This window comes from Variovorax pasteuri (assembly GCF_051216435.1).
In the GTDB taxonomy this organism is placed as follows: Bacteria; Pseudomonadota; Gammaproteobacteria; order Burkholderiales; family Burkholderiaceae_C; genus Variovorax.
Map to the genome: position 1 here is coordinate 1 of NZ_JBPJZS010000002.1, position 222927 is coordinate 222927.

General features: G+C 67.1%; 215 protein-coding genes and 4 tRNA genes (1 of these 219 only partly in view). 104 read left to right on the forward strand and 115 right to left on the reverse strand.

The genetic code is table 11. The features are described 5' to 3' along the window. The coding region (locus ACSFBM_RS07015; RefSeq protein WP_435484774.1) for an SDR family NAD(P)-dependent oxidoreductase at window positions 1–111 on the reverse strand (111 nt) is incomplete at its 3' end. A gap of 113 nt (window positions 112–224) precedes the next feature. Between ACSFBM_RS07015 and ACSFBM_RS07020 the strand changes: the two genes are divergently transcribed. Continuing rightward, window positions 225–587, forward strand: coding sequence for a winged helix-turn-helix transcriptional regulator (locus tag ACSFBM_RS07020; RefSeq protein WP_435483740.1), 363 nt, complete (start codon window positions 225–227; stop codon window positions 585–587). Between the two features lie 317 nt (window positions 588–904). Here ACSFBM_RS07020 and guaA read toward each other — a convergent pair whose 3' ends face one another. The 4 genes from guaA to guaB all read right to left on the reverse strand — a co-directional run bounded on the left by guaA (window position 905) and on the right by guaB (window position 4759). After that, the gene (gene guaA / locus ACSFBM_RS07025; protein WP_435483741.1) at window positions 905–2521 is read right to left on the reverse strand and encodes a glutamine-hydrolyzing GMP synthase; all 1617 of its coding nucleotides are present in this window, start codon (window positions 2519–2521) and stop codon (window positions 905–907) included. 11 nt (window positions 2522–2532) lie between these two features. Next, window positions 2533–2967, reverse strand: a complete 435-nt coding sequence (locus ACSFBM_RS07030; RefSeq protein WP_435483742.1) for a type II toxin-antitoxin system VapC family toxin — start codon at window positions 2965–2967, stop codon at window positions 2533–2535. Next, complete coding sequence (locus ACSFBM_RS07035) at window positions 2964–3212, reverse strand: type II toxin-antitoxin system Phd/YefM family antitoxin (protein ID WP_435438329.1); 249 nt, start codon at window positions 3210–3212, stop codon at window positions 2964–2966. The genes ACSFBM_RS07030 and ACSFBM_RS07035 overlap by 4 nt, the downstream gene beginning before the upstream one ends. Before the next feature lie 77 nt (window positions 3213–3289). Next, on the reverse strand, window positions 3290–4759 hold the full coding sequence (gene guaB, locus ACSFBM_RS07040; RefSeq protein WP_435483743.1) for an IMP dehydrogenase: 1470 nt from the start codon (window positions 4757–4759) through the stop codon (window positions 3290–3292). 138 nt (window positions 4760–4897) lie between these two features. On the opposite strand from guaB, the gene ACSFBM_RS07045 reads away from it, so the two are divergent. Then, on the forward strand, window positions 4898–5419 hold the full coding sequence (locus ACSFBM_RS07045; protein WP_435483744.1) for a DUF4124 domain-containing protein: 522 nt from the start codon (window positions 4898–4900) through the stop codon (window positions 5417–5419). Between the two features lie 16 nt (window positions 5420–5435). On the opposite strand, the gene ACSFBM_RS07050 is transcribed toward ACSFBM_RS07045, so the two are convergent. Continuing rightward, window positions 5436–5780, reverse strand: coding sequence for an RnfH family protein (locus tag ACSFBM_RS07050; RefSeq protein WP_435483745.1), 345 nt, complete (start codon window positions 5778–5780; stop codon window positions 5436–5438). Next, window positions 5780–6226: a type II toxin-antitoxin system RatA family toxin gene (locus tag ACSFBM_RS07055; RefSeq protein WP_435483746.1), complete on the reverse strand. Its 447-nt coding sequence runs from the start codon at window positions 6224–6226 to the stop codon at window positions 5780–5782. The genes ACSFBM_RS07050 and ACSFBM_RS07055 overlap by 1 nt, the downstream gene beginning before the upstream one ends. 64 nt (window positions 6227–6290) lie before the next feature. On the opposite strand from ACSFBM_RS07055, the gene smpB reads away from it, so the two are divergent. The 6 genes from smpB (at window position 6291) to ACSFBM_RS07085 (ending at window position 10654) form a co-directional block, all read left to right on the forward strand. Next, window positions 6291–6767, forward strand: coding sequence for an SsrA-binding protein SmpB (gene smpB / locus ACSFBM_RS07060; protein WP_435438324.1), 477 nt, complete (start codon window positions 6291–6293; stop codon window positions 6765–6767). Between the two features lie 97 nt (window positions 6768–6864). Next, a complete protein-coding gene (locus ACSFBM_RS07065) occupies window positions 6865–7260 on the forward strand; it encodes a COG4315 family predicted lipoprotein (protein WP_435483747.1) in 396 nt (131 codons plus the stop codon). Window positions 7261–7289: 29 nt separating this feature from the next. Further along, entirely contained in the window at window positions 7290–7805 is a 516-nt protein-coding gene (locus ACSFBM_RS07070; RefSeq protein ID WP_435483748.1) for a sigma-70 family RNA polymerase sigma factor, read from the forward strand. A gap of 13 nt (window positions 7806–7818) precedes the next feature. Further along, window positions 7819–8637, forward strand: coding sequence for an anti-sigma factor family protein (locus tag ACSFBM_RS07075; protein WP_435483749.1), 819 nt, complete (start codon window positions 7819–7821; stop codon window positions 8635–8637). A 90-nt stretch (window positions 8638–8727) separates the two neighbouring features. After that, the gene (locus tag ACSFBM_RS07080) at window positions 8728–9120 is read left to right on the forward strand and encodes a COG4315 family predicted lipoprotein (RefSeq protein WP_435483750.1); all 393 of its coding nucleotides are present in this window, start codon (window positions 8728–8730) and stop codon (window positions 9118–9120) included. Window positions 9121–9220: 100 nt separating this feature from the next. Then, entirely contained in the window at window positions 9221–10654 is a 1434-nt protein-coding gene (locus ACSFBM_RS07085; RefSeq protein WP_435483751.1) for a hypothetical protein, read from the forward strand. Window positions 10655–10767: 113 nt separating this feature from the next. Here ACSFBM_RS07085 and typA read toward each other — a convergent pair whose 3' ends face one another. The 11 genes from typA to ACSFBM_RS07140 form a co-directional block, all read right to left on the reverse strand. After that, window positions 10768–12606: a translational GTPase TypA gene (typA, locus tag ACSFBM_RS07090; RefSeq protein WP_435483752.1), complete on the reverse strand. Its 1839-nt coding sequence runs from the start codon at window positions 12604–12606 to the stop codon at window positions 10768–10770. Continuing rightward, window positions 12603–13571 (reverse strand): tRNA pseudouridine(55) synthase TruB, encoded by a 969-nt coding sequence (truB, locus tag ACSFBM_RS07095; RefSeq protein WP_435483753.1) that lies wholly within the window; start codon window positions 13569–13571, stop codon window positions 12603–12605. The genes typA and truB overlap by 4 nt, the downstream gene beginning before the upstream one ends. Before the next feature lie 2 nt (window positions 13572–13573). Next, on the reverse strand, window positions 13574–13945 hold the full coding sequence (rbfA, locus tag ACSFBM_RS07100; RefSeq protein WP_093122236.1) for a 30S ribosome-binding factor RbfA: 372 nt from the start codon (window positions 13943–13945) through the stop codon (window positions 13574–13576). A gap of 21 nt (window positions 13946–13966) precedes the next feature. Then, window positions 13967–16951 carry a translation initiation factor IF-2 gene (gene infB / locus ACSFBM_RS07105; RefSeq protein ID WP_435483754.1) on the reverse strand — a complete coding sequence of 995 codons (2985 nt, stop codon included), beginning with the start codon at window positions 16949–16951 and terminating at the stop codon, window positions 13967–13969. Between the two features lie 24 nt (window positions 16952–16975). Beyond that, window positions 16976–18469, reverse strand: coding sequence for a transcription termination factor NusA (nusA, locus tag ACSFBM_RS07110; protein ID WP_435438315.1), 1494 nt, complete (start codon window positions 18467–18469; stop codon window positions 16976–16978). 16 nt (window positions 18470–18485) lie between these two features. Further along, window positions 18486–19124 (reverse strand): ribosome maturation factor RimP, encoded by a 639-nt coding sequence (rimP, locus tag ACSFBM_RS07115; RefSeq protein WP_435483755.1) that lies wholly within the window; start codon window positions 19122–19124, stop codon window positions 18486–18488. Window positions 19125–19300: 176 nt separating this feature from the next. After that, window positions 19301–20503 (reverse strand): YbfB/YjiJ family MFS transporter, encoded by a 1203-nt coding sequence (locus ACSFBM_RS07120; RefSeq protein ID WP_435483756.1) that lies wholly within the window; start codon window positions 20501–20503, stop codon window positions 19301–19303. A 16-nt stretch (window positions 20504–20519) separates the two neighbouring features. Continuing rightward, a complete protein-coding gene (locus ACSFBM_RS07125) occupies window positions 20520–22151 on the reverse strand; it encodes an ABC transporter ATP-binding protein (RefSeq protein ID WP_435483757.1) in 1632 nt (543 codons plus the stop codon). After that, on the reverse strand, window positions 22151–23191 hold the full coding sequence (locus ACSFBM_RS07130) for an ABC transporter permease (protein WP_435438311.1): 1041 nt from the start codon (window positions 23189–23191) through the stop codon (window positions 22151–22153). Before ACSFBM_RS07130 ends, ACSFBM_RS07125 begins: the two co-directional genes overlap by 1 nt. Before the next feature lie 246 nt (window positions 23192–23437). Next, a complete protein-coding gene (locus tag ACSFBM_RS07135) occupies window positions 23438–24478 on the reverse strand; it encodes a microcin C ABC transporter permease YejB (protein WP_435483758.1) in 1041 nt (346 codons plus the stop codon). Between the two features lie 28 nt (window positions 24479–24506). Beyond that, entirely contained in the window at window positions 24507–26327 is a 1821-nt protein-coding gene (locus ACSFBM_RS07140; protein WP_435483759.1) for an extracellular solute-binding protein, read from the reverse strand. A 37-nt stretch (window positions 26328–26364) separates the two neighbouring features. On the opposite strand from ACSFBM_RS07140, the gene fabI reads away from it, so the two are divergent. Then, window positions 26365–27147, forward strand: coding sequence for an enoyl-ACP reductase FabI (gene fabI / locus ACSFBM_RS07145; RefSeq protein ID WP_435483760.1), 783 nt, complete (start codon window positions 26365–26367; stop codon window positions 27145–27147). A gap of 65 nt (window positions 27148–27212) precedes the next feature. Further along, window positions 27213–28055, forward strand: a complete 843-nt coding sequence (locus ACSFBM_RS07150) for a DNA ligase (protein WP_435483761.1) — start codon at window positions 27213–27215, stop codon at window positions 28053–28055. A 45-nt stretch (window positions 28056–28100) separates the two neighbouring features. On the opposite strand, the gene ACSFBM_RS07155 is transcribed toward ACSFBM_RS07150, so the two are convergent. After that, complete coding sequence (locus ACSFBM_RS07155) at window positions 28101–30401, reverse strand: Orn/Lys/Arg family decarboxylase (RefSeq protein WP_435483762.1); 2301 nt, start codon at window positions 30399–30401, stop codon at window positions 28101–28103. 213 nt (window positions 30402–30614) lie between these two features. On the opposite strand from ACSFBM_RS07155, the gene ACSFBM_RS07160 reads away from it, so the two are divergent. From ACSFBM_RS07160 to ACSFBM_RS07180, 5 genes are all read left to right on the forward strand, one after another. Further along, complete coding sequence (locus ACSFBM_RS07160; RefSeq protein WP_435483763.1) at window positions 30615–31040, forward strand: NfeD family protein; 426 nt, start codon at window positions 30615–30617, stop codon at window positions 31038–31040. A gap of 33 nt (window positions 31041–31073) precedes the next feature. Beyond that, the gene (locus ACSFBM_RS07165; protein WP_435438304.1) at window positions 31074–32003 is read left to right on the forward strand and encodes an SPFH domain-containing protein; all 930 of its coding nucleotides are present in this window, start codon (window positions 31074–31076) and stop codon (window positions 32001–32003) included. A 34-nt stretch (window positions 32004–32037) separates the two neighbouring features. Next, window positions 32038–32128, forward strand: a tRNA-Ser gene (locus ACSFBM_RS07170). Between the two features lie 197 nt (window positions 32129–32325). Then, a complete protein-coding gene (locus ACSFBM_RS07175; protein WP_435438303.1) occupies window positions 32326–32682 on the forward strand; it encodes a hypothetical protein in 357 nt (118 codons plus the stop codon). A gap of 100 nt (window positions 32683–32782) precedes the next feature. Next, window positions 32783–33172 carry a response regulator gene (locus tag ACSFBM_RS07180; protein ID WP_435483764.1) on the forward strand — a complete coding sequence of 130 codons (390 nt, stop codon included), beginning with the start codon at window positions 32783–32785 and terminating at the stop codon, window positions 33170–33172. 67 nt (window positions 33173–33239) lie between these two features. Here ACSFBM_RS07180 and ACSFBM_RS07185 read toward each other — a convergent pair whose 3' ends face one another. The 4 genes from ACSFBM_RS07185 to ACSFBM_RS07200 all read right to left on the reverse strand — a co-directional run bounded on the left by ACSFBM_RS07185 (window position 33240) and on the right by ACSFBM_RS07200 (window position 36940). Next, entirely contained in the window at window positions 33240–34448 is a 1209-nt protein-coding gene (locus tag ACSFBM_RS07185; RefSeq protein WP_435483765.1) for a branched-chain amino acid ABC transporter substrate-binding protein, read from the reverse strand. 134 nt (window positions 34449–34582) lie between these two features. After that, entirely contained in the window at window positions 34583–34978 is a 396-nt protein-coding gene (locus ACSFBM_RS07190; protein WP_435483766.1) for a hypothetical protein, read from the reverse strand. 1 nt (window position 34979) lies between these two features. Further along, the gene (locus ACSFBM_RS07195; protein WP_435483767.1) at window positions 34980–35420 is read right to left on the reverse strand and encodes a DNA polymerase III subunit chi; all 441 of its coding nucleotides are present in this window, start codon (window positions 35418–35420) and stop codon (window positions 34980–34982) included. Then, complete coding sequence (locus ACSFBM_RS07200) at window positions 35417–36940, reverse strand: leucyl aminopeptidase (RefSeq protein ID WP_435483768.1); 1524 nt, start codon at window positions 36938–36940, stop codon at window positions 35417–35419. The genes ACSFBM_RS07195 and ACSFBM_RS07200 overlap by 4 nt, the downstream gene beginning before the upstream one ends. 21 nt (window positions 36941–36961) lie before the next feature. On the opposite strand from ACSFBM_RS07200, the gene lptF reads away from it, so the two are divergent. The 6 genes from lptF (at window position 36962) to ACSFBM_RS07230 (ending at window position 42049) form a co-directional block, all read left to right on the forward strand. After that, a complete protein-coding gene (gene lptF / locus ACSFBM_RS07205) occupies window positions 36962–38083 on the forward strand; it encodes an LPS export ABC transporter permease LptF (RefSeq protein ID WP_435483769.1) in 1122 nt (373 codons plus the stop codon). Continuing rightward, window positions 38080–39192 (forward strand): LPS export ABC transporter permease LptG, encoded by a 1113-nt coding sequence (gene lptG / locus ACSFBM_RS07210; protein ID WP_435483770.1) that lies wholly within the window; start codon window positions 38080–38082, stop codon window positions 39190–39192. The genes lptF and lptG overlap by 4 nt, the downstream gene beginning before the upstream one ends. Further along, window positions 39189–39572, forward strand: a complete 384-nt coding sequence (locus tag ACSFBM_RS07215; protein ID WP_435483771.1) for a sirohydrochlorin chelatase — start codon at window positions 39189–39191, stop codon at window positions 39570–39572. Before lptG ends, ACSFBM_RS07215 begins: the two co-directional genes overlap by 4 nt. Window positions 39573–39635: 63 nt before the next feature. After that, window positions 39636–40577 carry a CysB family HTH-type transcriptional regulator gene (locus tag ACSFBM_RS07220; protein ID WP_435438294.1) on the forward strand — a complete coding sequence of 314 codons (942 nt, stop codon included), beginning with the start codon at window positions 39636–39638 and terminating at the stop codon, window positions 40575–40577. Further along, window positions 40574–41746, forward strand: a complete 1173-nt coding sequence (locus ACSFBM_RS07225) for a pyridoxal phosphate-dependent aminotransferase (protein WP_435483772.1) — start codon at window positions 40574–40576, stop codon at window positions 41744–41746. Before ACSFBM_RS07220 ends, ACSFBM_RS07225 begins: the two co-directional genes overlap by 4 nt. 144 nt (window positions 41747–41890) lie before the next feature. After that, entirely contained in the window at window positions 41891–42049 is a 159-nt protein-coding gene (locus ACSFBM_RS07230; protein ID WP_435438292.1) for a DUF3309 family protein, read from the forward strand. Between the two features lie 69 nt (window positions 42050–42118). Here the strand turns inward: ACSFBM_RS07230 and hrpA are convergent, their stop codons facing one another. Then, window positions 42119–46072 carry an ATP-dependent RNA helicase HrpA gene (hrpA, locus tag ACSFBM_RS07235; protein ID WP_435483773.1) on the reverse strand — a complete coding sequence of 1318 codons (3954 nt, stop codon included), beginning with the start codon at window positions 46070–46072 and terminating at the stop codon, window positions 42119–42121. 146 nt (window positions 46073–46218) lie between these two features. Between hrpA and argA the strand changes: the two genes are divergently transcribed. The 10 genes from argA (at window position 46219) to ACSFBM_RS07285 (ending at window position 57490) form a co-directional block, all read left to right on the forward strand. Beyond that, window positions 46219–47565: an amino-acid N-acetyltransferase gene (gene argA / locus ACSFBM_RS07240; protein WP_116907571.1), complete on the forward strand. Its 1347-nt coding sequence runs from the start codon at window positions 46219–46221 to the stop codon at window positions 47563–47565. Between the two features lie 34 nt (window positions 47566–47599). Beyond that, the gene (locus ACSFBM_RS07245) at window positions 47600–48238 is read left to right on the forward strand and encodes a LysE family translocator (protein WP_435483774.1); all 639 of its coding nucleotides are present in this window, start codon (window positions 47600–47602) and stop codon (window positions 48236–48238) included. Between the two features lie 133 nt (window positions 48239–48371). Further along, window positions 48372–49376, forward strand: coding sequence for a DUF3829 domain-containing protein (locus tag ACSFBM_RS07250; protein WP_435483775.1), 1005 nt, complete (start codon window positions 48372–48374; stop codon window positions 49374–49376). 52 nt (window positions 49377–49428) lie between these two features. Then, on the forward strand, window positions 49429–50637 hold the full coding sequence (dapC, locus tag ACSFBM_RS07255) for a succinyldiaminopimelate transaminase (protein WP_435483776.1): 1209 nt from the start codon (window positions 49429–49431) through the stop codon (window positions 50635–50637). A 66-nt stretch (window positions 50638–50703) separates the two neighbouring features. Continuing rightward, the gene (dapD, locus tag ACSFBM_RS07260) at window positions 50704–51528 is read left to right on the forward strand and encodes a 2,3,4,5-tetrahydropyridine-2,6-dicarboxylate N-succinyltransferase (protein ID WP_435438288.1); all 825 of its coding nucleotides are present in this window, start codon (window positions 50704–50706) and stop codon (window positions 51526–51528) included. A 64-nt stretch (window positions 51529–51592) separates the two neighbouring features. Next, window positions 51593–52744: a PilT/PilU family type 4a pilus ATPase gene (locus ACSFBM_RS07265; RefSeq protein ID WP_435483777.1), complete on the forward strand. Its 1152-nt coding sequence runs from the start codon at window positions 51593–51595 to the stop codon at window positions 52742–52744. Between the two features lie 16 nt (window positions 52745–52760). Further along, window positions 52761–53936, forward strand: coding sequence for a succinyl-diaminopimelate desuccinylase (dapE, locus tag ACSFBM_RS07270; protein ID WP_435483778.1), 1176 nt, complete (start codon window positions 52761–52763; stop codon window positions 53934–53936). Beyond that, the gene (prmB, locus tag ACSFBM_RS07275) at window positions 53933–54814 is read left to right on the forward strand and encodes a 50S ribosomal protein L3 N(5)-glutamine methyltransferase (protein ID WP_435483779.1); all 882 of its coding nucleotides are present in this window, start codon (window positions 53933–53935) and stop codon (window positions 54812–54814) included. The genes dapE and prmB overlap by 4 nt, the downstream gene beginning before the upstream one ends. 173 nt (window positions 54815–54987) lie before the next feature. Next, complete coding sequence (locus ACSFBM_RS07280; protein WP_435483780.1) at window positions 54988–56967, forward strand: ABC-F family ATP-binding cassette domain-containing protein; 1980 nt, start codon at window positions 54988–54990, stop codon at window positions 56965–56967. Between the two features lie 19 nt (window positions 56968–56986). Beyond that, window positions 56987–57490 carry a hypothetical protein gene (locus tag ACSFBM_RS07285; RefSeq protein ID WP_435438283.1) on the forward strand — a complete coding sequence of 168 codons (504 nt, stop codon included), beginning with the start codon at window positions 56987–56989 and terminating at the stop codon, window positions 57488–57490. A 187-nt stretch (window positions 57491–57677) separates the two neighbouring features. Here the strand turns inward: ACSFBM_RS07285 and ACSFBM_RS07290 are convergent, their stop codons facing one another. Further along, window positions 57678–57908 carry a helix-turn-helix domain-containing protein gene (locus ACSFBM_RS07290; protein WP_435438282.1) on the reverse strand — a complete coding sequence of 77 codons (231 nt, stop codon included), beginning with the start codon at window positions 57906–57908 and terminating at the stop codon, window positions 57678–57680. A 68-nt stretch (window positions 57909–57976) separates the two neighbouring features. On the opposite strand from ACSFBM_RS07290, the gene ACSFBM_RS07295 reads away from it, so the two are divergent. After that, window positions 57977–58693: a helix-turn-helix domain-containing protein gene (locus ACSFBM_RS07295; protein ID WP_435483781.1), complete on the forward strand. Its 717-nt coding sequence runs from the start codon at window positions 57977–57979 to the stop codon at window positions 58691–58693. Window positions 58694–58869: 176 nt separating this feature from the next. Here ACSFBM_RS07295 and ACSFBM_RS07300 read toward each other — a convergent pair whose 3' ends face one another. Together ACSFBM_RS07300 and ACSFBM_RS07305 are read right to left on the reverse strand one after the other, a co-directional pair. Beyond that, a complete protein-coding gene (locus tag ACSFBM_RS07300) occupies window positions 58870–59430 on the reverse strand; it encodes a fasciclin domain-containing protein (RefSeq protein ID WP_435438280.1) in 561 nt (186 codons plus the stop codon). Between the two features lie 53 nt (window positions 59431–59483). After that, window positions 59484–59639 (reverse strand): hypothetical protein, encoded by a 156-nt coding sequence (locus ACSFBM_RS07305; RefSeq protein WP_435483782.1) that lies wholly within the window; start codon window positions 59637–59639, stop codon window positions 59484–59486. 146 nt (window positions 59640–59785) lie between these two features. Here ACSFBM_RS07305 and ACSFBM_RS07310 point away from each other — a divergent pair, with 146 nt between their 5' ends. Genes ACSFBM_RS07310 through ACSFBM_RS07320 form a run of 3 tightly spaced genes read left to right on the forward strand, consistent with a single transcriptional unit; the run spans window position 59786 to window position 65632 of the window. After that, the gene (locus ACSFBM_RS07310) at window positions 59786–61312 is read left to right on the forward strand and encodes an efflux transporter outer membrane subunit (protein WP_435483783.1); all 1527 of its coding nucleotides are present in this window, start codon (window positions 59786–59788) and stop codon (window positions 61310–61312) included. A 53-nt stretch (window positions 61313–61365) separates the two neighbouring features. Next, window positions 61366–62523, forward strand: coding sequence for an efflux RND transporter periplasmic adaptor subunit (locus tag ACSFBM_RS07315; RefSeq protein WP_435483784.1), 1158 nt, complete (start codon window positions 61366–61368; stop codon window positions 62521–62523). Window positions 62524–62533: 10 nt separating this feature from the next. Beyond that, window positions 62534–65632 carry an efflux RND transporter permease subunit gene (locus ACSFBM_RS07320; RefSeq protein WP_435483785.1) on the forward strand — a complete coding sequence of 1033 codons (3099 nt, stop codon included), beginning with the start codon at window positions 62534–62536 and terminating at the stop codon, window positions 65630–65632. A gap of 18 nt (window positions 65633–65650) precedes the next feature. Here ACSFBM_RS07320 and ACSFBM_RS07325 read toward each other — a convergent pair whose 3' ends face one another. From ACSFBM_RS07325 to tolB, 6 genes are all read right to left on the reverse strand, one after another. Continuing rightward, window positions 65651–67783 carry a putative bifunctional diguanylate cyclase/phosphodiesterase gene (locus tag ACSFBM_RS07325; protein WP_435483786.1) on the reverse strand — a complete coding sequence of 711 codons (2133 nt, stop codon included), beginning with the start codon at window positions 67781–67783 and terminating at the stop codon, window positions 65651–65653. A 152-nt stretch (window positions 67784–67935) separates the two neighbouring features. Beyond that, window positions 67936–68011 (reverse strand) — tRNA-Lys (locus tag ACSFBM_RS07330). 50 nt (window positions 68012–68061) lie between these two features. After that, window positions 68062–68904: a tRNA threonylcarbamoyladenosine dehydratase gene (locus ACSFBM_RS07335; RefSeq protein WP_435483787.1), complete on the reverse strand. Its 843-nt coding sequence runs from the start codon at window positions 68902–68904 to the stop codon at window positions 68062–68064. A gap of 16 nt (window positions 68905–68920) precedes the next feature. Beyond that, window positions 68921–69670 (reverse strand): tol-pal system protein YbgF, encoded by a 750-nt coding sequence (gene ybgF / locus ACSFBM_RS07340; RefSeq protein ID WP_435438426.1) that lies wholly within the window; start codon window positions 69668–69670, stop codon window positions 68921–68923. Next, a complete protein-coding gene (gene pal, locus ACSFBM_RS07345; protein ID WP_435483788.1) occupies window positions 69670–70185 on the reverse strand; it encodes a peptidoglycan-associated lipoprotein Pal in 516 nt (171 codons plus the stop codon). The genes ybgF and pal overlap by 1 nt, the downstream gene beginning before the upstream one ends. Before the next feature lie 25 nt (window positions 70186–70210). Next, window positions 70211–71437, reverse strand: coding sequence for a Tol-Pal system beta propeller repeat protein TolB (gene tolB / locus ACSFBM_RS07350; protein WP_435438272.1), 1227 nt, complete (start codon window positions 71435–71437; stop codon window positions 70211–70213). Between the two features lie 265 nt (window positions 71438–71702). Here tolB and msbA point away from each other — a divergent pair, with 265 nt between their 5' ends. Continuing rightward, window positions 71703–73487: a lipid A export permease/ATP-binding protein MsbA gene (gene msbA, locus ACSFBM_RS07355; protein ID WP_435438271.1), complete on the forward strand. Its 1785-nt coding sequence runs from the start codon at window positions 71703–71705 to the stop codon at window positions 73485–73487. 47 nt (window positions 73488–73534) lie between these two features. On the opposite strand, the gene rng is transcribed toward msbA, so the two are convergent. The 9 genes from rng to ACSFBM_RS07400 form a co-directional block, all read right to left on the reverse strand. After that, window positions 73535–75061: a ribonuclease G gene (gene rng / locus ACSFBM_RS07360; protein ID WP_435483789.1), complete on the reverse strand. Its 1527-nt coding sequence runs from the start codon at window positions 75059–75061 to the stop codon at window positions 73535–73537. Window positions 75062–75068: 7 nt separating this feature from the next. After that, window positions 75069–75671, reverse strand: a complete 603-nt coding sequence (locus ACSFBM_RS07365; RefSeq protein WP_435483790.1) for a Maf family protein — start codon at window positions 75669–75671, stop codon at window positions 75069–75071. A gap of 3 nt (window positions 75672–75674) precedes the next feature. Continuing rightward, window positions 75675–76379, reverse strand: a complete 705-nt coding sequence (locus ACSFBM_RS07370; RefSeq protein ID WP_435483791.1) for a phytanoyl-CoA dioxygenase family protein — start codon at window positions 76377–76379, stop codon at window positions 75675–75677. Then, the gene (gene rlmH, locus ACSFBM_RS07375) at window positions 76376–76843 is read right to left on the reverse strand and encodes a 23S rRNA (pseudouridine(1915)-N(3))-methyltransferase RlmH (protein WP_435438267.1); all 468 of its coding nucleotides are present in this window, start codon (window positions 76841–76843) and stop codon (window positions 76376–76378) included. The genes ACSFBM_RS07370 and rlmH overlap by 4 nt, the downstream gene beginning before the upstream one ends. Continuing rightward, entirely contained in the window at window positions 76840–77559 is a 720-nt protein-coding gene (rsfS, locus tag ACSFBM_RS07380; protein ID WP_435483792.1) for a ribosome silencing factor, read from the reverse strand. Before rsfS ends, rlmH begins: the two co-directional genes overlap by 4 nt. Then, window positions 77559–78188: a nicotinate (nicotinamide) nucleotide adenylyltransferase gene (gene nadD / locus ACSFBM_RS07385; protein WP_435483793.1), complete on the reverse strand. Its 630-nt coding sequence runs from the start codon at window positions 78186–78188 to the stop codon at window positions 77559–77561. Before nadD ends, rsfS begins: the two co-directional genes overlap by 1 nt. Next, window positions 78185–79102, reverse strand: a complete 918-nt coding sequence (gene hemF, locus ACSFBM_RS07390; protein WP_435483794.1) for an oxygen-dependent coproporphyrinogen oxidase — start codon at window positions 79100–79102, stop codon at window positions 78185–78187. Before hemF ends, nadD begins: the two co-directional genes overlap by 4 nt. Then, on the reverse strand, window positions 79102–80400 hold the full coding sequence (purD, locus tag ACSFBM_RS07395; RefSeq protein WP_435483795.1) for a phosphoribosylamine--glycine ligase: 1299 nt from the start codon (window positions 80398–80400) through the stop codon (window positions 79102–79104). The genes hemF and purD overlap by 1 nt, the downstream gene beginning before the upstream one ends. A gap of 63 nt (window positions 80401–80463) precedes the next feature. Next, on the reverse strand, window positions 80464–81189 hold the full coding sequence (locus tag ACSFBM_RS07400) for a YebC/PmpR family DNA-binding transcriptional regulator (protein WP_435483796.1): 726 nt from the start codon (window positions 81187–81189) through the stop codon (window positions 80464–80466). Between the two features lie 116 nt (window positions 81190–81305). Between ACSFBM_RS07400 and ACSFBM_RS07405 the strand changes: the two genes are divergently transcribed. Genes ACSFBM_RS07405 through ACSFBM_RS07420 form a run of 4 tightly spaced genes read left to right on the forward strand, consistent with a single transcriptional unit; the run spans window position 81306 to window position 84711 of the window. Then, window positions 81306–82094 carry a class I SAM-dependent methyltransferase gene (locus tag ACSFBM_RS07405; protein WP_435483797.1) on the forward strand — a complete coding sequence of 263 codons (789 nt, stop codon included), beginning with the start codon at window positions 81306–81308 and terminating at the stop codon, window positions 82092–82094. Between the two features lie 2 nt (window positions 82095–82096). Further along, on the forward strand, window positions 82097–83128 hold the full coding sequence (locus ACSFBM_RS07410; protein WP_435484775.1) for a chorismate transformation FkbO/Hyg5 family protein: 1032 nt from the start codon (window positions 82097–82099) through the stop codon (window positions 83126–83128). Between the two features lie 42 nt (window positions 83129–83170). Then, a complete protein-coding gene (locus ACSFBM_RS07415) occupies window positions 83171–83968 on the forward strand; it encodes a lysophospholipid acyltransferase family protein (protein WP_435483798.1) in 798 nt (265 codons plus the stop codon). Next, entirely contained in the window at window positions 83935–84711 is a 777-nt protein-coding gene (locus ACSFBM_RS07420; RefSeq protein ID WP_435438258.1) for a glycosyltransferase family 2 protein, read from the forward strand. Before ACSFBM_RS07415 ends, ACSFBM_RS07420 begins: the two co-directional genes overlap by 34 nt. 28 nt (window positions 84712–84739) lie before the next feature. Here the strand turns inward: ACSFBM_RS07420 and ACSFBM_RS07425 are convergent, their stop codons facing one another. The 11 genes from ACSFBM_RS07425 to ACSFBM_RS07475 all read right to left on the reverse strand — a co-directional run bounded on the left by ACSFBM_RS07425 (window position 84740) and on the right by ACSFBM_RS07475 (window position 96136). After that, complete coding sequence (locus ACSFBM_RS07425) at window positions 84740–86125, reverse strand: efflux transporter outer membrane subunit (protein WP_435483799.1); 1386 nt, start codon at window positions 86123–86125, stop codon at window positions 84740–84742. After that, window positions 86118–88109 carry a macrolide ABC transporter ATP-binding protein/permease MacB gene (gene macB, locus ACSFBM_RS07430; protein WP_435483800.1) on the reverse strand — a complete coding sequence of 664 codons (1992 nt, stop codon included), beginning with the start codon at window positions 88107–88109 and terminating at the stop codon, window positions 86118–86120. The genes ACSFBM_RS07425 and macB overlap by 8 nt, the downstream gene beginning before the upstream one ends. Then, complete coding sequence (macA, locus tag ACSFBM_RS07435; RefSeq protein WP_435483801.1) at window positions 88106–89257, reverse strand: macrolide transporter subunit MacA; 1152 nt, start codon at window positions 89255–89257, stop codon at window positions 88106–88108. The genes macB and macA overlap by 4 nt, the downstream gene beginning before the upstream one ends. A gap of 132 nt (window positions 89258–89389) precedes the next feature. Beyond that, window positions 89390–89893: a disulfide bond formation protein B gene (locus ACSFBM_RS07440; protein ID WP_435483802.1), complete on the reverse strand. Its 504-nt coding sequence runs from the start codon at window positions 89891–89893 to the stop codon at window positions 89390–89392. After that, window positions 89890–90987 carry a sulfate/molybdate ABC transporter ATP-binding protein gene (locus tag ACSFBM_RS07445; RefSeq protein WP_435483803.1) on the reverse strand — a complete coding sequence of 366 codons (1098 nt, stop codon included), beginning with the start codon at window positions 90985–90987 and terminating at the stop codon, window positions 89890–89892. The genes ACSFBM_RS07440 and ACSFBM_RS07445 overlap by 4 nt, the downstream gene beginning before the upstream one ends. Window positions 90988–91077: 90 nt before the next feature. Continuing rightward, entirely contained in the window at window positions 91078–91971 is an 894-nt protein-coding gene (cysW, locus tag ACSFBM_RS07450; protein ID WP_435483804.1) for a sulfate ABC transporter permease subunit CysW, read from the reverse strand. Window position 91972: 1 nt separating this feature from the next. Then, window positions 91973–92860, reverse strand: a complete 888-nt coding sequence (cysT, locus tag ACSFBM_RS07455; protein WP_435483805.1) for a sulfate ABC transporter permease subunit CysT — start codon at window positions 92858–92860, stop codon at window positions 91973–91975. Beyond that, window positions 92861–93877: a sulfate ABC transporter substrate-binding protein gene (locus ACSFBM_RS07460; RefSeq protein WP_435483806.1), complete on the reverse strand. Its 1017-nt coding sequence runs from the start codon at window positions 93875–93877 to the stop codon at window positions 92861–92863. Continuing rightward, entirely contained in the window at window positions 93874–94449 is a 576-nt protein-coding gene (locus tag ACSFBM_RS07465; protein ID WP_435483807.1) for an RBBP9/YdeN family alpha/beta hydrolase, read from the reverse strand. Before ACSFBM_RS07465 ends, ACSFBM_RS07460 begins: the two co-directional genes overlap by 4 nt. 22 nt (window positions 94450–94471) lie before the next feature. Continuing rightward, window positions 94472–95113: a peroxiredoxin gene (locus ACSFBM_RS07470; RefSeq protein WP_116907531.1), complete on the reverse strand. Its 642-nt coding sequence runs from the start codon at window positions 95111–95113 to the stop codon at window positions 94472–94474. A gap of 117 nt (window positions 95114–95230) precedes the next feature. After that, entirely contained in the window at window positions 95231–96136 is a 906-nt protein-coding gene (locus ACSFBM_RS07475; RefSeq protein WP_435483808.1) for a LysR family transcriptional regulator, read from the reverse strand. Between the two features lie 105 nt (window positions 96137–96241). Between ACSFBM_RS07475 and ACSFBM_RS07480 the strand changes: the two genes are divergently transcribed. Beyond that, on the forward strand, window positions 96242–97075 hold the full coding sequence (locus tag ACSFBM_RS07480) for an SDR family oxidoreductase (RefSeq protein WP_435483809.1): 834 nt from the start codon (window positions 96242–96244) through the stop codon (window positions 97073–97075). A 17-nt stretch (window positions 97076–97092) separates the two neighbouring features. On the opposite strand, the gene ACSFBM_RS07485 is transcribed toward ACSFBM_RS07480, so the two are convergent. Continuing rightward, window positions 97093–98007, reverse strand: a complete 915-nt coding sequence (locus ACSFBM_RS07485; protein ID WP_435483810.1) for a LysR family transcriptional regulator — start codon at window positions 98005–98007, stop codon at window positions 97093–97095. Window positions 98008–98138: 131 nt separating this feature from the next. On the opposite strand from ACSFBM_RS07485, the gene ACSFBM_RS07490 reads away from it, so the two are divergent. After that, the gene (locus tag ACSFBM_RS07490) at window positions 98139–98786 is read left to right on the forward strand and encodes an FMN-dependent NADH-azoreductase (protein ID WP_435438245.1); all 648 of its coding nucleotides are present in this window, start codon (window positions 98139–98141) and stop codon (window positions 98784–98786) included. A gap of 69 nt (window positions 98787–98855) precedes the next feature. On the opposite strand, the gene ACSFBM_RS07495 is transcribed toward ACSFBM_RS07490, so the two are convergent. Further along, the gene (locus ACSFBM_RS07495; RefSeq protein WP_435438244.1) at window positions 98856–99410 is read right to left on the reverse strand and encodes an NADPH-dependent FMN reductase; all 555 of its coding nucleotides are present in this window, start codon (window positions 99408–99410) and stop codon (window positions 98856–98858) included. Window positions 99411–99633: 223 nt separating this feature from the next. On the opposite strand from ACSFBM_RS07495, the gene ACSFBM_RS07500 reads away from it, so the two are divergent. From ACSFBM_RS07500 to yjjJ, 5 genes are all read left to right on the forward strand, one after another. Further along, window positions 99634–100602: an aliphatic sulfonate ABC transporter substrate-binding protein gene (locus tag ACSFBM_RS07500; protein ID WP_435483811.1), complete on the forward strand. Its 969-nt coding sequence runs from the start codon at window positions 99634–99636 to the stop codon at window positions 100600–100602. A 13-nt stretch (window positions 100603–100615) separates the two neighbouring features. Continuing rightward, window positions 100616–101830, forward strand: coding sequence for an N-methyl-L-tryptophan oxidase (gene solA / locus ACSFBM_RS07505; RefSeq protein ID WP_435483812.1), 1215 nt, complete (start codon window positions 100616–100618; stop codon window positions 101828–101830). A gap of 66 nt (window positions 101831–101896) precedes the next feature. After that, entirely contained in the window at window positions 101897–102829 is a 933-nt protein-coding gene (gene panE / locus ACSFBM_RS07510; protein ID WP_435483813.1) for a 2-dehydropantoate 2-reductase, read from the forward strand. A gap of 5 nt (window positions 102830–102834) precedes the next feature. Then, window positions 102835–103509 carry an Asp/Glu/hydantoin racemase gene (locus ACSFBM_RS07515; RefSeq protein ID WP_435483814.1) on the forward strand — a complete coding sequence of 225 codons (675 nt, stop codon included), beginning with the start codon at window positions 102835–102837 and terminating at the stop codon, window positions 103507–103509. A gap of 86 nt (window positions 103510–103595) precedes the next feature. Beyond that, the gene (gene yjjJ, locus ACSFBM_RS07520) at window positions 103596–104918 is read left to right on the forward strand and encodes a type II toxin-antitoxin system HipA family toxin YjjJ (protein WP_435483815.1); all 1323 of its coding nucleotides are present in this window, start codon (window positions 103596–103598) and stop codon (window positions 104916–104918) included. 28 nt (window positions 104919–104946) lie between these two features. Here yjjJ and ACSFBM_RS07525 read toward each other — a convergent pair whose 3' ends face one another. Then, window positions 104947–106308 carry an NAD(P)/FAD-dependent oxidoreductase gene (locus ACSFBM_RS07525; RefSeq protein WP_435483816.1) on the reverse strand — a complete coding sequence of 454 codons (1362 nt, stop codon included), beginning with the start codon at window positions 106306–106308 and terminating at the stop codon, window positions 104947–104949. Between the two features lie 113 nt (window positions 106309–106421). Here ACSFBM_RS07525 and ACSFBM_RS07530 point away from each other — a divergent pair, with 113 nt between their 5' ends. Both ACSFBM_RS07530 and ACSFBM_RS07535 read left to right on the forward strand, forming a co-directional pair. After that, window positions 106422–107261 carry an AraC family transcriptional regulator gene (locus ACSFBM_RS07530; RefSeq protein ID WP_435438237.1) on the forward strand — a complete coding sequence of 280 codons (840 nt, stop codon included), beginning with the start codon at window positions 106422–106424 and terminating at the stop codon, window positions 107259–107261. Continuing rightward, a complete protein-coding gene (locus tag ACSFBM_RS07535; protein WP_435483817.1) occupies window positions 107258–108253 on the forward strand; it encodes an alpha/beta hydrolase family protein in 996 nt (331 codons plus the stop codon). The genes ACSFBM_RS07530 and ACSFBM_RS07535 overlap by 4 nt, the downstream gene beginning before the upstream one ends. Here the strand turns inward: ACSFBM_RS07535 and ACSFBM_RS07540 are convergent. The 16 genes from ACSFBM_RS07540 to ACSFBM_RS07615 all read right to left on the reverse strand — a co-directional run bounded on the left by ACSFBM_RS07540 (window position 108250) and on the right by ACSFBM_RS07615 (window position 122227). Then, on the reverse strand, window positions 108250–110202 hold the full coding sequence (locus ACSFBM_RS07540) for a family 2A encapsulin nanocompartment cargo protein cysteine desulfurase (protein ID WP_435484776.1): 1953 nt from the start codon (window positions 110200–110202) through the stop codon (window positions 108250–108252). The two genes, ACSFBM_RS07535 and ACSFBM_RS07540, sit on opposite strands and share 4 nt — an antisense overlap. 66 nt (window positions 110203–110268) lie before the next feature. Further along, window positions 110269–111201, reverse strand: a complete 933-nt coding sequence (locus tag ACSFBM_RS07545) for a family 2A encapsulin nanocompartment shell protein (RefSeq protein WP_116907517.1) — start codon at window positions 111199–111201, stop codon at window positions 110269–110271. Between the two features lie 61 nt (window positions 111202–111262). Beyond that, window positions 111263–111532: a helix-turn-helix domain-containing protein gene (locus ACSFBM_RS07550; protein ID WP_435438230.1), complete on the reverse strand. Its 270-nt coding sequence runs from the start codon at window positions 111530–111532 to the stop codon at window positions 111263–111265. Continuing rightward, window positions 111529–112443: a serine O-acetyltransferase EpsC gene (gene epsC, locus ACSFBM_RS07555; RefSeq protein ID WP_435483818.1), complete on the reverse strand. Its 915-nt coding sequence runs from the start codon at window positions 112441–112443 to the stop codon at window positions 111529–111531. The genes ACSFBM_RS07550 and epsC overlap by 4 nt, the downstream gene beginning before the upstream one ends. Before the next feature lie 32 nt (window positions 112444–112475). Continuing rightward, entirely contained in the window at window positions 112476–112958 is a 483-nt protein-coding gene (locus ACSFBM_RS07560; protein ID WP_435483819.1) for a rhodanese-like domain-containing protein, read from the reverse strand. A 201-nt stretch (window positions 112959–113159) separates the two neighbouring features. Continuing rightward, window positions 113160–113375 (reverse strand): TOBE domain-containing protein, encoded by a 216-nt coding sequence (locus tag ACSFBM_RS07565; RefSeq protein WP_007829250.1) that lies wholly within the window; start codon window positions 113373–113375, stop codon window positions 113160–113162. Window positions 113376–113444: 69 nt separating this feature from the next. After that, the gene (locus ACSFBM_RS07570) at window positions 113445–114041 is read right to left on the reverse strand and encodes a malonic semialdehyde reductase (RefSeq protein ID WP_435483820.1); all 597 of its coding nucleotides are present in this window, start codon (window positions 114039–114041) and stop codon (window positions 113445–113447) included. A gap of 16 nt (window positions 114042–114057) precedes the next feature. Beyond that, window positions 114058–115356 (reverse strand): O-acetylhomoserine aminocarboxypropyltransferase/cysteine synthase family protein, encoded by a 1299-nt coding sequence (locus ACSFBM_RS07575; RefSeq protein ID WP_435483821.1) that lies wholly within the window; start codon window positions 115354–115356, stop codon window positions 114058–114060. A 47-nt stretch (window positions 115357–115403) separates the two neighbouring features. Beyond that, window positions 115404–116246: an ATP-binding cassette domain-containing protein gene (locus tag ACSFBM_RS07580; protein WP_435483822.1), complete on the reverse strand. Its 843-nt coding sequence runs from the start codon at window positions 116244–116246 to the stop codon at window positions 115404–115406. Window positions 116247–116250: 4 nt separating this feature from the next. Continuing rightward, window positions 116251–117237 carry an aliphatic sulfonate ABC transporter substrate-binding protein gene (locus ACSFBM_RS07585; RefSeq protein ID WP_435483823.1) on the reverse strand — a complete coding sequence of 329 codons (987 nt, stop codon included), beginning with the start codon at window positions 117235–117237 and terminating at the stop codon, window positions 116251–116253. A 10-nt stretch (window positions 117238–117247) separates the two neighbouring features. Next, window positions 117248–118102, reverse strand: a complete 855-nt coding sequence (ssuC, locus tag ACSFBM_RS07590; protein ID WP_435483824.1) for an aliphatic sulfonate ABC transporter permease SsuC — start codon at window positions 118100–118102, stop codon at window positions 117248–117250. 9 nt (window positions 118103–118111) lie between these two features. Further along, window positions 118112–119281: an FMNH2-dependent alkanesulfonate monooxygenase gene (gene ssuD, locus ACSFBM_RS07595; RefSeq protein WP_435483825.1), complete on the reverse strand. Its 1170-nt coding sequence runs from the start codon at window positions 119279–119281 to the stop codon at window positions 118112–118114. Beyond that, on the reverse strand, window positions 119281–120237 hold the full coding sequence (locus ACSFBM_RS07600) for a sulfonate ABC transporter substrate-binding protein (RefSeq protein WP_435483826.1): 957 nt from the start codon (window positions 120235–120237) through the stop codon (window positions 119281–119283). Before ACSFBM_RS07600 ends, ssuD begins: the two co-directional genes overlap by 1 nt. 27 nt (window positions 120238–120264) lie before the next feature. Continuing rightward, window positions 120265–120402, reverse strand: coding sequence for a hypothetical protein (locus tag ACSFBM_RS07605; protein WP_435438220.1), 138 nt, complete (start codon window positions 120400–120402; stop codon window positions 120265–120267). Window positions 120403–120585: 183 nt separating this feature from the next. Continuing rightward, window positions 120586–121170, reverse strand: coding sequence for an NADPH-dependent FMN reductase (gene ssuE / locus ACSFBM_RS07610; RefSeq protein WP_435438219.1), 585 nt, complete (start codon window positions 121168–121170; stop codon window positions 120586–120588). Window positions 121171–121177: 7 nt separating this feature from the next. Continuing rightward, the gene (locus ACSFBM_RS07615; protein ID WP_435483827.1) at window positions 121178–122227 is read right to left on the reverse strand and encodes a sulfate ABC transporter substrate-binding protein; all 1050 of its coding nucleotides are present in this window, start codon (window positions 122225–122227) and stop codon (window positions 121178–121180) included. 149 nt (window positions 122228–122376) lie between these two features. Between ACSFBM_RS07615 and ACSFBM_RS07620 the strand changes: the two genes are divergently transcribed. Together ACSFBM_RS07620 and mnmC1 are read left to right on the forward strand one after the other, a co-directional pair. After that, a complete protein-coding gene (locus tag ACSFBM_RS07620; protein WP_435483828.1) occupies window positions 122377–122652 on the forward strand; it encodes an oxidative damage protection protein in 276 nt (91 codons plus the stop codon). A gap of 14 nt (window positions 122653–122666) precedes the next feature. Beyond that, on the forward strand, window positions 122667–124415 hold the full coding sequence (gene mnmC1 / locus ACSFBM_RS07625) for an FAD-dependent 5-carboxymethylaminomethyl-2-thiouridine(34) oxidoreductase MnmC1 (RefSeq protein WP_435483829.1): 1749 nt from the start codon (window positions 122667–122669) through the stop codon (window positions 124413–124415). Window positions 124416–124429: 14 nt separating this feature from the next. Here mnmC1 and ACSFBM_RS07630 read toward each other — a convergent pair whose 3' ends face one another. Then, window positions 124430–124759: an antibiotic biosynthesis monooxygenase family protein gene (locus tag ACSFBM_RS07630; protein WP_435483830.1), complete on the reverse strand. Its 330-nt coding sequence runs from the start codon at window positions 124757–124759 to the stop codon at window positions 124430–124432. A 124-nt stretch (window positions 124760–124883) separates the two neighbouring features. Here ACSFBM_RS07630 and ACSFBM_RS07635 point away from each other — a divergent pair, with 124 nt between their 5' ends. Next, window positions 124884–125783 carry a transglutaminase family protein gene (locus ACSFBM_RS07635; protein ID WP_435438214.1) on the forward strand — a complete coding sequence of 300 codons (900 nt, stop codon included), beginning with the start codon at window positions 124884–124886 and terminating at the stop codon, window positions 125781–125783. A 12-nt stretch (window positions 125784–125795) separates the two neighbouring features. Here the strand turns inward: ACSFBM_RS07635 and ACSFBM_RS07640 are convergent, their stop codons facing one another. From ACSFBM_RS07640 to ACSFBM_RS07650, 3 genes are all read right to left on the reverse strand, one after another. Continuing rightward, window positions 125796–126740, reverse strand: coding sequence for a crotonase/enoyl-CoA hydratase family protein (locus tag ACSFBM_RS07640; RefSeq protein WP_435483831.1), 945 nt, complete (start codon window positions 126738–126740; stop codon window positions 125796–125798). A 94-nt stretch (window positions 126741–126834) separates the two neighbouring features. Next, entirely contained in the window at window positions 126835–128328 is a 1494-nt protein-coding gene (locus tag ACSFBM_RS07645) for a sensor histidine kinase (protein ID WP_435483832.1), read from the reverse strand. Continuing rightward, window positions 128325–129050, reverse strand: a complete 726-nt coding sequence (locus ACSFBM_RS07650; protein ID WP_435438211.1) for a response regulator transcription factor — start codon at window positions 129048–129050, stop codon at window positions 128325–128327. The genes ACSFBM_RS07645 and ACSFBM_RS07650 overlap by 4 nt, the downstream gene beginning before the upstream one ends. A gap of 97 nt (window positions 129051–129147) precedes the next feature. On the opposite strand from ACSFBM_RS07650, the gene ACSFBM_RS07655 reads away from it, so the two are divergent. The 4 genes from ACSFBM_RS07655 (at window position 129148) to msrA (ending at window position 131766) form a co-directional block, all read left to right on the forward strand. Beyond that, complete coding sequence (locus ACSFBM_RS07655; protein WP_435483833.1) at window positions 129148–129798, forward strand: cytochrome b/b6 domain-containing protein; 651 nt, start codon at window positions 129148–129150, stop codon at window positions 129796–129798. A gap of 24 nt (window positions 129799–129822) precedes the next feature. Beyond that, window positions 129823–130614 (forward strand): molybdopterin-binding protein, encoded by a 792-nt coding sequence (locus ACSFBM_RS07660; RefSeq protein WP_435483834.1) that lies wholly within the window; start codon window positions 129823–129825, stop codon window positions 130612–130614. Window positions 130615–130728: 114 nt separating this feature from the next. Further along, window positions 130729–130965, forward strand: a complete 237-nt coding sequence (locus ACSFBM_RS07665) for a pentapeptide MXKDX repeat protein (protein ID WP_435483835.1) — start codon at window positions 130729–130731, stop codon at window positions 130963–130965. 99 nt (window positions 130966–131064) lie between these two features. Next, entirely contained in the window at window positions 131065–131766 is a 702-nt protein-coding gene (gene msrA, locus ACSFBM_RS07670; RefSeq protein ID WP_435483836.1) for a peptide-methionine (S)-S-oxide reductase MsrA, read from the forward strand. A 13-nt stretch (window positions 131767–131779) separates the two neighbouring features. On the opposite strand, the gene ACSFBM_RS07675 is transcribed toward msrA, so the two are convergent. The 11 genes from ACSFBM_RS07675 to ACSFBM_RS07725 all read right to left on the reverse strand — a co-directional run bounded on the left by ACSFBM_RS07675 (window position 131780) and on the right by ACSFBM_RS07725 (window position 143195). Next, on the reverse strand, window positions 131780–133078 hold the full coding sequence (locus tag ACSFBM_RS07675) for an acetyl-CoA hydrolase/transferase family protein (protein ID WP_435483837.1): 1299 nt from the start codon (window positions 133076–133078) through the stop codon (window positions 131780–131782). Window positions 133079–133095: 17 nt separating this feature from the next. Further along, entirely contained in the window at window positions 133096–134100 is a 1005-nt protein-coding gene (locus tag ACSFBM_RS07680; protein ID WP_435483838.1) for a class I fructose-bisphosphate aldolase, read from the reverse strand. Window positions 134101–134149: 49 nt separating this feature from the next. Next, entirely contained in the window at window positions 134150–135190 is a 1041-nt protein-coding gene (locus ACSFBM_RS07685; protein ID WP_435483839.1) for a GntR family transcriptional regulator, read from the reverse strand. Window positions 135191–135239: 49 nt separating this feature from the next. Beyond that, on the reverse strand, window positions 135240–136430 hold the full coding sequence (locus tag ACSFBM_RS07690; protein WP_435483840.1) for an ABC transporter substrate-binding protein: 1191 nt from the start codon (window positions 136428–136430) through the stop codon (window positions 135240–135242). 2 nt (window positions 136431–136432) lie between these two features. Next, window positions 136433–137509, reverse strand: a complete 1077-nt coding sequence (locus tag ACSFBM_RS07695; protein WP_435483841.1) for a CobW family GTP-binding protein — start codon at window positions 137507–137509, stop codon at window positions 136433–136435. Continuing rightward, the gene (locus tag ACSFBM_RS07700; RefSeq protein ID WP_435483842.1) at window positions 137506–137808 is read right to left on the reverse strand and encodes a hypothetical protein; all 303 of its coding nucleotides are present in this window, start codon (window positions 137806–137808) and stop codon (window positions 137506–137508) included. Before ACSFBM_RS07700 ends, ACSFBM_RS07695 begins: the two co-directional genes overlap by 4 nt. A 17-nt stretch (window positions 137809–137825) precedes the next feature. Beyond that, on the reverse strand, window positions 137826–138581 hold the full coding sequence (locus ACSFBM_RS07705) for an SDR family NAD(P)-dependent oxidoreductase (RefSeq protein ID WP_435483843.1): 756 nt from the start codon (window positions 138579–138581) through the stop codon (window positions 137826–137828). A gap of 17 nt (window positions 138582–138598) precedes the next feature. Then, on the reverse strand, window positions 138599–139378 hold the full coding sequence (locus ACSFBM_RS07710; RefSeq protein WP_435483844.1) for an SDR family NAD(P)-dependent oxidoreductase: 780 nt from the start codon (window positions 139376–139378) through the stop codon (window positions 138599–138601). A 12-nt stretch (window positions 139379–139390) separates the two neighbouring features. Beyond that, complete coding sequence (locus ACSFBM_RS07715) at window positions 139391–140827, reverse strand: MFS transporter (RefSeq protein WP_435483845.1); 1437 nt, start codon at window positions 140825–140827, stop codon at window positions 139391–139393. A gap of 46 nt (window positions 140828–140873) precedes the next feature. Continuing rightward, window positions 140874–141752: a polysaccharide deacetylase family protein gene (locus ACSFBM_RS07720; protein WP_409168473.1), complete on the reverse strand. Its 879-nt coding sequence runs from the start codon at window positions 141750–141752 to the stop codon at window positions 140874–140876. Window positions 141753–142022: 270 nt separating this feature from the next. After that, window positions 142023–143195, reverse strand: coding sequence for an NAD(P)/FAD-dependent oxidoreductase (locus ACSFBM_RS07725; RefSeq protein WP_435483846.1), 1173 nt, complete (start codon window positions 143193–143195; stop codon window positions 142023–142025). Between the two features lie 40 nt (window positions 143196–143235). Between ACSFBM_RS07725 and ACSFBM_RS07730 the strand changes: the two genes are divergently transcribed. Then, the gene (locus tag ACSFBM_RS07730; protein ID WP_435438195.1) at window positions 143236–144138 is read left to right on the forward strand and encodes a LysR substrate-binding domain-containing protein; all 903 of its coding nucleotides are present in this window, start codon (window positions 143236–143238) and stop codon (window positions 144136–144138) included. 6 nt (window positions 144139–144144) lie between these two features. On the opposite strand, the gene ACSFBM_RS07735 is transcribed toward ACSFBM_RS07730, so the two are convergent. Continuing rightward, the gene (locus tag ACSFBM_RS07735) at window positions 144145–145173 is read right to left on the reverse strand and encodes an aldo/keto reductase (RefSeq protein ID WP_435483847.1); all 1029 of its coding nucleotides are present in this window, start codon (window positions 145171–145173) and stop codon (window positions 144145–144147) included. A gap of 136 nt (window positions 145174–145309) precedes the next feature. On the opposite strand from ACSFBM_RS07735, the gene ACSFBM_RS07740 reads away from it, so the two are divergent. Next, window positions 145310–145765 carry a GNAT family N-acetyltransferase gene (locus tag ACSFBM_RS07740; RefSeq protein WP_435483848.1) on the forward strand — a complete coding sequence of 152 codons (456 nt, stop codon included), beginning with the start codon at window positions 145310–145312 and terminating at the stop codon, window positions 145763–145765. A gap of 22 nt (window positions 145766–145787) precedes the next feature. Here the strand turns inward: ACSFBM_RS07740 and ACSFBM_RS07745 are convergent, their stop codons facing one another. Further along, a complete protein-coding gene (locus ACSFBM_RS07745; RefSeq protein ID WP_435483849.1) occupies window positions 145788–146246 on the reverse strand; it encodes a helix-turn-helix domain-containing protein in 459 nt (152 codons plus the stop codon). 80 nt (window positions 146247–146326) lie between these two features. Between ACSFBM_RS07745 and ACSFBM_RS07750 the strand changes: the two genes are divergently transcribed. Beyond that, entirely contained in the window at window positions 146327–147190 is an 864-nt protein-coding gene (locus tag ACSFBM_RS07750) for a class I SAM-dependent methyltransferase (RefSeq protein ID WP_435483850.1), read from the forward strand. A gap of 78 nt (window positions 147191–147268) precedes the next feature. On the opposite strand, the gene ACSFBM_RS07755 is transcribed toward ACSFBM_RS07750, so the two are convergent. After that, window positions 147269–147589 (reverse strand): hypothetical protein, encoded by a 321-nt coding sequence (locus ACSFBM_RS07755; protein ID WP_435483851.1) that lies wholly within the window; start codon window positions 147587–147589, stop codon window positions 147269–147271. Between the two features lie 568 nt (window positions 147590–148157). Between ACSFBM_RS07755 and ACSFBM_RS07760 the strand changes: the two genes are divergently transcribed. The 8 genes from ACSFBM_RS07760 to ACSFBM_RS07795 all read left to right on the forward strand — a co-directional run bounded on the left by ACSFBM_RS07760 (window position 148158) and on the right by ACSFBM_RS07795 (window position 157535). After that, entirely contained in the window at window positions 148158–149135 is a 978-nt protein-coding gene (locus tag ACSFBM_RS07760) for a MurR/RpiR family transcriptional regulator (protein ID WP_435483852.1), read from the forward strand. Further along, window positions 149132–150100: an isoaspartyl peptidase/L-asparaginase family protein gene (locus tag ACSFBM_RS07765; protein ID WP_435483853.1), complete on the forward strand. Its 969-nt coding sequence runs from the start codon at window positions 149132–149134 to the stop codon at window positions 150098–150100. The genes ACSFBM_RS07760 and ACSFBM_RS07765 overlap by 4 nt, the downstream gene beginning before the upstream one ends. 34 nt (window positions 150101–150134) lie before the next feature. Further along, the gene (locus ACSFBM_RS07770; RefSeq protein WP_435484777.1) at window positions 150135–152018 is read left to right on the forward strand and encodes a dipeptide ABC transporter ATP-binding protein; all 1884 of its coding nucleotides are present in this window, start codon (window positions 150135–150137) and stop codon (window positions 152016–152018) included. A 58-nt stretch (window positions 152019–152076) separates the two neighbouring features. Continuing rightward, on the forward strand, window positions 152077–153630 hold the full coding sequence (gene gsiB / locus ACSFBM_RS07775; protein WP_435438187.1) for a glutathione ABC transporter substrate-binding protein GsiB: 1554 nt from the start codon (window positions 152077–152079) through the stop codon (window positions 153628–153630). Window positions 153631–153715: 85 nt separating this feature from the next. Continuing rightward, entirely contained in the window at window positions 153716–154636 is a 921-nt protein-coding gene (gene gsiC / locus ACSFBM_RS07780; RefSeq protein ID WP_435438186.1) for a glutathione ABC transporter permease GsiC, read from the forward strand. 10 nt (window positions 154637–154646) lie between these two features. Beyond that, a complete protein-coding gene (gsiD, locus tag ACSFBM_RS07785; RefSeq protein WP_435483854.1) occupies window positions 154647–155573 on the forward strand; it encodes a glutathione ABC transporter permease GsiD in 927 nt (308 codons plus the stop codon). Window positions 155574–155593: 20 nt separating this feature from the next. Continuing rightward, a complete protein-coding gene (locus ACSFBM_RS07790; RefSeq protein WP_435483855.1) occupies window positions 155594–156694 on the forward strand; it encodes a P1 family peptidase in 1101 nt (366 codons plus the stop codon). A gap of 22 nt (window positions 156695–156716) precedes the next feature. After that, window positions 156717–157535: a M55 family metallopeptidase gene (locus tag ACSFBM_RS07795; RefSeq protein WP_435483856.1), complete on the forward strand. Its 819-nt coding sequence runs from the start codon at window positions 156717–156719 to the stop codon at window positions 157533–157535. A 44-nt stretch (window positions 157536–157579) separates the two neighbouring features. Here the strand turns inward: ACSFBM_RS07795 and ACSFBM_RS07800 are convergent, their stop codons facing one another. Further along, window positions 157580–159220, reverse strand: a complete 1641-nt coding sequence (locus ACSFBM_RS07800) for a methyl-accepting chemotaxis protein (RefSeq protein WP_435483857.1) — start codon at window positions 159218–159220, stop codon at window positions 157580–157582. Between the two features lie 412 nt (window positions 159221–159632). On the opposite strand from ACSFBM_RS07800, the gene ACSFBM_RS07805 reads away from it, so the two are divergent. The 7 genes from ACSFBM_RS07805 to ACSFBM_RS07835 are packed head-to-tail and all read left to right on the forward strand — an operon-like array spanning window position 159633 to window position 166187. Next, window positions 159633–161411 carry a nitrite/sulfite reductase gene (locus ACSFBM_RS07805; protein WP_435483858.1) on the forward strand — a complete coding sequence of 593 codons (1779 nt, stop codon included), beginning with the start codon at window positions 159633–159635 and terminating at the stop codon, window positions 161409–161411. Beyond that, on the forward strand, window positions 161408–161803 hold the full coding sequence (locus ACSFBM_RS07810; protein ID WP_435483859.1) for a DUF934 domain-containing protein: 396 nt from the start codon (window positions 161408–161410) through the stop codon (window positions 161801–161803). The genes ACSFBM_RS07805 and ACSFBM_RS07810 overlap by 4 nt, the downstream gene beginning before the upstream one ends. Window positions 161804–161826: 23 nt before the next feature. Then, on the forward strand, window positions 161827–162447 hold the full coding sequence (locus ACSFBM_RS07815; RefSeq protein WP_435483860.1) for a phosphoadenosine phosphosulfate reductase domain-containing protein: 621 nt from the start codon (window positions 161827–161829) through the stop codon (window positions 162445–162447). A 47-nt stretch (window positions 162448–162494) separates the two neighbouring features. After that, on the forward strand, window positions 162495–163436 hold the full coding sequence (gene cysD / locus ACSFBM_RS07820) for a sulfate adenylyltransferase subunit CysD (RefSeq protein ID WP_435483861.1): 942 nt from the start codon (window positions 162495–162497) through the stop codon (window positions 163434–163436). After that, window positions 163436–164773 carry a sulfate adenylyltransferase subunit 1 gene (locus ACSFBM_RS07825; protein ID WP_435483862.1) on the forward strand — a complete coding sequence of 446 codons (1338 nt, stop codon included), beginning with the start codon at window positions 163436–163438 and terminating at the stop codon, window positions 164771–164773. Before cysD ends, ACSFBM_RS07825 begins: the two co-directional genes overlap by 1 nt. A gap of 41 nt (window positions 164774–164814) precedes the next feature. Continuing rightward, window positions 164815–165144: a ferredoxin FdxA gene (gene fdxA / locus ACSFBM_RS07830; protein WP_435438176.1), complete on the forward strand. Its 330-nt coding sequence runs from the start codon at window positions 164815–164817 to the stop codon at window positions 165142–165144. After that, the gene (locus tag ACSFBM_RS07835; RefSeq protein ID WP_435484778.1) at window positions 165141–166187 is read left to right on the forward strand and encodes an NAD(P)/FAD-dependent oxidoreductase; all 1047 of its coding nucleotides are present in this window, start codon (window positions 165141–165143) and stop codon (window positions 166185–166187) included. Before fdxA ends, ACSFBM_RS07835 begins: the two co-directional genes overlap by 4 nt. Here ACSFBM_RS07835 and ACSFBM_RS07840 read toward each other — a convergent pair whose 3' ends face one another. Continuing rightward, window positions 166188–167489: an aspartate aminotransferase family protein gene (locus ACSFBM_RS07840; protein WP_435483863.1), complete on the reverse strand. Its 1302-nt coding sequence runs from the start codon at window positions 167487–167489 to the stop codon at window positions 166188–166190. It abuts the gene before it with no gap. A 116-nt stretch (window positions 167490–167605) separates the two neighbouring features. Between ACSFBM_RS07840 and ACSFBM_RS07845 the strand changes: the two genes are divergently transcribed. After that, window positions 167606–168376 (forward strand): TetR/AcrR family transcriptional regulator, encoded by a 771-nt coding sequence (locus tag ACSFBM_RS07845; RefSeq protein WP_435483864.1) that lies wholly within the window; start codon window positions 167606–167608, stop codon window positions 168374–168376. Here the strand turns inward: ACSFBM_RS07845 and ACSFBM_RS07850 are convergent. Beyond that, window positions 168363–169304, reverse strand: coding sequence for a LysR family transcriptional regulator (locus tag ACSFBM_RS07850; protein WP_435483865.1), 942 nt, complete (start codon window positions 169302–169304; stop codon window positions 168363–168365). The genes ACSFBM_RS07845 and ACSFBM_RS07850 overlap by 14 nt on opposite strands. Before the next feature lie 84 nt (window positions 169305–169388). On the opposite strand from ACSFBM_RS07850, the gene ACSFBM_RS07855 reads away from it, so the two are divergent. From ACSFBM_RS07855 to ACSFBM_RS07865, 3 genes are read left to right on the forward strand one after another with little or no spacing between them, the layout of a single operon-like run. Continuing rightward, complete coding sequence (locus ACSFBM_RS07855; protein WP_435483866.1) at window positions 169389–170399, forward strand: Bug family tripartite tricarboxylate transporter substrate binding protein; 1011 nt, start codon at window positions 169389–169391, stop codon at window positions 170397–170399. Then, on the forward strand, window positions 170396–171631 hold the full coding sequence (locus tag ACSFBM_RS07860; protein WP_435483867.1) for a Rieske 2Fe-2S domain-containing protein: 1236 nt from the start codon (window positions 170396–170398) through the stop codon (window positions 171629–171631). The genes ACSFBM_RS07855 and ACSFBM_RS07860 overlap by 4 nt, the downstream gene beginning before the upstream one ends. Then, window positions 171628–172602 carry a PDR/VanB family oxidoreductase gene (locus ACSFBM_RS07865; RefSeq protein ID WP_435483868.1) on the forward strand — a complete coding sequence of 325 codons (975 nt, stop codon included), beginning with the start codon at window positions 171628–171630 and terminating at the stop codon, window positions 172600–172602. The genes ACSFBM_RS07860 and ACSFBM_RS07865 overlap by 4 nt, the downstream gene beginning before the upstream one ends. Here ACSFBM_RS07865 and ACSFBM_RS07870 read toward each other — a convergent pair. Then, complete coding sequence (locus ACSFBM_RS07870) at window positions 172576–174516, reverse strand: adenylate/guanylate cyclase domain-containing protein (RefSeq protein WP_435483869.1); 1941 nt, start codon at window positions 174514–174516, stop codon at window positions 172576–172578. The two genes, ACSFBM_RS07865 and ACSFBM_RS07870, sit on opposite strands and share 27 nt — an antisense overlap. Window positions 174517–174883: 367 nt before the next feature. Here ACSFBM_RS07870 and ACSFBM_RS07875 point away from each other — a divergent pair, with 367 nt between their 5' ends. Then, window positions 174884–176227 (forward strand): purine-cytosine permease family protein, encoded by a 1344-nt coding sequence (locus ACSFBM_RS07875; RefSeq protein ID WP_435483870.1) that lies wholly within the window; start codon window positions 174884–174886, stop codon window positions 176225–176227. On the opposite strand, the gene thiD is transcribed toward ACSFBM_RS07875, so the two are convergent. Then, window positions 176160–177020, reverse strand: a complete 861-nt coding sequence (gene thiD, locus ACSFBM_RS07880; protein WP_435483871.1) for a bifunctional hydroxymethylpyrimidine kinase/phosphomethylpyrimidine kinase — start codon at window positions 177018–177020, stop codon at window positions 176160–176162. The genes ACSFBM_RS07875 and thiD overlap by 68 nt on opposite strands. A 158-nt stretch (window positions 177021–177178) precedes the next feature. Between thiD and ACSFBM_RS07885 the strand changes: the two genes are divergently transcribed. The 7 genes from ACSFBM_RS07885 (at window position 177179) to ACSFBM_RS07915 (ending at window position 182753) form a co-directional block, all read left to right on the forward strand. Next, window positions 177179–178270: an FAD-dependent oxidoreductase gene (locus ACSFBM_RS07885; RefSeq protein WP_435483872.1), complete on the forward strand. Its 1092-nt coding sequence runs from the start codon at window positions 177179–177181 to the stop codon at window positions 178268–178270. Then, the gene (gene thiS, locus ACSFBM_RS07890) at window positions 178267–178470 is read left to right on the forward strand and encodes a sulfur carrier protein ThiS (protein WP_435483873.1); all 204 of its coding nucleotides are present in this window, start codon (window positions 178267–178269) and stop codon (window positions 178468–178470) included. Before ACSFBM_RS07885 ends, thiS begins: the two co-directional genes overlap by 4 nt. 18 nt (window positions 178471–178488) lie before the next feature. Continuing rightward, window positions 178489–179298, forward strand: a complete 810-nt coding sequence (locus ACSFBM_RS07895) for a thiazole synthase (protein ID WP_435483874.1) — start codon at window positions 178489–178491, stop codon at window positions 179296–179298. Beyond that, window positions 179295–180233, forward strand: a complete 939-nt coding sequence (locus ACSFBM_RS07900; protein WP_435483875.1) for a thiamine phosphate synthase — start codon at window positions 179295–179297, stop codon at window positions 180231–180233. Before ACSFBM_RS07895 ends, ACSFBM_RS07900 begins: the two co-directional genes overlap by 4 nt. 5 nt (window positions 180234–180238) lie before the next feature. Beyond that, a complete protein-coding gene (locus ACSFBM_RS07905; protein WP_435483876.1) occupies window positions 180239–182365 on the forward strand; it encodes a TonB-dependent siderophore receptor in 2127 nt (708 codons plus the stop codon). A gap of 83 nt (window positions 182366–182448) precedes the next feature. Beyond that, window positions 182449–182524 (forward strand) — tRNA-Asn (locus tag ACSFBM_RS07910). A gap of 153 nt (window positions 182525–182677) precedes the next feature. Further along, window positions 182678–182753, forward strand: a tRNA-Asn gene (locus tag ACSFBM_RS07915). A gap of 86 nt (window positions 182754–182839) precedes the next feature. On the opposite strand, the gene ACSFBM_RS07920 is transcribed toward ACSFBM_RS07915, so the two are convergent. Continuing rightward, a complete protein-coding gene (locus tag ACSFBM_RS07920) occupies window positions 182840–183157 on the reverse strand; it encodes a YnfA family protein (protein WP_435483877.1) in 318 nt (105 codons plus the stop codon). Between the two features lie 351 nt (window positions 183158–183508). On the opposite strand from ACSFBM_RS07920, the gene ACSFBM_RS07925 reads away from it, so the two are divergent. The 4 genes from ACSFBM_RS07925 to ACSFBM_RS07940 all read left to right on the forward strand — a co-directional run bounded on the left by ACSFBM_RS07925 (window position 183509) and on the right by ACSFBM_RS07940 (window position 187770). Further along, the gene (locus ACSFBM_RS07925; protein ID WP_435483878.1) at window positions 183509–183910 is read left to right on the forward strand and encodes a GreA/GreB family elongation factor; all 402 of its coding nucleotides are present in this window, start codon (window positions 183509–183511) and stop codon (window positions 183908–183910) included. A gap of 161 nt (window positions 183911–184071) precedes the next feature. Continuing rightward, on the forward strand, window positions 184072–184959 hold the full coding sequence (locus ACSFBM_RS07930; RefSeq protein ID WP_435483879.1) for a CsgG/HfaB family protein: 888 nt from the start codon (window positions 184072–184074) through the stop codon (window positions 184957–184959). A gap of 239 nt (window positions 184960–185198) precedes the next feature. After that, the gene (locus tag ACSFBM_RS07935) at window positions 185199–185876 is read left to right on the forward strand and encodes a response regulator (RefSeq protein WP_435483880.1); all 678 of its coding nucleotides are present in this window, start codon (window positions 185199–185201) and stop codon (window positions 185874–185876) included. A gap of 1 nt (window position 185877) precedes the next feature. Continuing rightward, window positions 185878–187770, forward strand: coding sequence for a sensor histidine kinase (locus ACSFBM_RS07940; protein WP_435483881.1), 1893 nt, complete (start codon window positions 185878–185880; stop codon window positions 187768–187770). Window positions 187771–187790: 20 nt separating this feature from the next. Here ACSFBM_RS07940 and ACSFBM_RS07945 read toward each other — a convergent pair whose 3' ends face one another. The 5 genes from ACSFBM_RS07945 to ACSFBM_RS07965 all read right to left on the reverse strand — a co-directional run bounded on the left by ACSFBM_RS07945 (window position 187791) and on the right by ACSFBM_RS07965 (window position 192622). Next, window positions 187791–188093, reverse strand: coding sequence for a hypothetical protein (locus tag ACSFBM_RS07945; protein ID WP_435446310.1), 303 nt, complete (start codon window positions 188091–188093; stop codon window positions 187791–187793). A gap of 127 nt (window positions 188094–188220) precedes the next feature. Then, on the reverse strand, window positions 188221–189705 hold the full coding sequence (locus ACSFBM_RS07950; RefSeq protein ID WP_435483882.1) for a DegQ family serine endoprotease: 1485 nt from the start codon (window positions 189703–189705) through the stop codon (window positions 188221–188223). Between the two features lie 95 nt (window positions 189706–189800). Then, window positions 189801–191132, reverse strand: a complete 1332-nt coding sequence (locus tag ACSFBM_RS07955; RefSeq protein WP_435483883.1) for an ATP-binding protein — start codon at window positions 191130–191132, stop codon at window positions 189801–189803. After that, on the reverse strand, window positions 191129–191788 hold the full coding sequence (locus tag ACSFBM_RS07960; RefSeq protein ID WP_056518096.1) for a response regulator: 660 nt from the start codon (window positions 191786–191788) through the stop codon (window positions 191129–191131). The genes ACSFBM_RS07955 and ACSFBM_RS07960 overlap by 4 nt, the downstream gene beginning before the upstream one ends. Before the next feature lie 63 nt (window positions 191789–191851). Then, complete coding sequence (locus tag ACSFBM_RS07965; RefSeq protein ID WP_435483884.1) at window positions 191852–192622, reverse strand: IclR family transcriptional regulator domain-containing protein; 771 nt, start codon at window positions 192620–192622, stop codon at window positions 191852–191854. 173 nt (window positions 192623–192795) lie between these two features. Between ACSFBM_RS07965 and pobA the strand changes: the two genes are divergently transcribed. Then, window positions 192796–193977 (forward strand): 4-hydroxybenzoate 3-monooxygenase, encoded by a 1182-nt coding sequence (pobA, locus tag ACSFBM_RS07970; RefSeq protein ID WP_435483885.1) that lies wholly within the window; start codon window positions 192796–192798, stop codon window positions 193975–193977. Here pobA and ACSFBM_RS07975 read toward each other — a convergent pair. From ACSFBM_RS07975 to ACSFBM_RS07985, 3 genes are read right to left on the reverse strand one after another with little or no spacing between them, the layout of a single operon-like run. After that, window positions 193974–194378 (reverse strand): SRPBCC family protein, encoded by a 405-nt coding sequence (locus tag ACSFBM_RS07975; protein ID WP_435483886.1) that lies wholly within the window; start codon window positions 194376–194378, stop codon window positions 193974–193976. The genes pobA and ACSFBM_RS07975 overlap by 4 nt on opposite strands. A 13-nt stretch (window positions 194379–194391) precedes the next feature. Beyond that, window positions 194392–195291: a helix-turn-helix domain-containing protein gene (locus ACSFBM_RS07980; RefSeq protein ID WP_435483887.1), complete on the reverse strand. Its 900-nt coding sequence runs from the start codon at window positions 195289–195291 to the stop codon at window positions 194392–194394. A gap of 34 nt (window positions 195292–195325) precedes the next feature. Continuing rightward, on the reverse strand, window positions 195326–197656 hold the full coding sequence (locus tag ACSFBM_RS07985) for a xanthine dehydrogenase family protein molybdopterin-binding subunit (protein ID WP_435483888.1): 2331 nt from the start codon (window positions 197654–197656) through the stop codon (window positions 195326–195328). A gap of 225 nt (window positions 197657–197881) precedes the next feature. Between ACSFBM_RS07985 and aat the strand changes: the two genes are divergently transcribed. From aat to ACSFBM_RS08000, 3 genes are read left to right on the forward strand one after another with little or no spacing between them, the layout of a single operon-like run. Then, window positions 197882–198649, forward strand: a complete 768-nt coding sequence (aat, locus tag ACSFBM_RS07990; RefSeq protein ID WP_435483889.1) for a leucyl/phenylalanyl-tRNA--protein transferase — start codon at window positions 197882–197884, stop codon at window positions 198647–198649. Next, complete coding sequence (locus tag ACSFBM_RS07995; protein ID WP_435483890.1) at window positions 198646–199395, forward strand: arginyltransferase; 750 nt, start codon at window positions 198646–198648, stop codon at window positions 199393–199395. The genes aat and ACSFBM_RS07995 overlap by 4 nt, the downstream gene beginning before the upstream one ends. 30 nt (window positions 199396–199425) lie before the next feature. Continuing rightward, window positions 199426–200256 carry an IclR family transcriptional regulator gene (locus tag ACSFBM_RS08000; RefSeq protein ID WP_435483891.1) on the forward strand — a complete coding sequence of 277 codons (831 nt, stop codon included), beginning with the start codon at window positions 199426–199428 and terminating at the stop codon, window positions 200254–200256. 83 nt (window positions 200257–200339) lie between these two features. Here ACSFBM_RS08000 and ACSFBM_RS08005 read toward each other — a convergent pair whose 3' ends face one another. From ACSFBM_RS08005 to ACSFBM_RS08040, 8 genes are all read right to left on the reverse strand, one after another. Continuing rightward, window positions 200340–201548, reverse strand: coding sequence for a serine hydrolase (locus ACSFBM_RS08005; protein ID WP_435483892.1), 1209 nt, complete (start codon window positions 201546–201548; stop codon window positions 200340–200342). A gap of 117 nt (window positions 201549–201665) precedes the next feature. After that, window positions 201666–203204, reverse strand: a complete 1539-nt coding sequence (locus tag ACSFBM_RS08010) for a 2-isopropylmalate synthase (protein WP_435483893.1) — start codon at window positions 203202–203204, stop codon at window positions 201666–201668. A gap of 59 nt (window positions 203205–203263) precedes the next feature. Then, window positions 203264–204967 carry a 2-isopropylmalate synthase gene (gene leuA, locus ACSFBM_RS08015; protein ID WP_435483894.1) on the reverse strand — a complete coding sequence of 568 codons (1704 nt, stop codon included), beginning with the start codon at window positions 204965–204967 and terminating at the stop codon, window positions 203264–203266. A gap of 206 nt (window positions 204968–205173) precedes the next feature. Then, window positions 205174–205998, reverse strand: coding sequence for a CDP-diacylglycerol--serine O-phosphatidyltransferase (gene pssA / locus ACSFBM_RS08020; RefSeq protein ID WP_435438147.1), 825 nt, complete (start codon window positions 205996–205998; stop codon window positions 205174–205176). A 188-nt stretch (window positions 205999–206186) separates the two neighbouring features. Beyond that, window positions 206187–207203, reverse strand: coding sequence for a ketol-acid reductoisomerase (gene ilvC, locus ACSFBM_RS08025; RefSeq protein WP_435438146.1), 1017 nt, complete (start codon window positions 207201–207203; stop codon window positions 206187–206189). A 54-nt stretch (window positions 207204–207257) separates the two neighbouring features. After that, window positions 207258–207521, reverse strand: coding sequence for a DUF4282 domain-containing protein (locus tag ACSFBM_RS08030; RefSeq protein WP_435446297.1), 264 nt, complete (start codon window positions 207519–207521; stop codon window positions 207258–207260). Window positions 207522–207576: 55 nt separating this feature from the next. Further along, a complete protein-coding gene (ilvN, locus tag ACSFBM_RS08035; protein ID WP_435438144.1) occupies window positions 207577–208068 on the reverse strand; it encodes an acetolactate synthase small subunit in 492 nt (163 codons plus the stop codon). A 104-nt stretch (window positions 208069–208172) separates the two neighbouring features. Then, window positions 208173–209957, reverse strand: coding sequence for an acetolactate synthase 3 catalytic subunit (locus tag ACSFBM_RS08040; protein WP_435483895.1), 1785 nt, complete (start codon window positions 209955–209957; stop codon window positions 208173–208175). A gap of 280 nt (window positions 209958–210237) precedes the next feature. On the opposite strand from ACSFBM_RS08040, the gene ACSFBM_RS08045 reads away from it, so the two are divergent. From ACSFBM_RS08045 to ACSFBM_RS08070, 6 genes are read left to right on the forward strand one after another with little or no spacing between them, the layout of a single operon-like run. Continuing rightward, window positions 210238–210804: an RNA polymerase sigma factor gene (locus ACSFBM_RS08045; protein WP_435438142.1), complete on the forward strand. Its 567-nt coding sequence runs from the start codon at window positions 210238–210240 to the stop codon at window positions 210802–210804. After that, window positions 210801–211226, forward strand: a complete 426-nt coding sequence (locus ACSFBM_RS08050; RefSeq protein ID WP_435483896.1) for a DUF3619 family protein — start codon at window positions 210801–210803, stop codon at window positions 211224–211226. Before ACSFBM_RS08045 ends, ACSFBM_RS08050 begins: the two co-directional genes overlap by 4 nt. Window positions 211227–211243: 17 nt before the next feature. Continuing rightward, window positions 211244–212068: a DUF3106 domain-containing protein gene (locus ACSFBM_RS08055; RefSeq protein WP_435483897.1), complete on the forward strand. Its 825-nt coding sequence runs from the start codon at window positions 211244–211246 to the stop codon at window positions 212066–212068. A gap of 12 nt (window positions 212069–212080) precedes the next feature. Next, complete coding sequence (locus ACSFBM_RS08060; RefSeq protein WP_435483898.1) at window positions 212081–212653, forward strand: RDD family protein; 573 nt, start codon at window positions 212081–212083, stop codon at window positions 212651–212653. After that, window positions 212650–213057, forward strand: a complete 408-nt coding sequence (locus ACSFBM_RS08065) for a diacylglycerol kinase (RefSeq protein ID WP_435438138.1) — start codon at window positions 212650–212652, stop codon at window positions 213055–213057. The genes ACSFBM_RS08060 and ACSFBM_RS08065 overlap by 4 nt, the downstream gene beginning before the upstream one ends. Window positions 213058–213088: 31 nt before the next feature. Beyond that, window positions 213089–213679, forward strand: coding sequence for an LOG family protein (locus ACSFBM_RS08070; RefSeq protein WP_435446289.1), 591 nt, complete (start codon window positions 213089–213091; stop codon window positions 213677–213679). A 44-nt stretch (window positions 213680–213723) separates the two neighbouring features. Here ACSFBM_RS08070 and ACSFBM_RS08075 read toward each other — a convergent pair whose 3' ends face one another. Both ACSFBM_RS08075 and ACSFBM_RS08080 read right to left on the reverse strand, forming a co-directional pair. Next, the gene (locus ACSFBM_RS08075; protein WP_116907431.1) at window positions 213724–214062 is read right to left on the reverse strand and encodes a P-II family nitrogen regulator; all 339 of its coding nucleotides are present in this window, start codon (window positions 214060–214062) and stop codon (window positions 213724–213726) included. Continuing rightward, a complete protein-coding gene (locus tag ACSFBM_RS08080; protein WP_435483899.1) occupies window positions 214059–215756 on the reverse strand; it encodes an NAD+ synthase in 1698 nt (565 codons plus the stop codon). Before ACSFBM_RS08080 ends, ACSFBM_RS08075 begins: the two co-directional genes overlap by 4 nt. Before the next feature lie 19 nt (window positions 215757–215775). Between ACSFBM_RS08080 and ACSFBM_RS08085 the strand changes: the two genes are divergently transcribed. Further along, a complete protein-coding gene (locus ACSFBM_RS08085) occupies window positions 215776–216930 on the forward strand; it encodes a GNAT family N-acetyltransferase (protein ID WP_435483900.1) in 1155 nt (384 codons plus the stop codon). 72 nt (window positions 216931–217002) lie between these two features. Then, on the forward strand, window positions 217003–217755 hold the full coding sequence (locus ACSFBM_RS08090; RefSeq protein WP_435483901.1) for a hypothetical protein: 753 nt from the start codon (window positions 217003–217005) through the stop codon (window positions 217753–217755). A gap of 54 nt (window positions 217756–217809) precedes the next feature. Here the strand turns inward: ACSFBM_RS08090 and ppa are convergent, their stop codons facing one another. Next, window positions 217810–218337, reverse strand: coding sequence for an inorganic diphosphatase (gene ppa, locus ACSFBM_RS08095; RefSeq protein ID WP_116907427.1), 528 nt, complete (start codon window positions 218335–218337; stop codon window positions 217810–217812). 254 nt (window positions 218338–218591) lie between these two features. On the opposite strand from ppa, the gene ACSFBM_RS08100 reads away from it, so the two are divergent. After that, window positions 218592–221102, forward strand: coding sequence for a sodium-translocating pyrophosphatase (locus ACSFBM_RS08100; protein ID WP_435483902.1), 2511 nt, complete (start codon window positions 218592–218594; stop codon window positions 221100–221102). A 48-nt stretch (window positions 221103–221150) separates the two neighbouring features. Beyond that, a protein-coding gene (locus ACSFBM_RS08105) for a YhgE/Pip family protein (protein WP_435483903.1) crosses the window boundary here: on the forward strand, window positions 221151–222927 show its 5' portion. Its footprint extends 125 nt past the window's final position; only the first 1777 of its 1902 coding nucleotides appear in the window; its start codon is at window positions 221151–221153; the stop codon falls past the right edge of the window.

Consider the following 222927-nt stretch of genomic DNA (forward strand, 5'->3'; position numbering starts at 1 on the left):
GCCGAAGATGAAGACGAAGGCGCCCTCCTCGATGAAGCGCTTTGCAGCGGCGAGGCCGATGCCGGTAGCGCCGCCGGTGATCACGGCGGTCTTTCCATTCAGTCTGGTCATGTCATGCATCCTTCTTTGGAGTTGTACGGAAGCAGGGAACTGCTTGCCCGAGGACAAACATGCAGTTCTGATAACCTAACGACAAGTATTCACATTTAGGTAAGTACCCAAAAATGACGAAACCCACTGAAATCTGCGATACCGGCTGCGGGCTCAACGCCACGCTGCGCATCATCTCGGGCAAGTGGAAACCGCTGGTCCTGTTCTTCCTGCGCGACGGCCCGAAGCGCTACGGCGAGCTCAAGCGCTTGATACCGGGCGTCAGCGACAAGGTGCTGATCCAGCAATTGAAGGATCTGGAGGCCGATCGCGTGCTGGCGCGGACCGACTACAAGGAAGTGCCGCCGCGTGTGGACTACGCGCTGACCCCGCTCGGTCGCACCCTGGCCGACGCGATCGTCCCGCTGTGCACCTGGGGAACCCAGAACGCGGCGGAAATGGCAAGCATCTTCGCCACGCGCGACGCCTTGCCCTAGCGTGCGCACGCCAACCGCCGCTTCTGCTTTCAGTCGCACCTATCATTTCGACCACCGCCGCCTCCAGGCCAAGCAACACTTGACCTGAAGATAGGGGGAACCGGGCCGGTCGTCTGTGCGACAGCGAACGCCCGGTGCTCAAGGAAGGCGGCGCGCCAGGCGGGCATCGGCTCCCTCATTGCATCGACATCCGGCACCCGGTGTCGCCCCAACCATCGCGTCGATGAGAACGACCCGAGAGATGAATTGCTCCCACGATGTTGTGGAGCTGCGGTCAGCTTTTCGATAGCTGGCGATAGTCCCCGAAGGACGTCAACTCACTCCCACTCGATCGTCGCCGGCGGCTTGCTCGACACGTCGTAGGTCACGCGGTTGATGCCGCGCACTTCATTGATGATGCGGCCCGACACCTTCTTCAGCAGCGCGTAGGGCAGCTCGGCCCAGTCGGCCGTCATGAAGTCGCTGGTCTGCACGGCGCGCAGCGCCACCACGTAGTCGTAGGTGCGCCCGTCGCCCATCACGCCCACGCTCTTCACCGGCAGGAACACGGTGAAGGCCTGGCTCGTGAGGTCGTACCAAGTCTTGCCCGACTCGTCCTTGAAGTTGCGCAACTCCTCGATGAAGATCGCATCGGCGCGGCGCAGCAGGTCGGCGTATTCCTTCTTCACCTCGCCCAGGATGCGCACGCCCAGGCCCGGCCCGGGGAACGGATGGCGGTACACCATCTCGGGCGGCAGGCCGAGTGCAACGCCCAGTTCGCGCACTTCGTCCTTGAACAGGTCGCGCAGCGGCTCGAGCAGCTTGAGGCCCAACTGCTCGGGCAGGCCGCCCACGTTGTGGTGGCTCTTGATGGTGACGGCCTTCTTGCTCTTGGCGCCGCCCGACTCGATGACGTCGGGGTAGATGGTGCCCTGCGCGAGGAAGGTCGCGCCCTTGTGACCACCATCGCCGGCCTTCAACTTCGCGGCTTCCTGCTTGAACACGGTGACGAACTCGCCGCCGATGATCTTGCGCTTGGCTTCGGGGTCGCTCACGCCTGCGAGCTTGCCGAGGAACAGGTCGCTGGCATCGACGCGAATCACCTTCGCGTTGAGCTTGCCTTCGAACATCTCCATGACCAGGTCGCCCTCGTTCAGGCGCAGCAGGCCGTGGTCGACGAACACGCAAGTCAGCTGGTCGCCGATGGCGCGGTGGATGAGCGCGGCAGCCACGCTCGAATCGACGCCGCCGGACAGGCCCAGGATGACTTCCTCGTCACCCACCTGCTCGCGGATCTTCTGCACGGCCTCGGCGATGTGGTCGCGCATGACCCAGTCGGGCTTGGCATCGCAGATGCCGAGCACGAAGCGCTCGAGCAGCGCCTTGCCCTGCACGGTGTGCGTGACTTCCGGGTGGAACTGCACGCCGTAGTAGCGGCGCGCCTCGTCGGCCATGCCGGCGATGGGGCAGCTGTCGGTGCTGGCCATGAGCTTGAAGCCCGGCGGCAGCTCGGTGACCTTGTCGCCGTGGCTCATCCACACGTTGAGCATGCCGTGCCCTTCGGGCGTGGTGAAGTCGGCAATGTCCTTCAGCAGCGCGGTGTGGCCATGGGCGCGCACCGCCGCAAAGCCGAACTCCCGCTTGTGGCCGCCCTCGACCTTGCCGCCGAGCTGATGGGCCATGGTCTGCATGCCGTAGCAGATGCCGAGCACCGGCACGCCGAGGTCGAACACGGCCTGCGGGCACTTGTCGGTGGTATCCTCGTACACGCTGGCGTGGCTGCCGGAAAGGATCACGCCCTTCAGGTGGCCGTCGGCGGCGTATTCGCGCACCCATTCGTCGGTGACGTCGCAGGGATGCACTTCGCTCAGCACATGGGCTTCGCGCACGCGGCGTGCAATGAGTTGCGTGACTTGCGAGCCGAAGTCGAGGATGAGGATCTTGTCGTGTTGCATGGCGAGAGGACTCAGAGCGTTGAAATGTCGAACAGCTTGACGCCCGCGTGCGGCGCCGCCTGGATGAGTTGCTCGTCGAAAGTGGCGAGCGGGAGATCTAGCGATTTGGCGAGCCAGAGATAGCCTGCGTCGTACAGCGACACGCCGGCGTCGATGGCCACGGCCAGCACGGCCTTGTGTTGCGCGGGTGCGAGCTCGTGCAGTTCCACGCGGTGGCGGATGGCGTCGAGCACGCTCCACAGCCCTTCGACCGCGGACGCGGGGATGCGGCCGCTGCGCACGCCGTTGGCAAGAATGTTGGCGCACTCCCATTGCCAGGCGTTGGGCGCCTGCGGCTCGACCTCGTCGCGGCGAATGGCGGCGTAGAGCTTGCGGGTGTGTTCGCTGGCCTGGTCGGGCAGCAGCCAGGCGGCGGTGACCGAGGCGTCCATGACGAAGGCGGTCATGGCTGGCGCCCTTCTTCGCGCAAGGCGCGCAACGAAAGACCGGGCCGGATGGTGGCGTGCAGCGCGTCGATCTGCCCGAGCTCGCGCTCGATCTGCTCGTCGGTGATGACGGGCTTGCGACGCACCGGCAGCATGCGCACGACTTCCTTGCCGTGGCGGGTGATGCGAACCTCCTCGCCCTTTTCGACGAGGTCGATCAGGGCCGAGAAGTTGTTCTTGGCTTCAGCGATGCCGATGGATTGCATTTGGGCCAGAAAAACTGAATCTGGCCCAAATTCTAATGCCAATGTGGCCCGACTTTCAAGGTCTGGCCAGATTAGGCTTACTCAGCCCGGTAGTTCGGCGCTTCCTTCGTGATCTGCACGTCGTGCACGTGGCTCTCACGGATGCCGGCCGTGGTGATCTCGACGAACTCGGCCTTGTTCTGCATGTCCGCGATGGTCGCGCAACCGCAGTAGCCCATGCTGGCGCGCACGCCGCCGGCCATCTGGTAGACGATGGAGACGATCGAGCCTTTGTAAGGCACGCGGCCTTCGATGCCTTCGGGCACCAGCTTGTCGGTGTTGGGATTGCCGGTGCTCGATTCCTGGAAGTACCGGTCGGCACTGCCCTGCTGCATTGCGCCGATGGAGCCCATGCCGCGGTAGCTCTTGTAGCTGCGGCCCTGGTACAGCACGATTTCGCCGGGTGCCTCTTCGGTGCCGGCGAACATGCTGCCCATCATCACGGTGCTGGCGCCGGCGGCAATCGCCTTGGCGATGTCGCCCGAGTAGCGCACGCCGCCGTCGGAAATGAGCGGAATGCCCGTGCCCTGCAGCGCGGTGGCGACGCTGTCGACCGCCATGATCTGCGGCACGCCCACGCCGGCCACGATGCGGGTGGTGCAGATGGAGCCCGGGCCGATGCCGACCTTGACCGCATCGGCGCCCACGTCGGCCAGCGCACGCGCTGCGTCACCGGTGGCGATGTTGCCGCCGATGACGTCGACCTGCGGATAGTTGCGCTTGACCCAGCGCACGCGCTCGATCACGCCGGCGCTGTGGCCATGCGCGGTGTCGACGACGATGGCGTCGACACCGGCCTTCACCAGCGCTTCGACGCGCTCCTCGGTGCCGTCACCGACGCCCACCGCCGCGCCCACGCGCAGGCGGCCGCTGGCGTCGCGTGCGGCGTTGGGGAAGCTGGTCTGCTTGGTGATGTCCTTGACGGTGATCAGGCCCTTGAGCTCCCAGTCGCTGTTGATGACCAGCAGGCGCTCGAGCTTGTACTTGTTGAGCAGCGCCTTGGCATCGGCCAGCGTGGTGCCGTCTGGCACGGTGATGAGCTTGTCGCGCTGCGTCATGATTTCGCTCACGGGCACGTCGTAGCGGGTTTCGAAGCGCAGGTCGCGCCCCGTCACGATGCCCACGACCTTGCCGCCGTCGATCACCGGGAAGCCGGAAATGCCGAGCTGGTCGGACAGCGCCATCACCTGGCGCACCGAGTGCGTCGGCGTGATCACCACCGGGTCGCGCAGCACGCCCGACTCGTAGCGCTTCACGCGGGCCACTTCGGCGGCCTGCTGTTGCGCGGTGAGGTTCTTGTGCACGATTCCCATGCCGCCCTCCTGCGCGATGGCGATCGCGAGGCGGGCTTCCGTCACGGTGTCCATGGCCGCCGAGACGAGCGGCAGGTTCAGCGTGATGTTGCGGGAGAGTTTGGTGGCGAGGGAGGTGTCCTTGGGCAGGACCTGGGAGAACGCTGGCACCAACAACACATCGTCGAAGGTGAGCGCTTTGCCGAGAAGGCGCATGGGTGAAGCTCCAAAAGACGGATTGTAACGAGGCGCCCGAAGGGTTTGCCGGCCCGGGCTTTTTCGCGGCGTTGCAAAACCACCCAATGCCAACCGATGCGGATGTTGCAAAAAGTAAGGCGTGGCTAGAATTCGCGCATGAAATTCGTGCATTGGCTGGTACTGGGATGTGTCGTTGCGCTGCCGCTCTCCGCGAGCGCCCAATGGCAATGGCTCGACAAGAACGGCAAGAAGGTCTTCAGCGACCAGGCGCCGCCGCCCGACATTCCCGAGAAGAACATCCTGCGCCGCGTCGGCCCGCCACCGGTCGCACGCTCCACCGCGAACCCGAACGTGGACGCCGCGCCCGCGGAAGGCGCCGCCGATGCCGCACCGAAGGCCGCCGCGGCCCCGAAGCCCACCGGTGTCGACAAGGAACTCGAAGAGAAAACCAAAAAGGCCGAAGCCGACGAAAAGGCCAGGCAGGCTGCCGAGGCCGCCAAGGTCGCCAAGGCCAAGGCCGACAACTGCGCCCTCGCCCGCCAGGGAAAGGCCACGGTCGACAGCGGCATCCGCATCGCCAAGGTCAACGCGAAAGGCGAGCGCGAAATCATGGACGACTCCGCGCGCGCCGCCGAGCAAAAGCGCATTCAGTCGGTCATCGACAGCGACTGCAAGTGACGCTGACGCAGCAGCGTCAGTAACCGTCCGCGCCGCCCTTGCGGCGGTTCGCGAAAAGACCGGTTCCCCGCGCGCCCTGGCGCTGAAAGCGCTCCCGGCGCGCGACCTTCGGATCGACCTCGAGGGGACGGCACAGCTCGACGCGGTCACCGGCCTTCAGGGCCTGGTCCCACTCGACCGCCCTGCCCCAAATGCCTGGTGTGGTGGCGTGGCGCCAGTCCAGGTCCGGAAACTGCCGAGACAGCCCGCTGGCCTTGACCGCATCGGCCACAGTCGTACCGGGCGCAAGCCGCAGCATCTGCTCGAACACCTCGCGCGCCGCAGGCGAGCAGCTCAGGGTGACCTCGATCGCACCGGTCATCAGGTGACGCCGTAGACCTGCTCGGCGCGCTTGACGAAGGCCTCGACAAGACTGGAGGCGATGGTGTCGAAGACCGGCCCCACCAGCGCCTGGAGCGCGAAATTGCTGAAGCCGTAGCTCAGGTGCAGTTCGACGCGGCAGGCGCGCTCGCCCGCTTCGCCCACCGGCACGAACTTCCATTGGCCGTCGAGGTTGGAGAACGGCCCGTCGACCAGCTTGAGCTGCACCTCGCGCCCCGGCACATGGGTGTTGCGGGTAGTAAAGCTCTTGTGCAGCCCGCCGAAGGACAGGCCGACTTCGGCAGTCATGCCATCCTCGTGCTGCTCGACGACGCGCGACTTGTCGCACCAGGGAAGAAACTGCGGATACTTGGCCACGTCGGTGACCAGCGCGTACATTTCTTCGGCGCTGTACCAGATGAGGACGGACTTGTTGACTGTTTTCATAGAATCGGCACGCGTGCGCGACGGAGATTGTATTGAAGCCATGCAGCCCCAACATTCCTGAGTCATGGCCACAAAGAAACAAGACACCTCCTCCCGCATCGCCGACAACAAGAAGGCCGCCTACAACTATTTCTTCGAAGAGCGCTTCGAGGCCGGCATGGTCCTCGAGGGCTGGGAAGTCAAATCGCTGCGCGAAGGCAAGGTGCAGCTGACCGACGGCTACGTGGTGATCCGCGAAGGCGAGCTGTACGTGGTGGGCCTGCAGATCAACCCGCTCAAGAGCGCCTCGACCCACGTCAGTCCCGACTCGATACGCACCAAGAAACTGCTGCTGCACAAGGAAGAAATCCGCCGCCTCGTCGGAAAGATCGAGCAGAAGGGCTACACGCTGGTGCCACTCAACCTGCACTGGAAAGCCGGCAAGGTGAAGTGCGACATCGCGCTGGCCAAGGGCAAGGCCGAGCACGACAAACGCGACACCATCAAGGACCGCGAAGGCAAGCGCGAGGTCGAGCGCGCCATGAAGAGCCGCAGCCGCTGAATCTTTTTTTGCAGGCCATGGAATAAAAGACCCGCCGCGGGCGTTTGTACGTTTGTCACCGGACAAGCCGGTGCCATCACAACCCAGGAGTCTTTCCATGTCGCCTTTCAGCCGTTCGCTCCCTCCTCTTCTTTCGCGTGCTTCCTTCGCCGTGCTGCTCGGCGCCCTGCTCGCGCTGCCGGCCTTCGCCCAGCCCAAGCCCGCCGATGGCGCGCTCGTCGGCGCCACGGGCATGACGCTCTACACCTTCGACAAGGACACCGCGGGCAGCGGCAAGTCGGCCTGCAACGGCGGCTGCGCCACCAACTGGCCGCCGTTCATCGCCTCCGAAGGCGACAAGGCGACTGGCGACTTCACCATCGTCACCCGCGACGACGGCAAGAAGCAATGGGCCGCCAAGGGCTGGCCCCTGTACTACTGGGCCAAGGACAGCAAGCCGGGAGACAAGACCGGCGACGGCGTCAACGGCACCTGGAAAATCGCCAAGCCCTGATCGACTTTCTTGGATCGGTGCACGCCCTCATGGACGCCCGCCTGCTGATCGAGCACACCCCGAGCCTGCGCCGCTATGCGCGTGCGCTCACGGGCAATGCATGGGCCGCCGATGACCTGGTGCAGGACACGCTCGAGCGCGCCTGCAGCAAGTGGCGCCTGTGGGTCGTGGGCAGCGATCTGCGCGCGTGGCTGTTCACCGTGATGCACAACATCTTTGCCAGCCAGGTGCGGCGCACGCCGCCACCGCATGCCGTGGTCTCGCTCGACGACCTGCCGCACGAAATGCAGGGCGGCATCGACCCGGGCCGCGACCAGGGCACGCGCCTGGACCTGCAACGCTGCCTGATGCAGTTGCCCGAGGAGCAACGCGCCGTGCTGCTGCTGGTGACGCTCGAAGACCTGTCATATGCCGAGGTGGCCAAGGTGCTCGGCATTCCCGCGGGCACCGTCATGTCGCGCCTGTCGCGCGCCCGCGTCCGGCTGCAGGAACTGATGGACGGCGCCTGCGCGCCCGTTCGTCCCGGCCTGCGCCGCCTCAAATGAAAATCGCCACAGCATGAACCGCCCCGCCCCGCCCCCCACCGACGACGAGCTGCACGCCTGGGTCGACGGCCAACTGGCTGCCGAGCGACATGGCGCGGTCGAAGAAGCCATTGCGCGCGATCCTGCCGTGGCCGCCAAGATCGCCGCGTGGCACACGCAGCGCGACGCCTTGCGCAGGCTGCACGGCGAACTGCTCGACGAGCCCGTTCCCGCGGCCCTGATGAATGCGCTCGGCGGCCATCCGACACGACAAGCGCCGCGTGCTTCCTGGATGCGCTGGGGCGGCATGGCGGCCGGCGTGCTGGTCGCTTTCGCCGCCGGCTGGATCGGCAGCAGCCAATGGTCCGCCGCGCGCGGCGGCTCGCAGCTGGCCAAGGCACCTGCGGTGCGCGAGTTCGTGCACGACGCGTCAATGGCGCACGCCGTGTACGTGCCGGAGAAGCGGCACCCTGTCGAAGTGGCCGCGTCCGAGCAGCAGCATCTGGTGCAGTGGCTGTCCAAGCGCCTGGACCGGCCGTTGAAGGTGCCCGACCTGTCTTCCCAGGGGTACACCCTGGTCGGTGGCCGGTTGCTGCCCGGAGAAACCGGCGCTCGCGCCCAGTTCATGTTCGAGGACGCCGCCGGCGAGCGCGTGACGCTGTACATCGGCACGCTCGACGCCAACGCCGCCGGGGCCGCCGCCGCGCGCGAAACCGCCTTCCGCTTCGCCTCCGAAGGCTCCGTGCCCAGCTTCTACTGGGTCGACCAAGGCTTCGGCTACGCCCTCGCGGGCAAGCTGCCGCGAGAACTGCTGCTCAAACTGGCGACGCTGGCCTACCGCGATTTGTCTTGATGAACGCATAAACTGCCGGCTCGCGCATTTATTCGGCCCGGCCCGTCACCGGATCCGACTTCGCGATTTTTCAACTGAAGGAGAAACTGCATGAAATTGCTCAGCGCCTCGATCCTCGCGGCGGCCCTGCTTGCCGGCTGCGGCAGCATGTCCCCGACCGCCAAAGCGCCCGACACCCCCACCCGCACCGCCGACGGCGTGCTGGTCGGACCGAACGGCATGACGCTGTACACCTTCACCAAGGACACGGCCGGCGCCGGCACCTCCGCCTGCAACGCCCAGTGCGCCACCAACTGGCCCCCGCTCGGCGTGGCCGAGACGGCCAAGCCCATCGGCGGCTACACCATCATCATTCGCGAAGACGGCAAGCGCCAATGGGCCTACAAGGGCTGGCCGCTGTACTTCTGGTCGAAGGACGCCAAGGCTGGCGACAAGACCGGCGACGGCGTTGCCAACGGCGCCTGGAAGGTTGCGCGCCCCTGATTCACCAGGGCACCTCAACGAAACGCCGGCAACTGCCGGCGTTTTTTTTTGACCGCATCGACCGACGCATCGCTCCGAGGGGGCACGGCAGAATGCCCGCATGACTTCTGACGCCAACCCCGACGCGTTCCTTGCGCTGCTGACCCAGGGCCTGATCACCGACACGCAGCACGACGCCGTGCTCGCACATCCCGAGACGCCGAGTCTCCCGCCCCTTCCAGGGCCCGCGCATGCCCTGGCATGGATGCGCGTGCGAGGCCTGATCACCGAAGCCCAACAGAACGCCGCGCTCGACAAGGTCGAGGCCGCCGAGCCTGCCCATCCGCACGCAGACGACGCCGCCATGAGCGCCATGGACGCCGACGACATGGTCGAACTGGCCGGGCAAGGCATCACCCATGAGGCGCTCCAGGCACTGCACAGCGACGGCCTCATCGATACGCCGACACGCGACGAGGCGCTGGAAGAAACACCCGTTGTCGGCAGCGTGCCCGCGTCCGCAGCGGCCACGCTGGCCTGGCTGGTGAGCGAGGAGCTCATCGACAAGAAAGGCTTCGAAGCACTCCGCGCCCAGGTTGCCGCCGAGCCGGCCTTTGCCATGGCCGCCGATCGCGTCCGCATCGTGAACGAGGCACAGGCGCTGATCGATGCCGAAGCGCAAGCCATGAAGGCATGGCAGTCCCGCACGCAGCGCGCCCGCCGCATCGGCGCATTGAAGTTGATGCTGACCGTGCTGGTGATCGGCGGCGGCCTCGGCTGGTACTTCTTTGCGCCGGCCGGCGTGCCCGCCTGCGACGCGGCCTCCACGCGCAAGACGCTCGACAACCTGATGTTTCGTGTTTCCGTGGACGTGCGCATGCGCACCCTCGATCCGCAAAAGCGCGCCGAGCTTCAAACGCCGTCCATCGGCAGCATGCGCGAGATCGGCTACCGCAAGACGGACCGTGTGCGCGGCTGCACGGCCGTGATGACGCAGGGCGACAAGCGCGACCCGATGGCCTACACCATCGGCCCCGTCGCGCCGAAGAGCGACGAAATGGTGGTGCGCGGCGCCGACCTGGCCATCGTGCAGGCGCGCTTCGGCAACCTCGACGCCCAGGGCAAGCCGCGCTACAACGCCGAGCCCATCGGTCGTGCGGCGCTGGAGCACGCATTCCGCGAAGGGGCCGCGCCGCTGAGCGCGCGTTCGGCCAGCTCGGCACTGTCTCGCCAGCGTCCTCGCAACGAATCAGGCTTGGTGGACAAGGACCCGGACCGCTCGCGCGAGATCGCCGAGGTCGAGGTTGCCGGGCCATGCCGGGCGCTCGAGAACGACGCCGTGCAGGCCTGCCCGCTCGTCATCGAATACAACGACCGACTGCTGAGCGCCATCGGCGGAGACACCCAGTCGCTCGCGCTGGCCGGTGAATTCAAGTTTCTGAAAGAGAACGGCAACTGGCGCGTGAGCGACGATTTTCCGAAGACCTTCTTGCGCTCGGTGCTCGAGGCGCGCTTGAAGCGCACGGGCCTCGCCGCCGAGGCCCTGCCGCAATAAGACAGCGCAGCGCCCCAACGAAAAAATCACCCCCGGCGGCAGCCTCTCGAAGAGGCTGCGCCAGAAGGTGATCTGGATACTGCGCGCCCCTGCACAGGCAGGGGCTGAGGCCATCAGCCTTGCGACGTGTCGCGGCCGGCGCGCTTGCGCTCGTTTTCCTTCAGGAAGCGCTTGCGCAGGCGCACGCTCTTGGGCGTGATTTCGACCAGCTCGTCGTCCTCGATGAACTCGACGCCGTATTCCAGCGTGAGGTCGATCGGGGGCGTGATCTTGATCGCGTCTTCCTTGCCGCTCACGCGGAAGTTGGTCAGCTGCTTGGTGCGCGTGGCGTTCACGACCAGGTCGTTGTCGCGGCTGTGGATGCCCACGATCATGCCTTCGTACACCGGATCGTTCGCCTTCACGAACATGCGGCCACGGTCATCCAGCTTGCCCAGCGCGTAGGTGAAGATTTCACCGTCGTCCATCGAGATCAGCACGCCGTTCTTGCGGCCGCCGATGTCGCCCTTGTGCGCCTCGTAGCTGTCGAAGATGTTGCTGATGAGGCCCGAGCCGCGCGTCAGGTTCAGGAATTCGTTGGTGAAGCCGATCAGGCCACGCGCCGGAATGCGGTACTCCAGGCGCACGCGACCACGGCCGTCCGGTTCCATGTTGACCAGTTCGCCCTTGCGCTCGCCCAGTGCCTGCATCACGCCGCCCTGATGGCCTTCTTCGATGTCGGCCGTGACCATTTCAATGGGTTCGTGCTTCTCGCCATTCACGGTGCGGAACACCACGCGCGGCTTCGAGACGGCCATTTCATAGCCCTCGCGGCGCATGTTTTCCAAGAGGATGGTCAGGTGCAGTTCGCCGCGGCCCATCACTTCGAAGATGCCTTCTTCGTCGGTCTCGCTCACGCGCAGGGCGACGTTGTGCTGCAGTTCCTTTTGCAGGCGGTCCCAGATCTGGCGGCTGGTGACGAACTTGCCTTCGCGGCCGGCCAGCGGGCTGGTGTTCACGCAGAAGTTCATGGTCAGGGTCGGTTCGTCGACCTTGAGCATGGGCAGCGGCGCAGGATTGTCCTTGTCGGTCACGGTGACGCCGATGCCGATGTCGGCGATGCCGTTGATCAGCACGATTTCGCCGGGACCGGCTTCGGTCGATTGCACGCGGTCCAGGCCCTGGAAGGTCAGCACCTGGTTGACGCGACCCTTGACGGTCTTGCCGTCCGGGCCTTCCATGACCAGCACGTCGGTCATCGGACGCAGCGTGCCCTGGCTGATGCGGCCCACGCCGATGCGGCCGACGAAGGTCGAGAAGTCGAGTGCGGAAATCTGCAGCTGCAGCGGCGCTGCAGGGTCGCCCTTTTGCGACGGCACGTGCTTCAGGATGGTGTTGAACAGGGCCGACATGTCGGGGCCCCACTGCTCGCCGGGAGCGCCTTCTTCGAGCGACGACCAGCCGTTGATGCCCGAGGCATACACCACGGGGAAGTCGAGCTGTTCGTCGGTGGCACCGAGCTTGTCGAACAGGTCGAAGGCGGCGTTGACCACCTTGTCAGGGTTGGCACCCGGCTTGTCGACCTTGTTCACCACCAGGATCGGCTTCAGGCCGAGGGCCAGCGCCTTCTTGGTCACGAAGCGCGTCTGCGGCATCGGGCCTTCCTGCGCGTCGATCAGCAGCACCACGCCGTCGACCATCGACAGCGCGCGTTCCACTTCACCGCCGAAGTCCGCGTGGCCCGGGGTGTCGACGATGTTGATGTGCGTGCCTTCCCAGGTCACGGCGCAGTTCTTGGCCAGGATCGTGATGCCACGTTCCTTTTCGATGGCGTTGTTGTCCATCACCGTGTCGACGACCTTCTCGTGCTCGGCGAAGGTGCCCGACTGGCGCAGCAGCTGGTCGACCATCGTGGTCTTGCCATGGTCCACGTGGGCAATGATGGCGATATTGCGGATTTGCTTGGTACTCATGGTGTCGCTTCGGTCTGTTGTGCGTTCAAAAGAATTTGCTGGATTTCGATGGGGTTCAGCAAGCGCCCCGGGATCAATTCACCGGCCTTGACGTGGGCGGAGCCCAGGAAGGCCGGCGGCTCGGTGCCGAACACGGCCACCTCGCCCGCATCGGCCCAGTCGCCGCGGCGGCGCAGGCCCGAAAGAAAACGTGCCGCATCTTCCGCGCCGAGCGTGACGCGGCTGTGGCCGTCCACCAGCGATTCGGCAGGCAAGAGCTGCGCCAGGCGCTGCTCTTCGTCCATCGCTTCGAGGGCTTCGAGCGTGATGCACTGCGCCTGGACAAAACCGCCGGTGGCGATGCGCCGCAGCGCAGTCAGATGTGCGCCACACCCGAGGGCCTCGCCGATGTCTTCCCCGAGCGTGCGGATGTAGGTGCCCTTGCTCACGTTTGCCTCGATTTTGATAGCAAACTCTTGAGGCTGGACGCTCGCATCCGACACTTTCAGCTGGTGAATCACGACGTCGCGCGGGGCCCGCTCAACTTCGATGCCTTCACGGGCGTATTCATACAGCGCCTTGCCGTCCTTCTTCAGTGCGCTGTGCATCGGCGGCACCTGACGGATCGCTCCGGTGAACTGCGCCTCCACGCGCGCCAGGTCTTCTGGCGTGACATGCACGGGTCGCTCCTCGATCACCTCGCCCTCGGCGTCGCCGGTGGCGGTCTTCACCCCCAGGCGGGCCGTGGCCACGTAGATCTTGTCGGCGTCCAGGTGCAGCTGGCTGAACTTGGTGGCCGCGCCGAAACACAAGGGCAGGACGCCGGTGGCGAGCGGATCGAGCGTGCCGGTGTGGCCCGCTTTTTCCGCGCGCAGCAACCACTTGGCCTTCTGCAAAGCCTGGTTGCTGGAGAGACCCAGCGGTTTGTCGAGCAACAACACCCCATGCACAGGGCGCCGCTGCACCCTTGTGCGTGGCGCGTTCATGGCTATTCGTCTTTCGAACGCGAAGCGACGGCTTGCGCGATGAGCGCGTTCATGTCGGCCGCACGCTCGGTGGTGCGGTCGAACAGAAAGTGCAGCGTGGGCACCGTGTGAATGTGCAGGCGCTTGAACAGGCCGTTGCGCAGGAAGCCCGCGGCCTGATTCAGCGCTTCGGTGGTCTCGTCCACATCGCCCGTGAGCAGGCTGAAGAAGATCTTCGCGTGCGCATAGTCGGGCGTGACCTCGACGGCCTGGATCGTGACCATGCCCACGCGCGGATCCTTCAACTCGCGCGCGATCAGCTCCGTCAGATCCCGCTGGATCTGGTCGGCAACCTTGAACGCGCGGTTGGGGGCGGCGGCTTTTCTTTTAGGCATGGACTCTCTCGCTTCGAACGCTTACAGCGTCCGGGCGATTTCCTTGATTTCGAAGAATTCGAGCTGATCGCCTTCTTTGATGTCGTTGTAGTTCTTGAGCTTGATACCGCACTCGAAACCTTCGCGGACTTCGCGGACGTCGTCCTTCATGCGCTTGATCGAGTCGACTTCGCCGGTGTAGATCACCACGTTGTCGCGCAGCAGGCGGAAATGCGCACTGCGGTTGACCGAGCCCGAGGTGATGTACGAACCTGCGACCGTACCGATCTTCGAGGCCACGAACACCGTGCGGATCTCGGCCGAGCCGATGATCTCTTCGCGGCGCTCCGGAGCCAGCATGCCCGACATCGCAACCTTGATCTCGTCCACGGCGTCGTAAATGATGCTGTAGTAGTTCAGTTGCACGCCGTTGTTCTCGGCCAGCTTGCGCGCACCGGCATCGGCACGCACGTTGAAACCGATCACGACCGCCTTCGAAGCGATGGCCAGGTTGATGTCGCTTTCGCTGATACCACCCACGCCGGCATACACCACCTGCACCTTGACTTCTTCCGTCGCCAGCTTGAGCAGCGATTGCGCCAAAGCTTCCTGCGAGCCCTGCACGTCGGCCTTGATGATGATGCGCAGCGTCTGCACTTCGCCCGCCGACAGGTCGGTGAACATGTTCTGCAGGTTCGCGGCCTGCAGCTTCGCCAACTTGGTGTTGCGGAACTTGCCGGCACGGTAGGTGGCGATTTCGCGCGCACGGCGCTCGTCGCTCATCACCATGAATTCGTCGCCCGCTTGCGGCACTTCGGTCAGACCCTGGATTTCGACCGGAATCGACGGACCTGCCGACTTGGTCGACTTGCCGTCTTCGTCCAGCATGGCGCGCACGCGGCCATAGGTCGAGCCGGCCAGCACCACGTCGCCAGTCTTCAGCGTGCCGGACTGCACCAGCACGGTGGCGACCGGGCCGCGGCCCTTGTCGAGCTGGGCTTCGATGACCAGGCCCTTGGCAGCGGCTTCCACCGGTGCCTTGAGTTCCAGCACTTCGGCCTGCAGCAGCACCTGCTCGAGCAGCTCGTCCACGCCCTGGCCCGTCTTGGCGGACACCGGCACGAACGGCACGTCGCCGCCGTACTCTTCAGGCACCACCTCTTCGGCCACCAGTTCCTGCTTCACGCGGTCCAGGTTGGCGTCGGGCTTGTCCACCTTGTTGATGGCAACCACGATCGGCACACCCGCAGCCTTGGCGTGCTTGATGGCTTCCTTGGTCTGGGGCATGACGCCGTCGTCGGCCGCCACCACCAGGATCACGATGTCAGTGGCCTGCGCACCGCGGGCACGCATGGCCGTGAAGGCCTCGTGACCCGGGGTGTCGAGGAACGACACCATGCCGCGTGCGGTTTCCACGTGGTACGCGCCGATGTGCTGCGTGATGCCGCCGGCTTCGCCCGCAGCCACCTTGGCGCGGCGGATGTAGTCCAGCAGCGAGGTCTTGCCGTGGTCGACGTGACCCATGACGGTCACGACCGGAGCGCGCGGCAGCGACTCGGCGGTTTGCGCCGACACGTCGTCGTCGGTGAAGGCTTCCGGGTCGTCCAGCGCGGCAACCACCGCGGTATGGCCCATTTCTTCCACCAGGATCATCGCGGTGTCCTGGTCGAGCGACTGGTTGATGGTCGCCATCTGGCCGAGCTTCATCAGTTGCTTGATGACCTCTTGCGCCTTGACGGCCATCTTGTGCGCGAGCTCGGCCACCGTGATGGTTTCGGGCACGTGCACTTCGAGAATGCGCGCCTCGACCGGTGCGGCCGGTGCGTGCTGCTCGTCGTGACCGCCGCGGTCGTTGCCACGGCGACCACGCGGGCCTCCGCGCCAGTTGCCGCGACTGACACCGCCGCTGGCATCGCCGCGGGTCTTGATTTCCTTCTTCTTGGCAGGGTCGCCCGCCCAGCTCGAGGAGAGCTTGGCGGACTTGACTTCCTTGCCGGCACCCGCGGCGCCAGGCGCTGCAGCAGCACCCGGAGCGGCCGGCGCGCCGGGACGCGGTGCGGGCGTGGCCGGCTTGTGCAGCGTGCCCTTGACCGCGGCCTTTTCGGGCTGCGGCTTCTCGGGCGCCTTGTGCGGCACCAGCACGCGGGCCGGTGCATTCATCATGGCGCGGATGGCCTCGGCTTCGGCGAGGGCCTTGCGGCGACGCTCGTCGAGGTCCTTGGCGCGGGCGGCTTCCTCGTCGGCACGGGCCTTCGATTCGGCGGCGGCCTTGGCCTTCGCGTCTTCCTTGGCTTGCGTCGCAGCATTCTGCGCGGCGAGCTTGGTGTCGGCGGCCTGCTGTTCGGCAGCGGCGGCAGCGGCAATCACCGCCGGAGCGGCTGCGTGCCTTGCATGCGCATCCTTGCTGGCGGCGTTGACGGCGGCGGTTTCCGCGAACGCAGCGGCCTTTTTCGCAGCAGCGACGCGCACGGCTTCCTGCTGTGCCTGCTCAGCCTGTTCGGCACGCTCGACCTTCTCGGCCTGTTCGCGTTCGCGGGCTTCGGCTTCTTCACGCAGACGACGCTTCTCGGCCAGTTCTTCTTCCTGGCGACGGATCAGTTCGGCCTGGCGGCGCGCCTCTTCCTCGCGACGGGCCAGTTCGGCCTCGTCGACGCGCGGGGCTTCGGGGGCCTCGACCGGCGCTTCTTCCGCATGCTGTGCCGATTCAGGCGTGGCCGGATGACCGTCCTCGCGCTGGATGAAGGTGCGCTTCTTGCGCACCTCGACCTGGATCGTGCGGGCGCGGCCGGTGGCGTCGGCCTGCTTGATCTCGCTGGTCGACTTCTTGGTCAGCGTGATCTTCTTGCGCTCGGGCTCGACGGTGCCGTGGCTGGCCTTCAGGTGGCCGAGCAGGCGCTGCTTGTCAGCCTCGGTAAGGGCGTCGGTGGCGGCCGCTTTGGGCACACCTGCACTCTTGAGCTGGTCAAGCAAGGTTTCGGGAGTCTTCTTGAGCTCGTTCGCGAACTCGGCGACAGTGGTACTGGACATATTGGTTTCGTGCCTTCATGACCGTCATTCTTGGCCAGCGAACCAATGTTCGCGGGCTTTCAAGATGAGAGTTTTGGCGTCATCGGCGCTGTGGCCGGTGATCTCGGTGAGTTCATCGACCGCGAGGTCGGCAAGATCGTCACGGGTGTTCACGCCCGCTTCGGTCAGCTTGGGAATCAGCTCGGGGTCGAGGCCCTCGAGGTCGTGCAGGTCTTGCGATACCTGCGGCTGGACCTCGACACCCTCTTCCTTGGCGATTTCCATGGTCAACAGCGCATCCTTGGCGCGCGTGCGCAGCTCATTGATGGTGTCTTCGTCGAAGGCTTCGATCTCCAGCATTTCGGAAATCGGCACGTAGGCCACTTCCTCGAGGCTGTTGAAGCCTTCGGCGATCAGGATGTCGGCGATTTCCTCGTCGACATCGAGCTTTTCCATGAACAGCTTGCGGCTGGCATCGGTTTCGACGGCCTGCTTCTGCGCAGACTCGTTGGCGTCCATGATGTTGATCTTCCAACCCGTGAGGTCGGAAGCCAGGCGCACGTTCTGGCCGCCGCGGCCAATGGCGATGGCGAGGTTTTCCTCGTCGACCACCACGTCCATGGCGTGCTTTTCTTCGTCCACCACGATGGACGACACGTTGGCCGGAGCCAAGGCGCCGATCACGAACTGGGCCGGATCTTCGCTCCACAGCACGATGTCCACGCGCTCGCCGGCGAGCTCGTTGGTAACGGCGTTGACGCGGGTGCCACGCACGCCGACACAGGTGCCGATCGGATCGACGCGCTTGTCGTGCGAGAGCACGGCGATCTTGGCGCGCGAACCCGGGTCACGGGCGCAACTCTTGATTTCGAGCAGGCCCTGCTCGATTTCGGGCACTTCCTGGCGGAAGAGCTCGATCATGAACTCGGGTGCCGAGCGCGACAGGATGATCGGCGCGCCGCGCAGCGTCAGGTCGACCTCCATGATCATGGCCCGCACGCGGTCGCCGTTGCGCAGGTTTTCCTTGGCGATCATCTCGCTGCGGCGCAGGCGGCCTTCGACGCGGCCGGCCTCGACGATGATGTCGCCCTTGTCCAGGCGCTTGACGGTGCCCACGAAGATCTTGTCGCCGCGCGACATGAAGTCGTTGAGCAGCATCTCGCGCTCCGCGTCACGGATCTTCTGCAGGATGACCTGCTTGGCGGCCATGGCGCCGATGCGGCCGATAGGCACCGAGTCCACCGCTTCTTCGATGTACTCGCCGACTTCGATGTCCGACATTTCTTCCTTGGCCTCGAACAGGAGGATTTCCTGGTCGGGCAGCTGCAGGCCGGCTTCATCGGGAACGACGTGCCAGCGGCGGAAGGTTTCGTAGTCGCCGCTATCGCGATCGACCGACACGCGGATGTCCACATCGCCCTGATGGAGCTTCTTGGTGGCTTGCGCCAGTGCGGATTCGACCGCGCCGAAGACCACGTCGCGTTCGACGTTCTTCTCCCGCGAGATCGCATCCACCAACATCAACATTTCGCGATTCATGCCACCACTCCTCTGGTCAGTCCGGAACCTGCGTTCCGTCGTCAATATCCGAAAAACCCGGTTGGGTTTTGGCCTTGCGGCCCTTGAAATCCACAATGGGCGCCAGCCGCGCATCGCGCAGCTCGTCCAAAACGAAGCCCAGCGCATGCAACGGTGCAGGCGCGCGCTTCTTGCTCACTTTTTGTCCAGGCTTGGCCTCGGGCGCATCGCTCCAGACGATCTGCCAGCCCTGGGCGCCATCCGCCTGCTCGACACGCTCCAGCGTGCCGCGAAACTTCTTGCGATTGGCGGACACCTGGCCCGCCGCCGCCGCACCCATGGGCGCCTTGAGCGTGATGTCGATCACCGCACCCACGAAACGCCCGAAATCCTGCTCGTTGCGCAGCGGACGGTCGATACCGGGCGAGGACACCTCGAGCCGCTTGTAATCGACACCATCCACCTCAAGCGCGAACTGCAACTGCCGCGTTACCTTCTCGCAGTCTTCCACCGTCACGAAGGGCTCGGGCACACCGGCCGCGACAGCTTCCGATGTGGGGGCCTTCCACGGCAAATCAATCGTCACGCGCAGCGTCCCCCCGGCCGAGCGTTCGATCTCGACCAGGTCATAGCCGAGACCGGCCACGGTTTGTTCCACTATTTGCTGCAATGCCACGTGTTCGAAAGTGCCTTTTAAATACGGTAACTGTGCAATCCGCCCGCCACGGATGCCAGATCGCTGGAATGTTCAGAATGCACAGACCAAAAAAAACGGGCGGTTGGTACCCGCCCGTTTGGTCGTGAGCCTCGAATTATATGCTATTCGTGCAATAAATGAAGGGGCATAGACACTCAAACGCCCCCCGGACGGCGAGATTTGAGCCAAACCCATGCAAATAAAACAGCGCCGAGCGCCAATGCCGCCGCCGCGACCAGCAGCGGCAGCTGAAACGACCCCGTCCGCTGGGCCAGCGGCGCTGCAAACAGCGGCCCGACGATCTGCCCCACCCCATAGGACGCCGTTGCATAGCCGATCAGCCCGGCGGCCGCGTTGCCGCGCAATCGGCGCGCATCCCGCATTGCAAAAAGAGTGATGGCGGTGAACGGCATCCCCAGCAGCAGGCTGCCGAGCGCGAAGCCGCCGATGGTCGGCCATGCCACCGACAGCACCACACCCAGCGCCTGCAGCGAATAGGCCACGGCCAGCAACAGCCGGTTGTCCCAATGCGTAGGCGCCCTCGCGCCGATCAATGCCCCGGGAATGATGGCCAGCCCGAACAAGGGCCAGAAGAAATCGGGCCAGGACGAACCGGGCAGTGCCTGCCGGGCAATCACGGGCAGGAAGGTCGCAGTGATGATGTAGCCGAAGCCCGCCAGCCCGTACAGCGCCACCAGCCAGATCGCATCGCTGCGATCGGCCGCCGAGCGGCTGGCGTGCCCCGTCGCGGCAGGGGCAACGGCCGCCACGCCCCCGACCGGCGCCCGCTCGCCGTCGTCGAACACCCGCCAGATCACGGCGATCAGCACCACCGCCAGGATGCCCAGGCCGATCCAGCCCGCCTCGGAGCCCCAGCGCCCGAGCGCCCCGCCGAGCAAGCCGGTCATCGCAATGCCGATTCCCGGGCCGGTGTAGATCACCCCCGCCAGCATCGGCGAGTTGGTTTCCGCCAGCCTGCGCAGCCCCCAGCCGGAGGCGAACACGAAGACCCAGGCGCTCATCACGCCGGCGGCGGCGCGCAGGATGCCCCAGCTCGTGAAGCTGTGCAGCAGCCCCATGCCGACCAGCAACGCCGCCGTGGCCAGCAGCCCGCCGCGCACCATGCTCGATGCCTTGATGCCGATGGCCGCGCAGCTGACCGCACCCAGAAAGTAGCCCAGGTAGTTGAGCGATGCCAGCACCCCGCCGGTGGCGAGCTCCAGCTTTCCCTCGTGCAGCATGATGGGCAGCATGGGCGTGAAGGCAAAGCGCCCCAGGCCCATGGCCACCGACAGGGTGACCATGCAGGCCAGCGCCGCGCGCCACGCCCCGCGCCGGTCGCGTCCGATTTCCGACATTGCTTGCAGGCTCCGTTTATTCCAGCAGCGCGGCGGCCACCAGCTTTTGTGTGTAGGGGTGCTCGGGTGCGTCGAGCACGCGCTCGACCGCTCCGCTTTCGAGGATGGCCCCGTCCTTCATCACGATGACCTGGTGCGCCATGGCACGGATCACCTCCACGTCGTGCGTGATCAGCAGGTAGCTCAACCCGCGCTCGCGCTGCAGGCGCTGCAGCAGGCCGAGCACCTGCTTCTGGATCGTCACGTCGAGCGCACTGGTGGGCTCGTCGAGCACCAGCAGTTGCGGATCGACGATCAGCGCACGCGCAATCGCCAGCCGCTGGCGCTGCCCACCGGAAAACTCATGCGGGTAGCGGTCGAGCAGCGAGGGAAACTGGGCCTCGGTCAGCCCGACGTCGGCGAGTGCAACAAGCGAACGCGCCCGCCGCGCCTCGGCATCGAGCCTGGGCGCGTGCACGCGCAGCCCCTCCCCCACGATCTGCTCGACCGTCATGCGCGGCGAGAGCGAAGAGAACGGGTCCTGGAACACCACCTGCATCACCCGGCGCAGGCCCAGGTCGGACGCGCGATCGACCGCCCAGTCTTTTCCGGTGACCTTCAACGCGCCCTGATGGCGCAGCAGCCCCAGCGCCGCCAGCGCGAGCGTCGACTTGCCCGAACCCGATTCGCCGACCACGCCGAGCGTCTCGCCCGGCGCAATGCGGAAATCTGCGCCCTGCACCGCCACGAACTCACCCTTGCGGAACCAGCCACCGATGCCGGGCCGGGGCACGGGGTAGATCACGCGCAAGGCCTTCGCCTCGAGCACCGGCGCGGCGCCGCTCGACGGCACCGCCGCCACATGGCGCTCCGGGTGGCTGTCGATCAGCTTGCGGGTGTAGGGGTGCTGCGGCGCCTCGAACACCGGTGCGACCGCCCCGTGCTCGACGATGTGGCCGTTCTCCATCACCGCCACGCGGTCGGCGAAGCGGCGCACCAGATTCAGGTCGTGCGTGATCAGCAGCACCGCCATGCCGTGCTTGCGCTGCAATTCGGCCAGCAGGTCGAGGATCTGCGCGCGCACGGTGACGTCCAGCGCCGTGGTCGGCTCGTCGGCCAGCAGCAGCCGCGGCTTGCAGGCCAGGGCCATGGCGATCATGGCGCGCTGGCGCTGGCCGCCCGACAGCTGGTGCGGAAACGCCTGCGCGCGCCGCGCGGGCTCCGGAATGCCCGTGTCGGCCAGCAACTGCACCGCGGCCGCCTGCGCGGCGCGGGCCGACAGCCCTTCGTGCAACTCGAGCACCTCGGCAATCTGGTCGCCCACGCTGTAGAGCGCATTCAACGCGGTCATCGGCTCCTGGAAGATCATCGCGATCTCCTTGCCGCGGATGCCACGCAACTGCCGCTCCGGAATCGATAGCAGGTCACGCACGTCCGACGGACGTTCCCCGCCGAAAAGCCTTGCAACGCCAGTGACGTCGGCGTTCTGCGCCAGCCGCAGCAACGACAGCGCCGTGACCGTCTTGCCCGAGCCGGACTCGCCGACCAGCGCGAGCTTCTCGCCGGCGGCGATCTGGAAGTCGATGCCGTGCACCACCTCCTTGCCGCCGAAGGCGACACGCAGGCCCTTCACGTCGATCAGCGGGGGATTCGTTGAATTGCCGTTCATCACTTGTCGGCCTTCCGGGGATCGAGCGCGTCGCGCAGCGCGTCGCCCATGAAGGTCAGCAGCATCAGCGTGACCACCAGCACGCCGAAGGTGGAAAGGGAAATCCACCAGGCGTCGATGTTGGCCTTGCCCTGGCTCAGCAGTTCGCCGAGCGACGGCGTGCCCGGCGGCACGCCCAGGCCCAGGAAGTCGAGCGAGGTCAGGGCAAGGATGGCGGCGCTCATGCGGAACGGCAGGAAGGTGACGACCGGCACCATGCTGTTGGGCAGGATGTGGCGCCACATGATCTGCAGGTTGCTCACGCCCAGCGCGCGGGCGGCGCGCACGTAGTCCATCTGGCGGTTGCGCAGGAACTCGGCCCGCACGTAGTCGGCCAGGCCCATCCAGCCGAACAAACTCAGCAGGATGAGCAGCAGCGCCACGCTGGGCGCGAAGATCGCGCTGAAGATGATCAGCAGGTAGAGCTCGGGCATGGAGCTCCAGATTTCGATGAAGCGTTGGAAGGCCAGGTCGATCTTTCCTGCGAAATAGCCCTGCACCGCCCCCGCCGCCACACCCAGCACCGTGCCGATGGCCGTGAGCGCCAGGCCGAACAGCACGCTCACGCGAAAGCCGTAGATCAGCTGCGCCAGCAGGTCGCGGCCGCGGTCGTCGGTGCCCAGGAAGTTGTCGCCCGTGGGCGCGGCCGGGCTGGGCGACTTGGCGAAGTAGTTGAGCGTTCTGGCGCCATAGGGGTTGGGGGCGTAGACCGCCCAGTTGTCGCCCTGCGTGATGCGCTCGCGGATGAACGGGTCGAGGTAGTCGGCCGGCGTCTCGAAGTCACCGCCGAAGGTCTTCTCGGAATAGTCGCGCAGCACCGGGAAGTAGGTGTGGCCCTCGTAGCGCAGCACCAGTGGCTTGTCGGTGGACAACACCTCGGCGAACAGGCTCAGCACCACCAGGACGGTGAAGATCACCAGGCTCCAGAAACCGAGCCGGTTGCGCTTGAAGCGCAGCCAGGCGCGGCGCCCCGGCGAGACGTGGGCACTGCCGCCTACCATGCGCGCCCTCCCCCCAACCAAGCCACCGCGCACCCGACCTCTTCCAGAAACACCGAGGAACCGGCTTTGCCGGGCCTCCGGTGTTGCCCCCGGCAGGGGGAAGGAGCAGCGACACGAAGTGCGCGAAGCCTGGGGGCGAGCCACATCCACACCGAGGAACCGGCTCTGCCGGGCCTCAGGTGTTGCCCCCGGCAGGGGGAAGGAGAAGCGACACGAAGTGCGCGAAGCCTGGGGGCGAGCCCAAGTTCAGTCGAATTTGACACGCGGGTCCACCCATACGTAGCAGAGATCGGAAATCAGCTTGGTCACCAGGCCGATCAGCGTGAAGAGATACAGCGTGCCGAGCACCACCGGGTAGTCGCGACGTATCACGCTCTCATAGCCCAGCAGGCCCAGCCCGTCGAGCGAGAACAGGGTCTCGATCAGCAGCGAGCCCGCAAAGAAGGCACCGATGAAGGCCGAGGGCAGCCCCGTGATGATCGGGATCAGCGCATTGCGGAACACATGCTTCCACAGCACCTGCCGCTCGCCCAGCCCCTTGGCCCGCGCCGTCAGCACGTACTGCTTGCGGATCTCCTCGAGGAAGGCGTTCTTCGTGAGCATGGCCGTCACGGCAAAGCTGCCGAGCACCATGGCCGTGACCGGCAAGGTGATGTGCCACAGGTAGTCCACGATGCGCGCACCCCAGCTCAGGTCGTCCCAGTTGGCAGAGGTCAGCCCGCGCAACGGAAACCACTGCAGTTGCCCGCCGAACACCACCAGCAGCGCCACGCCGAGCACGAAGCCCGGAATGGCATAGCCGATCAGCACGATGAGCGTGCTGATCAGGTCGAAGCGCGTGCCCGCCCTCACCGCCTTGGCAACGCCCAGCGGCACCGCCACGCCATAGCTGATGAAGAAGGTCCAAAGGCCGAGGCTGATCGACACCGGCAGCTTCTCCATGATCAGCGTCCAGACGTCCTTGTTCTGGAAAAAGCTCTTGCCGAGGTCGAAACGCGCGAACTGGCCGAGCATCTGGACCAGGCGCTCATGCGGCGGCTTGTCGAAGCCGTAGAGCGCCTTGATCTGCTCCAGCCGCTTGGGGTCCACGCCCTGGTTGCCGCGATAGCTGCCGCCGCCGGATTCGAAGCCGCCCCCGCCGCCGCCCCGCCCCGCCGTCTTGGCTTCGGCCAGGTACTGCTCCACCGGCCCGCCAGGCACGAACTGGATCACGAGGAAGGTCACGAGCATCACGCCGAGCAAGGTCGGAATGAACAGCAGCAGGCGCTTGAGGACATAGGAGAGCACGGCCGGTTTCCTTCTCTTCTATTTGTGTCTATGGCGCCGGCTTGCGTGGCGGCTTGGCCCACCACGTGCCCATGACCCAGTCTTCCCCGTTGGAATACGGCGGCATGGGCGACTTGAAGGCGAGGCGCCAGTCGTCGTAGACGATCCGGTGCGAGGTCAGCGTCCACTGGGGAATGAGGTAGTGGCTGTGCATGATCACGCGGTCCAGCGCGCGGCAGGCCGGCATCAGTTCGGCCTTGGTGTCGGCATCGACGATGTCCTTGAGCAAGGCATCGACCGCGGGCGTGGACACGCCCATGTAGTTGCCCGAACTCTCCGTCTTGGCGGCCTTGCTGCCGAAGACCTCCAGGAGCTGCTGGCCCGGGTTGTTGGTGCCCGGGAAGTTGATGGTGGTGATCTCGAAGTCGAAGCGGTCGAGCCGCTCCTGGTAGAGCGCGAAATCGACGGTCGAGAAGTTCAGCGTGATGCCGAGCTTCTCGAGGTTGCGGATCCACGGCGACACGGTGCGCACGCCGCCTTCCTTGCTGTCGAGGTACTCGAGCGTCATGGCCTCGCCCTTGGCATTGCGCAAAGCGCCGTCGCGGTATTCCCAGCCGGCCTGCTTCAGCAGGTCGCGCGCGCGGCGCAGGTTGTTGCGCAGCGACTGCCCTTCGCCTTCGGTGACGGGGGGCGCGTACATCGGGCCGAAGCTCGCCTCGGGAATCTTGCCGCGCCAGGGCTCGAGCAGCGCCTTTTCTTCCGGCGACGGCAGGCCCTGCGCCTCGCAGTCGGTGTTGCCGAACAGGTCCTTCACGCGCGGATAGCCGTTGTAGAACAGCTGCCGGTTCATCCACTCGTAGTCCAACGCGAGGCCCAGGGCCTCGCGCACGCGCGGGTCGCTCAGCTTGCTGCGCCGGCTGTTGAGCACGAAGCTCTGGAAGCCCGAGGGTTTCTTGTGGGAGAACTCGCGCTTGACGAGTTCGCCGGTATTGAAGCGCCTGCCGTTCACCCGGCGCGCCCAGTCACCGGCCGAGTAGAAGCTCATCATGTCGAACTCGCCGGCCTTCAGCGCTTCGAGCCGGGCCGTGTTGTCCTTGTAGATCTTGACGGTGATGCGGTCGAAGTTGTGTGAGCCGCGGTTGACCGGCAGGTCGCGCGCCCAGTAGTTGGGGTCGCGCACGTAGGTGATGTCCTTGCCGAAGCGCACGGGGCCGATCTTGTAGGCGCCGCTGCCGATGGGAATGTCCATGACCACCTGGTCGAAGGGCTTGGCCTTGCCGTTCTCCATGCCCCAGGCGCGGCTGAACACCGGCAGGCTGCCCACGATCAGCGGCAGCTCGCGGTTGATCGTCTTGAAGCGGAAACGGATCGTGCGCGCGTCGAGCACGTCGGCACCGTCGACCTCCTGCAGCAGCGTCTTGTAGCCTGGCGAAGTGAAGGGGCCGATGAGGGTGTCGTAGCTGTGCTTCACGTCGGCCGCCTCGACCGGCATGCCGTTGTGGAACCTGGCCTCGGGCCGCAGGCGGAAGGTCACGCTGCGGCGGTCGGGTGCGACCGTCACGTCTTCGGCCAGCAGGCCGTAGCCGGAGCCGGTTTCATCCATGGCACCGGTCAGCAGCGTGTCGAACAGCAGGCTGTCGAGGTAGGCCGGGGCCGCGCCCTTGATGGTGAACGGGTTGTACTTGTCGAAGGTGGACACGCGCAGGTTGCTTACCAGGCGCAACTCACCGCCCTTGGGCGCGGCGGGGTCGACGTAGTCGAAGGCCTGGAAGCCGGGGGCGTACTTCAGGTCGTCCCAGAGTGCGTATCCATGCGCGGCCCACGCGGGAACCGCACACACCATCAACCACCAGACCCGGAGAAACCGCATGCGAGAATTCTGCCCAAGATTTTCACGAGGCAACTTCATGGGCTTTCTTTCCGGCAAAAAACTGTTGATCACCGGTGTGTTGAGCAATCGCTCCATTGCGTATGGCATTGCCAAGGCCTGTCACGAACAGGGCGCGGAGCTCGCCTTCAGCTATGTCGGCGAGCGATTCAAGGACCGTATCACCGAATATGCCGCAGACTTCGGCTCCAAGCTGATTTTCGACTGCGACGTGGGCGACGACGCGCAGATCGACAAGCTCTTCGCGGACCTGGCGCAAACCTGGCCCACGTTCGACGGCTTCGTGCACAGCATCGGCTTCGCGACCCGCGAGTCCATCGCCGGCGACTTCCTCGACGGGCTGTCGCGAGAAGGCTTCAAGATCGCGCACGACATCAGCGCCTACAGCTTCCCGGCGATGGCCAAGGCGGCCCTGCCCTACCTCAACGACAAGTCGGCCCTGCTCACGCTGACCTACCTGGGCGCCGAACGCGCGCTGCCCAACTACAACACCATGGGCCTGGCCAAGGCCTCGCTCGAAGCCTCTGTGCGCTACACGGCCGCCTCGCTCGGACCCCGGGGCATGCGCGTGAACGGCATCAGCGCCGGCCCGATCAAGACGCTCGCCGCCAGCGGCATCAAGGGCTTCGGCAAGATGCTCGCGGCCGTGGCCGACGCCTCGCCGATCCGCCGCAACGTGACCATCGAAGAAGTGGGCAACGTGGCCGCTTTCCTGCTGAGCGACCTGGCCAGCGGCGTGACGGCAGAGATCACCTACGTCGACGGCGGCTTCAGCAACGTCGTGGGCGGAATGGCCGAGTAAATTGGGCAAAAAATCGCTGATACGGCCGCCAGGCGGTCGTATGCAGCTATCTATTCAATAGCACCGTGCCGAGCCGACGCTCCCTCCTTCTTGCCGCTTTCGGCGTGGTCGCCGCACATGCCGTGTTCGCGCGCGACGCCGCGCCGTCGCTGATGCTGGCCGACGTCTACCGCCCCGGGATGTCGCTGTCCGACTACTGGGTCAGCGAGAAGTACGACGGCGTGCGCGGCTACTGGGACGGCAAGCAGTTGTGGACGCGCGGCGGGGAGCGCGTCGTGGCCCCCGCATGGTTCACGGCCCCGCTGCCGAAGCAGCCGCTCGACGGCGAACTGTGGGCCGGTCGCGGCCGGTTCCCCCACGCGGTCTCGACGGTGCGCAGCCAGACACCCAACGACGTCGCATGGCACGAGATGCGCTTCATGGTGTTCGACCTGCCCGCCCAGGCCGGCGACTTCACCGCACGGCTGGCCGCCCTGCGCAAGCTGCTCCCCGTCACCGACGCACCGTGGGTGGTGCCCGTGCCGCAAGAGCGCGCGACCACGCACGAAGCGCTGCAGGCGCTGCTCGACAAGACGGTGAAGATGGGCGGTGAAGGCCTGATGCTCCACCGCGGCAGTTCGAGCTATCGCGGCGAGCGCAACAACGACCTGCTGAAGGTCAAGCCCTACGACGACGCCGAGGCGCGCGTCATCGAGCATGTGACCGGCAAGGGCAGGCACGCGAGCCGGCTCGGCGCGCTGGTGGTCGAGACCGCCGACGGCAAGCGCTTCAAGCTCGGCACCGGCCTGACCGACGCCGAACGGGACAACCCGCCCGCCATCGGCAGCTGGGTGACCTACCGCTACAACGGCACCACCGCCAAGGGGCTGCCGCGTTTCGCCCGCTTCATGCGGGTGCGAGAAGGCTAGGCACGGGTCATTCGATCGGGCCAGGCGGCCCGACCGCAGGCCTGTTTACTTCACTGCCCTGACGCAGTCGGCGTAGTAGCGCTTCTTGCCCGTCTCGTCGACGCGCGCCACCAGGCCGTGAATGTCGGTCTCGAAGCCAGGGCACTGCGAGTTGAACTCGCGCGAGAACCTCAGGTAATCGACGATCTTCTTGTTGAACACTTCGCCCGGAATCAGCAGCGGAATGCCCGGGGGGTACGGCGTGATCAGGCTGGTGGTGATGCGGCCTTCAAGGTCGTCGATTTCCACGCGCTCGGTCTTCCTGTGCGCGATGTGCGCAAAGGCGTCGCTGGGCTTCATGGCCGGCGTCAGGTCGCTCAGGTACATCTCGGTCGTGAGGCGCGCCACGTCGAAGCGCGCATACAGCTTGTGGATGTGCTGGCACAGGTCGCGCAGGCCGAGCTTCTCGTAGCCCGGGTGCTGCTGGCAGAACTCCGGCAGGATGCGCCACATCGGCTGGTTGCGCGCGTAGTCGTCCTTGAACTGCTGCAGCGCCGTGAGCAGCGTGTTCCAGCGGCCCTTGGTGATGCCGATGGTGAACATGATGAAGAAGCTGTACAGCCCGGTCTTCTCCACGATCACGCCGTGCTCCGCGAGGAACTTGGTCACCACGCTGGCGGGAATGCCGCTCTCCGCGAAGTTGCCTTCGAGGTCCAGGCCGGGCGTGACGATGGTCGACTTGATCGGGTCGAGCATGTTGAAGCCGTCGGCCAGGTCGCCGAAACCGTGCCAGTTGCGCGGCGACTTCTTGGTCTTGCGCTTGGTGGACTCCTTCTCGCCCGTCATGATCCAGTCGTCGGCGCGGCCAATGCCTTCTTCGACCAGCTTCTCGGGGCCCCAGACCTTGAACCACCACTCTTCCTTGCCGAACTCTTCCTCGACCTTGCGCATGGCGCGGCGGAAGTCGAGGGCTTCAAGAATGCTCTCTTCCACCAGCGCCGTGCCGCCGGGCGGCTCCATCATGGCCGCGGCCACGTCGCAGCTCGCGATGATCGCGTACTGCGGGCTGGTCGACGAGTGCATCAGGTAGGCCTCGTTGAACAGGTCGCGGTCGAGCGCGCGGTTCTGCGAGTCCTGCACGAGCACGTGGCTGGCCTGGCTGATGCCGGCCAGCAGCTTGTGCGTGGACTGCGTGGCGAACACCAGCGAGTCCTTCGGCCGCACGCGGCGCTTGCCCATCGCGTGGTATGCGCCGTAGAACGGGTGGAAGGCCGCGTGCGGCAGCCACGCTTCGTCGAAGTGCAGCGTGTCGACGTAGCCGTCGAGCATGTTCTTGATGGTCTCGGTGTTGTAGATCACGCCGTCGTAGGTCGACTGGGTGAGCGTCATCACGCGCGGCTTGACGGTTTCGGAGTCCACGTGGGCCAGCAGCGGGTTGGCCTTGATCTTGGCCTTGATGGCGCTCTGCTCGAACTCGCTCTGGGGAATCGGGCCGATGATGCCGAAGTGATTGCGCGTGGGCTTCATGAACACCGGAATCGCGCCGGTCATGATGATCGCGTGCAGGATCGACTTGTGGCAATTGCGGTCCACCACCACCACATCGTCTGGCGCCACCGTGTGGTGCCACACCATCTTGTTGCTGGTGCTGGTGCCGTTGGTCACGAAGAAGCAATGGTCGGCATTGAAGATCCGCGCCGCATTGCGCTCGCTGGCCGCCACCGGGCCGGTGTGGTCGAGCAGCTGGCCCAGTTCTTCCACCGCGTTGCACACGTCGGCACGCAGCATGTTCTCGCCGAAGAACTGGTGGAACATCCGGCCCACAGGGCTCTTGAGGAACGCCACGCCGCCCGAATGGCCCGGGCAGTGCCACGAGTACGAGCCGTCTTCCGCGTAGTCGATGAGCGCCTTGAAGAACGGCGGCTGCACGCCTTCCAGGTAGCTCTTGGCCTCGCGGATGATGTGGCGCGCCACGAATTCGGGGGTGTCCTCGAACATGTGGATGAAACCGTGCAGCTCGCGCAGGATGTCGTTCGGAATGTGGCGCGCGGTCTTGGTTTCGCCGTAGATGTAGATCGGCACGTCCGCGTTCTTGCGCCGCACCTCGCCGATGAAGGTGCGCAGGTTCAGCACGGCCGGGTCGAGGTCGGGGCCGACGGTGAACTCTTCGTCGTCGATCGACAGGATGAATGCGCTGGCGCGGCTTTGCTGCTGCGCGAACTGGCTCAGGTCGCCGTAGCTCGTGACGCCCAGCACCTCGAAGCCCTCGCTTTCGAAGGCCTGCGCGAGCGCGCGAATGCCGAGGCCCGAAGTGTTTTCGGAGCGGAAGTCCTCGTCGATGATGACGATGGGAAAGCGAAATTTCATGAGCGGGGCTCCGGACAGGCGGGGAGACAGACAGGCAAAGACGAGGCGCGAAGTGTACGGAATTCGGATGACGGATTCGGTCAGCTTCCTGCAAGACATTCGGGCCCGGCGGGCAAGGCCGTCTGCCCCCGCGCCAGTACCCCTACGCACGGCAAGCGCTTGGGGTTCATGCCGCAGAATGTCGCGCATCGAACAAGCAAAAGAGGAGTCGACATGGCGAATTCCACCGTCTGGTGGCTGATTGCGGGGGTGGCCATCGTGGCCGAGTTGCTCTCGGGCACGGTCTACCTGCTGCTGCTCGCCGCAGGCTTCGCCGCCGCCGCGATCTCGGCGCACCTGGGCTTCGGCACCGTCACGCAACTCATCGTGGCGTCGGTGATCGGCGTTGGCGCCGTGCTGGCCTGGTATTCGATCCAGCGCAGGCGCCCTGCCGCAGCGCGGACCGGCACCAACCGCGACGTGAACCTCGACATCGGCGAGAGCGTGCACGTCGATGCCTGGAATGCCGACGGCACCGCCACCGTTCGCTACCGCGGCGCGCAATGGACGGTGATTCAGCGCGCAGGCAGCACCCCGTCCACCGGAGAGCACCGCGTGGTCGAAGTGATCGGCAGCCGCCTCGTCGTCGCCAAGGTTTAGTCAGTCCATAGAACTCAGAAAAGGAAGCGCACCATGGAATTTTCGGTCCCCCTCATCATCCTGGTCATCGCGATCATCTTCATCAGCCAGTCGGTCAAGTTCGTGCCGCAGCAGAACGCCTGGGTGCGCGAGCGGCTGGGCAAGTACCACAGCACGATGACGCCCGGCCCCAACTTCCTGATCCCGTTCATCGACCGGGTGGCCTACAAGCACAGCCTGAAGGAAATTCCGCTCGACGTGCCCAGCCAGATCTGCATCACGCGCGACAACACGCAGCTGCAGGTGGACGGCATCCTGTACTTCCAGGTGACCGACCCGATGCGCGCGAGCTACGGCTCGTCGAACTACATCGTGGCGGTGACGCAACTCGCGCAAACCTCGCTGCGCAGCGTGATCGGCAAGCTGGAGCTGGACAAGACCTTCGAAGAACGCGATGTCATCAACGCACAGGTGGTGGCCGCCATCGACGAAGCGGCTCTCAACTGGGGCGTGAAGGTGCTGCGCTACGAAATCAAGGACCTGACGCCGCCGAAGGAAATCCTGCTGGCCATGCAGGCGCAGATCACGGCCGAGCGCGGCAAGCGCGCGCTGATTGCGGCCTCGGAAGGCCGCCGCCAGGAGCAGATCAACATCGCCACCGGCGAGCGCGAGGCCTTCATTGCCCGTTCCGAGGGCGAGAAGCAGGCACAGATCAACAACGCGCAGGGTGAAGCAGCCGCCATCACGGCGGTGGCCACCGCCACCGCCGACGCCATCGAACGCGTGGCCGCAGCCATCCGCCAGCCGGGCGGCGAACAGGCCGTGCAGCTCAAGGTGGCCGAACGCGCCGTCGATGCCTATGGCAAGGTGGCGGCGGATTCCAAGACCACGCTGATCGTGCCGAGCAACATGTCCGAGACCGCCGCGCTCATCGCATCGGCGATGCGGATGATCCAGACCGGCAAAAGCGCCGGCCCGACCTGAAATGGCTCGAAGCCACGCTATAATTTGAGGCTCAGGAGCGGTGGATGAGCGGTTTAAGTCGCACGCCTGGAAAGCGTGTGAGGGTTAATAGCCCTCCGCGGGTTCGAATCCCGCCTGCTCCGCCAGAGATTGATTGTTCGTAACCGTTCGCGAACATGCAGACAGCACAAGAAGCCCAAGTCGCCACAAGCACTTGGGCTTTTTTTGTCATCTGTTCTGCGAGGCAATGCGTTGCTTTGCCACAACTGGGCTTCGTGGGCGGGGCGTTTCGTCTCGCAGTACGATCCAAAGGTTTTACTTTCAAGCCTGCAAAGGAGCCTCGATGGCTGGACATTCCCAAACCTCGCCGCGTGGCACGACATCTCTGGACCACACCCTCAAGAAGAGCGAGCAGGTGGCCGCCGACGTGCAGCGCGCCTCGGACAATCTGGCCGTCGTGAACACGGTGCTCGAACAGGAACTGCCCGAAGAGGTGCAGGTCGGCGAAGTGGCGCAGGCCATCGAACACACGAGCCAGCTCGAGGAAAAACTGGCCAAGTCCGCCGAGAAGCTGGCTGAGGTCAATGCCGCGTTGAGCGAGGAGATCGAAAAGCGCCTGGAAGCAACGGCCGAGCGTGACGAAAGCCTGGCACTGGCCGAAAAGCTCAAGGCGAAGATCCGCGCCCAGAGCTCCAACTGACCCAGGCGGCGCAACCGGCTCCCTGCGTCCGTATCCTTTCTCCTACGCTGCGGCGGCGTCAGGCACGCTACGCTATTGGTTCTCACAGCGAAACCACGGCATGGCCCTCATCACGTTCCTCGTCGAGGACAACAAGACCATCAGGGATAACCTGGTCCCGGCACTCGAGGATCTGGTCAATGGCCATGTGGTCGGCTTCGCCGAAACCGAAACCGAAGCGCTTGCCTGGCTCGACACCCACCCCGACGACTGGCAACTGCTCATCGTCGACCTGTTCCTCAAGGAAGGCTCCGGCCTGGGCGTGCTGGCGGGCTGTACGGCACGCAAGCCGACGCAGCGCGTGGTGGTGCTCAGCAACTACGTCACGGTAGACATTCGCGCGCGCTGTGCGGCGCTCGGTGCCGATGCGGTGTTCGACAAGTCACGCGACCTCGACGCCTTCATCGAGTACTGCAACAGCGACCGCCTCTCGGGCCTCGCCCCGCTCTGAACGGCTTCGGCGACAGGCATGAAAAAAGGGCCCGAAGGCCCTTTTCTTTTTTGGCGAAAGCCGCCGATCAGCGCACAACGGCGATCTGCGTGCGCACGCCACCCTTGTAGGTGTACAGCGTCAGCGCGCCGTTCTTGATGTCGCCCTTTTCGTCAAAGGCGATCGGGCCGGTCACGCCCTTGTATTGCACCTTGCCGACTTCAGGCAGGTACTTTTCGGGGTCGGAAGAACCGGCCTTGACCATGGCTTCCGCCAGCACGTTGACCGCGTCGTACACGTAAGGTGCATAGATCTGCACTTCCACGCCGTTCTTGGTCTTGAACTTGGCCTTGAAGTCTTCCAGCGGCTGCTTGAAGTCACCGTCCACGCCACCGGCTTCAGCGCACACCACCATGTCTTCGCCGATGGCATCGCCAGCCAGCTTCGGCAGTTCGCCGGTGCACAGGCCGTCGCCACCCATGAACTTGACGTTCAGGCCGAGTTGCTTGACCTGCTTGAGCATCGGGCCGCCGACAGCGTCCATGCCGCCGAAGAACAGCACGTCGGGCTTGGTGGCCTTGAGCTTGGTCAGGATGGCGTTGAAGTCGGTCGACTTGTCGGTGGTGAACTCGTGGCCCACGATGGTGGCGCCAGCAGCCTTGGCCGCCTTTTCGAACTCTTCGGCAACGCCTTGGCCGTAAGCGGTACGGTCGTCGATCACGGCAATGTTCTTGCCCTTGAGCGTATCGACCGCGTACTTGCCCAGCGTGCCACCGAGTTGCGTGTCGTCAGCCACCACGCGGAACGTGGTCTTGAAGCCTTGACGCGTGTACTTCGGGTTCGTGGCCGAAGGCGAGATCTGCGGAATGCCAGCGTCGCTGTAGAGCTTGGAGGCGGGAATGGTGGTACCCGAGTTCAGGTGACCGACCACGCCGTTGACCTTCTCGTCCACGAGCTTCTGTGCCACTGCGGTGCCTTGCTTCGGGTCACCGGCATCGTCTTCTGCGACCAGTTCGAACTTGGCGGTCTTGTCGCCGATCTTGATGCCCTTGGCATTCAGGTCTTCGATCGCCATCTTGGCGCCCATTTCGTTGTCCTTGCCCAGGTGGGCAATAGGACCGCTGGTAGGTGCCACGTGACCGATCTTCACAAGCAGCGTTTCTCCGGCAGGTGCGGGCGCAGCTGCAGCCGGGGCCGCGGCGGTCGGCGCTGCTGCAGGTGCAGCCGCTTCTTCTTTCTTGCCGCAAGCCACGAGCGTGATTGCAGCCAGTGCGACCGCTGTCCATTTCAATTGCATGAGAACCTCCAGAACTTGGATAAAGAATAAAAAACCGGTCGTGTGATCCGGGCGCGCAAACCTCGCAAGTTCCGCGCCGCAGGCCAGTGGCACCCTCACGCCGTTGCGACCTGCGGCGCAGTTTAGCTGAGGATTTATGCGCCGGAAGCTGGCGTAGACCCTGTGTTTTCCGAGAGTTCGGCGGCCATTGCCTCGATCACCAATGCACGCAAAACGGCCTCGATTTCATTGCGCAAACGCGGCACCATGGCATCGAGCTGATGCTGAATGGCCGCGGACACCGTGTCGCTCAGGCGCTCTTCCAGCGACAGGTCGACGCGCTGCAGTACGCGGTGCAGAAGCTGCTCTTCGAGGCTGACGATTTCGGCCTGCGTCAGTTGCGCCGCGGGCGGCAATGCCATGGCGCTCGCCGCGTCGGGAGGTGGTGCCAGCTCTGCCTGTGGCGCAGGGTTCGCGGGCTCCGCGGGAATCTCGAGCACCGTGGTCAGCGTGGGAACGAACCGGGGCGGCGTGCGCAGCGTGCTGGCCATGTCAGGAACTCTTTGCGAAGTCGTGCGGCTGAATGGTGTAGCCGCGGTCGGCATAGTGGCGCCAGCGTGAACGGCCGACCTGGCGGTCGTTGGTCTCGTCGCTCACGATGTCGATCATGCGCTCGTAGCGCTCGAAACCCGCGGGCACGTCGAGCCCAAGGTTCACCAGCATCTCGCGGTGCGGCAGCGATGCCGCGTCGGCGCCCTCCACGGACAGCACGACGGGCGAACGCGCCACCACATGGGCCGGCGCATCGCCGCGGCAGTGCGCGACGAAGTCCACCGGCGAGAGTTGCCAGAGCGCGGCGTCTACCGCGTCGAGCGTGTGCGCATCGCCCACCACCACCACGCGAAGGCCGCGCGCATTGACGGCCTTGCGAACCAGCCGGCAGGCGTAGTTCAGCTTGTCCGGCGCGTTGTAGTGAAAGCCGATTTCCGTCACGTTGCCGACCGGGCCTTTCGCGTCGGCGCCTTGACCGCCTTGACGGGCTTGACCACCTTTGCCTTGGCGGGCACCTCGGTGCTGCCCGCGCGGGTCGTCAGGTACGACACCAGCAGGCCCACCGGCCGGCCGGTCGAGCCCTTGGCCGCCCCGCTCTTCCAGGCCGTGCCGGCGATGTCCAGGTGCGCCCAGGCGAAGTCGCCGGCAAAACGCTGAAGGAACTTGGCCGCGGTGATGGCTCCGCCGGCGCGCCCGGCAATGTTGGCCACGTCGGCAAAGTTGCTCTTCAGGCCTTCCGCATAGTCGTCGTCCAGCGGCAGGCGCCAGCAACGGTCTTGCGAGGCCTCGCCGGCCGCTTCCAGTGCGGCGGCCAGCGTGTCGTCGCTCGAGAACAGGCCGCTGCGCACGCCGCCCAGCGCGACCACGCAGGCGCCGGTGAGCGTGGCGATGTCGATGACGGCGGCGGGTTCGAAGCGCTTCGCATAGGTCAGCGCGTCGCACAGCACCAGGCGGCCCTCCGCGTCGGTGTTGAGCACCTCGATGGTCTGGCCGCTCATGCTGGTGACCACGTCGCCGGGCTTGACCGCGCGCCCGTCGTTCATGTTCTCGCAGGAGGGAATGAGGCCGACGACGTTGATGGCGGGCTGGATATCGCCGAGCGCGCGGAACGTGCCCAGCACGCTCGCCGCACCGCACATGTCGAACTTCATCTCGTCCATTTCGGCGGCCGGCTTGAGCGAGACGCCGCCGGTGTCGAAGGTGATGCCCTTGCCGACCAGCACCACGGGCGCCTGGTCCTTCGGCGCCCCGTGGTAGCGCAGCACGATGAAGCGCAGCGGTTCGGCCGAACCCTGGGCCACGGCAGCGAACGAGCCCATGCCGAGCTTCTCGACTTCCTTGGGCCCCAGCACTTCGCATTTGATGTTCGGCAGCTTGGCCAGGCCCTTGGCGGCCTCGCCCAGCAGCGTGGGCGTGGCATGGTTCGCGGGCCGGTTGCCCCATTCCTTGGCCAGCTCGATGCCGTTGACAACGGCGCGGGCGTCGTTGAAGGCGCTTTCCACAGCGGGCGAATCGGCCACGCCGAGCGTCATGTTGCGGATGGTGCGCGGCTCGGCCTTCGATTTGGTGGTCGTGTAGACGTAGCTGGCATCGGCCGCGGCGGTCACGGCGCAAGCCACGGCGGCACCGTCCGCGGGCTGAGCGAACACCACGACCACCCGCTTCGGTGCATGGGCCTTGGCGGCGCTGACCGCGGCAAGCACGCCGCTGCGGACCGCCGCAGGCTTGCCGTCGCCGATGGCGGCAAGCACCACACGGGAGGCCACGACATCTTCCGGCCGGTAGAGCGCCAGCAGCTTGCCGGCCTTGTCAGGCAGGTCGCCGGCCTTGCGGGCACTGGCGGCCAGCACGGAAAGCGGGTCCTTGGCGGTAAGGGGAGCGCTGCCGACGAGCACGATCAGGACATCGGATTTCTCGGCTGCAGCCTGGGCGACGGTGAGGGTCTTGAGTTGAAAGTCCATAATCCTTTTTTTCCTCGAACGATGTTATTCCATTCTTCCCTACGCAAGGAGCTGTCCCGCAGCTTCGGAGCAACCCTCGTGGTCCTGGTCACCATCGTGATGACCATGATGCTCATCCGTACCCTGGGGCTCGCCTCCAAGGGCAGTGTGAACCCGCAGGAAGTGTTCCTGGTCATGGCCTACACGGTGCTCGGCTACATGCCGACCATCCTGAGCCTGAGCCTGTTCATCGCCATCGTCGGCACCCTCTCGCGCATGTACCGCGACAGCGAAATGGTGATCTGGTTCTCCAGCGGGCGCGGGCTCATGGACTTCGTGAAACCGCTGTTCCGCTTTGCCTGGCCGGTGCTAATCCTGATCTCCGTGATGGCGCTGGTGGGCTGGCCCTGGGCCAATTCGCAGACCATCGGCATGCGCCAGCAGTACGAGCAGCGCAGCGACATCGAGCGCGTGTCGCCGGGCGAGTTCCGCGAGTCCGCAGGGCGCGTGCGGGTGTTCTTCATCGACAAGGACACACCGGACAACTCCAAGGCCACCAACGTCTTCATCTGGTCGATCGAGCGCAACCTGCAGATCACCACCTCGGCGCGCAGCGGCAGCATCGAGAACATCGGTAACTCCCGCTACCTGCTGCTCAACAACGGGCAGAGGCTGGAGCAGCCGATGGCCAACACCGGCCTGAAGATCAGCGAATTCAAGACCTACGGCACCCGTGCCGGCGGCGACAACGGCACGGTGAACGACGCCACGCCGCCACGCGCCCGCACCACCGTCTCGCTGCTGGCCGACCCGGGCAACCCCAGCCGCGGCGAGCTGGCCTGGCGCATCGGCATGCTGCTGACCGCCGTCAACTTCGTGCTGCTGGCGCTGAACGTGTCCAGCGCCAACCCGCGAGTGGGGCGAAGCGGCAACCTGCTGCTGGCCCTGTTCGCCTTCGTCATCTACTACAACATGCTCAACATCGGGCAGAGCTGGATCAGCTCCGGGCGCTTCAGCATGGCCGGCTTCATGGTGATGCTGCATGGCAGCGTGCTGGTACTCAACCTCGCGTGGCTGAGCGTGCGACAGAACAACTGGGGCCTGCGCACACGGCGAACCCGCGCCCCCGCAGTGCTCACACCCAAGATCGAACCCACGACGTGAAAACGATAAGACGCCTGATCTACGTGGAGGTGCTGAAGTCCGTTGCGTTCGTGACGCTCGGCTTCCTGAGCCTCTTTTTCTTCTTCGACTTCGTCGACGAGCTGCAGTCCATCGGCAAGCCGGACAGCCTGAACTACGGGCCCGTGCAGGCACTGATCTACGTGACCCTGCTGATACCGAGCCATCTGTACGAGCTGCTGCCGATCACCGTGCTGATCGGCTCCATCTTCGTCATGGCGCGGCTCGCGCAGAGCTCGGAATACACCATTCTTCGCACCAGCGGCCTGGGTCCCTGGCGTGCGCTGCGCACCCTGCTGCTGCTGGGCATCGGCTTCGTGATCCTGACCTTCGCCGTCGGCGACTATGTCGCGCCCGCCTCCGAGCGCACGGGCCAGCTGCTCAAGGCCAAGTACCAGGGCATCTACTCCCTGGCCGGCAACACCGGCGCCTGGCTCAAGGAAAAGCGCGGCAACGTGTCGTACGCGGTGAACGTCCTGTCCATCGACCGCAAGGGCGCGCTGAAGAGCCCGCGCATCTTCGAGTTCGACGCCAACGGCTACATCAGCAACCAGATCGTGGCGGGTTCGGCCGTCATCGGCGACGACGGGCACTGGATGCTTACCAACGTGGAAGAGCAGAAGTTCGACACGCGCACTTCAGCCAACCAGGCCCGCATCGTCACGACCCAGATGCCGCAGCTGAACTGGCCCACCTCGCTGACGGGCGAGATGGTGTCCGTCGCCCTGCTGCGCCCGGACCGCATGAGCACGATCGACCTGTTCGACTACATCCGCCACCTCGACGCCAACGGCCAGACCGCGCAGCGCTACGAGATCGAGTTCTGGCGCAAGGTGTTCTACCCGCTCTCATGCCTGGTGATGGTGGTGCTCGCCCTGCCCTTTGCGTACCTGCACTTCCGCCAGGCCGGCATCACGACCTACGTGTTCGGCGGCGTGATGATCGGCATCAGCTTCTTCCTGCTGAACAACGTGTTCGGCTACCTCGGCAACCTGAGCAACTGGTCACCGTGGCTCACCGCCGCGGCGCCGGGGATGATCTATTCGGTGATGTCGCTCACTGCCTTCAGCTGGCTGGTGTTGCGACGATGACGACCACCACACACAGACAGGCGCAGGGCATCGTCCTGCTGGCACACGGCTCGCGCGACGAGCGCTGGCGCGAGCCGATCGAAGCCGTGGCCGCGCGCGTCACCGCCCGGGCACCCGACGCGCTCGTGACTTGCGCCTACATGGAACTGGCGACGCCCGACCTTCCCACGGCGGCGGCGGCCCTGATCACCGCCGGTGCGCGCGCCATCCGCGTGGTCCCACTGTTCCTCGGCATGGGCAAGCATGCCCGCGAAGACCTGCCGCACCAGCTTGAAGCACTGCGCCAGAAATGGCCCCACATCGACATCTCGCTCGCCCGCATCGTGGGCGAAGAGCCCGAACTGGTCGACCTGCTGGCCCGAATCGCCATCAAATCCTGATCGCTCGGTCATTTCGATAGATTAAGAAGGCATAATGAATTCCGTAATAAGACGGAATTTGATATGAATCTGCATCAGTTCAAGTTTGTCCAGGAAGCCGTACGGCGCAACCTGAACCTCACCGAGGCGGCCAAGGCGCTCCACACCTCGCAGCCCGGTGTCTCCAAGGCCATCATCGAGCTCGAGGAAGAACTGGGTGTTGAAATCTTCGCGCGCCACGGCAAGCGCCTGAAGCGCGTGACCGAGCCGGGCCAGCACGTCATCGCCAGCATCGAGCTGATCATGCGCGAGGTGGGCAACCTCAAGCGCATCGGCGAGCAGTTCAGCGCGCAGGACAGTGGCACCCTCTCCATTGCCACCACGCACACCCAGGCGCGCTACGTGCTGCCGGTGCCCGTGGCGAACCTGCGCGAGGCGTACCCCAAGGTCAATGTGAGCCTGCACCAGGGCTCGCCCGACCAGGTGGCGCGCATGGTGATCGACGAAATTGCCGAGATCGGTATCGCCACCGAGTCGCTGGACGGCTACGCCGAACTCGTGACCCTGCCCTGCTATGAATGGCAGCACGTGCTGGTACTCCCCAAAGACCACCCGCTGGCCGCCAAGGAGCGCATTTCGCTCGACGACCTGGCGCTCGAGCCGATCATCACCTACCACCCGTCGTTCACCGGCCGCACGCGCATCGACCACGCCTTCGCGCAGAAAAAGCTGTCGCCGCGCATCGCGCTCGAAGCCATCGACTCCGACGTGATCAAGACCTATGTGCGCCTGGGCCTGGGCGTGGGCATCGTGGCCGAGATGGCCGTGCGAGACGAGTCGAACGCCGACCTCGTGGTGCGCCCCATGGGCCATGTGTTCGGCCAGAATATCGCGCGGGTCGCGTTCAAGCGCAGCGCCTATCTGCGCAACTTCGTGTTCAAGTTCGCCGAGCTGCTGTCCGACCGCCTGGACCGCAACCTGATCGCCAAGGCCCTGAGCGGCCACCAACAAGACTACGAGCTATGAGCACAGTTCACGCCCCGCGCACGCCGGCCATCGGCACCAAGCTGCCCTCTGTAGGCACCACCATCTTCACGGTCATGTCGACCCTGGCCGCCGAGAAGAACGCGGTCAACCTCGGCCAGGGCTTTCCGGATTTCAACTGCGATCCGAAGCTGCTCGAAGACGTCACGGCCGCCATGGCCGCGGGCCACAACCAGTACCCGCCGATGCCGGGCATTCCGGCATTGCGCGATGCCATTGCCGCCAAGATTTCCGCGCTCTACGGACACCGCTACAGCGCCGCCACCGAAATCACCGTGACCGCGGGCGCCACGCAGGCCATCATCACGGCCATCCTTGCCGTGGTGCGCGCGGGCGACGAGGTGATCGTGCTGGAGCCCTGCTACGACAGCTATGTGCCCAACATCGAGCTGGCCGGCGGCAGCGTGGTGCGCGTGCCGCTCACGCCGGGCACCTTCCGGCCTGATTTCGACAAGATCGCCGCCGCGCTCACGCCGCGCACGCGCGCCATCATCATCAACACGCCGCACAACCCGAGCGCCACGGTCTGGACCGAGGCCGAGATGCGCAAGCTCGAGGAGTTGCTCGCCCCCACCGACGTGTTCGTGATCAGCGACGAGGTGTACGAGCACATGGTCTACGACGGCGCCCGCCACGAAAGCGTGGCGCGGTTCCCGGGCCTGGCGGCGCGCAGCTTCATCGTGAGCAGCTTCGGCAAGACGTACCACGTCACCGGCTGGAAGGTCGGTTTCGTGGCCGCGCCGGCGCCGCTGATGGCCGAGTTCCGCAAGGTGCACCAGTTCAACGTGTTCACCGTGAACACGCCGATGCAGCACGCGCTCGCGCACTACATGGCGCAGCCCGAGCCCTACCTCGAGCTGCCGGCCTTCTACCAGCGCAAGCGCGACCTGTTCGCCGCCGGCCTGGCCGAGAAGACCCGCTTCAAGCTGCTACGCAGCGAGGGCAGCTACTTCCAGTGCGTGGACATCTCGGCGGTCAGCGACCTGTCGGAAGCCGACTTCTGCCTCTGGCTCACGGGCGAGATCGGCGTGGCGGCCATTCCGCTGTCTGCTTTCTACGGCAACGGTTTCGACCAGCGCGTGGTGCGCTTCTGCTTCGCCAAGAAAGACGAGACGCTGCACGCGGCGCTGGAGCGGCTGGCACGCCTTTGACGCGCGCGCCGACGGCATTCGGCTGGAATGCCGACGCCCTCGGTAGGACGTTCACTGACCACCGAAGGGGCGGCTATCCGGCGATCCGCTCGCCGGGGCGGGAGGAGCATGGAGGCTCATCACAACAACCGCCCTGGAGAAACCATGTCGCTCTCATTCATTCTGCTGATCGTCCTGATCCTGATACTGATCGGCGCGCTGCCGAGCTGGGGGTACAGCCGGTCCTGGGGCTACGGACCCAGTGGCGGCGTCGGCCTGATCGTCGTCATCATCATCATCCTGGTGCTCATGGGCCGCATATAGGCCCGGCCAGTCACCCATGAAAAAGCCCGCGAAAGCGGGCTTTTTTTCGTTCGCGCGCCGGTGCGCGGCTCAGGCCTGCAGCTGCGCCCAGGCCTTGTCCAGCCGCTTCACGCTCACCGGCTGCGGTGTGCGCAGCTCCTGCGCGAAGAAGCTCACGCGCAACTCCTCCAGCAGCCAGCGGAACTCGAGCATCCGGTCGTCCACCACGCCCTTGCGCTCGGCCACCAGGCGCCAGTAGCGCTGGTCCTGCGGCTTCAGCTCGGCCAGCTTGGCGGCGTCGCGCGCAGGGTCGGCGCGCAGCTTGTCGAGCCGCAGCACGATGGCCTTCAGGTAGCGCGCAAAGTGCTGCAGCTGCGACCACGGCGCATCGGCGATGAAGCGCTTGCCGACGAGGCGCTGCAGCTGCTGCGCGGCGTCCTGCACGGCGTCGGGCTGGATCCTGGTGTCCTTGATCTTGCGCGCGGCGGCGGCGTACTCCACCAAAATGGTCGACGCGAGCCGCGCCACCTCGTTGGCAATCAGCGTGAGCCGCCCACGGCCCTCCTCCAGCCTCTTCTTGAAGGCGAACTCGTCGCTCGGCAGCGGCTCCTGCAGAAAGGCGCGGTCGATCGCCACGTCGATGATCTGCGTGCGCAGTTCCTCGGACGTGCCCAGCGGCATGTAGGCCACCGACATCTTCTGCAGGTCGGGGATGTTCTTCTCGAGGTACTTGAGCGCGTCCTTCAGTTGCAGCGCGAACAGCCGGCGCAGGCCGGCACGGTGCTTCGTGGCAGCCACGGCGGGCTCGTCGAACACCTCGATGGTCACCGCGTCGCCTTCGTCGCGCAGCGCCGGGAAACCGATGAGCGACTGCGCGCCGCGGCGCACTTCCATCAGTTCGGGCAGTTCGCCGAAGGTCCAGCCGGTGTAGCGCTGGCCAGCCGGCAACGCGGTCGCTGCGGCGGGTGCGGGTGCTTGCGCGTTCCTCGCGGGCTGCGCCGAAAGGTCGTCCGATTCGGCGGCCTTCTTCTGCGGCGACGCCTTCACGTTCAGCCCCGCCAGTGCCTGGAAGGCGCCGCGCGCCTGCGCGCCCAGCTCGGCCTTCAGCGCACCAAGATTGCGCCCCATGCCCAACTGGCGCCCATGCTCGTCGACCACGCGCAGGTTCATGAACAGGTGCGGCGGCAGCATGTCGAGCTTGAAGTCGGCGCGCTTCACGTCGATGCTGGTCATGTCGCGCACGCGCTTGAGCAGCACGTCGGTGAGCGAGCCGGTGCCGAACAGCTCGGGCGCCGACAGTTCTTCCGCCAGTTTCGAGGCCGACTCCGGCAGCGGCACCAGCCGCGAACGCGGGCGTTGCGGCAGGCTCTTGAGCAGCGCCTGGATCTTGTCCTTGAGCATGCCCGTCACCAGCCACTCGCAGCGCTCTTCGTTGACCTGGTTGAGCACGAACAGCGGCACGCTCGCGGTGAGTCCGTCCTTGGCGTCGCCCGGCTCGTGCAGGTAGGTTGCGGCGCAGTCCACGCCGCCCAGGCGCAGCGTGGGCGGGAACGACTGCGTCGTGATGCCGGCCGCCTGGTGGCGCATCAGTTCGTCGCGCGTGAGGAACAGCAGGCGCGGCTGCTCCCTGGAGGCGTGGCGGTACCAGTTCTCGAAAGTGATGCCGCTGGCCACATCGGCGGGCAACTGCGCGTCGTAGAAGGCGAAGATCAGCTCGTCGTCGACCAGCACGTCCTGCCGGCGCGCCTTGTGCTCCAGCCCTTCGACCTCGCGCACCAGCTTGCGGTTGGCCGTGAGAAACGGGAACTTGCTTTCCCATTGCCCGCCGACCAGTGCTTCGCGGATGAAGATCTCGCGCGCCGCAACCGGGTCGACCTTGGTGAAGTCGACACGGCGCCCGCTGTACACCACCAGGCCGTACAGCGTGGCGCGCTCCAGCGCAGAGACCTGCGCACCCTTCTTCTCCCAATGCGGATCGAGCAACTGCTTCTTCAGCAGGTGCCCGGCCACCTGTTCCAGCCACTGCGGCTCGATGTTGGCCACGCCGCGCCCGAAGAGCCGCGTGGTCTCGACCAGTTCGGCCGCCACGATCCAGCGGCCGGGCTTCTTCTTCAGGTGGGCGCCGGGGTGCTTGTAGAACTTGATGCCGCGCGCACCGAGATAGGCCTCGTCGTCCTCGAGCTTCCAGCCGACGTTGCCCAGCAGGCCGGCCAGCATCGACAGGTGCAGCGGCTCGTAGCCCGCGGGCTCCGAGTTGATGCGCCACTTGTGCTCGGTCACCACCGTGAGCAGCTGCGAATGAATGTCGCGCCACTCCCGCACGCGGCGAATATTGATGAAGTTCTGCCGCAGCAGCTGCTCGTACTGCCGGTTGCTGAGCTTGTGCGTGTCGCCATGTCCGCCGCGCGCGTCGGCGATCCACTTCCACAGCCGCAGGTAGCCGCTGAACTCGCTCTTCTCGTCGTCGAACTTCGAATGCGCCTGGTCGGCCTGCTGCTGCGCCTCCATGGGGCGGTCGCGCACGTCCTGCACACTCAGCGCCGAGGCGATGACGAGCACTTCCTCGAGCGCACCGCGCGAGCGGGCTTCCAGGATCATTCGCCCCACGCGCGGATCGAGCGGCAGCCTGGCCAGCTCGCCGCCCATCGGGGTGAGCTCGTTGGCGTCGTCGACCGCGCCGAGCTCGTTCAGCAACTGGTAGCCGTCGGCAATGGCGCGCGGGGACGGCGCTTCCAGGAACGGAAAGCGCGACACGTCGCCCAGGCGCAGCGACTTCATCCGCAGGATCACGCCCGCCAGCGACGACCGCAGGATTTCCGGATCGGTGAAGCGCGGGCGGCCTTCGAAATCTTTCTGGTCGTACAGCCGGATGCAGATGCCGTCCGCCACGCGCCCGCAGCGCCCGGCGCGCTGGTTGGCCGCGGCCTGGCTGATCGGCTCGACCATCAGCTGCTCGACCTTGCTGCGGAAGCTGTAGCGCTTGACGCGCGCGGTGCCGGTGTCGATCACGTAGCGCGTGCCCGGCACGGTGAGCGAGGTTTCGGCCACGTTGGTGGCCAGCACGATGCGCCGGCCGGTGTGGCTGTCGAAGATGCGGTCCTGCTCGGGGCCCGACAGCCGCGCGAACAGCGGCAGCACTTCAGCGTTGCGAAACAGCGGCTGGTTGCTCAGGTGGCGGCGCAGGTGGTCGGCCGCCTCGCGGATCTCGCGCTCGCCCGGCAGGAAGATCAGGATGTCGCCCGCGTTGTGCGGGTCGCGCCAGAGCTCGTCGACACCGTCGGCAATGGCGTCGTTCAGGTCGTGCTCGCGCGACTCCTCGAACGGGCGGTAGCGCTGCTCCACCGGAAAGGTACGCCCCGACACGTAGATGATGGGCGCCGGAATCATTGGCCCCCACGCTCCGCGCTGCGCGTCGTCACTGCCCCCCGAGGGGGCCGCCCCCGCCTTGGGGCGGCCCGGCGGCGGGGCGGCCGACGCGAAATGCTGCGCAAAGCGGTCGGCGTCGATGGTGGCCGACGTGACGATCACCTTCAGGTCGGGCCGGCGCGGCAATATCTCGCGCAGGTAGCCCAGCAGGAAGTCGATGTTCAGCGAGCGCTCGTGCGCCTCGTCGATGATGAGCGTGTCGTAGGCCTTCAGCAGCGGGTCGGTCTGCGTCTCGGCCAGCAGGATGCCGTCGGTCATCAGCTTGACCGAGGCGTCGCGGCTCAGGCGGTCCTGGAAGCGCACCTTGAAGCCGACCACGTCGCCCAGCGGCGTCTTCAGCTCCTCGGCAATGCGCTTGGCCACCGAGCTCGCGGCAATGCGGCGCGGCTGCGTGTGGCCGATCAGGCGGCCCTTGCCCGGTTCGGCGTTCAGCTTGCCGCGGCCCAGGGCGAGCGCGATCTTCGGCAGCTGCGTGGTCTTGCCCGAGCCCGTTTCGCCGCAGACGATCACGACCTGGTGCGCCTGGATGGCGGCCATGATTTCGTCGCGTCGGCCCGAGACGGGGAGCGATTCGGGGAATTCGATGCGCAAGGGAGCGGAGGGGGTCGTGGTCGTCAAGGCAAGGCAGTCGTCGGGCTGGCGCGGCGGGCAAACCGTCGATTATCGGTGCCCGGGGCCTTCGGTGCAGTGGGGCCGCAACCGCCTGCGAAACCGCAGGGCGCGAGTCAGGCAAACGACGTCTCATGAATGCACAATCACGCCCCATGTCCACCGTCTTCAATTTCACCTTCGTGCCGTGGTTCCGCTCGGTCGCGCCCTACATCCACACGCACCGCGGTAAGACTTTCGTGGTCGGCCTCGCGGGCGAGGCGATCGCGGCGGGCAAGCTGCAGAACATTGCGCAAGACCTGGCGCTGATCCAGAGCATGGGCGTGAAGATCGTGCTGGTGCACGGCTTCCGCCCGCAGGTCAACGAGCAGCTCGCGGCCAAGGGCCACGAGGCGCGCTACTCGCACGGCATCCGCATCACCGACGAGGTGGCGCTCGACTCGGCGCAAGAGGCCGCCGGCCAGCTGCGCTACGAGATCGAGGCGGCCTTCAGCCAGGGTTTGCCGAACACGCCGATGGCCGGCTCCACGGTGCGCGTGATTTCGGGCAACTTCATCACCGCACGCCCCGTGGGCGTGGTCGACGGGGTCGACTTCAAGCATTCGGGCCTGGTGCGCAAGGTCGATTCGGCCGGCATTCGCCGCACGCTCGACTTCGGCGCGATGGTGCTGATGTCGCCCTTCGGCTTCTCGCCCACCGGCGAGGCCTTCAACCTCACGATGGAAGAAGTGGCTACCAGCGTGGCCATCTCGATCCAGGCCGACAAGCTGATCTTCCTCACGGAAATTCCGGGCATCCGCATGGACAGCGAGCTGCCCGAGAGCGAAGACAACCCGATCGACACCGAGCTGCCGCTGGACGCCGCCGAGAAGCTGCTCGCCTCGCTGCCGCCGGCCCAGAAGCCGACCGACACGGCCTTCTACCTGCAGCACTGCGTGAAGGCCTGCAAGGCCGGCGTGGAGCGCAACCACATCCTTCCCTTTGCGCTGGACGGCTCGCTGCTGCTGGAGGTGTATGTGCACGACGGCGTCGGCACCATGGTGATCGACGAGAAGCTCGAAAGCCTGCGCGAAGCCTCGGTGGACGACATCGGCGGCATCCTGCAGCTGATCGAGCCCTTCGAGCGCGACGGCACGCTGGTCAAGCGCGACCGCACCGAGATCGAACGCGACGTGGGCCACTACACGGTGATCGAGCACGACGGCGTGATCTTCGGCTGCGCGGCGCTCTACCCGTACCCCGAGGCGAAGACCGCCGAGATGGCCGCGCTGACCGTCTCGCCGCTGTCGCAGTCGCAGGGCGACGGCGAACGCATCCTGAAGCGCATCGAGCACCGCGCCAAGTCCATGGGACTGGAAAGCATCTTCGTGCTCACCACGCGCACCATGCACTGGTTCCTCAAGCGCGGCTTCCAGCAGGTCAACCCCGACTGGCTGCCCGAGGCGCGCAAGCGCAAGTACAACTGGGACCGCAAGAGCCAGGTGCTCGTCAAGAAGATCTGACGCGCCGCTGAAACCCACGAAGGAGACTGCCCCGATGACGCTCGCCACCGCCCTGCTCTTCGCGCTCGTGGCCTTCGCCGCCATCGCCACGCCCGGTCCCACCGTGCTGCTGGCGCTGAGCAACGGCTCGCGCCACGGCGTGCGACATGCGTTGCCGGGCATGCTGGGCGCGGTGCTGTCGGACTTCGTGCTGGTCGGGGCCGTCGCACTCGGCCTGGGCGCGCTGCTGGCGGCGTCGGAGTTCTGGTTCTCCATGCTCAAGTGGGTCGGCGCGGCATACCTGGCGTGGCTGGGGCTGCGCATGCTGCGCTCCAGGGGCGGACTGCAACTGCCGGTCGCGGATGCCGCCGCGTCGGTCACCGCAGGCGAAAGCCGGCGCATCTTCTTCAAGTCCTTCTTCGTCGCGGTGACCAACCCGAAGGGCTACATCTTCTGCTCGGCCCTGCTGCCGCAGTTCATCGACCCCACGGCCGCGCAGGCGCCGCAGTACCTGGCGATTGCGCTGATCTTCGCTGCGCTCGACATGACGGTGATGCTGGCCTACGCCTTCGTCGGCGCACGCGCGATCCGGCTGCTGACCGTGTCGGCCACGCGCTGGATCGACCGCGCCTGTGGCGGCATGCTGCTGGTGCTGGCCGGCTCGCTGGCCTTCTACCGGCGCGGTGCGGCCTGAGCGCGCGCGCCCTCGCGGCCTGCGTCCGGCGGGCTGCACCCTGATGTTTCCCGGGGCCTTGCTTGCCCTGATGATTTTTCGGCAAGCCGGAGACGGCTTGCCTGCGCGTTTCTTTAACGGAGGAAAAGTAAGAATGAAGTACTGGAAGATCCTGGGAGCCACGCTTGTCACCGCTTCGGCACTCCTCGCAGGGTGCGGCGATGCATCCGACAAGGCCCAAGCCTCGCAAGACAAGCCCGCGACGACGCAGGCCGCCAACGAGCAGAAGCTGGTGGAGAAATACAACATCTACGTCGAGGTGTCGAACGACCTGAGCACCTCCTTCCAGCAGGCGCGAGAGGAATACATGGCGCAGCAGGTGCCGCTGCTGCAGGCCAAGGCGCCGCTGACCAGCATGCGCATCCAGAACGACATCCTGATCGACCGCTCGGCGAAGAAGCTGGACAGCGCCGCCGCCATCGATGCGCCGCTGCCCGAGATCGACGCGTCGGCCAAGGCGTTCTCTGCCGCGCTCAAGGTGCTGTCGCCCCTGAGCCGCGAGCTGAACAACTACGCAAACTCCAAAGGCTACCTCGCCGACAACGGCGACAAGGCCCGCCAGATGAACGCCGACTACCTGGCCGCGCTCACCACCGTGGCCCAGACGGAAGCCGCCTTCGACAACGGCCTGAGCGCGCGCGACCGGGCCCTGACCAAGGAGGCCTTCGAGAAGGCGCCCAAGGACACCGCCGCCTACTACCGTGCCGGGCTCATCTATCACGGCAAGCTCAACCACAACGATGCCAACGTGCTTTTCGAATCCCCCAACGACCCGAAGGCGCTGGCCGCCTTCGAAGCCTCGCTGGCGCTGGTGGCAGACTCCGCCGCCGGCTGGAGCAGGAAAATCGCCGAACAGTCAGCAGACAACAGCACGGCCGCCAGGAGCTGCAGCGGCAGCATGCTGCATATCAACGAGTTCATCGGCCAGTCGCGCTCGATGGTCAAGGACATCAAGGCCGGCGTGTTCAACCGCAAGGAAACCGGCGCGATGGCCCGCATGCCGGCGTACATGCGCAGCTCCAGCATCGTGAGCTCCGCGAACCGCTACAACCAGAACTTTGCCAACATGATCGGCCAGTTCAACCATTCGCTGTGCTGAGGAAGAAGGCGGCGCGCCCCCGGACGCGGGGCCGTCGCCGATAATCCCGGGCATGAATCCCTTGCTTTCCAGGTTGCAGCCCTATCCCTTCGAGCGGCTGAAGCAACTGTTCGCGGGCGTCACGCCCAACCCCGAATTCGCCGCCATCAGCCTGGGCATCGGTGAACCCAAGCACGCCACGCCGGCCTTCATCAAGGAGGCCCTGAGCGCCAGCCTCGGCGCGCTGGCGGCCTACCCGGCCACCGCCGGCGACCTGAAACTGCGCACCGCCTTCACCGACTGGCTGCAGACCCGCTACAGCCTCGCGCTCGACCCGGCCACGCAGGTGCTGCCGGTCAACGGTTCGCGCGAGGCGCTGTTCTCGCTGGCGCAGACCGTGGTCGACCCCACGGCCTCACCCAAGCCGGTGGTGATCTCGCCCAACCCGTTCTATCAAATCTACGAGGGCGCAGCCCTGCTCTCGGGCGCCGAACCGTACTACGTGCCGAGCGTGGCCGCGCGCAATTTCGCGGTCGACTGGGACAGCGTGCCCGAGGCCGTCTGGACCCGCACGCAGCTGGTGTTCGTCTGCTCTCCAGGCAACCCCACGGGCGCCGTGATGCCGCTGGACGAGTGGCAGAAGCTCTTTGCGCTGTCGGACCGCCACGGCTTCGTGATCGCGGCCGACGAGTGCTACAGCGAAATCTATTTCCGGGACGAGCCGCCGCTCAGCGGCCTGGAAGCCTCGGTGAAGCTGGGCCGGCCCGACTTCAGGAACCTGATCGCCCTGACCTCGCTGTCCAAGCGCAGCAACGTGCCCGGGCTGCGCAGCGGTTTCGTGGCGGGCGACGCCGCCCTGATCAAGAAATTTCTGCTCTACCGCACCTACCACGGCAGCGCCATGAGCGGCACCGTGGGCGCGGCCAGCATCGCGGCCTGGGGCGACGAAGCCCACGTGGTCGAGAACCGCGCCAAGTACCGCGCCAAGTTCGCGGCCGTCACGCCGCTGCTCGAGCCGGTGCTCGACGTGCGCCTGCCCGACGCCAGTTTCTACCTCTGGGCCGGCGTGCCCGAAGTGTGGGCTGGCGACGACGAGGCCTTCGCCCGCGCGCTCTACGCTCAATACAATGTCACGGTTTTGCCGGGGAGCTATCTGGCGCGCGACACCGACCACAGCGCCAACCCCGGCCGGGGCCGCATCCGCATGGCGCTGGTGGCCGAAACCGCCGAGTGCGTCGAGGCCGCCGAACGCATCGTCCGATTCGTCCAGGGCGCTCGCTGATCCCGCCGATCCGCCTGCCAGTCGAACCGCTCTCCCCGCACCCATTTTTCACCCGAGACTTTCTCCATGACCCAGCAACTGCAACAAATCATCGACGCCGCGTGGGACGACCGCGCCAACATCTCGCCCGCCGCTGCGTCCGCCGAAGTGCGCGATGCCGTCGAGCACGTGATCACCGAGCTGAACAACGGCAAGCTGCGCGTGGCCACCCGTGAAAGCGTCGGCCAGTGGACGGTGCACCAGTGGATCAAGAAGGCGGTGCTGCTGTCGTTCCGCCTGAAGGACAACGAGCAGATCCAGGCCGGCTCGCTGGGCTTCTACGACAAGGTGCCGACCAAGTTCTCGCACCTGTCGGCCGCCGAGCTGAAGGAATCGGGCGTGCGCATCGTGCCGCCGGCCGTGGCACGCCGCGGCAGCTACATCGCCAAGGGCGCGATCCTGATGCCCTCGTACGTGAACATCGGCGCCTATGTGGGCGAAGGCACCATGGTCGACACCTGGGCCACCGTGGGTTCGTGCGCACAGATCGGCGCCAACGTGCACCTGTCGGGCGGCGTCGGCATCGGCGGCGTGCTCGAGCCGCTGCAGGCCGGCCCCACCATCATCGAAGACAACTGCTTCATCGGCGCGCGCTCGGAAGTGGTCGAAGGCGTGGTGGTCGAGGAGAACTCGGTGCTGTCGATGGGCGTGTTCATCGGCCAGAGCACCCCCATCTACGACCGTGCCACCGACACCGTGCTGTACGGCCGCGTGCCCGCGGGCTCGGTCGTGGTGGCCGGCAGCCTGCCCAAGCCCGGCGGCAAGTACAACACCTACGCAGCCATCATCATGAAGAAGGTCGACGCCAAGACGCGCTCGACCACGTCGCTGAACGACCTGCTGCGCGACTGATCGCCCCTTTTCCGAGCGATCGCTTTTCCCCTTAGAGAACAACAGCACCCGAGGAGAGAGACCGATGAACATGATGGAGCGGATTCTTCGTTTGATGGCCGAGCGCAAGGCCTCCGACATCTACCTCTCGGCCCACTCCCCGGTGCTGATCCGCATCAACGGCAACTGCGTGCCCATCAACGCGCAGGTGCTGCCGGCCACGGCGCCGCTGGCGCTGCTGTCCGAAGTGGTCCCCGCCGAACGCATCCAGGAACTGGAGCGCACGGGCGAACTGAACATGGCCGTGGCGCTCGAAGGCGCCGGCAACTACCGCCTGAGCGCCATGCGCCAGCGCGGCAGCTACGCGGTGGTGGTGCGCCACATCAGCGCCGTCATTCCGAGCTTTGCCGACCTGAACCTGCCCGACATCCTGAAGACGCTCATCATGGAGAAGCGCGGGCTGATCCTGATGGTGGGCGCCACCGGCGCCGGCAAGACCACCACGCTGGCCTCGATGCTGGACTACCGCAACGAGCACGCCAGCGGCCACATCCTCACGGTCGAGGAGCCGATCGAGTTCACCTTCACCAACAAGAAATCGGTGGTGAACCAGCGCGACGTGGGCAGCGACACCGCCTCGCTGCAAACGGCGCTGAAGAACGCGCTGCGCCAGGCGCCCGACGTGATCCAGATCGGCGAAATCCGCGACCGCGACACCATGTCCGCCGCCATTGCCTACGCGCAGTCCGGCCACCTGTGCGTGGCCACGCTGCACGCCAACAACAGCTACCGTGCGCTGAACCGCATCCTGAGCTTCTACCCCGTCGAGGTGCGCGCCACGCTGCTGGGCGACCTGGGCGGCGCGCTGCGCGCGGTCGTGTCGCAGCGCCTGCTGCGCACACCGGCCGGCGCTCGCATTCCGGCGCTCGAGGTCTTGCTCAACACCGCGCTGGTGGCCGAGCTGATCGAAAAGGGCGACTTCTCCGCCGTCAAGGAGGCCATGGAAAAGTCGATGGCCGAAGGCTCGCAGACCTTCGAGGAAGACATTGCCCGCCTCGTCATCGAGGAGCGCGTCAGCCGCGAAGAGGGCCTGGCCCAGGCCGACTCGCCCACCAACCTCATGTGGCGCCTGCAGAACCGCGCCGCGCCCAAGCAGCAGCAGGTCGAAGATCGCGCCCTGACCGACCAGCTCGACGAACCCACCTTTACCGACATCACGCTGGACGTGAAGTTCTGAACCAAGCCTTTTCCCGATGTCCCGTACGCTCCAGCTCGCCGAACAACTCATCTCGCGCCCTTCCGTCACACCGGACGATGCGGGCTGCCAACAGATCCTCGGCGAACGGCTGGCGGCACTGGGCTTCACGCTGGAAACCATCGAGAGCGGCCCGGCCGACTTTCGCGTGACCAACCTGTGGGCGGTGCGCCGTCCACGGAACGCCGCGACCACAAAAACGCTCGTGTTCGCCGGCCACACCGACGTGGTGCCCACCGGCCCCGTCGAGCAATGGACCAGCCACCCCTTCACGCCCACGCACCGCGACGGCAAGCTGTACGGGCGCGGCGCCTGCGACATGAAGACCTCGGTGGCGGCCTTCGTGGTGTCCATCGAGGAGTTTCTGCAGGCCGTGCCCGAGCCGCGGCTCACGCTCGCCCTGCTGCTCACCAGCGACGAGGAAGGCCCCGGCGTCGATGGCACCGTGGTCGTGTGCAACGCGCTGGCCGCGCGCGGCGAGGTCATCGACTACTGCATCGTCGGCGAGCCCACGGCGGTGGAGCGCTGCGGCGACATGATCAAGAACGGCCGCCGCGGCACCATGAGCGGCAAGCTCACGGTCAAGGGCGTGCAAGGCCACATCGCCTATCCGCACCTGGCGAAGAACCCGGTGCATTCGGTGGCGCCCGCGCTGGCCGAACTGGTGGCGCTCAACACGGCCGGCGGCTGGGACGCGGGCAACGCCTACTTCCAGCCGACCAGCTGGCAGATCAGCAATTTCCACTCGGGCACGGGCGCGAGCAACGTGATTCCGGGCAGCGCGGTGATCGACTTCAACTTCCGCTTCTCGACCGAGTCGACGCCCGAGTCGCTGCAGCAGCGCGTGCACGCCGTGCTCGACGCGCACCAGGTCGACTACACGCTGGCCTGGACCATCGGCGGCCTGCCCTTCCTGACCACGCCGGGCGAGCTGGTCACGGCCGTGCAAGGCGCCATCCGCGCCGAAACCGGCATCGAGACCGAACTGTCGACCAGCGGCGGCACCAGCGACGCGCGCTTCATCGCCAAGATCTGCAAGCAGGTGGTCGAGCTGGGCCCGGTGAACGCGAGCATCCACAAGATCGACGAGCACATCGACGTGGCCGAGATCGAGACGCTGAAGAACATCTACCTGCGCACGCTCAAGCAGCTGGACGCGGCGCTCACCGCATGAGCACCGTCATCGCACTGATCGAGGCCGGCGCCCAGCGGCTGGAGGACGCCGGCGTGGCCTTCGGCCATGGCACCGCCAATGCCTTCGACGAAGCCGCCTGGCTGGTGCTGTGGCGCCTGAAGCTGCCGCTGGACGACATCGACGCGGTGGCCGACACGCCCGTGTCGCCGGCCGATGCGGCCAAGGTCGCCGCGCTGTTCGACGAACGCATTGCCACGCGCAAGCCCGCCGCCTACCTCACCAAAGAGGCCTGGCTGCAGGGCGTGCCCTTTTACGTGGACGAGCGCGCCATCGTGCCGCGCAGCTTCATTGCCGAGCTGATCGCCGACGGCAGCATCGACTACTGGCTCGGCCCGCACACGCAGCGCGTGCTCGACCTGTGCACCGGCAATGGCAGCCTGGCCGTGATTGCGGCGCTGACCTACCCCGATGTGACGGTCGCTGCCGCCGACCTGTCGGTCGAGGCGCTCGAAGTGGCCGCCATCAACGTCACCCGCCACCAGCTGGACGCGCGCGTCACGCTGATCGAATCTGACGGTTTGCAGAACGTGCCCGGCCGGTACGACCTGGTGCTGTGCAACCCGCCTTACGTGAACAGCCAGAGCATGGCCGCCCTGCCAGCCGAATACCGCGCCGAGCCCGAACTGGCGCTGGCCGGCGGCACCGACGGCATGGACTTCGTGCGCCGGCTGTTCGCCGACGCGCCCGCGCGCATGAGCGAACAGGCGGTACTGGTGCTGGAGATCGGCAACGAGCGCGACCATTTCGAGGCGGCTTTTCCGCAGCTCGAAGTCGTGTGGCTCGAAACCTCGGCCGGCGAGGACCAGGTCTTGCTTGTGACCCGCGACGCCCTGGTGGCCGGCGCCGGCGCGCGTTAGCGGCGCCAGCCCCAAGCCCCGTTCGTTGCCCTCTCGCGGCCAGCAGCTGCGATCCCCACGCCGCGGCCCTTGGCCGCAGCCCCCAGTTTCCGGGCGATGTCCCCCGCGCCTTTGTCCCTTTTCGCCAGCCCGAAAAGGCCGGGCGGGATAATCGCCCCTACGGTTCCTCTTTCATGATCACTCTCAAAAACGTCATTCTTCGCCGCAGCGCCAAGAAACTCCTCGACGGCGCCACCGTCAACCTCAACCCCGGCGAAAAGGTCGGCCTCGTGGGGCGCAACGGTGCCGGCAAGTCGTCGCTGTTCGCGCTGTTCAACGGCTCGCTGCACGAAGACGGCGGCGACTTCTATGTGCCCAAGCAGTGGCGCATGGCGCAGGTGGCGCAGGACATGCCCGAAACCGACGAGTCGGCCACCGAGTTCGTGGTGGGCGGCGACACCCGCCTGACAGAGCTGCGCGCCACGCTGGCCGCCATCGAGGCCGCCTATGCGGAGAACCCCGACGACGCCGACATCGGCATGGAACTGGCCCATGCCTACACCGACCTGGCCGATGCCGGCGAGCACGACGCCGTGCCGCGCGCGCAGGCGCTGATCCTGGGGCTGGGCTTCAAGTCGAACGAGCTCGACGGCGCCGTCAACAGCTTCTCGGGCGGCTGGCGCATGCGCCTGCAGCTGGCCCGCGCGCTGATGTGCCCGAGCGACCTGCTGCTGCTCGACGAACCCACCAACCACCTGGACCTGGACGCACTGGTCTGGCTCGAAGCCTGGCTGCAGAAGTACGCCGGCACCATGATCGTCATCAGCCACGACCGCGAGTTTCTCGACGCCGTGACCGACGTCACCCTGCACATCGCCAACGCCCAGCTCACGCGCTACGGCGGCAACTACAGCGCCTTCGAGACCCTGCGCGCCGAGCAGATGGCACTGCAGCAAACCGCCTTCAGCAAGCAGCAGGACAAGATCGCCCACCTGCAGAAGTTCATCGACCGCTTCAAGGCCAAGGCCAGCAAGGCCAAGCAGGCGCAAAGCCGCGTGAAGGCGCTGGAGCGCATGGAGAAGGTCGCGCCGCTGCTGGCGGAGGCCGACTTCACCTTCGAGTTCAAGGAGCCGGGCAACATTCCCAACCCGATGCTGTCGATCAGCAACGCGAGTTTCGGCTACGAAGTGGAAGACGCCGCGCCCAAGACCATCCTGCGCGGCGTCAGCCGCTCGGTGCTGGCGGGCCAGCGCATCGGCATCCTGGGCGCCAACGGCCAGGGCAAGTCGACGCTGGTGAAGACCATCGCGCGCGAAATGGGCGCGCTGGCCGGCGAAGTCACCGAAGGCAAGGGCCTGAACATCGGCTACTTCGCCCAGCAGGAACTCGACGTGCTGCGCCCGCAGGACAACCCGCTCGAGCACATGGTGCGCATGGCGCGCGAACTCGGCAGCGCCGTGAAGGAAGCCACCGGCGAGCAGGCGCTGCGCGGCTACCTGGGCAGCTTCAACTTCAGCGGCGACATGGTCAAGCAGCCCGTGGGCACCATGAGCGGCGGCGAAAAAGCCCGCCTCGTGCTCGCGATGATGGTGTGGCAGCGCCCCAACCTGCTGCTGCTGGACGAGCCCACCAACCACCTGGACCTCGCCACCCGCGAGGCCCTGGCCGTGGCGCTCAACGAGTTCGAAGGCACGCTGATGCTGGTGAGCCACGACCGTGCGCTGCTGCGCTCGGTGTGCGACGAGTTCTGGCTCGTGGGCCGCGGCGTCGTGGCCGACTTCGACGGCGACCTGGACGACTACCAGCGCTACCTGCTCGACGAGGCCAAGCGCATGCGTGAAGAGGCCAAGGTCGCGACGCGCGAGGCGATCAGCACCGCAGCCGCGGCAGCCGCCGCGCCCGCCGTGCCGCAGCAGCGCAAGCAGGACGCCCAGGAGCGCCAGCAGCGCAGCGAGCAGGCCAAGCCGATCAAGCGCGAAATCGCCCAGATCGACGAACGCATGGCAGCCGCAAGCACCGAGCGCGCCGCGCTCGAGGCCCGCATGAGCCAGCCGCTGCCTTCCGCCGAGATTGCCGATGCGGGCAAGCGGCTGAAGGCCCTCAACGACGAAATCGGCCGCCTCGAAGAGCGCTGGCTGGCCCTGTCGGACCAGCTCGAAGCGCTCACGGCCTGAACCTGACAAGGGGCACCGGATGCCGTCTGCCATCGAACTCGCCGGCGGCGATGAAAAGCTCATCGCCGCCGTACTGCGCAGCCGCCGCCTGATCGGGCGCAAGGCCCTGATGGCGGCCGCGGCCAGCGCCGTGCCGCTGCCCGGCATCGACTGGGCAGCCGATGCGGCACTGCTGTCGCGGCTGGTGCCGCAGATCAGTGCCGAGTTCGGGCTCTCGGTCACCCAGGTCGAAAAGCTCGCGCCGCACCAGCGCGAGCGCATCCAGAAGGCGGCCACCACGGTGGGCGCGCTGCTGGTCGGACGGCTGGTCACGCGCGACCTGCTGATCCGCCTGGCCAAGCACGCGGGCGTGCGCCTCACGGCCAAGCAGGCGACCAAGTACGTGCCCATTGCGGGGCAGCTGGTGTCGGCCGCGCTGGGCTATGCGGCCTTGCGTGCGCTGGGCGAGCAGCACATCAAGGACTGCGTGCGCGTCAGCGCCACGCTCGCCCTCGCGCCGCCCGAACCGCACGCGAGCGCCTGAGCGCCTCGCGGTCGAACAGCACCTGCGCCGCCCACGCGGCCCCGGCCAGCCCGAAGCAACTGCCCCCGGCCCAGGCCGTACACCCCATCGCCAGCCCGTAGATCAGCCCCGCAAGGGACAGCAGCGCCACCAATGCGCACAGTGCACGGTCGAGCCACAGGCCCGACGACCGAGGGCCAAGCACGCCTCAGTCATGGGGCGGTGGAACATCGAAGGCGCTCGACGGGCGCGCCGCCTCTTCCTTCAGCTGCTGCTCGTAGGCGGCCAGCAACGCCAGGTAGTGGCGCGACATCACGTCGTTCACCCGCCCCAGGCCGATCTTGCTGACCGTCGGTTGTGGAATTCCAGTTTTCTGCTGGATCTGCATCTGCGTCAGCCCCATGGCTCTCAACGCCTTGACCAACTCGCGTGGCTTCATGGACGTCCTCCCCTTTTTTAATATTCTAGAGTCTCCATAGAATATTCATCTGGGCTTAAATTCCGGCCATGGAGACCATTGCAAGCCGCGCCTTGGCCGCGCGTAAATTCGCCAAGATGACGCAGAAGCAAGCCGAGGCTGCTTCGGGCGTCAAGCAGTCCAGCATTTCGAAGATCGAGCGTGGAGACACCAGCCGGTCGATGAGCGTGCTGGCCCTGGCGCGAGCCTACCGCGCCGATCCCAACTGGCTGGACACCGGCGACGGACCCGCGCCCTGGGACCCCAACCAGGTCCGCCGGTCCCTGTATCTCGTCAACGAGCCGGCAGGGCCCTATCGCGTAACCCATTCGCCGCCCGTGAGCCCGGCGTTCAATCCGAACACGCCGGGCACCGTGCCGCTGATCGCGTGGGAAGACGCCGCGCACTGGGGAGAACTTCCGGCAACGCAGCAGAGCCAGCCCGAGCGCTGGATTCCCTGCATTGCGCATCACAGCCTGGACACCTTCGCGCTGCGCATGCGCGGCAACAGCATGACCTCGACCAGCGGCCAGTTGAAGAGCTACCCGGCGGGGTCGCTCGTGTTCGTCGACACGCAACTGAAGACGCCCGAAGACGGCGAGCGCGTCGTCGCGAGGCTCGACGAGACCGGCGAGGTCACATGCAAGGTGTTCAAGCACGAGGACGGCAGGCGCTGGCTGATGCCGCTGAACCCGAGGCACGAACCCATCCGCGTGGCGTTCACCGTGCTGGGCACTGTCGTGGGAAAGTGGGAAGACGAGGACTGACTGTCCATCGTCTTTCGAGACAAGATTTGAACGAGGTCAGGTTGTGTGCAGGTTCACGAGAGATAGTCATGTCTCTCCCTGTGGCCTGCACTCTCTGATCCTCCCTCCTCCAGCAGGTCACCTTCCAGCCCGCCTTACAGCGGGCTGTTTTTTTTGGGCGAGCCTGCAGGAGAAGATCACTTGGGCAGCAGCACCTTGTTGACCACGTGGATCACGCCATTCGACTGGTACACGTTGGGAATGGTCACCGTGGCGGTGCCGCCCTTTTCGTCGGTCAGCGTGATCTTGCCGCCCTTTTCCTTGGCCACCAGCACGCCGCCGGCCACCGTCTTCAGTTCGGCCGAGCCCTTGCCGGCCTTGATTTCCTTCTTCAGCTCGGCCGCATCCAGCTTGCCCGCCACGACGTGGTAGGTCAGCACGCCGGTCAGGGCGTCCTTGCTCTCGGGCTTGAGCAGCGTGTCGACCGTGCCGGCCGGCAGTGCAGCGAAGGCGGCGTTGGTGGGCGCGAACACGGTGAACGGACCCGGGCCCTTGAGCGTGTCGACCAGGCCCGCGGCCTTCACGGCGGCGACCAGCGTGGTGTGGTCCTTCGAGTTCACGGCGTTGTCGATGATGTCCTTGGTCGGCAGCATCGGCGCACCGCCCACCATGACAGAAGCCGCCATGGCCGAGAAGGCCCCTGCGGACAGCGCGACGGCGAGAGAGACGGCGGCGATGCGATGAAGTTTGCTCTGCATGGAAATTGCTCCTGATGAATGAATGAACCACCGCGAAATGGCGGCGGCTGGAATCAATACGGGTGCCCGCGCGGAACAGATTCGGCCACGGCAAAAAAGAAAAACACGGCCACGTTTCGCGCTGCACCGATGCACTTCGCGCCCTGTAATACCAATTTCGTCTCATCGCGCTCGCGCTGCGCGGCGGTCGCGACGACATTCAGAAACAAGTCAGGTGCCCGGGCCGTTCCGGGTGTACAAACGCTGCCCCATGCCACATCGAAACCACAACGCGTTGGAGGACATACCCTTTTCGCCGCGCGCGGCCCCCGCGCGCCGACGACGAGGGTGGCCTGCCTCAGGGATCCCCGGGGCCATGCAGGGCGCCGCGCTCGGCGCCGCCTTGTTGCTGAGCGCATGCGCGGTCGGCCCCGACTTCAAGACGCCCGACCTGCCGGCGGCCGCGCAGGGCGCCGACTACACCCCCTCACCCGTGCCCGCGCGCACCGCGCAGGCCGACGTGCCGGGCGGCCAGGCCCAGACGCTGCTGCCAGGCCGTGACATTCCCGCGCAGTGGTGGGACGTGTTCCGTTCCGAGCCGCTCGACCAGCTGATCCGCGCCTCGCTCGCGCAAAGTCCCACGCTCGCCTCGGCGCAGGCCGCGCTGCGGCAGGCCGAAGCCACCTACGACGCCAAGTCGGGCAACCTGCTGTGGCCGCAGGTCTCGGCGCAGCTCGGCGCGCAGCGCGAACGCGCGTCCGAAATCACCTCGCAGGTGCCGGGCGGCCAGTTGCTCACGCTGTACAACGCGTCGGTCAACGTCAGCTACAACCTCGACGTGTTCGGCGGCTCGCGCCGCCAGCTCGAAGGCGCGCAGGCCGCCGTCGAGACGCAGCGCTACCAGGTCGAGGCGGTGTACCTCACGCTCACATCGAACCTGGTGACCACGGCCATCCGCGAGGCCTCGCTGCGCGCCCAGCTGCAGGCCGCGCTCGAAGTGCTGCAGGCGCAACGCGAGCAGCTCAACGTGATCGAAAAGCAGTTCGACACTGGCGCCATCTCCAAGTCGATCGTGCTGCAGCAGCGCACGCAGGTCGCGCAAACCACGGCCACCCTGCCGCCCATCCAGAAGGCGCTGGCGCAAACGCGCCATCAGCTCGCGGTGTTCGCGGGGCGCCTGCCGTCCGAGGCGGGCCTGCCCGAGTTCGACCTGGCAAGCCTGTCGCTGCCCGACGCCCTGCCGCTGTCGCTGCCCTCCGAGCTCGCCCGCCAGCGGCCCGACGTGCGCGCCAGCGAGGCGCAACTGCACCAGGCCAGCGCGGCGATCGGCGTGGCCACGGCCAACCTGTATCCGCAGATCCAGCTGAGCGGCAGCTACGGCAACAGCGCGCTGCGCGCACGCGACCTGTTCACCGGCCCGACCACCCTGTGGAACATCGGTGCCGGGCTCACCCAGCCGATCTTCAACGGCGGCGCGCTGCGCGCCCAGCAGCGCGCGGCGGTCGCGGCCTACGACTCGGCGGCGGCGCAGTACCGCAACACCGTGCTGGGCGCGTTCCAGAACGTGGCCGATGCCCTGCGCGCGCTGGAGCTGGACGCCACGGCGCTGCAGACCCAGGCCACGGCCGAGTCGCTGGCGCGGCAGTCGCTCGACCTGTCGACCGCGCAGTTCCGCGCCGGTGCGGTGAGCTACGTGACGCTGCTCACCGCGCAGCAGGCGTGGCTGCAGACGCACACCGCGCTGGTGCAGGCGCAGGCCGCGCGCTATGCCGACACGGCCGCGCTCTTCCAGGCGCTGGGCGGCGGCTGGTGGAACCGCGGTGCGCTGGCCGATGCGGTGATCGCGCCGGCCCAGTCCGCCTCTCCAACGCCGCCGGGCCAGCCCGCGGCCACCAGCAACTGACCACCCTCCATAACTCCAAGAAAAGCCTACCTATGACCCGGAGAATGATCATCATGATCGGCTGCGTTCTGCTGCTGGTCGCCGTGCTCGCGCTCGGCAAGTTCCTGCAGATCCGCGCGCTGATTGCGGCCGTGCCCAAGCCGGGCGCGCAGACCGTGTCGACGGTCGAGGTGCAGAAGCTGCAGTGGCAGTCGCAGTTCACTGCGGTGGGCACGCTGAATCCGGTGCGCGGCGCCGACCTCAGCACCGAGGTGGCGGGCCTGGTGCGCGCGGTGCACTTCAAGTCGGGCCAGGACGTGAAGGCCGGCGCGCTGCTGGTCGAGCTCAACGCCGACTCCGACATCGCCCTGCTGCACGCCGCCGAAGCCGCCGCCGCGCAGGCCGCCACGGTGCTCAAGCGCGACCAGGCACAGCTGGCGGTGCAGGCCGTGGCCCAGGCGCAGATCGACGCCGACACCAACGACCTCAAGGCCAAGCGCGCGCAGGTCGAACAGCAGGCCGCGGTGGTGGCGAAGAAGTCGATCCGCGCGCCCTTCGCGGGCCGCCTGGGCATTTCGGCGCTCAACCCGGGCCAGTACGTGAATGCGGGCGACAAGCTGGTCACGCTGCAGACGCTCGACCCGATCTACGTCGACTTCTCGCTGCCGCAGCAGCAGCTCGCGGGCCTCGCGGTCGGCCAGGTGGTGAATCTGTCGGTCGACACCTTCCCCGAGCAGACCTTCAGCGGCAAGATCAACGCGATCAGCCCCAAGGTCGATTCGGCCACGCGCAACGTGCAGGTCGAGGCCACCATCGCCAACCCGAAGCAGGTGCTGCTGCCCGGCATGTTCGCCAACGTGAAGATCGACATCGGCGGCGCGCAGGAACGGCTCACGCTGCCCTCCACCGCCGTCACCTACAACCCCTACGGCTCGACGGTGTACGTGGTGAAGCAGGCCGAGCCGCCAAAGCCTGGTGCCCCCGGTGCCGCGGGAACGCCGGCCCCTGCGCCAGCCACCGATGCACAAGGCAAGCCGCAGCTCATCGCCCAGCAGGTCTTCATCGAGACCGGCCCGACGCGCGGCGACCAGATCTCCATCGTCAAGGGCCTGCAGGCCGGCCAGGTGGTGGTGAGCAGCGGGCAGAACAAGCTGAAGAACGGCACGCCGGTCACGGTGGACAACAGCGTCCAGCCGACCAACGACCCGAACCCGAAGCCGCAGGAAAAGTGAGGCCCGCCGCATGAACTTCACCGACATCTTCATCCGCCGGCCCGTGCTGGCGATGGTGGTGAGCCTGCTGATCGTGGTGCTGGGGCTGCGCGCGCTGTCCGGCCTGCCGGTCAACCAGTACCCCAAGACCGAGAACGGCGTGGTCACCATCAGCACCGCCTACTACGGTGCGGACGCGGCCACGGTCGCGGGCTTCATCACGCAGCCGCTGGAGGCGGCCGTGTCGCAGGCACAGGGCATCGACTACCTGTCTTCCTCGAGCAGCCTGGGCGTGTCGACCATCACCGCCACGCTGCGGCTGAACTACGATTCCAACCGCGCGCTGACCGAGATCAACACGCAGGTCAATTCCGTGCGCAACCAGCTGCCGCCGCAGGCGCAGCAGCCGGTGCTCACGGTGGCCACGGGCCAGACCACCGATGCCATGTACATCGGCTTCTACAGCGACACGCTGCCCAACAACAACGTGACCGACTTCCTGGTGCGCGTGGTGCAGCCCAAGCTCAACGCCATTCCGGGCGTGCAGACGGCCGAAATCCTGGGCGCGCGCACCTTCGCGCTGCGGGCCTGGCTCGACGCGCAGAAGATGGCCGCCTACGGCGTGACCGCCACCGACGTGAGCGCCGCGCTCAGCGCCAACAACTACCTGGCCGCGGTCGGTACCAGCAAGGGCCAGATGGTGAGCGTGCCGCTCACGGCCGGCACCTCGCTGCACAGCGTGGACGAGTTCAAGCAACTGTCCATCAAGAGCAGCAACGGCGCCATCGTGCGGCTGCAGGACGTGGCCAACGTCACGCTGGGTTCGGAGAACTACGACTTCAACGTGGCCTTCAACGGCGTGCGCTCGGTGTTCATCGGCATCAAGGTCGCGCCCGAGGCCAACATCCTGGACGTGGCCAAGCAGGTGCGCACCACCTTCCCCGACCTTCAGTCGCAGCTGCCCACGGGCCTGACCGGCAAGATCGTCTACGACTCGACCGACTTCATCAACACCTCCATCAGCGAAGTGATCAAGACGCTGGTCGAGGCGCTGGTGATCGTCACGGTCGTGATCTACCTGTTCCTGGGCAGCTTCCGCGCGGTGGTGGTGCCCGTCATTGCGATGCCGCTGTCGCTGATCGGCACCTTCTTCGTGATGCTGGTGCTGGGCTACTCCATCAACCTGCTCACGCTGCTGGCGCTGGTGCTGGCGATCGGGCTGGTGGTGGACGACGCCATCATCGTGGTGGAGAACGTCGACCGGCACATGCGCGAGGGCAAGTCGCCCATGCAGGCCTCGCTGCTGGCCGCGCGCGAGCTGGGCGGACCCATCCTGGCGATGACCGTGGTGCTGGTGGCGGTGTACGTGCCCATCGGCTTCCAGGGCGGGCTTACCGGGTCGCTCTTCACCGAGTTCGCATTCACGCTTGCGGGCTCGGTGGTGGTGTCGGGCATCGTTGCGCTCACGCTGTCGCCCATGATGTGCTCGCGCTTCTTCAAGCCCGAGCAGGACAGCGGCAAGTTCGCGACCTTCATCGAGCACACCTTCGAGCGCGTGCACCGGCGCTACCAGCTCATCCTGCGCGGGGTGCTGAAGACCTGGCCGGTGATGCTCGTGATGGGCGCCATCCTGGTGGCGCTGCTGTTCGTGATGTTCAAGATGTCGAAGTCCGAGCTCGCACCGGAAGAAGACCAGGGCATCGTGCTGTCGCAGGTGGTGGGCGCGCCCACGGCCACCATCAACCAGATGCAGACCTACGCCGACCAGATCTTCAAGGTCGCGCACGACACGCCCGAGTACGAGCAGCTGTTCCAGCTCACGGGCGTGCCCAGCACCAACGCGGGCATTGCCGGCGTGCTGCTCAAGCCCTGGGACCAGCGCACGCGCAGCGCACACGACATCCAGACCGACCTGCAGAAGCGCTGGAACGGCATTGCCGGCGCCAAGGTGGTGGCCTTCCAGTTCCCGGCGCTGCCGGGCGCCTCGGGCCTGCCGGTGCAGTTCGTCATCAAGACGACCGAGCCCTTCGAGAACCTGAACACGCTGGCGCAGCAAGTGATGGACAAGGCGCGCGCGGACGGCAAGTTCTACTACATCGACGCCGACCTGAAGATCGACCTGCCGCAGGCCACGGTGGTGGTCGACCGCGACAAGATCGCCACGCTGGGCATCACCCAGCAGGACGTGGGCAACGCGATGGGCGCAGCGCTCGGCGGCGGCTACGTCAACTACTTCTCCATCTCGGGCCGCTCGTACAAGGTGATTCCGCAGGTGCAGCAGGTCGACCGGCTCAACCCGTCGGACGTGCTCAACTTCTACATCAAGACACCGAACGGCGTGGTGCCCGCAAGCACCGTGGCGAGCCTGAAGTACACGGTGCAGCCCGAAACGGTCAACCACTTCCAGCAGCTCAACTCCGTGACCATCCAGGGCGTGCCCAGCGGCACGCAGGGCGAGACGCTGGAGTACCTGCGCGGCGTGGTGCAGCAACTCGCGCCCAGCGGCTACACGGTCGACTACTCGGGCCAGTCGCGCCAGTTCGTGCAGGAGTCGGGCAACTTCGCCATCACCTTCCTGTTCGCGCTGATCATCGTGTTCCTGGCGCTGGCCGCGCAGTTCGAGAGCTTCCGCGACCCGGTGGTCATCCTGGTGTCGGTGCCGCTCGCGCTGTTCGGCGCCATGATCTTCATCTTCTGGGGCTTCGCCTCGATGAACATCTACACGCAGGTGGGGCTGGTGACGCTGATGGGGCTCATCAGCAAGCACGGCATCCTGATCGTGGAAGTGGCCAACCGGCTGCAGAGGCAGGGCTTGAGCAAGCTGGACGCGATCGTCGAGGCGGCGGGCACGCGGCTGCGGCCCATTTTGATGACCACAGCGGCCATGGTGTTCGGCGTGCTGCCGCTCGTCATCGCCTCGGGTGCCGGTGCAGCCGGGCGCAAGGCGATGGGCATCGTGATCTTCAGCGGGCTGTCGATCGGCACGCTGTTCACGCTGTTCGTGGTGCCGGCGATGTACCTGGCCATCGCGGCGCGGCACCAGAAGGAAGAAAGCGGCGACGGGGTGGCACCTGCACCCGCGCCGTCCCCGGCTCCTGCATTGCCGGGGAGCGTGGCGCCGGAGGCCTGAGGCCTGAGGCCTGAGGCCTCAGCCCGCGGCGGCGCCTTCGCGCCTGGAGAACCACTCGAGCAAGTCGCCCGCGGGCAAGGGCCGCGAATAGAGAAAGCCCTGCAGTTCGTCGCACCCCATGGCGAGCAGGATGTCGCGCTGCGCCTCGTTCTCCACGCCCTCGGCCACCACGCTCAAGCCCAGCGCATGGGCCAGGCGGATGACGGCGTCCACTACGGCGCGCGCGTCGCCCTTGGCCTGCAGGTCCTGCACGAAGCTGCGATCGATCTTCACCTGGCGCGCCGGCAGCTTGCGCAGATGGCTCAGGCTGGAATAGCCCGTGCCGAAATCGTCGATCGACAGGAACACGCCCACGCGCGCCAGCCCCTCGAAGGTGCGCTGGGTGGCCTTGATGTCTTCCATGGCGACCGACTCGGTGATCTCGCACAGCAGCAAGGAGGCGGGCACCTGGTGCCTTGCCAAGGTCTGCTCGACGCGCGCGACGAAATCGATCTCGCGCAGCTGCATGACCGACAAGTTGACCGCCACGCTCATCCAGATGTCTTGCGCCCGCCATTGCGCGATCTGGCGGCAGGCCTCGTCCAGAATCCAGTCGCCCAGGCGCACGATGAGGCCGAAGCGCTCCGCCAGGCCGATGAAGTCGTTCGGGCCGATCAGGCCCTGCTGCGGGTGGTTCCAGCGCACCAGCGCCTCCACGCCGCTGAGGGTGTCGCCCGCGCCGTTGATCTTGGGCTGGTAGTACAGCTCGAACTGCTTGAGCTCGACCGCCCGGCGCAGGTCGCTTTGCAACTGCAATTGCCTCACGACATCAGCACCCATGTGCGACTCGAACATCACATAGTTGCCGCCGCCGGCGCGCTTGGCCTCGTACATGGCGGCGTCGGCGTTGGCCACGAGCTTGTCGGGTTCGCCCTGCTCCGGATGCAGCACGATGCCGATCGAGCAGGCAATCTGCAACTGCCTGCCCATCACGTTGAAAGGCTGGCTGAGCGCACGCAGCACCCGGTTGGCCGCCTGCGCGCATTCCGCGCGGTCGCTCACGCCTTCGAACAGCAGCAGGAACTCGTCGCCCCCGATGCGTGCCACGGTGTCGCTTTCTCGCGTGGCTTCGGCGAGCCGCTCGGCGGCGGCGCGCAGGATCTGGTCGCCGGCCGCATGGCCGAAGGAATCGTTGATCGGCTTGAAGCCGTCGAGATCGACGAAGAGCACGGCAATGCGCTCTTCCACCTGGTGCTGGTTGGCTCGCTCCATGCGCAGCAGCGCGTGGCGCAGCCGGTCTTCGAACAGTATCCTGTTGGGCAGACCGGTCAGCGCATCGGTGAAGGCGCGCTTCTGCAGCTCCCGGTTGGCCTGCGTGAGCTCGGCGTTGGCCTCCTCGAGCGAGCGCGACAGGCGCCTGGCCACCTGCTGCAGCCGCGACTCCAGGATCGAGGTGAACAGCGTGCCCAGCAGCAGCAGGCCCGACGCCAGCACGACGATGGTGGTGAGTTCGGAGCCCGACAGCCCGTCAGCACTGCGGCAGACCGAATCCGCGGGGAAGTTCGCCGCCGCCATGCCCGTGTAGTGCATACCGCAGATCGCAATGCCCATGACCACCGCGGCCAGCAACTGAAAGGCCACGCGATGGGCGCTGTGGACCTCGCCGAGGTACTTGAAGATGAACAGCGCCGCGGCCGAGGCGGCCAGGCCGATCAGCAGCGACGCCAGCACCGTCGGCACGTGCCAGACGATGGGCGGCGACATGTCCAGCGCGGCCATGCCGATGTAGTGCATCCCGCAGATGCCGATGGCCATGGCCAGCGAGGCGATGGCGACGCGCCGAAGGCTGTAGTCCGCCTCGCTGGCCACCCACAGCGCAATGCCGGATGCGGTCGCGGCGGCCACCCATGATGTCAGCGTCGTCGCCCCCGAGAAACCCAGCGCGATCGGCAGCGTGAAGCCGAGCATGCCGACGAAATGCATCGACCAGATCCCCGTGCCCATGGCCAGCGACCCGATGCCCCACCACAGCAGGTGCGGCTTTCCGCTGGCATGCCGGACGCGGCGCGCCAGGTCCAGCGCCACGTACGAAGCGAGTGTCGCCAGGAGCAGCGACGCGGCGACAACCCACAGGTTGTGGTGGGACGGAAGAAAGGCGGCAGCGGTATTCACAGTGCAGATGACACTTGAGTTCGCCCGGCAGCGGGTGGCGTGCCGAGTGGGAGTTCGGGAGTTCTGGAGTTCTGGAGTTCTGGAGTTCTGTTCCCAAGAAAAAAGCCAGCTATCGGGTAGACAGCTGGCTTTGATGATCCTGCAAAGGGTTCTGGTAGGACGTACTGGATTCGAACCAGTGACCAACGGATTAAAAGTCCGCTGCTCTACCAACTGAGCTAACGTCCCGGAACCATTTTTTTGCTTTTTGCCGACGTTGAATCCGGCAAAGCCTAAGATTATAGCGTGACGTTAGACGCGATTTGGTCGAGCACCCAACCTGCCGCGCATTGGCCGAAAGTTGCGGTCACGCTGACCACCGATCCGTAGCCGTGGCAGTTGAGCGACCCGTCGCCTTCGATGGCGCACGACGCATCGGGCGGCGCCACGCTTTCGCGGCTGAAGACGCAGGTCACGCCGATCTTCTTGCCTTCGCGCGGGGCGCCGTGCTCCTTGCGCAGGCGCTGGCGAAGCTGCGCCAGCAGCGGGTCGTGCGTGACCTGAGACAGGTCGTCGATGTCGACCTTGTGCGCCAGCCGCTTGCCGCCCGCCGCACCCACCGTGATGAACGCAGCGCGCGACGAACGCGCCCATGCGGCCATGGTCAGCTTGGCCTTCACCTGGTCGCAAGCGTCGATGACGGCTGTTGCCGGCCCGTTCGCAGCCTGCGCCGCGTCGAGCAGCGTGGTCCAGTTGCCGGGCTCGACGAACTCGTCGATCGCGTGAACCTTGCACCCGGGGTTGATCTGCGCAATGCGCTCGCGCATCGCTTCGACCTTGGCCTGCCCCACCGTCGCCTCGAGCGCATGGATCTGGCGGTTGATGTTCGACTCCGACACATGGTCCAGATCGATCATCGTCAAGCGCCCCACCCCGCTGCGAGCCAGGGCCTCGACCGCCCACGACCCCACGCCGCCGATACCGACGACCAGCACGTGCGCATCGCGGATCCGCGCGGCACCCGCAACGCCGTACAGGCGCTCGAGGCCGCCGAAGCGGCGCGCGAGATCAGGCGCCGCGGTGTCGGTGAAGACACCCGCGGCGACAGGAGGTGCGCTATCGGCAGCGATGACGGCGCTCAAGCGAGGTCCGCTGGCATCAGCGCAGGCGCGAGAGGCGCTCGCGTCCGGCCTGTGCGGCTTCGGACTGCGGGTAGGCCTTGGTCAGGTCTTCCAGCGTGCGGCGCGCGGCGCGCGTGTCCTTCAGCTCGATCTGGCAGTTCGCGATCGACAGCACGGCCTCGGGGGCCTTGGCATGGTCGGGCGCGAGCGAGAGCATGGAGCGGAAGTTCGCAATGGCTTCGTTGTAGTTGCGCGTGGCGTACTGCGCATTGCCCAGCCAGAACAACGCCGAGGCGTTGTAGCCGCTTTGCGGATAGCGCTTGACGAATTCGGCGAAGGCAGTTTGCGCCTGCGCGAACTGGCCCGCGCGAAACACACCGAGGGCGGCTTCGAAATCGGCCTTTTCCTTGGGGTCGGCGTTGAACTCGCGGCCGTCCACGGACACCTTCGAGGGCTCGCTCTGCTTGAGCTTGTCGTCCAGGGAGGTCTGGCGCGACTGCATGTCGCTCAGCGTGCGTGTGAGCTGCTCGTTCTGCCCGGTCATGCGGGCCAGGTCGCCGCGCATCTGCTCGATCTGGCTTTGCAGGTCGAGGAGGCTGCGCCGCAGCTGCCCGTTTTCGTCGGTCAGCCGCTGGTCGGTCTGCTGGCGCATGGCCTCGACGCGCTGGCGCAGGTCGAGGATGGCCTTGCGGGCCTCGTCGTCCTCGAACAACGCGGCCTGCGAACCGACCGAGGCGCAAAGCAAGGCCGCAGCCAACGCTGCGCCTCGCAACACAGCGCGATGCATCACCGGCGGTACGTGATTTCGGCGCGGCGGTTTTGCGCCCAGACTTCTTCACCCGAGCCCGTGACGGCCGGCTTTTCCTTGCCGAAGCTCACGGCTTCGATCTGGTTGTCGCTCACGCCCAGGAGGGTCAGTGCACGACGCACGGCTTCGGAGCGCTTCTGGCCCAGTGCCAGGTTGTACTCGCGGCCACCGCGTTCGTCGGTGTGGCCTTCGATCGAGATGCGGCGTTGCGGGTTCGCCTTGAGGAAACGCGCATGACCGTCGATGGCCGACTGGAATTCAGGCTTGACGGTGTAGCTGTCGTAGTCAAAGTAGATGACGCGGGCCACATTGACCGGACCTTGCGCGGTGCCCGCGTTCGGATCGATGGTGACAGGCGCCACGCTGCTCTGGCCACCTTGGCCGGCGCCAGCGCCGGAACGGTCGGTGACCGGGGTGTCGTTGAGCTTGGTGCCCGACGAGCAACCGGCAATAAGAGCCACGATGGCCAGCGAATAAATTGTGCGTTTCAACATTTCGAACTCCTCAAATAAACCTTGATCATTGCTTTTGAAACGGACCCCAGTCCGGTTCTCTTATGTCTCCCGCCTGTCCTGCCAGCCGGGCTTTTATTTTTCCGTCCAGCGTGGTGGTCATCAGCGCTTCGCGGCCTTGCAGCTGCGTGGCGTAGACGATCAACTTGCTGTTGGGGGCAAAACTCGGACTTTCGTCGGCGGTCGTGTCGGTGATGGCGTTCACTGTGCCGGTGGACAACTCCATTACATGGAGTTTGAAGGCGCCGCCCACGCGAGAGATGTAGGCCAACCACCGGCCATCGCCGCTGACAGACGGAGAGATGTTGTAGGTGCCGCTGAAGGTCACCCGGGTCGGGTTGCCGCCGCTGGCGCCCATCTTGTAGATCTGCGGCGCGCCGCCGCGATCGCTCACGAAGTAGATGGTGCTGCCGTCGGCGGAGTAGACCGGCTCGGTGTCGATGCTGGAACTCTGCGTGAGGCGGCGCGGTTCGCCGCCGCTGGCCGGAATGGTGAAGAGCTGCGAGCCGCCGTCCCGGCTGAGCGTCACGGCCAGCGAATTGCCGTCCGGTGCCCAGGCAGGGGCGCTGTTGGAGCCCTTGAAGTTCGCGAGCAGGCGGCGTTGGCCGCTGGCCACGTTGTGCACGTACACGACCGGCTTGCGCGACTCGAACGACACGTACGCGAGCTGCTGGCCGTTGGACGACCAGCAGGGCGAGATGATGGGCTCGGGGCTGGCCAGCGCAGCCTGCGCGTTTTCGCCGTCGGCGTCGGCCACCCACAGCGAGTAGCGGCTGCCACCCTTGGTGACGTAGGCGATGCGGGTCGAGAAGATGCCCTTCTCGCCGGTCAGCTTCTCGTACACGTAGTCGGCGATGCGGTGCGACGCGAGGCGCAGGTCACCTTGAGGCACGGTGTAGCTCTGGCCGCCCAGGTCTTGTCCCTTCACCACGTCCCACAGGCGGAAGCGCACGTCGAAGCGGCCGTCGGCCAGCTTGCTGACGCTGCCCACCACGAGCGAATCGGCCGTGCGCTGGCGCCACAGCGACAGGTCGGGACGCGAGGCCTCGTCCAGCGCCTGGCCCGAAGCGTCGACGCCGCGGAACTGGCCGCTGCGTTCGAGGTCGGCCTGGACGATGTCGGAGATCTTCTGGGGCGAGCTTTCCTGTCCCTTGAACGGAACGAGCGCGATGGGCAATTGCGTGAGCCCGACGCCCGACACCTCGACCCGGAACTGGGCCAGTGCAGGAAGCATGGGGGTGGCTGCAAGGGCCGCTATGAGCGAGCGGCGTGCAAATAACGATGAAGAAGGAGTTGGAATTGGAGTTGGCAACGGCTTGTTCATGCGGTTCGGAGAGGTTTCCGGCGAAAAAGTTTCCTACCGGCGTGACGGGCCACATGTTACACACTGGCCCGCAGTCGCCGTCACAAAACGTGTATCCGGCGACGCGGTCCTACACGGCCGATTCAATGCACCTGCGCCAGCCCGCCGGAAAGGGCCCCCCGTAGAATCCGCCGCCATGCAACCTTCCCCCGGCAGCGAGAACGCGCGCCCCCCCCTGATGCGCCGTCTGGCGCGACTCATGACCTGGTTCGGCGGCTCGCGCCAATGGTGGGCCACCGGCCTGATCGGCGCCCTCATGGCCGCCATCACCGAACCCCTGATGGCCGCCCTGCTCAAGCCGTTGCTTGACCGCGGCTTCAACCGCGGGCAGCTCGCGCTGTGGATCGTGCCGGCCGCCGTCCTGCTGCTGTTCGCGGTGCGCGGCATCGCCCAGTTCATCTCCCAATATGCCCTGTCGCGCATTGCCAATGAAGGCATGCAGCGGTTGCGGCGCGTGCTGTTCGAGCGGCTGATGGGCGCCGAGCTGGCGCTGTTCACGCGCCAGTCGGCCAGTGCGCTGTCGAACACGGTGGTCTACGAGGTGCAGACCGGCGCCATGCTGCTGGTGCAGGCGCTGCTCGGCCTCACGCGCGACGGCTTCACGCTGATCGCCCTGCTCGCCTACCTCGTCTACCTGAACTGGAAGCTCACGCTGATCGTGGCCTTCCTGGTGCCCAGCATCTCCTGGATCATGAAGGTGTTCTCCAAGCGCCTGTACCGCCTCACGCAGCAGGGCCAGCAAGCCACCGACGAACTCGCCTACGTGGTCGAGGAAAACGTGCTGGCGCACCGTGTGGTGCGCCTGCACGGTGCCGAGGCGGCGCAGGGCGAGCGCTTCGAGCAGCTGAGCCAGAGGCTGAACCGCCTGGCCGTGAAGTCGACCATCGCACAGGCCGCCACCACCCCGCTCACGCAGATGATGGCGTCGCTGGCGCTGTCGGTCGTGGTGATGATCGCGCTCTGGCAGAGCGGCGAACAGGGCCTGACGGTGGGCGGCTTCGTCGCCTACATCACGGCCATGCTGATGCTGATCGCGCCCATCCGCCGCCTGGCCGACATGGCCGCCCCCATCACGCGCGGCCTGGCCGCCCTGGAGCGCGGGCTGGTGCTGATCGACGAAGTGGCGCCCGAGTCGCAAGGCAGCTTCTCGCTGGCGCATGCCGACGGCCGCATCGAACTGCGCAATGTGCAGGTCAGCTACCGCGGCGCCGACGAACAGCGCGCGCTCGACGGCGTGAGCCTCGTCATCGAACCCGGCCAGGTCGTGGCTTTCGTCGGCCCCTCGGGCTCGGGCAAGACCACGCTGGTCAACCTGCTGCCGCGCTTCGTGCAGCCCAGCGGCGGCCAGGTGCTGCTCGACGGGCACGACACCAGCGAATGGTCGCTCAAGAGCCTTCGCGCGCAGTTCGCCATGGTGAGCCAGGACGTGGTGATGCTCAACGAAACGCTCGCTGCCAACGTGGCGCTGGGCTCGCAGATCGACCGCGAGCGCGTGCTGGAATGCATAGCAGCCGCCAACCTGAGTTCGCACGTGCAAGGCCTGCCGCAAGGCATAGACACCGTGCTGGGCCACAACGCCACGCAGCTCTCGGGCGGACAGCGCCAGCGCCTGGCCATTGCGCGCGCGCTCTACAAGAACGCCCCCGTGCTGCTGCTCGACGAGGCCACGTCGGCGCTCGACACCGAATCGGAGCGGCTGGTGCAGGACGCCCTGCAGCGCCTGATGCAGAACCGCACCACGCTGATCGTCGCCCACCGCCTGTCGACCATCCAGCACGCCGACCGCATCATCGTGATGGAGCAAGGCCGCATCGCGGAGCAAGGCAGCCACGAACAGCTGATGGCGCTGGACGGGCTCTACGCGCGTCTGCAGACGCTGGCGGTGCGCAGCGCCAAGCCAGGGCAGGACCCGACGCTCTGAGGCGCGCTGCGCGCCTCAGAGCCCCTTGATCGCGCCTTGACCGGCGCTCAAAGCAGCACGATGTCGTACTGCCCCTGCCCGATCGCAGGCTCCGACTGCAGCGAAATCGGCTTGCCGATGAAGTCGCTCAGCCCCGCCAGGTGCTGGCTTTCCTCGTCCAGGAACAGCTCGATCACCTGCGGCGACGACACGATGCGGAACTCGCGCGGCGTGAACTGCCGCGCTTCGCGCAGGATCTCGCGCATGACGTCGTAGGCCACGCTGCGCGCGGTCTTCACGATGCCCTGGCCGCCGCAGGCCACACAGGGCTCGCACAGCATGTGCGCCAGCGATTCGCGCGTGCGCTTGCGTGTCATCTCGACCAGCCCGAGCTGCGAGAAGCCGCCCGCGGTGGTCTTCACGCGGTCGCGCGCCAGTTGCTTGCGGAACTCTGCCAGCACCTGTTCGCGGTGGTCGTCGCGGGCCATGTCGATGAAGTCGACGATGATGATGCCGCCCAGGTTGCGCAGCCGCAGCTGCCGCGCAATGGCCTGCGCTGCTTCGAGGTTGGTCTTGAAGATGGTGTCGTCGAAATTGCGCGCACCCACGAAGCCGCCGGTGTTCACGTCGACCGTGGTCAGCGCTTCTGTCTGGTCGACCACGAGGTAACCGCCCGACTTGAGCTCCACCCGCCGGCCCAGCGCCTTGGCAATTTCCTCGTCGACCGAATACAGGTCGAAGATCGGGCGCTCGCCCTTGTAATGCTGCAGCTTGCCGGCCGCCTTGGGCATGAATTCGAGCCCGAACTTCAGCAGCACCTCGAACTGTTCGCGCGAGTCGATGCGGATGGTCTGCGTGTCTTCGCTGGTCATGTCGCGCAGCACGCGCTGCAGCAGGCTCAGGTCCTGGTGCAGCAGCGACATCGCGGGCATCCGCATCGAGGCGTCGCGGATGCGCGACCAGGTCTTGCGCAGGTAGTCGATGTCTTCGGCCAGCTCGGCGTCGCTGGACTCCTCGCCGTTGGTGCGCAGGATGAAGCCGCCGGTGTTCACCGGCACCACGCCGCCGCTGTCGGCCGCGGCAGCCGCCTCGATCAGCGCGAGCATGCGCTTGCGCAGCGACTCGCGCTGGTCCGGCGGAATCTTCTGCGACACGCCGATGTGGTTGTCCTGCGGAAGGAACACGAGCAGCCGCCCGGCGATGCTGATCTGCGTGGACAGCCGCGCGCCCTTGGTGCCGATGGGGTCCTTGATGACCTGCACCAGCAGCGACTGGCCTTCGAACACCTGCTTCTCGATCGGCACCATCGGGCCGCCGTTGCGGTGGTCGCGCTCCGGTGCGGGCGCGCTGGGGCGCGAGCCCGGCGTGAACGGCGCCACGATGTCGGCCACGTGCAGGAAGGCGGTGCGCTCCAGCCCGATGTCGATGAAGGCCGACTGCATGCCCGGCAGCACGCGCGACACCTTGCCCAGGTAGACGTTGCCGACCAGTCCGCGCTCCAGCGTGCGCTCGACGTGCAGCTCTTGCACCGCGCCGTGCTCGACCAGCGCCACACGGGTCTCCTGCGGGGACCAGTTGATCAGGATGTCTTGCATGGAATTCTTAAGTATTGAAACCGGCGCTTCGAAGCAGCTCTGCGGTCTCGAACATGGGGAGGCCCATGATGCCCGAATAGGACCCGCTGATGTGCTCGATGAACGCGGCCGCCGCGCCCTGGATGGCATAGGCGCCGGCCTTGCCCAACGGCTCGCCGCTTTGCGCGTAGCGCGCGATCTGCGCATCGGTGATCTTCGCGAAGCGCACGCGCGAGACGCTGAGCGCCGCAACGCGCTGCGGGCCATGCTGGAGCGTCACCGCGGTCAGCACGCGATGCGTGGCGCCTGAAAGCAGCCGCAGCATGCGCGCCGCGTCCTTCTCGTCCTCGGGCTTGCCGAGGATGGTGCGGCCCAGCGCCACCGTGGTGTCGGCGCAGAGCACCGGCGCCTCGGCCAGGCCCCGGCGGTGCAGGCGCGCCACGGCCGCGTCGAGCTTGAGCGCAGTCACTCGCTGCACATAGGTGGCGGGCGCCTCGTTGGGCAGCACCACTTCGAGCGACTCGGCGTCTTCGCTGGCATCGGCCAGCAGCAGCTCGTGGCGAATGCCGAGTTGTCCGAGCAATTGGGCGCGGCGCGGGCTCTGCGAGGCGAGGTAGATGAAGTCCGACAAGGTTCAGTTCTCCTGATGCGCCGGCTGGGTGCCGGCGACGGTGCGGTTCCAGACCAGGCCATGTGGCAGGCGATCAGGTCCGAAAAGAAAGTGAAGCACGCGGCGCCGCGCCGGCGAGCTGGCGCGGGACGAGGCATGCAGCAGCAGCGGCCGCATCAGCAAGGCGTCGCCGCGCGCGGCGGTGCAGATGGCTTCGCCGTGCTCGGCACGCAGGGCCTGCGCTTGCGCATCGTCCAGCCGTCCGGCGCGATGGCTGCCGGGCACCACGCGCAAGGGGCCTGCATCGGCACCGCAATCGTCGAGGTGCACGCGCACGGCGAGCAGCGATTGCAGCACCTCGACGAGCGGCTGCACATAGGGCTCGCCTTCCTTGAGGACGCTCGCCATGCCGGCGGCCGATGCGGGAATCGAGGTGTCCTGGTGCAACGCGACCAGCCAGTTCCTGCCGGGCGTCTTGTCGAACAGCGTGCACTGCACCGCGACCGAGGAAGCATCGAGCAGGCCCTTGGCGACCAGCATTGCCTTCACCTGAACCGCCATGTCGCGGCACTGCGGCTGGGTAAGCAGATTGCGGCTGCCTGCCGCCTCGCCCAGCCATTGGTCGAGGGACCGCGCAGTGCCGTTCAGCAGATCGGGGGGCAACAGCGAGGGCACAAGCGCATGCCCCTTCTCTTCGAGCAACGCAGCCTGCCCGTTGGCGCCCGTCATTCGCGGTGGTAGGGATGACCTGCGTTGACCGACCATGCCCGGTACAGCTGCTCGACCAGCAGCACCCGCGCCATGGCGTGCGGCAGCGTCAGGTCCGACAGGCGGATGCGTTCGTGGGCCGCGGCCTTGAATGCGGGGTCGAGTCCATCGGGCCCGCCAATGACCAGGGCGACGTCATCGCCCTCGCCTTGCCAGGTCTGCAGCCGCGTCGCCAGCGCCTTGGTGGTCAGCGCCGTGCCGCGTTCGTCGAGCGCGACGATGCGCATGCCGCGGGCAATGGCGCCTTCGATGCGCTCGCGCTCGGCGGCGTACAAGGTTTCCAGTGTCTTGGAGCCGCGCGGCTCGGTCTTGACGGCGCGCAGCTCGAGCTTGAGCTCGGGCGGGAAGCGCTTGGCGTAGTCGTCCCAGGCGGTCTGCGCCCAATCGGGCATGCGCTGCCCGACGGCGACCACCAGCAGCTTCATGCGCGGCGGGCGGGTGCCTTCTTGGCAGGCGCCTTCTTGGCGGCTGCGGTCTTCGCAGCCGGCTTTGCAGCGGTTTTCTTGGCGGCAGGCTTGCCCACCACCTTGACCGGCACGCGCGCGGTGGTGCCGGTCTTGCGGGCAGGTGCCTTCTTTGCCGCAGTCTTTGCGGCGGTCTTGTATGCGGGCTTGCGGGCCGGCGCCTTCGCGGCCTTGGCTTCCTGCTCGGCTGCGCGGATCGCGGTCTTGGCAGCGCTGGCGCGGCGAAGACTCGGTTCCTTCACGGCCGGCTTCTTCTTGCCGGTGGGCTCTTCCGGCACCGAGGCGCTGGCCGATGCGGCGGGCTTTGCACTGCCGAGCTTGGCGCGCACCGGCTTGTCGCCCCAGATCTCTTCCAGATGGTAGTACTGGCGGATCGCGGGCTGCATGATGTGCGCCACGGCGGCGCCGCAGTCCACGATGATCCACTCGCCGTTTTCCTCGCCCTCGATGCGCGGCTTGCCGAAACCGGCTTCGCGCACCGCGTCACGCACGCTGGCGGCCAGCGCCTTGGTCTGGCGGTTGGAGGTGCCCGACGCCACGATCACGCGTTCGAACAGCGGCGACAGATGTTCTGTGTCGAATACCTGGATGTCCTGCGCCTTGACGTCTTCGAGACCATCGATGATGGCTCGCTGGAGTTTCTGGGTGTCTTTCTTGGCGGCGGCTTCAGTGGTCATCAGGCAGAGCGGTAGAGGTGGTGTTGGTCAATATAGCGTGCAACGGTGGGCGGAACCAGCGAGGAAATGTCCACGCCCAGTGCCGCGCGCCGCCGGATTTCGGTGGCGCTGGTGTCCATGAGTGGCAATTCGAGCGCCTCGAAACGTGCGCCAGCCGGGAGGCCAGGAAGCATTTTCGGATCAAAACGAGCAGTGTCGCCCGTCGATAGTGCGCGATACGCTACAGAAACGATAGCAGTGCGGAGTATATCCTGCCAGCCGTGCCAGGTCGGCAACGCGGTGGCCTGGTCGGCGCCCATGATCAGAACCAGCTGTGCGCCGGGCTGTTCCTGCTGGAGTTCGTGCAGGGTGTCGAGCGTGTAGGTGGGGCCGTCGCGCAACACTTCGCGGCTGTCGACGACCACGGTGCCCTTCAGTGCCGAGAACGCCAGCCGCGCCATCGCGAGGCGGTCTTGCTTCGGCGTGAGCGGCCGGCTCTTGTGCCAGGCCTGCCCCGTGGGAATCACGTGCAGTTCGGCCAGGTCGAGCTGGGCCAATGCGGCTTCAGCCAACGCCACATGGGCGTTGTGCGGAGGGTCGAACGCGCCACCGAAAACGCCGATGCGCGGGGCCTTGCCGGAAGGGCTCACAACCAGTCGCGCCGCACGATGAAGTCGCTGTACAGCGCGGCTTCCGCGCTGCCCGGTTCGGGCCGCTGCTGGTAGGCCCAGCTGGCCAACGGCGGCATCGACAGAAGAATCGATTCGGTGCGCCCACCCGACTGAAGACCGAAGTGCGTGCCGCGGTCCCACACCAGGTTGAACTCGACGTACCGACCGCGACGGTAGAGCTGGAAGTTGCGCTCCCGTTCGGTGTATGCCATGTGGCGCCGGCGCTCGACGACGGGCATGTAGGCCGGCAGGAAACCGTCGCCCACCGAGCGGATCATCGCGAAGCCGTTCTCGAAACCGCCTTCGGAGAAATCGTCGAAGAAGATGCCGCCTACACCGCGCTGCTCGTCGCGGTGCTTCAGAAAGAAATACTCGTCACACCATGTCTTGAAGCGCGGGTACTTGTCGCTACCGAAGGGCGCGAGCGCATCGCGGCAAGTGGCGTGGAAATGCACCGCGTCTTCTTCGAAACCGTAGCAGGGCGTGAGATCCATGCCGCCGCCGAACCAGCAGACCGGCTCGCCGCCTTCGGGCAAGGCCGCCAGCATGCGCACGTTCATGTGAACGATCGGCACGTAGGGGTTGCGCGGGTGGAACACCAGCGACACACCCATCGCCTCGAAGGGCGCACCCGACAGCTCGGGCCGGTTCTGCGTGGCGGACGGCGGCAGCCTGGGCCCGCGCACCTGCGAGAACCCGCAGCCCGCGCGCTCGAACAGTTCGCCGCCTTCGAGGATGCAGGTCAGGCCTTGGCCCTGCAGCGGCTCGCCCGGCGCCTTGTGCCAGGCATCGCGAACGCAGGTGCCGCCGTCGGCCTGCTCGACGGCCGCAATGATCGACTGCTGCAGTCCGCGCAGGTAGTCGCCGACAGCCGACGGATCGGTGTGCTGCATCAGGCGCCGGGGGCCGTGCGCGCCTGCAAGGCGCGGAAGCCGATGTCCTTGCGGTACTGCGCACCGTCGAAGTTGACACGCGCCGCAACCTCGTAGACCCGCTGCTGCGCCTGCTTCACGCTGTCGGCCAGCACGGTCACGCAGAGCACGCGGCCGCCGCTGGTCTTGAGTTCGCCGTTGTCCAGCGTGGTGCCGGCATGGAACACCACGGCGTCGGGCGCCTCGGGCGGAATGCCGGTGATGCGGTCGCCCTTGCGCGGCGACAGCGGGTAGCCGTGCGCGGCCATCACCACGCCCAGCGCCACGCGCCGGTCCCACTGCAGTTCGACCTGGTCGAGCGTGCCGTCGGTGGCGTGCCAGAACACTTCGAACAGGTCGGACTTCAGGCGCATCATGATCGGCTGCGTCTCGGGGTCGCCCATGCGGCAGTTGAATTCGAGCGTCTTCGGGTGGCCGGCGGGGTCGATCATCAGGCCGGCGTACAGGAAGCCCGTGTACGGAATGCCGTCCTTTTCCATGCCGCGGATGGTCGGCAGGATGATCTCGCGCATCGCGCGGGCATGCACCTCGGCCGTGACCACGGGCGCGGGCGAATAAGCGCCCATGCCGCCGGTGTTGGGGCCTTCGTCGCCATCGAGCAGGCGCTTGTGGTCCTGGCTGGTGGCGAGTGCGGTGACGTTCTTGCCGTCGCACAGCACGATGAAGCTGGCTTCCTCGCCCTGCAGGAACTCTTCGATGACGACGCGCGCGCCGCCTTCGTTGTGCGACACGCCGAACTTGTTGTCGACCAGCATGAAGTCGACGGCCTCGTGCGCCTCTTGTGCCGTCATGGCCACCACCACGCCCTTGCCTGCGGCCAGGCCGTCGGCCTTGACCACGATGGGCGCGCCCTTGGCGTCGATGTAGGCGTGCGCGGCAGCGGCGTCGGTGAACGCCTCGTACTCGGCGGTCGGGATCTTGTGGCGCTTCATGAACGCCTTGGAGAACGCCTTGGAGCTTTCGAGCTGCGCGGCCGCCTGGGTCGGGCCGAAGATGCGCAGGCCGTGCGCACGGAACTCGTCCACCACGCCCGCTGCCAGCGGCGCCTCGGGGCCGACCACGGTCAGCGAAATCTTTTCCTTGATGGCCCACTCGCGCAGCGCGGCGGGCTCGGTGATGTCGATGCAGTCGTAGCGTTCGTCGCTCGCGGTGCCGCCGTTGCCGGGCGCCACGTACACGCGGCTCACCCGGGCAGCCTGCGCCAGACGCCACGCCAGAGCGTGTTCACGGCCCCCTCCCCCAATTACCAGTACCTTCATTCGCGGGCCTTCATTTCTCGCTGTGATTCAACAAACATTCATTCGCGCATTGCTCGTCGCGCATTACTCGGACAGCGAGGCGTTGTGAAAAACGTCCTGCACGTCGTCCAGGTCCTCGAGCACGTCGAGCAACTTCTGCATTCTTGCGGCGTCCTCGCCGGTCACGTCCACGGTGTTTTCCGCGCGCATGGTGACTTCGGCCGCGTCGGGCTTCAGGCCGGCGGCCTCCAGCGCGTTCTTGACGGCTTCGAAGTCGGCCACGGCGGTGATCACCTCGATGGCGCCGTCTTCGTCGGTGACGACGTCCTCGGCGCCCGCTTCGAGCGCCACTTCCATGACTTTGTCTTCATCGGTGCCGGGGGCGAAGATGATCTGGCCGCAGTGCTTGAACTGGAAGGCCACCGAGCCTTCGGTGCCCATGTTGCCGCCATGCTTGGAGAAGGCGTGGCGCACTTCGGCCACGGTGCGCACGCGGTTGTCGGTCATGGTGTCGACGATGATCGCCGCGCCGCCGATGCCATACCCTTCGTAACGAATTTCTTCGTAATTGACGCCTTCGAGATTGCCCGTGGCCTTGTCGATGTTGCGCTTGACGGTGTCGATCGGCAGGTTGACGGCCTTGGCCTTTTCCACCGCCAGCCGCAGCCGGGGGTTGGCGCTCAGGTCAGCGCCACCGGCACGGGCGGCCACCGTGATCTCGCGGATGGCACGGGTCCAGAGCTTGCCGCGCTTCTCGTCCTGGCGGCCCTTCCGGTGCTGAATATTTGCCCATTTGCTGTGTCCGGCCATGGCTTTCTATCTCGCTGTCTTGTGTTTTCAAAGCAAGCTGCGAGTTTACTGTCCGGCGCACCCAGCGCCCGGCGGCCCGCGGATTTCGGGCCGGGGCTTTTGGTGATAATCGTTCGATGACGCCATCGCCTTCCGTTGAGCAGGGAAATCCCGCCCCCCTGCCGCCCCACGCTCCCTTGCCGCTGTACTACAAGACCGAGGCGGAGCATCAGGCGTTCCTGTTGCGCATCTTCGACAGCACCGCCGCGGACTACGACCGCATCGAGAGCGTGCTGGCCTTCGGCACCGGCCCTTCGTACCGCCGCGCGGCGCTGCGCCAGGCCGGCCTTGCCGCGGGCGCCGAGGTGCTCGACGTGGGCATCGGCACCGGGCTCGTCGCCCGCGAGGCGCTCAAGCTCATCGGCTCCACCGGCCACCTCGTGGGCGTGGACCCCAGCCCCGGGATGATGGGCCAGGTCAAGCTGCCCGGCGTCGAGCTGGTGCGCGGCGTGGCCGAGGCCCTGCCCCGGCCGGACGCCAGCTGCGACTTCGTGAGCATGGGCTACGCCATGCGCCACATCAGCGACGTGGCCGCGGCCTTCAGCGAGTTCCACCGCGTGCTGCGTCCAGGCGGACGCGTGGCGGTGCTCGAGATCACCAAGCCCGAAGGCCGCGTCGCAACGGCGCTGCTCAAGGGCTACATGCGTGCCGTGGTGCCGCTGATCGCCCGCGTGGTGGGCCGCCAGCGCAACACCTCCGAACTGTGGCGCTATTACTGGGACACGATCGAGGCCTGCATTCCGCCCGAACGGGTGATGCAGGCGCTGGCCGCCGCGGGCTTTCGCGACGTGCAGCGACATGCCAGCCTCGGCGTCTTCTCCGCCTATACCGCCGTCAAACCAGAACACACCGGCGAGGCCAGTTGACAGTGCGATCTCAGGACGAGACCTCTTCCCATCTGCGCGTCGAGCGCCTTTCATTGCCGGACAGCCTGGCGCTGGCAACCCGCGGCAAGGCGCCCTTCGCGGCGCTCGGCTACGGAACGCCGCACGGCGTGGCATGGATGCCGACCGTCAACGCGCGCGTGCTGTCGCCGCACGGTGCCATGGCCGACGTGTGGCACGTGAGCGGCCCGCACATCGAGTCGGGCACCACCGGCATCGCACGCTGGCGCACCGACGGCCACTGGCTGCTCGGCGCCATCGACCTCGACGAGGCCACCGAAAAGCAGGGCCTGGCCGAGCTCGCGCACCGCGCCTACCGCGACCTGTTCAAGACGCTCGACCAGGCCGGCGCGCCGCACCTGCAGCGCATCTGGAACTACCTGCCCCAGATCAACGCCGACGGCGGCGGGCTGGAACGCTACCGCCAGTTCAACCAGGGCCGCCAGGAAGCATTCCTCGAAGCCGGCCGTGCCGCCTTCGAAGGCGCACCCGCCGCCTGCGCGCTGGGCATCCACCAGGGCGCCCTGTCGATCCGCTTCCTGGCCGGCCAGCAGGCGCCGCTGCCGGTCGAGAACCCCCGGCAGGTCTCGGCCTACCGCTACCCGGAAACCTACGGCCCGCGCTCGCCCACGTTCTCGCGTGCGGCGCTGTCGGACATCGGCGACGGCCATATCGCGCTCTTCATCTCGGGCACAGCGAGCATCGTCGGCCACGAAACCGTGCACCACGGCGACGTGCTGGAGCAGACGCGCGAAACGCTGCGCAACCTGCAGGCGGTGGTAGCCGCAGCCAACGCGCGCGGCACGGCGAAGTTCTCGCTCGCCGAACTCGACTGCGTGGTCTACGTGCGCCATCCGTCGGACACCGAGGCGGTGCGCAGCATTCTCGAAGGCACGCTCGGCGCGGACGCGCCGATGGCGCGCCACGCGGTGTACCTCGAAGCGGACATCTGCCGCAGCGACCTGCTGGTCGAGATCGAGGCCCACACGGTTGCGGCCGGCCAGCTGCGGGCATGACCGGTCTTTGTCCGACCGCTCGCCGTCCGATTGCCTGATTCAATGATTCGCGTGTTGCGATTCCTCCTCTCCATTCCGCTCGCGTTGATGCTCTACGCGCTGCTGCTGTTCCTTGGCCTGATCTCGCTGGCCTGGAACGTGGTGGCCATGCTGATCTACCCGGTGATGCCCGCTGCGCCGGCGCGCGTGCTCGGCCGCACGACGATCGCCTTCGCCTACCGGATGTTCTGGTGGCTGGCCTCGGTGACCGGCATGATGCGCATCGACGCGGCGTGCCTGGACCCGATGCGCAAGGAGCCCGGCGTGATCTTCGTGGCCAACCACCCGACCATGCTCGACGCGCTGCTGCTGGTGGCGCGCCTGCCCCGCAGCGCCTGCATCATGAAGGCCGACCTGATGGGCAACATCTTCCTGGGCGCGGGCGCCCGGCTGGCACGCTACATCAGCAACAAGTCGGCCCGCACGATGGTGCGCCTGGCGGTGAACGACCTGCGCAACGGCGGGCAGTTGGTGATCTTCCCCGAGGCCACGCGCACCGTGACGCCGCCGCTGAACCCCTTTCGTGCCGGCACCACGCTGATCGCCAAGCTGGCGCAGGCGCCCATTCAAACGGTGTTCATCGACACCGACTCGCCTTACCTGGGCAAGGGCTGGCCGCTGTGGCGCGTGCCGCCGCTGCCGATCGTTTTCACGCTGCGGCTGGGCAAGCGATTTGCGCCAACGCAGGACAGCGACGTGCTGCAGGCCGAGCTGGAACACTACTTTCGCCAAAACCTGGAACAGCGCGCCACCGACGCGTCCCCCGAATGCCAGACGCCTCGCGCACCCACCTTGTCCTGATTCCCAGCTACAACACGGGCGAACGCCTGTTCTCGACCGTTGCCGCGGCGCGCGCGCAATGGAGCCCCGTGTGGGTGGTGATCGATGGCAGCGACGACGGCACGGGCGAGCGGCTGCAGCAGATGGCCGCCAGCGACCCGGGCTTGCGCGTGTGGCTGTTGCCGCAGAACCAGGGCAAGGGCTCGGCGGTGCTGCACGGGCTGCGCGCCGCGCAGGACGCGGGCTTCACGCATGCGCTGACGATGGACTCCGACGGGCAGCACCCGGCCGACCTGATCCCCGCGTTCATGAAGGCCTCGCTGGCCCGCCCCGAGACGATGGTGCTGGGCCGCCCGGTGTTCGACGCCAGCGCGCCGCTGCTGCGCGTGCGCGGGCGGCGTGTGTCGAACGGATGGACGCAGCTGGAAACCCTGTTCGCCGGCGTCGGCGATTCGCTCTACGGCTTTCGCGTGTATCCGGTGCCGGACCTGATCGCCGTCATGGCGCGCCAGCCCTGGATGCGGCGCTTCGACTTCGACACCGAAGCGGTCGTGCGGCTGGCCTGGCGCGGTGTGAAGCCGGTGAACATCGATGCGCCGGTGAAGTACCTGACGGCGGAGGAAGGCGGCGTGTCGCACTTCCGCTATGGGCGGGACAACGTGCTGCTGACCTGGATGCATGCGCGGCTGATGGTCGAATTCGTCCTGCGGCTGCCTGGGTTGGTGGTTCGCAAGCTCGCCAAAAAGGCGCCGTTCCAGGATTGACGTTCACCGGGCCGCCGAGGCCGCCGGCCTACAACGCCACGGCCGCCCCACCCAACGCCTTGTAAAGCGTCATCGTCGCATTGAGCTGGTTCAACCGGTTCAACGCCAGCGACACCTGCGCCGTACGCCGCCGATCCTTCGCATCGAGCACCGGCTGCAACGCCGTCGCCCCCGCGCGGTAGCGCACCTCGGACAACCGCTCCGCACGCTGCGCCTCCTGCAGCGCCAGCACGAGCTTCTCGCTCTCGTCGCGCAACTGCGTGCGCGACGACAACGCGTTCTCCACCTCCGACAGCGCCGTGTACAGCGACTGCCTGAAGCCCACCACCGCCTCTTCGTACTGCGTTTGCGACACGCCCACGCTCAGCCGTGCGGTGTTCCATTGCAGGAAGGGCAACGCCAGCCCGGCGCCCAGCGTGGCCACGGGATTCTTCAGCAGGTCCCCCAGCGCGGCGCTCGACGTGCCCAGCGACCCTGTCAGGCTCAGCGCGGGGTAGAAGCCGGTGCGCGTTGCATCGACGTTCGCCAGCGCCGCACGCAGCCGCTGTTCGGCCGCACGAAGGTCCGGCCGCCGGCCCAGCAGGTTCGCCGGCACACCGGCGTCGATGACGGGCAGTGCAATGTCCGGCAGCTGCGGCGGCTCGACGGCCAACGGCTGCGGCGGCTGGTCGAACAGAATGGCCAGCGCGTTGCGCGCCTCCACGCGCTGCTGCAACAACTGGGTGTGCGCGGCCTCCTGCGTTGCCAGGTTCTGCCCGGCCTGCGCCACGTCCAGCCCCGACACCGCGCCTGCCGCGTATTTCACGCGCACCAGCGCCAGGATGCGCCGGCCGTCTTCGATGCCCGATTCGCTCAACGCGATGCGCTGGTTGAGGTAGCCGGTCTGCCAGTAGAGCCCCGCCGTGGTGCCTACCAGCGCCAGCGCCGTGGCCTGCCGGTCGGACTCGGTGGCCTTCAGCGTCCAGTCGGCGGCGCTGCGCTGCGCGGCAAGCCGGCCCCACAGGTCGAGCTCGTAGCTCAAGGTGGCCTGGACGCTCGATGCGGGCACGCTCGCACCGCCGCGCTTCAGGTCATAGGCGCGGCTCGTGGCGGCCTGCGCCACCACACCGGGCGTGAGGTTCGTGTTCGCAAGACCCGCCTGCAACTGCGCGCGCTGCACGCGAATGCCTGCGGCGGCCAGGTCGTTGCTGGTGCGCAGCGCGCTGTCGATCAGGCCGTCGAGCTGCGGGTCGTTGAACGCCGTCCACCAGTTGGCCGACAACATGGCGGCGGCACTGCCCGCGCCGTTTGACTGCAGCCAGGCCTGCGGAACTTCCAGCGGCGGCTGCGCGCGCTGCTCGGGCTGGAAAAGCGTGCACCCGCCGAGCACCAGCACGGCGGCGGCCACCGCGGACAGGAGGCGCGCGCTACTCACGCGCCAGCGCCTCGATCGGGTCCAGCCGCGCGGCATTTCGCGCCGGCAGGTAGCCGAACAACACGCCGATCAGCGACGCGCACAGAAAGGCCGACACCACCGCACCCAGCGAAAAGATCATTTGCCATTGCTTGACGAAAAGCGAAAACACAAAACTGATGCCGTACGACAGCGTCACGCCGATCAACCCGCCCACCAGGCACACCAGCACGGCCTCGGTCAGGAACTGCTGCAGCACGTCGCTCTGGCGCGCACCCACGGCCATGCGAATGCCGATCTCGCGGGTGCGCTCGGTCACCGACACCAGCATGATGTTCATCACGCCGATGCCGCCCACCACCAGCGAGATCACGGCAATCAGCGACAGCAGCAGCGTGAGCGACTGGCTCGTGCGCTCGGCGGTCTTCACGATGCTGTCCATGTTGAAGGTGAAGAAGTCCTTGGCGCCGTGGCGCAGCGTCAGCAGCTTGACGATGCTGTCTTCCGCCGCCTTGGTCGGCTGGTCGTCGCGGATGCGCACGGTGATGTTGTCGAAGTGCTGCTGGCCGAACAGCCGGCTCGCGCCGGTGCTGTAGGGCAGCCAGATGTTGAGCGACTTGTTCTCGCCGAACACCGTCTTCTTCTCCTGCGACACGCCGATCACCGTGCACGGCAGGTTGCCCACCAGGATGATTTTTCCGACCGCATCGCCGCCGTCGGGAAAGAGCTTGCGCCGCGTGTTCTGGTCGATCACCACCACCTGCGACTGGTGGCGCACGTCGCCGGCCGTGAAGGCCGCGCCGTCGGCCATCTGCATGTCGCGCACGCGGAAAAAGCTGTCGCTCACGCCGTTCACCGTGCCGTTGATGTCCACGCTGCGGTAGCGCAGCCGCAGGCTGCGCGAGGTCGCGGGCGTCACGCTGTGCACATAGGGCTGCGCCGCAATCGCATCGAGGTCGGCGGGTGTCAGCGTGCGGATGCTCTGCGCCTTGTCGTCGCCGAAGTCGCGGCCCGGGTACACGTCCAGCGTGTTGGTGCCGATGGCCCGGATGTCCGAGAGCACGAAGCGCTTGGCGCCCTCCCCGATCGCCACGATCGACACCACCGAGGTGATGCCGATGACGATGCCCAGCATGGTGAGCGCCGTGCGCATGCGGTGCGCCATCATCGAGCGCCAGGCCATGCGGAAGGCCTCGGCGAAGCGGGCCCAGCCGGTGCTGAAGCGCGCGATGCCCAGCCTGGGCCGGGTCATCGCTTCGCGCACGGAGGCGTCGGCCTGCACGTCTTGCGCGGGCGCCGCCACCGTTGGCACATTGGGCCGGTCGCCCACGATCACGCCGTCCGAGATCTCGATGATGCGTTCGGTGCAGCTCGCCACCTGCATGTCGTGGGTCACGATGATGATCGTGTGGCCCTGCGCATGCAGCTCGCGCAGGATGCCGATGACTTCCTGCCCGCTCTTGCGGTCGAGCGCACCGGTGGGCTCGTCGGCCAGGATCACCTCGCCGCCGTTCATCAGTGCGCGCGCAATGCTCACGCGCTGCTGCTGGCCGCCCGAGAGCTGGCTGGGCCGGTGCTCGGTGCGGTCTGCCAGGCCCAGCCGGGCGAGCAGCTGGCGCGCCCGCGTGTCGCGCGCCTGGGTGTCGGTGCCGGCGTACACGGCCGGCACCTCGACGTTGCCGGCGGCCGTCAGGTGCTGCATCAGGTGGTAGCGCTGGAAGATGAAGCCGAAGTGCTCGCGCCGCAGCTCGGCCAGCGCGTCGCTGTCGAGCGTGCCCACGTCCTGGCCCGACACGGTGTAGGTGCCCGTGCTCGGCCGGTCGAGGCAGCCGAGGATGTTCATCAGCGTCGACTTGCCCGAGCCTGAGGCGCCGACGATGGCCAGCATCTCGCCGTGGCCGATGTCGAGGTCGACGTCCTTCAGCACCTGCACTTCCTGCTCGCCCGAGGGAAAGCTGCGGCCGATGCCGCGCAGCGTGAGCAGCGGCGCCTTCGCCTGCGTCATGGGCGCTTGCCCCGGCCGCCGTCGCCGCCGTCCAACAGCGCAGAGGGGTCGCCCGTGATGACGTTGTCGCCCTCCTTCAGCCCTTCGAGCACCTGCGCCTGGAAGTTGTTGCTGATGCCCACGCGCACCTGGCGCTTTTCCACGCTCTGGTCGGCCTTGAGCACGCGCACTTCCTGGCGGCCGTCCTTGTCGCGTGCGCCCAGCGCCGTGAGCGGCACGGTCAGCGCCTGTTTCGCCTCGCCCAGCAGGATGGCGACCTGCGCCGTCATGTCCACGCGCAGGGTGCGATCGGGGTTGGGCACGTCGAACAGCGCGTTGAAGAACACCGCGTTGTTGATCTTCTCGGGCGAGGGCTGCACCGCGCGCAGCGTGCCGTGGTAGCGCTTGTCGGGGTCGCCCAGGATGGTGAAGTACACCGGCTGCCCCGGCTTCACGCGCACCACGTCGGCCTCGGACACCTGCGCCTTCACGGTCATGGTCGACAGGTCGGCCAGCTTCATCAGCGTGGGCACCTGGAAGGCGGCCACCACGGTCTGGCCTTCGAGCGTGCTGATGGACACCACGTCGCCGTCGATGGGCGCGACGATGCGCGTGTACGACAGGTTGGTCTGCGCCGAGGCCACGGCCAGCTTCTGCTGTCGGATCTGCGCCTCGAGCGACACGGCATCGGCCCGCAGCGCGCGCAGTTCGGCGTCGGCGCTTTCCATGTCCTGCCTGGCGGCCGCATCCTGCGCGAGCATGTCCTGCTGCCGGGTCCAGGTGAGCTGCGCCTGCCGCACGCGCACTTCCTTCGCGAGCTTCTGCGCCTGCAGGTTCTCCAGCTTGGCCTGCTCCTGCGCGAGGGTGTTCTGCGAGATGACCGGGTCGATCTCGGCGAGCCAGTCGCCCTTCTTCACCGTCTGCCCCAGCACCACTTTCAGCGACTTGAGCTGGCCGCTGACCTGCGCGCCCACCTCCACCTGCTTGAGCGCCTGCAGCACGCCGGTGGCGAGCACGGCGTTTTCAAGGTCGGTGCGCGCCACGGTGGCGGTGAGGTATTCGGTCTTCTTGGGCGGGCTGAGCCAGAAAAGGGACAGCAGGCCCAGGACCACCACGGCGAGGATGCCGTAGACGAGCTTGCGCGAGCGCCGCTTGGGGGTGTTTTGCATGCAATGAGGATGAAGTGAGACGCCGCTGGCGCGCACGGCGTGCGGCAGCGGCTTCATCCTAGCGGCGGTTCCTGAAGGCCCACTAAAGCCGGGGCCGGCATCTGGGCATTACTGCCCCGATGCGGCGATTTTTCAGCGCGCGCGGCGCGGGCGCACCAGCAGCGTGAGCAGCAACAGCGACAGCACCACGAACGCCACGAACGACCAGTTCGCCAGCGTCAGGCCGAACAGCGTCCAGTCGACCTTGGAGCAGTCGCCGCCGCCGCGGAAGATCATCGGCAGCGCGCGCTTCAGCGGAAAGGTCTCGATCATTCCGTACAGGTCGCGCCCGCAGGACACGACCTCGGGCGGGTACCACTGCAGCCAGCTCTGCGAGGCGGCCGTGTAGGCACCGCCGATGGCCGACACCAGTGCCAGCACCCCGCCTGTCACCTGCAGCGCACGGGTGCGGAAGATGGCGGCCAGCCCGGTGAACAGCGCCACCAGCACCAGCGCATACCGCTGCACGATGCACATGGGGCAAGGCTCGAGCCCGACCACGTGCTGCAGGTAGAGCCCGAAGGCCAGCATGAGAACGCAGGCCAGGCAGATGAGCCCGAGCGCGCGGCGCGGCGCGCCGAAGTACCAATCGATCAAGGAGACACCCAATCTTCTTCTACGAACACCCTGGCCTTGCGTGGATTGGCGACGACGGTGTCGCCTTCCTTCAAGCCCAGTTCACGGAACTGTTGCGCAGGGAGTTGCGCCTCGATGATGGTTCCGGAGCCCGGATTATCTGGATTCGTTTCGGTGGGCTCAAGTTCCAGCCGCGCGGTGGGTCCGACGACGATGGCGCGCGACAGCGTGGCGACGATGCCGGAGGCGCCGGCCACGTAGCGTGTCACGTCGATGTCATGCGGGCGCACATAGGCCCGCGCCTTGGCATCGCGCGCGCCGCTGTGCTCGGGCGAATCCAGGCGCATGCCGTCGAGCTGCACCGCGCCGTTGTCGGCCCGGCCGTGGAACAGGTTCACGTCGCCCAGGAAGCCGTACACGAACGGGCTGGCGGGCTGGTCCCACACTTCCTGCGGGGAGCCGACCTGTTCGATCTGCCCCTTGTTGATGACCACCACGCGGTCGGCCACCTCGAGCGCCTCTTCCTGGTCGTGGGTGACGAAGATCGAGGTGACGTGCAGCTCGTCGTGCAGCCGGCGCAGCCAGCGGCGCAGCTCCTTGCGCACCTTGGCGTCGAGCGCGCCGAAGGGCTCGTCCAGCAGCAGCACCTTGGGCTCCACGGCCAGGGCGCGGGCCAGCGCGATGCGCTGGCGCTGCCCGCCGGACAGCTGCGACGGGTAGCGGTCGGCCAGCCAGTCGAGCTGCACCAGCTTGAGCAGGTCGGTCACCTTGGCCTTGATCTGCGCGTCGCTCGGGCGGTCCTTGCGCGGCTTCACACGCAGGCCGAAGGCGACGTTCTCGAACACGGTCATGTGGCGAAACAGCGCGTAGTGCTGGAACACGAAGCCCACCTGCCGCTCGCGCACGTGCACGTCGGTGGTGTCTTCGCCCGAGAAAAGAATGCTGCCCGCGTCGGCCGTTTCCAGCCCCGCGATGATGCGCAGCAGCGTGGTCTTGCCGCAGCCGGAGGGGCCGAGCAGCGCGACCAGTTCGCCCGATTCCACGTCGAGGTTCACGTTGCGCAGCGCGCGGAAGTCGCCGAACTGCTTGCTGATGTTGCGGATTTCGATGCTCATGGGGATCTCTGCCTGTGTCTTCGTCTGATTACTCCCTCTCCCCTGGGGGAGAGGGCCGGGGTGAGGGTTCTCCTTTCACCCCCGAACTTTTCAAGCCGCCGTGGGCCGCTCCGGCGGCATCTCGGCGATCGCCTTCATCTCGCGCTCGTGCCGCCACTCGATCACCGACTTGATCACCAGCGTGACCAGCGCCAGGATGGCCAGCAGCGAGGCCACGGCGAACGCGGCCACCGACTGGTATTCGTTGTAGAGCACTTCCACATGCAGCGGCATGGTGTTGGTCTGGCCGCGGATGTGGCCCGACACCACCGACACCGCGCCGAATTCGCCCATGGCGCGCGCGTTGCAAAGAATCACGCCGTACAGCAGGCCCCACTTGATGTTGGGCAGCGTCACGCGCCAGAAGGTCTGCCAGCCTGTCGCACCCAGCACGATGGCGGCCTGCTCCTCATCGGTGCCCTGGGCCTGCATCAGCGGAATGAGTTCGCGCGCAATGAAGGGAAAGGTCACGAACACGGTGGCCAGCACGATGCCGGGCACGGCGAAGATGATCTTGATGTCGTGCTCGGCGAGCCAGGGGCCGATCCAGCCCTGCGCGCCGAACACCAGCACATAGATCAGCCCCGCCACCACCGGCGACACCGCGAACGGCAGGTCGATCAGCGTGGTGAGCAGCGCCTTGCCGCGGAACTCGAACTTGGCCACGGCCCAGGCCGCCGCCACGCCGAACACGAGGTTCAGCGGCACCGTGATGGCCGCCGTGATCAGCGTGAGGCGGATGGCGCTCCAGGCGTCGGGCTCCTTCAGCGCCTCGAGGTAGGCGCCCACGCCCTTTCGCAAGGCCTCGGTCGCCACGGCGGCCAGCGGCAGCACGAGAAACAGGAACATGAACGCGAGCGCCAGGCCGATGAGCAGCCAGCGCACCCACGGCGCCTCGGTGGTGCCGGCCTTTGCGCGACGAACGACTTTGGAAGGTGCACTCATCTCAGCCTCCTGCCCGGCGACGCTGCCATGCCTGCAGGCCGTTGATGACCAGCAGCAGCACGAAGGAAATGACCAGCATCACCAGCGCGACGGCGGTGGCACCCGCATAGTCGTACTGCTCCAGCTTGCCGATGATGATGAGCGGCGTGATCTCCGAAATCATGGGCATGTTGCCGGCAATGAAGATCACCGAGCCGTACTCGCCGATGGCGCGTGCGAAGGCCATGGCAAAGCCCGTGAACAGCGCCGGCGCAATGGCCGGGAAGATCACCTTGGTGAAAGTCTGCAACCGCGTGGCGCCCAGCGACGTTGCGGCCTCTTCGAGCTCTTTCTCGGTGTCCTCGAGCACCGGCTGCACCGTGCGCACCACGAACGGCAGCCCGATGAAGATCAGTGCAATCACGATGCCTGCGGGCGTGAACGCCAGCTTGATGCCGTGCGGCTCCAGCAGTTGCCCGATCCAGCCGTTGCCCGCGAGCAGCGCGGTCAGCGAGATGCCGGCCACGGCCGTCGGCAGTGCGAACGGCAGGTCGACCAGCGCGTCGACGATGCGCTTGCCCGGGAACTTGTAGCGCACCAGCACCCAGGCCACCAGCAGGCCGAACACGGTGTTGACGATCGCCGCGATCAGCGACGCGCCGAAGGTCAGCCGGTACGAGGCCATCACGCGGGGCGCGGTCACGGCCACCCAGAACTGGTCCCAGGTCAGCGTGAAGGTTCTGAAGACCAGCGCCGACAGCGGGATCAGCACGATCAGGCTGAGATAGAGAATCGAGAAGCCGAGCGTGATGTGGAAACCGGGCAGAACGCGCTTGGCGCCCCCTGCCCGGTTGGCACGCGAAAAAGGCGCTCCCGCGGACGGGAGCGCCGATGGGACAGCGCCGCTCATTTACTTCGCGCCGGGCGTGTAGAGCTTGTCGAACTGGCCGCCGTCGTTGAAGTGCACCTTCTGCGCTTCACCCAGGCTGCCGAACAGCTCCTGCACCGTGAACAGCTGCAGCGGCTTGAACGTGGCGGCGTACTTCTTGAGCACGGCCTGCGAGCGCGGACGCAGCGCATGCTTGGCCGCGATTTCCTGCGCTTCTTCGGAGTACAGCCAGTCGAGGTAGGCCTTGGCCAGCTCGCCGGTGCCCTTCTTGTTGACGGTGCGCTCGACCACGGCCACGGGGTTCTCGGCCACGATGCTGATCGACGGGTACACCGAGTCGACCTTGCCGGTGCCGAATTCGCGGTCGATCGACACCACTTCCGACTCGAAGGTGATCAGCGCATCGCCGATGTTGCGTTGCAGGAAGGCGGTGGTCGCGTCGCGGCCGCCGCGTGCCAGCACCGGCACGTTCTTGAACAGCTTGCCGACGAACTCCGCCGCCTGCGCGTCGGTGCCGCCCTTCTTCTTGATGTAGCCCCAGGCCGCGAGGTAGGCGTAGCGCCCGTTGCCGCCGGTCTTGGGGTTGACGATCACGACCTGCACGCCGGGCTTGATCAGATCGTCCCAGTCCTTGATGCCCTTGGGGTTGCCGTTGCGCACCAGGAACAGCATGGTCGACGTGGTCGGCGATGCGTTGTCGGGGAATTTCTTGTTCCAGTCCTTGGCGACCACGCCGGTGCCGGCCAGGAAGTCGATGTCGGTCGAGGTGTTCATGGTCACCACGTCGGCGTCGAGGCCGTCGGCCACCGCACGCGCCTGGGCGCTGGAGCCGCCGTGCGACTGGTCGATCTTAACGTCCTTGCCGGTGGCCTTCTTGTAGTGCGCCACGAAGGCTGCGTTGTAGTCCTTGTAGAACTCGCGGGCCACGTCGTACGAGGCGTTGAGCAGCCCCGTGCCCTGGGCAAAGGCGCTGCTGCCTGCAAGTGCGGAGGACGCCAGCGCGAGCACGGCGACGAAGGTCTTGATTCTGGAAGTCATGTGATTGCCAAGGTTTCTGAAAATTCACGGCCCGCCGACCAGGCGGCGGGCTCGTCGGTCAAGGATTGGAGCAGAGCCAGACCGAGCGGCCAGTCCCCGTGCCCCGAATCGACGTTGATATGGCCCGCATTCTGCATGCGCACGAACTCGCTGCCCCAGGCGCGCGAATAGGCACCCGCCAGGCGAATGGGGCAAAACGGGTCGTTGCTGCTGGCCACCACGATGCTGCGGTACGGCAGCGTGGCATAAGGCACGGGCGCAAAGTCGGACAGCACCGCACGGCGTTCGGGGTCGGCCGGGGCCACCAGCAACGCGCCCTGGATGCGGGCCGCCGCGGCCGCCGGCAGGTGCGCGGTGGCGATGCAGCCCAGGCTGTGCGCGGCGATCACCACCGGGCCGGGCGTCTCCAGCACCAGCTTGGCCAGCGCCGCCACCCAGGCGTCACGCTTCGGCGAGGCCCAGTCGTCCTGCACCACCCGCACGGCGCCCGGAATGCGCGCTTCCCACAGGCTCTGCCAGTGGCCGGGCCCGGAGTCGCGCCAACCGGGCACTATGACGACTCGCGTCTGCATCTGCGATTGCCGCCTGCGTCGCTTACTTGTTCGGCTGCGGCGTGATGCGCAGGTAAGGCTTCACGGCCTTGAAGCCCTTGGGGAAGCGCTCGGCGAGTTCGGCCGGGTCCTGGATGCTCGGCACGATGACCACGTCGTCGCCGTCCTTCCAGTTCACGGGCGTGGCCACCTTGTGGCTGTCGGTGAGCTGCAGCGAGTCGATCACGCGAATGATCTCGTCGAAGTTGCGCCCGGTCGACGCGGGGTAGGTGATGGTGGTGCGGATGACCTTCTTCGGGTCGATGATGAACACGCTGCGCACCGTGGCCGTGGCCGAGGCGTTCGGGTGGATCAGGTCGTACAGGTCGGCCACCTTGCGGTCTGCGTCCGCAATGATGGGGAAGTTGACCGTGGTGTTCTGCGTCTCGTTGATGTCCGAGATCCATTCCTTGTGCTTGGTGGCCGGGTCCACGCTCAGCGCAATGGGCTTCACGCCGCGCTTGGCGAATTCGCCCGACAGCGCCGCGGTCTTGCCGAGCTCGGTGGTGCACACGGGCGTGAAATCGGCCGGGTGCGAGAAGAACACCACCCACGAATCGCCGGCCCACTGGTAGAAGTCGAGGGGGCCTTCGCTGGAATCCTGGGTGAAATTGGGGGCGGTGTCGCCGAGTCGCAGAGTTGCCATGGTCGCTCCTGGAAGGATGTGAGCTTCGGATTGTGCGAACCATCGCTTCAATGCCAAACGAATATCTGCTTGTTTGGATATGACGTTTTCCGCATAAGGACGCCCGTCGGGGCCCCATCAGCCCGGCAGCGCGGCCAGCTTTCGGGCCATGTCGATGAACACCCGCAGCTTCAATTGCGACTGCGAGCGCTCCGGAAAGTACAGGTACAGCCCCGAATCGACCGGAATGTAGGGCTGCAAAAAGGCCTCCAGCCGCCCCTGCGCCACCGCCTGCCGTGCCTCCTGCACTGAGACGAAGGCCAGGCCCAGCCCCTGCACGGCGCAGTCGACCAGCATCTGCCGGTCGTTCACGACCAGTCCGCCTTTCGTTTCCACCAAAAAGTCGCGCTTGCCGCGCCGGAAGCTCCAGCGGTGCAGCGCGCCGGAGCCGGCAAAGCGGTAGTGCAAGGCCTCGTGGCGCACCAGGTCTTGTGGCACCTTCGGCCGCTCGCGGCCTTCGAAATAGCACGGGGCACCCACCACGCACCACGCGATTTCCGGCGTGAGCCGCAGCGCCACCATGTCTTTTTCCACCGCCTCGCCCAGCCGGATGCCGGCGTCGAAGCCCGCGCCGACGAGGTCGACGATCGCCTCGTCGAGCGAAATCTCCAGCGCGACCTCGGGGTAGGCGCGGCGAAACGCCGGCACCAGCGCGCCGAGGATCGGCTCGACCGCGCCGCGCGGCGCGGTGATCCGCAGCGTGCCCATGGGCCGATCGCGAAAGCCGCCAAGCGCCGCGAAGGCATCCGAAATTTCGCTCACCGCGGGCCGCAGGCGCAGGAAGACGGCTTGGCCTGCCTCCGTCAGCGCCACGCGCCGGGTGGTGCGCTGGAACAGCATCACGCCCTGGCGGGCTTCCAGCGCGCGGACCGCCTTGCTCACGGCCGTCGGCGTCACGCCCAGGGCCAGCGCGGCGCCGGTGAAACTGCGGTGTTCGGCCACGGCAAGGAAGACGGCGACACCGTCGAGGGGGTCGATGATCATGCGGCGGATTATCAACCTGGGGTGCAAGACAGATGCACCGCTACGTCATTTATATTCTCAATCATGCGGCCTACGATGGGTTCTACTCATTCGAAAGGACCCTGAATGGCAACGAAAAACTGGCTCATCACCGGCACTTCCAGCGGCATCGGCCGTGAACTCACCGAAACCCTGCTGGCGCGCGGCGACAGCGTGACCGCCACCGTGCGCCAGCCCGACGCGCTGCGCGAACTGCAGGCACGACACGGCGAACGACTGCGCGTGGCCGTGCTCGACGTGACCGACACCGCCGCCGTGCGCAGCGTGGTCGACGCGGCCTTCGCCGCGATGGGCCGCATCGACGTGGTCGTCAGCAACGCAGGCTACGGCCTGTTCGGCGCGGCCGAGGAAGTCAGCGACGCGCAGATTCGCCACCAGATCGACACCAACCTCGTCGGCGCGATCCAGGTCATTCGCGCTGCGCTGCCTCATCTGCGCGCCCAGGGCGGTGGCCGTGTCCTGCAGGTCTCGTCCGAAGGCGGGCAGCTGGCGTATCCGAACTTCAGCCTGTACCACGCGAGCAAGTGGGGCATCGAAGGGTTCGTGGAGTCGGTCGCGCAGGAAGTGGCGCCCTTCGGCATTGCGTTCACGCTGGTGGAGCCCGGCCCCACGAAGACGAACTTCGGCGGTGGGCTGGTCAGCCCCGCGCCGATGGCGGTCTACGACGACACACCGGCCGGCGCCATCCGGCGCGCGCTCGCCAGTGGCGACTTCGCCGTGACGGGCGACGCGGCCAAGATGGCCAGGGCCATGGCCGATTCGGTGGACCAACACCCCGCGCCCCGGCGGCTCGCGCTCGGCAGCAGCACCTATGCGTCGATCGGCAATGCGCTGCGCGAGCGGCTCGCCGTGCTGGAAGCATACAAGGCCACGACCTTCGCCACCGACGTCGACGGGTAGCGGGCTGCGGGCTGCGGCTAGTACATCCGCAGTTCTTCGTTCTGCAGGTGCTCCACCAGGAAGTCGATCAGCCGGCGCACCGCCGGCACCAGCGCGCGCCGCGCCGGAAACACCATGTGCGCGACCACCGGCGTCGGGCCCCAGCCCGGCAGCAGCCGCACCAGCTGGCCGGCTTCGACCTCGGCCCTGCACATGTAGTCGGGCAGCATCGTGGCCCCCACGCCGCCCAGCGTGCCGTACTTCAGCGTGACCAGGTCGTCCGCCACGTAGCGCGGCGTGTGCGCGTGCACGTAGGTCTGCCCCTCGGGCCCTTCGAGCCGCCACTCGGCACGCCCCTCGCCGTTGGCCGACATGGCCGTCGTGGGCAGCTTGGCCAGGTCGGCTGGAGAACCGATCGGGCCGAAACTCGCCAGCAAGTCCGGGTGCGCCACCAGCACACCGCGGCTGGTGCCGAAGGTCTTGGCCACCAGCAAGGCGCTGTCCTCGATGGCGAAGCGCACGCGCAGGGCAATGTCGATGCCCTCCTCGATCAGGTCGACCGGCCGGTTGATCACCCGCATGTCGATGCGCACCGCCGGGTAGAGCGCCATGAACACCGGCATCAGCTGCGCCAGCCCACTGTGCGACATGGTGACCGGGACGCTGAGGCGCACCAGCCCGCTGGGCTCCGTTTGCACCTGCGCCACCGCCTCGGCCGCGGCCTGCGCCGCGTCGCGCATGGCGGCGGCGTGGCGCAGATAGATTTCGCCGGCCGGCGTGAGCGACAGGCGGCGGGTGCTGCGCTGCATCAGTTGCACGCCCAGGCGCTCTTCCAGGTCGGCCACGCGGCGCGACAGGCGCGACTTGGGAATGCCCAGCGCCCGGCTCGCGGCCGCAAAGCCGCCGCGCTCGGCCACTTCGGCGAAGAAAACCATGTCGTTGAGGTCTTGCATGGCGCCATTGTCCCGCAAACAGAACGATGAGTGCGATTTTTGGCTACTTATCGACCACTCGATCCAAAAATAGAATTCTCACATCCGCCGGCCAATTGAGCGCCGACAGCCAACACAGAAAGTGATTGATCATGAAGCTGCTCCACATCGACTCCAGCATCCTCGGTGCCTATTCGACCTCCCGCGTCCTGACGGCCGAGATCGTGGCCGCCTGGAAGGCCGCGCACCCCGACACCACGGTCGAGTACCTCGACCTTGCCGTGGACGCACCCGCGCATTTCAGCGCCGACGCCCTCGCCATCAAGACCGGCCCGCAAGCCGAGCCGACCGAAGCCCAACAGCGCGAAAACGCACTGTCCGAGAAGCTGGTGAGCCAGTTCCTGGCCGCTGACGTGGTCGTCGTGGGCGCTCCGCTCTACAACTTCTCGATCCCGACCCAGCTCAAGGCCTGGATCGACCGCCTGGGCCAAGTGGGCCGTACCTTCAAGTACACCGAAACGGGCCCCGTGGGCCTGGCCGGCGGCAAGACGGTGATCGTGGCTTCGAGCCGCGGCGGTGTGTACTCGACCAGCGATTGGGGCCAAGGCGCCGAGCATCAAGAGAGCTACCTGAAGGTGGTCTTCGGCTTCTTCGGCATCACCGACGTGCGCATCGTGCGCGCCGAGGGCGTGGCGATGGGCGACGAGCCCAAGGCCAACGCATTTGCGGCTGCGCGCGCCGACATCCTGGCGGCAACGGCCGAAGCCGCCAACCAGAAGAACGTTGCGCAAGTGGCCTGAACCCGCGCTGCGCCATGAAAAAAGCCGCCCATCCGGGCGGCTTTTTGTCGTGCGCGGCAAGGAAGGGACTCAGGCCGAATGCGTCTTGACCCAGGCCACGTACTTGTCCATCCACCCCTGCAGGAATTTCTTCGAGCCTTCGTTGCCGATGTGGCCCTTGTCGTCGAACAGGTCGTCCTTGGCCTGCAGGAACACCTCGGGCGCGCCCATCGTGGGCACGTCGAGGTAGGCCAGGATGTTGCGCAGGTGCTGCTGCGCCAGCGCGGTGCCGATGGCGCCCACCGACACGCCGAGCACACCCGCCGGCTTGCCGCCCCAGGCGCTCTGACCGTACGGACGCGAGGCGTGGTCGATGGCGTTCTTCAGCACGCCGGGAATGGAGCGGTTGTATTCGGGCGTGACGAACAGCAGGCCCTGGGCTGCCGCAATCTCGGTCTTCAGGCGCTTCACGGGCGCGGACTGGTTGCCGTCGTCGTCCTGGTTGTACAGCGGCAGGTCGTCGATGCGCAGGTGCTCGAAGGTGAAGTCCGAGGGGGCCAGGTGCGCCAGCGCGAGCGCCAGCTTCTGGTTGTACGAATCCTTGCGCAGGCTGCCGACGAGAACGGCGATGCGGGTCTGGGCCATGGGTGAAGCTCCTTGAGTGAAAGGGTAGGAATGACGAACGCGATTATGCGAACCGCTCAAGACCTTTTGCTGAAAGGTTCTTGCTGCTTTCTGTACCGGACTGCGCCCTCCCCCAAGCAATTCGGCCTGCAATTGCACCGCCGCATTGCGCATGAGCAAATGACAAAAGCTTCTTGGCGCTGAACAACCACGGCTCCTACAGTCGCGGACTTTTGCCTGCGCCATGCACACCCCTTCTCTCTCTCGCCGCGCCCTGCTCCAAGCCGGCACCGCCGCCGCCTTCGCCGCGGCCGCCGCACCGCTCTTTGCCCAATCGCGCACCAAGACACTTCGCATCGGCTACCAGAAGTTCAACACGCTCAACATCCTGAAGGGCACGGGCCAGCTCGAGAAGGCGCTCGCTCCCAGCGGCGTGAAGGTCGAGTGGGCCGAGTTCCTCGGCGGCAGCCAGCTGTCGGAGGCACTGTCTGCAGGCGCCATCGACTTCGGCCATGCCTCGGACGGCATCGGCGTGTTCCAGCAGGCCAGCGGCAAGGGCCTGGTGTACCTGGCTGCGGAGAGCCCCTACCCCGGCGGCGTCGGCTTCCTGGTGCCGCGCGACTCGCCCATTCGCAGCGTGCGCGACCTGAAGGGCAAGAAGGTCGTCACCGGGCGCGGCTACAACACGCAGTACGTGCTGATCCGCGCGCTCGAGGCGGCGGGCCTGCGCTATGACGACATCGAGCCGGTGTACATCCTCACGGCCTCCGACACCATCGCGGCCTACCAGTCGGGCAGCGTCGCGGCCATCGGCCTGTGGGACCCGTTCCTGGCCGCCGCGCAACTGGCGACCGATTCGCGCGTGCTGTTCGACGGCACCGGCCTGAGCGGCAACCGCACCTACCACTTCGCGCAACCCGGCTTCGCGCGTGCCAACACCGACGTGCTGCGCACCGTGTTCGCCGAACTGCGCAAGGCCAACGAATGGGCGCAGGCGCACCCGGCCGACGTGGTCGCCACGCTGGCGCCGCAATTGAAGGTCGAGCCCAAGGTGCTGGCGCTGGCCACCGAACGGCGGCAATATGGCGTGGTCGCGCTCACGCCGGCCATCGCACAGGAGCAACAAGGCCTGGCCGATGTGTTTGCGCAACTCAAGCTCATTCCCAAGCCCATCGAGGTGAAGGACGCCTTCCTCGACCTGAACCTCGTCTGACGCCAGTTCCCACGTGACCTTGTCCACCCACTACGACGTCATCGTCGTCGGCCTCGGCGCCCTCGGGGCCGCCACGCTCTACCAACTCTCGCAGCGCGGCGCGCGCGTGCTGGGCATCGACCAGTTCGCGCCGCCGCACGACCTGGGCTCCTCGCACGGCGACTCGCGCATCACGCGGCTCGCGGTCGGCGAAGGCGACGAGTACGTGCCCTTCGTGCAGCGCTCGCACGCCATCTGGCGCGAGCTCGAGGCACGCACCGGCAAGCCGCTGATGACCACCACGGGCGGCCTCATCCTCGCGCCCGAAGGGCGCGTGGCCGAGCACCACGGCAAGCCCGACTTCGTGCGCCGCACCATCGCCAGCGCGGAGCACTTCGGCATTGCGCACGAGGTGCTCGATGCCGCCGGTATCCGCGCGCGCTTTCCGCAGTTCCACCTGCAGGGCGACGAGATCGGCTACCACGAGCACGACGCCGGCTTCGTCCGGCCCGAGGACGCCATCGGCGCGCAACTGGCCGTGGCCCGTGCGTCGGGCGCGCAAACACGCACCGGCGAACGCGTGCAGGCGGTCGAGCCCGTCGGCAACGGGGACACCGTGCGCGTGCGCACCGACACCGCCAGCTTCACCGCCGACCGCGTGGTGGTGTCGGCCGGCGCCTGGCTGCCCGAGTTCCTCGGCAAGCAGGCGCGCGCCGACTGGCAAGCCGACTTCTCCGTGCACCGCCAGGTGATGCACTGGTTCGACACCGGCAGCGCCGCCGCCGACTTTGCGCCCGGGCGCTTCCCCATCTTCATCTGGATGTTCGGCGACGGGCAGGAAGACTACATGTACGGTTTTCCGTCGTCCGACCCCGCGCAGCCCGCGCTCAAGGTCGCGACCGAGCAGTACGCGGACGCCACCACGCCCGACACCATCGAGCGCACGGTCAGCCCCGAAGAAAGCGCCGCCATGTACCGCGAGCGCGTGGCGGGCCGTTTTCCGCAGATCGGCGGCCGGGCGCTGAAGGCGCGTGCCTGCATGTACACCGTGACGCCCGACCGCCGCTTCGTCATCGACGCGCTCGACGGCCTGCCCGGCGTGCTCATCGCCTCGGCCTGCTCGGGCCACGGCTTCAAGCATTCGGCCGGGCTGGGCGACGCCATTGCCGACCATGTGCTGGGCCGGCCGAGCGCGCTCGACCTGTCGCCCTTTGCCCGCCGGCGGCTGCTGGAGAAATCGGCCGCCTGAAGCAGCGCCGCGCGATCGGGGGCATCATCGCCCACGATCTTTTCTCTGACTCAGGAGCACAGCGCAATGAGATTTCTGGTGGTGGGTGCCGGTGCACTCGGTGGTTATTTCGGCGGTCGCCTGCTGGAGGCGGGCCGCGACGTCACCTTCCTGCTGCGCCCGCGCCGCGCGGCGCAGCTCGCGAAGACCGGGCTGGTGGTGCAAAGCCCGTTCGGGAACCTGCAGCTTCCCGCCCCGAAGCATGTGCTGGCCGACGGCATCGACGGCCCCTACGACGTGGTCGTGGTCGGCAGCAAGGCCTACGACCTGGACTCGACCATGGACTCGTTCGCGCCCGCCGTCGGGCCCGACACCGTGATCCTGCCGCTGCTCAACGGCATGAAGCACATCGACCGGCTGGCCGAGCGCTTCGGTGCGCAGCGTGTGCTGGGCGGCCTGTGCATGATTTCGGCCACGCTCGACGACGAAGGCCGCGTGCTGCACCTGAACGACATGCACGGCCTGAGCTACGGCGAGCGCGCCGGCGGGCGCTCCGAGCGCGTGAACGCCATCGCGGCCCAGTTCGCGGGTGCGAAGTTCGACGCCACGGCCAGCGAGAACATCTCGCAGGACATGTGGGAGAAGTGGGTCTTCATCGCCTCTGCGGCGGGCCTCACGAGCCTGATGCGCGCGACCATCGGCGACATCGTGGCGGCAGGCGGGCAGGACGTGGCGCTCGCGATCTTCGACGAGTGCTGCGCCATCGCCACGCACAACGGCTTTGCGCCGCGCCCGGCCGCCGTGCAGCGCGGCCGCGCCATCATGACGGCGGCCGGCTCGCCGATGACCGCGTCCATGTACAAGGACATCGTGCGCGGCGCGGCAGTGGAAGCCGACCACATCGTGGGCGACCTGCTCGGCCGCGCGGCCGCGGGCCAGCAGGCCGCGCCTTCGGTGCTGCGCACGGCGTACGTCCACCTGAAGGCCTACGAGGCCCAACGCGCGCGCACGGCGGGCTGAAAGCCATGCCGCCCCCCGAAGACGCGCTGGCGTTCCTTCACACGGCGCAGGTGCATGTACCGACCTTCGAGCGGCTGGTGCGCGAGATCGCGCCCGACCTGCGCGTTCGGCATGCGGTGCGCGAAGACCTGCTCGCCGATGCGCGCGCCCTCGGCGTCGACGACGCCGGCCTGGTTGCACGTGTTCACCACGCCATGCACGAGGCCACCGCCAGCGGCGCGACGGTGGTCGTGTGCACCTGCTCGACCATCGGCGCCATCGCCGAACGAACCGCCACGGGCGATGCGTTCAAGGCCCTGCGCATCGACCGCGCCATGGCCGACCGCGCGGTGCGCACCGGGCCGCGCGTGCTGATCGTCGCGGCGCTGGAGAGCACGCTGGCGCCGACGACGGCGTTGGTTCTTTCCGCGGCGCAGGACGCGGGGGTGGTGGTGCGGCCGAGCCAACTGCTTGTCGAGCAGGCGTGGCCGCTTTTCCAGTCCGGCGACATCACCGGCTACGTCGAGGCACTGGCCGGGGCGATTCGCGCGAAGGCCAACAGTGCCGACGGGACCGATGTCGTCGTGCTCGCGCAGGCCTCGATGGCGCCTGTTGAAGAAGCCCTGGCGGACCTTGGCATCGACGTTCTCAGCAGCCCCGCCCCAGGGGTGCGGTTTGCGGTGCAAATGGCCAAGACATGACGCCAACTATCTATTCACAAATTCATTCAATTTCGTGAATTTACCAATGAAGAATAGAATAATTTATCTATTCACCTTGGTATTCAATGGCAACGCCCCCCGCCCTGGCCGAGACCGCCCTTGCCTTCATCCGGTCGCAGGGTGCCGTCACCGGCGCTGACGTGCAGGCCCGGCTGGGCGTCAGCCAGCCGACCGTGTCGCGAACGCTGGCACCGCTTCTGCGCAGTGCGGACATCCTGAAGGTGGGCGCGGCGCGCTCGCAGAGGTATGTCGCACCCCGGCACGTCGAACGGCTCGGCACCGAAGTGCCCGTCGTCAAGGTCGGCGAGAACGGCAACGCGGCGCCGTTCGGCCGCATCGTGCCGCTGCAAGGTGGCCGCTGCTGGATGGACGAGCAGGCAGGCGCCAGCGCGCTGCACGACGGACTGCCCTGGTTCCTTGCCGACATGCGCCCGCAGGGCTTCATCGGCCGCGCCTTCGCCCACGGCCACCCCGAACTCGGCCTGCCCGCCAACCCCGAGCACTGGACCGACGACGACGTGCTGCAGGCGCTGGCCCTGTGCGGCGAGGACCTGCCGGGCAACCTGGTCGTCGGCGCCGAGTCGTTCAACCGCTTTCAGTCGCTGGCCGCAAGTCCGGCCGCGCAAGTGACCGCTGGCGACTATCCCGCCATGGCGGACAGCGCCATGCAGGGCACCTTGCCGGGCTCGTCGGCCGGCGGCGAACAGCCCAAGTTCTGCACCGTGCGCGACGGGCGGCAAGTGATCGTCAAGTTCTCGCCCGCCGGCAACTCGCCCGCGGACAAGCGCGCTCGCGACCTGCTCGTGTGCGAACACCTGGCATTGCGCACGCTGCAGGAAGCCGGCGTCGCCTCATCCACCACCCGCGTGCTCATCGAAGCCGGCCGGGTGTTCCTGGAAGTCGAGCGATTCGACCGCACCGCCAGGGGACGCATCGGCATGGTGTCGCTGATGGCCTACGACGCGCAGCACGTCGGCAAGATCGACAACTGGGCCGCCACGGCCAACCGCATGGCGTCGCGCGGACTGATGCGCGCGGACGACGCGCAGCGGCTGCGCTTTCTCGAGGCGTTCGGACGGCTCGTCGGCAACACCGACCGGCACTACGGCAACATCTCGCTGCTCATCGAAAACGGCAATTGGCGCCTGTCTCCCGCCTACGACGTGCTGCCGACGCTCTATGCCGCCGTCAACGGCGAATTGCCTGCGCGCGACCTGGAAGCGAGCGCCGCGGCACCGACCGTCGAGACACTGGAGGAATGGCCCGGCGCGCGCCGGTTGGCCGCGGTGTTCTGGCGGGCCGTCGCGGCGGACAGCCGCATCACGGCACCGTTTCGCGCCGTCGCACGCAAGAACGCGCTCTTCACCGGCGAAGCAGCGGCCGGCTGAACCAGACGTCGCACTATTCCGACTTCACTTACTCCGACTTCAGCACCGTCTCCCCCTTCAACATCCCCATGTCCCGGATGTTGAGGCGGTGCCGCTTCCAACCCGCCCAGGTGCGCCGCATGTGCGTGACCGAGATGAAGTAGTACAGGAACTTGAACATGCCCAGCGCGCGCCACATCGGCTTGCCGTTGTAGATGTCGCCGGCCAGCAGCGACATCAGGCCTTCCTTCACGCGGAACGGATTGCCCGGGTACATGAACATGTCGCGGATGGTCGGGTTGGTCGCGCGGTAGATGAACCACGAGTACTCGCGCGGGCCCTTGCGCGTCATGGCCTCGAAGCCCTTGCGCGCCAGCGCCAGCTCGGCCGGCTGGTCGAGCGCCGTGGCCACCAGCTTGGCGCCATCGAAGGCGCTGGTCATGGCCAGGTACACGCCCGAGGAGAACATCGGGTCGATGAAGGTGAAGGCGTCGCCCAGCATCAGGTAGCGGTCGCCCGTGGCGTGCGTGCTCGAGTACGAGAAGTTGCCGGTGGCATGCACCGCGTCGTCGACCAGCGTGGCGTTCTTCAGGCGTTCGACCAGCACCGGGCACAGCGCAATGGTGTCGTAGAAAAATTCCTTCAGCGGCTTGTCGCGCGTCTTCAGGTAGTACGGCCAGCAGACGGCGCCGATGCTGGTCGTGCCGTCGGCCAGCGGAATGAACCAGAACCAGCCGTGCGGGAACCAGCAGATGCTGATGTTTCCTTCTTTCTTGCCTTCGAGCCGCTCGGCATTCGTGAAGTGGCCGAACAGCGCGGTGCTGTTGTGGTCGGGGTTCTTTTCCTTGCAGCGGAATTTGTTGGCCAGAAGCGTGTCGCGGCCGGTGGCGTCGACCACGAAGCGGGCGCGCCAGCTGCGCCTGGCGCCGTAGTCCATTTCGGCATGCACGGTGGCGCCGTCGGCGTCGAAGGCCACGTCGCGCACCTTGCAGCCCTCGATGGTCTGGGCGCCGCGCGTGGCCGCGTTGCGGAACAGGATCTCGTCCAGGTCGGAGCGGCGCACCTGCCAGGCGGAGTCGAGCGTCTTGTCCAGGCCCTCGGCAAACTCCACGTAGCTGCGGTGCTCATGCTCGGGCGAGACAAACTCGATGCCGAACTTGGGCATGCCGATTTTCTCGACCTGGTCGCGCACGCCGAGTTTCTCGAACAGCTCGACATTGCCCGGCAGCAACGATTCGCCGATGTGAAAACGCGGGTGGTGCGCTTTTTCGAGCAGCACCACCTTGCGGCCCTGCTCGGCCAGCAGCGCGGCGATGGTCGAACCGGCCGGACCGCCGCCGACGACCATCACGTCGCAGGATTCATCGGCCGCCTGGGGTGCGGAGGAAGAAGAAGCTTGAGGCAAGGACATGCGGTGGCAAGCATCGTTGTTAACAGTTGCCAAGCATAGCTTGCCGTCGAGTAACAAGGCAAAACAGCAAGGCCGGCTAAGCGGGCAGCGCCGCCGGGCGGCAAACTCCGGCCATGACTTCGAACCCGCGCCGCGCCGAACAGAGCTACAGGGAACGCGTGTCCCGCGTCGTCGCGGCCATCGTGGCCGACCCGATGGCCGAACACCGCCTCGAAGACCTGGCGCGCATGGCGCATTTCTCGCCGTTTCACTTCCACCGCGTCTACAGCAGCATCGCCGGCGAGACCGTGGCCGCCACGGTGCGGCGCGTGCGCCTGGCGCTGGCCACCCGGCTGCTGGAGGCCGGCGATCAGAGCGTCACTCAGGTTGCCATGGCCGTGGGCTACGACAGCCCGCAGGCCTTCACGCGTGCCTTCGGCCAGTTCACCGGGCAGTCGCCGAGCGCGTTCCAGCAGCAGATGCACGCGGCGATTGGCGCAAACGCACCGGACGCACTGCCCGTGCGAATCGTCGAGCGCCCCGCGCAACGGGTGCAGGCGCTGCGCCACCGCGGGCCGCTGTCGACCATTCCCCACACCCAACGCCGCCTGCGCCTGCATGCGGGCGCCGCCAGCGTGACCCAGTGGCTCGGCGCCTCGTTCCGCGATCCGGAAGATGCCGACGGCTTCAGGTACTACGCCGGCGCGGTCTCGCGCGAACCCTGGCCCGAAGACGGTGAGACCGAAACGCTCGAACTCCCGGCCGGCCGCTATGCCCTGCATTGCCTGTCCGGCCCCTACAGCCGCATCAACGCGGCGATCAACGCGCTGTATGCCCGCTGGCTGCCGGCAAGCGGCTACGAGCCCGACGACCGGCCCACGCTGGAGCACTACCTGAACTCGCCGCGCACGGCCTCGCAGGCCGAACTGCGCACCGATCTGCTCGTTCCCATCCGCTCTGCCAACACGCCATGACCTTGTCCCGCGTCCTTTTCATTGCCGCCCTGTGCCTCTCGGCCAACCTGGCGCAAGCCGCAGGTTTCGGCTACATCGACGTGCCCGCCGACAAGGACGGGCCGGTCCTGCGCGGCGCCGTGTGGACGCCCTGCGACGCGCCGGCAGGCGAGATCAAGCTCGGCCTGTATGTCGTTCCCGCCAACCCGGATTGCCCGATCGCGGGCGCCCAGTTGCCGTTGGTCGTGCTCTCGCACGGGTATGGCGGCTCGATGCTCGGCCATCACGACACGGCAGAAACGCTGGCCAACGCGGGCTTCGTGGTCGCGGCCATCAACCATTCCAGCGACAACTACAAGATCCGGGGCGGCCCGAACGACAAGATCTCGGCCCTCGCGACGCGCACCACCGACATCCAGCGCCTGATCGACTACATGCTCCGGCAGTGGCCGGCGCATGCCACGCTGGCGGCCGACAAGATCGGCTTCTATGGCTTTTCAAGGGGCGGCTACACAGGCCTCGTGCTCGTCGGCGCCCGTCCGGATTTCGAGCGGCTCCCTCCCCTGCCTTCGTCCCCGTGCGCAACCGCACCGGCCGGCCCGGCGTGCGGACAGATGCGGCAGAGATTCCAGGAACTCCTGGCTTCGCCGCTGGCGCATGACACACGCATCCGTGCGGCGGTGATCGCAGACCCGTTCAGCGCGGTCTTCGATGCCGAGGGTTTGAAGGGCGTGACCATCCCGATCCAGCTCTGGGCCTCCGCGTACGGCGGAGACGGCGTCACCCCCGAAAGCGTTGCAGCGGTTCGCCGCAATCTGCCCAAGGCGCCGGACTGGCAGGTGGCAGAGAACGCCGCGCACTTCGGCTTTCTTGCGCCCTGTTCGCCCGCACAACTCGAAGCGAATTCCGAGATCTGCCGCGACGTGCCGGGATTCGACCGCGTGGCCTTCCACGCGGACTTCAACGCCAAGGTGCTTGCCTTCTTCAGGCAGCACATTGCGCCGAAACCCTAGCCCGCCCGGCGCTGCCCCGCCAGCCGCCGCACCACCGCCACCAGCCGGTCGACCTCGTCGAAGGTGTTGTAGAACGCCAGCGACGGCCGCACCGTCGTCTCCACGCCGAAGCGCCGCAGGATCGGCTGTGCGCAATGGTGACCCGTGCGCACCGCAACGCCTTCGTCGTTCAGCGCATGCCCCACTTCTTCGGTGGTGTAGCCGTCGAGCACGAAGGACATCACGCTGGCCTTGTCGGCCGCCGTGCCGATCAGCCGCACACCCGGAATGGCCCCGAGTTGCCGCATGCCGTACACCAGCAGGTCGTGCTCGTAGCGCGCGATGTTCTCGATGCCGACCTTGTTGACGTAGTCGATCGCCGCGCCCAGGCCCACCGCGTCGGCGATGTTGCCCGTGCCGGCCTCGAACTTGTTAGGGATCGGCTGGAACACGGTCTTCTCGAAGGTGACGTCGGCAATCATGTTGCCGCCGCCCTGCCACGGGGGCATGTCTTCGAGCACCTCGCGCTTGCCCCAGACCACGCCGATGCCGGTCGGGCCGAACACCTTGTGGCCGGAGAACACGAAGAAATCGGCGCCCAGGTCTTGCACGTCGACCCGCATGTGCGAGACCGACTGCGCGCCGTCGACCAGCGCCTTGGCACCTGCACGGTGGGCCAGTTCGACAATTTCCTTTACCGGCACCACGGTGCCCAGCGCGTTGGAAACCTGCGTGACGGCGACGATCTTGGTGCGGTCGTTCAACAGCTTGCGGTATTCGTCGAGCAGCACCTGGCCCGAGTCGTCCACCGGGATCACGCGCAGCTTGGCGCCCTTGGCGGCGGCAAGCTGCTGCCACGGCACGATGTTGGCGTGGTGCTCCAGGTTGGACACGATGATCTCGTCGCCCTCGCCCACGTGCTGGCCGCCCCAGCTCTTGGCCACGAGGTTGATGGCCTCGGTGGTGCCGCGCACGAAGATCACCTCTTCGACTTCGGGTGCGTTGATGAACTTTCGCACGCGCTCCCGCGCGCCTTCGTAGGCGTCGGTGGCACGGGCGGCCAGCTCGTGCGCCGCGCGGTGGATGTTCGAGTTCTCGTGCGCGTAGAAATACGAGATCCGGTCGATGACGGATTGCGGCTTGTGCGTGGTGGCGGCGTTGTCGAACCACACGAGCTGCTTGCCGTTCACGCGCTCCTGCAGGACGGGAAAGTCGCGGCGAATGGCGTTGACGTCGAACGGCGGATGCTGGCCGCTGCCGGCGAGCGGCACGGCGTCGGGGCCGCGCGGGTCGGGTTTGGCCGGCGTGACGAAGCCGTTGGGCACGCGCACTGCATCGACGAAGTAGAACTGCGGCGGCTGGCTCGCCTGCGGTTGGCTGTTGCTCCCTCGCCCCTCCGGGGAGAGGCTTGGGGTGAGGGGCGACGCCGCACCCTGGCTCGGCCGCGGACCCTCACCCCAGCCCTCTCCCGCAAGCGGGAGAGGGGGCAAGACCTGCGCAGGCGCAGACACGGCGGGCACGGGCGAGGCCGAGCCGGCCGACGGGTGCCCGAAGCTGTTGTTCAGGAAGTAGAACGGCGAAGCGCCCGCCGAGGGCACAGCAGGCGCACTCGCCTGCTGCGGCACGCCCAGCACCGAGCTGCCCAGGCGCGGCTCGAACGCCGGCGCCACCGACAGCACCGTGTCGGGCACGCCGTTTCCCGCCACCGCATGCGGCAGCAGGGCCGGCGCGCGGTTGGCGAGCGAAGGCAACGGCGTGGGCGACGCGGGCAGCACGTTGGCGCCCGGAATCTGCCCCTGCGGAATCGGCGTGCCCGGCACGCTCGGTCCGAAGCCGGCCGGACTCACCAGCGGTGAGCCCGGCGGCGCGACGTTGGCGGGAAACTGCGCGCCCGGCAACGAAGCGGGTGCCGCTCCCGGGAACGAGGTCGGCGCCGCGCCCGGCAGTGAGGCGAACATGGCGTTGGCCATGCGCGCGAGCGCGGCCGGATCGAACGGCGCCTCGCCTGGAAACGATGGTGTGCTGCTCACCGCGGCTTACTTGTAGGTGTCGGCGTAGTCGTGGTACTTGCCGATCTCGACGTCGTCGAGCACGGCCAGCGCGTCGGTGGTCAGCACCGCCAGCGAGCAGTACAGCGAGATCAGGTACGACGCGATCGCGTGGTTGTTGATGCCCATGAAGCGCACCGACAGGCCCGGGCCTTGCTCACCCGACAGCCCGGGCTGGAACAGGCCGACCACGCCCTGGCGCTTGTCGCCCACGCGCAGCAGCAGGATCTTGCTCTTGCCGTCGGCCACCGGCACCTTGTTCGACGGGATCAGCGGAATGCCGCGCCAGGTGATGAACTGCGAGCCGAACAGGCTCACTGTGGGTGGCGGCGTGCCGCGGCGCGTGGCTTCACGGCCGAAGGCGGCAATGGCCAGCGGGTGCGTGAGGAAGAAGGCGGGCTCCTTCCACACCTTGGTCAGCAGCTCGTCGAGGTCGTCGGGCGTGGGCGCACCGGTCAGCGGGAAGATGCGCTGCTCTTCCGTCACCTGCGCCAGCAGGCCGTAGTCGGGGTTGTTGATGAGCTCGCTCTCCTGGTTCTCCTTGATCGTCTCGATCGTCAGGCGCAGCTGTTCCTTGATCTGGTCGTGCGGGCTGCTGTAGAGGTCGGAGATGCGGGTGTGCACGTCGAGCACGGTGCTCACGGCGTTCAGGAAGTGCTCGCGCGGGTTTTCTTCGTAGTCCACGAAGGTGCGCGGCAGCTGGTTTTCTTCTTCGCGCGAGGTGCAGGTGACCTTGATCGACTCGGGGTTCTTGACCTTGTTGACGCGGTAGATGCCCGCCTCCACCGGCACCCATTGCAGCAGGTGCGTCAGCCAGCGCGGGCTGATCGTCTCGAGCTGGGGAACGGTCTTGGTGGCGTTGGCCAGCTGGCGTGCGGCGTTGTCGCCAAGGGCGGTGGTACCACCGACTGTTGCGCTCATGGATCAAGGCTCCTGTTGGGAAGAAAGTGGCCGCCAGTGTCCGGCGGCCAAGGGTTTCCCCTCAACAGGCTATAGCCGCCAAGTTGATCCGCCGCGCCAGGCGCGACTGCTCCAGCTGTTCGCAGCGCATGAGCAGGCCGACCATGTTGATGCCCAGTGCCGTGGCCAGCTTCTGCGCGGTGACGATCGACGGAATGACGCGGGCGCGCTCGATTTCCCCCACGTAGGAGCGGTTCAGATCGGAACGCTCCGCCAGTTCCTCCTGCGACCAGCCCTTGCCTTCGCGCAGCTGGCGCACCGTGACGCCGAAGTCTTCGACGAATGCTTTCACAGGCGCACCGCCTTCGGCGCGTTCTGCAGGCTCGCCTGCGTGACGCTCGCACCCGGGGGCACGTCGTCGGTGATCCACACATTGCCGCCAATGACCGCTCCCTTGCCGAGCGTGACGCGCCCGAGGATGGTCGCGCCCGCATAGATGACCACGTCGTCCTCCACCACCGGGTGCCGCGGCAGGCCCTTTTGCAGGTTGCCTTCGGTGTCCGTCGGAAAGCGCTTGGCGCCGAGCGTGACGGCTTGGTACAGCCGCACGCGCTTGCCGATGACCGCCGTCTCGCCGATCACCACCCCCGTGCCGTGGTCGATGAAGAAGCCCGCGTCGATCTGTGCGCCGGGGTGGATGTCGATGCCCGTCTGCCCGTGCGCCAGCTCGGCCACGATGCGCGCCAGCAGCGGCAGGCCCAGCTTGTAGAGCGCATGCGCCAGGCGGTGGTGGATCATCGCGAGCACACCGGGGTAGCACAGCAGCACCTCGTCGACGCTGCGCGCGGCGGGGTCGCCCTGGTAGGCGGCGAGCACGTCGCTGTCGAGCAGGCGGCGCAGCGCGGGCAGCGAATTCGCGAACTCGCGGATGGCCTCGGTGGCCGCGTCGTCGATGTCGCTCGCGGGGCGCGGCTCGTGGCGCGCGTTGAAGTTCAGCTCCAGCCGCGCCTGCGCCAGCAATGCCTGCAGCGCGGCATCGAGGGTGTGGCCGACGTAGAAGTCCTCGCTCTCGTGGCGCAGGTCCGGCGGGCCGAGCCGCATCGGAAAGAGCGCGCCTTTCAGCGACTCCACGGTCTGCGCGAGCGCGTCGCGCGACGGAAACTCGCGCGCGCCGGGCTCGCGCGAGCGGCGCTGCGAATCGCGCCATTCGTCGCGCACGCCGTGCAGCGCGCGAACGATGTCGCTCACTTCGAAATGGGCCATGGGTCTGTGTTCTCCCGGAACGTTCTGTGGGGTCAGTCCTGCACCCACGGCAGGCCGTGGAAGCGCCAGCCGTCGGAGCCGCCGCGGTGCTGGCTCGCGTCGATCTCGCCTTCGAAACCTTCGAGCACATTGAACACCTGCGTGAAACCCGCCTTGGCAGCCGCTTCGGCCGCCAGCGCGGAACGCTTGCCGCTGCGGCACAGCAGCAGCGCCACGGCCTCCTTGCCGCCGTCCTTCGCCAGCTTGGCCTCGAGCTCGCGCACGAAGCGGGGATTGCGCGTGAGCGCCGTTCCGGTGGCCCAGGCCACGTGCACGCTCTCGGGCACATGGCCGACGAACTTGCGCTCCTCGCCGGAGCGCACATCGACCAGCACGGCCTGCCCGCTCTTCACCAGCTCCCAGGCCACGGGCGGCGTCACGCCACCGGCGTAGGCCCATCCTGCTTCGGTTGCAAGGCCCCTCGCCTGTTCGAGGGCGGGCGGCAACGCAACGACGTCTTCAAATTCCACTGGCATGGGCTTCGGCTCCTTGGTGCGGGGTTGATTGCATCCGCCTTGATGGCGATGACCACCACTGTAGAAGCTTGAGGCCGAAGGTCAAACGACTGAAAAAGCGATTCTTTAGAACCAATCCGTCTATCGAAGAGGCCCACGCGGTGCCGGGGCGTAAAAAAACCCGGCGCCCGCAAAGGCACCGGGTGGCGCGCCGAGCCGGGCTCAGAGCTTGGCGATCGACACCTCGGTCGACTTCACCAGGGCGACCACGTCGGAGCCCACCTTCAGCTGCAGTTCGTCGACCGAGCGCGTGGTGATGACGGAGGTGACGATGCCCCAGGCGGTTTCGACGTCGACTTCGGAGACGACGTCGCCGCGGATGATTTCACGGACCTTGCCCTTGAACTGGTTGCGCACGTTGATGGCTTGGATGGACATGATGGGTTCTCTTTCAGGTTGGGGAAATTCGTTCAGGAAAAGCACGAAGCAATGGAATGAAGGGGGTCGTCAGACGATCTCGGCCACTTCGTCGAATGCCAGGCGGGGCCCGCGCTCGAAGGTGCCGGCGTGGTCGGCCACGCCCAGGTTGACCAGGAAGTTCGCGCGGTAGCGCCCGTCGGGGAAGAATGTCTTGTCGACCAGCTCGGCGTTGAAGCCTGACTGCGGCCCCGCGTCCAGCCCCAGCGAACGCGCCGCCAGGATCAGGTAGGCGCCCTGCAGGCTGCTGTTGCGAAACGCCGTGGCCTGCGCCGCCTCGGCGCTGTTCTCGAAGATGGGCTTGGCGTCGTAGGCCGGAAACTGCGCGGGCAGGTGCTCGAAGAAGCGGGTGTCGTGCGCCACGATCACCGTGACGCCGGCGGCCAGCGTCTGCGCGGCGTTGCCGGACGACACGGCCGGCTTCAGCCTGGCCTTGGCCTCTTCGCTGCGCACGAACACGTAGCGCGCCGGCTGGGCATTGAAGGCGGTCGGGCCCCACTTGAGCAGGTCGTACAACTTGTGGATGAGTTCGTCGCTCACGGGCACGGGTTTGAACGCGTGCACGGTGCGGGCCTTGCGGAACAACTGGTCCAGCGCGGCTTCGGGAATGGCTTGCAGTGTGGTCATGGTGTCGTGGGGCGTTTCAGTTCGACGCTGCAGCAAGCGCCTGGTCGAGGTCGGCAAGCAGGTCGTCGATGTGCTCGATGCCGACCGACAGGCGCACCGTGTCCTCGGTCACGCCGGCGCGGGCCAGTTCGTCGGGCGACAGCTGGCGGTGCGTGGTCGATGCGGGGTGCGTGGCCAGCGAGCGCACGTCGCCGATGTTCACCAGGCGCGTGAAGAGCTTCAGCGCATCGAGGAACCTCGCCCCGCCGGCGCGAGGATCGGCGCCGGCACCGATGCCGAACGTCAGCACGCCGCTCGATTTGCCGCCGAAATACTTCTGCGCCAGCGCGTGGTCGGGGTGGTCTTCGAGCGCGGCGTAGTTGACCCACTTGACGGCCTTGCTCTTCTTCAGGTGCTGCGCCACCGCCAGCGCATTGCTGCTGATGCGGTCCATGCGCAGCGCGAGCGTCTCGATGCCCTGCAGGATCAGGAAGGCGTTGAACGGCGAGATGGCCGCGCCCGTGTTGCGCAGCGGTACCACGCGCGCCCGGCCGATGTAGGCCGCCGGGCCCAGCGCCTCGGTGTAGACCACGCCGTGGTAGCTGGGGTCGGGTTCGTTCAGGCGCTTGAAGCGCTGCTTGTGCTCGGCCCACGGGAACTTGCCCGAGTCGACGATGGCGCCGCCGATGCTGGTGCCGTGGCCGCCCAGGTACTTGGTGAGCGAGTGCACCACGATGTCGGCGCCGTGCTCGATGGGCCGGCTCAGGTACGGCGAGGGCACGGTGTTGTCGACGATCAGCGGCACGCCGTGGCGGTGCGCAATTTCGGCGATGGCGGCAATGTCGGTCACGTTGCCGGCGGGGTTGCCCAGCGACTCCACGAACACCGCCTTGGTCTTGTCGTCGAACAGCTTCTCGAAACTGCCCGGGTCGCGGTGGTCGGCAAAGCGCGTGGTGATGCCGAACTGCGGCAGCGTGTGCGCGAACAGGTTGTAGGTGCCGCCGTAGAGTGCGGTGCTGCTGACGATGTTGTCGCCGGCCTCGGCGATGGTCTGGATCGCGTAGGTCACCGCCGCCTGGCCCGAGGCCAGCGCCAGCGCCGCGATGCCGCCTTCGAGCGCGGCCACGCGCTGCTCCAGCACGTCCTGCGTCGGGTTGTTGATGCGGGTGTAGATGTTGCCCGGCACCTTCAGGTCGAACAGGTCGGCGCCGTGCTGTGCGCTGTCGAAGGCGTAGGCCACCGTCTGGTAGATCGGCGGGGCCACGGCGCGCGTGGTGGGCTCGGGCGAATAGCCGGCGTGCACCGACAGGGTTTCGAATTTCCAGTTCTGCGACATACAGCTGCCTTTCAGTTTGGCGAATCGGACAAGGGGGATGAAGACGCTCAGATCGCCCAGCGCAGCGCGTGCGCGGGGGTGTTGAGCCAGCTTGCGTCGGTGCTCTCTGGCGCGGTGTCTTCCGGCTTCTGCAGCACCCTGTCGAGGATTCGTTTTTCAATGGCCGCGAAGGCCGGATCGCCCTGCGAGCGCGGGCGGGCCAGCGCGATGTTCTCGTCGAGCGCGATGCGCCCGTCTTCGATCAGGATCACGCGGTCGGCCAGCGCCACGGCTTCCTGCACGTCGTGCGTCACCAGCAGCGCGGTGAAGCGGTGGCGCTGCCACAGGTTCTCGATGAGGCGGTGCATCTCGATGCGCGTGAGCGCGTCCAGCGCGCCCAGCGGCTCGTCCAGCAGCAGCAGCCGCGGGTGGTGCACCAGCGCGCGCGCCAGGGCCACGCGCTGGCGTTGCCCGCCCGACAGGCGCGCCGGCCATTCGTTCTCGCGGTCGGCCAGGCCCACATGCGCCAGCACTTCCTTGCCGCGCGCCTTGGCGTCGTCGGGCAGGCCCAGGGTCACGTTGTCGAGCACGCGGCGCCATGGCAGCAGGCGCGCCTCCTGGAACATGATGCGGGTGTCGTCGTGCAGCCCGTGCACGGCGCGCCCGTCGGTGTAGAGGCCGCCCTCGCTCGGTGCCTCGAGACCCGCGATGAGCCGCAGCAGCGTGCTCTTGCCGCAGCCGCTGCGCCCGACGATGGCGATGAACTGGCCCGGCTCGATGGTCAGGCGCGTGTTGCGCAGCACCTCGCGCGCGCCGTAGCGCTTGTGCAGGCCGCGCGCCTCCAGGCGCACGCCGCCGGGGATGGCCTGGGATGAGGCCTGGGCTTGGATGTCTTTCAGTACGGCACTCATGGTCTCAGGCTCCGGGCTTGAACAGCGCCACGTTCAGCGCATCGATTGGTCGGGGCAGCAGCTTCTCGGCGAAGAAGGCATCGGCGATGCGCTGCTGTTCGGTCAGGGCCTCGGGCACCACGGCCCGCACCGCATAGCTGCGGCGGGCGTTGGCCTGCTCGATGGTGGCGGCGTCCAGGCCCCACACGGGCGACAGCAGCGCGGCGGCCTCCTTCGGGCTTTGCTTGACCCACTTGCCGGTCTTCTCCAGTTCGGTGTAGACCACGCGCAGCACGTCGGGCCGCGCTTTCGCGAACTTGGTGCTCGCGAGGTAGTAGCGCTGGTACGACGCGATGCCCGTGCCGTCGGCCAGCACGCGCACCTTCGACTGCCGCTGTGCCGCGGCCAGGAACGGGTCCCACACCACCCAGGCGTCGATGGCGCCCTTCTCGAAGGCGGCGCGGCCGTCGGCGGGCGTGAGGTAGGCGGGTGCGATGTCCTTGAACGACAGGCCGGCCTTCTCCAGCGCGGCGATCAACAGGTAGTGCGCGCCGGCCGCCTTGGCGAAACCGACCTTCCTGCCCTTGAGATCGGCCACGGTCTTCAGCGGCGAGTCTTCGCGCACCACGATGGCCTGCGCGGCAGGCGATGGCGCTTCCTGCGCGATGAAGGTCAGCTCGGCGCCGGCCGCCTGAGCGAACACGGGCACGGTGTCGGCCACGTCGGCGCTGATGTCCAGGTTGTCGAGGTTCAGCGCCTCCAGCAGCGGCAGGCCGCTGGTGAACTCGTGCCAGCTCACGCTCACGTTGAGGGGTGCGAGCTGCTTTTCGAGGGTGCCCTGCACCTTCAGCACGGCGATCAGCGTGGAAGACTTCTGGTAGCCGATGCGCACGGTTGCGGGCCGCGCGGCGGCGCCCTGCGCGAAGGCCGCGGTAGCGCCCAGTGTGCCCAGTGTGCCCAGTGCGCCCAGCGTGGCGATGGCGGTGCGTCGGGAAATGGGGGAATGCGTCATGTCCATGCCCTCACTTCGCCTTCTTCTGGTAGCCGGGATGCCACCGCAGCCACCATTGCTCCAGCCCGCGTGCGAACAGGTCGGCCAGCTTGCCGAGCAGCGCATACAGCAGGATGCCCACCAGCACGATGTCGGTCTGCAGGAACTCGCGCGCGTTCATCGTGAGGTAGCCGATGCCGGCCTGCGCCGAGATGGTCTCGGCCACGATCAGAATCACCCACATCAGGCCCAGCGAGAAGCGCAGCCCCACCAGGATGGACGACAGCGCACCCGGCAGGATCACCTCGCGGTACAGCTGCCAGCGCGTGAGGCCGTAGGTGCGGCCCATCTCGATGAGCTGCGGGTCGACGTTGCGGATGCCGTGAAAGGTGTTGAGGTAGATCGGAAAGAACACCGACACCGAAATCAAGAACAGCTTGGCCGACTCGTCGATGCCGAACCACAGAATCACCAGCGGAATCAACGCCAGCGCGGGAATGTTGCGCACCATCTGAATGGTGGAGTCGAGCAGCGTCTCGGCGAACTTCACCGAACCCGTGAGCAGGCCCAGTGCCAGCCCTGCCCCGCCGCCGATGGCCAGGCCCGCCAGCGCACGGCCCGCGCTGACCTTCACGTGCGTCCACAGCTCGCCCGAGGCGGTGAGCGTCCATGCGGCCTTGACCACGTCGACCGGCGCCGGCAGCACCCGGGTGCTGAGCCAGCCCAGCGACGACGCGATCTGCCAGAAGACGATGAGCCCGACGGGCACGAGCCACGGCACCAGCCGGTGGACCACGCCGATGCCGAAATTCCTGAACACGTTGCCTCCGCTGTCGGAGGGCGCGGCGGGCGCGACGGTCGGCAGTTCCTGAACCTGTTCGGTCATGGGAGTCCTTCAGCTTTGGGAGACGAGGCGCGAAGGCGCATCGAGATTGGCGACCACTTCGCCGAACGGCCCGCTGAGCGAGCCGCCCGCCAGCCGGGCCTTCGCCTTGCGCGAGAGCAGCGGGAACACCAGCTCGGCGAAGCGGTAGGCCTCTTCGAGGTGCGGGTAGCCCGAGAGAATGAACTTGTCCAGGCCGAGCGCGGCGTACTCCTCGATGCGCGCCGCCACGGTCCTGGCGTCGCCCACGAGCGCGGTGCCGGCACCGCCGCGCACCAGGCCCACGCCGGCCCACAGGTTGGGCGAAATCTCCAGGTCGGCGCGCGAGCGCCTGGCGCCGCCCGCATGCAGCGCGGCCATGCGGCGCTGGCCTTCGGAGTCCATGCGCGCGAAGGCGGCCTGCGCGCGAACCACGGTGTCGTCGTCCACGCGGCTGATGAGCTCTTCCGCGGCCTTCCAGGCGGCGTCCGCGGTCTCGCGCACGATCACGTGCAGGCGAATGCCGAACTCCACCTTGCGGCCCTTGCGCTCGGCACGCGCGCGCACGTCGGCGATTTTCTTGGCCACTTCGGCGGGCGGCTCGCCCCAGGTGAGGTAGGCATCGACCTGTTCGGCGGCCAGGTCGTGCGCGGCGGCCGACGAACCGCCGAACCACACGGGCGGATAGGGTTTTTGCACCGGCGGGTACAGCAGCTTGGCGCCCTTCACGCTCAGGTGCTTGCCCTCGTAGTCGAAGCTCTGGCCGTCGTGGCTGCGCGCGATGATCTCGCGCCAGATGCGGATGAACTCGGCCGACTGCTCGTAGCGCGAGGCATGGTCCAGGTACACGCCGTCGCCTTCCAGCTCCGTCTGGTCGCCGCCGGTGACGAGGTTCACCAGCAGGCGCCCGCCCGAGAGCCGGTCAAAGGTCGCGGCCATGCGCGCGGCCAGGCTGGGCTGGTGCAGCCCGGGGCGCACCGCCACCAGGAACTTGAGATTCCTGGTCGCGCCGATCAGGCTGGACGCGATGACCCACGGGTCTTCGCAAGAGCGGCCGGTGGGAATGAGCACGCCTTCGTAGCCGAGGTTGTCGGCCGCGCCGGCAATCTGCTGCAGGTAGGCCAGGTCGATGGGGCGCGCGCCTTCGCTGGTGCCCAGGTAGCGGCTGTCGCCGTGGGTGGGGAGAAACCAGAAGATCTGCATCACGCCACCCCCGCGCCCGCGGCGTCGAGCACGTTGATCTTCTTCGGGATCAGCTTCAGTTCGAAGAAGGTGTCGGCAATCTGCTGCTGCTCGGCCAGGATGGCCTTGGTGATCGGGGTGATGCCGTAGGGCGTCCGGGCCGTGGTGACATCGGCCACCGGCTTGGGCAGGCCCCACAAAGCGGCCAGTTCGGCAGCGAGTTCGCCCTTGTTCGCAGAGCCCCAGGCTTCGACCTTGTTGATCTCTTCGACCGCGATGGCGATCACGTCGGCGTTCTTCGCCACATAGTCGAGCGACGAGAAGTAGTAGGCGCGGTTGCCCACCAAGCCCGTGGCGTCCGCCACGATGCGCGCATCCAGCGCTTTCTCGGCGGCGGCAAGGAACGGATCCCAGATCACCCAGGCGTCGACCGAGCCCTTCTCGAAGGCGGCGCGTGCGTCGGCCGGCGGCAGGTAGACCAGGTTGAGGTCGGCGTATGCCAGGCCGTGCTTTTCGAACAGCTTGACGATGAAGTAATGCACGTTCGAGCCCTTGTTGAGCGCGATCTTCTTGCCCTTGAGGTCGGCCACGGTCTTGACGGCGGAGCCCTTGGGCACCAGCACGGCCTCGGTCCGCGGGCGGTGCTGGGTGGCCGCCACGTAGGCCAGCGGCGCGCCGGCGGCCTGCGCGAAGATGGGCGGCGCTTCGCCCACGTCGCCGAAGTCGATGGAGCCGACGTTCAGCGCCTCGAGTTGCACCGGCCCGGCGGTGAACTCGGTCCACTTGACCGTGACGCCCAACGGCGCGAGCCGCTTCTCGAGCGTGCCGCGTCCCTTGAGGATGTTGAGCGTGCCCTTCTGGTTGCCGATGCGCAACTGCCGTGCGGGGGCCTGTGCCACGGCAGCAAACGACGGGAGCGCGATGGCGGCGGCAACGCCCTGGATGAGGCGGCGGCGAGGTGCGGAAATCAATGTCATGGCAAGGCTCGTTGGGGTGTGCCGCGCTCAGACGGCGGCGATGAAACTGACGATCAGCGCAATGGCGCTGACGACGACGACACTCACGGCGAGATCGCCGAGCGCGTGCCAGTGGGAACGCGGTGCGGTGTCGAGCACGGAGTCTTCGGTGGCGACGGGGTTCATGCGTGGATTCCTCGGGTTCCAGAAACTTCAGGCAAAAGCACTCCCGCAGCGGCCTCGAAGGCAACTCGGAAATCTTGGGTGAAACACCGGGGAACCGGCTTTGCCGGGCCTCTGGTGTGGCCCCCGGGCAGGGGGTTGGCGCGCACTACACGACGCGTGCGCAGCCTGGGGGCGAGCCCTGTGTCAGACGCTACATCGCACGCGCGAGAACGGCACCGACTCGAAGCCGTGCGTGGCGGGCAGCTTCAGGCCTTCGGTGGCGAGCACCTCGACGGCCTCGTTCAGTCGCTCGGCCAGGTCGGGGTTCACCTGGTAGGCGTTCTCGGGCGTCAGCGTGATCTGCGAATCGCTGGCGTACACGCCCGGCAGGATGTGGCGCGCCGACAGCGACTGCAGCACGGGCCGCAGCGCGTAGTCGAGCGCGAGCATGTGGTGCGGGCTGCCGCCGGTGGCCAGCGGCAGCACCGTCTTGCCCTTGAGCGCGTTCTGCGCGAGCAGGTCGAGAAAGACCTTCAGCACGCCGCTGTAGGCCGCCTTGTAGACCGGCGTGGCCACCACGATCGCGCGGGCCTCGGTCACCTTGGCGATCGCGTTCACGATGGCCGGATGGTTCCAATCGGCCAGCAGCAGCGCCTGCGCCGGCAGGTCGCGGATCCAGAGGCGCTCGATGCGCGCGTGGCGGGCCGCCAGCCGCTCGCCCACCGCCTCGAGCAAGGCGGTGGAACGCGAGGGGGCCGAAGGGCTGCCGGCAATCAGGAGAACGGACACGGTGCGCTTACTTCTGCTTGGGGGCGTAGATCTGGTCGAAGGAGCCGCCGTCGGCGAAATGCTCCTTGTCGGCCTTCGCCCAGCCACCGAAGGCCTGGTCGATGGTCACCAGCGTCAGCTTGGGAAACTGCTTGTCGTACTTGGCCTTGGCCTTGTCGGACGTCGGGCGGTAGAAGTTGCGGCCCGCGATGTCCTGGCCTTCGTCGGAGTACAGGTACTTGAGGTATTCCTCGGCCACTTCACGGGTGCCCTTCTTGTCGACGACCTTGTCGACCACCGCCACGCTGGGCTCGGCCAGGATGGAGATGGACGGCACCACGATCTCGAACTTCTCGGGACCGAATTCCTTCAGCGCCAGGAAGGCTTCGTTTTCCCAGGCCAGCAGCACGTCGCCCACGCCGCGTTGCACGAAGGTGATGGTCGAGCCGCGCGCGCCGGTGTCGAGCACGGGCACGTTCTTGAACAGGTTGCCGATGTATTCCTTGGCCTTGGCGTCGCTGCCGTACTTGCGCTTGGCGAATTCCCAAGCGGCCAGGTAGTTCCAGCGGGCGCCGCCCGAGGTCTTGGGGTTGGGGGTGATCACCTGCACGCCGGCCTTGGTGAGGTCGTCCCAGTCCTTCAGGCCCTTGGGGTTGCCCTTCTTCACCAGGAACACGATGGTCGAGGTGTAGGGGGCGGAGTTGTGCGGCAGGCGCTTTTGCCAGTCGGCCTTGACCAGGCCGCCGTGCGTGACGAGCGCATCGACGTCGCCGCCGAGGGCCAGCGTGGCCACATCGGCGTCGATGCCGTCGATGATCGAGCGGGCCTGCTTGCCCGAGCCGCCGTGCGACTGCTTGACGGTCACTTCCTGGCCGGTCTTGGCCTTCCAGTACTTGGCGAAGGCCTGGTTGTAGTCCACGTACAGCTCGCGCGTCGGGTCGTACGACACGTTCAGCAGCGTCACGGGGCCCTTGGCAGCCGCGGCGCCTTGGGCAAACGTCGGCAACGCCGACAGGGCCAAAGCACCGGCCACGCCGGCACCCAGGGAAAGCTTGATAAAGTCGCGGCGAATGCTCATGGTGTCTTGCTCTGAAAAGGCATATCGATGAAGCTGTGTATTCTCAATAAGGCATATAGAAACTGGAACGACCAAGTTCTCAGTTCTAAATAGCTAAATCAACTAAGCACCCGCTTACCCCCCACTTTTCCCGTTCAAAGGCAATCGAAATGGCACGCATGGTTCAGTGCATCAAGCTCGGCAAAGAGGCCGAAGGGCTCGACTTCCCGCCCTACCCAGGCGATCTGGGCAAGCGCCTGTGGGAAAGCGTGAGCAAGGAGGCCTGGGCCGCCTGGCTCAAGCAGCAGACGATGCTGGTCAATGAAAACCGGCTCAACCTGGCCGACCTGCGCGCCCGCCAGTACCTGGCGCGGCAGATGGAAAAGCACTTCTTCGGCGAAGGCGCCGACGTCGTCCAGGGCTACGTGCCGCCCCCGGCCGCCTGAGCACCCTCCCCGCCGTGGCCGCCGAACCGGCGCAGGCGCGCCCTGTGTTCCTGGACGGCTGCGGATTGCCCCAGGCGTGGGCCGGACAGCCGCAATGGCTGATTCTCGAAACCGGCTTCGGGCCGGGCCTCAATTTCCTGACAACGTGGCACGCGTGGCGCTCGGACCCCGAGCGCCCACGCATGCTGCACTTTGTCTGTGTAGAAGCGCGCCCGGTCTCGCCTGACGAGCTGCTGCGCGCCACCCAGGCGCACCCCGAGCTCGCACCTCTTGCCAGCGAGCTGGCCGCGCAATGGCACGGCCTGCTGAGCGGCTTCCACCGGCTGGCGTTCGACGACGGCCATGTGCTGCTGACCCTGTGCATCGGCGATGTGCAGCCGATGCTGCGCGCGCAGCGCTTCGAGGCGGACAGCATCTTCCTCGGCGGCGCTGTCGCGCCGCACGACCCGGCGATGTGGTCGGCCGACACGCTCAAGGCCGTCTCGCGCTTTGCGCGGCAAGGCACGGGCATCGCCACCTGGAACGCTGCACACCCCGTGCGCGACGCGCTCACGCAGGCCGGCTTCACGATCGCCCCGGCGCCCGGCGGCCTGCGCGGCGTGTTCGCCCCCGCCTGGACGGTGCGCCGGCGCGGGCCCGCGCCGCAGCGCATCGAGGCACCGGGCCGCTGTGCCGTCATCGGCGCCGGGCTGGCGGGCGCCGCCGTCGCGGCGAGCCTTGCGCGGCGCGGCTGGCAGGTCACGGTGCTGGACGCCGCGGCGCAGCCGGCCGAAGGCGCGTCCGGGTTGCCGGTGGGCATGCTCGCGCCGCACGTGTCGCCCGACGACGCCTTGCTGTCGCGCCTGACGCGTGCCGGCATCCGCGCCACCTGGGCCGAGCTCACGCGGCTGCTGGAAGAAGGCCGCGACTGGCGCGCCACCGGGGTGCTGGAGCGCCGGCCCGACGGCGATGTGCGCGTGCCCCCCGGCTGGAGCGCCGACGGGCCCAACGAATCGTGGCCTGCGAACGCCGCTCGGCTGGAGGCCGCAGGCCTGCCGGGCGATGCGCCCGCGCTCTGGCATGCGCGCGCGGCCTGGGTGCGGCCGCACCGGCTGATCGCGCAATGGCTGCGTCAGCCCGGCGTGGCGTTTCGTGGCGGTTGCCGCGTGGCGAGCGTGACGCACGACGCGAGCGGCTGGCAGCTGTTCGATTCATCCGGCGAGTTGCTGGCCGACGCGGACCGCGTGGTCGTCTGCGCCGGCTTCGAGTCGGGGCGATTCGCACCGAGTCTCCCGCTTCAGCCGGTGCGCGGCCAGGTCGCCTGGGGCCCGATGACCGAAGGCATGGCCCTGCCCGCCACGCCCATCAACGGCGACGGCCACCTGGTCGCGCAGGTGCCGCATGGCGACGGCACCCCGATATGGCTGGCGGGCGCGACCTTCGACCGGGACAGCACCAGCCTGGCCCCCACCGCGGCGGACGCCGAGGCCAACCGCGAACGCCTGGCGCGGCTGCATCCGGCGGCCGCCTGCGCGCTGGCGCCGGCCTTCGAGCACGCCGAAGTCGACACCTGGGTCGGCATTCGATGCGCCTCGGGCGACCGGCGTCCGCTGGTGGGTGCCATCGATGCGCAGGCCCCGGGCCTGTGGGCCTGCACCGCGCTGGGCTCACGGGGCCTGAGCTTCGCCGCGCTGTGCGCCGAACTGCTGGCCGCGCAATGGCATGGAGAGCCGCTGGCTTTGCCGGCGGCTCTGGCCAAGGCGCTTGGCACGCAAAGGCTCTGAGCGCCCTCCCGAACTCAGGCCACCACCACGGGTGGCAGCAGGTGATCGATCCGCTCGTCCCCGTAAGTGCGCACGACCTGCGAAATCACCACCTTGTACCCATCGAGCCAGTTCGCCTGCCCCGCCTTGGCCTGCTGGTGCACGGGATGCCGGATCAGCGCCTGCAGGCTTTCCAGTGACTCCCAGTAGTAGACGTTCGACACCAGCCCGTTGTCCGCGTTCTCCCAGGTCTCCTCGCCCAGGTAGCCGGGCAGCGATTTCGCGGCTTCGGCGATGGTCTGGTCCAGGCGGTGGAATGCGTCGTCGAATTGCTTCTTGGCGAAGATGAAGGTGGCGGAATACATGGTTCCCTTGCGAATGAAAGGATGAGGGCGAGCGGGCCGGACTGCCGGGCGGGCGGCCGGCGATTGTGCGGCATGCGTGCCCCTATTCCACCGCTTGCCTTGCGCAGGCCCCAGAATGCACCGCATGGCCACCCAGTACGACATCCTGCACACCACCGTCTACCGCTACAACAAGCCGGTCACCTTCGGCCTGCACCGCGTGATGTTCCGCCCGCGCGACAGCCACGACCTGCGTGTGCTGGCCACCGACCTGCAGGTGAGCCCGCAGGCCTTCACCCGGCTCATTCAAGACCCGCACTCCAATTCCGTCGCCCTGGTGCAGCCCATGGGCGAGGCGACCGAGCTGCGCATCGTGTGCTCGTTCACCATCGAGCACGTGCCGGCGCAGCAGGACCAGCTGGCACTCGACCCGGCCGCCGAGTTCCTGCCCTTCGCCTACACGCTGCAGGAGCGCCTCGACCTGGAGCACTACCTGCGCCCGCACCACGAAGACGACAACCAGGGCACGCTCATTCGCTGGGCCCACCAGTTCCTGCACACCGACAAGCCCAACAGCACGCGCGAGGTGCTCACGCGCATGAACGCGCACATCGGCCAGAGCCTCGAGTACAAGGCCCGCGACGAGGAAGGCACGCAGCCGCCGCTGGAAACGCTCGCGCTGGGCAGCGGCAGCTGCCGCGACTACGCGTTGCTGATGATGGAAGCCACGCGCCGCCTGGGCATTGCCACGCGCTTCGTGTCGGGCTACATCTACGACGCCGCGCTCGACAACGCGGCCAACGCCCAGGGCGAATCGATGACCGGTGCCGGCACCACGCACGCCTGGCTGCAGGCCTACCTGCCGGGCGTCGGCTGGCTCGCCTTCGACCCGACCAACAACCTGATGGGCAGCGGGCAGCTCATTCGCGTGGGCGTCTCGCGCGACCCGGCGCAGGCCGCGCCCATCTCAGGCAGCTGGTACGGCGACGCGGAGGCCTACGAAGGCCTTGAGGCCACGGTGGTCGTCACGCGCCGCAAGAACTGACGCGCCCCGGGCTCAACGCCCCGGCGGCACCGCCGCCCGTGCCGCGGCGAGTTTCGCCTCGAGCTGCGCGACGAGCGCCCTCGCCTCGTCGCCTTGCGGAATGTTCCGGCCGCTGTCGCGCCACGCGACGGCGCTCTTGAAGCCCTCTGCCTCCGCCTGCCTGCGGAACCACATGCCCTCCGGGTTGTGGCGCGTGATGCCGTCGAACACGGTGGCGAACATCTGGCTCTGCTCCAGCCCCATCGAATGCCACACTTGGTTGACGACCAGCTTGTGCATCATCAGGTGCGAACGCGGCACGCCCGCGATGCGTTGCGCGAGCTTCAGCGTGGCGTCGTCGAGCTGGTCGGCCGGCACCGAGAGATTGGCCAGCCCCCATTCGGCCGCCTGCGTGCCGGCGATGGTGTCGCCCGTGAACATGAGCTGCTTGGCTCGCATCGCACCGAGCCGGTAAGTCCACATCGCGGTGGTCGGGCAGCCCCACACCCGCGTGGGCATATAGCCGATGCGCGCATCGTCGGCCATGGTCAGCAGGTCGCAGCACAGCGCGATGTCGCTGCCGCCAGCGACCGCGTAGCCGTGCACCTTGGCGATGGTGGGCTTGTGGCAGCGCCACAGGGCCATGAAGTCGTCGGTGTTGCGCTTCATGGCGGCGTAGTCGAGCATCGGATCCCAGGGCGTCTTCTCCTGTCGGCACGGGTGGTCGCCCTGCTCCTCGCGCCCATGGCCTTCGGCATAGTCGCCCAGGTCGTAGCCGGCGCAGAAGGCGCGGCCGGCGCCCTCGACCACGATCACGTGCACCTCGTCGTCGGCCTCGGCCCATTCGACCGCTCGCCGGATCTCCGAAGGCGTTTTCTCTCCAATGGCGTTGAGCTTGTCTGGCCGGTTGAGCACGAGGCGCGCAATGCGCGGGTGCTGCGGGTCCTTGTCGATCAGGACGGTATCGAAGGCTGGCATGGTGGCTTGTCTCCTTGGTGTGTGCGTATCCATCGCGCTGCTTTTCTAGCATCGACCACCGCACGCAGGCAAACCTGCAAACCCCTTCGCCCTCTCAGCCCACCGCTGCCGCACCGCCCAGCTGAAAGCGGAACACCGCGCCCTTGTCCGGCTGCTGCACCAGCCGGATGTCGCTGCCGTGCAGCTGCAGGATGCGCTTGACGATCACCAGGCCCAGCCCGCCGCTGCTGGCGCTGTCGGTGCGCGAGCCGCTCATGAACACGGGGCGCATGAACAGCGCCTTCTGCAGATCGCCGGGAATGCCGGGCCCCGTGTCGCTCACCTGCACCGCGACGCCCGCGTTCTCCTGGCGCAGCTGCACCACGATCTCGCCGCCCGCGGGCGTGTGGCGGATCGCGTTGTCCAGCAGGTTGGTCAGCACGCGCTCGATCATGCCGAGGTCGGCCGACACCACCGGCAGGCCGGGTGCGATGTCGGGCTTCAGGCGCTGGTGGCGCGCCTCGGCCGCCAGCTCGAACTTCTGGAACACGTCCTGCACGAGGTCGGCCAGCGCAAAGTTCTCCTTCTCGGGCTTGACCACGCCGTATTCGAGCCGCGCCAGCTCGAACACTTCCTGCGCCAGGCGGCCGACCTTGCGGCTCTGGCCGAGCGCAATTTCGAGGTAGCGCCGGCGCTCCGCCTCGTCCAGCGTGCCGGCCTTCAGCAGCAGCGTCTCCAGGTAGCCGTGCAGCGACGTGAGCGGCGTGCGCAGGTCGTGGGAAATATTGGCAAACAGCTCGCGGCGCTGCTGGTCCTGCAGCGTGAGCTCGCGCCATTGCTCGGCGATGCGCCGCGTCATCTGCGTGAAGGCCTGGCCGAGTTGCGCGATCTCGTCGGTGCCTTGCGACAGGCGCTCCAGCGTGGGCGTTTCGCTCTCGAGCGAGGCGATGCCTTCGGCCTCGAAGCGCTTCACCGCCGAGGTCAGTTCGCGCAGCGGGCGCGTGATGAGCCGGAACGCCGCCAGGCCGGCCAGCAGCCCGAGCAGCGCCACCAGGCCCGTCGACCAGAGCATGGTGCGCAGCACGTTGTCGGCGGCCGCGTTGGCCACCAGCACGTCGAGGTCTTCGCCCTGCAGCACCACGTACACATAGCCGGCGTCGCGCCCGCCCATGCGCAGCGGCGCCACGCTGAACACCTTCGAGCCGCCGACGCTGCGCGGGTCGTCGCCCGCGATGGGCAGCGGCGCCCCGGCCAGCAAGCGGCGAATCGGCGCCAGTGCGACGCTCTCGCGCTTCAGGTGCCCGGCCGGAGCGGCCTGCGCCTCGATGCGGCCGTCCGGCGCCAGCACGTACACCTCGACGCTGGGGTTGACCGCCATGAGCTTGTCGAACAGGTCTTTCACCGCCGCCTGGTCGAGCCCGCCGGGCTTCATCAGTTCGGTGTTCTCTGCGATATGGGCCGCCAGGCCGCTCGACAGGCGCTGGATCACTTCCTGCTCGTGCAGGCCGCTGGAGCGCACCTGCAGCCACACCGACGCGCCGCAGCACACCAGCAGCAGCACCGCGAACACGGCCGAGAGCCTGCGCGAGAGCGTGGCCCAGGCGTTCACGACACGTCCTCCGCGCTGCCGGTGGCCGAGAGCTTGTAGCCCCGCCCCCACACCGTGAGGATGCGCCGCGGCTCGGCAGGGTCGGCCTCGACCTTGGTGCGCAGCCGGTTGATGTGCGTGTTCACCGTGTGCTCGTAGCCGTCGTGCTGGTAGCCCCACACCTGGTTGAGCAGGTCGAGCCGCGAGAACACCTTGCCGGGGTTGCGCGCAAAGAAGAACAGCAGGTCGAACTCGCGCGGCGTGAGCTCGATGGGCTTGCCGTCCAGGCGCACCTCGCGCGCCAGCGGGTCGATGTCCAGGTTGCCCAGCGTGAGGCTGCCCGACTCCATGCGCGCATTGCGCGCCAGCGCGTCGGTGCGCCGCAGCAGCGCCTTCACGCGCGCCACCAGTTCCAGCACCGAGAAGGGCTTGGCCAGGTAGTCGTCCGCGCCCAGCTCCAGCCCCAGGATGCGGTGCACCTCGCTCGAGCGGGCGCTGATGATGATGATCGGCGTGTAGCGCGTCATGGCGCGGGCGCGGCGGCAGATCTCGAGCCCGTCGACGCCGGGCAGCATCAGGTCGAGCACCAGCGCGTCCCAGTTGCCGCGCTCCAGCTCGCGCAGGCCGGCGTGACCGTCAGCGGCGTGCTCCACCGCATAGCCCTCGTCGCGCAGGTGCATGCGAAGCAGTTCGGCGATGTGGGCGTCGTCCTCGACGATCAGCACGCGTTTGGCGGTGTCCATGGGGCCGATTGTCCTGCGATACGGCCTGCGGAGTTATCACGATTAATTGAACTTTGCGTGATGAATCGGCCATGGGGTGCGCCCAACAATCCGCTCCATGAACAGCACAGCCATCGCCCCTCCTGCCGCACCGGCGGACGCACGGCCCATCCACCCGCTGTGGATGCGCATCACCCACTGGCTCAATGCACTGGCCGTGGTGATCCTGGTGACCAGCGGCTGGCGCATCTACGACGCGGCGCCGTTCTTCCCGTTCACCATCCCCACCGTGATCACCCTCGGCGGCTGGCTCGGCGGTGCGCTGCAGTGGCACTTTGCGGCGATGTGGCTGCTGGTGTTCAACGGCTTCGTGTACCTGGCGGTGAACATCGCCAGCGGCCGGCTGGCCCGCAAGTTCTTCCCGGTGACGCCGCGCGGCGTGCTGCACGACGCGCTGGCCGCGCTCAAGGGCAAGCTCTCGCACGCCGACCCGCGCCGCTACAACAACGTGCAGAAACTGGCCTACCTGTTCGTGATGCTCGACCTGGTCGTCATCGTGCTGTCGGGGCTGGTGCTGTGGAAGTCGGTGCAGTTCGCGGTGCTGCGCGACCTGCTGGGCGGCTACGAATTCGCACGCCGCATCCACTTCTTCGCGATGGCGGCCATCGTGGCCTTTGTCGTCGTCCACCTCGTGATGGTGGCGCTGGTGCCCCGCACGCTGCTCACCATGCTGCGCGGCCGCACGTCACAGCACCTGCCCAAGGCCTGACCCCCGCCCCCCCGGACCCGTCCCATGAAAATCTTCAAAGCCCCCACCCTTGCCGGCGTCGACGGTGACGCCGTGGTCCGCGAAGCCCGCACGCTGATCGCCCGGAAGCTCGACCAGCCCGCGCGCCGCGCCTTCCTGCAGCGATCGTTGACGCTCGGCGGACTGTCGCTGCTGACAGGCTGCAGCATCAGCGACAACACCCAGGTCGAGGCCGCGCTGACGAAGATCTCGCGCTTCAACGACAAGGTGCAGGGCCTGATCTTCAGCCCCACCCAACTGGCACCGACCTACACCGAAGCCGAGATCACCCGCCCCTTTCCCTTCAACGCGTACTACGGCGAAGACGAGGTGCGCGAGGTGGACGAGGCCAGCTACAAGCTCGAAGTGACCGGCATGGTGGCCGACAAGCATGCCTGGACGCTGGCCGAGTTGCGCGCCATGCCGCAGCACGACCAGATCACCCGGCACATCTGCGTGGAAGGCTGGAGCGCCATCGGCAAATGGGGCGGCGTGCGCTTTGCCGACTTTCTGCGCCACATCGGCGCCGACACCACCGCGAAGTACGTGGGCTTCAAGTGCGCCGACGACTACTACACCAGCATCGACATGCCCACCGCGCTGCACCCGCAGACGCTGCTCACGCTGACCTACGACGGCCAGCCCCTGCCGCCCAAGTACGGCTTTCCGATGAAGCTGCGCATGCCGACCAAGCTTGGCTACAAGAACCCGAAGCACATCAAGGCGATGTTCGTCACCAACACCTACACAGGTGGCTACTGGGAAGACCAGGGCTACAACTGGTTCGGAGGGAGCTGAGGGGCTGCCACAGCCGCTCGACTGCCGAAGAAAGCGCGAGGCCGAGTTCAGTGTCACTTCGCTGTAACCAGGCCGATCTTTGAAACGAAATCCAAACACAACCAAGGACTCTCAATGAACAAGCTCACCGCAACCCTGCTCGCAACCTGCATGGCCTTTGCCGGCGCCTCGGCCTTCGCCGCGGACGAAATGGCCAAGGACGGCATGAAGAAAGATTCGATGGCAAAGGACTCCATGTCGAAGGACAGCATGAAGAAGGACTCCATGGCCAAGGATTCGATGGCCAAGGACGCCATGGGCAAGGACGCCATGAAGAAAGACAGCATGGGCAAGGACGAGATGAAGAAGTAAGCGCCCTTCCGACCGCCGCAAACCGCCATTGACGCCCGGCAGATTCGGCGTCAATGTCGCGAGAACCCGCTTTCCACTGCCCTCCCAAGGAACTCTCCCATGAAATCCATCGCACTCACTGCCGGCACGCTGGCCGCCGCCGCCCTGGTGTGGCACGCGGTGCCCTCCTTCGCCGAAACCGCGCGACGCGTGCCCGCCCCCACCGCCGACCTGACGGCACCGGCCACCGCCAGGACCGAAACCGCTGTGTTCGCAGGCGGCTGCTTCTGGGGCGTGCAGGGCGTGTTCCAGCGCGTCAAGGGCGTGAGCAACGCCGTGTCGGGCTACGCCGGGGGCGACGCCAAGACGGCGCGCTACGACGAAGTGGGCTCGGGCCGCACCGGCCATGCCGAATCGGTGCGCATCACCTACGACCCGCAGCAGGTCAGCTACGGCAAGCTGCTGCAGATCTATTTCTCGGTGGCGCACGACCCCACCGAGCTGAACCGCCAGGGCCCCGACAGCGGCACGCAGTACCGCTCCACCGTGTTCGCCGAGAACGCCGAGCAGGCCCGCATCGCCAAGGACTACATCGCGCAGCTGAACCAGGCCAAGACCTTCGGCAAGCCCCTGGCGACCACCGTCGAAATGGCCAAGCCCTTCTATGCGGCCGAGGACTACCACCAGGACTACCTCACGCTGCACCCGAGCCAGCCCTACATCGCGATCAACGACATGCCCAAGATCGACGACCTGAAGAAGCTGTTTCCCGAGAGCTACAAGGCGACGCCTTCGCTGGTGAAGGCGGCCAAGGCCGGTTGACCGACCGGCAGGCCTAGAGCAGCTTCAGCCGCTGCGCCTGCTCCGTCAGCTCGGCCCGGAAGGCCGGGTGCGCGATGCCGATCAGCTCGCGCGCGCGCTGCTTGGCCGACTTGCCGCGCAGCTGCGCCACACCGTACTCGGTGACCACATAGTTGATGTCGTTCTTGCTCGTGCTCACGTGCGTGCCGGGCGACAGCGAGGGCACGATGCGCGAGATGGTGTCGTCCTTGGCCGTCGAGGGCAGCACGATGAAAGCCTTGCCGCCGCGCGAGCGGTTGGCCGCGCGCACGAAGTCCGACTGCCCGCCCGTGCCCGAGTACGGCGCATACCCCAGGCTCTCGGAGCCGCACTGCCCCAGCAGGTCGATCTGCATGGTCGCGTTGATGGCGATGAGGTTGTCGTTCATCCCCGCCAGCGCCGGGTCGTTGGTGAAATTGACCGGGTGCATTTCGAGCGCCGGGTTGCGGTCCATGAAGCGGTAGAGCTTGCCGGAGCCCAGCGCGAAGGTGGCGATCGACTTGCCCGGCAGGTAGTTCTTGCGCCGGTTGGTGACCGCGCCGCTCTCCACCAGCGTGAGGATGCCGTCGCCGATCATCTCGGTGTGAATGCCCAGGTCCTGCTTGCCCGTGAGCTGCATCACCACCGCGTCGGGAATGCCGCCGTAGCCGATCTGCAGCGTGGAGCCGTCGTCGATCAGGTCGGCCACGTACTTGCCGATGGCTTCCTGCACCACGCCGATCTTGGGCAGCCCGACCTCCATCACCGGCGCCTCGTTTTCCACCAGCGCAGCCACCTGCGAGATGTGCACATGGCAGGCGCCGCAGGCAAAGGGCACGTTCGGGTTCACCTCCAGCACCACGGCGCGGGCGCGGGCGACAGCGGCCATCGTGTAGTCGGCGCCCAGGCTCAGGGCGAAGTAGCCGTGCGCGTCCATCGGCGAGGCCATGCTGAAGACCACGTCGGCCGGTATCTGCCCTCGCTCGATCTGCGCGGGAATCTCCGAGAAGTAGTTCGGCAGGAAGTCGATCCAGCCCGCCTGGCCGCCCGCGCGCGTGGCGCCGCCGAAGAACAGCGCCACATGGCGCACATGCTCGACGGTCTCGGGGTCGATGTAGGCGTACTTGCGCATCGCCAGGATCTGCGCCACCTTCACGTCGCGAAAGTCGCGCCGCTGCTCCGACAGCGCCGTGAGCAGCGTGGGCGGCTCGCCGACACCGGTGGGCACGACGATCATGTCGCCGTTGCGCACCTGGCGCACGGCATCGGCGGGAGCGGCCAGCTTCTGGCGGTACAGGTCCTGGGGCGTGGTCATGCGCGGTTCAATGCCTGTTATTTGTAGTCGCCGCGGCGCGCGGCCTGATTGGCACGGGTGCGAAGCACCAGCGCCTGCTGTGCGACCGCCACGTTGGCGGCGTCGCCCTTCCATGCGTCGAGCGCTGGCTGCTGCACCGCGCGCGAGAACGAGAAGGTCAGCGCCCACGGCATGCACGACTTGAACCTGAGGTTCATTTCGTTCAACCGGGCGGAGGCCAGCTGCGCCGACTGGCCGCCGGAAAGAAACGCAACGCCCGGCACGGCGGCGGGCACGGTGCGCAAGAGGCAGTTGACCGTGGCCTCGGCCACCGCCTCGACCGAGTCCTGCACCGCGGCCTTCTGGCCCGGCAGCACCATGTTCGGCTTCAGCAGCATGCCTTCGAGCAGCACGCCCTGTGCGCGCAGTTGCACGAAGGTCTGGTGCAGCACTTCTTCGGTGACCTCGGCGCAGCGTGCGAGCGAATGGTCGCCGTCCATCAGCACCTCGGGCTCGATGATGGGTACGATGCCGGCCTCCTGGCACAGCGCGGCGTAGCGTGCGAGCGCGTGGGCGTTGACGTCGATGCAGGCCCGGCTCGGCAGGCCCGCTGCAATGGCGATCACGCCGCGCCACTTGGCAAAGCGTGCGCCCATGCCAGCGTATTCGGCCAGTCGTTCACGCAGGCCGTCCAGGCCTTCGGTGACGGTTTCACCGGGGTGCCCGGCCAGCGGCTTGGCCCCCATGTCGACCTTGATGCCAGGGATGATGCCCACCGCCTCCAGCGCCTTGGCGAAGGGCAGGCCCGCGTTCGTCGTCTGGCGGATGGTCTCGTCGAACAGGATGGCGCCGCTGATGCTGTCGCCCAGCCCCGGCGCGGTGACGATCAGCTCGCGCCAGTCGCGCCGCGCCGCCTCGGTCTGCGGGATGCCCAGCGCCGCGAAGCGCTTGTTGCAGGTGGCGTTGCTCTCGTCCATGGCGAGCAAGCCCTTGTCGCCGGCGACCAGCGCGCGGGCGGTAGCTGTCAGTGTCTGTGCGGTCATGTTGCGTATGCCTCTCTGGCGAGGATCGTACGCCTCGCTTCGGCTGCAGTCAGGCCACGCGCACAAGATAGTCGGGGAATTGCGGCTCGGGCAGCACCGCCAGAACCTTCAGTTGTTGCTGGGTGCGCTTGCGCGCAGCCTCCAGATGGGCCTCGAGCGCCTCGGCCGCCAGCGCGAACTGCCGTGCGCAAAGATGCTCGACGATGGCCCGGTACTCATCGAGCAGCAACCGACTCGTCGACTGCTGGAACATGCGCAAGAACGTGCGGTTGACGATCAGCGGCATCTGGCACTGCTGAAGGATGCCGAGCATCTTGGCGTTGGGATGCCTGGAGAGGCAATCCCCATGAATCTGGCTTTCGATACGCAGCAGTTCTTCCGTGCCGACGGCCTCAGGATCGCTCAGGGCGCCGCGCAGGCCGAGCAGGAACTGCTCGTCGAGCTTCGGCGCGCTGTTCAGCAACGCGGCCGGCGCAAGCAGCAGCAGCACTTCGAAGTCCTGCGCGATGGCGCGCGCCGTGAGCGGGCCGGCGCGCCAAGAGGCATAGGCGCTCTTTTCGACGAGGCCGCGGTCCACCAGCCGACTCAACACCTCGCGCAGCGCCACCCGGTTCACGTTGAAGTGCTTCATGGCCCGCGCTTCGTCGATGCGAAAGTGGCCGAACACCACGGCGGCGGAAATCGAACGCTCGAACTCGCCGTAGATGCGCTCGCTTTCAGAGGGGATGTAGATGGTCGCGCCCTGCGCGTCCTGCCCGAGCGAAGCTTCGTCGATGGTCAGCCGCTGGGGCTCCACCTGCTGGCCGCGCGGCGCCACCATGTAGCCGCGACCGGGAAACTTCTGCAGCAGCCCTTCTTCATGCAAAAGATGAAAGGCCTTTCGCACCGGGACGCGGCTGGTGCCGAACACGTCGGCCACCGGTCCCTCCAGCAGCACCAGCCCGGGCACGATGCGCTTGTCGGCAATGGCCTGGCGCAGCCGGTTGCGGATCACCTCGTAGCGCAACTTCCGCTCGCCGGCTTCGGCGGCCGGGGACACAGAGGGGTCGGGTTCGATGTTCGCACCCCTGTCGCTGCCTCGCGGACTCATTTGCTCTTTGTCACTGTCGTGCAGTCCTGTCTCTTGTCTCTATGGGTGGTCAGCCGCTGCGCAGGAACTCGGTCCATTTGCGCACCAGGTAGTTGTGCTCGTCCATGACGGTGTCCCAGACGGCGATGTTGCTCATTCGCTGGGTGTAGGAACCGCCGTCGCGCACGCTGCCGCGGCGGATCAGGATACTACCGTCAGGCCCCGGAAGGTCTTCGCCGGCCGGCTCGCCTTCATACCAATAACCCCATTCCGCCGCGCTCAGGTGCGCGCGCGAGCGCTGCGGGTTGGAGATGTAGAAGCCCTGCCGCGCCATTGCGGCACCCGCCCAGCCCGAATGCCACCAGTTCAGGTAGCGGTAGGCCGCGTCGAGCTTCGGGCCCTGCGCGCGGCGAGCGATGCCCATGCCGCCGTACCACGCGCGGTAGCCCTCCCTGGGGCAGGCAAGCCGGTAGGCCAGCCCGGCCTTCTCGTAGGCCACGATCGACGGCGACCAGTTGCTCTGGATGGCGACGCGGGCATCGATCATCATCCGCGCGGCGTCGGCGTAGTTGGCCCAGAAACCTCGGAACAGGCCGGCCTTCTTCTTGACCATGAGCAGCGAAATCATCTGGTCGATCTCTTCGATCTCCAGGTTGCTGATGTCGCGGAACGCCATCTCGCCGCTCGCGCGCAGGGCCAGCACCGCGTCGAGCGCGCCGATCGCGGCGTCCGCCTGCAGAGCCACGCGGCCGGTGCATTGGGGCGAAACCAGCCACGACCAGCTTTCCTGCGTGGTGTCGAACCACTGCGAGACCTCGCCCGGCAGATAGACGAAGCTGTCCGCGTTGTGCGTGAGCGGCAGCATGCTGATGCGTGCGCTCGGCGTGTCGCCCACGCTGCCGTCCGCCTGCACGTACAGGCGCGTGACCGGGTTGCAGCCCTGCCCGTAGCGGGAGTCCGGTGCGAGCCGGCCTGTCTTGGGCAAGGCGTTGACTTCCGGCCAGTGCGCGATGCGGTCCAGCTCGACAGCCTGCAGCGCGCCGGCCGGCCAGAGACAGTCGACGCTGTGGAACCACTGGTCGTAGACGTCGAAGCTGCCCTGCTCCATCACGGCCTGGCGCTGTGCGTCGAAGCCGTCGAGCACCTCGAAATGAATGCGCAGCCCCAGGTCCGCCATGGCCCGCTTGCGCACCGCCTCGGTCAGCGTGACCGACGTGCCCAGGACACGCAGTTCGGTTCTCTTCGATGCCGGTGTGGACATGGCTACGCGCCGGCAGTGGAAGGCGCGTAGAAGCGCTCGAACGCTTGCCACGACGCGGTGACGTCCTCTTGCGACAAGCCTTGCGTGATGAAGACCAGACGAGAACGGCGGTCTTCTCCAGGCCAGGCGTCCAGGTGTTCCGGAGGGTGCATCAAGTGTCCGATCCCATGCAAGACAGTGGGTTGCCCGTGCGCAAACCCGTCGGCCGCGATGCCCAGCAGCCCCTTGATTCGAAGCAGCCGATCGCCGTGACGGTGCACCAGGAGGGTCAGCCACAGGGTGAGCGTGAACCATTCTATGGGTCGCTCGAACACCATGCAGAACGAGCTTGCCTGCGTTTGCGCCATATGCCGCGCATGGTCGCCGCCAAGGCGTGCGGGCGCAAGGTCGGCGCCGGGCCGGGCCCGCAGGGTGCCCGCACTCACGCGCGCAATCCATCTTGCGGTGTCGTCGGAAGATTCATGCGCCAGGTCGTCGTGCCACGGCGTCGGCCCCGTCGGTGCTTCCAGCTGCAGCGCCAGGGGGTTGAGCCTTTCCAGCGTTGCGCGCAACGCAGCCGCCTGCTGCGTGTTCACCAGGTCTGTCTTGCTCAGCCACAGCGTATCGGCCGCCGCAACCTGCGCGATCCATTCGGGATGCGATGCCTGCTGGTGCCCGGCATGCATCGCATCGACCACCGTGGACACGAAGGCCGGCCGGAAGTGATGACGCAGCTGCGCATCGCCCAGCAGCGTGGCCAGCACCGGCCCCGGGGTTGCGAGGCCCGTGGTCTCGATCACGACGCGGCGGAACGCCGGCAGCTCCCCGCGCTGGCGGCGCGAGAAAAGGCGCATGAGCGCGTCCTTGAGCTCGCCCCTGATCGAGCAGCAGATGCAGCCGTTGTCGAGCAGCACGGTGTCGGCATCGATGGCGCCGACCAGCAGGTGGTCCAGCCCGACGTCGCCGAACTCGTTGATGAGCACCGCCGTGTCTCCGGCGCTGCCGCCGTGCAGCCAGCGCCGCAGCAGCGTGGTCTTTCCGCTTCCGAGAAAGCCGGTGAGGATGCCGACGGGCAACACGTCGAAGGCGACTTCCGTCATGGCGTGTCCTTGTTCTGCGCCACCGGCCAGGGCATGGCCAGCGGGTCGATGGTGCGGCCCAGCAGTTGCTCGGCCGCGCCCCAGAGCGTGCTGAAGTCGGGCACCAGCACGCTCGCGCCTGTAGGCCCCAGCAGCACATACGACTGCCCATGGAAGTCCTGAAGCTCCAGCCTGAAGAGCTTGAGCAACTGGTTGGCCCGCGCGATCTGGAGCAGGCGCTGGCGCCGCCCCTGCACGGAACCGGCGGCCGCATGGCTCCAGTGCGCCGAGCCTTGCAACAACCCGCACATTCCGCACATCGTCGGGCTCCTTTTCTTCAGGGCATCACGTCGCCGGAGTTCGGCCCCAGCGTCTGGCCCACGTACAGGTTGCCACCGGGGTCGGACGCGAGCAACAAGGCCGTTGGCGCCACCTCTTCCGGGCGTCCGAAGCGGCCCAGGGGAAGGCTGGCTTCCTTGGCCCGCTTCCAGTCGGCGCTGATGCCGTCCACCAGCGGCGTGGCGATCGGGCCTGGCGCAATGGCGTTGACCAGCACGTTGACCGGCGCCATCTCCAGCGCCAGCGACTTGGTGAAGCCGATCACGCCCGCCTTGGCCGCCGCGTAGTGGCACAGCTCCACGCCGCCCTTGATGCCCAGTTGCGAGGCCACGTTGATCACCCGGCCCCAGCGCTGCGCGGTCATGTGCGGAATGGCCCTGCGCGCGCAGAGAAACACGCTGCGCAGGTCGACGCGCAGCATGTCGTCCCACATTTGTGTAGACATGCTCGCGCACGGCGACTGGGTCAGCATGCCCGCGTTGTTGACCAGGATGTCGATGCCGCCCAGGGCCTCCACGCAGGCGTCGATGGTGCGGTTGGCCACGGCTTCGTCGCTGATGTCGCCCACGACAACCTCAGCCCGGCTGCCGGCGTCACGACAGCGGCGCGCCACGTCTTCCACCCGTGCGCGGTCGAGGTCGGCCAGCAACAGGTGGGCGCCGGCTTGCGCGTAGGCCAGCGCGATGGCGGCGCCGATGCCGCTGCCGGCACCGGTCACCACGGCACGCCGTCCCTGCAAAAGTGCTTGGTTCATAGGAAGTCCCTCGGGTTTCAGCCGGGCCAGCGCACGGTCAGGCCGCCGTCGGCGATCACCGATTGGCCGGTGATGTAGGACGCATCGTCGCCGGTCAGAAAGCGGATCAGCGCCGCCACTTCGCGCGCCTTGCCGACCCGTCCGAGCGGAATGCCGGTGGCCGCCTGCTTCAACCCCTCGGGCCCCAGCGAGTTGACGGGGTCCAGCGATTGCGGCGTCTCGATCAGCCCGGGGATCACGCAGTTGCAGCGGATGCCCCGAGGCGACAGTTCCATGGCCACCGCGCGGCACATGCCGGTGACGCCCGACTTCGCGGCCGAGTAGTGCACATGGTTCTCCCACCCGTACACGCCGCCGGCAATCGACGACACCGCGACCATCGAGCCGCCATCGCTCATGTGGCGCGCGGCGGCGCGAAAGGTGCGCATGACGCCGCTCAGGTCGACGTTGATCACGTCCATCCATTGCGCGTCGCTCATGGCCGTGAGCGCCGACTGGCGCAGCAAGCCGGCGTTGGCCACGGCATGGTCGATGCGCCCGAAGCGCTCTACCGCGACTTGTGCGAAGCGCTCGACCTGCTCGGTGTCGCCCACGTCGACGGCCACCATGGCGCAGCGGCCGCCGGCCTCGGCGACCAGGCGCTCCGTCTGCGCCGGGTCGTGCGGATCGCCCGGAAAATAGCCGCCCACCACCGCCACGCCCACCTGCGCGTAAGCCACCGCCAGTGCCTGTCCGATACCGCTGGCGGCGCCGGTGACCAGCGCCACCCTGCCCGCCCCTGCTGTCGATGAAGTCATGTAGCGCGCTCCCTACTTGACGGACTTCGGATCGACGTGCGGCACCAGCATCATCACCACACCGGAAATGATGCAGGGCACCGCACCCCAGTAGACCGCGGCCTGCACCCAGTCGGCACCATGCGACAGCGTGTACGTCACGCCGAAGCCGGCCGCGATGGCGCCCACCTGCCCCATCGCATTGACGAACGACCCGGCAGTCGCGCGAATGTGGCTCGGAAAACTCTCGCCGACCAGGAACAGCACGGCCGCATACGGCCCGATCAGGAAGAACAGGCCCAGCGAGTACAGCGGCACGATGCGCCAGAAATCGCCCTGCGGCGCCTGCAGCATCATGTAGAACGCCATCCCGCCAAGAACCCAGCCGATGGCGACGGCGGTGCGGCGGCCGATGCGGTCACCCAGCCAGCCGTGGAACATGTAGCCGAGGAAGCCGGCCAGGTTGGACAGGATCAGCACCTGCAAGGCGTTGGAAAAATCGATTCCCTTGCCCGGCGTGCCGCCCGAACCGCCGAGCACCGATGTGCCCAGCACGGCGAAGATCACGATGGCGAACCAGTTGAGAAAGAAGGCCAGCGCCAGCGACAGCGTCGGCCGCAGCGAGACACCCTTGAACATCGCGGAGATGCCCGTGTGGTGCCGCGCAGCCAGGTCGATGCCTTGCGCCTGCGCGAGCCGTTGCGCCTCGCCCGTGCGTCCGCTCTGCTGCAACTGAGCAATGCGCTTGCCGGTCAGGAACTGCGGCGTCTCGACCAGTTTGCGCCCGAGGATCGCGATCACGACGGCGGGAAACATCGCGAACACGAAGGACAGCGCCCAGCCGCCGCCCGTGCCGAACCAGCGCTCGCCCAACGGGTAGAGCGCCGCCACCAGCACGGCGGTGAGCACCGCGCCCACAGGCCACCCGCCCTGCACCAGCGAGTAGATGAAGCCGCGCCGCTTCGTCGCGGCCGGGTCGGTGTGCACCAGGGAGAACAGTTCGCTGAGATAGGTGGCGTTGATGCTCTGCTCGGCGTAGCCCAGGCCGGCCAGCGAGCGCACCAGGATCAGCAGCACGAAGCCCACCCCGGCCGACACGCCGATCACCCAGCCCGCAAACGCCGTCAGCCCTGAGCACAGGGCCGCGCCGGCGACGGCAATGATGATGCCCTTGCGCCGGCCCAGCCTGTCGGCAATGGGGCCGATGCCGAAGGCGACGATGACCGTGCCCAGCGTGACCCAGGTGTTGAGGTTGGTCTGCTGGTCCGCGGTCCACTTGAAATGGTCGCCGAGCCTCGGCAGCAAGGTGCCGAAGAGAATGAAGTCGTAGACGGCAAAGACCCAGGCGAAGAAGCAGACCCAGGTGGCGTAGTTGACCTGCTGCTTGGTGACGACGGGCGGCGTCCAGGCGGTGGCGGCTGCGGCCTGGGCGGCGGCTGCTGCGGCATGAGGAGGCGTAGAGGCGTTCATGGCTGTCGTTCGCTTTCTGTAGGGGGTGCGATGCAATGCCGCTGACTCAGCCGCGCGGACTGCGGCGCAGGAAGTCGTCCGCGATCTGGTCGCAGGTCATGAAGCGCACGCCGTCGTGGGCCTTGAAATGCTCGATCAGCCGTTCGAGCATCAGCAGCACCTGCGGCCTGCCGGACACATCGGGATGGATCGTGATCGGGAACACCGCGTAGTCGTGCTCGCGGTAGACCCAGTCGAACTGGTCGCGCCACATCTGCTCGATGTCGCGCGGGTTCACGAAGCCGTGGCTGTTGGGCGACTTCTTGATGAACATCATCGGCGGCAGGTCGTCCAGGTACCAGTTGGCCGGGATCTCGACCAGCGAGGTTTCGGTGCCGCGCTCGAGCGGTTTCATCCAGGCGTCCGGGTGCTTGCTGTAGTCGATGCGGGTCCACTTGTCGCCCACGCGCACGTAGTACGGGTGGAAGTCGTTGTGCATCAGGCTGTGGTCGTACTTGATGCCCTTCTTGATGAGCAGCTCGTTGGTGATGGGGCTGAACTCCCACCACGGCGCCACGTAGCCGGTCGGCGCCCTGCCCGCGAGCCGGGTGATGACGTCGATGCTCTTGTCGAGCACGGCCTCTTCCTGCTCGGGCGTCATCGCGATCGGGTTCTCGTGGCTGTAGCCGTGAATGCCCAGTTCATGGCCCGCGTCGACCACGGCCTTCATCTGGTCCGGAAAGGTCTCGGCCGAGTGCCCGGGCACGAACCACGTGGTGGTCAGGCCGTACTTCTTGAACATCTTCAGGAGGCGCGGCGAGCCCACCTCGCCCGCGAACATGCCGCGCGAGATGTCGTCGGGCGAATCCTCGCCCCCATACGAGCCGAGCCAGCCGCCGACGGCGTCCACGTCGACCCCGAACGTTACGAAGATTTCCTTGGTCATGTTCACTCCTTGAAGTTGAGGAAAGAAAGCACTGGCTCGAGCTGCGCACCTCGCAATGCGCGAGGGGCATTTTGGTTATTTTGTACTTTTATATCAAAGTACATTTTTAGCGAATGTAGGACCTTTTGTTTGTTCCCATTTAGGTATTAACCCTTGGTCTTCTTGCGTCAGGCAGCGCAACGCCGCCGGCGTGAATGCAGCGCCGGCCTTGTTTTCGGGAGAGGACATCCGCTCGTGCGACGCAACTCGGTCGCAGGCGCGGTGGAGCCGCTAGATCACGTTCTTTTCGAGCATCGGCGTGTTCTGCAGGACGCGCATGAAAGACAGCGCGGACAGATCGAGGCTGCGGTAAGCACCGAAGCGGATCAGCTCCGCCACCCCTCGCCCCGCGGCCGGACATTGCTGCAGCCCATGGCCCGAGAAGCCGTTCGCGAAGTACAGGTTGTCGCAGCTCGGGTGCAGCCCGAGGATCGCGTTGTGGTCGAACACATTCATCTCGTAGTAGCCGGCCCAGGCGCCCGTCATGCGGATGGCCTCGAAGGCCGGCACGCGCTCCGCCAGCGCGGACCAGATGAAGCCGTCGAAGGCGTCGTACTCCACGTCCAATGGCATGTCGTCGGGGTCCTGGTCTTCGGGCGGCGCGAAGCCGCAGATGAACTGGCGGCCTTCGGGGCGCAGCCAGATCCCCGACGTGTCGATGACCAGGGGGCACCCGGGCAAGGTGTGCGGGCATGAAAAGCTGAACACGCTGCGACGACGGCCACGCACCGGCAGGTCGATGCCAGCCCACCCTGCGACTTTGGCCGCCCAGGCACCTGCGGCATTGACGACGACGTCGGCCTGCAGCGCCTCGCCGTTGCCGAGCTGCACGCCGGTCACGCTGCGACCGTTGCGCTGCAGCCCGGTCGCGTGCGCCTGCACATAGCGCACGCCCTGCGACGCGGCCTTCTTGCGAAAGGCCTGCAGCAGGCTGTAGCCGTCGTACCAGCCCTCGCCCGACAGGCCCAGCGATGCCAGCGCCACGCCCTGCGTGGACATCCACGGAAATCGCGCCTTCAGTTCAGCGGGCGTCATCAGCGCCACATCCACCGCGTGCGCCTTCTGCATCGCGTGGTTCTCGCGCAGCACCTCGACGCCGCCCGGCGAGGCCAGGTAGAGGTAGCCGGGCTCGACCAGGCCGATGTCGGGCACGTTGCCCCCCACACGCAAGGTCTCGCCCAGCGAGCGGAAAAACGCGATGCCGTACAGCGACATCTCGATGTTGATGGCCGTGGAGAACTGCTGCCGGATGGAGCTGGCCGACAGCGCGGAGGACGCCTGCGTGTAAGAAAAATCGCGCTCCACCACCGTGACGTCGAAGGCCTCGCCCTTCGGGTCCGCAGTCAGGAAATACGCGATGGCCGAGCCGATGGCCCCGCCCCCGATGATCACCACACGACGCATGAAATGCCTTTCGTTGCTGCCCGCCCCCAGAATAGCGCCGATGAGAAAAGACATTCCCAACCTGGGCGCGCTGCAGGCCTTCGAGGCCTCGGCGCGGCTGGGGAGCTTTACCCGCGCGGCCACCGAACTGGCGCTCACGCAAAGCGCCGTCGGCCGCCAGGTCGCCATGCTCGAACAGCGCCTGGGCGTGCCGCTGTTCTCGCGCGTGCGCCGGCGCCTGACGCTCACCGACGTGGGCCGCGAATATGCGGCGCGCATCCGCCACCACCTCGACCAGATCCGCCGCGACACGCTGGAGATCAGCGCCGGCCACGAGATGGGTTTCGTGCTGGAGCTGGCCGTGGTGCCGACCTTCGCCACGCAATGGCTCATTCCACGTCTGCCCGACTTCAGCCGGTTGCACCCGAACATCACGGTGAACCTGTCGGCGCGCTCGCAGCCCTTCTCGTTCCAGGAGAACGCGTACGACGCGGCCATCTACTTCGGCGACCAGTTCTGGCCGAATACGCGCGGCGGGCTGATCTTTTCCGAAGGCGAGATGGTGCCCATCTGCAGCCCCGCGTTTCGCGACGCGCACGGGCCGTGGGACGAGGCCGGCTTCGAGCGCTGCCGCCATGTGCACCTGAGCACGCGCGCCCACGCATGGCGCGACTGGTACGCGCAGCAGGAATGGGAGTACACGGTGCACGCCTCGCGCGGGCCGCGCTACGAGCTCTTCACCATGGTGGTGGCGGCCACGGCCGCCGGCATGGGCGTGGGGCTGGCGCCGCGCATTCTGGTCGAGCACGAACTGCGCACCGGCGAGCTCGTGATTCCGGTGGACCGGCACCTGGACGTGCGCCAGGGCTACTACTTCGCGTACCCCGAAGGCCGGCCGGCCTCCGGAGCACTGGAGCACTTCAAGCAGTGGGTGCTGGGCCTGACACCAGCCAGACCTGCCTGAACAGGCTCAGACCGGGTTCGGGTTGCGCTCCAGAAATCCCTGCTGGTGCCAGCAAGGATAGGTTCGCGGCGTCGCGCTGGCCGCGTCCAGTTCGGCGACCTGCGCGGGCGTGAGGTTCCAGCCCACTGCGCCCAGGTTCTGCCGCAGTTGCGCCTCGTCGCGCGCGCCCACCACCACGCTGGACACCGTCGGGCGCTGCAGCAACCAGTTCAGCGCCACTTGCGGCACCGTCTTGCCGACTTCGGCGCCGACCTTTTCCAGTGCATCGACCACGCGGTACAGCAGCTCGTCGGGCACCGGCGGGCCCATGTCGGCCGTCACGTGCAGGCGGCTGTTGGCGGGCAGCGGCTGGCCGCGGCGGATCTTGCCCGTGAGGCGGCCCCAGCCCAGCGGGCTCCACACCACGGCACCCACGCCCTGGTCCTGCGCGAGCGGCATCAGCTCCCATTCGTAGTCGCGGCCCACCAGCGAGTAGTACGCCTGGTGCGCCACGTAGCGCGAATAGCCATAGCGCTCGGACACGGCCAGCGACTTCATCAGGTGCCAGCCCGAGAAGTTCGACACGCCGATGTAGCGCAGCTTGCCCGCGCGCACCAGGTCGTCGAGCGTGGAGAGCGTTTCTTCCACCGGCGTGCTGGCGTCGAAGCCGTGCAGCTGGAACAGGTCGATGTAGTCGGTGCCCAGGCGCTTCAACGCACCGTCGACAGCGCGCACGAGGTGATGGCGCGAAGAGCCCACGTCGTTCGCGCCCTTGCCGCTGCGGAAGGTGGCCTTGGTGGAGATCAGCAGCTGGTCGCGCGGCCGGCCCTTGATGGCCTCGCCGAGCACCGACTCGGCCGAGCCGGCCGAATAGATGTCGGCGCTGTCGAACATGTTCACGCCCGCATCGAGGCAGATGTCGATGAGCTTGCGCGCCTCGGCCACGTCGGTGCTGCCCCACGCGCTGAAGAACTCGCCCTTGCCGCCGAAGGTGCCGGTGCCAAAGCTCAACACGGGGACCTTGAGGCCCGATTTGCCCAGATGACGGTATTCCAAAGTGGTACTCCTTCGCGCATGCGGATTCATGAAACCGGCAGGCCGACCGGCCTGCCGTTGAAGGCCATTGTTGGGCGAAGCATTGAACCCTGTGACCGGGTGGGCTTTGCGGAGTTCGGCTAAGTAACATCGACGGATGCAGATCTCTCTTGAAAGCCCCGACCAGCCCGACGTCATCCAGCTCATCGACGACCTTGATGCGTACCAAAAACCGCTGTACCCGCCGGAGAGCCACTACGGCATCGACATCGCGGCGCTGTCCGCCGCGAACGTGCTGTTCGCTGTCGCGCGCGATGAAGAAGGCAAGGCCATCGGCTGCGGCGCGATCGTCGTTGGCCCCGAGTTCGGCGAACTCAAGCGCATGTTCGTGCGGCCCGAGAACCGGGGGCAAGGCGTTGCCGCGAAGCTGCTGAAGTTTCTTGAAGCGCAAGCCGCAGCTGAAGGCTGCACGACGTTCATGCTGGAGACGGGCCCCAGCCAGCCCGAGGCGCTTTCCTTCTATGCGCGATCCGGGTACGAGCGCCGCGGGCCTTTCGGGGGGTACGGGCCGGATCCGTTCAGCGTGTTCATGGAGAAGGCGGCGGTTCGGTAGCGATATTTTTTGGGGGGCGTGCTCAGGTTTCGGCGTTCCTTGCTCGCGGAGCCTTTGGCACCTTCTTGTTCTTCTGCTGGCTGACTTTCGCGCCCGCCTCCGCCGCCCGCAGGATGCGCCTGAACTTCGGGCATTCCATGTGGCTCGGCGCTGAACACACGGCGGCATGCCGCAGGCCGTCGCGCATCACGCTCAGGTTGCGGATCGTCCTGTCGAGTTCGTCCGCCTTGGCCGTGAGCATCAGCCGGTCGATGCGCGGCTGGCCATCGGCGCCGAACATGCGCGCGATCTCCTCCAGCGAGAAGCCCGCCGTTCGGCCCAGCGCAATCAACGCCAGCCGCTCCAGCACGCCCGCGTCGAACAGGCGGCGCAGCCCGCGCCGGCCGGTCGAGACGATCAGCCCCTTCTCGTCGTAAAACCGCAATGTGGAGGCCGGCACGCCCGAGCGCTGTGCCACCTCGCTGATATCCAAGTGCATCACCCTCTTGACCTCAAGTCGACTTGAGTTTGCATAGTGCGGTTTCCGCCTTCGCAAGGCAAGCCAAAAAAAAGGAAACGAACATGACCACCCCGCAGCCATCCGGCCACGAGCAGGCCAGACTCTGGAACGGCCCCTCCGGACACACCTGGGTCGACATGCAGGCGACGCTCGACCACCTCTTCCAGCCCTTCGAAGACCTGTTGGTCGAAGCGGTCGCGGACACCGGCGCGCAGCGCGTGCTCGACGTCGGCTGCGGCACGGGCGGCACCACGCTCGCCATCTCGCGTTCGGCGCGCTCGCAAAGCGCCGAGGGCCACATCACGGGCATCGACCTCTCGCAACCCATGATCGCCACGGCCCGCGCGCGCGCCGAACGGCAAGGCACCCCAACGACATTCGTCTGCGCCGACGTGCAGAGCCACGCTTTCGAGGCGGGCGCATTCGACATGCTGGTGTCGCGCTTCGGCGTGATGTTCTTCGACGACCCGGTGCGCGCGTTCTCGAACCTGCGGCGCGCCGCCACCGACCACGCATCGATGAAGTTCATCGCCTGGCGAAGCGCCGCCGAGAACCCGTTCATGACGACCGCCGAGCGCGCCGCCGCGCCGCTGCTGGACCTGCCCGCGCGCCAGCCCGGCGCGCCGGGGCAGTTCGCGTTTGCCGAGCGGCAGCATGTGCACGGCATCCTTCAGCAAAGCGGCTGGCACAACATCGACATCAAGCCGATCGACGTGCCCTGCACGCTGCCCGAGAAGGACCTGCTGGGCTACCTGAGCCGGCTCGGCCCGGTCGGGATGAAGCTTCGGGACGCGGACGAACGCACGCGCGCGCAGGTCATCGGCACGGTTCGCGCGGCGTTCGATCCGTTCGTGCACGGCGACGAAGTGCGCCTTAGCGCCGCGTGCTGGTCGATCGGTGCGCGCGCGGGCAAAAGCGCCGCTTGACCGAAGCGACACACCGGCCGGCACCTGTGCTCGCGATGCGTCTTGAACGCATCGCGATGGCGCGAGCGAGGCCAGCGCTCAGGGGCTCTGCACAGCAGCGTCTTCGGTCAGCGCCGAGCGCATGGATTGGAGCGTGGTGTCTATCGAATCGATCCGGCGCTGCATTTCCTCGTTGACCAGGCGAATCAACGCACCCAGTTCAGTACGCGTTGGAGCCAGCAGCTCCGAGTCATCCAGCTCGAGCGGCTCGATGAGCCTCTCGAGGCATGTGTAGGCGCACAGCACCTCACGCAGGTGACCGGTGTCGTCGCAAGCTTGAATGGCGAGCGACTCGGGATTCGTGTCGGGGCAAGAAGAAGACGCAGAAGATGACGTGCACGAGCTAGCAGACCGGACCATGAATGGCCTCCATAAGGAACGCAGAGGTGCTTCGAGACGCCAATCTCGTGCACGCCAACCTCGGCGTGCGGTCGGCAGTCTACCTGCCTGACAAGAGCGGACTGGCCGATTTGAAGAGGTTCAGTGGCGATCCGGCAGCGGCGCTTTCAAAGCCGCATTCCCAGCCAGATCACAGACTCCGTCGACGCCGCAACCACAGGCCCCAGCACCTTCGTCCACACATGGTCCGCGCGCACATGCGACGCAGACTGGTCGTGGCACTGCTCCTCCTCGACGATCTGAGAGATGGCATCAACTGCCTCACGGTCCTTGCCGGCACGCCGCTCTCGTGTGTCCATGATTCCGACGAAGCAGCAACATCAGGGAAATCCCTAGATGCCTTTCCTTGAAGCACCTCGGCGCACCCGCCTCCGAGGGAAACGACGCCCCTCCTCGTCTTTCAAGCCCCCCGCCGCGCTGGCCCATTCCTTGCACACCCCACCAAAAATGACCGAAAATTTTCTTATCTGACTTATATTTGTAAACTGGTTTTCAAAAAACGCACACTTTCGGGCACTCCGCACCCTTCATGAGCACTACCGTCGACACCCCAGGCACCACCGTGGCCCAGCGCATCGCGCAGGCGTTGCCGCGGCTGACGCGTTCGCACCGGCAGGTGGCCGACTACGTGCTGGAGCATCCGCTGCAGGTCGCCACGCTGCCGATCGACGAGCTCGCGACCGCGGCGGGCGTCTCTGTCGCCACGGCCAACCGGTTCGCCCGCGCGCTGGACTTCGACGGCTATGCCACCTTCCGCGCCGAGCTCGTGCGCGGCTTCGAATCGCTGGTCGCCCCGGTGGAGCGCCTGCGCGGCAACCTGGAGCACCCGACCACGGTGGCCGAGGTGTTCGCCACTGCGCTGGACGAGAGCCGCCGCAACATCGAAGCCACGCGCCAGTCGCTCGACTACGCCGCCTGCGAGGCCGCAGTGGAGCGCATCGGCAAGGCGCGCTCGGTCTACATCGCGGGCTTCGGCGCGAGCGGCTGGCTTGCGGGACTCTTGCAGCACGGGCTGGACAGCAGCTGCAGCGACGTGCGCCTGCTGCCGGGCGTGAGTGGCGTCACGCATGCAGCCCGCTCGCTCATGCATGCCGGCCCGAAGGACGTGTTCATCGGCCTGACCTTTCCGCGCTACCTCACCGACACCGTGCTGCTTGCGCAGATCGCGCGAGAGCAAGGCTGCGGCGTGATCGCGCTCACGGACAGGCCGACCTCCCCAATGGCGCCGCTCGCCGACATCGCGCTTTACTGCCAGACGGAAACCAACTACCGCCCCAATTGCGAGACCAGCGTGCTCGCGCTGGTCGAGGCGCTGACCAGCGCCGTGGCGTTGCAGGCGTCCGACCCGGTGCAGTCCGCACGCCGCACGCTGCAGGTGCTGCGGCCGTGGCTGCACGGCGCAAACGGCCTGCCACGCATTGACGGCATCGCCGCACGCACCTCCGGAACATCCAATGCCGCCGCCCTGAACGGCGCCGGCAAGAAGAAAAAGAAAGCTACCCGATGAAGAACACCACGCCCGTCATCGCCATCCACGGCGGCGCCGGCACCATCAGCGCCGCCACGACCAGCGCAGCGCAAGCCCAGGCCTACCACGACGCGCTCAAGAACATCGTGGCCGCCGCGCAAGCCGCGCTGCTCAAAGGCGCCTCCGCGCTCGACGCCACCTGCCTCGCGGTCGAGTTGCTCGAAGAGTGCCCGCTCTTCAACGCCGGCCACGGCTCGGTGTTCACGCACGACGAAACCCATGAGCTGGACGCCGCCGTGATGGACGGCGCCACGCTCGCCGCCGGCGCCATTGCCGGGGTGTGCCACATCCGCCGCCCGGTGCGCGCCGCGCGCGCCGTGCTCGAAGACGGTGCCCACGTGCTGCTGGCCGGCGCGGGCGCCGAGGCCTTCGCGCGCGAACACGGGCTGGAGATGGTCGAGCCCTCGTTCTTTTCCACCGAGGCGCGCCGCGAGCAACTCTTTCGCGTGCGCGACACGGGCCGCGTGGTGACCGACCACGAAGGCGCGTCGATGGCGGCGAAGCCGGCCACGCCGCTCGACGAAGACAAGAAGTTCGGCACCGTCGGCGCCGTCGCGCTCGACATGCACGGCCACCTGGCCGCCGCCACCTCCACCGGCGGCATGACCAACAAGCGCGTCGGGCGCATCGGCGATTCGCCGCTGATCGGCGCCGGCACCTATGCAGACGACCGCACCGCCGCCGTGTCGTGCACCGGCAGCGGCGAGATGTTCATCCGCGTGGCGGCCGCCTACGACATCTGCGCCCGCATGGCCTACGGCGGCGCCACGCTGGCAGCGGCCACGCACGCGGTGGTGCAGCAATCGCTGCCCGCCCTGGGCGGCACCGGCGGGCTGATTGCCGTGGACCGCCACGGCAACCTGAGCCTGGCCTTCAACACCGAAGGCATGTACCGCGGCCACGCGCGCGGCACCGAAGCGCCGCACACGGCCATCTTTGCCTGACAGCCTGACGCCGCGCGTTCCCCTTTTCTCTCGCATTCCCACGTCCACCCCTTCCCTTGCCCTGCCGGACGGCCGCGTTCTCGCCGTCGACGACCTCACCGTTCGCTTCTCGACCTCCGAGCGCACGGTCGATGCCGTGAAAAAGCTGTCCTTCCACATCGACCACGGCGAAACGCTCGCGGTGGTGGGCGAATCGGGCTCGGGCAAGTCGGTCACTTCGCTGGCGCTGATGCGGCTGGTGGAGCACGGCGGCGGCCGCATCCTCGACGGCCGCATGGCGTTTCGCCGCCGCAACGGCGAAGTGCTCGACCTGGCGCAGGCGCGCGACCAGACGATGCGCGGCATCCGCGGCGCGGACATCGCCATGATCTTCCAGGAGCCGATGACATCGCTGAACCCGGTGTTCACCGCCGGCGACCAGATTGCCGAGGCCATCCGCATCCACCAGGACAAGAGCAATTCGGCCGCGCGCGCCGAAGCCCTGCGCATGCTGGACCTGGTGCGCATTCCCGAAGCGCGCAACGTGCTCGACCGCTTTCCGCACCAGCTGTCGGGCGGCATGCGCCAGCGCGTGATGATCGCCATGGCGCTGTCGTGCAAGCCGCAGCTGTTGATTGCCGACGAGCCCACCACGGCGCTGGACGTGACCATCCAGGCGCAGATCCTCCAGCTCATTCGCGAGCTGCAGAAGGAAATGCGCATGGGCGTGCTCTTCATCACGCATGACATGGGCGTGGTCGCCGAAATTGCCGACCGCGTGCTGGTGATGTACCGCGGCGACAAGGTCGAAGCCGGCAGCTCCGACACCGTGTTCGCCGCGCCGCAGCACCCCTACACCCGCGCGCTGCTGTCGGCGGTGCCCAAGCTGGGCGCCATGCAGGGCACAGACCTGCCGGCCAAGTTCGAGCTGCTGCGCACCGAGGATTCGGCCGACACCACGCCAGCCGAGGCCGCCACGCCGCAAGACACGGTGCGCGAAGGCGCGGGCCCGATCCTGCGCGTGCGCGACCTGGTCACGCGCTTCGACGTGCGCAGCGGCATCTTCGGGCGCGTGAAGCGCCGCGTGCATGCGGTCGAAAAGATCAGCTTCGACCTCTACCCCGGCGAAACGCTGGCGCTGGTGGGCGAATCGGGCTGCGGCAAGTCGACCACCGGCCGCTCGCTGCTGCGCCTGGTCGAGAGCCAGAGCGGCGCCATCGAGTTCGGCGGCCAGAACATCCGCGAGCTGCCCACGCGCGAGCTGCAGGCGCTGCGCCGCAACATCCAGTTCATCTTCCAGGACCCGTTCGCCTCGCTGGACCCGCGCGTGACGGTGGGCTTCTCGATCATGGAGCCGCTGCTGATCCACAACATCGCCAAGGGCGCCGAGGCGCAGCAGCGCGTCGACTGGCTGCTGCGCAAGGTCGGCCTGCCGCCCGAGGTGGCGCAGCGCTACCCGCACGAGTTCTCGGGCGGCCAGCGCCAGCGCATTGCCATTGCGCGCGCCCTGGCGCTCAACCCCAAGGTGGTGGTGGCCGACGAATCGGTGTCGGCGCTGGACGTTTCCATTCAGGCGCAGATCGTCAACCTGATGCTCGACCTGCAGCGCGAACTGGGCGTGGCCTTTTTGTTCATCTCGCACGACATGGCCGTGGTCGAGCGCATCAGCCACCGCGTGGCCGTGATGTACCTGGGCCAGATCGTGGAAATCGGCCCGCGCCGCGCGGTGTTCGAAGACCCGCAGCACGCCTACACGCGCAAGCTGATGGCCGCGGTGCCGGTGGCCGACCCGTCGCGCCGCCACAAGCCGCGCGCGCTGCTCGAAGGCGAAATTCCCAGCCCCATTCGCGCGGTGGGCGACGAGCCCGTCGTGCCGCCGCTGGTGCAGGTGGCACCCGGCCATTTCGTTGCACGCCACGCCGTCGGCGGGGCTTTCTGATTTTTTACACCCGCAGGCCTGTCCTGTTTTTTTACTCGAACCGACTGGAGTTCTTTCCATGAAGCAATCTTCTTCCTCCTTGCGATGGGCATCCGCACTGCTGGGCCTGGCCGCGTTGGCCGCTTCGGGCACGGCACTGGCCGCCAAAGACGTGGTGCTGTCGATCGGCTACCAGCCGGAAACGCTGGACCCGTACAACACCAACACCACCATCACCACGGCCGTGACCAAGACCTTCTATGAAGGCCTGTTCCAGTTCGACAAGGACCTGAAGGTGCAGAACGTGCTCGCCGAGAGCTACGACGTGTCCAAGGACGGCCTGGTCTACACCATCAAGCTGCGCAGCGGCGTGAAGTTCCACGACGGCACCGACTTCAATGCCGAAGCGGTGAAGTTCGTGCTCGAGCGCGTGCTCAACCAGGACAACAAGCTGCTGCGCTACAACCAGTTCAACCGCGTGAGCAAGGTCGAGGCGGTGAACGCCACCACCGTGCGCATCACGCTGAAGGAGCCCTTCGGCCCCTTCATCAACTCGCTGGCCCACGCCTCGGCCGCCATGATCTCGCCCACCGCGCTGAAGAAGTGGGGCAACAAGGACATCGCGTTCCACCCCGTGGGCACGGGCCCGTTCGAATTCGTCGAATGGAAGCAGACCGAAGCGGTCAAGGCCAAGAAGTTCGACGGCTACTGGAAGAAGGGCTTCCCCAAGGTCGACACGGTGTCGTGGAAGCCGGTGCTCGAGAACAACACGCGCGCGGCCATGCTGCAGACCGGCGAAGCCGACTTCGCGTTCCCCATTCCCTACGAGCAGGCCGACCTGCTGAAGAAGAGCGACAAGCTCGAAGTGGTGGCCACGCCGTCGATCATCACGCGCTTCCTGGCATTCAACATGCTCGTGAAGCCCTATGACAACCCGAAGGTGCGCGAGGCCATCGGCTACGCCATCAACAAGGAAGCGCTGGCCAAGGTCGCTTTCGGCGGCTATGCCTTCCCCGCACAGGGCGTGCTGCCCCAGGGCGTGAAGTACGCCGAGAAGATGGCCCCCATTCCCTACGACGTGAAGAAGGCCAAGGAACTGCTGACGGAAGCCGGCTACCCCAACGGCTTCGAGTCGGTGCTGTGGAGCGCCTACAACAACACGACCAGCCAGAAGACCATTCAGTTCGTGCAGCAGCAGCTCGCGCAAGTGGGCATCAAGCTGCAGGTGCAGGCCCTCGAAGTGGGCCAGCGCACCGAGCAGGTCGATGCATGGCCCGATCCGAAGACGGCCAAGGTCCGCATGTACTACACGGGCTGGTCGTCGTCGACCGGTGAAGCCGACTGGGGCCTGCGCCCGCTGTTCGCCTCGGAAGCCTGGGCGCCCAAGCTGAACAACATGTCGTTCTACAAGAGCGACGTGGTCGACAACGCACTGGCCAAGGCACTCGTGACGGTCGACGAAGCCGAGAAGGTGGCGCTGTACAAGACCGCGCAAGAGCAGATCCGCAAGGACCTGCCGCGCGTGCCGATGGTGACGGAGCAGAACCTGTCGGCGAACTCCAAGCGCCTGTCGGGCGTGTTCGTGATGCCTGACGGCAACATCAACATCGACGCCATCGCGGTGTCGAACTGACCGACAGCCGGCCTTTCGTTTTCCTGACTGACTGTCCGACGGGCGGAGGCATGTTGCCCCCGCCCGTACGCGACAACCGCACCCCATGCTGAATTACTTTCTCAAACGACTGTTGGGCCTGATCCCGACACTGCTCATCGTGGCGGTGCTGGTGTTCCTGTTCGTCCACATGCTTCCCGGCGACCCGGCGCGCCTTGCCGCCGGCCAGGACGCCGACGAGCAGACCGTGGCCATGGTTCGCCAGGAGCTGGGCCTCGACAAGCCGCTGCCGCAGCAGTTCGTGAGCTTCTTCACCCACATGGTGCAGGGCGACTTCGGCACCTCGATCCGCACGCGGCGGCCGGTGTCGGTGGAAATCGGCGAGCGCTTCTTTCCCACGGTGATGCTCACCATCACCAGCATGGTGTGGGCGGTGATCTTCGGCATGGGCATCGGCATTGTTTCTGCCGTGTACCGCAACAAATGGCCCGACCGGCTGGGCATGACGCTCGCGGTCTCGGGCATCTCCTTTCCCGCATTTGCACTCGGCATGCTGCTGATGCAGATCTTCTCGGTGCAACTCGGCTGGCTGCCCACGGTGGGCGCCAGCACCTGGAAACACTACATCCTGCCCTCGATCACCCTGGGCGCGGCCGTGGCGGCCGTGATGGCGCGCTTCACGCGCGCCTCGTTCGTCGAGGTGATCCAGGAAGACTTCGTGCGCACCGCGCGCGCCAAGGGCGTGCACGAGTCCGGCGTGATCTTCAAGCACACGCTGCGCAACGCGCTGATTCCGGTGGTGACGATGATGGGCCTGCAGTTCGGCTTTCTGCTGGGCGGCTCCATCCTGGTGGAGGCGGTGTTCAACTGGCCCGGCCTGGGCCGCCTGCTGGTGGACGCGGTGCAGATGCGCGACTACCCCGTCATCCAGACGCTGGTGCTGCTGTTCTCGCTGGAGTTCATTTTGATCAACCTGGTCGTCGATGTGCTGTACGGCTACATCAACCCCACCATTCGCTACAAGTGAGCACGCCGACATGACGCAAGCTTCCGGCGCGCCTGCCGACATCATTCTTCCGACCTCCCCGGTCGCCACCCTCCAAACCGCCGGCAAGGTCCGCACGCCCTGGGGGGAGTGCTGGCGCCGCTTCAAGAAGCAGCCCGTGGGCATCGTGGCCGCGCTGTTCGTGGCGCTGCTGGTGTTCATCGCGGTGTTCTCGCCGTGGATCGTGCCCTTCGATCCGGAGAACTTCTTCGACTACGACATGCTCAACAGCGGCCCCTCGGCCACGCACTGGATGGGCGTGGACCCGCTGGGCCGCGACATCTTCAGCCGCATCCTGGCGGGTGCGCGCATCTCGCTGATGGCGGGCTTTGTGTCGGTGCTGGTGGGCGGCTTCATCGGCACGGCCTTCGGCCTGCTGGCGGGCTACTACGAAGGCTGGTGGGACCGCATCGTGATGCGCGTGTCGGACGTGCTGTTCGCCTTCCCCGGCATCTTGCTGGCGCTGGGCGTGGTGGCCATCCTGGGCAGCAGCATGACCAACGTGGTGGTGGCGGTGTCGGTGTTCAGCGTGCCGGCGTTCGCGCGCCTGGTGCGCGGCAACACCCTGGTGCTCAAGCAGCAGACCTACATCGAGGCCGAGCGCAGCATCGGCGCGTCGGACTGGACGATCATCGTGCGGCACATCCTGCCGGGCACGATCTCGTCGATCGTGGTGTATTTCTCGATGCGCGTGGGCACCTCGATCATCACGGCAGCCAGCCTGTCGTTCCTGGGCATGGGCGCGCAGGCGCCCACGCCCGAGTGGGGTGCGATGCTCAGCGAAGCGCGCGCCGACATGGTGACCTCGCCGCACGTGGCGCTGTTCCCCAGCCTGGCCATCTTCTTCACCGTGCTCGCCTTCAACCTGCTGGGCGACGCACTGCGCGACGCGCTCGATCCGAAGATCGACCGCCAGTAAATTCCTGGTTCCCGGCTCCCATGTCTTCCAGCGCGCAGCACGCCAACCTTCCCTTCATCGGCCACCTGCTCCAGGGCGAACGCAACGCGATCACCGACGTGGCGGGCGTCACGGTCGGCCACCAGACGCTGGACGACGGCGGCGTGCAGACGGGCGTGACGGTGATCCGGCCGCACGCCGGCGACCCGTTCCGCGACAAGGTGCCGGCCGCTGCCGTGGTGCTCAACGGCTTCGGCAAGAGCGTGGGGCTGGTGCAGCTCGAAGAGCTGGGCGTGCTGGAAACGCCCATCGCGCTGACCAACACCTTCTCGGTGGGCACGGTGGCCACGGCGCAGATCCGCGAGTGCGTGGCGAACAACCCCGAGACCGGGCGCGCGCTGCCCACGGTGAACCCGCTGGTGTTCGAGTGCAACGACGGCTATCTCAACGACATCCAGCGGCTGGCCGTGAAAGAGGCGGACTACCTGCAGGCGCTGCAAGGCGCCAGCGCCGACTTTGCGCAAGGCTCGGTCGGCGCGGGGCGCGGCATGTCGAGCTTCCAGCTCAAGGGCGGCATCGGCAGTGCATCCCGCCGCGTGTCGTCGCGAAGTACCGGCCCCGGTCACCCGGGTTCTGCGCGCGGCTGCCACACGGTCGGCACGCTGGTGCTGGCGAACTACGGGCGGCAGCCGCAACTGCTGCTCGCCGGCCACGCGGTGGGCGAGCGGCTCGCCGCACTGCAGGCCGCGCGCCGGCCGGCACCGCTGGACGAAGCCGAGAAGGGTTCGATCATCATCGTGGTGGCCACCGACGCACCGCTTGACGCGCGCCAGCTGCGCCGCCTGGCGCTGCGCGCGGGGGCTGGCCTGGCCCGCACGGGCTCGGTGTTCGGCCATGGCAGCGGGGACATCGTGCTGGCCTTTTCCACCGCCTACACCGTGCCGGACCGCGTCGAACGGGCGATGCCGGCCGTGGCGATGCTGCACGACGCGCTGCTCGACGGCCTGTTCCAGGCCGCGGCCGACAGCACCGAGCAGGCGATTCTTCATGCGCTGTGGCGCGCCACGCCCGTGACGGGGCGCGACGGCAACCACCGCGCCGCGCTGGCCGAGCTGCTGCCGCCCTCTTCACTCTCTTGCTGACCTCATCACTGACTGCACCGCCATGAAAGTCCTGATCTCCACCGACATCGAAGGCGTCGCCGGCGTCTACCACCCCGAGCAGGTGCGCCCCGGCAACCCCGAGTTCGAGCGCGCGCGCCTGCTGATGACGCAGGAAGCCAACGCGGCGATCGCCGGCGCCTTCGACGCGGGCGCCACCGAGGTGCTGGTGAACGACTCGCACGGGGGCTTTCGCAACATGCCGCCCGATGTGCTCGACCCGCGCGCCCGCGTGGTGCAGGGCAAGCCGCGCTACCTGAGCATGGTGGCCGGCGTGGAAGAAGGCGTGGACGCGGTCTGCATGGTGGGCTACCACTCGCGCGCACAGGGCCGCGGCATTTTGGCGCACACCATCAACAGCTTTGCCTTTGCGAGCATTGCGCTGAACGGGCAGGAACTGGGCGAGGCCGGGCTCTACGGCGCGCTGGCCGGCGAGTACGGCGTGCCGGTGGTCATGGGCAGCGGCGACGACGTGTTCATCGCCGAGAACCGGCCGCTCTTTCCGCATGCGACCTTCGTGGAAACCAAGAAGGCCACGGGCTTCGGCAGCGGCGTTTCGCTGTCGCCCGAGCAGTCGCGCCGTGCCATCCGTGCCGGCGTGGAAGAAGCCTTGGCTGCGCATGCCAATGCCAAGCCGCTGGTCCTTGCGGGCCCGCAGACCGTGACGCTGCGCACCCAGTCGACCGCGCTGGCCGACCTGTTCTGCCAGTGGCCGGCGTTCGAGCGCGTGGACGGCGTCACGCTGCGCTTCACCGCCCAGACGGTGGAAGCGGCGGTGCGCATGCTGAACTGCTGCTCGGCGATGTCGTCGATGCTGCGCTGAGGCGGCGCGGCACCCGGGCACCCGGGCACTTCGCCCTTTCTTCCTTACTGGAACGCGACTTCGCGCATGCCGATGCCGCGCGGCGCGTCCGACGCGAAGGCGCGCGGGGCATGGCCCAGGGCGGGAGCGCTGTGCCCCTGCTCCAGCTTGAACTGACCCACGATCTGCGACAGGCTGCCCGCCTGCTCCTGCAGCGACTGCGCGGCGGCCGAGGCTTCTTCCACCAGCGCGGCGTTCTGCTGCGTGGCCTGGTCCATCTGCGTGATGGCCTGGTTGATCTGCTCGATGCCCGAGGTCTGCTCCTGGCTGGCGGCGCTGATCTCGCCCATGATGTCGGTCACCCGCTTCACGCTGCCCACGATCTCCTCCATGGTGCGCCCGGCGTCGGCCACCTGGCGGCTGCCCTCCTCGACCTTTTCCACCGAGTCGCCGATCAGCGTCTTGATTTCCTTGGCGGCCGCGGCCGAGCGCTGCGCCAGGCTGCGCACTTCGGAAGCCACCACGGCGAAGCCGCGCCCCTGGTCGCCCGCGCGGGCCGCTTCCACCGCGGCGTTCAGCGCCAGGATGTTGGTCTGGAAGGCAATGCCGTCGATCACGCTGATGATGTCCACGATCTTCTTGGACGACGCATTGATCGAGCCCATCGTCTCCACCACCTGGAACACGACGCTGCCGCCGCGCACGGCCACTTCCGAGGCCGAGGTGGCCAGCTGGTTGGCCTGGCGCGCGTTGTCGGCGTTCTGCTTGACGGTGGAGGTCAGCTCCTCGATGGAGGCGGCCGTCTGCTCCAGCGAGCTCGCCTGCTCTTCGGTGCGCGAGGACAGGTCCTGGTTGCCGGTGGCGATCTGCGTGCTGGCGGTGCTCACGTTCATCACCACGCCGTGCACCTGCGAGAGCGAGCCCTGCAGGGCGCTGCGCATCAGGTCGAGCGCGCGCAGCAGGTGGCCGGTTTCGTCCTTTGCGTAGCGGGATTGCGCGGCGCCGGTCAGGTCCATGTCGGCGATCGACTGGGCGATGGTTTCGGCGCTGCGCAGCGGAAGCACGATGCTGCGCGCCAGCATCCAGGCCAGCAGCGCACCGGCCACCAGGCTGACGGCGGAGCACACGATCAGCAGCGTGCTGGTTTGCGCGCGCAGGTCGTTGGCGCGCGCGGCGGCCGCGTCGAGCTGCTCGCGCTGCATGTCCACCACCTGCTGCACGCCGGCGATGTAGCTGACCGACGTGGGCTGGAACTGGTTGTCGAAGGCGCGGTTGGCACCGGCCAGGTCGCCCGTCAGCTTGAGCTTGCTGACTTCTTCGCGCGAGGCGAGGTAGGCCTTGCGCAGGCTGCCCACCTTTTCGAGCAAGGCCTTCTCTTCGGGCTTGACCAGCTTGCCCTCGATGAATTTCTGCAGCTCGTTGGTGTCCTTGATGGACTTGGCCGTGGCCGGCGCGAAGTAGTCGATCAGGCTCGAATCGCTGCTCTTGGCGATGGCCGCGGCGCGCTGCACGCCCGAGGTGGTGTGGCGCAGCCAGTCGGAGCCGGCGCGCTCGGTCTTCACGTTGTCCTGGATCATCGTGTCGATCTCCTGGCTCAGTTGCTGCAGCTTCAGCACCGCGGCCACGCTGGTGGCCAGGAAAAGCGCCAGGATGGCGCCCAGCACGATGGCTAGGCGCTTGCCAATTGAGACGTTGCTCAAGAACATTATCGGACTCCGGGACTCAAGGGGTATGGAAAGACGGCCGCCGAGGCACGCTCGGCGCGCATCGAATCTGAAGGAAGCGGCCAAGGCGGCCGCTCTCCTTGGCTGGATATCGGCAGTTCGGCCGAAAACTTGAGGGCCCGGCGGCAAACAGGCGCCGGCGCCTGCGAGGAACTCGTTCTGTTCCTAGAATTCCCCGGGCCGGCGACACGTTTCTGGCCCGCCCGGCTTATCCGGAATAAGCATCCAACCGTCCCGCAACCCGCATGGATACTGGTGAATAAGCTTATCCGCATAAGGCGCGAACCAAAAAATAGTTTGTTTCCATAAGGCCCCCTTTCAGAATCTCGGCTTCTTGCTGGGGCGCCCCGTTTCACGTTCGGCACCGCACTTCCTCAAGACACACGCACGCACGATGTACCAATACACAGAATTCGATCGCCAGTTCGTTCATCAACGAGCCGCCCAGTTCAGAGACCAGCTCGAGCGCTGGCAAAAGGGCAAGCTGCCCGAGGACGAGTTCCGCCCGCTGCGGCTGCAGAACGGCTGGTATGTGCAGCGCTACGCGCCCATGCTGCGCGTGGCCGTGCCCTACGGCGAGCTGTCGAGCCGCCAGATTCGTGTGCTGGCGCGCATCGCCCGCGAATACGACGAACCCGAAGCCGAGGTCTACCGCAAGGCGCTGGAAATCCAGGGCGGCATGGGCAGCCACAAGCTGCCGACCCACTACGCCCACTTCTCGACGCGCCAGAACGTCCAGTACAACTGGATTCCGCTGGCCAAGTCGGCCGACGTGATGGACCTGCTGGCCTCGGTGGACATGCACGGCATCCAGACCAGCGGCAATTGCATCCGCAACATCACGAGCGACGAGCGTGCCGGCATTGCCGTCGACGAAATCGCCGATCCGCGGCCGTTCGCGGAAATCATGCGCCAGTGGAGCACGCTGCACCCTGAATTCGCCTTCCTGCCGCGCAAGTTCAAGATTGCCATCACCGGCGCCACCGAAGACCGCGCGGCCACCGGCTGGCACGACGTGGGCCTGCACGTGGTGAAGAACGAGGCCGGAGAACTCGGTTTTCGCGTGCAGGTGGGCGGCGGCATGGGCCGCACGCCCATCATCGGCACCGTGCTGCGCGAGTTCCTGCCGTGGCAGCAGATCATGAATTACCTCGAAGCGGTGATCCGGGTCTACAACCGCTACGGCCGCCGCGACAACATCTACAAGGCGCGCATCAAGATCCTGGTGAAGGCCGAAGGCCAGCGCTACATCGACGACGTGGACGCCGAGTACAAGCAGATCCTGGAGGTCGACGGCGCTCCGCACACCATCACGCAGGCAGAGTACGACCGCGTGGCCGCCTCCTTCGTGCCGCCGACGCTGGCCACCCGCGTGCTGCAGAGCGCCGAGAAGACCGACGCCGAACTGCGCGCCCACGCCGCCGACGACGTGCAGTTCGCCCGCTGGCTCGCCCGCAACGTGGCGCCGCACAAGAACCCCGCGCTGCGCGCCGTCACGCTGTCGTTCAAGCGCCTGAAGCAGGCGCCCGGCGATGCGGATGCCGACCAGCTCGACACGCTCGCGCAACTGGCCGACCGCTTCTCCGCCGGCGAAGCCCGCGTGACGCACGACCAGAACGTGGTGCTGCCCTGGGTGCATGCCGAAGACCTGCATGCGCTGTGGCTCGCCGCCCGCGCCGCCGGCCTGGCCAGCGCCAACGTGCACCTGCTGACGGACATGATCGCCTGCCCCGGCGGCGACTTCTGCTCGCTGGCCAATGCGCGCTCGATTCCCATCGCCGAGGCGATCACCGAGCGCTACCAGGACCTGGACGAGCTCGACGACCTGGGCGAGATCGACCTGCACATCAGCGGCTGCATCAATTCGTGCGGCCACCACCACAGCGGCCACATCGGCATCCTCGGCGTCGACAAGGACGGCAAGGAGTGGTACCAGGTGTCGCTGGGCGGCTCCGACGGTTCCGCGCTCAGCGGCGCGCCGGTGGCCGGCAAGGCCGTGGGCCCCTCGTTCTCGGCGGCCGAAGTGCCGGGCGTGATCGAGGCCGTGCTCACCACCTACCGCGACACCCGTGTGTCGGGCGAGACCTTCATCGACACACTGCGGCGCGTGGGGCCCGACCCGTTCAAGGCCGCGGCCAACGGTGCGCGTTTCAAGGTGGAGGAAGCAGCATGAAGAAGACTCTCAACATCCTGGCGGCCGAAGACCACATCGACGACGGCGACCCCAAGGTGCTGCAGCTCGCCAACGACGCCGACCCGTTCGCCATCGAGGCCTGCCTGTCGGACATCGAGCGCATCGACCTGAACTTTCCCAAGTTCACCGACGGGCGCGCCTACAGCCAGGCCTTCCTGCTGCGCCGCCGGCTGGGCTTCACCGGCGACATCCGCGCCACGGGCGATGTGCTGATCGACCAGCTGGTGCAGATGGAACGCACCGGCTTTTCCAGCGCCGTGCTGAAGGAAGGCGTGGACGCCTCCGACGCGCAGCGCCAGTTCGACCGCTTCTCTGCCTTCTACCAGGGCGATGCAGTGAAGACCGCGCCGCACTTCGCGGCCGGCAGCTGAGCGCGCTTACCAAGATCTTCGACATGAGCATCGACCTCGCACGCATCAACACCGAACTCGGCCGCAACGCCGAGGGCCTGGTGGACTGGGCCATCGGCCTGGGCCAGCCCGCGATCATCACCACCAACTTCCGGCCCTTCGAGGCCGTGATCCTGCACATGGTCACGCGGGCCAAGCGCGATGTTCCCGTGGTCTGGATGGACAACGGCTACAACACCGAGGCCACCTACCGCTTTGCCGACGAGGTGACCCGGCAGCTGGGCCTGGACCTGCACATCTACCTGCCGCGCCGCTCGCGTGCGCACCGCGAAGCGGTGGAGGGCCAGACGCCCGCGCTCGACGATCCGCGCCACGCCGCGTTCACCGAAGAGGTGAAGCTGGAGCCCTTTGCCCGCGCGTTGCGCGAGACGGCACCCAAGGTCTGGTTCACCGCGCTGCGGGCCACCGACACGGCGGTGCGCGCGCAGATGGACCCGGTCAGCGTCAACCCCGACGGGCTCGTCAAGGTCGCGCCGCTGCTGCATTGGTCGTCCAAGGATCTTCACGAGTACTGCGTGAAACACGGCCTGCCCAACAACTTCGACTACGTGGACCCGACCAAGGGCGAAGACAACCGCGAGTGCGGCCTGCATCTCGCGCACTGAGCGCCAACGGCTCACCGATTCCCAGCATTCAGCAAGCACCCCATCCGATGAACGCCCGTACCGAAACCGAACTGCTGCTGTCGCCGGCGCACCTGTCCAACACGCACCTCGATGCGCTGGAGGAAGAAACCATCTTCATCCTGCGCGAGGTGGCGGCCGCATTCGAGCGCCCCACCCTGCTGTTCTCGGGCGGCAAGGACTCGCTGGTGCTGCTGAAGTGCGCGGAAAAGGCGTTCGGCGCGGGCCGCATTCCCTACCCGCTGCTGATGATCGACACGGGCCACAACTTCCCCGAAGTCACGGCCTACCGCGACCAGCGCGCGAAGGAGCTGGGCGCCAAACTCATCGTGCGCAACGTGGAAGACTCGATGAAGCGCGGCACCGTGCGCCTGGCCCACCCGGGAGAGTCGCGCAATGCGCACCAGTCGGTGACGCTGCTCGAGGCGATCGAAGAATTCCGCTTCGACGCGCTCATCGGCGGCGCCCGCCGCGACGAGGAAAAGGCGCGCGCCAAGGAGCGCATCTTTTCGCACCGCGACAGCTTCGGCCAATGGCAGCCCAAGGACCAGCGCCCCGAGCTGTGGACGCTGTTCAACACGCGCCTGGCCCCGGGCGAGCACTTTCGCGTGTTCCCCATCTCCAACTGGACCGAGCTGGACGTGTGGCAGTACATCGAGCGCGAGCACGTCGGCCTGCCGTCGATCTACTACACGCACAAGCGCGAAGTGGTCGAGCGCCGCGGCCTGCTGGTGCCGGTGACCGAACTGACCCCGCCGCGCGACGGCGAAACGGTGCAGGTGCGCGACGTGCGCTTTCGCACCGTGGGCGACATCACCACCACCTGCCCGGTGGAAAGCCTGGCGGCCGACGCCGCCGACGTGGTGCTGGAGACGCTGTCGGTCGACGTCAGCGAGCGCGGCGCCACGCGCATGGACGACATGACGTCCGAAGCTTCGATGGAAAAACGAAAGAAAGACGGTTACTTCTGATGAGCGCGACCACTGCAACCCCTGTCACGGCCGGCATTCACGGCGACACCGGCACCGCCCTGCGCTTCATAACCTGCGGCTCTGTCGACGACGGCAAGAGCACGCTCATCGGCCGCCTGCTGGTGGACAGCAAGACCGTGCTGCAAGACCAGCTGGCCGGCGTGCAGCGCGGCGGCGAAACCGACCTGGCCCTGCTGACGGACGGTCTCTCGGCCGAGCGCGAGCAAGGCATCACCATCGACGTGGCCTACCGCTACTTCTCGACCGCCAGGCGCAAGTTCATCATCGGCGACGCGCCGGGCCACGAGCAGTACACGCGCAACATGGTGACGGCCGCCTCGGCCGCCGACGCCGCCGTGGTGCTGGTCGACGCGACCAAGCTGGGCTGGGCCGCCGAAGTGGAAGACGGCACCGTGGTCTCGCGCGAGCTGCTGCCGCAGACGCGCCGCCACACGCTGCTGTGCAACCTGCTGCGCGTGCAGTCGATCGTGTTCGCGGTGAACAAGCTCGACGCCATCGCCGATGCCGGCCTGGCCTTCGAACGCATCTCGACCGCGCTGAACGCCTTTGCCGAAGCGGCCGGCGTGCGGGTGGCGGCCATCGTGCCGATCTCGGCGCTCAAGGGCTGGAACGTGGCCACGCGCCACGCCGACTGGGTCGGCTACGAAGGCCCGAGCCTGCTCGAACTGCTCGAAGACCTGCCGGTCACGGTGCAGGACGAGGCCGTGCCCTTCGCCTTTCCGGTGCAGTGGGTCGAGAAGTTCTCCTCGTCGGCCGACACCTCGCAGGGCCGCCGCGTGTTCTGGGGCCGCGTGGCCTCGGGCCATGTGGAACCCGGCCAGCGCGTGACGGTGCTGCCGAGCAACCAGACCGCCACCGTCGCCCAGGTGCTCAACCACACGCGCCATCCGCAGGCGGTGCATGCGGGCCACAGCGCCGGCATCGTGCTCGACCGCGAGGTCGACGTGTCGCGCGGCGACTGGCTGCTGGCGCCCGAGGCCTTCGAGCCGGTGCGCGAGATCACCGCCACAGTGGCCTGGCTGGACGACGAGCCACTGGTCGCGGGCCGCGTGTACTGGGCACTGCAGGGCCACCGCTGGGTCAAGGCCAAGGTGGCGCGCATTGTCGACCGGGTGAACATCACCACCCTCGAATCGGAGCCAACCACCCAGCTGGAAGCCAATGCCATCGGCGACGTGGTGCTGGCGCTGCAGCAGCCGCTGGCGGTGCTTCCCTTCGCGCAATCGCGCGCGCTCGGCTCGCTGGTGCTGGTCGATACGGCCTCCCACAAGACCGCCGCTGCCGTGCTTGTGCAGCCCGCCGCCGCAAAGGCCTAAAATCTGGGGTTTTCCCCGATCACATTGACGTCAAAAAACAAATGACCCACGTCGTCTCCGAAGCCTGCATCCGCTGCAAATACACCGACTGCGTGGACGTTTGCCCCGTCGACTGCTTCCGCGAAGGTCCCAACATGCTGGTGATCGACCCGGACGAATGCATCGACTGCGCCGTCTGCATTCCCGAATGCCCGGTCAACGCGATCTACGCCGAAGAAGACCTGCCGGCCAACCAGATCGCCTTCATCAAGATCAACGCCGAGCTGGCCGTCGCCGACGGCTGGAAGAGCATCACCAAGCGCAAGCCCGCGCTGCCTGACGCCGAAGAGTGGAAAGACAAGACCGACAAAGCCGGGGAGCTGGTGCGCTGAACCAGCCCACCGCTCCTGCCGTGGCCATCGAAACCGACGCCCTGATCGTCGGTGCCGGCCCTGTCGGGCTGTTCCAGGCCTTTCAACTGGGCCTGCTTGAAATTTCCTGCCACATCGTCGATGCACTGCCCGCCGCGGGCGGCCAGTGCGTGGCGCTGTATGGCGACAAGCCGATCTACGACATTCCCGGCACGCCCATGACCAGCGGGCGCGACCTCGCGCAATCGCTGCTCGCGCAGGTGGCGCCGTTCAAGCCGCAGTTTCATTTCGGCGAGCAAGTGGCCACGCTGGCGCGGCAAGCCGACGAGCGGCTGCTGCTGACGACCTCGGCAGGCACGGCCTTCCTGGCGAAGACGGTGTTCATCGCGGCCGGCGTGGGCGCCTTCGTGCCCAAGCGCATCACCATCGACGGCATCGCGCAGTTCGAAGGCAGCTCGCTTTTCTATCACCCCGAATCGCTGGACCGCTTTGCGGGGCAGACGGTGGTGGTGAACGGTGGTGACGACATCGCTCTTGAAACGGCCATTGCGCTCACGTCCATCGCCGGTCAGGTCACGCTGGTCCACCGGCGCGACGGCTTCCAGGCCGACGAGGCGAACATCGCCGAGATGCGCGCCCTCGTGGCCGCGGGCAAGCTGGCCTTCCGCGTCGGCCAGCCGACCGCCTTCGACGGCAAGCAACTGCAGATCACCACGCCCGATGCAACGACCATCGACCTGCCGCTCGATGCGCTGGTCGCCTGCCTCGGCATTTCGCCCCGGCTCGGTCCCATCGCCGACTGGGGCCTGGAACTGGAGCGCAAGCAGGTGCCCGTCGACACCGAAAAATACGAAACGCGCGAGCGCGGCGTGTTCGCGGTGGGCGACATCAACACCTACCCCGGCAAGAAGAAGCTCATCGTCTGCGGCTTCCACGAGGCCACGCTGGCGGCCTGGGGCGCCACCGCCATCGTGTTCCCGGGCAAGGCCGTTCCGCTGCAGTACACGACCACCAGCACGCGGCTGCACGAGCTGCTGGGCGTGACCAAGCGCAACGGAGCCTGATCAGGCGCGGGGCAGCAGCGCCCCGTATTCGCCGATGAAGCTGCCGATGGCGGCGACGAAGCGGTCGATGTCCGCGTCCACCACCGGCAAGGACAGCACGACGAAACCGCGCGGCGAGGCATAGATGCCTTGCGCCAGCAGGTGGAAGAACAGCAACTGGCGCAGCCGCCCGTCGACACCGGCCAGGTCTTCGGAGCAAACCACCTCGCCCTTCACGAAATGCGCATTCATCAGCGAGCCCAGGCCGGTGAACTGCAGCGCCACGCCCTCCTGCTCGCACAGCGCGTTGAGCCGCGCGCGCATCGCCTCGCCGCGGGCGGCCAGCGCGCCGGCCGCCTCGGGCGGGAACAGCTGTGTGAGCCCCGCGTAGCCCGCCGCCATCGTCATCACGTTGTTGTTGAAGGTGCCCGAGTGCGACAGCGGCCCGGTGCGCGGGTCGAACAGCGCCATCACGTCGGCGCGCCCGCCGAAGGCGCCGAAGGACATGCCGCCGCCGATGTACTTGCCCAGCGTGGTCAGGTCCGCGCGAATGCCCAGCTGGTTGGCCAGCCCGTGCGGCGCGAGCCGCGAAGTCATCACCTCGTCGAATATCAACAAGGCGCCCACGCGCGTGGCCGATTCGCGCAAGGCCTGCAGGAAGTCGAGCCGCCCCGGAATGCAGCCGCTCGCACCCTGCATCGGCTCGACCAGCACCGCCGCCACGTCGGCGCCGTGTTTGTCGATCTGCTCGCGCGCCGCCTGCGCGTCGTTGTAGGGCAGCACCAAAAAGTCGAACGGCACCGTCGTCGGCAGCGGCTGGGCGCCGAAGCCCAGCACGCCGCCGTGGTAGCCGCCCGAGAACACCACGATCTTGCGGCGGCCCGTGAAATGCAGCGCCGCGGTGAGCGCCATCAGGTTCGCCTCGGTGCCCGAGTTGGTGAAGCGCAACTGCTCGATCTGCGGAAAGCGCTCGCAGATGAGCTGCGCCAGCCGGCCTTCGAGCAAGTTGTGGCCCGTGAGGTTGATGCCGCTCTTCATCGCCTCGACGACCGCGTCGCGGATCTCGGGTGCGGAGTGGCCGTAGACGCCGGCCGTGTACTCGGCGATGAAGTCCGCATAGCGGTGGCCGTCGGCGTCCCACAGCGCGGCGCCCTCTCCCCTGGCGATGGTCAGCGGGAACGGGGCGTAGAACAGCACCGAGCGGCTGTTGGCGCCCGGCATGTAGCGCGACTGTTCGTCGAACTGGCGGCGGCTGGCCGGGTTGCGGTCCGCGAAGCGTTGGTGGGCTTGGCCGACGGCCTGATCGATGGCGGCATGCGTCATGGGAAATGTTCTCCGGGCAGGTGCTGACATTACGGGTCATCGATCAACAATTTAATTGATCAATGCTCAATTAATATTGTTTATACAGCCAATTCAGCTGCCGCACAATGCAGCGGATGCCGACACCGACAAAGACGAAAGCGCCTGCCAAGGCCAAACCCGAGCCCGGAGCCGAGCCCCGGACGGCCGGCCGCCCCGCCGGCAGTGCGGCCCTGACCAAGCAGCGCATCGCCGAAGCCGCGCTCGAGCAGATCGACGAGTTCGGCCTGGGCGCCTTCAGCATGCGCGAACTGGCGGCCCGGCTGGGCGTGTACCCGGCCACGGTGCACTGGCACGTGAGCACGCGCGAGGCGCTGCTGGCCGAGGTGGCCGCCGCCGTCATGGCCGAGGTGGCGCCGCCACCGGGCAAGCTGGCCTGGCAGGCATGGATCGCCGAACTGTTTCGCCGCAGCCGCGCCGCCGTGCGCCGCCACCCCAACGTGGCGCAGCTGCTGGGGGCGCAGCTGGTGTCGAACGGCAGCCTGCCGATCGAACTGGTCGAAGGGGTGCTCGCGGCGCTCACCGAAGCCGGCTTTGAAGGCGAGGCGCTGCTGGAGGCCTACAACTGCGTGATCGCGGCGATGCTGGGCTTCCTGACGATGGAGTTCTCGCCCCTGCCCGCCGACAACACCCAGGCCTGGGCCGAAGAGTTGCGCGAGCGCGTGCACACCATTCGCCCGCTCGACCATCCGGTGCTCACGCGCAACCTGCCGCTGATGGCCAACAAGGCCTTCATCCTGCGCTGGGACAACGGCACCACCGTGCCGCTGGACGGCAGCTTCGAGCGGCACATCCAGATCACCGTCGACGGGCTGGAGGCGTTCGCGCGCAGGGTCAGGCCGGGCTGACAACGGTTGCGGCAGCCTCGGTGCCGCGCCCGATGCGCAGCAGCGCGTCTTTCAGCCACAGCACGCCAGCATCGGAATTGGAACGCCGGTTCCAGCACACGACCGAGCGGTAGCCCTGCAGCTCGAACGGCAACGGGTGCACCGCGAGCACATCGCGGAATCGATCGGCCACGCGCAGCGGCATCACGGCGACATGGTCGGTGTGCGCGAGCAGGTCGACGATCTGGCCGAAGCTGGTCATGGCCACGCTCATGGTGCGCGTGTGTCCCATCCGGGCCAGCACCTGGTCGATGAGGTCGTCCAGCGCCGAGCTTCCATAGCCCAGGAAGACGTGCGGCGCACCGCAGAAGGCGTCTAGCGTCGCTTCGGCGCCCAGAGTCGGATGGCCGTGCCGCACCGCGACCACATAGCGGTCTTCGTACAGCAGCGCAGATTCGCAGTCGCTCGGCGGCTGCAGGCGCGGCAGCACGGCGATGTCGAAGTCGCCCTTGCGCAGGCGCTCGGTCAGTGTCAGGAACGAGCTGGTCTCCCAGTAGATGCGCACGCGCGAGCCGCACGCCACCAGCTCGTTGGCGAGCGTGGGCAGCAGCAGGTGGCTGGCGTAGTCGCCGCCCGAAATACGAAAGATGCGTTGCGAGGCCGCCGGGTCGAAGCCCTCGCCCGGCTCCAGCATGGCCGACAGGTCGGCCAGCACGCGCTCCACCTGGCCGGCCAGCGCCTGCGCGCGCGCCGTGGGTTCCACGCCGTGCGCGGTGCGGGTGAACAGCGGATCGCCGAAGGTGTCGCGCAGCCGGTTGAGCGAGGCGCTCACCGCAGGCTGGCTCAGGAAGAGCCGGGTTGCCGCGCGCGACACGCTGCGTTCGCGCATCAGCGCATCGAAGGTCCGCAGCATGCCGACGTCGAGGCTGCGGATATCACGTAGGGCCATATCTCATATCCAAAGCTTCGAATTGCCCGTGGGGCGGGCTGTCCGTATCGTCCAGCGCACAAGTACAACACGACTGGAGACACGATGAATCGGTTCAGACCCTCGCCGCATGGGGCGCCCACGCGCCGCCGCACGCTCGGCATGCTGGGTGCCGGGCTCGCCACGCTGGCGGCCGGCTCCGCCCTCGCGCAGGCGCCGCGCTTTCCGAACCGCGTGGTGCGCATCGTTCCCTTCGGCTCGCCCGGCGGGCCGATGGACGTCATTGCGCGCATCTACGCGGAGAAGCTCAAGACACGCTGGAGCCAGCCGGTGATCGTCGAAGCCAGGCCCGGCGCCAGCGGCACCATCGCCGCCGACACTGTCGCCAAGGCCGCGCCCGACGGCTACACCGTATTGCTCACGCTGCCACTCACGCACATCAACAACGTGGTGCTGCAGCCCAGGCTGCCCTACGACCCGGTGAAGGACTTCGAGCCGCTGTCGCAGCTGGCCACCGGCGGACCGATGCTGATCGCGCGGGCCTCGGTGCCGTTTTCGAACGTGCGCGAGTTCGTGGCCTACGCCAAGGCGCACCCCGGCGTGTCCTACGGCACCTGGGGCAACGGCTCCAACGCGCACCTGTTCGGCGAACTGCTGGCGCGCCAGGCCGGCATCGACCTGGTCCACGTGCCCTACAAAGCGGAAGCCGCGGCGCACAACGACATGTTCGGCGAAGCGCTGGGCGTGGCCTGGGCCAACCCTTCGACCGCGCGCGCACTGGCGCAGGCCGGCAAGATCAAGGTGCTGGGCATCACCGGGCGCAAGCGCGTGCGCTCGATGCCCGACGTGCCGACCTTCACCGAGCAGGGTTTCCCCGGCTTCGACCTCGACAGCTGGATCGGCGTGTACGCCCCCGCGAAAACCCCGCAGCCCGTGCTCGACGAGTGGTCGAGCGCGCTGCGCGACATCACGAAGATGCCCGACGTGCAGGAGCGCCTGGTCGGCTTCGGCTTCGAACCCCTGGGCAGCACGCCTGCCGAGTTCCGGGCCAGCTACAAGGCCGACTTTCCCCGCGTCGCGGACCTGATCAAGGCCGCTGGAGTCACCCCCGAATGAGCACCGCCACACCTCTCTCCTCGTCCACGCCTGCCGCGGCAGACTGGCAGCCCATCGTCATGGACACCGGCACGGCCTACGGCCGCAAGCCACCGAGCCACAAGCCCGAACTCACCGAAGTTGGCGCGGGCACGCCCATGGGCGAGCTGCTGCGCCGCTACTGGCACCCGATCGGCCTGGCCGCCGATGCGAGCCACACGCCGCGCCAGGTGCGCGTGCTGGGCGAAGACCTGATCCTGTTTCGCGACAAGAGCGGCCGCGCGGGTCTGGTGCACTGGCGCTGCGCGCACCGAGGTGCTTCGCTCTACTACGGGCGCGTGGAAGAAGAAGGCATTCGCTGCTGCTACCACGGCTGGATGTTCGACGTGCAGGGCCACTGCGTCGACCAGCCCTGCGAGCCCGACGGCGGCGTGCGCAGCCGCGGCCGGGTGCGCCAGCCCTGGTACCCGGTGCAGGAGCAGTACGGCCTGGTCTGGGCCTACCTCGGCCCGGCCGACAAGAAGCCCGTGCTGCCGCGCTACGACTGCCTGGAGACGATGGACGAAGGCGAAACGCTGGAGGCCGACGGCAACAGCATCGGCGGCGGCGGCCCGCAGGTCATTCCGTGCAACTGGCTGCAGCACTACGAGAACGTGGCCGACCCGTTCCACGTGCCGGTGCTGCACGGCAGCTTCAGCGGCACGCAGTTCGTGGCCCTGATGGGCCAGATGCCGGAGGTGAGCTTCGAGAGCACAGAGACCGGCGTGAAGATCACCTCGATCCGCACGCTGGAAGACGGCGGCACCTTCCGGCGCGTGGCCGGCCCCGTGCTGCCGACGCTGCGCGTGGTGCCGAACCCGCGGGTGGCCGCCTACGGGCGGGTGGAATCCATTGGCTGGGTGCTGCCGATCGACGACCACAGCTTTCGCATCTACACCGTGGGCCGCGTGAAGACGCCGGGCGACCTGGCCCGCGTGCGCTCGCGGCTGAACGGCAAGCTGTGGGAGGACCTGAGCGAGGCCGAGCACCGCAGCTTTCCGGGCGACTACGAGGCGCAAGTGAGCCAGGGCGCGATCACGGCGCATTCGGAAGAACACCTGGCCACGTCGGACCGCGGGATCGTGATGCTGCGCCGGTTGCTGCAACGTCAACTCGATGCAGTGCGCGAAGGCCGCGACCCGGCCGGCGTGAGCTTCGACCCTGCGGCGGCGCCGGTGCACTTCGAGGCCGGCAACTTCCTCGTGCGCGAATGAGTGCAACGGTGAGCGCCACCATCGCTGTCCGGGTGGCGCACAAGACATGCGAGGCCGAGGGCGTGGCCGGGTTCCGGCTGGTGGCCGCGGACGGCACACGCCTGCCCGATTTTTCACCCGGCGCGCACATCGATGTGTCGCTGCCGGGCGGCCTGGTGCGGCAGTACTCGCTGTGCAATGCGTCGGCGCAGGACGACCACTACGAAATCGGCGTGCTGCGCGACGCGGGCTCGCGCGGCGGCTCTCTGGCAATGCACGACGCGGTCCATGAAGGCGCCGTGCTTCGGATCAGCCCACCGCGCAACCACTTTCCGCTCGACGAGCGTGCGACGCACAGCCTGTTGCTGGCCGGCGGCATCGGCGTGACGCCGCTGCTGTCGATGGCGCAGCGTCTGGACGCAATGGGGGCAGACTTCGCGCTGCACTGCTGCAGCAGAACGGCCGCGCGCGCACCGTATCGGCGCCGGCTGGAAGACAGTGCATTCGCGGACCGGGTGTTCTTCCACCGTGACGACGGACCCCCGCCGCAGCACCTGGACCTGCCCGCGACCATCGGCCAGCCGGGCCCCGGCAGGCACCTCTACGTGTGCGGCCCGCAGGGCTTTCTCGACGCGGTCCGCGCCACGGCGCGCAGCCTGCAATGGGCAGACACGCAAGTGCACTTCGAATACTTCTCGGGCGCCGCGCCGTCGGCCGAGGGGCAAGGCGGCTTCGAGGTCGAACTGCGCAGCTCGGGCCGCGTGGTACGCGTGCCCGAATCGCTCAGCGTGGTGGACGCGCTTGCGGCCGAGGGCATCGGCATTCCGGTTTCCTGCGCGCAGGGCGTGTGCGGCACCTGCCTCACGCGCGTGCTGGCAGGCGAAATCGCGCACAACGACCTCTACCTGACGCCCTCGGAGCAGGCCGCGAACGACCAGTTTCTGCCCTGCTGCTCGCGGGCCCGCTCAGCGCGCCTGGTGCTCGATCTCTAGCAGTTCGTACAGCACCATGCGCGTCTGCCGGCCGCGCAGCTCGGCCAGCTCGTCGATGCGCCGGGTCGCGAGCCGCCCGCCGAACCCTTCGAAGGTCGCCTGCGAAATGAGCGTGCGCGTGCCCAGGTCCTTGTTGGCGCCCTCGATGCGGCTGGCCACGTTGATCACGTCGCCCACGGCCGTGTACGACAGCCGGTCGCTGGAACCCAGCACGCCCGCGATCGCCATGCCGGTGTGAATGCCGATGCGGGTGCGGAACTCGCGCATGCCTTCGGCGCGCCACCGGGTATTCAACGCGTTCATCTCGGCATGCAGTTCCAGCGCGGCCATGCAGGCGCGGTACTCCGCGTCTTCCAGGTCCGACGGCGCGCCCCACAGCACCATGATGCCGTCGCCCATGAACTTGTCGACCACGCCGCCGTGCCGCGCGAAGATGCGCGCCGCCAGGTTGAAGTACTCGGTCAGCTGCTTCACGAGCACGTCGGCGTCCAGCGATTCCGAGATGGAGGTGAAGCCCTCCACATCGGTGAACATCGCGGTGATTCGGCGCGGCGAACCGCTGGGCGCGAGCGCATGGCCCTCGGCGATGAGCTGCTTGATGAGGTCCACCGGCACGAACTTGCTGAAGGCCTTGAGGCTGCGCGCGGAATCGTCGAGCGCCTGGCTCAGGTGCTGGATCTCCAGAACCCGGCTCGACGCGAGCGGCAGGTTGTCCAGCTCCAGCCGACCGATGCGGCGCGCCACGCGCGCGAGGTTCTCGATCGGCAGGGTCACGAGCCTGGACAGCCGCAGCGCGATGAACAGCGCCACCGCCAGGAAGCTCAGCGTCAGCAGCAGCGCCAGCGCCAAGGCGCGCTGCAGGCCGCCGAGCAGCACGTCCTCGTGCTCCCAGCTCACCAGCAGCCAGCCCGTGGGCGCGATGCGCGAGGTCTGCGCCATGTAGCGCTCGCCTTCGTGCACGAACGAAAAGGCCGAGTCCTCGGCACCGCCCACCGTGCCGTCGGCCAGGATGTGCGCGTGCAGCGCGCCCAGCACGCCGCTGTCGGGCAGCGCCAGGCGACGGACCGGGTCGGGGTGATCGCTGCGCGCGAGCACGTGGTCGTCGGCGCTCAGCAGGGCGCTGTCGCCGTGGCCCGTGCCGCCGAACACGCGCACCAGGCGCGACAGGTGGCCCAGCGACACATCGGCGCCCAGCACCAGTGCCTGCACGCGGCCCTCGTCGTCGCGCCGCAGGCTGGGCAGTGCGTAGGTCATGTTGAGTTCGCCGCTTTCGGCATCGACGAAGGGCGCGGTCCACAGCGCGCGGCGGACCGCCAGCGCCTGCACGACCCAGTCGTTGCGCGCGGGGTCGTGGTTGCTGCGGAAGGCCTCGATGCGGGTGGTGGCGTAGCGCGCGCGCGGGTCGCCGTCGCCCACGGTGTCGGGCGTCGGCTTGAACTCCCAGGTCTCGGTGCTGAAGGCGGCATCGCGCAGCACCTGCCACACCGCGGACACGGGATAGCGCTCGGCCATCATCTGGTGCCCGTCGTCGCTCACCACGCCGATGCTGTCCAGCTCGGGCGTTTGCTCCAGCGCCGCCCAGAGCAGCTCGGCCGTCTGCTCACCGTCCTGGCCCGCGGGGTGCAGGCCGGGCGTGTGGCCGAGGGCGCGCACCAGCGCCTCGGTCTTGGCCAGAAAGGCGAGCACGTTGTCCTCGACCCGGTCGTGGTTGACCTTGTGCGCCGATTCGCCCACGCGCGACACCAGCCGCTGCGCGCCCCAGTACCCGAAGGCCACCAGCAGCAGCGACTGCACCAGTGCGACCAGGCAGATGATGGTGCCGACGTCGACCCTGAAGCGCCGCATGCGCGCAGGCGGGGATGAAGAAGCCGGCGATGCCGCCCTTTCGTCCGGATGACTCAAATCGTCAGCCATGGCAGTTCCTCTCTCGTGCACCAGCGTGCCCGCCCCGTTTCTTGTTCGCTTCCTGCAGGCAGCCAATGACTGCCGCGACCGAAGATGGGCGCCATTCTGGCCCTGATCCGGCGGGGGCCGACGTGTTCCCGGGGGCGTTTTGCGGCAGGGGATAAAATCCGGCCCGCACCGCAGTTCGCCGTGGTGCATTGCTAGGGGTGTCGAGCCGGAACGCGTTCCGGGGCTGACTGAGAGAGTCCCTTTGAACCTGACTGAGGTAATCCTCGCGCAGGGAAGCTGGTCCGGCGGCCTGTCGCGTTGTCTCGCGCGACGGCCGAGCCGCTGGAGCCTCGCCCACCTGCCAAACCTTTTGCACTGGAGCAAACGGATGGCACACGACAACAACGGATCCTTCCCCGCCAATGAGGCGCTCACGCCGCTGCCCGCGTCGCAACGCGTGTTCGGCTGGCACGACCACGCCTCGCTGTGGTTCAGCCTGGGCGTGGGCCTGCTGGTGATGCAGATCGGCGCCTACCTGGTGCCGGCCGTGGGCACGCGCGACGCGGCCCTGGCGATCGTCCTGGGCTCCTGCCTCGGCGCCGGCCTGCTGGCCTGGACCGCGCGGCTGGGCTGCGAGAGCGGCCTGGCCAGCGCAGGCCTGATGCACGCCACCTACGGCAGCGCCTTCGCGCGGCTGCCGGTGCTGCTGAACATCGTGCAGCTGGTGGGCTGGACCACCTTCGAGCTGGTCATCATGCGCGAGGGCACGCAGGCCATCGGCCAGGCGGCCTTCGGCCCTTCGCTGGGCACGGCATGGGGCGGCGTGCTGACCACGCTGCTGTGGGGCGCGGTGCTGCTGGCGCTGCTCGCGGGCTCGATGGTGAAGCTGGTGCGCCGCTTCGTGAGCCGCTTCGGCCTGCCGCTGGTGGTGCTGTCGCTGCTGTGGCTCAGCTGGCAGTTCGCCACCCGGCTTCAGGCCAAGGGGCTGGACGCCTTCTGGGCGCGGCCCGGCGACGGCAGCATGGGGCTGTTCGGCGCGCTGGACCTCGTCATTGCCATGCCGGTGTCGTGGCTGCCGCTGGTGGCCGACTACGCGCGGCACGGCAAGCGCAGCGCGGGTGGACTGGGCAGCGCCTTCAGCGGCACGTGGATCGGCTATGCGCTGGCCAACGTCTGGTGCTACGCGCTGGGCGTGATGGTGGTGAGCGTGGCCGAGCCGGGCACCGAACTCGTGATGGCGTTGCTGCTCGCGCAGGGCGGGCTGGTGGCCCTGGGCCTGATCCTGATCGACGAGCTCGACAACGCGTACGGCGATGTCTATTCCGGTTCCGTTTCCACGCACAGCCTGTTGCCGCGCTGGAGCGTGAAGCGCTGGGGGCTGCTGCTGGCCGCGCTGTGCATCGCACTGGCGCTGGTGCTGCCGATGCACACGCTGGAGCCCTTCCTGCTGCTGCTGAGTTCGGTGTTCGTGCCGCTCTATGGCGTGATCATCGGGCGCATGGGCAGCGGCCGTTCCGTATCGCTGGCGGCCGGGCGCAAGGTCGATGTGCTTGCAGCGCTGATCTGGATCGCGGGCATCGCGGCGTACCACGCGCTCGCCAAGTGGGCGCCGCAGTTCGGCTCGGCCCTGCCGACGCTGGCGGCGACCTTCGTGCTCGCCTGGCTCAGCCGGCCGAGGCCGATGGCGACCACGGCAGGCGGTGCATCGGCACTGGCGCGAAACCGTGGTTGAGCGGGCCATGACCGGCACCGACCTTCACGCCCGCTCCGGCCGCCATGGCGCCGAGGATGTAGGCGCGCGCCCGCTCGACCGCGTCGGGCAGCGTCGCGCCCAATGCCAGGTGCGCGGCAATGGCGGACGACAGCGTGCAGCCGGTGCCGTGCAGGTTGCGGCTGGCGATGCGCTTGGCAGCCAGGCGCTTTCTTTCGCCACCGGCTTGCAGCAGCACGTCGACCACGTCGTCGCCGGGCAGGTGGCCGCCCTTGAGCAGCACGGCCTTCGCGCCGAGCGCCAGCAGTTCGTCGGCCGCGGCGTCGAGCGCGTCGATGCCGTCGATGGCATGGCCGATCAACAAGGCCGCTTCGTCGAGGTTGGGCGTGACGACCAGCGCGCGCGGGAACAGCTCGCGCACCAGCACCTGCACCGTTTCGGCCGCGATCAGGCGGTCGCCGCTGGTGGCGACCATCACCGGGTCGAGCACCATGTTCTTCAGCTGGTAGCGGTCGACGGCCCAGGCCACCACCTCGACCACTTCGGGGGCATGCAGCATGCCGAGCTTGACGGCATCGACGCCGATGTCTTCCACCACGGCCTGGATCTGCGACTTGAGGAACGCGGGCGGCACGCCGTGGATGCCCGACACGCCCAGCGTGTTCTGCGCGGTGAGCGCGGTGATGGCCGTCATGCCATAGCAGCCGAGGGCCGCGAAGGTCTTCAGGTCGGCCTGGATGCCGGCGCCGCCGCCGCTGTCGGAGCCGGCGATGGAGAGCACGCGTGCGTAGCGCTGGGTGGGTGCATGGGTCATGCTGAAAATTATCGGCGACTGTTTTCCCTTTCTTGCTCCCTCCTCTCCCGGGGGAGGGTCGGGGTGGGGGCACGACGGCTCCCGCGACTGCGCAGCGCTTTTTCGAAGGCCGCTTGCCCCCATCCCGGCCTTCCCCCAAAGGGGGAAGGAGCAAGACCATGACGCTTCCCTTTCAATCGACCGCCATCCTCGGCGCAGGCCTCATGGGCCGGCTGCTGGCCGTCACGCTCGCGCAGGCCGGCTGCAAGGTCGACCTGTTCGAAGCCGGCGGCCCCGAAGCCGAAGGCGCGGCGGCGCGCGTGGCGGCCGCCATGCTCGCGCCGCTGGCCGAATCGGCCGTGGCGCCGGTGTCGGTCGTGCGCATGGGGCAGCATGCGCTGTCGCGCTGGCCCGAACTGCTCGCACCGCTGGCGCAACCCGTGTTCTTCCAGCGCGAAGGCACGCTGGTGCTCTGGCACCGGCAGGACACCGCCGAAGCCGCGCGGCTCGCGCGCGTGCTCGCGAACACCGGCACGCAGGTGCCCGAACTCGCGCCGATGCGCACGCTCGACGGCCAGGCCATCGCCGCGCTGGAACCTTCGCTGGGCCAGCGCTTCGCGCAGGGCCTGTTCCTGCCGGGCGAAGGCCAGCTCGACAACCGCGCCTTGCTGGCCGCGCTGCTCGCCGCCCTGCAGGCCGACCCTCGCGTGTCGCTGCACTGGCAGTCGCCGCGCGCACCGTCGGACTTCGCACCGGGCACGGCGGGCCAGCCCGACTGGGTCGTCGACTGCCGCGGCCTCGGCGCCAAGCCCCAATGGAGCGCACTGCGCGGCGTGCGCGGCGAGGTGATCCGCGTGCATGCGCCCGAAGTGAGCCTGCGGCGCCCCACCCGCCTCGTGCACCCGCGCTATCCGCTCTACATCGCGCCCAAACCCGACCACCTGTTCGTGATCGGCGCGACCGAGATCGAGTCGGACGACATGTCGAGCGCCAGCGTGCGCTCCACGCTCGAACTGCTGAGCGCCGCCTACGCGGTGCACAGCGGCTTTGCGGAAGCACGCATCGTGGAGATCGCCACGCAATGCCGCCCCACGCTGCCCGACAACCTGCCCGCCGTGCGCAGGCCGCAACCCCGGGTGATGCAGATCAACGGGTTGTACCGCCACGGTTTCATGATCGCGCCCGCACTGCTCGACGTGGCGATGGAACTGCTCACGACCGGCCGTTCCGCCCTCGCGCAGGGCTTCGGCATGGAGGCCCCGGACACATGACGATGAACATCCTGATCAACGACAAGCCCTTTGCGTTGCCCGAGCACGCGATGTTGACCGACGCATTGGCAGCGTTGAACGCCACGCCGCCCTTCGCTGTGGCGGTGAACCGCGAGTTCGTGCCGCGCTCGGCCTACGCGGCGCACGCGCTGCAGCCCGACGACCGCATCGAAGTGATCCGCCCCGTGACGGGCGGCTGAATGATGGAGACGACCCCCATGACGACGAACGACCCGCTGGTTCTCTACGGCGAAACCTTCCAGAGCCGCCTGCTGCTGGGCACCGCGCGCTACCCCTCGCCCGACCTGCTCGAAGCGGCCGTGAAGCGCGCGAAGCCCGCGATGCTCACCGCCTCGCTGCGCCGCCAGACCGCCCACCAGGGGTCCGGTGGCAACGACACCGGCAACGGCTTCTGGGCGCTGTTGCGCGAGCTCGCCGTGCCGGTGCTGCCCAACACCGCCGGCTGCCACAGCGTGCAGGAGGTGGTCGCCACCGCGCAGATGGCGCGCGAGCTGTTCGACACGCCGTGGATCAAGCTCGAGCTCATCGGCGACGACTACACGCTGCAGCCCGACACGCTGAACCTGGTCGATGCCGCGTCACAGTTGATTCGCGACGGCTTCAAGGTGCTGCCGTATTGCACCGAAGACCTGGTCCTGTGCCAGCGGCTGGTCGACATCGGCTGCCAGGCCGTGATGCCCTGGGCCGCACCCATCGGCACGGGCCGCGGGCCGGTCAACCCCTACGCATTGCAGGTGCTGCGCGACCGGCTCAAGGTGCCGATGCTGGTCGACGCGGGACTGGGCCTGCCGTCGCATGCCTGCCAGGTGATGGAGTGGGGCTACGACGGCGTGCTGCTCAACACGGCAGTCGCCCTGGCGCAGGACCCGGTCGCGATGGCCGGCGCCTTCGCCGACGCGGTGCAGGCCGGCCGCACCGCGTACCGCGCCGGCGCCATGGCCGCGCAGGACGCCGCGCAGCCCAGCACGCCCGTGCTCGGCACGCCCTTCTGGCACCACGCACCATGAGCGCCCCCCTCGAACCTCGCGCCATTGCGCAGGCCATCGTCGCGACCCACGGCCTGCGCTTTGGCGCCATCGTTTCCGCGCCGGTCAGCGCGCCGGTCTTCTCGTCGGACGACCCGGTCTACCGCGGCGCCAAGCAGGGCTGCACGGCGCTCGGTTTCATTGAGATCGATGCCGAATGCCTGGCCCTGGCCTGGCGCGCGCAGACGCAGCGCCTGAGCAACTTCGACGCCGCGCTCTGGCCCGACGCGCCGGAAGACTTCGGCCTGCGGGCCTTTCCCCCGGCCGCGCGCGCCGATGCGTTTCCGCCCTGCCCCGAACGCCTCGGCCTCTACGCCGTGCTGCCCGATGCGCAGTGGGTCGGCCGCATGGCGCGCGCCGGCGTGCCGACCGTGCAGCTGCGCTTCAAGTCCGACGATGCGGCGGCCGTCGAGCGCGAGGTGCAGGCCGCCGTCGATGCGGTGCAAGGCACGGGCGCGCTGCTCTTCATCAACGACCACTGGCGAGTCGCCATCGCGGCCGGCGCCTACGGCATCCACCTCGGCCAGGAAGACCTCGACGCGCTCGCACCCGACGAACTGGCGCAGCTGCGCGCCAGCGGCCTGCGGCTGGGCGTCAGCACGCACGGCTATGCGGAAATGGTGCGCGCCGACCGGGTGAGCCCGAGCTACATCGCGATGGGCGCGGTGTACCCGACCACGCTCAAGAAGATGGCGACCGCGCCGCAGGGCGTGGCCCGGCTCGGCGCCTATGCGCGCCTGCTGCGCGGCTACCCGCAGGTGGGCATCGGCGGCATCGACGCCGTGCGGCTGCCCGAGGTGCTGGCCACCGGCGTCGGCTCCGTCGCCGTGGTGCGCGCGCTGGTCGCGGCCGAAGACCCCGAAGCCACCACCGCGCAATGGATGGCGGCGATGCGTGCCGAAACTGCACGCAACTGAACCCAATGAAACAACACACTCTTTCGCCTCTCTCCCGCGCCGTCGCGGCCGCGCTTCTTGTCACCGCCTGGAGCGCCCATGCGCAGCAAGCCGCGCTGCCTGAAGTCACCGTCAACGACGCGGCCGCCGCGCCACAGGCCGACGTCAGCGGCTTCGGCGACGTGCCGCTGCGCGAGCTGCCGATCTCAGGCACCGTGGTCGACAGCAAGCAGCTGCGCGACAGCGGCGCACGCCGGCTCGCCGACCTCACGCAGTTCGACGCCTCGGTCACCGACGCCTACAACTCCGCCGGCTACTGGGACTACCTCACGGTGCGCGGCTTCGTGCTGGACAACCGTTTCAACTACCGGCGCGAAGGCCTGCCGATCAGCGCGGAGACCTCGATTCCGCTGGACAACAAGGAGCGCGTGGAGATCCTGCGGGGCACCAGCGGCATCCAGGCCGGCACCAGTGCGCCGGGCGGGCTGGTCAACTACGTCGTGAAGCGGCCCACCGAGCAGGACCTGCGCACAGTGCGCATCGAGACCACGAGCCGAGGCAGCGTGCTGGGCGCCCTCGACCTGGGCGGGCGCTTCGGCGAGAACCGCGAGTTCGGCTACCGGCTCAACGTGGCGAGCGAAAACCTCAAGCCGCTGACGCACAACCTCGACGGCAACCGCAACCTGTTCTCGCTCGCGGCCGACTGGCGCATCACGCGCGACTCGGTGCTGGAGCTGGAGGTCGAGCAAAGCCGCAAGACACAGCCGAGCCAGAACGGCTACAGCCTGCTGGGGAATGTGCTGCCCGCGCCGGTGGACCCGCGCATCAACCTGAACAACCAGCCGTGGTCGCAGCCCTCGGTGTTCAAGGCGCTGACGGGCACGGTGCGCTTCAGCCAGGCGCTGAACGCCGACTGGCGCTGGAGCGCGCAAATAGGCCAGCAGCGCCTGAAAAGCGACGACCGGCTGGCCTACGCCTTCGGTTGCAGCGCCGAAGGCAACTACGACCGCTACTGCTCCGACGGCACCTTCGACGTGTACGACTTTCGCAGCGACAACGAGCGCCGCACGCAGACGGCGGGCAGCCTGAACCTCAAGGGCAACGTGACGACGGGCAGCGTGAAGCACGAGCTGGGTTTCGGGCTGCTGCAAAGCCGTGTGCGCAACCGCTTCGAGAACCAGGCCTACAACTACGCGGGCACGGGCAACATCTGGGGCACGGCCATCGTGCCGGCGAACCCGGACGCCACCACGCCGCAGACCAACCGCGACGAACGCTCGACCGAGCTGTCGGTGCAGGACGCGATCCGCTGGAACGACCGCTTCACCACCTGGCTCGGCGTGCGACATACGCGGCTGGACCGCAGCAGCATCGGCAACGACGGCTCCAGTCCGACGGGCTACAAGCAAGGCGTGACCACGCCTTGGCTGGCCGCCAGCTACACGGTGCAGCCGGGGCTGCTGGCGTATGCGAGCTGGGGCCAGGGTGTGGAGTCGCAGGTGGTGCCGAACCGGCCCGACCAGTACGCCAACGCAGGCCAGGCCTTGCCCGCGCTGCGCTCGCGCCAATGGGAGCTGGGGCTGAAGGGCGGCACCGACGCCTTCAACTGGCAGCTGGCGTACTTCGACATCTCGCGCCCGATGACCAACATCGACCAGTGCGGCGAATTCTGCGACGTGCGCAACGACGGGCGTGCGGTGCATCGCGGCCTCGAGGCCGGCGCGCAGTGGATGCAGGGGCCGTGGCGCCTCGGCGGCAGCGTGACGCTGATCGATGCGAAGCGCCGCGACAGCACGGCGAACCCAGCGCTCAACGGCCAGTCGCCCACCAACGTGCCCAAGCAGGTGCTGCGTGCCCAAGCCGCCTACCGCGTGGCGGCGGTGCCGGGCCTGGAGCTCGCGGGGCAGCTGTCGTACGAAGGCCGGCGCAACGTGCTGCCGGACGGCTCGGTGACGCTGCCTTCATGGACGCGCGTCGATGCGGTGCTGCGCTATGACACCAGGCTGCGCGGCGTGAACACGACGTGGACGCTGGCCGTGGACAACCTGTTCGACCGCCGCTACTGGAAGGAATCGCCGTACCAGTTCAGCCACGTCTACCTGTTCCCGGGCGCGCCGCGCACGCTGCGCCTCGGGCTGACCGTGGCGCTTTGAACCCTGCGCGGCTCGCAAATTTGGCGAGGCTGTGATCGGCGGTTGAGAAGGCCCAAAAAATCACGCTATAATCTAAGGCTTGTTCCTCGATAGCTCAGTTGGTAGAGCGCCGGACTGTTAATCCGTAGGTCCCTGGTTCGAGCCCAGGTCGAGGAGCCACAAAAAGCCGCAAGGCCACTGGATGCTCCGCTACTCGCAAGGTAGCGGAGCATTTTCATTTGCGTCGTCGCATCGAAGGTGTTGCACAACGTCAAAAAATCGAAGCGTCGAGCTCAGAATCGGTAAATCCATTGCATATAATTTAAGGCTTGTTCCTCGATAGCTCAGTTGGTAGAGCGCCGGACTGTTAATCCGTAGGTCCCTGGTTCGAGCCCAGGTCGAGGAGCCAAAACAAACCACCCCGGTGGTTCCTGAATGCCTCGCTACCCCACCGGTAGCGAGGCATTTCCTTTTGGGGCGCGGCTTCCTGCACGCTCATCGCGGCTGGAACGCGATGAGCCCCATGCCGGCGAAGCACACCGCCACGCCGACCGCATCCCACGGCGTGGGCCGGATGCCGTCCACCGCCCACAGCCACGCAATGGCCACGCCGATGTACACGCCTCCATACGCCGCATAGACACGCCCCGCCGCCGCGTCATGCAAGGTCAGCAGCCATGCGAACACCGCGAGGCTGATGGCTCCGGGCACCAGCAACCACGCCGAACGATCCTGCTTGAGCCAGAGGTAAGGCAGATAGCAGCCGACGATTTCCGCCAGGGCCGTCGCAACGTAGAGCAGAAGGGTTCGCATGCACGAATTGTGCGGGGCCGCGCGGCGCTTACCGGCAAGGCACGTGAGGCCATTGCTTGGAGGCTTCATGCCCGCGCACCTACACTGGCCTGAATGTCCCCCTGGTCCACGTCCTGCAAACACCCTGCTGCGCGCGCGGCGCTGCCCCTGGCAGCGGCCGTTCGTCGCGCGGGTGCCGCTGCAGCGGCGACCACGGAAGTCTTGCGACGCATCGGCGCACTTTCCTGAGCCCGGCGGTCCGCTACCTTCCTTCTTGATGCGCGAACCATTGACCGCCGGGCACCCGCCGCGCGGTCGCGACGCCGTTCATTCCCTCTTTAGGAACGGCGACGCTTTCAATTGGAGTGCTTCATGCCTGCAACCATCCACGGGGAGCGCACGCTCACCGAACTCGACTTCGTTCGCCTCGAAAAACTGACCGACCATGCGCTGCCTGCGGCACTCGCCGAGCTGCTCGATGCCGCCGACGTGCTGCCCTCGCGCGAGATGCCCGCCGACGTCGTCACCATGAACTCGCAGGTCGAGGTCGAAGACCCGTCCACGCGGCAACGCCAGAAGATCACCGTCTGCTACCCCGGCGACGCGCAGCCCGGCGCCGGATTCGTCTCGGTGCTGTCGCCCGTGGGCATCGGCCTGCTCGGCGTGAAGAGCGGCACGCTCGCCAAGTGGGACATGCCCAACGGCGCGCAAGGCGCGGTGCGCGTGGTCGCGGTGCTGTTCCAGCCGGAGGCCAGCGGCGACTACGCGGCGTGACTTTCGGCACTGGTGCGACGAACGCCCGGGTCGTATCGTCGCGCGGTCGCCGGTGGCGCGTCGAATCGGGAGGCTGTGCAGGCCATGGCAATTCCATCTTCGGTTTCGAGAAGCGACGCCCGCCACGAGCGCAGCATTCTTTTCACTCGACAGATCCGGACATGGCTTTTTTCAAACTTTCTCTTGCAAGCGCACTCGCCGGCCTGATGGCCCTTTCGGGCTGCCAGACCATGGACATGCAGATGGGCAACCCGTCGGCCAAGACCGTGGCCACCGGCAGCGCCGCAGGGGCTGCCACCTCCGGCGAAAGCAGCCAGCTCGAACGCTGCGACTCCCCGCTCGGCACGGTCTCCCTGATCGAGAACCAGAGCGCGGGCTGGTACACCATCCTCACCGGCGAATACAAGCTGCCCCCCACAGCCAACCTGTTGCGACTGCTGGTGCAGCAGTCGAACTGCTTCGTGGTGGTCGAGCGCGGCGCGGCCGGCATGAACGCCATGACGCGCGAGCGCGCGCTGCAGCAGTCGGGCGAAATGCGCGGCGGCAGCAACTTCGGCCGCGGCCAGATGGTGGCGTCCGACTACGGACTGTCGCCGGAAATCGTCTTCAGCAACAGCGATGCGGGCGGCCTGGGCGGTGCGCTCGGCGGCCTGGTGGGCGGCGGGCGTGGGCGCGCCATCGCGCAGCTCGGCGCAAGCATGCAGACCAAGGAAGCCAGCGCGCTGCTGACCCTCATCGACAATCGCTCGGGCGTGCAGGTGGCTGCCTCTGAGGGCAGCGCGTCCAAGACCGACTTCGCGGGCTTCGCCGGCCTGAGCGGCCTCTCGGCGGCCGGGGGTGTGGGCGGCTACACGCGCACGCCGCAGGGCAAGGTGATTGCCGCAGCATTCATGGACGCGTTCAACCAGATGGTGCGTTCGCTGCGCAACTACAAGGCGCAGACCGTGCGCGGCCAGGGCCTGGGCGGTGGTGGCCGCCTGGGCGTGGACGGCGGCGCCGCGCCGTCGCAGACCTCGGCACCGGCCGCCACGACCCGCCGCCGCAAGTAGGCACGCAAGCTGCCGGCACCGCGCCCGCCCGGGCCACTGGGCGGGCGTTTTCGTTGGCGCACCGCACGACCTGCGGGAATCGGTAGTCCGCCTCCCCCGTATATAGGATGGGCAGTGCGCGGACCGGGCCCTACGCTTTGCGTCATCCCGCCACCCTCTCCGCCTCCAGGACCCCTTTCCATGCGCCTCGCCCCCACGTCCTGCATGCGCGCATGCAGCCTTCCCGCACCGGCGCACGCATGACCGCGGAGACACAGGTTGCCCTGGTCGAAGACGACACCGGCATGCGCGAGCGCATCTCGCGCGTGGTCGATGCAGACCCCTCGCTGAGCCTGGCCTACAGCGCTTCCAACGCCAGCGAGATCCTCGCGTGGCTGGTCGACAACCCGGTCGACGTGCTGCTGGTCGACCTCGGCCTGCCCGACCATCCCGGCCTGAAGGTGATCAGCCAGTGCCGCCACATGCAGCCGGCCTGCGCGGTGATGGTGCTGTCGATCTTCGGTGACGAGGCCAACATGGTCCAGGCCTTCGAGGCCGGTGCCAGCGGCTACCTGCTGAAGGACGGCACCGAGGCCGACCTGGCCACCCACATCCGGCACCTGCGCGCGGGCGGCTCACCGATGTCGCCGGTGATCGCGCGCAAGTTGCTGCGCCGCTGGCAGGCCCATTCGGGCCCTGCCACGCCGCTTCCCACGGCAGCCGCCAAGTCCGCCGTGGCGCCCGAGCGGCTGTCGCCACGGGAGTTTGAGGTGCTTGACCTGGTCTCTCGTGGTTTCACCTATGTCGAAGTCGGGGTGCAGATGGGAGTCTCGGCGTCGACGGTTCAAACCCATATCCGCAACATTTACGGCAAGCTGGATGTGCACAACAAATCGGAAGCCGTGTTCGAGGCACGCAGCCTCGGCTGGCTTCCCTAGGGTGATCGCGGGAGGCCTGCGCGGGCTGCTGCTCGCAGCGCTCTGCACTCTGTGCGCGTGGGCCGTTCAACCCGCGCATGCCGACGAAGCCACGCCCGCCAGGCCGCCCGCCGGCGCACTGGACGTGAAAGCAGCCGACGCCGTGCTCGAACCCGACGGGCTGCCCCGCCAGACTCGCCGCGTGCAGTTGCCGTTTCGCTGGGACCACGAGTTTCCCGGCCTGGGCGGCAAGGCCACCTACCGCATCGACCTGCCCGCCACCGCCGTGCCGGGCAACGAGCCCGCGGCGCTGCTGATGTCGGGCGTGGGCAACCAGGTGAGCATCTTGTTCAACGACGCGCCCGTGGCCAGCTACGGCAAGCTGGGCGACCCCGGCCACGACGCGGCCAAGAGCAACCTGCTGGTGCCCCTGCCAGCCGCCCTGCATCGCGAGGGCCAGGCGCAGTCGCTGGTGCTGCGCACCACCGTCCAGCGCCAGCGCGGCGCGGGGGTGGCCAGCATCCAGTACGGCACGCAGGCCACCCTGGCCACGCTGTACCGCTCGCAGCAGAACTGGCGCAACACCTCGGCCATCGTGTACGCCGTCAGCCTGATGCTGATGGGCGGCCTGGCGGGCGGCCTGTGGCTGCGCCAGCGCGATGCGCTCTACGGCTGCTTCGCGCTCGCCGCACTCTCGGGCGTGGCGCGCAACCTCGACCGTGTGTGGCCCGACGTACCGGTTCCCTGGCCGCTCTGGGGTGCGGTGGTGGCGGTCTGCTACGCCTGCCACATCGGGCTCATTGCGCGCTTCGTGCTGTTGGTGCTCGACCGCAATCCGCCGTGGCTGGTGCGGGCCGTATACGCGGCGCTGGTGCTTTCGGTGATGCTGGCCTGCGCCTCCTTCGCCTTCGCGCTCCCGGCGTTGTGGACCACCGGCCTGGCCATCCTGCAGCTGACGAGCATCGTCTGCCTGCCCTACGTGGTGTACGGCGCGATGGTGGAGCGCCGACGCATCGCCGCGGTGCTGATGGCGGCGGGCACGCTCGCCATCCTGGCTGGCGCGCACGACCTGCTGCTGGTGCGCATGGCCCTCTTCGGCGGCGCCTACTACACGCTGACGGCGCACGCCATGTTCTTCTTCGTGATGATCCTGGCGGGACTGGTGGTCGAACGCTACAGCCGCACGGTGGCCGACTACAGCGCGCTCAACACCAACCTCGCGGCGCGTGTCGCGGAACGCGAGGACCAGTTGCGCGCCGCCTTCGAAACGGTGCGCCAGCAGCAGCAGCAGCAAGCCGTGCTGCTGGAGCGCCAGCGCATCATGCGGGAGATCCACGACGGCGTGGGTTCGCAACTGGTGGGCCTGCTCAACCTGGTGACCCAGCCCACCTCCGACCGCGGCGTGGTCGAGGAGCATGTGAAGCTCGCGCTCGACGAGATGCGCATGGCGGTCGACTCGCTGCAGCCCACGCACGACGACCTGCCCACGGTGCTGGCCACCTTGCGCTACCGCCTGCAGCCGCGGCTGGACGCCGCGGGCATCGAGCTGGTGTGGGACGTGGCCGTGATTCCCGAGCTGGCGCCGTTCGCCGCGCAGGCCGCCCTGCAACTGCAGCGCATCCTGCTGGAGGCCTTCACCAACGTGCTGAAGCACGCGGGCGCCACGCGCATCGTGATGCAGGCCAGCTGGAGCGGAGAGACTTCGCCGCCGCTGGTGCGCATCGTGCTCACCGACAACGGGCGCGGGCTTCCCACCGCCCCTGCGGCGCCTTCGGACCCGCGGCAGGCGGGCCATGGCATCGCCAACATGCGTGCGCGCGCGCAGTCCATCGGCGCGCGGCTGCACATCGAGACGGCGGACGAAACAACCGGTGGAACGCGCGTGCTGCTGGACTGGCCCTGCGCCCTGCCCTGACGCGCGGGTGGGACGCGGCGTCAGCGCAGCGCGAACGCCAGCGTGACGGCGCCGAGCGCCAGCAACGCGAGCCCGGCGATGAAGACCATCTCGCCCCAGGCCTCCAGCCGTGCACCGGCGCGTTGCGTGCGCATCGAAATGAAAGACAGCAACGCGCTGGCCAGGAAGACCAGCGCGTCGACCGCCAGCAGGCGGTCGATCAGCAGCCGCATGTCGTCGCGCGGACCGAGGTGCCCGATGGACATCACCGTCATGCACACGCCGATCATGGTGGCCGACGTGGGCAGGATGTGTGCCGAGAGGCTTTTTGCGGACGACGTCATGTCAAGTGGCATTGGGCCTGGACTTTTCGAGAAACACCGAGAGGCCGGCTTTGCCGGGCCTCCGGTGTTGCCCCCGGCGGCGGGAGGAGAAGCGACACGGAGTGCGCGAAGCCCGGGGGCGAGCCTGCTACCCGATTCGCACCGGCACGAAGATCTTGTCTTCGCCGCGCTGGATCAGCAGCGCCACCGACTTGTTGGTCGCCTTGGCCACCACCTCGCGCACCTGCTCCACGCTTTGCGCCGGCGTGCCGTTGATGGCCAGCAACACATCGCCCGCCTGAACACCGGCTTGCGCCGAAGGACCTGCGGCGTCTTCGATCAGCAGCCCGGTGTCGATCGAGGCCTCGCGCTTCTCCTGCGGCTGCAACGGGCGCAATGCCAGGCCCAGCTTGCCTTGCCCGGCCGCTGCATCGGCCTTGGCGACCTGCGCGGGCTTGTCGCTCGCGTCGCCGAGCTTGGCCTGCAGCTCCTGGCGTTCGCCCTGGCGCCACACCTCGAGCGTGACCTTCTTGCCCGGCGCCTGCTGGCCGATCACCGCGGGCAGGTCGCCCGAGGACACGATGCGCTGGCCGTCCACGCTGCGGATCACGTCGCCCGCCTTCAGGCCGGCCTTGTCGCCGGGGCCGCCCTTCTCGATGTTGGAGACCAGCGCGCCTTCGGGCTTGTCGAGCTTGAACGACTCGGCAAAGGCCTGGTTCACCTCCTGCACGGCCACGCCAAGACGCGCATGCGTGGCCTTGCCGGTAGCGACGATCTGGTCCTTCACCTGAATGGCCACGTCGATCGGAATGGCGAACGACAGGCCCTGGTAGCCACCGCTGCGGCTGTAGATCTGCGAGTTGATGCCCACCACCTCGCCGCGCGTGTTGAGCAGCGGGCCGCCGGAGTTGCCGGGGTTCACCGCCACGTCGGTCTGGATGAAAGGCACATAGCTGTCGTCGGGCAGCGTGCGGCCCTTGGCGCTCACCACGCCGGCCGTCACGGTGTTCTCGAAGCCGAAGGGCGAGCCGATGGCCAGCACCCATTCGCCGACCTTCAGGTCCTTGGTGTTGCCCAGGGCCAGCACCGGCAGGTTCTTGGCGTCGATCTTCAGCACCGCGATGTCGGTCTTGGCGTCGGCGCCCAGCACCTTGGCGCGGAACTCGCGGCGGTCGGTCAGCTTGACGGTGACTTCCTTGGCGTCCTTCACCACATGGGCGTTGGTGATGATGATGCCGGCGGGGTCGACGATGAAACCCGAGCCCTGCGCATGCACCGGCACGTCGCGTTGCTGCTGCTTGCCTTGCGGACCCATCTGGCCCTGGAAGCGGCGGAAGAACTGGAACATCGGATCTTCAGGGTCCACGCCCTGGATCTCGGCGGCGGCCTCGTCGTCCGACGCCTTCATGGTGCCGGTGACGCTGATGTTGACCACGGCAGGGCCGTCGCGCGTGGTGATGGTGGAGAAGTCGGGCAGCGTGACCATGGCCGCGGGCGCGCTCACGGTGGCATTGGTGGCCGGTGCGCCCACGGCACGGGCGCTGGTATAGGCGCCGGCACCGACGGCACCGATCACACCCGCGCTCGCCAGTGCAATCACCAAGGCGCGGGGCGAAGTCAGACGGGAGTTCATTTGTCGGTTCCTTTCAATGCGTATCAACGCAAACACGATGAAAGGAATGTCGTCGCGCAGGCTTAAGCGCCGCTTAAACGCCGATCAAACGTCGATCAAGCGGCCGAAGGCGCAAAGACGATGCGCACGCGCAGCCCACCGAGGCTGGGCGATTCGTCGAGCGCCACCGTGGCGCCGTGCAACTCGGCGATCGACTTCACGATGGCCAGGCCCAGGCCGCTGCCGGGCGCCTGCGTTTCTCCGGAGCGGTAGAAGCGGTCGAGCACGCGTTCGCGCTCCGCCGGCGGCAGGCCCGGACCACTGTCGTCGACGGTGAGTTCCACCGCGTCGTTGCGTTGCGTGATGGCGATGTCGACGCGGCCTTCGACGGGCGTGTACTTGACCGCGTTCTCCAGCAGGTTGCGCAGCAGCATGCGCAGCGCCTCGGACTGGCCGTCGACCACGGCGGCGTCGGCGTGCGTGATGCCGATGTCGATGCCGCGCGCCTGGGCCGCCGCCACGGCGTCGGACACGGCAAGGCGCGCTACCTCCGACAGGTCGACCGGCTCGGGCTTCGCGCCGGCCGCCATGCTGGCCTCGTGGCGCGCCAGCGCGAGCATCTGCTCGACCAGCCGCGTGGCGCGGTCGATGCCCGCCACGAGGCGGCTCACTGCCAGGTCCCGCGATGCGCCGTCGGGTGCGCGCTGCAGGCCCTGCACCTGGAGCTTCAATGCGGCCAGCGGCGAGCGCAGCTCGTGCGCGGCATCGGCCACGAAGTGCTTCTGCGCATCGAAGGCGTGGCGCACGCGGTCGAACAGCAGGTTCAGCTCCTGCACCAGCGGGCGCACCTCTTCCGGCAGGCCCTCTTCGCTGACCGGCGACAGGTCGTCGGCCTGGCGCGACGCCACCTGCTTGCGCACGCGCGCCACCGGCGCGAGCGAGCGGCTCACCACCCACCACACGACCAGCATCAGCAGCGGCGCCATCAGCGCCACCGGCGCGATGGTCCGCAAGGCCAGCGTGCCGGCCATGTGGCGGCGCGCGGCCATGTCCTGCGCCACCTGGATCACCAGCCCGCGCGTCTGCATCGAGAACACGCGGTAGGTGGTGCCGCGCGCATGCACGTCGGCAAAGCCCAGCACCGCGAGCTGCGGCAGCGCGGCCTCTTCCGCCGACTCGAAAATGCGCGTGCCGTCGGCCGTCCACACCTGCACCACGAAGTCGAAGTTCTGCTCGCCCGTGCCGATGCCGCCGACCGCCGCGCTCGGCGGCAGGCCCGCGCGCAGCGACAGCGCCATCTGCTGCATGTGGTAATCGAAGATGTCGTCGGCCTCGGTGAGCACCGTGCGGTACGCCACCAGCGCCTGCGCGCCAGCGGCCAGCACGATGGCCGCAAGCAGGAAACCCAGCAGCCGCGCGCGCAGCGAACCCGTCAGGCTGCGCCTCACAGCTTGGGCACCATGTAGCCGACGCCGCGCACATTGCGGATCAGTTCCGCGCCGAGCTTCTTGCGCAGCCCGTGCACATACACCTCGACCGCGTTGCTGCTGATCTCGTCCTTCCAGCTGTAGAGCTTTTCTTCGAGCTGGGCACGCGACAGCACCATGCCGGGCCGCGCCAGCAAAGGCTCCAGCACGGCCCACTCGCGCGCCGACAGCACCACCGGCTGGCCGGCCACCGTGACCTCGCGCGTGGCCGGGTTGATGCTCACGCCCATGTGCTCGTACACCGGCTCGGCACGCCCCGCCGCGCGGCGCAGCAAAGCACGGATGCGGGCCAGCAACTCGTCGAGATCGTAGGGCTTGAGCACGTAGTCGTCGGCGCCGGCGTCGAGGCCTTCGATGCGCTGCTGCACCGAGTCGCGTGCCGTCGCGATGAGCACCGGCATGCGCTGCTTGCGCGCGCGCAGGTTGCGAAGCACCTCCAGGCCGTCGCGGCGCGGTACGCCCAGGTCGAGCATCACCAGGTCGTACTGCTGGGTGCGCAGGGCCGACTCGGCGGCCTCGCCGTCTTTCACCCAGTCCACCGCGTACTGCTCGGCACGCAGCAGGTCGAGCACGGCTTCGCCGATCATCACGTCGTCTTCGAGGAGCAGGAGTCGCATGGTGGGTGTGTCCCTGGTTCGGATGCGGAGGGTTCGAGGCGGGCGCCGCGCGGAAAGTTCAGCTCACAGCAAGGAGCGCACTTCGCGCGCGGCTTCGAACAGCAGCGGCAGCATGTCGCGCTGCAGCGCTTCTTCCTGGTAGCGCGTGCCCGACAGCACCACGTTCAGCGCGGCCACCGTGTGGCCCTGCATGTCGCGCAGCGGCACCGCCAGCGCCTGCACGCCGAGCTCGTGCTCTTCGCTGGCGAAGCAGTGGTCGTCCTTGCGTGCGCGCGCCACCAGCTGGCGCAGGCCGCGCGCCTGCGTCACCGTCTGCGGCGTGAGCCGCGCCAGGTGGCGGCCCTTGAGCCATTGCGATAACTGGGTGGGCGGCATCGCGGCCAGCAGCACACGGCCCGTGGAGGTGGCATGCGCCGGCAAGCGTGCACCCAGGTGCAGGCCGTAGGCCAGCACGCGCGTCGGCGTGCCGTAGCTGCCGCTGCGCGCCACGATGACCACCTCTTCCCCGTCGAGCACCACGGCGGAAAACGATTCGCCCGTCTGCGCGGCCAGCCGGTTCAGCGTGGGTTGCAGCGCGCGCGGCAACCGCGACGACGCAAGGTAGCTGCCCGAGAAGCGCAGCACCTTGGGCGCCATCCAGAAATAGCTGCCGTCGGTTTCCAGGTAGCCCAGGTGCGCCAGCGTCAGCAGGTGGCGGCGGGCCGCGGCGCGCGTGAGGCCGGCGCGCTCGGCGGCCAGCGTGGCGTTGAGGCGCTGGCGCTCGGTGTCGAAGCTTTCGAGCACGGCCATGCCCTTGGCGATGCCTTCGATGAAATCGGCTTTGGCGATGGTCATGCGTCGGTGGTTCGTCTGAAGTTCGCGGGTGAACGCGGGTGAACGGTGCCCGGATGGAAGTGTTGCGCGATCATCGCGCACGCGTTCGCATGATCGCACACAGCCTCCGCGCCCGGCGCCACAGAACCGCCTCCGCGCCCTACGCTCGACGAAACCATCTCGGAGACACGAACATGCGCACCCAGGTCGCGATCATCGGCGCCGGCCCCGCGGGCCTTCTGCTCGGGCAGCTTCTGCACAAGGCCGGCATCGACAACGTCATCGTCGAGCGCCAGAGCGGCGACTACGTGCTGGGCCGCATTCGCGCCGGCGTGCTCGAACAGGTCACGATGGACCTGCTGGCGCGTGCCGGCGTCGACGCCCGCGCCAAGGCCGAAGGCCTGCCGCACGGGGGCATCGAGCTGCTGTTCAAGGGCGCGCGCCACCGCATCGACATGCACGGCCTCACGGGCGGCAAGCAGGTGACGGTGTACGGCCAGACCGAGGTGACGCGCGACCTGATGGAAGCGCGCACGGCCGAGGGCCTCACCACCATCTACAGCGCGGCAAACGTCAGCCTGCACGACTTCGACTCGGCCAAGCCGCGCGTGCGCTACGAGAAGGACGGCCAGACGCACGAGCTCGAATGCGACTTCATCGCCGGCTGCGACGGCTACCACGGCGTGAGCCGCGCGAGCGTACCGGCCGACGCCATCCAGGCCTACGAGAAGGTCTACCCCTTCGGCTGGCTGGGCGTGCTGGCCGACGTGCCGCCGGTGTCGCACGAGCTCATCTACGCCAACACCGAGCGCGGCTTTGCCCTGTGCAGCATGCGCAGCGCCACGCGGTCGCGCTACTACGTGCAGGTGCCGACCGACGAACGCGTGGAAAACTGGAGCGACGAAGCCTTCTGGAACGAGCTGCGCGCGCGGCTCGACCCCGAGGCACGCGAGCAGCTGGTGACCGGTCCCTCGATCGAAAAGAGCATTGCGCCGCTGCGCAGCTTCGTGGCCGAGCCGATGCGCTTCGGCGCGCTGTTCCTGGCCGGCGACGCGGCGCACATCGTGCCGCCGACCGGCGCCAAGGGGTTGAACCTGGCGACGGCCGACGTGGGCTACCTCTCGCGTGCGCTCGAAATCTTCTACGCGGAGAAGTCGGCCTCGGCGCTGGACCGCTACTCCGACCTGTGCCTGCGCCGCGTGTGGAAGGCCGAGCGCTTCTCGTGGTGGTTCACCTCCCTGATGCACCGCTTTCCGGAAACGGGCGCCTTCGGCCAGAAGATCCAGGAGGCCGAGCTCGACTACCTGGTGCATTCGCACGCGGCCTCCACGTCGCTGGCAGAGAACTACGTCGGGCTGCCGCTGGAAGACTTCTAGGCGGTGCACCCTTCCAGCGCCGCCTTCATCGCGGCGGCGCCCTGAACCATCATCGGCTCGATGTAGGCCGCCATGGCGTCGGGCAGCACATCGGTGATCCACACGAAGCGGGAGCGCCCCGGGCCTTCAGCAAACACCTGTGCGGATGCGTGGTGATGGCTGGCCTTGCCGCCGGCGACGGTATAGGCCAGCCGGCGGTGCGTGTCGTCGATGCCGACCAGCACCTCGCGCGCCACGAGACCGTTGGCAAAGGTCAGCACGCGGGCGCCTTCCGCATCGATCGTGCAGCCAGTGAGAAAGCCCGGTGCTAGCCGTACGTGCACCGCGTCGAAGTCGCGCAGCGCGTCCCACACCTGGGCGGCGTCCGCTTCGACGATGAATTCCTTGTAGATGGTGGCCATGCCTTGCCTCGCTTCAAAGTGCCGGGATCCGGCCCGATGGCTGGATCAGGCGCTCATCATCGAGAAGCGCTGCGATGCGGTCTTGGAAAATCTTGCGATCACCGCGCGCCGCCTTGCGAAAGCCGCTGGGAGACACGCCGGCCGCGCGGTGGAAGGTGCGCACGAAATTGCTGAGGTCGGCAAAACCCACGTCGAGCGCGACCTCGGTCACGGGCCTGCCGTCGTCCTCGGCCAGCAGGCGTGCGGCATGGCGCAGCCGCGAGCGCACAAGGTACTGGTGCGGCGTGACGCCCAGCACCTGGGAGAACAGCCGCAGGAAGTGGAATGAGCTCAATCCGGCCTCGGCCGCCGCGCCGTCGAGGCCGATGTCGTGCCGGGAGTTGGCGTCGATCCACACTGCGGCGTCGACCGCGCGACGACGGTCTCGCGCTGTGGCCGTGGACGGCGGGACTGACTTCCGGCGCCCGGACACGACCTCGACGAAACGGCTTGCGAACCACATGCCCAATTCGTCCAGGCCCGCATCGCCCTGCCCTTCGGCCACGGCCTGGGCGAGTTCGCCGATCACCATGAGTTCGGCCAGCGGCGGCAGGCCACCGGCGCGCCATGCCTTCGAATCTCCGCCGATCAGGTCGACGAAGCCGGGCGACAGGTGGAACGCGAGGCACTCGTCGCCGCACACATGGTTGTCGTGCGTGCAGACGTATTCGTCGCCGGGGCGACCGACCAGCACCGAGCCGGTCACCATTTCGTAGGCCTGGCCGCGCGTGCGGTAGCCGAAGCTGCCCTTGCGCACGTACGAGACCGAGTAGCCCTCGTGCAGTTCGGCAAAGGGCTGCGCGTCAGGCCCTGCATCGCAGCGGTAGCTGGCGATGCCGATCGCGTCGGTCTGTACTTCCGTGGTGACGAGCATGGCAGGCGCCTTTTTGCCCCACGGAAACGATTGCTTAATCGACCGTTTGCATCGCCTGCCAGACACGAGCAGGACTCAGCGGCATGTGCAGCCGCGGCGCACGGGTGGCGAGGCCGTTGCGCGCGAACGCATCGGCCACCGCATTCACGATGGCCGGCGTGGCGCCGATGGTGCCGAGCTCGCCCACGCCCTTCACGCCCAGCGGATTGTTCTTGCATGGCGTCGACTCGTCCATTTCCATGTTGAACATGGTGTCGACGATGTCGGCGCGCGGCGCGGCGTAGTCCATCAGGCTGCCGGTGACGGGCTGGCCGGTCTCGTTGTCGTACACCACCTGCTCGTACAGCGCCTGCCCGATGCCCTGCACCGCGCCGCCCTCGAGCTGGCCGCGCACGATCATCGGGTTGATGACGCGGCCCACGTCGTTGACCGAGCTGTAGGCCACCACGCTGATCTCGCCGGTGGGCGGGTCGACCTCGATCTCGCAGATGTGGCAGCCGTTGGGCCAGGTCGGCCCGGCCACGGTGCTGGTGGATTCGACGAAGATCTCGCGCTCTGCCTGCTTGCCGGCCAGCGTGAACAGGTCGAGTTCGAGGTCGGTGCCGGCCACGGTGAACACGCCTCGGCTGTAGGTGATGTCGTCGATGGCGGCTTCGAACTCCTGCGCGGCGAGTTCGCGTGCCTTGTCGATGGTGCGCTCCGCGCCGATGCGCACCGCCGAGCCACCCGTGAACAGCGAGCGCGATCCGGCGCTGCCGAAGCCGTCGCCGCGGTCGGTGTCGCCGAGCACCACGCGCACCTTGTCGATGGGCACGCCGAAGGCATCGACCGCCAGCTGCGCGAGCGAGGTGGCAATGCCCTGCCCCATGGCGTTGACAGCAGAAAACACCTCGATCACGCCGTCGGCCTGCACAGAGACCGTGACGCGCTCTTCGAACACGTTGCCACCCGTCCACTCGAGGAAGGTGGCAATGCCCAGGCCGCGGTGCTTGCCATTGCGCGACGACTCGGCCGCACGGGCCTCGAAGCCCTGCCAATCGGCAAGCGTGAGCGCCTGGTCCATCACCGACTCGAAGTTGCCCGTGTCGTAGGTCTGCGCCATCGGGTTCTTGTACGGCATCTGCTCGGGACGGATGAAGTTGCGCCGGCGCAGCACGATGCGGTCGATGCCGGTCTGGCGCGCGGCCTCGTCCATCAGGCGCTCGATGGTGAAGATGGCCTCGGGACGGCCCGCGCCGCGGTAGGCGCCGGTGGGCGCGGTGTTGGTGAGCACCGCCTTGAAATGGAAGTCGATGGTCTGGATGTCGTAGACGCTGGTCTGCACCCAAGGCCCGATGAGCAGTTGGATCGCAACGCCGGTGCCGGTGGCGTAGGCGCCGACGTTGGCGAGCGTCTTGATGCGCAGTGCCAGGATCTTGCCCTGGGCATCGAGCGCCAGCTCGGCCCGCGCCTCGATGTCGCGGCCGTGCGCGCTCGAAAGAAACTCTTCGCTGCGGTCGGCCACCCATTTCACCGGTCGCTCGACCTGCAGCGCCGCGAAGGCGACCGCGATGTCCTCGGGGTAGGCGCCGGTCTTCATGCCGAAGCCGCCGCCGACGTCGCCCACCACCACGCGCACCTTTTCCTTGGGCAAGCCGATGGCCGCGCACACGGAATCGCGAACGCCCGAGGGCATCTGCGTGCTCATGCGGATCGTGAGGCGTTCGGTTTCGCCGTCGCGCCAGGCCAGCACGGACCGCGGCTCGATGGTCAGGGCGACCACGCGCTGGTTGTTCACGTCGAGCGCGACCACGTGGGCCGCCTTGGCGAAGGCGGCTGAGGCGTCCTCGCTGTTGCCGTGGCGCATTTCGGCGGCGATGTTGCCGGCGGCCTCATCGCACAGCATGGGTGCGCCTTCGGCAGTGGCACTCGCGAGGTCGACCACCATGGGCAGGTCTTCGTAGTCCACCATGATGGCTTCAGCGGCGTCGCGCGCCTGCTGCACCGTGTCGGCCACCACCGCCGCCACCGCCTCGCCGACGAAGCGTGTGCGCTCGTGCGCCAAGGCGTAGCGCGGCGGGCTGGCGCTGTCGCCGCCGTCGGCGCGCTTGAAGCCCGCGGCACCGGGCATGGGCTTGACGCCGGCCTGGGCCATGTCCGCGCCGGTGATCACGCGCAGCACGCCGGGCATGGCCGCGGCGCTGCTGGTGTCGACGGAAAGGATGCGTGCGTGCGGGTACGGGGACCGAAGAAAAACGAGGTGCGCCTGGTTCGGCAGCGTGACGTCGTCGGTATAGCGTCCGGCGCCCGACAGCAGGCTTTCGTCTTCGAGGCGGCGTACCGCCTGGCCGCTGCCGAAGCGGGTGGGGTTGGGTTCAGTGGTCAACGTGGTCCTCTTGTGCCGATCTCCACGCAAAGCATCGATGCTTGGCGGATCCGCTGTGGTAGCGCGAATGCAAGCTGAGCACTATATGGTTTTCGACGGTATTTGTGGGTGTGTCATGCCGATAGTTGCATCGCTCCCGCTCTGCGTCTGTCGGACAGACCCGGTGCCTGCGCAATTTTCCCGACATCGGATTCGGTTTTGCGGAAGACGTGTATACATCCACCCATGCGACAACTTCCCTGGCTCGAACCCGGCGATGCCCTCCCCGACCCCGCATCGGCCTGGGGTGTGACCGACCCCGTGCCTGGGCTGCTGGCGGCGGGCGGCTCGCTCGACGTCGATACTTTGATGCAGGCCTACAGCCACTGCGTGTTTCCGTGGTTCAGCGAGGACCAGCCCATCCTGTGGTGGAGCCCCGACCCGCGCATGGTGCTGCGGGTGGACGACTTCAAGCTGCACCGCTCGCTTCGGAAGACGCTGCTGCACTTTGCGCAGGCGCCGGGCTGCGAAGTGCGGATCGACCATGACTTCGGCGCCGTCATCCAGGCCTGTTCGCGCTCGCCGCGGGTCGGCCAGTCGGGCACCTGGATCGTGCCGGACATGGTGCAGGCCTATACGAATTTGCACCTCGCAGGCCACGCCCACAGCGTCGAGACGTGGATCGACGGCGAATTGGCCGGCGGGCTCTACTGCGTGGCGCTGGGCCGCGCGGTCTTCGGCGAGTCGATGTTCACGCGCCGGCCCGACGCTTCGAAGATCGCGCTGGCCGCGCTGGTGTCACTGTGCCGACGCTCGGGCGTGCAGATGATCGACTGCCAGCAGAACACGGCGCACCTCGCGAGCCTTGGCGCCCGTGAGGTGGCGCGCAAAAACTTCGTCGCGCACGTGGCTCTGGCGCGACAACAGGAGGGGCCGCGGTGGCAATTCGACCCCGTATACTGGCTCGACCTCCTTTCCGCGCGACCTCCTTCCTCTCCCGATGTGACGACGTGACGCACCTCAAGGACCTTCCGCTTCACACCCTGCAGTTCTACGCCACGGCGCCGTATCCCTGCAGCTACCTGCCGGATCGCCAGGCCCGGTCGCAGGTGGCCACGCCCAGCCACCTGATCCACAACGATGCCTACTCCGACCTGGTGCTCAGCGGCTTCCGGCGCAGCGGGATGTTCACCTACCGGCCCTACTGCGACGGTTGCCGTGCATGCATCCCGCTGCGGGTGCTGGCCAACAGCTTCCACCCCACGCGCAGCCAGCGGCGGGCGCTGAAGCAGCATGCAGACCTGCAGGCGCGCGTGCTCAAGCTGTGCTTCATGCCCGAGCACTACCAGCTCTACCTGCGCTACCAGAACGGCCGGCATTCGGGCGGCGGCATGGACCACGACAGCATCGACCAGTACACCCAGTTCCTGCTGCAGAGCCGGGTCAACTCCCGGTTGGTGGAGTTTCGCGAAACGCTGCCCGACGGCAGCGCGGGCGCACTGAAGATGGTGTCGATCCTCGACGTGCTGAACGACGGCATCTCAGCTGTCTACACGTTCTACGAACCCGACACGAGCACGGGCTACGGTACGTACAGCGTGCTCTGGCAGATCGAGCAGGCGCGCAAGCTCGGGCTGCCGCATGTGTACCTCGGCTACTGGATCGAACACAGCCCGAAAATGAACTACAAGGCGCGCTTCTCCCCGCATGAAGTGCTGGTTGACGGACATTGGCAGGCGTCCGCTGATTTCACAAGGTAAAATGGCGACCGGTCTTCACCGCAAAGCGCCATGAGAAAAAACCAATCAGACATTCCCGCCGTTCCAGTGATCCAGGTGATCGAGCGCATGTTCTCGCTGATCGATGTCCTGGCATCCCGCGAAGAGGCGATGTCGCTGAAGGAGATCAGCGAAAAGACCGGGCTTCACCCTTCGACCACGCACCGCATCCTCAATGACCTCGCGGTCGGACGTTTCGTAGACCGGCCAGAGGCCGGCAGCTACCGGCTGGGCATGCGCCTGCTGGAACTGGGCAACCTGGTGAAGGGCCGGCTCAACGTGCGCGACGCCGCGCTGGGCCCGATGCGCGAGCTGCACAAGCTCACGCAGCAGCCCGTCAACCTGAGCATGCGCCAAGGCGACGAGATCGTGTACATCGAGCGCTCCTACAGCGAGCGCTCGGGCATGCAGGTGGTGCGCGCCATCGGTGGGCGCGCCGCCCTGCACCTGACCTCGACCGGCAAACTGTTCCTGGCGGCCGACGACCCGCAACGCGTGCGCAGCTACGCAACACGCACGGGCCTGGCCGGCCATACGCGCAACAGCATCACCCAACTGCCGGCGCTCGAGCGCGAGCTGTCGAAGGCGCGCCAGTACGGCATTGCCCGCGACAACGAAGAACTGGAACTGGGCGTGCGCTGCATGGCAGCTGGCATCTACGACGACCAGGGCAAGCTCGTGGCAGGCCTGTCTATTTCCGCGCCGGCCGACCGGCTGGACGAAGGCTGGCTGCCGAAGCTGCAGGCGACAGCCAATGAGATATCGGGCGCGCTGGGGTTCAAGGACGGGATGGCCGCAACGCCAGCGGCTTCGACGACCAGCACGCCGCCGACCGGCACCTGATCCGCCTCGCGGAAGCATCTGCCCAAAAACAAACAGGCCCTGAGAAGGGCCTGTTTGCGTTGGGGAGGTCTATCGACTGCGTATCAGCCGGCCACCTGGTAGGCAGAGACGGCGCGCGAAGCGGCCGGCGAACCGGCGGCATGCGTGGCCTCGACCCATCGGCGAACCCGCTCCGCGTCCGCAATGCGGCTGTACTTGCCGGCCGAATCCAGGAACACCATGATCAGCTTGCGGCCGGCCACGCGAGCCTGCATCACGAGGCACTGGCCGGCTTCGGAGATGTAGCCGGTCTTCTGCACACCGATTTCCCAGTCCGGGCTTTTCACCAGGCGATTGGTGGTGTTGAACTGCAGCACGCGGTTGCCGACTTCGACCTGGTATTCAGGCGAGGTGGACAGCGAACGCACCGTGGCGTCTGAATAGGCCGCATTGACCAGCAAGGCCAGGTCTTGCGCGCTCGACTGGTTGCGGCTGGACAGGCCGGTGGGCTCCGCGTAGCGCGTGTCCTTCATGCCGAGCATCTTGGCCTTGGCATTCATGATGCTCACGAAGGTCGAAAGGCCACCAGGGTAGGTGCGGCCCAACGCGTGCGCGGCGCGGTTTTCGCTCGACATCAGCGCCAGGTGCAGCAGTTCGCCGCGCGACAGCGTGGTGCCGACCGTCAGGCGCGAGCTGCTGCGCTTTTCGGTGTCGACGTCGTCCTGCGTGATGGTGATCAGCTCTTCGTTGGGCAGATGGGCCTCGCTGATGAGCAACCCGGTCATGAGCTTGGTAAGCGACGCGATCGGCAGCACGGCGTGGTCGTTCTTGCTGAACAGCACTTCATGCGTGTCCTGGTCGATGACCAGGGCGACGCTCGACTTCAGGTCGAGCACGTCTTCGGTGCCATGCAGGCCGGCCATCTGTCCGAAGGACTGGCGCGGTGGCGCTTCGACGCGTACCACCGAACGGCGCTGCACGGCGACCACGGTCTTGCCGTTCTTTCGCTGCAGCGTGGCCACCACGTTGCGGCCGCCACGAACGACCTTGTCGGCCTTTTGGGCCCGACCGCGCTGTGCGACGACGGGCGCTGCGCCGCGTGCCGTCTTGGACGATGCGTTGCGCTTGACTTCGACCGGCACCGGCCCCTTCGCCTTCTTGGCGACGGCGGTCTTGGCGGCGGCGGGCTTTTCTTTCTTCGCGGCCTGGGCGCCAGGCAGCAAAAACGCCGTGGCGCAGAGCGCGACGGCGAGGAATCGGAAGGCGGGTAGAAACCGCTGGCTGGAAACTCGGCGGAGGCGGGCTTCAGGCATTAATAAATCTCCAGCGGCGACAAACAAGGACCGCAGTGTATCGAAATCAAAAAAGGCACGCAATATCAGTTACTTGCATCCTCTTCTTCAATCGAATAGCAAGGATCGCCTGAAAACCTAACCTTGTGCCGCAACTCTCTCAGCTTGGCTCTGTAACTTATTGAGAGCACTCAAATAAGCCTTCGCCGAAGCCACCACGATGTCGGGGTCTGCACCCACACCGTTCACCACCCGCCCTGCATTTTGTAACCGGACTGTAACTTCTCCTTGGCTTTCCGTCGAGCCGCTGATGGCGTTTACAGAGTAAAGAACCATCTCGGCGCCGCTCTTGACGAGCGACTCGATCGCCTTCAGGGAAGCATCAACCGGGCCATTCCCGTCGGATTCGCCGGTGACTTCCTTGCCCTGGACGGTGAACACGACCTTCGCCTGGGGGCGCTCGCCGGTTTCGCTGTGCTGGGAGAGCGAGACGAAAGCAAACTGCTCACCAACGTTCGACACCTCTTCCGCGCTGACGAGCGCGAGGATGTCTTCGTCGAAAATTTCCGACTTGCGGTCGGCCAGTTCCTTGAACCGCAGGAAGGCGGCGTTGATGTCGCCCTCGCTTGACATGGAAACGCCCAGTTCCTGCAGGCGCTGCTTGAAGGCATTGCGGCCGCTGAGCTTGCCCAGCACGATCTTGTTGGCGGCCCAACCCACATCTTCGGCGCGCATGATCTCGTAGGTGTCGCGGGCCTTGAGCACGCCGTCCTGGTGAATGCCGGAGGCGTGCGCAAAGGCATTGGCGCCCACCACGGCCTTGTTGGGCTGCACCACGAAGCCGGTGGTCTGGCTCACCATGCGGCTCGCGGCCACGATGTGCTGGGTGTCGATGTTGAGGTCGAGCCCGAAGTAGTCCCTGCGGGTCTTGACCGCCATGACCACTTCCTCGAGCGAGCAATTGCCCGCGCGCTCTCCCAGGCCGTTGATGGTGCATTCCACCTGTCGCGCGCCGCCGATCTTCACGCCAGCCAGCGAGTTGGCCACGGCCATGCCGAGGTCGTTGTGGCAGTGCACCGACCAGATCGCCTTGTCGCTGTTGGGAATGCGCTCGCGCAGCATCTTGATGAAGTTGCCGTAGAGCTCTGGAACGGCGTAGCCCACGGTATCGGGCACGTTGATGGTGGTGGCGCCCTCGTTGATGACGGTTTCCAGCACGCGGCACAGGAAGTCCGGGTCGCTGCGGTAGCCATCTTCGGGGCTGAACTCCACGTCACCTATCTGGTTGCGCGCAAAGCGCACGGCCAGCCTGGCCTGCTCGTGCACCTCGTCGGGCGTCATGCGCAGCTTCTTTTCCATGTGAAGCGCGGAGGTCGCAATGAAGGTGTGAATGCGTCCGCGGGCCGCGCCCTTCAGGGCTTCGGCGGCGCGTGCAATGTCGCGGTCGTTGGCGCGCGAGAGGCCGCACACCGTCGAGTCCTTGATGACGTTCGCAATGGCCTTCACAGCCTCGAAGTCGCCGTTCGAGCTGGCGGGAAAGCCCGCTTCGATGACGTCGACTTTCAGCCGCTCCAGCAACTTTGCAATGCGCATCTTCTCGTCGCGCGTCATCGAGGCGCCTGGCGATTGCTCGCCGTCGCGCAAGGTGGTGTCGAAAATAATGAGTTGGTCGGTCATCGTGGTTCTCCTTGGTTCGTTTCCACCTTGCGCCCCCGACCCAGGTCGCAGCAGGAGCGTCAGGCGACTTGAACCGTCGATTGTGCGCTGCGTGCGCCCCGGCCTCGCGCACGCTGCACGCCCGAGACGATCGCCTTCAACGACGCCGAGATGACGTTGGCGTCGATGCCCACGCCGAACAGCGTCTGGCTTTCATCCACCCGCAGCTCCAGGTAGGCCACGGACTTCGCATCGGCGCCAGCGCCGATGGCGTGCTGGTGGTAGTCCATCACGCGCACCGTGTGGCCGGTGGCCTTGCTCAGCGCCTGCGTGAAGGCATCGATGGGGCCATTGCCGCGGCCTTCGATGGCGTGCACTTCACCGTCCCACGGCAGGTCGCCGCGCAGCACCACGGAGGCGTTGGCGCCCTCGCCTTCTTCCTCGATCACGCGATGTTGCAGCGACTGCGCGGTCTCGATGCCGTATTCGCGCACGAACAGCTGCCACAGGTCGGCGGCGGTGAGTTCCTTGCCGGCGACGTCCATCACGCCTTGCACGGTCTGCATGAACTCCATCTGCAGACGGCGCGGCATCTCGATGCCGTATTCGCTTTCGAGCAGATAGGCCATGCCGCCCTTGCCCGACTGGCTGTTCACGCGGATCACGGCTTCATAGCTGCGGCCCACATCCTTCGGGTCGATGGGGAGGTAGGGCATGTCCCAGATGTCGCCTTCCTTGCGCGCGGCGAAGGCCTTCTTGATCGCGTCCTGGTGCGAACCCGAGAACGAGGTGTAGACAAGGTCGCCAACGTACGGGTGGCGAGGATGAACGGGAATCTGGTTGCAGTGCTCGACCGTGGCGCGGATCTCGTCGATGTTCGAGAAGTCGAGCCCGGGCGAGACACCTTGGGTGTACAGGTTGAGCGCCACGTTCACGAGGTCGAGGTTGCCGGTTCGCTCGCCGTTGCCGAACAGGCAGCCTTCGATGCGCTCCGCGCCGGCCATCAGGGCGAGTTCGCCGGCTGCGGTGCCAGTGCCGCGGTCGTTGTGCGGGTGCACGCACAGCACGATGGAATCGCGGCGCGCAAGGTTGCGGTGCATCCACTCGATCATGTCCGCGAAGATGTTCGGCGTGGAATGCTCCACCGTGGTGGGCAAGTTCACAATGCACTTGCGCTCGGGTGTCGGCGCCCAGACGTCGGTGACCGCATCGACCACGCGCTTGGAAAACACGACGTCGGTGCCCGAGAACATCTCGGGCGAGTACTGGAAGGTCCAGTGCGTGTTCGGCTGCTTCGCTGCGAAGTCGTTGAACATGCGCGCATGGGTGCTGGCGAGCTCGACGATCTGGTCTTCGTCCATGCCGAGCACCACACGGCGCATCACCGGCGCCACCGCGTTGTAGAGGTGCACGATGGCGCGCGGGGCGCCTTGCAGCGATTCGAAGGTGCGTGCAATGAGGTGGTCGCGCGCCTGCGTCAGCACCTGGATCGTCACGTCGTCAGGAATCCGGTCTTCTTCGATGAGCTTGCGCACGAAGTCGAATTCGACCTGCGAGGCCGAGGGGAAGCCCACTTCGATTTCCTTGAAGCCGATGGCCACAAGGGTTTCGAACATGCGCATCTTGCGCGCGATGTCCATGGGCTCGACCAGCGCCTGGTTGCCGTCACGCAGGTCCGTCGACAGCCAGATGGGCGCCTTGGTCAGCACCGCATCGGGCCAGGTGCGGTCCTTGAGGCCGATCGGGGCGAATGCGCGGTATTTGCTTTGAGGTTGCTTGAGCATGTCGATTCTCTGAGTGGTTGGAATTCAACCAGCAACCCCAAATACAAACGGCCCGTTGCTGGTGCGAACGGGCCGTGGTGATGGGATTAGCGCGTGCGCTACCGTCTCCGCCCGTGAGGGAGGGCTAGTAGGGCCAGCAGCGAAATCTTGGTCATGAGGGTTGCGAATGTAGCACAGCCGGCGCGGGCCCGGGAAGGCCCGGCGTTTCAGTTGTGCAGTCCCCGCTCGTCAGGCTCTTCGGTGGAAGTGCTGATCACGCTCGCCGGTTGGCCCTTGGCCTTGCGCCAGCCATAGACCACGTAGCCGCTGAGGCCGTAGATGACGAACAGGCCGAACAGCACAGTAGGCGGATGGATGTTGATGACGGCAATGCCCAGCGCGATCAGCACGATCGCGGCGAAGGGCACGCTCTTCTTCATCTGGATGTCCTTGAAACTGTAGAAGGGCGCGTTCGTGACCATCGTGAGGCCCGCGTACAACGTGAATGCAAAGGTGACCCATGTGATCTGCGTCCACGAGAGATACAGCACTTCGCCGCCGCGCTTGCCCCATTCGTCCACGAGCCAGATGAATCCGGCCACCAACGCCGCGGCAGCGGGCGACGGCAGGCCCTGGAACCAGCGCTTGTCGACCACGCCGGTGTTCACGTTGAAGCGCGCCAGCCGCAATGCGGCGCACGCGCAATACACGAACGCGGCGATCCAGCCCCAGCGCCCCAGTCCCTTGAGCGACCACTCGTAAGCAATGAGCGCCGGCGCGGCACCGAAGGACACCATGTCGGACAGCGAATCCATCTGCTCGCCGAACGCGCTTTGCGTGTTGGTCATGCGCGCGACGCGCCCGTCGAGGCTGTCGAGAATCATCGCGGCGAACACGCCGAGTGCAGCGAGGTCGAAGCGCGCATTCATGGCCATCACGACCGAATAAAAACCGCCGAACAACGCGGCGAGCGTGAACAGGTTCGGCAGGATGTAGATGCCCTTGCGCCGTTTGCGCGGCTGCACCACGTCGGGAACGGTATCGTCATGCATTGAAATTGCCTCCGTCCCTCGTGGGCACTGAGCGGTCAGCTATCCAATCGATAGCATCTTGGTCTGTGAGTCGCATGGCTTGCAGTGTAGTTCAGGGGACCTCTTGGACCCCCTTCAAACAAAAGGGCCACCGCGACGGGTGGCCCTTGGGGAAAGCGCCCCCGGGGGAGCGCGTTTCGACGTGAAGATCAGTTGCGGGTCTGGTCGACCAGCTTGTTCTTCTTGATCCAAGGCATCATTGCGCGCAGCTTCTCGCCGACGACTTCGATCTGATGCTCCGAATTCAGGCGACGGCGGCTGATGAGCGCCGGCTGGCCGGCAGCCGCTTCGAGCACGAAGCTCTTGGCATATTCGCCGGTCTGGATGTCCTTGAGCACTTGCTTCATGACCTTCTTGGTCTCGTCGGTCACGATGCGCGGGCCCGTGACGTACTCGCCGTACTCGGCGTTGTTCGAGATCGAGTAGTTCATGTTGGCGATGCCGCCTTCATAGATCAGGTCGACGATCAGCTTGAGCTCGTGCAGGCATTCGAAGTACGCCATTTCGGGCGCGTAGCCGGCTTCCACCAGCGTTTCGAAACCAGCCTTGATCAGTTCGACCGTACCGCCGCACAGAACCGCTTGTTCGCCGAACAGGTCGGTCTCGGTTTCTTCACGGAAGTTGGTCTCGATGATGCCGGCCTTGCCGCCGCCGTTGGCGGTGGCGTAGCTCAGCGCGAGGTCACGCGCCTTGCCGGTCTTGTCCTGGTGCACCGCCACGAGGTGGGGCACGCCGCCGCCTTGGGTGTAGGTGCTGCGCACCGTGTGGCCCGGGGCCTTGGGAGCAACCATCCACACGTCGAGGTCGGCGCGCGGCTGCACGAAACCGTAGTGCACGTTGAAACCGTGCGCGAAGACCAGCGAAGCGCCTTCCTTGATGTGCGGGGCCACGTCGTTCTTGTAGACGTTGGCGATCTGCTCGTCGGGCAGCAGGATCATGACCACGTCGGCCGCCTTCACGGCGTCGGCGACTTCGGCGACCTGCAGGCCGGCCTTGCCGACCTTGTCCCACGAAGCTCCGCCCTTGCGCAGGCCGACCACGACCTTGACGCCGCTGTCGTTCAGGTTCTGCGCATGCGCGTGACCTTGCGACCCATAACCGATGATTGCGACCGTCTTGCCCTTGATGAGGCTGAGGTCGGCGTCCTTGTCGTAGTAAACCTTCATGATGCGTCTTTCCTATTTAGTCTCGATGCACCCCCTGTACGGGGGTGCGTTCACTCACAGTTGACCGGAAGAATTCCGGTCCTTCATTTGCTGGTTGATGGACACGAGGTTGTCGTGAATGCGGAACAGCAGGATCAGCAATTCGCTATAGACGCGAACCATGATCGCGCCGAACACAAGAACGCCGATGGCCATCAGGATGCGCCCCTGAAACAATGACACGACGGTCATCACGAGCACACCCAGCAGTCCGAGGAAATACAGTATCCGGATGATGATGGGCGTCACCATCTTGTCGAATCCCAGCAAGTCTTGCATTCACCTTCTCCTCATGTGTTGATAGTCAATGGAACTGAGGGATTTGCACCCCCCTTTACACGCGCAGAATGCGCTCGCCGCGCCCGATGCCGCTGGCACCGGTGCGGACAGTCTCGAGGATAGCGCTACGCTCGATCGCTTCCAGGAAAGCGTCGTTCTTGCCGTGGTCGCCGGTGAGTTCGATGGTGTAGCTCTTGTCGGTCACGTCGATGATGCGGCCACGGAAGATTTCCGCCATGCGCATCATTTCCTCGCGCTCCTTGCCGACGGCGCGCACCTTCACCATCATGAGCTCGCGCTCGGTGTAGGCACCTTCGGTCAGGTCGACGACCTTCACCACTTCGATGAGGCGGTTCAGGTGCTTGGTGATCTGCTCGATCACTTCGTCGGAACCGTTCGTGACGATGGTCATGCGCGAGAGGCTCGGATCCTCCGTGGGCGCCACCGTCAGCGATTCGATGTTGTAGCCGCGGGCCGAAAAAAGGCCCACCACGCGGGAAAGAGCACCGGGCTCGTTTTCCAGCAGCACTGCAATGATGTGTTTCATGTTTGCGTGACTCCTCTTTTCGCCGCCCTCCCCCGCGCACGGTAATGCGCAGGCTCGGCGGGCAATAGATTCGTCAGTGAATAGTTAAGCGAATGCGCCGCTGATCAGAGATCTTCGGAGCCCAACAGCATTTCGGTGATGCCCATGCCGGCCTTCACCATCGGGAACACGTTCTCGGTCGGGTCGGTACGGAAGTCCATGAACACCGTGCGGTCCTTGAGCTTGCGTGCTTCGCGCAGCGCAGGCTCCACGTCTTGTGGACGCTCGATCAGCATGCCGACGTGGCCATAGGCCTCGGCGAGCTTCACGAAGTTGGGCAGCGCGTCCATGTAGCTGTGGCTGTAGCGGCCGGAGTATTCGATCTCCTGCCACTGGCGCACCATGCCCAGGTAGCGGTTGTTGAGCGAGCAGATCTTGATCGGCGTGTTGTATTGCAGGCAGGTGGAGAGTTCCTGGATGCACATCTGCACCGAGCCTTCGCCGGTGATGGTGAACACTTCCGAGTCTGGCTTGGCGAGCTTGATGCCCATGGCGTAGGGAATGCCCACGCCCATGGTGCCCAGGCCACCGGAATTGATCCAGCGGCGCGGCTCGTCGAAGCGGTAGTACTGGGCGGCCCACATCTGGTGCTGCCCCACGTCCGACGTGATGTACGCGTCGGCGTCCTTGGTCATGTTCCAGAGCGTCTCGACCACGTACTGCGGCTTGATGACGTCCTTGTTGTCGCGGTCGTACTTGAGGCAATCGCGCGAACGCCAGGCCTCGATGGTCTTCCACCACTCTGCCAACGCACCGGCGTCGGGCTTGGTGGTGCTCTCGCGGATCATCGAGATGAGCTCGGTGAGCACGTCCTTCACGTCGCCGACGATCGGGATGTCGACCTTCACGCGCTTGGAGATGCTCGACGGGTCGATGTCGACGTGGATGATCTTGCGCTCGTTCTGCGCGAAGTGCTTGGGGTTGCCGATGACGCGGTCGTCGAAGCGCGCGCCCACGGCCAGCAGCACGTCGCAGTTCTGCATCGCGTTGTTGGCTTCGATGGTGCCGTGCATGCCCAGCATGCCCAGGAACTTGCGGTCGCTCGCGGGATAGGCGCCCAGGCCCATCAGCGTGTTGGTGACCGGGTAGCCGAGCATGTCGACCAACGTGCGCAGTTCGTTGCACGCATTGCCCAGGAGCACGCCGCCGCCGGTGTAGATATAGGGGCGCTTGGCCGCCAGCAGCAGTTGCAGCGCCTTGCGGATCTGTCCGCCATGACCCTTGCGCACGGGGTTGTACGAGCGCATCTCGACCTTGTCGGGATAGCCGGCGTAAGGCGTCTTCTTGAAGGAAACGTCCTTGGGGACGTCCACCACCACCGGGCCCGGACGGCCGCTGCGTGCAATGTGGAAGGCCTTCTTCATCGTCATGGCCAGATCCTTGGGATCCTTGACGAGGAAGTTGTGCTTGACGATGGGGCGGGTGATGCCGACCGTGTCGCATTCCTGGAAGGCGTCGAGGCCAATGGCTGCCGTGGGCACCTGTCCCGAGATGATCACCATCGGGATCGAGTCCATGTACGCCGTGGCAATGCCGGTGACCGCGTTGGTCAGGCCGGGACCCGACGTGACCAGCGCCACGCCGACTTCACCGGTAGCGCGCGCATAACCGTCCGCCGCATGCACTGCGGCCTGTTCGTGGCGCACCAGCACATGCTGGATGGTGTCTTGCTTGTAGAACGCGTCGTAGATGTACAGAACCGCGCCGCCGGGGTAGCCCCAGATGTACTTGACGCCTTCGGCCTGCAGTGCCTTGACCAGCACTTCAGCGCCCATGAGTTCTTGCGTGATGTTGCCGGCGCCTGAGGACACAGCAGCTGCGGAAGCGATTTCCGCCTTGGACATTTCCATGATCAACCTTTGTTTATTTCGGGAACGAAATACCTTGGGTGCCCCTTGCCAACCCTTGTGAGGCCGCGCCAGGACTTGAGGCCAAAGCCATGGGCGGACTGATGTTCCGCCGGACCGTGACCCGTTTGCCTTTTGACTTGCAGCGCGGATTATGGCATTTCCGGCCGTTCAGATTCGCTTCAGCTGGCTTGTAAAGCGACAAAGGCATAATTCGCGGCGACAAACACCCGCGATCGCTAGACCTTCTTCCTATGCGGCGCGCTCTGCGCCCCACTCTCGCTTGGCCACTGAACAAGAACTCTCCGACTTCCTGAAAAGCGTCGAACGACGCGCTTTCAAGCGCTCGGTCTATCACGTGCGGGACGAAGAAGCGGCGCTCGATATCGTGCAGGACAGCATGATGAAGCTGGCGCAGCACTACGGCGACAAGCCGCCGGAGGAGCTGCCAATGCTGTTCCAGCGCATCCTGTCGAACTGCACGCTCGACTGGTTCCGCCGCCAGAAAACCCGTCGCGCCCTGTTCTCCAACCTCAGCGACTTCGATTCGGTCGATGACGACGGAGATTTCGACCTGCTGGAGAACTTCGTCTCGCCGACCGACTCTAGGGAAACGGAGAGCGCCGAAGACACCACGCGCCGCGCCCAGGTCTTCCACGAGATCGAAGAACAGATCGCGGCATTGCCGGGCCGTCAACGCGAGGCTTTCCTGATGCGTTACTGGGAGGAAATGGACGTCGCAGAGACGGCCGCCGCGATGGGCTGCTCCGAAGGCAGCGTCAAAACCCATTGCTCGCGAGCCGTTCACGCTCTGAGCAAGGCGCTCAAGGCCAAGGGAATATCGCTATGAATACGAAGGTATCAACCACATCATCCGCTGCTGCCGAGGACCGGTTCGGCGAGCGCTTGACGGCTCGTTTGTCGGTCGGCAACCGTGAGCTGCCGCACGACATCGGCGAGCGGCTGCGCGTGGCGCGCGCACAGGCGGTGGCTGCGCGCAAGCTGCCCCCGCAACTGCGAACCGCGCCGGTGGCGGTGCAGTCGGGCCACACGGTCACGCTGGGTGGCAGCTGGTGGACCCGCATCGGCTCGGCGGTACCCCTGATCGCGCTCGTGGCCGGCCTCATCACCATCAGCGTGATGCAGGACGACGACCGTGCCAGCGAGCTGGCCGAAGTGGATTCCGCGCTGCTCACCGGCGACCTCCCTCCTGCCGCCTATACCGACCCCGGTTTCGCCCAATTCCTCAAGGCCGACAGCGCCTCCGACTGAAATCTTTCACCGACCGAATGCGACGCCGTTCCTCCCCCAGCGCGAACACGCCACGCCTGACGCGCCCGCTTCCGGCGGGCGCGGTCGTTTGGGCTGGTGCGCTTGCAGTCGCAGCCTTCGGCCTGACGCTTGCCCACGCCCAGCCTCGCACCGAGGCGGCCGCAAAATCTGCGAACGGCCCGGCAGCGGCAGCCTCCAGCCCGAAGGCTGTCTCCACGACCAAGCCCCTTTGGAGCGAACTCACCGCCGAGCAGCAACAGGCCCTGAAGCCGTTGGGCGCGCACTGGAACACGCTGAACGCCGGGCAAAAGAGAAAGTGGCTGGTGCTGTCGCGCAATTTTTCCAGCATGTCGGCGGACGACCAGACCACCCTGCACAGCCGCATGATCGAATGGGCCGCGCTGAGCAACCAGCAGCGCACCCAGGCCCGGCTGAACTTCGCCGAAGTCAAGCGCATTCCGGCTGACGAGCGCAAGGCCAAATGGGAGCAGTACCAGGCCTTGAGCGAGGAAGAAAAGCGCAAGCTCGCCGAACGTGCGCCAGCCAAGCCACGCGGCGCGGCCGTTCCGGTGAGACCGGTCTCGGCGCAGAAACTCGTGCCAGTGCCGGCCCTCACACCCGGCGGCCAGCACACGCCCCGCATCCTGCTGGCGCCGCCCGCACCTGCTGGCGCGCCTGCCACGATCATGGTGGCATCGCCGCTGGAACGCGCGCCGGCGGCCGCAACGCCCGCTGTGTCCGTCGTACCTGCCGCACCCGCACCGTCCAGGGCGACCCCGCCGCCGGTTCCGGCCGAAGCCCAGGTGCCCGCGCCAGCCGACCCGCCCTCCTCGTCTCCCTGACGCAAGGCTTCGATGGTTTCCAGTTCTCCCGAGGCGTCGCGCCCCGACCCAGTCTCGCCCGTCACGCCCGTCGCGCCTGCAACCACCGCTCCTGTTTCGATAGTCCCCGGCCTCTGGCGCCGGATGGCTTGCTGGCTCTACGAAGGCATGCTGCTTTTCGCCGTGGTCTTCGTCTCGGGCTGGCTGTTCAGCACGCTGGGCCAGATGCGTGACGCCATGGATTCGCGGCGCCATCTGTTCCAGGCTTTCCTTTTCGTGGTTTTCGGCGTGTACTTCGTCTGGTTCTGGACCAAGGGCCAGACCCTCGCCATGAAAACCTGGAACATCCGCATCGTCGACGTGCACGGTCGTCCCGTCACGCAGCGCCGAGCCCTGGCGCGCTACCTGCTGAGCTGGATCTGGTTCCTGCCGCCGCTGGCCGCCATGGCGCCCTTCAAGCTGTCAGGGGGCGAATCGACTGTGCTGATCGTCGGCTGGATCGCCATCTGGGCCCTGCTTGCACGCTTTCACCCCGAGCGCCAGTTCTGGCACGACGCCTGGGCCGGTACGCGGCTCGTCACCTCCCCACCGATGAGCCGCCAATGAGTGCCCTGCCCAAACTTCCCGACCCCGCCGTGAATCCGCAGAAGGCGCGCAAGGGCTTCGAGCGCGTCTTTCACGCCACGCTGATCTCGTTGCAGGGCCTGCGCGCCGGCTGGAGCGAGCCGGCGTTCCGCCAGGAAGCCATCCTGTCGATCGTGATGATCCCGGCGTCTTTCTGGCTCGGCCGCAGTTGGGTCGAGGTCGCGCTGCTCGCCGGCAGCGCGGTTCTGGTCATGATCGTCGAGCTGCTCAACACCGCCGTGGAAGCCGCCATCGACCGCATCGGCCCCGAGTGGCACGACCTGTCCAAGCGCGCCAAGGACATGGGCAGCGCGGCCGTGCTGCTGTCGCTCGCGCTGTGCGGGGGCATCTGGGCGACGGCACTGTGGCAACGCTTCGTGTCATGAGAAGGCCTGCCGGCTGCGGCATGATGGCGGCATGAATCCTGAATTTTCGATCTGTGTGTATTGCGGCTCGCGCCCCGGCGAGCGCCCCGAGTTTTCCCAGGCCGCGCAAGCGGTCGGCCAGTGGATTGGCCAGCACCGCGGCCAACTGGTCTACGGCGGCGGCCGCACCGGCCTGATGGGCACGGTGGCCGAGGCCACTCGCATGGCCGGCGGTCGCGTCGTCGGCATCATTCCCAAGGCCTTGGTCGACAAGGAACTGGCCAACCCGCTGTGCGACGAGCTGCACGTGGTCGACACCATGCACGAGCGCAAGGCCATGATGGGCGAGCGCGCCGATGCCTTCGTGGCCCTGCCGGGCGGCATCGGCACCTTCGAGGAACTGTTCGAGATCTGGACTTGGCGCCAGCTCGGCTACCACGACAAGCCGACCGGCATCCTCAACACCGCCGGCTACTACGACGGCCTGCTGGGCTTCCTGGCGCACAGCGTGCGCGAGGGCTTCATGGGCGATTGGCAGATGCAGCTGATTCGCACCGGCACGGACGCGACCGAACTGCTCACGGCGCTGCGCGCCGAAGTGCCGCTGCATCCGCGCGAAGACAGGTTGTCGGAAAACCTCTGACGCCCGCTTCGAAAAAAAGCCCCCGTCGCCGGGGGCTCTTTCGTTCAGACGGCGTTTTCGTTCTCTTCGCCGGTGCGGATGCGCACGATGCGGTCCACGCTGGTGACGAAGATCTTGCCGTCGCCGATCTTGCCTGTGCGCGCGGAACTGACGATGGCTTCGATGCAGCGCTCCACGTCGGCCTCGTTCACGACCACCTCGACCTTCATCTTCGGCAGGAAGTCGACCACGTACTCGGCGCCGCGGTAGAGCTCGGTGTGCCCCTTCTGGCGGCCGAAGCCCTTGACCTCGGTCACGGTCAGGCCGGTGACGCCCACTTCGGCCAAGGCCTCGCGCACGTCCTCGAGCTTGAAGGGTTTGACGATGGCGGTGATCTGCTTCATGGTTTTCGTGCTCCGGCGGTTTCGTTGAATTTGCTGGTGATAGGGTAACGCCAATCCTTGCCGAAGCTTCGGTGGGTGACCCGGATGCCTACCGGCGCCTGGCGCCGCTTGTATTCGTTGATCCTGATGAGCCGCGCAACCCGCTCGACCACCGCACGGTCGTAACCCGCCGCAATGATCTCGTCGATGCCCTCGTCGTCCTGCATGTAGCGTGCCAGGATTCCGTCGAGGATGTCGTAGGGCGGCAGGCTGTCCTGGTCGGTCTGGTCGGGCCGCAACTCGGCGCTGGGGGGCCGGGTGATGATCCGCTCGGGGATCGGCGCCGCGCCGGTGCCATACGGGTCGTGGGCATTGCGCCAGCGGGCCAGGGCGAACACCGTGGTCTTCAGCAGGTCCTTGATGACCGCGAAACCGCCCGCCATGTCGCCGTAGAGCGTGCAATATCCGGTCGCCATTTCGCTCTTGTTGCCGGTGGTGAGCACGATGGCGCCGAACTTGTTCGACAGCCCCATCAGCAAGGTGCCGCGGATGCGGGCCTGGATGTTCTCCTCGGCCGTGTCCTCGGGCCGGCCCCTGAACTCATCGGCCAGCGCGCCCTTGAAGGACTCGAAGGTGTCCTTGATGGAAATCTCGTCATAGCGCACGCCCAGCCGGGCCGCCATGTCGCGCGCGTCGATCCAGCTGATGTCCGCGGTGTACGGGGACGGCATCATCACCGCGCGCACCTTGTCCTTGCCCAGTGCATCGACCGCGATGGCAAGCACCAATGCGGAATCGATCCCGCCCGAGAGCCCCAGGATAGCGCCCGGAAAACCGTTCTTGCCGATGTAGTCGCGCACGCCCAGCACCAGCGCGTCCCAAAGCTGTGCCTGCGCGTCGCGCGGAGCCGCCACGGCGCCGGGCTGCGCCACGAACCCGACGCCGCCCTGCGCCGTGCGCTCCAGCTGCGCGAAAAGCAGCTTCTCCTGGAAGCTCTCGGCCTGCATGGCCGCAGTGCCATCGGCCTGCAGCGCGAACGAGGCGCCGTCGAACACCACTTCGTCTTGTCCGCCGACCAGGTGCGCATAGACGAGCGGCAACCCCACCGCCCGCGCGCGGTCGGCCATGCGCGCCACGCGCTCGCCTTCCTTGCCCACGTGGTACGGCGAGGCATTGATCACCGCCAGCACTTCGGCCCCGCCCTTGCGGGCGAGTTCGGCCGGCTCGTCGAACCAGGCGTCCTCGCAGATCAGCAGGCCGACCGATACACCGCCTGCCTCGAACACGCAGGTGCCCTGACCCGGCGTGAAGTAGCGGCGCTCGTCGAACACCTGGTAGTTCGGCAGTTCGCGCTTGGCATAAGTCTCGAGGATGCGGCCTTCCTTGATCACGCTGGCCGCGTTGTGGCGCAGTTGCACGGCCACCGATCGGCTGCGCAGGCTGCCACCGGTCGGATGCCCCACCACCACGACCATGTCTTTGAGGTCGGCCAAAGCGGCAGCAATGCCTTTCACGGCATCATCACAGGCTTCGGTGAAGGCGGGACGGAGGAACAGGTCCTCCGCTGCATAGCCGGCAATCGAGAGTTCGGGCGTCAACAAGAGGCGCGCGCCCTGGGCATGGGCCTGGCGCGCGGCGTCGACGATCTTTTTTGCATTGCCGACGAGGTCGCCCACCACAAAATTGAGTTGCGCGATGGCGAGCTTGAGCGTCATACAGAAGGAAGAAAAAGGCTTGAACGATTATGTCATTCGGGTTCTGTCGTCGCCGGCGGACGTGAGCCCGCAAGCCTGGAATGCGCTGCTCGCCGCCGAGGCCGAGCCCTCGCCTTTCATGCGCCACGAATACCTTGCGGCGCTGAACGACAGCCGCAGCGCCACGCCCGAGAGCGGGTGGACGCCGCAGTTCGTCACGCTGTGGCACGGCGAAGAACTGCATGCCGCGTGCCCGTTCTACATCAAGGACCATTCCTACGGCGAGTACGTGTTCGACTGGGCCTGGGCCAACGCCTACGAGCAGCACGGCCTGGCCTACTACCCGAAGGCCGTGGTCGCGGTGCCCTTCACGCCCGTGCCCGGCACGCGGCTGCTGGCTCGCGACGCGGCCAGCCGCACGTTGCTGGTGCAAGGCCTGGTGGCACTGTGCAAGCAGGAACAACTGTCGTCGCTGCACCTGCTGTTCGGCGCCCAGGCCGACATCGCCGCCTGCACCGAGGCCGGCCTCATGCTGCGCAACACCGTGCAGTTTCACTGGACCAACGCGCAGTACGCCGATTTCGACGCCTTCTTGGCCAGCCTCTCGCACGACAAGCGCAAGAAGATTCGCCAGGAGCGCCGCAAGGTGGCCGACGCCGGCGTGAGCTTTCGCTGGTCGCGCGGGGCCGACATCGCCAAGGCTGACTGGGACTTCTTCTACCGCTGCTACGAGCGCACCTACCGCGAGCACGGCAACCCGCCCTACCTCACGCGCGACTTCTTCCGGCGCATGGCCGACACCCTGCCCGAGGCTTGGCTGCTGTTCGTGGCCGAACGCGACGGCAAGCCCATGGCCGCGAGCCTGATCGCACTGTCGACCCAGCCCGATGCCCCGTTGGTCGCCTACGGCCGTTACTGGGGCGCGCTGGAGCGGGTCGATTGCCTGCACTTCGAGGCTTGCTATTACCAGCCGCTGGCCTGGTGCATCGCGCACGGTGCACAGCGCTTCGAGGGCGGCGCCCAGGGCGAGCACAAGATGGCGCGCGCGCTGATGCCGGTGAAGACCACCAGCGCCCACTGGCTGGCGCATCCGTCGTTTGCCGATGCGGTCGAGCGCTTCCTGGAGCGCGAGGGCGCGGGCATCGAGAACTACATGGACCACCTGGGCGAACGCAGCCCGTTCAAGTCCGCCTGATCCCGGCCCTGGCTGTGCCATTCGGGGCTGCTATAAAAGCGCCCGAATCCACAACAACACAGAGGGAAAACGATGCCATTCGTCGGACTGGGCCTGCACGTCATCATTGCGCTGTTCTTTGCCATCCACGCCATGCGGCATGGCAAGCAGCTGTTCTGGCTCATCATTCTTTTCAGTTTTCCGCTGCTGGGCAGCATCGTGTACTTCGTGGTCGAGTACCTGCCCGCCTCGCGCATCCAGAACACCGCCGGCAAGGTGGCCAGCGCAGCGATCGGCTTCATCGATCCCGAGCGCGAGTACCGTGCCGCAGCCGACGCCTACGACCTGGCGCCCACCGCCCAGAACAAGCTGCGCCTCGCCAAGGCCGCACTCGACCGGGGCCAGGCCGGCGATGCCGTCGGTCACTACCGCGATGCGCTCAAGGGCCCGCTGGCCTCCGACCCGGAGCTGCAGTTCGGCCTTGCCAGCGCCCTGCTCGCCGCGGGCGGCCCGGCTGCGGGCCGGGAAGCGCTGCAGGCCCTCCAGGCACTGCGTGCCACGCGCGACGACTACCGCCGGGACGAAGTCGCGGTGCTCACCGCACGTGCGCTGGCCGCCGACGGACGGCAGCAGGAGGCACGCGAAGCCTTCGAGAGCGCGCTGAGCCAGTACAACACGGTCGAAACCCGCGCCCGCTACATCGCATGGCTGGCTGAACAAGGGGACAGCACCGGCGCGCAACGCCAGTGGGACGAACTCCAGCAGGCGGCACGCCACTGGAACTCGCACGCGCGATCGGTCAATCGCGAGTGGATGCGGCTGGCCGGGGACGCAGTCCGGGCCTGAAGCCGCCGGTCCAGGGGCATGGCGCCCCGGACGCTGCCTCACGGCAGCAACAACTTACTTCTGGTAGGCCGCGATGCCGTCCAGGATTTCCTTCTTGGCGGACTCGATGCCTTCCCAGCCCAGCACCTTGACCCACTTGCCGGCTTCCAGGTCCTTGTAGTGCTCGAAGAAGTGGCTGATGGCCTTCAGGCGCATCGGGTTCACGTCGTCGACCGACTTCCAGTGGCTGTAGATCGGCAGCACCTTGTCGGTGGGCACGGCCAGCACCTTGCCGTCGACGCCGGCTTCGTCTTCCATCATCAGGATGCCCAGGGGACGGCAAGGCACCACCACGCCCGGCAGCAGCGGGTACGGCGCGATCACCAGCACGTCGACCGGATCGCCGTCGCCCGACAGGGTCTGCGGCACGTAGCCGTAGTTGGCGGGGTAGTACATGGCCGTCGTCATGAAGCGGTCGACGAAGATCGCGCCCGACTCCTTGTCGACTTCGTACTTGATCGGGTCGGCGTTCATCGGGATTTCGATCACGACGTTGAAGGCATCGGGAACGTTCTTGCCGGGGGAAACTTTGTCGAAGGACATGACGTTTTTCGAGTAGTTGAAAAGTATGAGAAGGATGGGGACAAACCCGGAGTTTACTTTCCGTGTCACCGGACGGTCGCACGCGCGCTCGTTTTTGCCTGTAAATTGCAACCGTTGGCCAATCGGCTCCGCACCCTCGGTGCAGCGAGCTTCGAGGAAGCAACGCGGCGGAAAACATGTCCCGTACGCGTTGCACGCAGGGTCCATGGTGTCCGTCTCCACAAGTCTTAAACGAACGAATGGAGAAGCAAAGCATGATCGGCAACACCCCCTTGATACTGGCCATCGTCTGCGGCCTCGTGGCCGTGGCCTATGGGTTCTGGGCCCGAAGTTGGATTCTTGCGAAGGACCCCGGCAACGCCCGCATGCAGGAGATTGCAGCGGCCATCCAGGCCGGCGCCTCGGCCTACCTCGCCAAGCAGTACACGACCATCGCCGTGGTCGGCGTCGTGCTCGCGGTGCTCATCGCACTTTTCCTCGACCTGACCACGGCGGTCGGCTTCGTCGTCGGCGCGGTGCTCTCGGGCGCCTGCGGCTTCATCGGCATGAACGTGTCGGTGCGCGCCAATGTACGCACGGCGCAGGCGGCAACGCAGGGCATCGGCCCGGCATTGGACGTGGCGTTTCGTGGCGGCGCCATCACCGGCATGCTGGTGGTCGGGCTCGGCCTGCTGGGCGTGACGGGCTTCTACTGGTTCCTGGCCGGTAGCGCGCCCAAGGCCGACCACACCCTGGCAGCCATCCTCAACCCGCTGATCGGCTTTGCCTTCGGCTCCTCGTTGATCTCGATCTTCGCGCGCCTGGGCGGCGGCATCTTCACCAAGGGCGCCGACGTCGGCGCCGACCTGGTGGGCAAGGTGGAGGCCGGCATTCCGGAGGACGACCCGCGCAACCCGGCGGTGATCGCCGACAACGTGGGCGACAACGTCGGCGACTGCGCCGGCATGGCGGCCGACCTGTTCGAGACCTACGCGGTGACGCTGATCGCCACCATGGTACTGGGCGCGCTGATGGTCACCACCGCGCCGGACCACGCCGTGCTGTACCCGCTGGCGCTGGGCGGCGTGTCGATCATCGCGTCGATCATCGGCTGCTTCTTCGTGAAGGCATCGCCGGGCATGGTGAACGTGATGCCGGCGCTCTACAAGGGGCTGGCGGTGGCGGGCGTGCTGTCGCTGATCGCGTTCTGGTTCGTCACGAGCTGGATCATCCCGGACAACGCCATTGCCCCGAGCGGCAGCCAGCTCAAGCTGTTCGGCGCCTGCTTCGTGGGCCTGGCGCTCACCGCCGCGCTGGTGTGGGTCACCGAGTACTACACCGGCACGCAGTACAAGCCCGTGCAGCACATCGCGCAGGCCTCGACCACCGGCCACGGCACCAACATCATCGCGGGCCTGGGCGTGTCGATGCGCTCCACGGCCTGGCCGGTGATCTTCGTGTGCATCGCGATCCTGGCTTCTTACTCGCTGGCCGGCCTGTTCGGCATCGCGGTGGCCGCCACGTCGATGCTGAGCATGGCGGGCATCGTGGTCGCGCTCGACGCCTACGGCCCCATCACCGACAACGCCGGCGGCATTGCCGAGATGAGCGAGCTGCCCGACAGCGTGCGCGCCGTGACCGATCCGCTGGACGCGGTCGGCAACACCACCAAGGCGGTGACCAAGGGCTACGCCATCGGTTCGGCCGGCCTCGCCTCGCTGGTGCTCTTTGCCGACTACACCCACAAGCTGGAGAGCTTCGGGCTGAACATCAGCTTCAACCTGAGCGACCCGATGGTGATCGTCGGCCTCTTCATCGGCGGGCTGATTCCCTACCTGTTCGGCGCGATGGCGATGGAAGCCGTGGGCCGCGCGGCCGGTGCGGTGGTGGAAGAAGTGCGCAGGCAGTTCCGCGAGATCCCCGGGATCATGGAAGGCACCGGCAAGCCAGAGTACGGCAAGGCCGTGGGCATGCTGACCGGCGCGGCCATCAAGGAAATGATGATTCCGTCGCTGCTGCCGGTGGTGGTGCCGATCGTCGTGGGCCTCGTGCTCGGGCCTAAGGCGCTGGGCGGGCTGCTGATGGGCACCATCGTCACGGGGCTGTTCGTCGCCATCTCGATGTGCACCGGCGGCGGCGCGTGGGACAACGCCAAGAAGTACATCGAGGACGGCCACCACGGCGGCAAGGGCTCCGAGGCGCACAAGGCGGCCGTCACCGGCGACACCGTGGGCGACCCCTACAAGGACACCGCCGGCCCGGCCGTGAACCCGCTGATCAAGATCATCAACATCGTGGCGCTGCTCATCGTGCCGCTGGTGGTGAAATTCCACGCCGGCGATGCGGCGGCGGTGCCGGCCAAGGTGGAAATGCCACCGGCCGTGAGCGCTCCGGCGGCGACCGCGCCGGCCACGCCGGCTGCGGCGGTCGCTTCGGGTGCCGTCGCAGCGGTCGAAGCCGCCGCGGTGAAGGTCGAGAACGGCGTCGTGAAGTTCTACTTCGCAAGCGCCAGCTCGGAGGTGGCGCCCAACGCCAAGGAGGCGCTCGCCGACGTCATCAAGGCGGTGCAGAGTGGCAGCACGGTGCTGGTGAGCGGCTACCACGACGCCAGCGGCGACCCGGCCAAGAACGCCGAGCTGGCCAAGCAGCGCGCCATGGCCGTGAGCGACGCGCTCAAGGCGGCCGGCGCGCCCGAAGACAAGATCGAGCTCGCCAAGCCCGCGCAGTCGCAGGCCGACGGGCCGCCCTCCGAGGCGCGCCGCGTCGAAGTCAAGGTCAAGTCCTGACGTGCGTTCCCGGGCCGATCGCCATGGCGCTGCGTACACACTAGCGCCATGCACTACCTCCACGCACTGTTCGCCGGCACCTGGGCCATTGCACGGGCCGAACTGGCCATCGTGCGGCGCTTTCCGCGCATCCTGCTGGCCGTGGTGGCGGTCGGCGTGGTGCCTGCGCTCTATGCGCTGATCTATCTCACGAGCGTGTGGGACCCGGCGGGCCACACCGCCGACCTGCCGGCAGCCATCGTGAACCAGGACCGGGGCGTGACCTACATGGCGCACTCCGTGAACGTGGGCGACGAGCTCACGCGCACCCTGCTCGAAAAACGCGCCTTCGGCTTTCGCACCATGACCGACCCCGAGGCCGCGCGCGCCGAAGTGCGCCGCGGCACGCTCGCCTTCGTGCTGCTGATTCCGGGCGACTTCAGCGCCAATGCGGTGCCCGGCACGCAGCGCGGCGCAGGCCGGTTGGTCGTCTACACCTCCGAAGGCAACAACTACAGCTCGGCCGGCCTGGCCCGGCGCTTCGCGGGCGAGTTGGGCCACCAGGTCAACGAGATGCTCAACGAGCAGCGCTGGGAGCTGGTGCTGAACGCGGCCTCCGGCTCGCAGCAACGGCTGGAACAGCTCAAGCAGGCGCTGCTGCAGTTGCGCGACGGCAGCCAGACGCTGAGCACGGGCGCCATCCAGTACAGCGCGGCCGCCCAGCAGGTGGGCAGCGGGTTCAAGCAGGTCAACGGCGCCATCCGCACCATCCAGTCGAAGCTGCCGGCCGATGCGGACCTGCGCGCGCTCAAGTCCGGCGCGCAGCAGCTCACGGCGGGGCAGCGCGAACTCGGCAGCGGGCTCGCGCAGATCGGCGATGGCCTGGACCAGTTGAATGCAGGCGCCGGCCAACTGGGTGACGGCGCACGCAAGATGCAGAAGGAATCGGCCGACATTCCCTTCGTGGGCGACCGGCTCGCGCGGGGCGCCGGGGACCTGGCAACCGGTGCGGACAAGCTGCGCGGCGGGCTCGGCCAGGCCCAGGCCGCGATGACCAAGGCAGAGGACGGCAGCCAGAAGCTGGTGGCCGGCGCTGCGGCGCTCGAAGGCGGCGTGGGCAAGCTCACCGACGGCATGGGCGCGCTGTCTGCCGGCATCCGCACACTGGGCGGCAAGCTGCCCGAAGACCGCAAGCTCGATGAATTCGTCCAGGGCGGCGCGCAACTGTCCCAGGGCGCGCAGCGTCTGTTGACCGGGGTGCGCACCATCGAGGCTGCCCTGCCCGCCTCCATCACCCGCATCCAGGGCAGTGCCTCGGGGCTGGCCGACTCGGTCGAGCCGAAGGTCGAGGTGGTCGCCCCGGTGGCCAACAACGGCAGCGCCTTCGTGCCCAACATGGTGTCGGTGGCGCTGTGGATCGGCGCGGTGATGGCCGGCTACCTGTTCAACATCCGCATCGTGCTGACGGACCACACCCACTACCCGAAGCTGGCGAAGACGCTCGGCAAGATCACCATGCCGGCGCTCGTCGTGCTGCTGCAGGTGGCGCTGGTGCTGGCCACGCTGCTGGGCGTGCTGCAGGTGCAGGCGCCGCGCGTGGGCGCGCTGGCACTCACCATGGTGCTGGCCTCGCTGGTGTTCCTGGTGGTGCTGTTCGCCATCCTCCATGTGTTCGGCGACTTCGGCCGCATCCTGACAGTGCTGCTGCTCACGCTGCAGCTGTCGGCCGGCGGCGGCGTGCTGCCGGTGGAGCTGTCGGCCGGCTTCTTCCGCGACGTGCACAGCTGGCTGCCCTTCAGCTGGGTGGTGCAGGCGTTTCGCGCGGTCATGTTCGGCGCCTTCGACA

Excerpts from the sequence above, each read along its gene's own strand:
- ACSFBM_RS07020 (WP_435483740.1), top strand. The coding sequence starts at position 225 with ATGACGAAACCCACTGAAATCTGCGATACCGGCTGCGGGCTCAACGCC.
- guaA (WP_435483741.1), bottom strand. The coding sequence starts at position 2,521 with ATGCAACACGACAAGATCCTCATCCTCGACTTCGGCTCGCAAGTCACG.
- ACSFBM_RS07030 (WP_435483742.1), bottom strand. The coding sequence starts at position 2,967 with ATGACCGCCTTCGTCATGGACGCCTCGGTCACCGCCGCCTGGCTGCTG.
- ACSFBM_RS07035 (WP_435438329.1), bottom strand. The coding sequence starts at position 3,212 with ATGCAATCCATCGGCATCGCTGAAGCCAAGAACAACTTCTCGGCCCTG.
- guaB (WP_435483743.1), bottom strand. The coding sequence starts at position 4,759 with ATGCGCCTTCTCGGCAAAGCGCTCACCTTCGACGATGTGTTGTTGGTG.
- ACSFBM_RS07045 (WP_435483744.1), top strand. The coding sequence starts at position 4,898 with ATGAAATTCGTGCATTGGCTGGTACTGGGATGTGTCGTTGCGCTGCCG.
- ACSFBM_RS07050 (WP_435483745.1), bottom strand. The coding sequence starts at position 5,780 with ATGACCGGTGCGATCGAGGTCACCCTGAGCTGCTCGCCTGCGGCGCGC.
- ACSFBM_RS07055 (WP_435483746.1), bottom strand. The coding sequence starts at position 6,226 with ATGAAAACAGTCAACAAGTCCGTCCTCATCTGGTACAGCGCCGAAGAA.
- smpB (WP_435438324.1), top strand. The coding sequence starts at position 6,291 with ATGGCCACAAAGAAACAAGACACCTCCTCCCGCATCGCCGACAACAAG.
- ACSFBM_RS07065 (WP_435483747.1), top strand. The coding sequence starts at position 6,865 with ATGTCGCCTTTCAGCCGTTCGCTCCCTCCTCTTCTTTCGCGTGCTTCC.
- ACSFBM_RS07070 (WP_435483748.1), top strand. The coding sequence starts at position 7,290 with ATGGACGCCCGCCTGCTGATCGAGCACACCCCGAGCCTGCGCCGCTAT.
- ACSFBM_RS07075 (WP_435483749.1), top strand. The coding sequence starts at position 7,819 with ATGAACCGCCCCGCCCCGCCCCCCACCGACGACGAGCTGCACGCCTGG.
- ACSFBM_RS07080 (WP_435483750.1), top strand. The coding sequence starts at position 8,728 with ATGAAATTGCTCAGCGCCTCGATCCTCGCGGCGGCCCTGCTTGCCGGC.
- ACSFBM_RS07085 (WP_435483751.1), top strand. The coding sequence starts at position 9,221 with ATGACTTCTGACGCCAACCCCGACGCGTTCCTTGCGCTGCTGACCCAG.
- typA (WP_435483752.1), bottom strand. The coding sequence starts at position 12,606 with ATGAGTACCAAGCAAATCCGCAATATCGCCATCATTGCCCACGTGGAC.
- truB (WP_435483753.1), bottom strand. The coding sequence starts at position 13,571 with ATGAACGCGCCACGCACAAGGGTGCAGCGGCGCCCTGTGCATGGGGTG.
- rbfA (WP_093122236.1), bottom strand. The coding sequence starts at position 13,945 with ATGCCTAAAAGAAAAGCCGCCGCCCCCAACCGCGCGTTCAAGGTTGCC.
- infB (WP_435483754.1), bottom strand. The coding sequence starts at position 16,951 with ATGTCCAGTACCACTGTCGCCGAGTTCGCGAACGAGCTCAAGAAGACT.
- nusA (WP_435438315.1), bottom strand. The coding sequence starts at position 18,469 with ATGAATCGCGAAATGTTGATGTTGGTGGATGCGATCTCGCGGGAGAAG.
- ACSFBM_RS07120 (WP_435483756.1), bottom strand. The coding sequence starts at position 20,503 with ATGTCGGAAATCGGACGCGACCGGCGCGGGGCGTGGCGCGCGGCGCTG.
- ACSFBM_RS07125 (WP_435483757.1), bottom strand. The coding sequence starts at position 22,151 with ATGAACGGCAATTCAACGAATCCCCCGCTGATCGACGTGAAGGGCCTG.
- ACSFBM_RS07130 (WP_435438311.1), bottom strand. The coding sequence starts at position 23,191 with ATGGTAGGCGGCAGTGCCCACGTCTCGCCGGGGCGCCGCGCCTGGCTG.
- ACSFBM_RS07140 (WP_435483759.1), bottom strand. The coding sequence starts at position 26,327 with ATGCGGTTTCTCCGGGTCTGGTGGTTGATGGTGTGTGCGGTTCCCGCG.
- fabI (WP_435483760.1), top strand. The coding sequence starts at position 26,365 with ATGGGCTTTCTTTCCGGCAAAAAACTGTTGATCACCGGTGTGTTGAGC.
- ACSFBM_RS07155 (WP_435483762.1), bottom strand. The coding sequence starts at position 30,401 with ATGAAATTTCGCTTTCCCATCGTCATCATCGACGAGGACTTCCGCTCC.
- ACSFBM_RS07160 (WP_435483763.1), top strand. The coding sequence starts at position 30,615 with ATGGCGAATTCCACCGTCTGGTGGCTGATTGCGGGGGTGGCCATCGTG.
- ACSFBM_RS07165 (WP_435438304.1), top strand. The coding sequence starts at position 31,074 with ATGGAATTTTCGGTCCCCCTCATCATCCTGGTCATCGCGATCATCTTC.
- ACSFBM_RS07175 (WP_435438303.1), top strand. The coding sequence starts at position 32,326 with ATGGCTGGACATTCCCAAACCTCGCCGCGTGGCACGACATCTCTGGAC.
- ACSFBM_RS07180 (WP_435483764.1), top strand. The coding sequence starts at position 32,783 with ATGGCCCTCATCACGTTCCTCGTCGAGGACAACAAGACCATCAGGGAT.
- ACSFBM_RS07185 (WP_435483765.1), bottom strand. The coding sequence starts at position 34,448 with ATGCAATTGAAATGGACAGCGGTCGCACTGGCTGCAATCACGCTCGTG.
- ACSFBM_RS07190 (WP_435483766.1), bottom strand. The coding sequence starts at position 34,978 with ATGGCCAGCACGCTGCGCACGCCGCCCCGGTTCGTTCCCACGCTGACC.
- ACSFBM_RS07200 (WP_435483768.1), bottom strand. The coding sequence starts at position 36,940 with ATGGACTTTCAACTCAAGACCCTCACCGTCGCCCAGGCTGCAGCCGAG.
- lptF (WP_435483769.1), top strand. The coding sequence starts at position 36,962 with ATGTTATTCCATTCTTCCCTACGCAAGGAGCTGTCCCGCAGCTTCGGA.
- ACSFBM_RS07215 (WP_435483771.1), top strand. The coding sequence starts at position 39,189 with ATGACGACCACCACACACAGACAGGCGCAGGGCATCGTCCTGCTGGCA.
- ACSFBM_RS07220 (WP_435438294.1), top strand. The coding sequence starts at position 39,636 with ATGAATCTGCATCAGTTCAAGTTTGTCCAGGAAGCCGTACGGCGCAAC.
- ACSFBM_RS07225 (WP_435483772.1), top strand. The coding sequence starts at position 40,574 with ATGAGCACAGTTCACGCCCCGCGCACGCCGGCCATCGGCACCAAGCTG.
- ACSFBM_RS07230 (WP_435438292.1), top strand. The coding sequence starts at position 41,891 with ATGTCGCTCTCATTCATTCTGCTGATCGTCCTGATCCTGATACTGATC.
- argA (WP_116907571.1), top strand. The coding sequence starts at position 46,219 with ATGTCCACCGTCTTCAATTTCACCTTCGTGCCGTGGTTCCGCTCGGTC.
- ACSFBM_RS07245 (WP_435483774.1), top strand. The coding sequence starts at position 47,600 with ATGACGCTCGCCACCGCCCTGCTCTTCGCGCTCGTGGCCTTCGCCGCC.
- ACSFBM_RS07250 (WP_435483775.1), top strand. The coding sequence starts at position 48,372 with ATGAAGTACTGGAAGATCCTGGGAGCCACGCTTGTCACCGCTTCGGCA.
- dapC (WP_435483776.1), top strand. The coding sequence starts at position 49,429 with ATGAATCCCTTGCTTTCCAGGTTGCAGCCCTATCCCTTCGAGCGGCTG.
- dapD (WP_435438288.1), top strand. The coding sequence starts at position 50,704 with ATGACCCAGCAACTGCAACAAATCATCGACGCCGCGTGGGACGACCGC.
- ACSFBM_RS07265 (WP_435483777.1), top strand. The coding sequence starts at position 51,593 with ATGAACATGATGGAGCGGATTCTTCGTTTGATGGCCGAGCGCAAGGCC.
- dapE (WP_435483778.1), top strand. The coding sequence starts at position 52,761 with ATGTCCCGTACGCTCCAGCTCGCCGAACAACTCATCTCGCGCCCTTCC.
- prmB (WP_435483779.1), top strand. The coding sequence starts at position 53,933 with ATGAGCACCGTCATCGCACTGATCGAGGCCGGCGCCCAGCGGCTGGAG.
- ACSFBM_RS07280 (WP_435483780.1), top strand. The coding sequence starts at position 54,988 with ATGATCACTCTCAAAAACGTCATTCTTCGCCGCAGCGCCAAGAAACTC.
- ACSFBM_RS07285 (WP_435438283.1), top strand. The coding sequence starts at position 56,987 with ATGCCGTCTGCCATCGAACTCGCCGGCGGCGATGAAAAGCTCATCGCC.
- ACSFBM_RS07290 (WP_435438282.1), bottom strand. The coding sequence starts at position 57,908 with ATGAAGCCACGCGAGTTGGTCAAGGCGTTGAGAGCCATGGGGCTGACG.
- ACSFBM_RS07295 (WP_435483781.1), top strand. The coding sequence starts at position 57,977 with ATGGAGACCATTGCAAGCCGCGCCTTGGCCGCGCGTAAATTCGCCAAG.
- ACSFBM_RS07300 (WP_435438280.1), bottom strand. The coding sequence starts at position 59,430 with ATGCAGAGCAAACTTCATCGCATCGCCGCCGTCTCTCTCGCCGTCGCG.
- ACSFBM_RS07310 (WP_435483783.1), top strand. The coding sequence starts at position 59,786 with ATGCAGGGCGCCGCGCTCGGCGCCGCCTTGTTGCTGAGCGCATGCGCG.
- ACSFBM_RS07315 (WP_435483784.1), top strand. The coding sequence starts at position 61,366 with ATGATCGGCTGCGTTCTGCTGCTGGTCGCCGTGCTCGCGCTCGGCAAG.
- ACSFBM_RS07320 (WP_435483785.1), top strand. The coding sequence starts at position 62,534 with ATGAACTTCACCGACATCTTCATCCGCCGGCCCGTGCTGGCGATGGTG.
- ybgF (WP_435438426.1), bottom strand. The coding sequence starts at position 69,670 with ATGCATCGCGCTGTGTTGCGAGGCGCAGCGTTGGCTGCGGCCTTGCTT.
- pal (WP_435483788.1), bottom strand. The coding sequence starts at position 70,185 with ATGTTGAAACGCACAATTTATTCGCTGGCCATCGTGGCTCTTATTGCC.
- tolB (WP_435438272.1), bottom strand. The coding sequence starts at position 71,437 with ATGCTTCCTGCACTGGCCCAGTTCCGGGTCGAGGTGTCGGGCGTCGGG.
- msbA (WP_435438271.1), top strand. The coding sequence starts at position 71,703 with ATGCAACCTTCCCCCGGCAGCGAGAACGCGCGCCCCCCCCTGATGCGC.
- rng (WP_435483789.1), bottom strand. The coding sequence starts at position 75,061 with ATGCAAGACATCCTGATCAACTGGTCCCCGCAGGAGACCCGTGTGGCG.
- ACSFBM_RS07370 (WP_435483791.1), bottom strand. The coding sequence starts at position 76,379 with ATGACGGGCGCCAACGGGCAGGCTGCGTTGCTCGAAGAGAAGGGGCAT.
- rlmH (WP_435438267.1), bottom strand. The coding sequence starts at position 76,843 with ATGAAGCTGCTGGTGGTCGCCGTCGGGCAGCGCATGCCCGATTGGGCG.
- rsfS (WP_435483792.1), bottom strand. The coding sequence starts at position 77,559 with ATGACCACTGAAGCCGCCGCCAAGAAAGACACCCAGAAACTCCAGCGA.
- hemF (WP_435483794.1), bottom strand. The coding sequence starts at position 79,102 with ATGCAGCACACCGATCCGTCGGCTGTCGGCGACTACCTGCGCGGACTG.
- purD (WP_435483795.1), bottom strand. The coding sequence starts at position 80,400 with ATGAAGGTACTGGTAATTGGGGGAGGGGGCCGTGAACACGCTCTGGCG.
- ACSFBM_RS07400 (WP_435483796.1), bottom strand. The coding sequence starts at position 81,189 with ATGGCCGGACACAGCAAATGGGCAAATATTCAGCACCGGAAGGGCCGC.
- ACSFBM_RS07405 (WP_435483797.1), top strand. The coding sequence starts at position 81,306 with ATGACGCCATCGCCTTCCGTTGAGCAGGGAAATCCCGCCCCCCTGCCG.
- ACSFBM_RS07415 (WP_435483798.1), top strand. The coding sequence starts at position 83,171 with ATGATTCGCGTGTTGCGATTCCTCCTCTCCATTCCGCTCGCGTTGATG.
- ACSFBM_RS07420 (WP_435438258.1), top strand. The coding sequence starts at position 83,935 with ATGCCAGACGCCTCGCGCACCCACCTTGTCCTGATTCCCAGCTACAAC.
- macB (WP_435483800.1), bottom strand. The coding sequence starts at position 88,109 with ATGACGCAGGCGAAGGCGCCGCTGCTCACGCTGCGCGGCATCGGCCGC.
- macA (WP_435483801.1), bottom strand. The coding sequence starts at position 89,257 with ATGCAAAACACCCCCAAGCGGCGCTCGCGCAAGCTCGTCTACGGCATC.
- ACSFBM_RS07445 (WP_435483803.1), bottom strand. The coding sequence starts at position 90,987 with ATGAGCATCGAAATCCGCAACATCAGCAAGCAGTTCGGCGACTTCCGC.
- cysW (WP_435483804.1), bottom strand. The coding sequence starts at position 91,971 with ATGAGTGCACCTTCCAAAGTCGTTCGTCGCGCAAAGGCCGGCACCACC.
- cysT (WP_435483805.1), bottom strand. The coding sequence starts at position 92,860 with ATGAGCGGCGCTGTCCCATCGGCGCTCCCGTCCGCGGGAGCGCCTTTT.
- ACSFBM_RS07460 (WP_435483806.1), bottom strand. The coding sequence starts at position 93,877 with ATGACTTCCAGAATCAAGACCTTCGTCGCCGTGCTCGCGCTGGCGTCC.
- ACSFBM_RS07465 (WP_435483807.1), bottom strand. The coding sequence starts at position 94,449 with ATGCAGACGCGAGTCGTCATAGTGCCCGGTTGGCGCGACTCCGGGCCC.
- ACSFBM_RS07470 (WP_116907531.1), bottom strand. The coding sequence starts at position 95,113 with ATGGCAACTCTGCGACTCGGCGACACCGCCCCCAATTTCACCCAGGAT.
- ACSFBM_RS07475 (WP_435483808.1), bottom strand. The coding sequence starts at position 96,136 with ATGATCATCGACCCCCTCGACGGTGTCGCCGTCTTCCTTGCCGTGGCC.
- ACSFBM_RS07480 (WP_435483809.1), top strand. The coding sequence starts at position 96,242 with ATGGCAACGAAAAACTGGCTCATCACCGGCACTTCCAGCGGCATCGGC.
- ACSFBM_RS07485 (WP_435483810.1), bottom strand. The coding sequence starts at position 98,007 with ATGCAAGACCTCAACGACATGGTTTTCTTCGCCGAAGTGGCCGAGCGC.
- ACSFBM_RS07490 (WP_435438245.1), top strand. The coding sequence starts at position 98,139 with ATGAAGCTGCTCCACATCGACTCCAGCATCCTCGGTGCCTATTCGACC.
- ACSFBM_RS07495 (WP_435438244.1), bottom strand. The coding sequence starts at position 99,410 with ATGGCCCAGACCCGCATCGCCGTTCTCGTCGGCAGCCTGCGCAAGGAT.
- ACSFBM_RS07500 (WP_435483811.1), top strand. The coding sequence starts at position 99,634 with ATGCACACCCCTTCTCTCTCTCGCCGCGCCCTGCTCCAAGCCGGCACC.
- panE (WP_435483813.1), top strand. The coding sequence starts at position 101,897 with ATGAGATTTCTGGTGGTGGGTGCCGGTGCACTCGGTGGTTATTTCGGC.
- ACSFBM_RS07515 (WP_435483814.1), top strand. The coding sequence starts at position 102,835 with ATGCCGCCCCCCGAAGACGCGCTGGCGTTCCTTCACACGGCGCAGGTG.
- yjjJ (WP_435483815.1), top strand. The coding sequence starts at position 103,596 with ATGGCAACGCCCCCCGCCCTGGCCGAGACCGCCCTTGCCTTCATCCGG.
- ACSFBM_RS07525 (WP_435483816.1), bottom strand. The coding sequence starts at position 106,308 with ATGTCCTTGCCTCAAGCTTCTTCTTCCTCCGCACCCCAGGCGGCCGAT.
- ACSFBM_RS07530 (WP_435438237.1), top strand. The coding sequence starts at position 106,422 with ATGACTTCGAACCCGCGCCGCGCCGAACAGAGCTACAGGGAACGCGTG.
- ACSFBM_RS07535 (WP_435483817.1), top strand. The coding sequence starts at position 107,258 with ATGACCTTGTCCCGCGTCCTTTTCATTGCCGCCCTGTGCCTCTCGGCC.
- ACSFBM_RS07540 (WP_435484776.1), bottom strand. The coding sequence starts at position 110,202 with ATGGCCAACGCCATGTTCGCCTCACTGCCGGGCGCGGCGCCGACCTCG.
- ACSFBM_RS07545 (WP_116907517.1), bottom strand. The coding sequence starts at position 111,201 with ATGAGCGCAACAGTCGGTGGTACCACCGCCCTTGGCGACAACGCCGCA.
- epsC (WP_435483818.1), bottom strand. The coding sequence starts at position 112,443 with ATGGCCCATTTCGAAGTGAGCGACATCGTTCGCGCGCTGCACGGCGTG.
- ACSFBM_RS07560 (WP_435483819.1), bottom strand. The coding sequence starts at position 112,958 with ATGCCAGTGGAATTTGAAGACGTCGTTGCGTTGCCGCCCGCCCTCGAA.
- ACSFBM_RS07565 (WP_007829250.1), bottom strand. The coding sequence starts at position 113,375 with ATGTCCATCCAAGCCATCAACGTGCGCAACCAGTTCAAGGGCAAGGTC.
- ACSFBM_RS07570 (WP_435483820.1), bottom strand. The coding sequence starts at position 114,041 with ATGACCACACTGCAAGCCATTCCCGAAGCCGCGCTGGACCAGTTGTTC.
- ACSFBM_RS07575 (WP_435483821.1), bottom strand. The coding sequence starts at position 115,356 with ATGTCGCAGAACTGGAAATTCGAAACCCTGTCGGTGCACGCCGGCTAT.
- ACSFBM_RS07580 (WP_435483822.1), bottom strand. The coding sequence starts at position 116,246 with ATGAGTGCCGTACTGAAAGACATCCAAGCCCAGGCCTCATCCCAGGCC.
- ACSFBM_RS07585 (WP_435483823.1), bottom strand. The coding sequence starts at position 117,237 with ATGACGCATTCCCCCATTTCCCGACGCACCGCCATCGCCACGCTGGGC.
- ssuC (WP_435483824.1), bottom strand. The coding sequence starts at position 118,102 with ATGACCGAACAGGTTCAGGAACTGCCGACCGTCGCGCCCGCCGCGCCC.
- ssuD (WP_435483825.1), bottom strand. The coding sequence starts at position 119,281 with ATGCAGATCTTCTGGTTTCTCCCCACCCACGGCGACAGCCGCTACCTG.
- ACSFBM_RS07600 (WP_435483826.1), bottom strand. The coding sequence starts at position 120,237 with ATGACATTGATTTCCGCACCTCGCCGCCGCCTCATCCAGGGCGTTGCC.
- ACSFBM_RS07605 (WP_435438220.1), bottom strand. The coding sequence starts at position 120,402 with ATGAACCCCGTCGCCACCGAAGACTCCGTGCTCGACACCGCACCGCGT.
- ACSFBM_RS07615 (WP_435483827.1), bottom strand. The coding sequence starts at position 122,227 with ATGAGCATTCGCCGCGACTTTATCAAGCTTTCCCTGGGTGCCGGCGTG.
- ACSFBM_RS07620 (WP_435483828.1), top strand. The coding sequence starts at position 122,377 with ATGGCACGCATGGTTCAGTGCATCAAGCTCGGCAAAGAGGCCGAAGGG.
- ACSFBM_RS07630 (WP_435483830.1), bottom strand. The coding sequence starts at position 124,759 with ATGTATTCCGCCACCTTCATCTTCGCCAAGAAGCAATTCGACGACGCA.
- ACSFBM_RS07635 (WP_435438214.1), top strand. The coding sequence starts at position 124,884 with ATGGCCACCCAGTACGACATCCTGCACACCACCGTCTACCGCTACAAC.
- ACSFBM_RS07640 (WP_435483831.1), bottom strand. The coding sequence starts at position 126,740 with ATGCCAGCCTTCGATACCGTCCTGATCGACAAGGACCCGCAGCACCCG.
- ACSFBM_RS07650 (WP_435438211.1), bottom strand. The coding sequence starts at position 129,050 with ATGGACACCGCCAAACGCGTGCTGATCGTCGAGGACGACGCCCACATC.
- ACSFBM_RS07655 (WP_435483833.1), top strand. The coding sequence starts at position 129,148 with ATGAACAGCACAGCCATCGCCCCTCCTGCCGCACCGGCGGACGCACGG.
- ACSFBM_RS07660 (WP_435483834.1), top strand. The coding sequence starts at position 129,823 with ATGAAAATCTTCAAAGCCCCCACCCTTGCCGGCGTCGACGGTGACGCC.
- ACSFBM_RS07665 (WP_435483835.1), top strand. The coding sequence starts at position 130,729 with ATGAACAAGCTCACCGCAACCCTGCTCGCAACCTGCATGGCCTTTGCC.
- msrA (WP_435483836.1), top strand. The coding sequence starts at position 131,065 with ATGAAATCCATCGCACTCACTGCCGGCACGCTGGCCGCCGCCGCCCTG.
- ACSFBM_RS07675 (WP_435483837.1), bottom strand. The coding sequence starts at position 133,078 with ATGACCACGCCCCAGGACCTGTACCGCCAGAAGCTGGCCGCTCCCGCC.
- ACSFBM_RS07680 (WP_435483838.1), bottom strand. The coding sequence starts at position 134,100 with ATGACCGCACAGACACTGACAGCTACCGCCCGCGCGCTGGTCGCCGGC.
- ACSFBM_RS07685 (WP_435483839.1), bottom strand. The coding sequence starts at position 135,190 with ATGAGTCCGCGAGGCAGCGACAGGGGTGCGAACATCGAACCCGACCCC.
- ACSFBM_RS07690 (WP_435483840.1), bottom strand. The coding sequence starts at position 136,430 with ATGTCCACACCGGCATCGAAGAGAACCGAACTGCGTGTCCTGGGCACG.
- ACSFBM_RS07695 (WP_435483841.1), bottom strand. The coding sequence starts at position 137,509 with ATGACGGAAGTCGCCTTCGACGTGTTGCCCGTCGGCATCCTCACCGGC.
- ACSFBM_RS07700 (WP_435483842.1), bottom strand. The coding sequence starts at position 137,808 with ATGTGCGGAATGTGCGGGTTGTTGCAAGGCTCGGCGCACTGGAGCCAT.
- ACSFBM_RS07705 (WP_435483843.1), bottom strand. The coding sequence starts at position 138,581 with ATGAACCAAGCACTTTTGCAGGGACGGCGTGCCGTGGTGACCGGTGCC.
- ACSFBM_RS07710 (WP_435483844.1), bottom strand. The coding sequence starts at position 139,378 with ATGACTTCATCGACAGCAGGGGCGGGCAGGGTGGCGCTGGTCACCGGC.
- ACSFBM_RS07715 (WP_435483845.1), bottom strand. The coding sequence starts at position 140,827 with ATGAACGCCTCTACGCCTCCTCATGCCGCAGCAGCCGCCGCCCAGGCC.
- ACSFBM_RS07720 (WP_409168473.1), bottom strand. The coding sequence starts at position 141,752 with ATGACCAAGGAAATCTTCGTAACGTTCGGGGTCGACGTGGACGCCGTC.
- ACSFBM_RS07725 (WP_435483846.1), bottom strand. The coding sequence starts at position 143,195 with ATGCGTCGTGTGGTGATCATCGGGGGCGGGGCCATCGGCTCGGCCATC.
- ACSFBM_RS07730 (WP_435438195.1), top strand. The coding sequence starts at position 143,236 with ATGAGAAAAGACATTCCCAACCTGGGCGCGCTGCAGGCCTTCGAGGCC.
- ACSFBM_RS07740 (WP_435483848.1), top strand. The coding sequence starts at position 145,310 with ATGCAGATCTCTCTTGAAAGCCCCGACCAGCCCGACGTCATCCAGCTC.
- ACSFBM_RS07750 (WP_435483850.1), top strand. The coding sequence starts at position 146,327 with ATGACCACCCCGCAGCCATCCGGCCACGAGCAGGCCAGACTCTGGAAC.
- ACSFBM_RS07755 (WP_435483851.1), bottom strand. The coding sequence starts at position 147,589 with ATGGTCCGGTCTGCTAGCTCGTGCACGTCATCTTCTGCGTCTTCTTCT.
- ACSFBM_RS07760 (WP_435483852.1), top strand. The coding sequence starts at position 148,158 with ATGAGCACTACCGTCGACACCCCAGGCACCACCGTGGCCCAGCGCATC.
- ACSFBM_RS07765 (WP_435483853.1), top strand. The coding sequence starts at position 149,132 with ATGAAGAACACCACGCCCGTCATCGCCATCCACGGCGGCGCCGGCACC.
- gsiB (WP_435438187.1), top strand. The coding sequence starts at position 152,077 with ATGAAGCAATCTTCTTCCTCCTTGCGATGGGCATCCGCACTGCTGGGC.
- gsiC (WP_435438186.1), top strand. The coding sequence starts at position 153,716 with ATGCTGAATTACTTTCTCAAACGACTGTTGGGCCTGATCCCGACACTG.
- gsiD (WP_435483854.1), top strand. The coding sequence starts at position 154,647 with ATGACGCAAGCTTCCGGCGCGCCTGCCGACATCATTCTTCCGACCTCC.
- ACSFBM_RS07790 (WP_435483855.1), top strand. The coding sequence starts at position 155,594 with ATGTCTTCCAGCGCGCAGCACGCCAACCTTCCCTTCATCGGCCACCTG.
- ACSFBM_RS07795 (WP_435483856.1), top strand. The coding sequence starts at position 156,717 with ATGAAAGTCCTGATCTCCACCGACATCGAAGGCGTCGCCGGCGTCTAC.
- ACSFBM_RS07800 (WP_435483857.1), bottom strand. The coding sequence starts at position 159,220 with ATGTTCTTGAGCAACGTCTCAATTGGCAAGCGCCTAGCCATCGTGCTG.
- ACSFBM_RS07805 (WP_435483858.1), top strand. The coding sequence starts at position 159,633 with ATGTACCAATACACAGAATTCGATCGCCAGTTCGTTCATCAACGAGCC.
- ACSFBM_RS07810 (WP_435483859.1), top strand. The coding sequence starts at position 161,408 with ATGAAGAAGACTCTCAACATCCTGGCGGCCGAAGACCACATCGACGAC.
- ACSFBM_RS07815 (WP_435483860.1), top strand. The coding sequence starts at position 161,827 with ATGAGCATCGACCTCGCACGCATCAACACCGAACTCGGCCGCAACGCC.
- cysD (WP_435483861.1), top strand. The coding sequence starts at position 162,495 with ATGAACGCCCGTACCGAAACCGAACTGCTGCTGTCGCCGGCGCACCTG.
- ACSFBM_RS07825 (WP_435483862.1), top strand. The coding sequence starts at position 163,436 with ATGAGCGCGACCACTGCAACCCCTGTCACGGCCGGCATTCACGGCGAC.
- fdxA (WP_435438176.1), top strand. The coding sequence starts at position 164,815 with ATGACCCACGTCGTCTCCGAAGCCTGCATCCGCTGCAAATACACCGAC.
- ACSFBM_RS07840 (WP_435483863.1), bottom strand. The coding sequence starts at position 167,489 with ATGACGCATGCCGCCATCGATCAGGCCGTCGGCCAAGCCCACCAACGC.
- ACSFBM_RS07845 (WP_435483864.1), top strand. The coding sequence starts at position 167,606 with ATGCCGACACCGACAAAGACGAAAGCGCCTGCCAAGGCCAAACCCGAG.
- ACSFBM_RS07850 (WP_435483865.1), bottom strand. The coding sequence starts at position 169,304 with ATGGCCCTACGTGATATCCGCAGCCTCGACGTCGGCATGCTGCGGACC.
- ACSFBM_RS07855 (WP_435483866.1), top strand. The coding sequence starts at position 169,389 with ATGAATCGGTTCAGACCCTCGCCGCATGGGGCGCCCACGCGCCGCCGC.
- ACSFBM_RS07860 (WP_435483867.1), top strand. The coding sequence starts at position 170,396 with ATGAGCACCGCCACACCTCTCTCCTCGTCCACGCCTGCCGCGGCAGAC.
- ACSFBM_RS07865 (WP_435483868.1), top strand. The coding sequence starts at position 171,628 with ATGAGTGCAACGGTGAGCGCCACCATCGCTGTCCGGGTGGCGCACAAG.
- ACSFBM_RS07870 (WP_435483869.1), bottom strand. The coding sequence starts at position 174,516 with ATGGCTGACGATTTGAGTCATCCGGACGAAAGGGCGGCATCGCCGGCT.
- ACSFBM_RS07875 (WP_435483870.1), top strand. The coding sequence starts at position 174,884 with ATGGCACACGACAACAACGGATCCTTCCCCGCCAATGAGGCGCTCACG.
- thiD (WP_435483871.1), bottom strand. The coding sequence starts at position 177,020 with ATGACCCATGCACCCACCCAGCGCTACGCACGCGTGCTCTCCATCGCC.
- ACSFBM_RS07885 (WP_435483872.1), top strand. The coding sequence starts at position 177,179 with ATGACGCTTCCCTTTCAATCGACCGCCATCCTCGGCGCAGGCCTCATG.
- thiS (WP_435483873.1), top strand. The coding sequence starts at position 178,267 with ATGACGATGAACATCCTGATCAACGACAAGCCCTTTGCGTTGCCCGAG.
- ACSFBM_RS07895 (WP_435483874.1), top strand. The coding sequence starts at position 178,489 with ATGACGACGAACGACCCGCTGGTTCTCTACGGCGAAACCTTCCAGAGC.
- ACSFBM_RS07900 (WP_435483875.1), top strand. The coding sequence starts at position 179,295 with ATGAGCGCCCCCCTCGAACCTCGCGCCATTGCGCAGGCCATCGTCGCG.
- ACSFBM_RS07905 (WP_435483876.1), top strand. The coding sequence starts at position 180,239 with ATGAAACAACACACTCTTTCGCCTCTCTCCCGCGCCGTCGCGGCCGCG.
- ACSFBM_RS07920 (WP_435483877.1), bottom strand. The coding sequence starts at position 183,157 with ATGCGAACCCTTCTGCTCTACGTTGCGACGGCCCTGGCGGAAATCGTC.
- ACSFBM_RS07925 (WP_435483878.1), top strand. The coding sequence starts at position 183,509 with ATGCCTGCAACCATCCACGGGGAGCGCACGCTCACCGAACTCGACTTC.
- ACSFBM_RS07930 (WP_435483879.1), top strand. The coding sequence starts at position 184,072 with ATGGCTTTTTTCAAACTTTCTCTTGCAAGCGCACTCGCCGGCCTGATG.
- ACSFBM_RS07935 (WP_435483880.1), top strand. The coding sequence starts at position 185,199 with ATGACCGCGGAGACACAGGTTGCCCTGGTCGAAGACGACACCGGCATG.
- ACSFBM_RS07945 (WP_435446310.1), bottom strand. The coding sequence starts at position 188,093 with ATGACGTCGTCCGCAAAAAGCCTCTCGGCACACATCCTGCCCACGTCG.
- ACSFBM_RS07950 (WP_435483882.1), bottom strand. The coding sequence starts at position 189,705 with ATGAACTCCCGTCTGACTTCGCCCCGCGCCTTGGTGATTGCACTGGCG.
- ACSFBM_RS07960 (WP_056518096.1), bottom strand. The coding sequence starts at position 191,788 with ATGCGACTCCTGCTCCTCGAAGACGACGTGATGATCGGCGAAGCCGTG.
- ACSFBM_RS07965 (WP_435483884.1), bottom strand. The coding sequence starts at position 192,622 with ATGACCATCGCCAAAGCCGATTTCATCGAAGGCATCGCCAAGGGCATG.
- pobA (WP_435483885.1), top strand. The coding sequence starts at position 192,796 with ATGCGCACCCAGGTCGCGATCATCGGCGCCGGCCCCGCGGGCCTTCTG.
- ACSFBM_RS07975 (WP_435483886.1), bottom strand. The coding sequence starts at position 194,378 with ATGGCCACCATCTACAAGGAATTCATCGTCGAAGCGGACGCCGCCCAG.
- ACSFBM_RS07980 (WP_435483887.1), bottom strand. The coding sequence starts at position 195,291 with ATGCTCGTCACCACGGAAGTACAGACCGACGCGATCGGCATCGCCAGC.
- aat (WP_435483889.1), top strand. The coding sequence starts at position 197,882 with ATGCGACAACTTCCCTGGCTCGAACCCGGCGATGCCCTCCCCGACCCC.
- ACSFBM_RS08000 (WP_435483891.1), top strand. The coding sequence starts at position 199,426 with ATGAGAAAAAACCAATCAGACATTCCCGCCGTTCCAGTGATCCAGGTG.
- ACSFBM_RS08005 (WP_435483892.1), bottom strand. The coding sequence starts at position 201,548 with ATGCCTGAAGCCCGCCTCCGCCGAGTTTCCAGCCAGCGGTTTCTACCC.
- ACSFBM_RS08010 (WP_435483893.1), bottom strand. The coding sequence starts at position 203,204 with ATGACCGACCAACTCATTATTTTCGACACCACCTTGCGCGACGGCGAG.
- leuA (WP_435483894.1), bottom strand. The coding sequence starts at position 204,967 with ATGCTCAAGCAACCTCAAAGCAAATACCGCGCATTCGCCCCGATCGGC.
- pssA (WP_435438147.1), bottom strand. The coding sequence starts at position 205,998 with ATGCATGACGATACCGTTCCCGACGTGGTGCAGCCGCGCAAACGGCGC.
- ilvC (WP_435438146.1), bottom strand. The coding sequence starts at position 207,203 with ATGAAGGTTTACTACGACAAGGACGCCGACCTCAGCCTCATCAAGGGC.
- ACSFBM_RS08030 (WP_435446297.1), bottom strand. The coding sequence starts at position 207,521 with ATGCAAGACTTGCTGGGATTCGACAAGATGGTGACGCCCATCATCATC.
- ilvN (WP_435438144.1), bottom strand. The coding sequence starts at position 208,068 with ATGAAACACATCATTGCAGTGCTGCTGGAAAACGAGCCCGGTGCTCTT.
- ACSFBM_RS08040 (WP_435483895.1), bottom strand. The coding sequence starts at position 209,957 with ATGGAAATGTCCAAGGCGGAAATCGCTTCCGCAGCTGCTGTGTCCTCA.
- ACSFBM_RS08050 (WP_435483896.1), top strand. The coding sequence starts at position 210,801 with ATGAATACGAAGGTATCAACCACATCATCCGCTGCTGCCGAGGACCGG.
- ACSFBM_RS08055 (WP_435483897.1), top strand. The coding sequence starts at position 211,244 with ATGCGACGCCGTTCCTCCCCCAGCGCGAACACGCCACGCCTGACGCGC.
- ACSFBM_RS08060 (WP_435483898.1), top strand. The coding sequence starts at position 212,081 with ATGGTTTCCAGTTCTCCCGAGGCGTCGCGCCCCGACCCAGTCTCGCCC.
- ACSFBM_RS08065 (WP_435438138.1), top strand. The coding sequence starts at position 212,650 with ATGAGTGCCCTGCCCAAACTTCCCGACCCCGCCGTGAATCCGCAGAAG.
- ACSFBM_RS08070 (WP_435446289.1), top strand. The coding sequence starts at position 213,089 with ATGAATCCTGAATTTTCGATCTGTGTGTATTGCGGCTCGCGCCCCGGC.
- ACSFBM_RS08075 (WP_116907431.1), bottom strand. The coding sequence starts at position 214,062 with ATGAAGCAGATCACCGCCATCGTCAAACCCTTCAAGCTCGAGGACGTG.
- ACSFBM_RS08080 (WP_435483899.1), bottom strand. The coding sequence starts at position 215,756 with ATGACGCTCAAGCTCGCCATCGCGCAACTCAATTTTGTGGTGGGCGAC.
- ACSFBM_RS08090 (WP_435483901.1), top strand. The coding sequence starts at position 217,003 with ATGCCATTCGTCGGACTGGGCCTGCACGTCATCATTGCGCTGTTCTTT.
- ppa (WP_116907427.1), bottom strand. The coding sequence starts at position 218,337 with ATGTCCTTCGACAAAGTTTCCCCCGGCAAGAACGTTCCCGATGCCTTC.
- ACSFBM_RS08100 (WP_435483902.1), top strand. The coding sequence starts at position 218,592 with ATGATCGGCAACACCCCCTTGATACTGGCCATCGTCTGCGGCCTCGTG.